The sequence below is a fragment of the Microbulbifer sp. ABE4_465 genome (assembly GCF_056160765.1).
In genome coordinates this window covers 1-230,686 of the sequence record NZ_JBSWXV010000001.1, presented here as the reverse complement: position 1 = coordinate 230,686, position 230,686 = coordinate 1, and the positions used below count along the sequence as shown (strand labels likewise).

Annotated in this window: 189 protein-coding genes and 10 tRNA genes (1 of these 199 cut by a window edge); 66 read left to right on the top strand and 133 right to left on the bottom strand. The window is 57.2% G+C overall.

Annotated features, from left to right (window positions below; genetic code table 11):
• A protein-coding gene (locus tag ACXAG1_RS00995; protein WP_475118657.1) for a DUF1289 domain-containing protein crosses the window boundary here: on the bottom strand, positions 1-184 show its start. Its footprint begins 443 nt before the window's first position; 184 of the gene's 627 nt are visible here — the first part of the coding sequence; the start codon lies at positions 182-184; its stop codon lies off the left edge, out of view.
• A gap of 280 nt (positions 185-464) precedes the next feature.
• Between ACXAG1_RS00995 and acnB the strand changes: the two genes are divergently transcribed.
• The 3 genes from acnB (at position 465) to ACXAG1_RS00980 (ending at position 4,110) form a co-directional block, all read left to right on the top strand.
• Entirely contained in the window at positions 465-3,080 is a 2,616-nt protein-coding gene (gene acnB / locus ACXAG1_RS00990; RefSeq protein ID WP_475118656.1) for a bifunctional aconitate hydratase 2/2-methylisocitrate dehydratase, read from the top strand.
• 101 nt (positions 3,081-3,181) lie between these two features.
• A complete protein-coding gene (locus ACXAG1_RS00985) occupies positions 3,182-3,613 on the top strand; it encodes a hypothetical protein (protein WP_475093260.1) in 432 nt (143 codons plus the stop codon).
• Positions 3,610-4,110 carry a DUF6942 family protein gene (locus ACXAG1_RS00980; RefSeq protein WP_475118655.1) on the top strand — a complete coding sequence of 167 codons (501 nt, stop codon included), beginning with the start codon at positions 3,610-3,612 and terminating at the stop codon, positions 4,108-4,110. Before ACXAG1_RS00985 ends, ACXAG1_RS00980 begins: the two co-directional genes overlap by 4 nt.
• A 47-nt stretch (positions 4,111-4,157) precedes the next feature.
• Here ACXAG1_RS00980 and ACXAG1_RS00975 read toward each other — a convergent pair whose 3' ends face one another.
• Positions 4,158-4,742, bottom strand: coding sequence for a GIY-YIG nuclease family protein (locus ACXAG1_RS00975; RefSeq protein ID WP_475118654.1), 585 nt, complete (start codon positions 4,740-4,742; stop codon positions 4,158-4,160).
• Positions 4,743-4,918: 176 nt separating this feature from the next.
• On the opposite strand from ACXAG1_RS00975, the gene ACXAG1_RS00970 reads away from it, so the two are divergent.
• Positions 4,919-5,764 (top strand): DUF72 domain-containing protein, encoded by an 846-nt coding sequence (locus ACXAG1_RS00970; RefSeq protein ID WP_475118653.1) that lies wholly within the window; start codon positions 4,919-4,921, stop codon positions 5,762-5,764.
• Between the two features lie 40 nt (positions 5,765-5,804).
• Here the strand turns inward: ACXAG1_RS00970 and ACXAG1_RS00965 are convergent, their stop codons facing one another.
• Positions 5,805-6,926, bottom strand: coding sequence for a MipA/OmpV family protein (locus tag ACXAG1_RS00965; RefSeq protein ID WP_475093264.1), 1,122 nt, complete (start codon positions 6,924-6,926; stop codon positions 5,805-5,807).
• A 150-nt stretch (positions 6,927-7,076) separates the two neighbouring features.
• Complete coding sequence (gene katG / locus ACXAG1_RS00960; RefSeq protein ID WP_475118652.1) at positions 7,077-9,311, bottom strand: catalase/peroxidase HPI; 2,235 nt, start codon at positions 9,309-9,311, stop codon at positions 7,077-7,079.
• A gap of 265 nt (positions 9,312-9,576) precedes the next feature.
• Here katG and ACXAG1_RS00955 point away from each other — a divergent pair, with 265 nt between their 5' ends.
• The 8 genes from ACXAG1_RS00955 to ACXAG1_RS00920 all read left to right on the top strand — a co-directional run bounded on the left by ACXAG1_RS00955 (position 9,577) and on the right by ACXAG1_RS00920 (position 19,285).
• Positions 9,577-10,728, top strand: coding sequence for an efflux RND transporter periplasmic adaptor subunit (locus tag ACXAG1_RS00955; protein WP_475118651.1), 1,152 nt, complete (start codon positions 9,577-9,579; stop codon positions 10,726-10,728).
• Positions 10,728-13,880 carry an efflux RND transporter permease subunit gene (locus tag ACXAG1_RS00950; RefSeq protein WP_475118650.1) on the top strand — a complete coding sequence of 1,051 codons (3,153 nt, stop codon included), beginning with the start codon at positions 10,728-10,730 and terminating at the stop codon, positions 13,878-13,880. The genes ACXAG1_RS00955 and ACXAG1_RS00950 overlap by 1 nt, the downstream gene beginning before the upstream one ends.
• Positions 13,881-13,889: 9 nt before the next feature.
• Entirely contained in the window at positions 13,890-14,474 is a 585-nt protein-coding gene (locus ACXAG1_RS00945) for an exopolysaccharide biosynthesis protein (RefSeq protein WP_475118649.1), read from the top strand.
• A 176-nt stretch (positions 14,475-14,650) separates the two neighbouring features.
• The gene (gene ahpC / locus ACXAG1_RS00940) at positions 14,651-15,217 is read left to right on the top strand and encodes an alkyl hydroperoxide reductase subunit C (RefSeq protein WP_078083780.1); all 567 of its coding nucleotides are present in this window, start codon (positions 14,651-14,653) and stop codon (positions 15,215-15,217) included.
• 207 nt (positions 15,218-15,424) lie between these two features.
• Entirely contained in the window at positions 15,425-17,020 is a 1,596-nt protein-coding gene (gene ahpF, locus ACXAG1_RS00935) for an alkyl hydroperoxide reductase subunit F (protein WP_475118648.1), read from the top strand.
• A gap of 302 nt (positions 17,021-17,322) precedes the next feature.
• Positions 17,323-17,901 (top strand): YceI family protein, encoded by a 579-nt coding sequence (locus ACXAG1_RS00930; protein ID WP_475118647.1) that lies wholly within the window; start codon positions 17,323-17,325, stop codon positions 17,899-17,901.
• Between the two features lie 255 nt (positions 17,902-18,156).
• Positions 18,157-18,705 carry a DUF2058 domain-containing protein gene (locus ACXAG1_RS00925; RefSeq protein ID WP_475118646.1) on the top strand — a complete coding sequence of 183 codons (549 nt, stop codon included), beginning with the start codon at positions 18,157-18,159 and terminating at the stop codon, positions 18,703-18,705.
• A gap of 16 nt (positions 18,706-18,721) precedes the next feature.
• The gene (locus ACXAG1_RS00920; protein WP_406827586.1) at positions 18,722-19,285 is read left to right on the top strand and encodes a DUF1415 domain-containing protein; all 564 of its coding nucleotides are present in this window, start codon (positions 18,722-18,724) and stop codon (positions 19,283-19,285) included.
• 11 nt (positions 19,286-19,296) lie between these two features.
• Here ACXAG1_RS00920 and ACXAG1_RS00915 read toward each other — a convergent pair whose 3' ends face one another.
• The 3 genes from ACXAG1_RS00915 to ACXAG1_RS00905 all read right to left on the bottom strand — a co-directional run bounded on the left by ACXAG1_RS00915 (position 19,297) and on the right by ACXAG1_RS00905 (position 22,459).
• Positions 19,297-21,054: a SulP family inorganic anion transporter gene (locus ACXAG1_RS00915; RefSeq protein ID WP_475118645.1), complete on the bottom strand. Its 1,758-nt coding sequence runs from the start codon at positions 21,052-21,054 to the stop codon at positions 19,297-19,299.
• A gap of 34 nt (positions 21,055-21,088) precedes the next feature.
• Positions 21,089-21,496 (bottom strand): protein tyrosine phosphatase family protein, encoded by a 408-nt coding sequence (locus ACXAG1_RS00910; protein ID WP_475118644.1) that lies wholly within the window; start codon positions 21,494-21,496, stop codon positions 21,089-21,091.
• 84 nt (positions 21,497-21,580) lie between these two features.
• Positions 21,581-22,459, bottom strand: a complete 879-nt coding sequence (locus ACXAG1_RS00905) for an MBL fold metallo-hydrolase (protein WP_475118643.1) — start codon at positions 22,457-22,459, stop codon at positions 21,581-21,583.
• A 176-nt stretch (positions 22,460-22,635) separates the two neighbouring features.
• Between ACXAG1_RS00905 and ACXAG1_RS00900 the strand changes: the two genes are divergently transcribed.
• The 5 genes from ACXAG1_RS00900 to ACXAG1_RS00880 all read left to right on the top strand — a co-directional run bounded on the left by ACXAG1_RS00900 (position 22,636) and on the right by ACXAG1_RS00880 (position 28,019).
• Positions 22,636-22,950: an ArsR/SmtB family transcription factor gene (locus tag ACXAG1_RS00900; RefSeq protein WP_475118642.1), complete on the top strand. Its 315-nt coding sequence runs from the start codon at positions 22,636-22,638 to the stop codon at positions 22,948-22,950.
• 9 nt (positions 22,951-22,959) lie between these two features.
• Positions 22,960-23,409: a YeeE/YedE family protein gene (locus ACXAG1_RS00895; RefSeq protein ID WP_475118641.1), complete on the top strand. Its 450-nt coding sequence runs from the start codon at positions 22,960-22,962 to the stop codon at positions 23,407-23,409.
• Positions 23,410-23,413: 4 nt separating this feature from the next.
• Positions 23,414-23,836, top strand: coding sequence for a DUF6691 family protein (locus ACXAG1_RS00890; protein WP_475093278.1), 423 nt, complete (start codon positions 23,414-23,416; stop codon positions 23,834-23,836).
• 84 nt (positions 23,837-23,920) lie between these two features.
• Complete coding sequence (locus ACXAG1_RS00885) at positions 23,921-25,654, top strand: SulP family inorganic anion transporter (RefSeq protein WP_475118640.1); 1,734 nt, start codon at positions 23,921-23,923, stop codon at positions 25,652-25,654.
• 67 nt (positions 25,655-25,721) lie between these two features.
• A complete protein-coding gene (locus ACXAG1_RS00880; RefSeq protein WP_475118639.1) occupies positions 25,722-28,019 on the top strand; it encodes an ATP-dependent helicase in 2,298 nt (765 codons plus the stop codon).
• 35 nt (positions 28,020-28,054) lie between these two features.
• Here the strand turns inward: ACXAG1_RS00880 and ACXAG1_RS00875 are convergent, their stop codons facing one another.
• The 7 genes from ACXAG1_RS00875 to ACXAG1_RS00845 all read right to left on the bottom strand — a co-directional run bounded on the left by ACXAG1_RS00875 (position 28,055) and on the right by ACXAG1_RS00845 (position 35,838).
• Positions 28,055-28,765, bottom strand: a complete 711-nt coding sequence (locus tag ACXAG1_RS00875; protein ID WP_475118638.1) for a DUF4919 domain-containing protein — start codon at positions 28,763-28,765, stop codon at positions 28,055-28,057.
• Positions 28,746-30,008, bottom strand: coding sequence for a patatin-like phospholipase family protein (locus tag ACXAG1_RS00870; protein ID WP_475093282.1), 1,263 nt, complete (start codon positions 30,006-30,008; stop codon positions 28,746-28,748). Before ACXAG1_RS00870 ends, ACXAG1_RS00875 begins: the two co-directional genes overlap by 20 nt.
• A 198-nt stretch (positions 30,009-30,206) precedes the next feature.
• A complete protein-coding gene (locus ACXAG1_RS00865; RefSeq protein WP_475118637.1) occupies positions 30,207-31,232 on the bottom strand; it encodes a YhdH/YhfP family quinone oxidoreductase in 1,026 nt (341 codons plus the stop codon).
• A 44-nt stretch (positions 31,233-31,276) separates the two neighbouring features.
• Positions 31,277-32,497, bottom strand: coding sequence for a protease SohB (sohB, locus tag ACXAG1_RS00860; RefSeq protein WP_475093284.1), 1,221 nt, complete (start codon positions 32,495-32,497; stop codon positions 31,277-31,279).
• Positions 32,498-32,568: 71 nt separating this feature from the next.
• Complete coding sequence (locus tag ACXAG1_RS00855; protein WP_475093285.1) at positions 32,569-33,219, bottom strand: cation/multidrug efflux pump; 651 nt, start codon at positions 33,217-33,219, stop codon at positions 32,569-32,571.
• 45 nt (positions 33,220-33,264) lie between these two features.
• Complete coding sequence (gene nudC, locus ACXAG1_RS00850) at positions 33,265-34,086, bottom strand: NAD(+) diphosphatase (protein ID WP_475093286.1); 822 nt, start codon at positions 34,084-34,086, stop codon at positions 33,265-33,267.
• 54 nt (positions 34,087-34,140) lie between these two features.
• A complete protein-coding gene (locus ACXAG1_RS00845) occupies positions 34,141-35,838 on the bottom strand; it encodes a FimL-related protein (RefSeq protein ID WP_475093287.1) in 1,698 nt (565 codons plus the stop codon).
• Positions 35,839-36,104: 266 nt separating this feature from the next.
• Between ACXAG1_RS00845 and nhaB the strand changes: the two genes are divergently transcribed.
• Entirely contained in the window at positions 36,105-37,637 is a 1,533-nt protein-coding gene (gene nhaB, locus ACXAG1_RS00840; RefSeq protein ID WP_475118636.1) for a sodium/proton antiporter NhaB, read from the top strand.
• A 61-nt stretch (positions 37,638-37,698) separates the two neighbouring features.
• On the opposite strand, the gene dnaQ is transcribed toward nhaB, so the two are convergent.
• From dnaQ to ACXAG1_RS00825, 3 genes are read right to left on the bottom strand one after another with little or no spacing between them, the layout of a single operon-like run.
• Positions 37,699-38,418, bottom strand: a complete 720-nt coding sequence (gene dnaQ, locus ACXAG1_RS00835) for a DNA polymerase III subunit epsilon (RefSeq protein ID WP_475093289.1) — start codon at positions 38,416-38,418, stop codon at positions 37,699-37,701.
• 3 nt (positions 38,419-38,421) lie between these two features.
• On the bottom strand, positions 38,422-38,862 hold the full coding sequence (gene rnhA, locus ACXAG1_RS00830; protein ID WP_475118635.1) for a ribonuclease HI: 441 nt from the start codon (positions 38,860-38,862) through the stop codon (positions 38,422-38,424).
• 47 nt (positions 38,863-38,909) lie between these two features.
• A complete protein-coding gene (locus tag ACXAG1_RS00825) occupies positions 38,910-39,755 on the bottom strand; it encodes a class I SAM-dependent methyltransferase (RefSeq protein ID WP_475118634.1) in 846 nt (281 codons plus the stop codon).
• Positions 39,756-39,911: 156 nt separating this feature from the next.
• Between ACXAG1_RS00825 and gloB the strand changes: the two genes are divergently transcribed.
• Positions 39,912-40,670: a hydroxyacylglutathione hydrolase gene (gene gloB, locus ACXAG1_RS00820; protein ID WP_475118633.1), complete on the top strand. Its 759-nt coding sequence runs from the start codon at positions 39,912-39,914 to the stop codon at positions 40,668-40,670.
• Between the two features lie 199 nt (positions 40,671-40,869).
• Positions 40,870-42,447, top strand: a complete 1,578-nt coding sequence (locus ACXAG1_RS00815) for a LysM peptidoglycan-binding domain-containing protein (RefSeq protein ID WP_475118632.1) — start codon at positions 40,870-40,872, stop codon at positions 42,445-42,447.
• 80 nt (positions 42,448-42,527) lie between these two features.
• On the opposite strand, the gene ACXAG1_RS00810 is transcribed toward ACXAG1_RS00815, so the two are convergent.
• From ACXAG1_RS00810 to ACXAG1_RS00765, 10 genes are all read right to left on the bottom strand, one after another.
• Complete coding sequence (locus ACXAG1_RS00810) at positions 42,528-44,423, bottom strand: SurA N-terminal domain-containing protein (protein WP_475093294.1); 1,896 nt, start codon at positions 44,421-44,423, stop codon at positions 42,528-42,530.
• A 196-nt stretch (positions 44,424-44,619) separates the two neighbouring features.
• Positions 44,620-44,892 (bottom strand): HU family DNA-binding protein, encoded by a 273-nt coding sequence (locus tag ACXAG1_RS00805; RefSeq protein WP_010132873.1) that lies wholly within the window; start codon positions 44,890-44,892, stop codon positions 44,620-44,622.
• Positions 44,893-45,282: 390 nt separating this feature from the next.
• On the bottom strand, positions 45,283-47,688 hold the full coding sequence (gene lon, locus ACXAG1_RS00800) for an endopeptidase La (protein WP_475093295.1): 2,406 nt from the start codon (positions 47,686-47,688) through the stop codon (positions 45,283-45,285).
• A 379-nt stretch (positions 47,689-48,067) separates the two neighbouring features.
• Positions 48,068-49,354 (bottom strand): ATP-dependent Clp protease ATP-binding subunit ClpX, encoded by a 1,287-nt coding sequence (gene clpX / locus ACXAG1_RS00795; RefSeq protein ID WP_475093296.1) that lies wholly within the window; start codon positions 49,352-49,354, stop codon positions 48,068-48,070.
• Positions 49,355-49,581: 227 nt separating this feature from the next.
• Positions 49,582-50,226, bottom strand: coding sequence for an ATP-dependent Clp endopeptidase proteolytic subunit ClpP (gene clpP, locus ACXAG1_RS00790; protein ID WP_475093297.1), 645 nt, complete (start codon positions 50,224-50,226; stop codon positions 49,582-49,584).
• Between the two features lie 219 nt (positions 50,227-50,445).
• A complete protein-coding gene (tig, locus tag ACXAG1_RS00785; protein ID WP_475093298.1) occupies positions 50,446-51,759 on the bottom strand; it encodes a trigger factor in 1,314 nt (437 codons plus the stop codon).
• 195 nt (positions 51,760-51,954) lie between these two features.
• Positions 51,955-52,039, bottom strand: a tRNA-Leu gene (locus ACXAG1_RS00780).
• A 174-nt stretch (positions 52,040-52,213) separates the two neighbouring features.
• Positions 52,214-53,389: an acetyl-CoA C-acyltransferase FadA gene (gene fadA, locus ACXAG1_RS00775; protein WP_475093299.1), complete on the bottom strand. Its 1,176-nt coding sequence runs from the start codon at positions 53,387-53,389 to the stop codon at positions 52,214-52,216.
• Positions 53,390-53,400: 11 nt separating this feature from the next.
• On the bottom strand, positions 53,401-55,557 hold the full coding sequence (gene fadB, locus ACXAG1_RS00770) for a fatty acid oxidation complex subunit alpha FadB (protein WP_475093300.1): 2,157 nt from the start codon (positions 55,555-55,557) through the stop codon (positions 53,401-53,403).
• 459 nt (positions 55,558-56,016) lie between these two features.
• A complete protein-coding gene (locus ACXAG1_RS00765) occupies positions 56,017-57,876 on the bottom strand; it encodes a beta-ketoacyl synthase (protein WP_475118631.1) in 1,860 nt (619 codons plus the stop codon).
• Positions 57,877-58,160: 284 nt separating this feature from the next.
• Here ACXAG1_RS00765 and ACXAG1_RS00760 point away from each other — a divergent pair, with 284 nt between their 5' ends.
• On the top strand, positions 58,161-59,147 hold the full coding sequence (locus ACXAG1_RS00760; protein ID WP_475093302.1) for a GlxA family transcriptional regulator: 987 nt from the start codon (positions 58,161-58,163) through the stop codon (positions 59,145-59,147).
• 44 nt (positions 59,148-59,191) lie between these two features.
• Here ACXAG1_RS00760 and ACXAG1_RS00755 read toward each other — a convergent pair whose 3' ends face one another.
• Positions 59,192-59,737: a class I SAM-dependent methyltransferase gene (locus ACXAG1_RS00755; protein ID WP_475093303.1), complete on the bottom strand. Its 546-nt coding sequence runs from the start codon at positions 59,735-59,737 to the stop codon at positions 59,192-59,194.
• 176 nt (positions 59,738-59,913) lie between these two features.
• Entirely contained in the window at positions 59,914-60,417 is a 504-nt protein-coding gene (locus tag ACXAG1_RS00750) for an Hsp20 family protein (protein WP_475093304.1), read from the bottom strand.
• Between the two features lie 187 nt (positions 60,418-60,604).
• Here ACXAG1_RS00750 and thpR point away from each other — a divergent pair, with 187 nt between their 5' ends.
• Positions 60,605-61,195 carry an RNA 2',3'-cyclic phosphodiesterase gene (gene thpR, locus ACXAG1_RS00745; RefSeq protein WP_475118630.1) on the top strand — a complete coding sequence of 197 codons (591 nt, stop codon included), beginning with the start codon at positions 60,605-60,607 and terminating at the stop codon, positions 61,193-61,195.
• Positions 61,196-61,297: 102 nt separating this feature from the next.
• On the opposite strand, the gene ACXAG1_RS00740 is transcribed toward thpR, so the two are convergent.
• Positions 61,298-62,335, bottom strand: coding sequence for a hypothetical protein (locus ACXAG1_RS00740; protein ID WP_475093306.1), 1,038 nt, complete (start codon positions 62,333-62,335; stop codon positions 61,298-61,300).
• A 255-nt stretch (positions 62,336-62,590) separates the two neighbouring features.
• Here ACXAG1_RS00740 and ACXAG1_RS00735 point away from each other — a divergent pair, with 255 nt between their 5' ends.
• Positions 62,591-62,902, top strand: coding sequence for a hypothetical protein (locus tag ACXAG1_RS00735; RefSeq protein ID WP_475093307.1), 312 nt, complete (start codon positions 62,591-62,593; stop codon positions 62,900-62,902).
• 16 nt (positions 62,903-62,918) lie between these two features.
• Positions 62,919-63,272: an HPF/RaiA family ribosome-associated protein gene (locus tag ACXAG1_RS00730; RefSeq protein WP_475093308.1), complete on the top strand. Its 354-nt coding sequence runs from the start codon at positions 62,919-62,921 to the stop codon at positions 63,270-63,272.
• 143 nt (positions 63,273-63,415) lie between these two features.
• On the opposite strand, the gene gorA is transcribed toward ACXAG1_RS00730, so the two are convergent.
• A complete protein-coding gene (gene gorA, locus ACXAG1_RS00725) occupies positions 63,416-64,777 on the bottom strand; it encodes a glutathione-disulfide reductase (protein ID WP_475093309.1) in 1,362 nt (453 codons plus the stop codon).
• Positions 64,778-64,975: 198 nt separating this feature from the next.
• On the opposite strand from gorA, the gene ACXAG1_RS00720 reads away from it, so the two are divergent.
• Positions 64,976-65,530 carry a hypothetical protein gene (locus ACXAG1_RS00720; RefSeq protein WP_475118629.1) on the top strand — a complete coding sequence of 185 codons (555 nt, stop codon included), beginning with the start codon at positions 64,976-64,978 and terminating at the stop codon, positions 65,528-65,530.
• 47 nt (positions 65,531-65,577) lie between these two features.
• Here the strand turns inward: ACXAG1_RS00720 and ACXAG1_RS00715 are convergent, their stop codons facing one another.
• The 4 genes from ACXAG1_RS00715 to ACXAG1_RS00700 all read right to left on the bottom strand — a co-directional run bounded on the left by ACXAG1_RS00715 (position 65,578) and on the right by ACXAG1_RS00700 (position 69,654).
• Complete coding sequence (locus ACXAG1_RS00715) at positions 65,578-66,783, bottom strand: TIGR01620 family protein (RefSeq protein ID WP_475118628.1); 1,206 nt, start codon at positions 66,781-66,783, stop codon at positions 65,578-65,580.
• Positions 66,780-68,216 carry a YcjX family protein gene (locus ACXAG1_RS00710; protein ID WP_475118627.1) on the bottom strand — a complete coding sequence of 479 codons (1,437 nt, stop codon included), beginning with the start codon at positions 68,214-68,216 and terminating at the stop codon, positions 66,780-66,782. Before ACXAG1_RS00710 ends, ACXAG1_RS00715 begins: the two co-directional genes overlap by 4 nt.
• A gap of 83 nt (positions 68,217-68,299) precedes the next feature.
• Positions 68,300-69,103 carry a GIN domain-containing protein gene (locus ACXAG1_RS00705; RefSeq protein WP_475093313.1) on the bottom strand — a complete coding sequence of 268 codons (804 nt, stop codon included), beginning with the start codon at positions 69,101-69,103 and terminating at the stop codon, positions 68,300-68,302.
• Positions 69,104-69,231: 128 nt separating this feature from the next.
• Complete coding sequence (locus ACXAG1_RS00700) at positions 69,232-69,654, bottom strand: HIT family protein (protein WP_475093314.1); 423 nt, start codon at positions 69,652-69,654, stop codon at positions 69,232-69,234.
• 436 nt (positions 69,655-70,090) lie between these two features.
• Between ACXAG1_RS00700 and ACXAG1_RS00695 the strand changes: the two genes are divergently transcribed.
• The 3 genes from ACXAG1_RS00695 to tcdA all read left to right on the top strand — a co-directional run bounded on the left by ACXAG1_RS00695 (position 70,091) and on the right by tcdA (position 72,087).
• Positions 70,091-70,522: a hypothetical protein gene (locus tag ACXAG1_RS00695; RefSeq protein ID WP_475093315.1), complete on the top strand. Its 432-nt coding sequence runs from the start codon at positions 70,091-70,093 to the stop codon at positions 70,520-70,522.
• Positions 70,523-70,692: 170 nt separating this feature from the next.
• Positions 70,693-71,157 (top strand): FKBP-type peptidyl-prolyl cis-trans isomerase, encoded by a 465-nt coding sequence (locus tag ACXAG1_RS00690; protein ID WP_475093316.1) that lies wholly within the window; start codon positions 70,693-70,695, stop codon positions 71,155-71,157.
• Between the two features lie 99 nt (positions 71,158-71,256).
• The gene (tcdA, locus tag ACXAG1_RS00685; protein WP_475118626.1) at positions 71,257-72,087 is read left to right on the top strand and encodes a tRNA cyclic N6-threonylcarbamoyladenosine(37) synthase TcdA; all 831 of its coding nucleotides are present in this window, start codon (positions 71,257-71,259) and stop codon (positions 72,085-72,087) included.
• A 9-nt stretch (positions 72,088-72,096) separates the two neighbouring features.
• Here tcdA and ACXAG1_RS00680 read toward each other — a convergent pair whose 3' ends face one another.
• From ACXAG1_RS00680 to ACXAG1_RS00655, 6 genes are all read right to left on the bottom strand, one after another.
• Positions 72,097-73,773: an aminotransferase class V-fold PLP-dependent enzyme gene (locus ACXAG1_RS00680; RefSeq protein ID WP_475118625.1), complete on the bottom strand. Its 1,677-nt coding sequence runs from the start codon at positions 73,771-73,773 to the stop codon at positions 72,097-72,099.
• Between the two features lie 6 nt (positions 73,774-73,779).
• The gene (locus ACXAG1_RS00675) at positions 73,780-74,574 is read right to left on the bottom strand and encodes a TatD family hydrolase (RefSeq protein ID WP_475093319.1); all 795 of its coding nucleotides are present in this window, start codon (positions 74,572-74,574) and stop codon (positions 73,780-73,782) included.
• 144 nt (positions 74,575-74,718) lie between these two features.
• A complete protein-coding gene (locus ACXAG1_RS00670) occupies positions 74,719-75,594 on the bottom strand; it encodes an SDR family NAD(P)-dependent oxidoreductase (RefSeq protein WP_475093320.1) in 876 nt (291 codons plus the stop codon).
• Complete coding sequence (locus ACXAG1_RS00665) at positions 75,591-76,610, bottom strand: SDR family oxidoreductase (RefSeq protein ID WP_475118624.1); 1,020 nt, start codon at positions 76,608-76,610, stop codon at positions 75,591-75,593. Before ACXAG1_RS00665 ends, ACXAG1_RS00670 begins: the two co-directional genes overlap by 4 nt.
• A 98-nt stretch (positions 76,611-76,708) precedes the next feature.
• A complete protein-coding gene (locus ACXAG1_RS00660) occupies positions 76,709-77,689 on the bottom strand; it encodes a bile acid:sodium symporter family protein (RefSeq protein WP_475093322.1) in 981 nt (326 codons plus the stop codon).
• 13 nt (positions 77,690-77,702) lie between these two features.
• Positions 77,703-79,049, bottom strand: a complete 1,347-nt coding sequence (locus ACXAG1_RS00655; RefSeq protein ID WP_475118623.1) for a flavin-containing monooxygenase — start codon at positions 79,047-79,049, stop codon at positions 77,703-77,705.
• Between the two features lie 158 nt (positions 79,050-79,207).
• On the opposite strand from ACXAG1_RS00655, the gene ACXAG1_RS00650 reads away from it, so the two are divergent.
• Together ACXAG1_RS00650 and ACXAG1_RS00645 are read left to right on the top strand one after the other, a co-directional pair.
• Positions 79,208-80,197 (top strand): AraC family transcriptional regulator, encoded by a 990-nt coding sequence (locus ACXAG1_RS00650; RefSeq protein ID WP_475093324.1) that lies wholly within the window; start codon positions 79,208-79,210, stop codon positions 80,195-80,197.
• 72 nt (positions 80,198-80,269) lie between these two features.
• The gene (locus tag ACXAG1_RS00645) at positions 80,270-81,748 is read left to right on the top strand and encodes a helicase HerA-like domain-containing protein (protein ID WP_475118622.1); all 1,479 of its coding nucleotides are present in this window, start codon (positions 80,270-80,272) and stop codon (positions 81,746-81,748) included.
• 25 nt (positions 81,749-81,773) lie between these two features.
• Here the strand turns inward: ACXAG1_RS00645 and ACXAG1_RS00640 are convergent, their stop codons facing one another.
• Positions 81,774-82,769, bottom strand: a complete 996-nt coding sequence (locus ACXAG1_RS00640; protein WP_475093326.1) for a heme-dependent oxidative N-demethylase family protein — start codon at positions 82,767-82,769, stop codon at positions 81,774-81,776.
• A gap of 23 nt (positions 82,770-82,792) precedes the next feature.
• On the bottom strand, positions 82,793-83,449 hold the full coding sequence (locus ACXAG1_RS00635) for a hypothetical protein (RefSeq protein ID WP_475118621.1): 657 nt from the start codon (positions 83,447-83,449) through the stop codon (positions 82,793-82,795).
• An 87-nt stretch (positions 83,450-83,536) separates the two neighbouring features.
• Between ACXAG1_RS00635 and ACXAG1_RS00630 the strand changes: the two genes are divergently transcribed.
• The 3 genes from ACXAG1_RS00630 (at position 83,537) to ACXAG1_RS00620 (ending at position 87,701) form a co-directional block, all read left to right on the top strand.
• A complete protein-coding gene (locus tag ACXAG1_RS00630) occupies positions 83,537-84,118 on the top strand; it encodes a lipid-binding SYLF domain-containing protein (RefSeq protein ID WP_475093328.1) in 582 nt (193 codons plus the stop codon).
• A 573-nt stretch (positions 84,119-84,691) separates the two neighbouring features.
• On the top strand, positions 84,692-85,822 hold the full coding sequence (locus ACXAG1_RS00625) for a M14 family metallopeptidase (RefSeq protein ID WP_475118620.1): 1,131 nt from the start codon (positions 84,692-84,694) through the stop codon (positions 85,820-85,822).
• 73 nt (positions 85,823-85,895) lie between these two features.
• Positions 85,896-87,701 (top strand): M28 family metallopeptidase, encoded by a 1,806-nt coding sequence (locus ACXAG1_RS00620; RefSeq protein ID WP_475093330.1) that lies wholly within the window; start codon positions 85,896-85,898, stop codon positions 87,699-87,701.
• Between the two features lie 85 nt (positions 87,702-87,786).
• Here the strand turns inward: ACXAG1_RS00620 and ACXAG1_RS00615 are convergent, their stop codons facing one another.
• From ACXAG1_RS00615 to ACXAG1_RS00555, 13 genes are all read right to left on the bottom strand, one after another.
• Positions 87,787-88,296, bottom strand: coding sequence for a phosphate-starvation-inducible PsiE family protein (locus ACXAG1_RS00615; protein ID WP_475093331.1), 510 nt, complete (start codon positions 88,294-88,296; stop codon positions 87,787-87,789).
• Between the two features lie 155 nt (positions 88,297-88,451).
• Positions 88,452-90,089: an AMP-binding protein gene (locus ACXAG1_RS00610; RefSeq protein ID WP_475093332.1), complete on the bottom strand. Its 1,638-nt coding sequence runs from the start codon at positions 90,087-90,089 to the stop codon at positions 88,452-88,454.
• A gap of 426 nt (positions 90,090-90,515) precedes the next feature.
• Positions 90,516-90,863: an SCP2 sterol-binding domain-containing protein gene (locus ACXAG1_RS00605; protein ID WP_475093333.1), complete on the bottom strand. Its 348-nt coding sequence runs from the start codon at positions 90,861-90,863 to the stop codon at positions 90,516-90,518.
• A gap of 105 nt (positions 90,864-90,968) precedes the next feature.
• The gene (locus tag ACXAG1_RS00600; protein WP_475093334.1) at positions 90,969-92,765 is read right to left on the bottom strand and encodes an acyl-CoA dehydrogenase C-terminal domain-containing protein; all 1,797 of its coding nucleotides are present in this window, start codon (positions 92,763-92,765) and stop codon (positions 90,969-90,971) included.
• A 322-nt stretch (positions 92,766-93,087) separates the two neighbouring features.
• Positions 93,088-94,185, bottom strand: a complete 1,098-nt coding sequence (locus ACXAG1_RS00595) for an AraC family transcriptional regulator (protein ID WP_475093335.1) — start codon at positions 94,183-94,185, stop codon at positions 93,088-93,090.
• 13 nt (positions 94,186-94,198) lie between these two features.
• Positions 94,199-94,432, bottom strand: coding sequence for a hypothetical protein (locus ACXAG1_RS00590; protein WP_475093336.1), 234 nt, complete (start codon positions 94,430-94,432; stop codon positions 94,199-94,201).
• A 409-nt stretch (positions 94,433-94,841) separates the two neighbouring features.
• A complete protein-coding gene (locus ACXAG1_RS00585) occupies positions 94,842-96,266 on the bottom strand; it encodes a class II fumarate hydratase (protein ID WP_475093337.1) in 1,425 nt (474 codons plus the stop codon).
• A 147-nt stretch (positions 96,267-96,413) separates the two neighbouring features.
• Complete coding sequence (locus tag ACXAG1_RS00580) at positions 96,414-96,848, bottom strand: hypothetical protein (protein WP_475093338.1); 435 nt, start codon at positions 96,846-96,848, stop codon at positions 96,414-96,416.
• Between the two features lie 153 nt (positions 96,849-97,001).
• Positions 97,002-99,038: an NAD-dependent DNA ligase LigA gene (ligA, locus tag ACXAG1_RS00575; RefSeq protein WP_475118619.1), complete on the bottom strand. Its 2,037-nt coding sequence runs from the start codon at positions 99,036-99,038 to the stop codon at positions 97,002-97,004.
• Between the two features lie 33 nt (positions 99,039-99,071).
• A complete protein-coding gene (zipA, locus tag ACXAG1_RS00570) occupies positions 99,072-100,451 on the bottom strand; it encodes a cell division protein ZipA (RefSeq protein ID WP_475118618.1) in 1,380 nt (459 codons plus the stop codon).
• Between the two features lie 25 nt (positions 100,452-100,476).
• Positions 100,477-103,980, bottom strand: coding sequence for a chromosome segregation protein SMC (smc, locus tag ACXAG1_RS00565; RefSeq protein ID WP_475118617.1), 3,504 nt, complete (start codon positions 103,978-103,980; stop codon positions 100,477-100,479).
• Positions 103,981-104,275: 295 nt separating this feature from the next.
• Positions 104,276-105,523: a c-type cytochrome biogenesis protein CcmI gene (gene ccmI / locus ACXAG1_RS00560; RefSeq protein ID WP_475118616.1), complete on the bottom strand. Its 1,248-nt coding sequence runs from the start codon at positions 105,521-105,523 to the stop codon at positions 104,276-104,278.
• A complete protein-coding gene (locus ACXAG1_RS00555) occupies positions 105,516-106,076 on the bottom strand; it encodes a cytochrome c-type biogenesis protein (protein ID WP_475093343.1) in 561 nt (186 codons plus the stop codon). Before ACXAG1_RS00555 ends, ccmI begins: the two co-directional genes overlap by 8 nt.
• Before the next feature lie 196 nt (positions 106,077-106,272).
• Between ACXAG1_RS00555 and ACXAG1_RS00550 the strand changes: the two genes are divergently transcribed.
• Together ACXAG1_RS00550 and ACXAG1_RS00545 are read left to right on the top strand one after the other, a co-directional pair.
• Positions 106,273-106,348, top strand: a tRNA-Val gene (locus tag ACXAG1_RS00550).
• Positions 106,349-106,398: 50 nt separating this feature from the next.
• A tRNA-Asp gene (locus ACXAG1_RS00545) sits at positions 106,399-106,475 on the top strand.
• A 214-nt stretch (positions 106,476-106,689) separates the two neighbouring features.
• On the opposite strand, the gene ACXAG1_RS00540 is transcribed toward ACXAG1_RS00545, so the two are convergent.
• From ACXAG1_RS00540 to ACXAG1_RS00480, 13 genes are all read right to left on the bottom strand, one after another.
• A complete protein-coding gene (locus ACXAG1_RS00540) occupies positions 106,690-108,327 on the bottom strand; it encodes a glycosyl hydrolase family 18 protein (RefSeq protein ID WP_475093361.1) in 1,638 nt (545 codons plus the stop codon).
• Between the two features lie 87 nt (positions 108,328-108,414).
• Entirely contained in the window at positions 108,415-110,928 is a 2,514-nt protein-coding gene (locus ACXAG1_RS00535) for a glycosyl hydrolase family 18 protein (protein WP_475118615.1), read from the bottom strand.
• Between the two features lie 337 nt (positions 110,929-111,265).
• Positions 111,266-111,859 carry an IMPACT family protein gene (locus ACXAG1_RS00530; RefSeq protein WP_475093363.1) on the bottom strand — a complete coding sequence of 198 codons (594 nt, stop codon included), beginning with the start codon at positions 111,857-111,859 and terminating at the stop codon, positions 111,266-111,268.
• A complete protein-coding gene (locus ACXAG1_RS00525) occupies positions 111,822-112,403 on the bottom strand; it encodes a DsbE family thiol:disulfide interchange protein (RefSeq protein ID WP_475093364.1) in 582 nt (193 codons plus the stop codon). The genes ACXAG1_RS00530 and ACXAG1_RS00525 overlap by 38 nt, the downstream gene beginning before the upstream one ends.
• Before the next feature lie 55 nt (positions 112,404-112,458).
• A complete protein-coding gene (locus ACXAG1_RS00520; protein ID WP_475093365.1) occupies positions 112,459-114,459 on the bottom strand; it encodes a heme lyase CcmF/NrfE family subunit in 2,001 nt (666 codons plus the stop codon).
• Positions 114,456-114,905: a cytochrome c maturation protein CcmE gene (gene ccmE / locus ACXAG1_RS00515; protein WP_475093366.1), complete on the bottom strand. Its 450-nt coding sequence runs from the start codon at positions 114,903-114,905 to the stop codon at positions 114,456-114,458. Before ccmE ends, ACXAG1_RS00520 begins: the two co-directional genes overlap by 4 nt.
• Before the next feature lie 74 nt (positions 114,906-114,979).
• The gene (gene ccmD / locus ACXAG1_RS00510) at positions 114,980-115,216 is read right to left on the bottom strand and encodes a heme exporter protein CcmD (RefSeq protein ID WP_475093367.1); all 237 of its coding nucleotides are present in this window, start codon (positions 115,214-115,216) and stop codon (positions 114,980-114,982) included.
• Positions 115,217-115,238: 22 nt separating this feature from the next.
• The gene (locus tag ACXAG1_RS00505) at positions 115,239-115,994 is read right to left on the bottom strand and encodes a heme ABC transporter permease (protein WP_475093368.1); all 756 of its coding nucleotides are present in this window, start codon (positions 115,992-115,994) and stop codon (positions 115,239-115,241) included.
• A 67-nt stretch (positions 115,995-116,061) separates the two neighbouring features.
• Positions 116,062-116,790: a heme exporter protein CcmB gene (gene ccmB / locus ACXAG1_RS00500; RefSeq protein WP_475093369.1), complete on the bottom strand. Its 729-nt coding sequence runs from the start codon at positions 116,788-116,790 to the stop codon at positions 116,062-116,064.
• The gene (gene ccmA / locus ACXAG1_RS00495) at positions 116,783-117,502 is read right to left on the bottom strand and encodes a cytochrome c biogenesis heme-transporting ATPase CcmA (protein WP_475093370.1); all 720 of its coding nucleotides are present in this window, start codon (positions 117,500-117,502) and stop codon (positions 116,783-116,785) included. Before ccmA ends, ccmB begins: the two co-directional genes overlap by 8 nt.
• Before the next feature lie 33 nt (positions 117,503-117,535).
• Entirely contained in the window at positions 117,536-119,344 is a 1,809-nt protein-coding gene (locus ACXAG1_RS00490) for an ATP-binding SpoIIE family protein phosphatase (RefSeq protein WP_475118614.1), read from the bottom strand.
• Positions 119,345-119,360: 16 nt separating this feature from the next.
• Positions 119,361-119,675, bottom strand: a complete 315-nt coding sequence (locus ACXAG1_RS00485; protein ID WP_475093372.1) for an STAS domain-containing protein — start codon at positions 119,673-119,675, stop codon at positions 119,361-119,363.
• A 344-nt stretch (positions 119,676-120,019) separates the two neighbouring features.
• Positions 120,020-120,193 (bottom strand): PA3496 family putative envelope integrity protein, encoded by a 174-nt coding sequence (locus ACXAG1_RS00480; protein ID WP_475093373.1) that lies wholly within the window; start codon positions 120,191-120,193, stop codon positions 120,020-120,022.
• Between the two features lie 505 nt (positions 120,194-120,698).
• Between ACXAG1_RS00480 and ACXAG1_RS00475 the strand changes: the two genes are divergently transcribed.
• A tRNA-Arg gene (locus ACXAG1_RS00475) sits at positions 120,699-120,774 on the top strand.
• A 10-nt stretch (positions 120,775-120,784) separates the two neighbouring features.
• Here ACXAG1_RS00475 and ACXAG1_RS00470 read toward each other — a convergent pair.
• From ACXAG1_RS00470 to ACXAG1_RS00445, 6 genes are all read right to left on the bottom strand, one after another.
• Entirely contained in the window at positions 120,785-121,771 is a 987-nt protein-coding gene (locus ACXAG1_RS00470) for an isoaspartyl peptidase/L-asparaginase family protein (RefSeq protein WP_475093374.1), read from the bottom strand.
• Between the two features lie 85 nt (positions 121,772-121,856).
• The gene (locus ACXAG1_RS00465) at positions 121,857-122,765 is read right to left on the bottom strand and encodes a dienelactone hydrolase family protein (protein ID WP_475118613.1); all 909 of its coding nucleotides are present in this window, start codon (positions 122,763-122,765) and stop codon (positions 121,857-121,859) included.
• Between the two features lie 73 nt (positions 122,766-122,838).
• The gene (locus tag ACXAG1_RS00460) at positions 122,839-124,413 is read right to left on the bottom strand and encodes an NADPH cytochrome P450 oxidoreductase family protein (protein WP_475118612.1); all 1,575 of its coding nucleotides are present in this window, start codon (positions 124,411-124,413) and stop codon (positions 122,839-122,841) included.
• A gap of 60 nt (positions 124,414-124,473) precedes the next feature.
• Positions 124,474-125,304, bottom strand: coding sequence for a DUF4198 domain-containing protein (locus ACXAG1_RS00455; RefSeq protein ID WP_475118611.1), 831 nt, complete (start codon positions 125,302-125,304; stop codon positions 124,474-124,476).
• A gap of 75 nt (positions 125,305-125,379) precedes the next feature.
• Positions 125,380-125,943, bottom strand: a complete 564-nt coding sequence (locus ACXAG1_RS00450) for a DUF2271 domain-containing protein (protein ID WP_475118610.1) — start codon at positions 125,941-125,943, stop codon at positions 125,380-125,382.
• A gap of 19 nt (positions 125,944-125,962) precedes the next feature.
• Positions 125,963-126,571, bottom strand: coding sequence for a PepSY-associated TM helix domain-containing protein (locus tag ACXAG1_RS00445; protein ID WP_475093379.1), 609 nt, complete (start codon positions 126,569-126,571; stop codon positions 125,963-125,965).
• Between the two features lie 334 nt (positions 126,572-126,905).
• Between ACXAG1_RS00445 and ACXAG1_RS00440 the strand changes: the two genes are divergently transcribed.
• Entirely contained in the window at positions 126,906-128,288 is a 1,383-nt protein-coding gene (locus ACXAG1_RS00440; RefSeq protein ID WP_475118609.1) for a Na+/H+ antiporter NhaC family protein, read from the top strand.
• Between the two features lie 10 nt (positions 128,289-128,298).
• Here ACXAG1_RS00440 and ACXAG1_RS00435 read toward each other — a convergent pair whose 3' ends face one another.
• The 9 genes from ACXAG1_RS00435 to ACXAG1_RS00395 form a co-directional block, all read right to left on the bottom strand.
• Complete coding sequence (locus tag ACXAG1_RS00435; protein WP_475118608.1) at positions 128,299-128,997, bottom strand: alpha/beta fold hydrolase; 699 nt, start codon at positions 128,995-128,997, stop codon at positions 128,299-128,301.
• A gap of 119 nt (positions 128,998-129,116) precedes the next feature.
• The gene (locus ACXAG1_RS00430; RefSeq protein ID WP_475118607.1) at positions 129,117-130,349 is read right to left on the bottom strand and encodes an MFS transporter; all 1,233 of its coding nucleotides are present in this window, start codon (positions 130,347-130,349) and stop codon (positions 129,117-129,119) included.
• Between the two features lie 66 nt (positions 130,350-130,415).
• A complete protein-coding gene (locus tag ACXAG1_RS00425; protein ID WP_475118606.1) occupies positions 130,416-133,556 on the bottom strand; it encodes an efflux RND transporter permease subunit in 3,141 nt (1,046 codons plus the stop codon).
• A 4-nt stretch (positions 133,557-133,560) separates the two neighbouring features.
• The gene (locus ACXAG1_RS00420; protein ID WP_475118605.1) at positions 133,561-134,631 is read right to left on the bottom strand and encodes an efflux RND transporter periplasmic adaptor subunit; all 1,071 of its coding nucleotides are present in this window, start codon (positions 134,629-134,631) and stop codon (positions 133,561-133,563) included.
• Positions 134,632-134,872: 241 nt separating this feature from the next.
• Positions 134,873-136,093, bottom strand: coding sequence for an ABC transporter permease (locus tag ACXAG1_RS00415; protein ID WP_475093385.1), 1,221 nt, complete (start codon positions 136,091-136,093; stop codon positions 134,873-134,875).
• Positions 136,080-136,811 carry an ABC transporter ATP-binding protein gene (locus ACXAG1_RS00410; RefSeq protein ID WP_475093386.1) on the bottom strand — a complete coding sequence of 244 codons (732 nt, stop codon included), beginning with the start codon at positions 136,809-136,811 and terminating at the stop codon, positions 136,080-136,082. Before ACXAG1_RS00410 ends, ACXAG1_RS00415 begins: the two co-directional genes overlap by 14 nt.
• Entirely contained in the window at positions 136,808-138,295 is a 1,488-nt protein-coding gene (locus ACXAG1_RS00405) for an efflux RND transporter periplasmic adaptor subunit (protein WP_475093387.1), read from the bottom strand. The genes ACXAG1_RS00410 and ACXAG1_RS00405 overlap by 4 nt, the downstream gene beginning before the upstream one ends.
• Before the next feature lie 30 nt (positions 138,296-138,325).
• Positions 138,326-139,645 (bottom strand): efflux transporter outer membrane subunit, encoded by a 1,320-nt coding sequence (locus ACXAG1_RS00400; RefSeq protein ID WP_475118604.1) that lies wholly within the window; start codon positions 139,643-139,645, stop codon positions 138,326-138,328.
• Between the two features lie 334 nt (positions 139,646-139,979).
• Positions 139,980-142,388 (bottom strand): TonB-dependent receptor domain-containing protein, encoded by a 2,409-nt coding sequence (locus ACXAG1_RS00395; RefSeq protein ID WP_475118603.1) that lies wholly within the window; start codon positions 142,386-142,388, stop codon positions 139,980-139,982.
• A 267-nt stretch (positions 142,389-142,655) separates the two neighbouring features.
• Here ACXAG1_RS00395 and ACXAG1_RS00390 point away from each other — a divergent pair, with 267 nt between their 5' ends.
• Both ACXAG1_RS00390 and ACXAG1_RS00385 read left to right on the top strand, forming a co-directional pair.
• A complete protein-coding gene (locus tag ACXAG1_RS00390) occupies positions 142,656-143,831 on the top strand; it encodes an efflux RND transporter periplasmic adaptor subunit (RefSeq protein WP_475093390.1) in 1,176 nt (391 codons plus the stop codon).
• Between the two features lie 11 nt (positions 143,832-143,842).
• A complete protein-coding gene (locus ACXAG1_RS00385; protein WP_475093391.1) occupies positions 143,843-147,007 on the top strand; it encodes an efflux RND transporter permease subunit in 3,165 nt (1,054 codons plus the stop codon).
• Between the two features lie 85 nt (positions 147,008-147,092).
• Here the strand turns inward: ACXAG1_RS00385 and ACXAG1_RS00380 are convergent, their stop codons facing one another.
• Positions 147,093-148,370: a Xaa-Pro dipeptidase gene (locus ACXAG1_RS00380; protein WP_475118602.1), complete on the bottom strand. Its 1,278-nt coding sequence runs from the start codon at positions 148,368-148,370 to the stop codon at positions 147,093-147,095.
• Between the two features lie 164 nt (positions 148,371-148,534).
• Here ACXAG1_RS00380 and ACXAG1_RS00375 point away from each other — a divergent pair, with 164 nt between their 5' ends.
• Positions 148,535-148,852 carry a hypothetical protein gene (locus ACXAG1_RS00375; RefSeq protein WP_475093393.1) on the top strand — a complete coding sequence of 106 codons (318 nt, stop codon included), beginning with the start codon at positions 148,535-148,537 and terminating at the stop codon, positions 148,850-148,852.
• Between the two features lie 226 nt (positions 148,853-149,078).
• Here the strand turns inward: ACXAG1_RS00375 and ACXAG1_RS00370 are convergent.
• Both ACXAG1_RS00370 and ACXAG1_RS00365 read right to left on the bottom strand, forming a co-directional pair.
• Positions 149,079-149,166, bottom strand: a tRNA-Ser gene (locus ACXAG1_RS00370).
• A gap of 246 nt (positions 149,167-149,412) precedes the next feature.
• Positions 149,413-149,973 (bottom strand): nitroreductase family protein, encoded by a 561-nt coding sequence (locus tag ACXAG1_RS00365; protein WP_475093394.1) that lies wholly within the window; start codon positions 149,971-149,973, stop codon positions 149,413-149,415.
• A 332-nt stretch (positions 149,974-150,305) separates the two neighbouring features.
• Here ACXAG1_RS00365 and ACXAG1_RS00360 point away from each other — a divergent pair, with 332 nt between their 5' ends.
• A complete protein-coding gene (locus ACXAG1_RS00360) occupies positions 150,306-151,700 on the top strand; it encodes an adenylate/guanylate cyclase domain-containing protein (RefSeq protein ID WP_475093395.1) in 1,395 nt (464 codons plus the stop codon).
• A gap of 72 nt (positions 151,701-151,772) precedes the next feature.
• Here ACXAG1_RS00360 and ACXAG1_RS00355 read toward each other — a convergent pair whose 3' ends face one another.
• The 12 genes from ACXAG1_RS00355 to msrB form a co-directional block, all read right to left on the bottom strand.
• Positions 151,773-152,981, bottom strand: a complete 1,209-nt coding sequence (locus tag ACXAG1_RS00355) for a tail fiber domain-containing protein (RefSeq protein ID WP_475118601.1) — start codon at positions 152,979-152,981, stop codon at positions 151,773-151,775.
• A gap of 43 nt (positions 152,982-153,024) precedes the next feature.
• On the bottom strand, positions 153,025-153,438 hold the full coding sequence (locus ACXAG1_RS00350; protein WP_475118600.1) for a hypothetical protein: 414 nt from the start codon (positions 153,436-153,438) through the stop codon (positions 153,025-153,027).
• A gap of 440 nt (positions 153,439-153,878) precedes the next feature.
• Positions 153,879-159,449 (bottom strand): GLUG motif-containing protein, encoded by a 5,571-nt coding sequence (locus ACXAG1_RS00345; RefSeq protein WP_475118599.1) that lies wholly within the window; start codon positions 159,447-159,449, stop codon positions 153,879-153,881.
• Between the two features lie 293 nt (positions 159,450-159,742).
• Positions 159,743-160,573, bottom strand: a complete 831-nt coding sequence (queF, locus tag ACXAG1_RS00340) for an NADPH-dependent 7-cyano-7-deazaguanine reductase QueF (RefSeq protein WP_475093400.1) — start codon at positions 160,571-160,573, stop codon at positions 159,743-159,745.
• A gap of 54 nt (positions 160,574-160,627) precedes the next feature.
• The gene (locus tag ACXAG1_RS00335; RefSeq protein ID WP_475093401.1) at positions 160,628-161,401 is read right to left on the bottom strand and encodes an ABC transporter permease; all 774 of its coding nucleotides are present in this window, start codon (positions 161,399-161,401) and stop codon (positions 160,628-160,630) included.
• The gene (locus ACXAG1_RS00330; RefSeq protein ID WP_475093402.1) at positions 161,401-162,345 is read right to left on the bottom strand and encodes an ABC transporter ATP-binding protein; all 945 of its coding nucleotides are present in this window, start codon (positions 162,343-162,345) and stop codon (positions 161,401-161,403) included. The genes ACXAG1_RS00335 and ACXAG1_RS00330 overlap by 1 nt, the downstream gene beginning before the upstream one ends.
• A gap of 148 nt (positions 162,346-162,493) precedes the next feature.
• Positions 162,494-162,569: transfer RNA gene (locus ACXAG1_RS00325), tRNA-Gly, on the bottom strand.
• A gap of 38 nt (positions 162,570-162,607) precedes the next feature.
• Positions 162,608-162,683: transfer RNA gene (locus ACXAG1_RS00320), tRNA-Glu, on the bottom strand.
• A gap of 182 nt (positions 162,684-162,865) precedes the next feature.
• Positions 162,866-162,941 (bottom strand) — tRNA-Gly (locus ACXAG1_RS00315).
• A gap of 1 nt (position 162,942) precedes the next feature.
• Positions 162,943-163,018, bottom strand: a tRNA-Glu gene (locus tag ACXAG1_RS00310).
• 198 nt (positions 163,019-163,216) lie between these two features.
• Positions 163,217-164,080 (bottom strand): DUF1499 domain-containing protein, encoded by an 864-nt coding sequence (locus tag ACXAG1_RS00305; protein ID WP_475093404.1) that lies wholly within the window; start codon positions 164,078-164,080, stop codon positions 163,217-163,219.
• A gap of 34 nt (positions 164,081-164,114) precedes the next feature.
• Complete coding sequence (msrB, locus tag ACXAG1_RS00300; protein WP_475093405.1) at positions 164,115-164,516, bottom strand: peptide-methionine (R)-S-oxide reductase MsrB; 402 nt, start codon at positions 164,514-164,516, stop codon at positions 164,115-164,117.
• A gap of 252 nt (positions 164,517-164,768) precedes the next feature.
• On the opposite strand from msrB, the gene ACXAG1_RS00295 reads away from it, so the two are divergent.
• On the top strand, positions 164,769-165,983 hold the full coding sequence (locus ACXAG1_RS00295) for a pyridoxal phosphate-dependent aminotransferase (RefSeq protein ID WP_475093406.1): 1,215 nt from the start codon (positions 164,769-164,771) through the stop codon (positions 165,981-165,983).
• 34 nt (positions 165,984-166,017) lie between these two features.
• Positions 166,018-166,407 (top strand): hypothetical protein, encoded by a 390-nt coding sequence (locus ACXAG1_RS00290; RefSeq protein WP_475093407.1) that lies wholly within the window; start codon positions 166,018-166,020, stop codon positions 166,405-166,407.
• A gap of 20 nt (positions 166,408-166,427) precedes the next feature.
• On the opposite strand, the gene ACXAG1_RS00285 is transcribed toward ACXAG1_RS00290, so the two are convergent.
• Genes ACXAG1_RS00285 through ACXAG1_RS00265 form a run of 5 tightly spaced genes read right to left on the bottom strand, consistent with a single transcriptional unit; the run spans position 166,428 to position 171,188 of the window.
• Complete coding sequence (locus tag ACXAG1_RS00285) at positions 166,428-167,384, bottom strand: class I SAM-dependent methyltransferase (RefSeq protein WP_475118598.1); 957 nt, start codon at positions 167,382-167,384, stop codon at positions 166,428-166,430.
• A complete protein-coding gene (locus ACXAG1_RS00280) occupies positions 167,377-168,582 on the bottom strand; it encodes an ATP-NAD kinase family protein (protein WP_475093409.1) in 1,206 nt (401 codons plus the stop codon). Before ACXAG1_RS00280 ends, ACXAG1_RS00285 begins: the two co-directional genes overlap by 8 nt.
• Positions 168,579-169,721 (bottom strand): 4-phosphoerythronate dehydrogenase, encoded by a 1,143-nt coding sequence (locus tag ACXAG1_RS00275; protein ID WP_475118597.1) that lies wholly within the window; start codon positions 169,719-169,721, stop codon positions 168,579-168,581. The genes ACXAG1_RS00280 and ACXAG1_RS00275 overlap by 4 nt, the downstream gene beginning before the upstream one ends.
• Before the next feature lie 34 nt (positions 169,722-169,755).
• Positions 169,756-170,655 (bottom strand): 5'-3' exonuclease, encoded by a 900-nt coding sequence (locus ACXAG1_RS00270; RefSeq protein WP_475118596.1) that lies wholly within the window; start codon positions 170,653-170,655, stop codon positions 169,756-169,758.
• Complete coding sequence (locus ACXAG1_RS00265) at positions 170,652-171,188, bottom strand: elongation factor P hydroxylase (protein ID WP_475118595.1); 537 nt, start codon at positions 171,186-171,188, stop codon at positions 170,652-170,654. The genes ACXAG1_RS00270 and ACXAG1_RS00265 overlap by 4 nt, the downstream gene beginning before the upstream one ends.
• A gap of 613 nt (positions 171,189-171,801) precedes the next feature.
• On the opposite strand from ACXAG1_RS00265, the gene ACXAG1_RS00260 reads away from it, so the two are divergent.
• Positions 171,802-172,488 (top strand): hypothetical protein, encoded by a 687-nt coding sequence (locus tag ACXAG1_RS00260; protein WP_043316907.1) that lies wholly within the window; start codon positions 171,802-171,804, stop codon positions 172,486-172,488.
• Between the two features lie 296 nt (positions 172,489-172,784).
• On the opposite strand, the gene tusA is transcribed toward ACXAG1_RS00260, so the two are convergent.
• Positions 172,785-173,015 carry a sulfurtransferase TusA gene (tusA, locus tag ACXAG1_RS00255; RefSeq protein WP_043316909.1) on the bottom strand — a complete coding sequence of 77 codons (231 nt, stop codon included), beginning with the start codon at positions 173,013-173,015 and terminating at the stop codon, positions 172,785-172,787.
• Positions 173,016-173,189: 174 nt separating this feature from the next.
• On the opposite strand from tusA, the gene ACXAG1_RS00250 reads away from it, so the two are divergent.
• Complete coding sequence (locus ACXAG1_RS00250) at positions 173,190-173,534, top strand: antibiotic biosynthesis monooxygenase family protein (protein WP_475093414.1); 345 nt, start codon at positions 173,190-173,192, stop codon at positions 173,532-173,534.
• On the opposite strand, the gene ACXAG1_RS00245 is transcribed toward ACXAG1_RS00250, so the two are convergent.
• From ACXAG1_RS00245 to ACXAG1_RS00235, 3 genes are all read right to left on the bottom strand, one after another.
• Positions 173,452-174,120, bottom strand: a complete 669-nt coding sequence (locus ACXAG1_RS00245) for an alpha/beta family hydrolase (protein WP_475118594.1) — start codon at positions 174,118-174,120, stop codon at positions 173,452-173,454. The genes ACXAG1_RS00250 and ACXAG1_RS00245 overlap by 83 nt on opposite strands.
• A complete protein-coding gene (locus tag ACXAG1_RS00240; protein ID WP_475093416.1) occupies positions 174,120-174,350 on the bottom strand; it encodes a YheU family protein in 231 nt (76 codons plus the stop codon). Before ACXAG1_RS00240 ends, ACXAG1_RS00245 begins: the two co-directional genes overlap by 1 nt.
• Positions 174,351-174,472: 122 nt before the next feature.
• Positions 174,473-175,279: a class I SAM-dependent methyltransferase gene (locus ACXAG1_RS00235; protein WP_475118593.1), complete on the bottom strand. Its 807-nt coding sequence runs from the start codon at positions 175,277-175,279 to the stop codon at positions 174,473-174,475.
• Positions 175,280-175,473: 194 nt separating this feature from the next.
• On the opposite strand from ACXAG1_RS00235, the gene ACXAG1_RS00230 reads away from it, so the two are divergent.
• The 4 genes from ACXAG1_RS00230 to mnmC all read left to right on the top strand — a co-directional run bounded on the left by ACXAG1_RS00230 (position 175,474) and on the right by mnmC (position 179,399).
• Positions 175,474-176,004 (top strand): glycine cleavage system transcriptional repressor, encoded by a 531-nt coding sequence (locus tag ACXAG1_RS00230; protein ID WP_475118592.1) that lies wholly within the window; start codon positions 175,474-175,476, stop codon positions 176,002-176,004.
• A gap of 239 nt (positions 176,005-176,243) precedes the next feature.
• A complete protein-coding gene (trmL, locus tag ACXAG1_RS00225; protein ID WP_475118591.1) occupies positions 176,244-176,708 on the top strand; it encodes a tRNA (uridine(34)/cytosine(34)/5-carboxymethylaminomethyluridine(34)-2'-O)-methyltransferase TrmL in 465 nt (154 codons plus the stop codon).
• Between the two features lie 3 nt (positions 176,709-176,711).
• On the top strand, positions 176,712-177,266 hold the full coding sequence (gene fldB / locus ACXAG1_RS00220) for a flavodoxin FldB (protein WP_475118590.1): 555 nt from the start codon (positions 176,712-176,714) through the stop codon (positions 177,264-177,266).
• Between the two features lie 15 nt (positions 177,267-177,281).
• Positions 177,282-179,399, top strand: coding sequence for a bifunctional tRNA (5-methylaminomethyl-2-thiouridine)(34)-methyltransferase MnmC2/FAD-dependent 5-carboxymethylaminomethyl-2-thiouridine(34) oxidoreductase MnmC1 (gene mnmC / locus ACXAG1_RS00215; RefSeq protein ID WP_475118589.1), 2,118 nt, complete (start codon positions 177,282-177,284; stop codon positions 179,397-179,399).
• Here mnmC and ACXAG1_RS00210 read toward each other — a convergent pair.
• Entirely contained in the window at positions 179,396-180,025 is a 630-nt protein-coding gene (locus ACXAG1_RS00210) for a DUF502 domain-containing protein (RefSeq protein ID WP_475093422.1), read from the bottom strand. The genes mnmC and ACXAG1_RS00210 overlap by 4 nt on opposite strands.
• 82 nt (positions 180,026-180,107) lie before the next feature.
• Between ACXAG1_RS00210 and ACXAG1_RS00205 the strand changes: the two genes are divergently transcribed.
• Positions 180,108-180,914 (top strand): glutaminyl-peptide cyclotransferase, encoded by an 807-nt coding sequence (locus ACXAG1_RS00205; RefSeq protein WP_475118588.1) that lies wholly within the window; start codon positions 180,108-180,110, stop codon positions 180,912-180,914.
• A 7-nt stretch (positions 180,915-180,921) separates the two neighbouring features.
• On the opposite strand, the gene ACXAG1_RS00200 is transcribed toward ACXAG1_RS00205, so the two are convergent.
• The gene (locus ACXAG1_RS00200; protein ID WP_475118587.1) at positions 180,922-181,386 is read right to left on the bottom strand and encodes a hypothetical protein; all 465 of its coding nucleotides are present in this window, start codon (positions 181,384-181,386) and stop codon (positions 180,922-180,924) included.
• A gap of 163 nt (positions 181,387-181,549) precedes the next feature.
• Here ACXAG1_RS00200 and recQ point away from each other — a divergent pair, with 163 nt between their 5' ends.
• On the top strand, positions 181,550-183,400 hold the full coding sequence (recQ, locus tag ACXAG1_RS00195) for a DNA helicase RecQ (protein ID WP_475118586.1): 1,851 nt from the start codon (positions 181,550-181,552) through the stop codon (positions 183,398-183,400).
• A gap of 79 nt (positions 183,401-183,479) precedes the next feature.
• Positions 183,480-184,832: a serine hydrolase domain-containing protein gene (locus ACXAG1_RS00190; RefSeq protein ID WP_475118585.1), complete on the top strand. Its 1,353-nt coding sequence runs from the start codon at positions 183,480-183,482 to the stop codon at positions 184,830-184,832.
• Positions 184,833-184,855: 23 nt separating this feature from the next.
• Here the strand turns inward: ACXAG1_RS00190 and ACXAG1_RS00185 are convergent, their stop codons facing one another.
• Entirely contained in the window at positions 184,856-185,806 is a 951-nt protein-coding gene (locus ACXAG1_RS00185; RefSeq protein ID WP_475118584.1) for a DUF533 domain-containing protein, read from the bottom strand.
• Positions 185,807-186,032: 226 nt separating this feature from the next.
• Between ACXAG1_RS00185 and ACXAG1_RS00180 the strand changes: the two genes are divergently transcribed.
• On the top strand, positions 186,033-187,022 hold the full coding sequence (locus ACXAG1_RS00180) for a calcium/sodium antiporter (RefSeq protein WP_475093428.1): 990 nt from the start codon (positions 186,033-186,035) through the stop codon (positions 187,020-187,022).
• A 24-nt stretch (positions 187,023-187,046) separates the two neighbouring features.
• On the opposite strand, the gene ACXAG1_RS00175 is transcribed toward ACXAG1_RS00180, so the two are convergent.
• The 8 genes from ACXAG1_RS00175 to ACXAG1_RS00140 all read right to left on the bottom strand — a co-directional run bounded on the left by ACXAG1_RS00175 (position 187,047) and on the right by ACXAG1_RS00140 (position 194,546).
• Complete coding sequence (locus ACXAG1_RS00175; RefSeq protein ID WP_475093429.1) at positions 187,047-187,364, bottom strand: chaperone modulator CbpM; 318 nt, start codon at positions 187,362-187,364, stop codon at positions 187,047-187,049.
• A 2-nt stretch (positions 187,365-187,366) separates the two neighbouring features.
• Complete coding sequence (locus ACXAG1_RS00170; protein ID WP_475118583.1) at positions 187,367-188,329, bottom strand: DnaJ C-terminal domain-containing protein; 963 nt, start codon at positions 188,327-188,329, stop codon at positions 187,367-187,369.
• A gap of 105 nt (positions 188,330-188,434) precedes the next feature.
• A complete protein-coding gene (locus tag ACXAG1_RS00165; protein WP_475093431.1) occupies positions 188,435-189,196 on the bottom strand; it encodes an OmpW/AlkL family protein in 762 nt (253 codons plus the stop codon).
• 434 nt (positions 189,197-189,630) lie between these two features.
• A complete protein-coding gene (locus ACXAG1_RS00160; RefSeq protein WP_475093432.1) occupies positions 189,631-189,936 on the bottom strand; it encodes a BolA family protein in 306 nt (101 codons plus the stop codon).
• Between the two features lie 52 nt (positions 189,937-189,988).
• The gene (djlA, locus tag ACXAG1_RS00155; protein ID WP_475093433.1) at positions 189,989-190,774 is read right to left on the bottom strand and encodes a co-chaperone DjlA; all 786 of its coding nucleotides are present in this window, start codon (positions 190,772-190,774) and stop codon (positions 189,989-189,991) included.
• A gap of 179 nt (positions 190,775-190,953) precedes the next feature.
• Positions 190,954-192,267: a sodium ion-translocating decarboxylase subunit beta gene (locus tag ACXAG1_RS00150; protein ID WP_475093434.1), complete on the bottom strand. Its 1,314-nt coding sequence runs from the start codon at positions 192,265-192,267 to the stop codon at positions 190,954-190,956.
• A gap of 11 nt (positions 192,268-192,278) precedes the next feature.
• Entirely contained in the window at positions 192,279-194,081 is a 1,803-nt protein-coding gene (gene oadA, locus ACXAG1_RS00145) for a sodium-extruding oxaloacetate decarboxylase subunit alpha (protein ID WP_475093435.1), read from the bottom strand.
• Positions 194,082-194,216: 135 nt separating this feature from the next.
• Positions 194,217-194,546, bottom strand: coding sequence for an OadG family protein (locus ACXAG1_RS00140; RefSeq protein ID WP_475093436.1), 330 nt, complete (start codon positions 194,544-194,546; stop codon positions 194,217-194,219).
• 327 nt (positions 194,547-194,873) lie between these two features.
• Here ACXAG1_RS00140 and ACXAG1_RS00135 point away from each other — a divergent pair, with 327 nt between their 5' ends.
• From ACXAG1_RS00135 to ppnN, 3 genes are all read left to right on the top strand, one after another.
• Positions 194,874-195,890, top strand: coding sequence for a tRNA dihydrouridine synthase (locus ACXAG1_RS00135; protein ID WP_475093437.1), 1,017 nt, complete (start codon positions 194,874-194,876; stop codon positions 195,888-195,890).
• Between the two features lie 193 nt (positions 195,891-196,083).
• Positions 196,084-196,160 (top strand) — tRNA-Arg (locus tag ACXAG1_RS00130).
• Positions 196,161-196,354: 194 nt separating this feature from the next.
• Positions 196,355-197,737: a nucleotide 5'-monophosphate nucleosidase PpnN gene (gene ppnN, locus ACXAG1_RS00125; protein ID WP_475093438.1), complete on the top strand. Its 1,383-nt coding sequence runs from the start codon at positions 196,355-196,357 to the stop codon at positions 197,735-197,737.
• Positions 197,738-197,769: 32 nt separating this feature from the next.
• Here the strand turns inward: ppnN and ACXAG1_RS00120 are convergent, their stop codons facing one another.
• Entirely contained in the window at positions 197,770-199,620 is a 1,851-nt protein-coding gene (locus ACXAG1_RS00120; RefSeq protein ID WP_475093439.1) for a cation:proton antiporter, read from the bottom strand.
• A 217-nt stretch (positions 199,621-199,837) separates the two neighbouring features.
• On the bottom strand, positions 199,838-200,800 hold the full coding sequence (locus ACXAG1_RS00115) for a DUF4862 family protein (RefSeq protein WP_475118582.1): 963 nt from the start codon (positions 200,798-200,800) through the stop codon (positions 199,838-199,840).
• Between the two features lie 285 nt (positions 200,801-201,085).
• Here ACXAG1_RS00115 and mutS point away from each other — a divergent pair, with 285 nt between their 5' ends.
• Complete coding sequence (gene mutS / locus ACXAG1_RS00110) at positions 201,086-203,770, top strand: DNA mismatch repair protein MutS (protein WP_475118581.1); 2,685 nt, start codon at positions 201,086-201,088, stop codon at positions 203,768-203,770.
• Between the two features lie 142 nt (positions 203,771-203,912).
• The gene (gene fdxA, locus ACXAG1_RS00105) at positions 203,913-204,236 is read left to right on the top strand and encodes a ferredoxin FdxA (RefSeq protein WP_043317038.1); all 324 of its coding nucleotides are present in this window, start codon (positions 203,913-203,915) and stop codon (positions 204,234-204,236) included.
• A gap of 137 nt (positions 204,237-204,373) precedes the next feature.
• Here fdxA and ACXAG1_RS00100 read toward each other — a convergent pair whose 3' ends face one another.
• Entirely contained in the window at positions 204,374-206,896 is a 2,523-nt protein-coding gene (locus tag ACXAG1_RS00100; protein WP_475118580.1) for an InlB B-repeat-containing protein, read from the bottom strand.
• Between the two features lie 208 nt (positions 206,897-207,104).
• Entirely contained in the window at positions 207,105-207,641 is a 537-nt protein-coding gene (locus ACXAG1_RS00095; protein WP_475093444.1) for a carboxymuconolactone decarboxylase family protein, read from the bottom strand.
• Positions 207,642-207,714: 73 nt separating this feature from the next.
• Between ACXAG1_RS00095 and dinB the strand changes: the two genes are divergently transcribed.
• The 4 genes from dinB (at position 207,715) to ACXAG1_RS00075 (ending at position 210,628) form a co-directional block, all read left to right on the top strand.
• Positions 207,715-208,797: a DNA polymerase IV gene (gene dinB, locus ACXAG1_RS00090; RefSeq protein ID WP_475093445.1), complete on the top strand. Its 1,083-nt coding sequence runs from the start codon at positions 207,715-207,717 to the stop codon at positions 208,795-208,797.
• A 177-nt stretch (positions 208,798-208,974) separates the two neighbouring features.
• Positions 208,975-209,295, top strand: coding sequence for a DUF6116 family protein (locus ACXAG1_RS00085; protein WP_475118579.1), 321 nt, complete (start codon positions 208,975-208,977; stop codon positions 209,293-209,295).
• Positions 209,296-209,447: 152 nt separating this feature from the next.
• Positions 209,448-210,158: an RNA polymerase sigma factor gene (locus tag ACXAG1_RS00080; protein WP_475118578.1), complete on the top strand. Its 711-nt coding sequence runs from the start codon at positions 209,448-209,450 to the stop codon at positions 210,156-210,158.
• Positions 210,155-210,628 carry a hypothetical protein gene (locus tag ACXAG1_RS00075; protein ID WP_475118577.1) on the top strand — a complete coding sequence of 158 codons (474 nt, stop codon included), beginning with the start codon at positions 210,155-210,157 and terminating at the stop codon, positions 210,626-210,628. Before ACXAG1_RS00080 ends, ACXAG1_RS00075 begins: the two co-directional genes overlap by 4 nt.
• Here the strand turns inward: ACXAG1_RS00075 and ACXAG1_RS00070 are convergent, their stop codons facing one another.
• From ACXAG1_RS00070 to ACXAG1_RS00030, 9 genes are all read right to left on the bottom strand, one after another.
• Positions 210,629-211,618, bottom strand: a complete 990-nt coding sequence (locus ACXAG1_RS00070; protein ID WP_475118576.1) for an NADPH:quinone oxidoreductase family protein — start codon at positions 211,616-211,618, stop codon at positions 210,629-210,631.
• A gap of 82 nt (positions 211,619-211,700) precedes the next feature.
• Positions 211,701-212,882: an acetyl-CoA C-acyltransferase gene (locus ACXAG1_RS00065; RefSeq protein WP_475118575.1), complete on the bottom strand. Its 1,182-nt coding sequence runs from the start codon at positions 212,880-212,882 to the stop codon at positions 211,701-211,703.
• Positions 212,883-212,908: 26 nt separating this feature from the next.
• A complete protein-coding gene (locus ACXAG1_RS00060) occupies positions 212,909-213,835 on the bottom strand; it encodes an SDR family NAD(P)-dependent oxidoreductase (RefSeq protein ID WP_475118574.1) in 927 nt (308 codons plus the stop codon).
• Positions 213,836-213,876: 41 nt separating this feature from the next.
• Entirely contained in the window at positions 213,877-214,335 is a 459-nt protein-coding gene (locus ACXAG1_RS00055) for a MaoC family dehydratase (protein ID WP_475118573.1), read from the bottom strand.
• A 47-nt stretch (positions 214,336-214,382) separates the two neighbouring features.
• Entirely contained in the window at positions 214,383-215,192 is an 810-nt protein-coding gene (locus ACXAG1_RS00050; RefSeq protein WP_475118572.1) for an SDR family NAD(P)-dependent oxidoreductase, read from the bottom strand.
• 2 nt (positions 215,193-215,194) lie between these two features.
• Complete coding sequence (locus ACXAG1_RS00045; RefSeq protein ID WP_475118571.1) at positions 215,195-215,971, bottom strand: SDR family oxidoreductase; 777 nt, start codon at positions 215,969-215,971, stop codon at positions 215,195-215,197.
• A 48-nt stretch (positions 215,972-216,019) separates the two neighbouring features.
• The gene (locus tag ACXAG1_RS00040; protein WP_475118570.1) at positions 216,020-217,069 is read right to left on the bottom strand and encodes a phosphotransferase; all 1,050 of its coding nucleotides are present in this window, start codon (positions 217,067-217,069) and stop codon (positions 216,020-216,022) included.
• Complete coding sequence (locus tag ACXAG1_RS00035; protein ID WP_475118569.1) at positions 217,070-218,293, bottom strand: acyl-CoA dehydrogenase family protein; 1,224 nt, start codon at positions 218,291-218,293, stop codon at positions 217,070-217,072.
• Positions 218,294-218,324: 31 nt separating this feature from the next.
• On the bottom strand, positions 218,325-218,996 hold the full coding sequence (locus tag ACXAG1_RS00030) for a histidine phosphatase family protein (RefSeq protein ID WP_475118568.1): 672 nt from the start codon (positions 218,994-218,996) through the stop codon (positions 218,325-218,327).
• 193 nt (positions 218,997-219,189) lie between these two features.
• On the opposite strand from ACXAG1_RS00030, the gene ACXAG1_RS00025 reads away from it, so the two are divergent.
• The 4 genes from ACXAG1_RS00025 (at position 219,190) to ACXAG1_RS00010 (ending at position 226,720) form a co-directional block, all read left to right on the top strand.
• Positions 219,190-220,080, top strand: a complete 891-nt coding sequence (locus ACXAG1_RS00025) for a LysR family transcriptional regulator (protein ID WP_475118567.1) — start codon at positions 219,190-219,192, stop codon at positions 220,078-220,080.
• 151 nt (positions 220,081-220,231) lie between these two features.
• A complete protein-coding gene (locus tag ACXAG1_RS00020) occupies positions 220,232-222,262 on the top strand; it encodes a 2,4-dienoyl-CoA reductase FMN-binding domain-containing protein (protein ID WP_475118965.1) in 2,031 nt (676 codons plus the stop codon).
• A gap of 334 nt (positions 222,263-222,596) precedes the next feature.
• The gene (locus tag ACXAG1_RS00015) at positions 222,597-225,785 is read left to right on the top strand and encodes a UDP-N-acetylmuramoyl-tripeptide--D-alanyl-D-alanine ligase (RefSeq protein ID WP_475093452.1); all 3,189 of its coding nucleotides are present in this window, start codon (positions 222,597-222,599) and stop codon (positions 225,783-225,785) included.
• Between the two features lie 44 nt (positions 225,786-225,829).
• The gene (locus ACXAG1_RS00010; RefSeq protein WP_475118566.1) at positions 225,830-226,720 is read left to right on the top strand and encodes a D-alanyl-D-alanine carboxypeptidase family protein; all 891 of its coding nucleotides are present in this window, start codon (positions 225,830-225,832) and stop codon (positions 226,718-226,720) included.
• Positions 226,721-226,879: 159 nt separating this feature from the next.
• Here the strand turns inward: ACXAG1_RS00010 and ACXAG1_RS00005 are convergent.
• Positions 226,880-230,686: Ig-like domain-containing protein (locus ACXAG1_RS00005; protein ID WP_475118565.1), on the bottom strand; the 3,807-nt coding region annotated here is incomplete at its 5' end.

Sequence of the window (230,686 nt, the reverse complement as noted above, 5' to 3'; positions counted from 1 at the left end):
TACGTACTTTTTTATAAATCGCCATGCAGCGAAAATACCTCTTCTTACAAAATCGTCTGCCCGCCGCGCCAACCTCTATTGAGAAACCACTCAATTCGTGCGACGTCGATAAGTCCGAATGAAAGAAAGCTTGTGTGAAACGAGGCGGCACAGAATAGCATTTTCGATGAGCGATTTCGTCCATTCATCCCATGGATAAAGGCGAGTCCATTCACGCCAGAATGCGATTGATTCTCACTTTAATCGGTGCACTTTATGGCACCTTTATTGATTTCATGAATGGCGACAATTCGCGTAAGTTATTGATTTTTCAACGAACTTAACAGCACGAACCGAGTAATGTAGAATTCGCCACCCGCTTCCAGCGGCCATCGATGTAAAACGGAGTCCGGTTGACGATTTTTCGCACCCGAATTCCGGGAAAGCTGTTGGTTCCACCCCATACACCAAAGAGGGAATTATCCGTGCTTGAAGCCTATCGCAAACACGTCGCCGAGCGCGCCGAACAGAATATCCCACCCAAGCCCCTGAACGCCGAGCAGGTTGCCGGCCTGGTGGAACTGCTGAAAAACCCGCCGGCGGGTGAAGAGCAGGAGCTGCTGGACCTGATCACCAACCGCGTACCGCCGGGTGTGGACGAGGCCGCCTACGTAAAAGCCGGTTTCCTCACCGCCATCGTCAAGGGCGAAGCGGAATCCCCGCTGATCGACAAAGAACACGCCACCAAACTGCTGGGCATGATGCTCGGTGGCTACAACATCGCCACCCTGGTAGAGCTGCTGGACGACAAAGACCTGGCCGAGCTGGCCGGCGAGCAACTGAAAGGCACCCTGCTGATGTTTGACGCCTTCCACGACGTGGAAGAAAAAGCCAAAGCCGGCAACGAAGTAGCCAAGGCCGTAATCCAGTCCTGGGCCGACGGCGAATGGTTCACCAAGCGCGACAAAGTCGCCGAGAGCATCAAGGTTGCCGTCTTCAAGGTAACCGGTGAAACCAACACCGACGACCTGTCCCCGGCCCCGGACGCCTGGTCCCGCCCGGACATCCCCCTGCACGCGCGCGCCATGTACAAAATGACCCGCGACGGCCTCACGCCGGAAGAGCACGGTGTTACCGGCCCAATGAGCCAGATCGAAGAAATCCAGAACAAAGGCATTCCCGTTGCCTTCGTTGGTGACGTAGTCGGTACCGGTTCTTCCCGTAAGTCCGCCACCAACTCCGTACTGTGGTTCTTCGGCGACGACCTGCCGGGCGTACCGAACAAGAAAGGCGGCGGCATCTGCATCGGCGGCAAAGTGGCCCCGATCTTCTACAACACCATGGAAGATGCCGGCGCGCTGGTATTCGAAGCCCCGGTTGACGACCTCAACATGGGCGACATCATCGAGATCCGTCCGTACGAAGGCAAAATCCTGTCCGAAGACGGCAAGGTACTGTCCGAGTTCGAACTGAAGTCCGACGTACTGCTGGACGAAGTGCAGGCTGGCGGCCGTATCAACCTGATCGTTGGTCGCGGTCTGACTACCAAGGCCCGTGAATCTCTGGGCCTCGGCGCTTCTGACCTGTTCCGCCTGCCAGAGCAGCCGAACGACACTGGCAAGGGTTACACCCTGGCACAGAAAATGGTCGGTAAAGCCTGCGGCATGGAAGGCGTCCGTCCGGGCACCTACTGCGAGCCGAAGATGACCACCGTTGGCTCCCAGGACACCACTGGCCCGATGACCCGTGACGAACTGAAAGATCTGGCGTGCCTCGGCTTCCAGGCCGACCTCACCATGCAGTCTTTCTGTCACACCGCGGCTTACCCCAAGCCCGTTGATATCGACACCCAGCACACCCTGCCGGACTTCATCATGAACCGCGGCGGCGTTTCCCTGCGCCCGGGCGACGGCATCATCCACAGCTGGCTGAACCGCATGCTGCTGCCGGACACCGTTGGTACCGGTGGTGACTCTCACACCCGCTTCCCCATGGGCATCTCCTTCCCGGCCGGTTCCGGTCTGGTGGCGTTTGCCGCTGCCACCGGCGTCATGCCGCTGGATATGCCGGAATCCGTACTGGTGCGTTTCAAGGGCGAAATGCAGCCGGGCATCACCCTGCGTGACCTGGTACATGCGATCCCTTACTACGCCATCCAGGAAGGTCTGCTGACCGTCGAGAAGAAAGGCAAGAAGAACATCTTCTCCGGCCGTATCCTCGAGATCGAAGGTCTGGACAACCTGACCGTAGAGCAGGCGTTTGAACTGTCCGACGCCTCCGCCGAGCGTTCCGCCGCAGGCTGTACCATCAAGCTGCCGGAAGACTCCATCGCCGAGTACCTGCGCTCCAACATCACCCTGCTGCGCTGGATGATCGCGGAAGGCTACGGCGACAAGCGCACCCTGGAGCGTCGTGCACGCGCCATGGAAGCCTGGCTGGAAAAACCGGAACTGATGAGCGCCGACGCCGATGCGGAATACACCGCAGTAATCGAAATCGATCTGGCGGAAGTGAAAGAGCCTATCGTCTGCTGCCCGAACGACCCGGACGACGCCAAGCTACTGTCCGAGGTGGCCGGCGACAATGTCGACGAAGTGTTCATCGGCTCCTGTATGACCAACATCGGTCACTTCCGTGCCGCCGGTAAACTGTTGCAACAGCACAAAGGTGGCATCTCCACCCGTATGTGGATCTCTCCGCCTACCAAGATGGACGAGCACCAGCTGATGGAAGAAGGCTACTACAACATCTACGGCGCAGCCGGTGCACGCACCGAGATGCCTGGATGCTCCCTGTGCATGGGTAACCAGGCACGTGTAGCCCCGAACAGCACCGTGCTGTCCACCTCTACCCGTAACTTCCCCAACCGCCTCGGCGACGGTGCCAACGTGTACCTGACCTCCGCGGAACTGGCCTCTGTAGGCGCCATCCTGGGCAAACTGCCGACCCCGGCGGAATACCAGGAATACGCCCAGAACCTGAACTCCATGTCTGCGGAAATCTACCGCTACCTGAACTTCGATCAGATTGAAGACTTCCAGAAGTCTGCCGAAGAAGGTAAGCGCATCGCCGCTACTGAGATTCAGGATGTTGCTGTTTAAGTGACAGACTGAGGTTCAGAAAGCCCTGCTCTGACGAGCGGGGCTTTTTTTTGCCAACTGCAGATTCCATCGAATCGGAATGAGACCGAATAGGAATGGTTATGAAGTTAAGCTGGGAAATAAACAAAGATGGGACGCTCACTGAAGCCCCGAGGCAAAGTGATCGTGAACACACCATTTATCGTTCGACCGTTGATGGCGAATCGACGCAAGACGTGCAGCTCGCAATCGACGCGAGTATTGAAAAAGCCTGCGAACTCCTGGACAACAACATCCAGGATGATTCCCGATATCTGCTTTTTGGGTGGGACCACGACTCATCGACTCTGACTATTGTCGTGACCGACGACGACAAAGTGCGAGACTCGCGAGATGTCGTGCAATGCAAGTTCGTAACAATTGATCAATCATTGGATGCCGAAGACATCCAGTTTTGGATCAAGGATTATCTGACCACCTGCGCACCCTTCTTGCGCTATTCCCTTATCGCGGCATTCCATCGGGAATCCAGGGCTAACTGCACGTTACTGTGAAAGAAGCAGACTATCTCGGGCCGATACAGCCAGCGCTCATCCTCTATCTTCCCCACCGCCCGGAGGGCCTGGATGAATTGGTCGCGGCGCCGGATGCCGGTCGGCTAATGGAAAACAACTCCAACCACTGGCGGAAAATCGTGACCTTACTGGCAAAAATTGCCAGTCCGCAGGAAGAGTGGCGCAGCTTCAGGGACGATGAATTATTTGAGCGCACGGCGCTGTGCTTTTCGCCGCACCTCTTTACACCGTATTTAAGGGATTTTCCGGTGTGGCACTGGATAGGAGGTAAGGAGAATCTGCAGCGTTTCACTATTGAAGGGCTGAATGCGCAGCCTTTGAGAGGGGCCCCAGAAGTTGCGCTCGACGTAGAGAAACGCATTCTTCTGACGCCCTACCCCGACTACCGCCAGCTCAATAATGCTACGGTAGCCGAGATTCGCAAAGCACTGGATCACTCAGGGTTTTATACCGAGAGCCAGGAGCTACTGCGATAGCAACCCCAGCGCGCAGCGATAGGATTTCTGGACGCCTGCGCGATGCCTTAACGGCGAGAAAGCGTCGACCCCCGCGCATCCAGCCCTGCGAGAATACGCTTCATCTCATCCGCTTCATCCTGCACTTTCTTCGCTTTCGCAGCGGCGATACGTGCCTTTTCCGCTTCGATGCCCGCTTTAATCGCCCGCTCTTTCGCAGCGCTACCGGTGCGACCAGTGGCCAGCTTTTCTTTTACCGGCTTGCTGGTTTTCGGTTTGGTGGATGCGCTGGTTGACGGTTTTACACGGCTCGCTCGGGACGCTGTTGATTTGGTCTTGGGCTTGGGAGCCAGTGCAGACTTGGTGGTGCCAGGCTTTACGGTTTTGATGCCCACCAGGCTTTTGGCATTCAGGGAATCCAGAGCTTCCTCCACCATCTCCTGAAGCTCCATGCGGTCTTCCGCTACAGCAAACAGGCTGGGGGTAAAGGTGGACGCGCCGAATTTCTTCAGCTCATCAAAGAAGGGATGATCGATGCCCAATGAAACTGCGGACTGGATCTGCTGAAAACGGGCTTCCGGGGTCATACCTTCCCGTCCGGTGCCCACCCATACTTGATCCGTATCTTCATTGGTCAGGGTAAATACGATCATAGAAAATCAGTCAACCTCTTCAAGCTCAGACGTGCGGGTCAATATGAGTCGCCTGCTCACGAAAATATGACCCGTGAAAAGGTCGCGCATTCTAATGATTTAAAAGTAAAAGTGCAGACTTGACTTGCGGATCCGTCTGGTTACATTTGCGCGGGAATATATATCACTGCGAAATCATGAATCTCCCCTATTTTCTCGGCTGCCCCCAATGGCAGCATCCGGTCTGGAACCGGCGGCTGCCGGCGGGCGCGGCGCCGCTCGAACGCTACAGTCAGGTGCTGAATTGTGTCGAGGGCAACACCACGTTCTACGCCACCCCGAGTCAGGCACAATGCGCTCAGTGGCGGAGCCAGGTTCCCGATGATTTTCGCTTTCTGCTCAAGTTTCCTCGCAGTGTCAGCCACGATCACCTACTCGCCCCACCCCAAAAATTGGTGACCGAATTTCTGGAGATCGTCTCTCCGCTGAAGGACGTTCTGGGCCCGTTTCTGCTGCAGTTGCCGGCGACATTCGGCCCACAGCAGCTGAGCAATCTCTGGCGGTTTATGGATGATCTCCCGGATCCATTTTCCTGCACAGTCGAAGTCCGACACTCCGCATTCTTCCAAAAAGGTGATGCAGAGCGCGCCCTGAACCGGGGGTTGCGCGAGCACAAGTGCGCACGTGTGTGCCTGGACAGCCGCGGCCTGTTTGCGGCAAAAGCGGAGAGCCCGTCAATAGTGGATGCGCAGCGCAAGAAACCGAATGTGCCAGTGCACCTGCTACCGGTTGATGCACCGCCGGTGATTCGCTATATCGGGCACCCGGATCTGGAGAGCAATCGAGAATATCTGGCCCCCTGGGTCGAGCGAGTGGCGAACTGGATCGAACAGGGAGTCCGACCGTACGTTTTCATCCATATGCCGGATAACGGAGATGCCCTGAACCTGGTCACCTTATGGACCGAACTGCTCCACGCCCGGCTGCCGCAGGCTCCTGTCATGCGCTTTAACCCAAAACAGCCCCAAATTGGGCTGTTCTAGCGCGACCTGCAATGCAGTACCTCTGCAAGGAAAAAGGTTGTCAGAAGGTATAAGTGATCGCGGCAAATCCTTTGATGACATAGTCATCGCCCACAATCGGGCTGTCCGAGATATCGTTCCCCAGATACTCGGCATTGATGTCCAGCACCAGACGCCAGTGCTCGGTGATTTCTAGCATCCCACCAATGCCCGCCTCCACCGTCACGGTGCTGCCCACGTCGTACGCTGGGCGCCCAGGCAGCGCGCCCCAGGTCGGCACGCCAAAATCGTAGTTGGCGAGATCACTGCTCAGCCAGTTAACACCGAGCGACGGCGCCCAGTTGATGTTGCCATTTTGAAACCCTCTCGATACGCGCAGCTCGGCGGTGCCGCCGCCAAATCGATCGAGTACATCGTGCTGATAGCGAAAATCCACATCGAACCGGTTAGGGCCGTCGTACACCAGCCCGACACCCGCCATCAGAGTGTTGTCCCGGTCACCCAGCCCCGACAATACGGGGCTGTCGTCCTCTTCATAGGCACCGACCCGGTAGGTGGCATTCACCGCAAAGCGAAAAGTATCACTGCCCCACAAACCGTAGCGCAGGCTCGGACCAACCCACTGCAGACGCTCACCAAAATAGGTAATGGCCGGTATTACCTGAATGACGGTGGCATCCGAGCCGACATAGGGGCTGCTGCGTCCGATGACACCGAGCCCAACACCCCACTGGCCAAATTCGCCCAGCACTTCATACAATTCAATCTTGACCGGTTTGGTTTCGCCTTCTGCCAGTGAAAAGCTCGCTCGCTGAAAGCTGGGAGGCCCCTTCGGCCGGTAGCCGTTTGAAAGGCCGATCGGCTCCTTTGGAATTCCGATAAACGTGCGATCCAGGGCGCCATTGTTGTTGGAATCCGCGTAGACAAGCAGGGCTACTGCACCGGGGCGCACACCTTCAATACGGTATATACCATCGCGATTGACCGACAATGGAATTTCCCGGGATGGACTGCGGAAATCCCCAAAGGCGTCCGGGTTGTCATACACCTGAAATATCAGGCTTCCCTCTGCAGGTGCATTGATCACCCGCACCTCTAGTGCCGCTGCCAGAAGCAGCCCCGGACTCAACAGGGCGCAAAAAAATGCGGTAATCGCGGGCAGTGATCGACCAGGTGCTGACATGAGAGTTATTTCCGCGGGAATTTGTCTGGAGGTTTTTCCGTATGTTACGCAGTTTCAGTCTAGTGGATCACCCCCATTGCGATTAATGCACCACAAATAAAAATGGGCGCCCCCCAAGGGCACCCATTCGGTGGTGAATACGTCCGTGCGCTAGCGGCCCAGATTCATCACCTTGTGCCAGGCGTTGGCGAAGTCATTCACAAACTTCTGCTTCGCATCGTCGGCGGAATAAAACTCGGCCACCGCACGCAACTCGGAGTTGGAGCCAAAGATCAGGTCCACTGGCGTTGCAGACCATTTCACCTTCCCGGTTTTGCGATCTTTACCCTCGTACAGATTGTCACCGGATTTACTCCACACCGTGGACATATCCACGAGATTGACAAAGAAATCATTGCTTAGCGTGCCGGGCTTGTCCGTAAGCACGCCGTTTGCCGATTTATCACTGTTGGTGTTCATGGTACGCATTCCACCGATCAGCACGGCCATCTCCGGAACGCTCAGGTCGAGCATGCTGGCCTTGTCTACCATCGCTTCCGCCGGTGACAGGGTATTACCCTTGCCATAGTAGTTGCGGAACGCATCGGCTCTGGGCTCCAACCAGCTGAAGGACTCTACGTCCGTCTGCTCCGCCGTGGCGTCATTGCGACCGGGCTTGAACGGAATGTTTATACTGTATCCCGCTTTCTTCGCCGCCTCTTCTACCCCCGCGTTCCCCGCCAGTACTACGGTATCCGCAAAAGAGACTTTCTTGCCGCCGCTCAGCGAGTCATTGAAATCCTTCTGAATAGATTCCAATTTGGCAAGCACCTTGGACAGCTCCGCGGGGGTGTTCGCCGGCCAGTCTTTCTGTGGCGCCAGGCGGATGCGCCCGCCGTTTGCCCCTCCGCGCGCATCGGAGTCCCGGTAGGACGCCGCTGCGGCCCAGGCAGTGCGCACCATTTCCGGTACCGTCAGACCGGAAGCCAGAATTTTCTTTTTCAGGCTCGCCGCGTCGCTTTCACTAATAAGCGTGTAATCCACCGCGGGAATGGGGTCCTGCCAGAGCAGGTCTTCCTTCGGCACTTCCGGGCCGAGATAGCGGGATTTGGGACCCAGATCCCGGTGCAACAGTTTGAACCAGGCCTTGGCAAACGCCTTCTGCAGCTCATCCGGGTTTTCCAGGAAACGCTGGGAGATCTTCTTGTACTCGGGATCCATTTTCAGAGACAGATCCGTGGTAAACATGATGGGCGCGTGGCGCTTGGACTTATCGTGGGCATCGGGCACCAGGTTGGCGGCCTGACCGTCTTTCGGAATCCACTGGGTAGCGCCGGCCGGGCTCTTGGTTTTCACCCAGTCAAACTTGAACAGGTTTTCCAGATACTGGTTACTCCACTGAATGGGATTTACCGACCAGGCGCCTTCAAGGCCGCTGGTGAAGGTGTCTGCGCCTTTGCCGGAACCGCATTTGTTCTGCCAGCCAAAACCCTGTTCTTCGATACCCGCTGCAGCGGGTTCCTTACCCACACAGTCATGCTTGACCGCACCGTGGGCCTTGCCGAAAGTGTGGCCACCGGCTATCAATGCCACGGTTTCCTCATCGTTCATGGCCATACGACCGAAGGTCTCACGGATATCCTTGGCCGCAGCAATTGGGTCGGGGTTGCCATTCGGGCCTTCCGGGTTGACGTAGATCAGCCCCATCTGCACGGCGGCGAGTGGTTTCTCCAGCTGCCGATCACCCTTATAGCGCTTGTCGTCGAGCCATTTGGTTTCTGGCCCCCAATAGACGAGGTCCGCTTCCCAGTCGTCTTCACGGCCGCCGGCAAAGCCATAGGTTTCAAAGCCCATGGACTCCATCGCCACATTGCCGGTCAATGCCATCAGGTCCGCCCAGCTGATCTTGTTGCCGTACTTCTGTTTGATCGGCAGCAACAGGCGACGGGCCTTGTCCAGGCTGACATTGTCCGGCCAGCTGTTGAGTGGTTCGAAGCGCTGCTGAGCGCCGCCAGCACCCCCACGGCCATCGACAACCCGATAGGTACCGGATGCATGCCACGACATCCGAATCATCAACGGACCATAGTGACCATAATCCGCCGGCCACCAGTCCTGCGAAGTGGTAAGGACTTTTTCGATATCTTTTTTCAGGGCGTTGTAGTCAAGACTGTTAAACGCCTTGGCGTAATCAAACTCCTCTCCCATGGGATTGGAAGCGGCACCGTTGCAACGCAATACAGACAGGTCCAGCTCTTCCGGCCACCAGAAACTGTTGGGCTTAGGCTCTCCGGCGGGCGGTGCCACTGGCGTGGAATGTTCCTGCGCCTGGATGGCCAGGCTGGTGGATAACGTGGCCACTGTCAGCGCAATGGCGGTACAGAGTGGGAATGCTTTTTTGATCATGTCAGTGCCTCCTGCGAGTTGCTCGCCGGTTTATTCTGAATATTGCTGGCTTTGAATATAGGCACTGACGGTAGGAGCAATCACACAAGTCCAGCCATCTGGCGCCAACCGTCGAATAAAAACTGGAACTTTTCCCAAATAGCGCACTACCCATAGAACCGGCTAATCGGACTCATTGCTTTTACTTATTTAACCCAGCCCCCACCGCCATTTCCCCCGAGCAGGATTACTACACTAGCCAGATACGTTTAATGATTGATCTTCCATGCGGTTAACCCGATTTCTGCCAATTACCCTGCTGCTCGCGCTGTTTTCGGTGTATTCACAACCGGCAGAGAACAGCAGCGACAAGGCAACCGGTGAATCGCCGATTACTGTAGAGGCGGTGGTCGCACGCGCGCAGCCTCTGATTGAGGAAGTTCCTGTCACTGGCACCATCAACCCGTTGCGCCAGGCCCTGCTGTCGGCGGAAGTCGCGGGCATGATTCAGGACATCCACGCGGATATCGGTGACCGGGTAAAAAAAGGGGCGCTCCTGCTCACGCTCGATCCGGAGCTCAGCAGTATCCAGCGTGATGCCGCCCTGGCAGAAGTGGCACGGGTGCGGGAGACACTGGCGGACAGCCGCCGGCGTCTGGCGGAGCTGCAGCGGCTGGTGGGCGACAATCATGTGGCAGAAACCGAAGTGGAAAGCCTCGGCTCGGAGGTGCGCGAGCGCAGCGCGCAATTGCAGGCGGCTCAGGTAGAAACCGAACGTCTGAGCGCCCTGCTCCGCAGGCATCGGGTTGCAGCACCCTTTTCGGGAACGGTCAGCCTGCGCGAGGTGGATGTGGGCGAATGGGTGGAGCCGGGCACCGCGCTGTTCGAACTGGTGGATACCGATACCCTACGTGCAGACTTCCAGGTGCCCCAGCGCTACTTTTCCCGCATCCAGCCCGACACAGGTTTGCGCGTCACCCTCGACAGTGGCGAGACCTTAACCGCGAGAGTGGAGCACCGTATTCCGGTGAGCCGGAGTGGCGGCCGCACCTTCCTGTTGCGCGCCATCATTGAGGAAAAGCGTGGAGGGGATACACGGGAAACGCCCGCGGTGATCCCCGGCATGTCCGCCTCCGCGGTACTGCAACTGACCGGTGATCGCCAGGGGATTGCGGTACCGCGAGATGCGGTGCTGCGCTACCCCGATGGGCGCATCACCGTGTGGCTCGCTGCCCCCGGTAGCCGTTGGGGCGGTACCGCTTCGGTAAATGAACAGCCGGTAACCACCGGACTCAGCTTTAACGGCATGATCGAAATCAAAACCGGCCTCACGGCAGGGCAACAGGTCGTGGTGCGCGGTAACGAGAGTCTGCAGCCGAATCAGAAGGTGGTGCTCAAACAGGCACTGAAAACCGACACTGGAGCGAGCAGCCGCTGATGTTCGAGCAGGTCATCAAAAACGGCATTCTGGTCACGGTGACGGTACTGATCATCGCGATACTCGGGTTGGTGGCCGCCTTCCGTATTCCCGTGCAGATGATTCCGGACCTTGAGGTGCGCACCATCTCCATCCGCACCAGCTGGCCCGGCGCCACGCCGCAGGATATCGAAAAGGAAATCCTGATCGAGCAGGAGGAATACCTAAGAAACATCCCTTATCTCCAGGAATTGCAGTCCACCGCCGACCTGGGTTCCGCCGAGATCGAGCTCGAATTCCCTTTCGGTGTGGATATTCTGGAAACCCAGATACGCGTCAACAACGCCCTCACCCAGGTACCCTCCTACCCGGAAAATGTGGACGAACCGCGGGTCTACGCCACCTCCTTTTCGTCGAATGCGTTTATGTACTTCCGCGTCTCTCCCCTGCCCGGCAATCCGCGCGGGCTGGACATGGATATGTTGCGGGATTACGTGGAGGACAATGTGCGCCCGCGCATGTCGGGGGTTCCCGGCGTGGCACAGGTGGACGTGGGCGGTGGCGCCGAGCGACAGATCCAGATCCGCCTGAAGCCGGAGCGGCTGGCAGAGCGCAATCTGACCCTCTCCGAAGTGCGCGCGGTGATCAATGCACGCAACCGCGATATCTCCGGGGGCGAAGTGGAAAGCGGCAAGCGCCGCTATCTGTTGCGCACTCTGGGGAGATTCAAAGATCTGGAGGAGCTGCGCGCACTGATCCTGCGACGGGATGGCGACAGTATCGTGTACCTGGGGGATGTCGCCGAGATCAGACTGGACCACTTCAAGATCCGCAGCAGCTCCTTCGTCAACGGTCAGTCGGTGATCTTCCTGTCGGTGCGCCGCGAGAGCGGTTCCAATGTGATCGATATCAAACGCGCCATGCTCAGGGAAGTCGCGCAGATTAACCGGGAATTACTCGAACCGCAGGGCATGCACCTGTCCCTTACTGCCGATGACGTGGGATACGTGGAATCTTCCGTATTCAATGTGTGGAAAAACCTCGCCATCGGCGCGCTACTCGCCACCGCCATCATGTACGCTTTCCTGCGCTCTTTCCGCGCCACGGCGCTGGGCGTGGTCGGGATTCCCATCTGTACAATTGCCGCATTTATCGGCCTGTTGATCGCCGGTCGCACCATCAATGTCATCTCTCTGGCGGGTGTGGCCTTTTCCATCGGCATGACCCTGGACAACAGTATCGTGGTACTGGAAAGCATCGAACTCGAGCGTCGCCGCGGACTGGACCGGCTTCAGGCAGCAATCAGCGGGGTCCGCAAGGTGTGGCCGGCGGTGCTGGCGTCGACGCTTACTACAGTGATGGTATTTCTGCCGGTGGTGTTTATCGCGGAGGAAGCCGGGCAACTGTATTCCGACATTGCCATCGCTATTTCCGCTTCCATTCTCGTATCCATGCTGGTGGCGATTACCGTCATCCCCACCGCCAGTGCGCGGCTGAAATTCGATGGCACCACGGCAAACAACCTGGAAAACAGCCGGCTTAGGCGCAGCGTAATTGAACGGATTCACTGGCTGCTCGCCGCGCCCTCCAGGCGCCTCTACTGTATCGGCGTTACTGTCGCTGCGAGCCTCGCCATCGTCCTGCTGCTCACCCCACCAGCGGAGTACCTCCCCGAGGGCGAGGAGGCAAAAACCTTTGCCAGCATGAATGCGCCGCCGGGCTACAACCTCGCCACCATGCAAGAAATTGCGCTGGAGCTGCAGGCATTCTTTCTGCCCTATCTGGACCCGGCACCGGAGGCATTTGATCGCGGTGACACCAGAGTGCCACCGATGAAGTTCTTTATCATCAGCGTGTCCCCGCAAAGCCTGCGCATTATTGCGGAGACCAAAGACCCGAGACATATCGATGAACTGATGGCCGTGATCGTCGAACAGTACGAGCAGTATCCGGGGATGCGCGCCTTCGCGACCCGGGGCTCCATCATCAGCAGCAACGACGGCGGCACCCGCAGTGTGAACCTGGATATTTCCGGTTCCAATCTCGCGGACCTGTATCAGGTTGCCCGCACGGCCTACAGCCGCGCACAACAGATCTTTGACAATCCCAATATTCAGACCCGCCCCGCCAGCCTGTCACTGGCGCAGCCACTGCTGGAAGTGAAACCCAGGTGGGCCCGTGCCGCAGAAGTGGGCATGAGCGCGGAAGACATCGGCTTTGCCGTGGCCGCACTGACCGACGGCGCCTTCGTCAACGAGTTTTTCATGAACGACGACAAGGTGGATATCTACCTGTACAACCAGCAGGGACCGGAAGCTACCGTAGAAACACTGGAACAGATCTTCGTGTACACCCCTGGTGGCACAGTATTGCCACTATCAGAACTCGCTGAGATCCAGGAGACCGTCGACACCGCCACCGTACGCAGGATCGACGGCCGCCGCACCGTCAGCCTGAATATCATTCCGCCGCGTTCGGTCGCGCTGGAAACCGGTGTGGAAGCCGTGCGCTCGGAGCTGGTGCAATATCTGCGCGACAATGGCCAGGTTCCGCTGGGTGTTTCCCTGAATATTTCTGGCGCCGCAGACCAGCTGGACGCCACCCGTGCCTCCCTCGGCAGCAACTATGCGGTGGCGCTTGCCATTATCTACCTGCTGATGGTGGCGATCTTTTCCCACTGGGGATACCCGCTGCTGATCATGACCACAATCCCGCTGGGTATTGCCGGTGGCATTGCCGGGCTCGCCTTACTCAATCTCGTCGGCGCGATACTGCGCGGCATGGGTTTTGAAGGGGTACACCAGCCCTTCGACATGATCTCCATGCTCGGCTTTCTGATCCTGATGGGCACGGTGGTCAATAACCCTATCCTGATCGTGCACCGGGCCATCGCCAACGTGAAGGAAGATGGCATGAACGCCGTTGAAGCGGTGCAGGAAGCGGTGGACTCCCGGCTGCGCCCGATCGCCATATCCACACTCACCACCATTTTTGGTCTGGCGCCACTGGTGTTCCTGCCCGGCGCCGGTACCGAGCTCTATCGTGGAGTGGGCGTGATTGTGATGGCGGGCATTATTGGCGCGACCCTGGTAACCCTGACCATGCTCCCGTCGCTGACCGCCTTTGTGCTGGAGTGGCACCAGCGCCATGCAGAGGCACCGGGCAAGGTGTAGCCTTGAATCATGTCAGAGCGAATTCAGAACCTCAGCCAGCTGATCCAGCAGTTGGAAGCCATGGCCGAGTCCAGTGACCACATCACCCTGGACAAGGTGCTCGACGCCATGGGCGAACGCTCCTTTGCGCCGGTAATTCTGCTCGCCGGGCTGATTCTCTTTTCTCCACTATCGGGAATTCCCGGTATGCCCACGCTAATGGGCATCCTGCTGTTACTGATCAGTACGCAGATGCTGATGCTGCGCCATCACCTGTGGCTGCCACAGTGGCTGCTCAGCCGCACCATTCCAAAATCCCCGCTGATGCACGGGCTGAGCTGGATCGAAAAGCCCGCTGCACACCTCGACCGCTGGCTGCGCCCGCGCCTGGGGATCATGGTGTACCGCGCCGGCAGCCTCGCTACCGCCGGTATCTGCAGTGTCATCGCCCTGCTGCTGCCACTGATGGAAATCATCCCCTTCTCCGCCTCCCTGGCGGGTCTTGCACTGATCGCGTTTGGGCTGGCACTGGTGGCCCGCGACGGTGCCCTGGAGTTGCTGGCGTTTGCACTCACCGGCAGTGCCCTGGCGTTGATCCCCTATTACTTCTTTTGACGCTAAAGCTATCAAAACCAATACTCAGATAGCGCAGAGCAATCACACCCATTAAAATCAATAATTTTTATCAAGAACAGCAAGCCAATAGTATTTCCCCCGTACCCGATAACCCACGCCCGAAATAGATACCTGAAACAACGGGCAAACATTCTCTCAGGAGATAAGGAAATACCATGGCTAACTACATCAACAGCGAAATCAAACCCTTCAACGCCAAGGCATACCAGTCTGGTGACTTCTTCGATGTGTCTGACGCGGACCTGAAAGGCAAGTGGTCTGTGGTCTTCTTCTACCCGGCGGACTTCACCTTCGTATGCCCCACCGAGCTGGGCGACCTGGCGGACAACTACGCCGAATTCCAGAAGCTGGGCGTTGAGATCTACTCCGTCTCCACCGATACCCACTTCACCCACAAGGCGTGGCACGACACTTCCGACACCATCGGCAAGATCCAATTCCCGATGATCGGCGACCCCACCGGCACCATCACCCGCAACTTCGGTGTGATGATCGAGGAAGAAGGCATCGCGGATCGCGGCACTTTCGTGATCGACCCGGAAGGCAAGATCCAGATCGTTGAGATCAACGCCGGCGGTATCGGCCGCGACGCCCAGGACCTGCTGCGCAAGATCAAAGCCGCCCAGTACGTTGCCGCCCACCCGGGTGAAGTTTGCCCGGCCAAGTGGAAAGAAGGTGAAGAAACCCTCGCGCCTTCTCTGGATCTGGTAGGCAAAATTTAAGGCCCTCCATCTTCCCGGCAAATTCGAAGTACAGAGTTGCCGGGAAGGTGCTGATGCCGGGTACAACCTTGTGAGACCTTCTGCGAGAGGGACCTCGCAGAAGAGCCCCCATGGATGGGTTCACGGCGTGTCTCACAAGGTTGTACCCGGCAGCAGTGCCGCTACTGGACTTAATAAAGAACCACTAAAGAATTTCAGGACACACCGATGTTGGACGCAAACGTAAAGAAACAATTGGACACCTATCTGCAGAATATCGTCACTCCGATCCAGATCAGTGTGTCCGCCGACAGCAGCCCCAAGGCTGTTGAACTGAACACCCTCGCCAGTGAAATCGCCGGCCTCTCCAGCAAGATTGAATTGAAGCAGGAGAGCCGCAAGCGCACCCCGAGCATGGCCATCGCGCCCGCCGGAGAAACCCCGCGCGTCAGTTTCGCCGGCATCCCCATGGGACACGAATTCACCTCCCTGGTGCTCGCCCTGCTGCAAGCCGGCGGCCACCCGTCCAAAGCGGATCCGGAACTGCTGGAGCAGATCCGCAATATCCGGGGTGAATTCCACTTCGAAACCTATATCTCACTGTCTTGCCAGAATTGCCCGGACGTGGTCCAGGCGCTGAACCTGATGGCAAACCTGAACCCGAACATCACCCACGAGATGATCGACGGTGCCCTGTTCCAGGAAGAAGTGGACGAGCGCCAGATCATGGCGGTACCCGCGGTCTACCTGAACGGCGAGCACTTCGGCCAGGGCCGCATGGGGCTCGAAGAAATCGTGGCCAAAATTGATACCGGTGCCGAAGCGCGCAAGGCGGAAGAGCTGAACGAGCGCGCGCCCTACGACGTGCTGGTACTGGGCGGTGGCCCGGCCGGTGCCGCGGCAGCGATTTACGCGGCCCGCAAAGGCATCCGCACTGGCCTCGTGGCCGAGCGTTTCGGCGGCCAGGTGATGGATACCGTGGGTATCGAAAACTTTATTTCCGTGCCCTACACCGAAGGTCCGAAGCTGGCCGCCAGCCTCGAGCAACACGTAAAAGAGTACGGTGTGGACATCATCACCGGGCAACGTGCTGCCGAGCTCAAGCGCGACAAGCTGATCGAGCTGCAAATGGAGAGCGGCGCCACGCTGGCGAGCAAATCCGTTGTGCTTGCCACTGGTGCCCGCTGGCGCGAACTGGGGGTCCCCGGGGAAGCGGAATATAAAACCCGCGGCGTGGCTTACTGCCCACACTGTGACGGTCCCTTCTTCAAGGGCAAGCACGTGGCGGTGATCGGCGGTGGCAATTCCGGTATCGAGGCGGCCATCGATCTCGCGGGTATCGTCAAACACGTCACCGTGCTGGAATTCGCCGATACCCTGCGAGCGGACGAGGTGCTGGTGCGCAAGGCGCGCTCCATGCCCAACGTGGACATCATCACCAATGCCCAGACCACCGAAGTGCTCGGCGATGGCAGCAAGGTCAATGGCCTGCAGTACACCGATCGCGTCAGTGGCGAGAGCAGGAAGCTGGAACTGGCGGGCGTATTCGTGCAGATCGGCCTGGTACCGAACACCGAGTTCCTGAAGGACAGCGGGCTGGAAATGAACCGAGTCGGTGAGATCGAGATCGACAGCCGCGGTGCCACTTCCATTCCTGGCGTATTTGCCGCGGGCGATGCCACCACGGTGCCCTACAAGCAGATTGTGATCTCCATGGGCGCGGGCGCCACCGCCGCCCTGGGTGCCTTTGACCACCTGATCCGGACATCCGTCACCGATGACAGTGCGGGGGAACAGGCGGAATCTCTGTCACTGGCAAGCTGATCACCGAAGGTAGTTTTGACTTTCCCGTTTCAACCCGGGGTACTGGCCTCCCAGCGGTACCCCGCCTCTCCCCGATGGGCACCCCTCCCACCCATACTGGGAACCATCCTCAACCTTCAGCCGGCATCAGCCGGCTTTTTTTCTTCCCATTTTTTACTACCATTCGCAGACTTTCACTGGCCAGTAACCACAGTGACTGATAATGTTTCTCACCTGAAACCGATTGGTCGATTCTGGTCGACACAGTCTGCATATGGATCAAATCCCGGTCTCACTACCGAGTCTGAAACAGGAGAATCACCATGACTTTAAAGTCCATTGCCCTGGCATCCCTACTTGCCCTGCCTGTATCCGCGTTCGCTGACTGGCAGCTGGCCGGTGACGACTCCAGCGTAAACTTTGTTTCCGTGAAGAAGTCCACCATTGCTGAGACCCACTTTTTCAAGAGCCTGAGTGGCAGCATTTCCGATAGCGGCGATGCCAAGGTCACCATCGACCTGGCCAGTGTGGAAACCAATATCCCGATCCGCAATGAGCGGATGCAGAAGATGCTGTTCGAGACGGCGAAATTCGCCGAGGCGACAGTTTCCACCAGTGTGGATGCCGCGAAACTGAAGGCCCTGAAGCCCGGTCAGACCATGTCGGTGGACGCGGATGTTACTGTCGCGATCCACGGCGAGTCCAAAACCCACAAGGCCAAGCTTCATGTTACCGGCCTGGAAGGCGGCAGCCTGCTGGTCACCACCAAGGCGCCCATTCTGCTCAATGCCGGTGATTACAAGCTGCTCGAAGGTATCGAGAAGCTGCGCGAAGTGGCTGGCCTGGATAGCATCAGCCCGATGGTGCCGGTGACTACCAGTCTGGTCTTCGAGCAGAAATAACGGATCGTCGCCTCGAACCAGTTTCGAGGCGACGCCACTGCCGGTAAAGCCTCGCGAGACACGCCGTAGACCCATCCATGGGGGCTCTTCTGCGAGGTCCCTCTCGCAGAAGGTCTCGCGAGGCTTTACCGGCAGCGGCCCCTTCTCATCGACATTTCAGAAATTAACCGCAAGCAACGCAGTTCCTTGACGCTGCGCATCCCCACCAAAATCCGCTAGAATTCCCGCCTGAACGTTCCCATCAGGTAGACCCCCATGGCATCACTCCAGGATCAACTGCTCAAGGCAGGTCTGGTAGACGGCAAGAAAGCCAAGCAAATCAGCAAAGAAAAGCGCAAACAGAACAAAGTGGCCAAGAAATCTGGCGAGGTTCAGGTGGACGAGGCCAAACTGGCAGCGGAACAGGCCCGTGCAGCCAAAGTGGCCAAAGACCGGGAACTGAATGCCCAGCGTGAGGCGGCCGCCCAGGAAAAGGCCATTCAGGCTCAGGTCAAACAGCTGATCGAGCGCAACAAGCAGCCCAAGGGCGCCAACGGTAAAGACGATATTGCCTACCACTTCACCTTCGACAAGAAGGTAAAAAAAATCTATGTCTCCGCCGCGGTGCAGGACCACCTGATCGCAGGCCGGCTACTGATCGTCGGTGAGGGCGAACAGTTCGAGCTGGTGCCCAAGGTGGTGGCCGAAAAGATTGCCGAGCGCAATCCCGCCATGGTGGTGCAGCCACCGGAAAACAGCAGCGCAGCGCCGGACGAAGACGATCCCTATGCGGGCTATGAAATCCCCGATGACCTGATGTGGTAAGCGGACGCTCAGTGAGATGACAGACAGCGATCCGGTTATCGCCCAGGTCGAGCAGTGGCTGAATGAGGTCGTGGTGGGGCTGAACCTGTGCCCCTTTGCCCGCAAGCCGCTGCGCGCCGGGCAGATTCGTTACGTGGTGAGCGACGCAGCCGGGGAAAAGTGCACGGAAATTTTGCTGGAGGAGTTACTGCAGGAATTTCAGGTACTGGACCGCTGCACGGAAGAAGAGGTGGAAACCACCCTGCTGATCCTGCCCACCCAGCTGCAGGACTTTCACGATTACAACTTTTTCCTCGACGATGCCGAGTGGCTGTTGAAGCGGCAGGGCTACGAGGGTGTGTATCAGATCGCCAGCTTCCACCCCCACTACCAGTTTGCAGATACGCAACCGGACGATGCGGAAAACCTCACCAATCGCGCCCCCTACCCTATTTTGCATATTCTGCGCGAAGCGAGCCTGGAGCGCGGGCTAAAAAATTATCCGGACCCGGAATCCATTCCCCACAACAATATCCTGCGGGTGGAGTCGCTCACGGATAAGGAGAAAGAGCGGCTGTTTCCCTACCTGTTTTCCCCATAGCGAGCAGCCCGTTACTGTGGGCAACCATCGAAGTGGTCACGCAGCGTGGTAAATGCCTGGTACTGGGTGAAAAAAATCTTGCCCGACAACGCGTCTAAAAAGCCGCTTTTCGACAGGGCATCCATCACCGGCCCCTTGACCTCGGACAGGTGAAAGCAAATTCCCGAAGCCTTCAGTTGCGCATTGATGGATTCGAGGGTTTCCAGCGCACTCCAGTCGATTTCATTGATCGCGCTGCACATCAGAATCACATGCCGGACCTCCGGTGTCGCGGCAATATCGCCATACACTCGCTCCTCCAGAAATGCCGCGTTGGCAAACATCAGGCTTTCGTCCACCCGGATACTCAATATCTGCGGCAGGGTCCGCACCGGGTGACGCTGGATATTGCGGAAATGTTCTGTGCCTTCCACCAGCCCCACTTCCGCGATATGCGGTTTGGATGTCCGGTACAGGAACAGTACAACCGATGCCAGCACCCCACAGGACACCCCCACCTCCACGCCGAACAGGAGCGTAACCACGATGGTGACCAGCACTGCGAGAAAATCGCTGGGTGAGTACTGCCAGGTTTTTTTCAGAATGGAGAAGTCCACCAGAGACAGCACCGCAACGATAATGGTCGCCGCCAGAGTCGCCTTGGGCAGATAAAAGAGAAACGGTGTAAGAAACATGGCCGCCAGGGCGATACCGAAGGCGGTAAACACGCTAGCCATCTGAGTTTTTGCACCCGCATCAAAATTGACCACCGAGCGCGAGAAACCGCCAGTAACCGGAAAGCCTCCGGAAAATCCCGCAGCCATATTTGCCGCACCCAGCCCGATCAGCTCCTGGTTCATATCAATCTTCTGGCGGCGCTTGGCACCGAGGGTTTTGCCGACGGATACCGATTCCACATAGCCAATAATGGAAATCATCACCGCCGGTAGAAAGAGTTGTTGTACCAGCTCCAGGGATAAAATCGGCCACACAAACTGTGGAAGGCCACGGGGAATTTCTCCGACAAGATCAACCCCCTTTCCCTCCAGATCGAAACCACTGGCCAGAAGAATGGTGGCCACCACACCAACGACCGGCGCCGCCTTCACCAGCAATACGGCGGTATTTTTCGACACTGACAGCTGCTGCAGAAATCGCACCGCAGCACCGCGCGACCAGATCAGGAAACCTACAACCGACGCGCCCAAAACGAGTGAGTACACATTGACGCTTCCCAGACCGGAATACATCGACATCATCAGCTCGGGCAAATTGTCACCCTGCGCAGGGACACCCAGCAGATGTTTTAACTGACTGAAGGCGATCAGAATTCCCGATGCGGTAATAAACCCGGAGATCACCGGGTGGGACAGAAAATTGGCGAGGAACCCGAGGCGCAATACCCCAAGAAAAAACAGAAACAAACCGGACAATAATGCCAAGACCATTGCCGCCAGCAGATAGTCAGAAGTGTTCTGGGCCGCTACCTGACCGAGGGCCGCCGCACTCATCAGCGAAGCGACGGCAACGGGCCCTACCGACAGGGTGCGGCTGCTACCAAACAACGCATAGGCAACCAGTGGCGCGATACTCGCGTAGAGCCCCACTTCCGCCGGCAAACCCGCCAGCAGCGCATAGGCAAGGGATTGCGGAATCAACATGACGGTGACGATCAATGCAGCCGAGAGGTCCCTTTGTAACGCCCCCCGTGAATACTCGGGCAACCACTGCGCAGCAGGTATAAACTGGCTCAGAAACCGCCCCACGCCACGACCGAATACCCCTTTCACCCGACGAATTCCTCAGACAAAGTGCTGACCCGGATCAGTAGGTCACCAGCACACCAGTGATATCAAACCCGGCATTAGTGGCAGCCTGATGTAGTGCTTTCCTGTCGGCACCATTCAGGCAGCGCGCCGCTGCCCACAAGTTGCAGGAGCGGTTACCTGTGCGGCAGAAGGCGTGTACCTTCTTGCCACTGCTCAACAGCCTGGCGAATTCTTCGCTGTCGGCTGGCTGCATCTGTCCGCGGGAGAACGGGATGGCTACAAATGTCATGCCCGCAGCCGTTGCGGCGTTTTCCAGTTCGTTAAAACCGACGCTATCTTCGGCCTCGTGTTCCGGACGGTTGCACACAATCACTTCCACGCCCTGCGCGCTCAACTCGGCGAAGTCCTCGAGCGCAGGCTCTGCGGAAATACTGACCTGGGGATCCAGTGTTTTGCGCTCCATAGTTGTTTCCTCCACTGACTTGAAAAGCGCTCGAATGGCGTTCGAAAGGCGACAGCAAAAGGTCACTGCACCTTTCAATGGTGGTTAAAGTTTGTTGACCGGCACTTTCAGATACACGGTGCCATTGTCTTCCGCCGGCGGCATCTGGCCCGCGCGAATATTGACCTGGATGGACGGCAAAATCAGTCGAGGCATCCCCAGAGTGGCGTCGCGCTCGCGCCGCATCTTCACAAATTCATCCTCACGCACACCGTCGTGCAGATGAATATTTTTGCGCTTCTGGGTACCTACCGTGGTCTCGCATTGGTGCTCACGGGAACCGTTGGGCGGATAGTCGTGGCACATGAACATGCGGGTCTCTTCCGGTAACGACAGCAGCTTCCGCACAGACCGATACAGGGCGCGGGCATCACCGCCGGGGAAGTCACAGCGCGCACTGCCCACGTCCGGCAGGAACAGGGTGTCGCCCACAAACAGCGCGTCGCCTATCAGCCAGGCCATATCCGCCGGCGTGTGACCGGGAACATAGATGACCCGGGCTTCCAGATCACCGATTTTGAAAATATCGCCGTCATGGAACAGGTGATCGAACTGGGAGCCATCGACCAGAAACTCTTTTTCCAGGTTGAAAATATCGCGAAAGATACCCTGCACCTGGCGAATATGGTCGCCGATGGCGATCTTGCCTCCCAGCTGCTCGCGAATGAACGGCGCCGCAGACAGGTGATCGGCGTGGGCATGGGTCTCCAGTACCCATTCCACGGTCAGATTCTTATCGCGCACGAACTCAACCATTCTCTGGGCGCCGTCGGTGCTGGTACGCCCGGATGCCTGGTCAAAGTCAAGAACTGCATCAATGACCGCGGCACTGCCACCGGCTCGGTCATAGACCACATAGCTCCAGGTCTCGGTGTCATCATCGAGAAACGGTTGCACGAGTGGACGGAGATCTGCGGTAACCATGTCAGCGCCTCATAGATGATTTAGGAATATATCAATAACCATGAGAAATATATATTCCAACAATATACTTTTCAATATATTATTTTTTCCGTAACAGTTTGCCGTGGCTGCCGGGCAGCGCAAACGGTGCGCACTTAGCCTCACCCCAGCCCGAATCACCAAGTGGAACACCTAGAATGCCGGACCCAAGTGACCTACAGCTCGACAGAATGCGTGCCGCCGCAGGGGAAGCCTCGCAACTCCTGCGCTCGCTGGGCAATCCGGATCGCCTGCTCTTGCTCTGCCAGCTGTGTGAAGAGGAACTGAGCGTTGGAGAACTGGAGGAGCGACTGGATATCCGCCAGCCGAGCCTGTCACAGCAGCTGGGCGTATTGCGTCGGGAGGGTCTGGTCGCCACACGCAGGCAAGGCAAGCGGGTGTACTACCGGGTGGCTGACCCGAAGGTACTGACCCTGTTACAAACTTTGTATCAACTGTACTGCGCGGAGTAACTCACCACCATGAACATCGACTGGAATGCATTTACCCCCATATCCGCTCTCGCCGGCGGGGTGCTGATCGGGCTGGCCAGCGCCTGGTTGATCCTCGCAAACGGCCGTATCGCAGGAATTTCCGGGATTCTTGGCGGACTGATAAACCGCGAGCGCGGGCCTGAAGAACGAAGCAATCACGGCTGGCAGCTCGCCTTTATCCTCGGCCTTCTCGCGGGCCCCGGGGTCTGGGCACTGTTTCATGTGCTGCCCCCCATTGAAATCAATGCCAGCTACCCGGTGCTGGTTGCGGCCGGCCTGCTGGTGGGGCTCGGTACCCGCTATGCAGCCGGATGTACCAGCGGCCACGGTGTTTGCGGATTGTCGCGACTGTCGCCCAGGTCGCTGGCTGCCACCTTGACGTTTATGTGCGGCGGCTTCGCCACCGTTTTTATCGCGCGCCACCTACTGGGAGCCTGACGCCATGAATAAAGTAACGGTTTCCGCATTTGCTTCCGGGCTGATCTTCAGTGTCGGCCTGTTGCTTTCAGGTATGGCCAACCCGGAAAAGGTGCTCGGGTTTCTCGACCTGTTCGGTGCCTGGGACCCTTCCCTGGCGCTGGTAATGGGGGGCGCCATTGCGGTCGGCCTGCCCGCGTTTACACTGGCCAGAAAGCGCGAGCGCGCACTGCTCGGAGGGGAAATACATCTGCCCGCCAAACGCTCCCTCGACAGACGCCTGGTTCTCGGCAGCCTGGTTTTCGGAATTGGCTGGGGACTTGCCGGTTTCTGCCCGGGGCCAGGCATTGTCGCTACCGGCGCTCTGCAGCCGGGTGCGGCGGTATTTGTGCTCGCCATGCTGGCCGGGATGTTCGTCTTTCGTATTCTGGAGCAGCGCACCCACTGAGCGTAAATGGCACTGGCCTCTTCCAGATGGCAGGGGCTATGCTGATGGAATTCATGCGCCCTTCGGAGCAAGACTGCAAAACAGATGCGGGCAAACCGACTGATACCCTTCTGGCTGCGAAATTACCGCCGCCAGTGGCTCCTTTCTGACCTTACCGCGGCACTGGTGTCCGGCATGTTGCTGGTACCTCAGGGGCTCGCCTATGCGCTGTTGGCGGGGTTGCCACCACACGTGGGACTCTATGCCAGCCTGGTCCCACTGATTGCTTACGCCGTCTTCGGCAGCAGCAGCGCCATGTCGGTGGGCCCCGCCGCTGTCCTGTCGCTGATGACGGTTTCCGCACTCACTCCTATTGCCGCCATCGGCAGCCCCGAGTATATCGGCGCCGCCATCGTGCTCACCCTGCTCAGTGGTGTATTCCTGTTTGCCATGGGGCTGTTCAAACTGGGCGCGCTGTCCAACCTGCTGAGCCACCCGGTGATCAACGGTTTCGTGTCCGGAGCCGCGGCACTGATTATCGTGGGCCAGCTTCCCGCACTCCTTGGGGTCAAGGCAGACGGCGAAACCGCGTCGGTCAAGTTACTGCATGTAGTGGAGCACCTGCCGGATGCCCACCTGCCCACCATGGTGTTTGGTGTTGCCACCGCCGCAATCCTCATCGCCAGCCGCATCTGGTTACCCATGCTGCTGTATCGGCTCGGCGCACCAAAGCAACTGGCGCGACTGGGCGCGCGACTGATGCCGATGCTGTTGGTGCTCTGCGCCATCGGCCTTGTGCACTGGCTGAAACTCGGCGAAGAACTGGAGATCGTCGGCGACATCCCCGCGGGGCTGCCGCAGATTGTGGTCCCCGACTGGAACGGGCGCCTGGTCTTTCAGCTGCTGCTACCGGCTCTGATCATTGCCCTGCTCACCTTCGTGGAAAGCCTCTCCATCGCCCAGGCACTGGCCGCGCGGCGGGGGGAGCGCCTCAATGCGGATGGGGAATTACTCGGCCTCGGCGCTGCCAATATCACCAGTGGACTGTCTGGTGGCCTGCCGGTAGCAGGCAGTTTTTCGCGCACCGCGGTCAATGCCGAGGCCGGGGCCATCTCACCCCTGGCAGGTGTACTGGCTGCACTGGTCATGATCCCGGTGCTGCTGTACCTGACCGGACTGTTCAGTGAACTGCCGCTCACGGTGCTTGCGGCAATCATTATCGTGGCGGCGGCCAGCCTGTTCGACTTTCGCGGCTTTATCCATAACTGGCGCTACGACCGCACCGATGGCATCGCCATGCTGTGTACCTTTATCGGGGTACTGTTATTCGGGGTGGAAGTGGGCATCGCCCTGGGCATCGGCCTCTCGTTTGCCACCCTGATCTGGCGAAGCAGCCGCCCACATATTGCGGTGGTAGGCCGCGTACCCGGCACCGAACATTTCCGCAATGTGCTGCGCCACGATGTGGAAACCCAGAAAGACATTCTGTTTCTGCGCATCGATGAGAGTCTGTTTTTCAGTAATATCAGCGCCGTGGAAGACCGCCTGTTGAGCGAACTGAAACGTCATCCGGCAACCCGCGAGCTGGTGCTGATTCTGTCATCGGTCAGCCGTATCGACGGCACAGCACTGGAGCGCCTGCACCAGATCAACAAGGATCTGAGAAACCGTAACATCCGCCTGCACCTTTCCGAGGTAAAAGGGCCGGTGCTCGACCGGTTGAGCCGGTCCAAACTGTTGGAAAAACTGACCGGCCGTATTTTCCTCTCCTCGTATATTGCGGAACTGGCCCTGCGACACGGTGACGAGGGCGAGCCGATACCAGAGGACCCGGCATAAAAACTTGTACCCGCCACCCCTATACTGGCAATATATCCAGTACTCTTTTTTGGCGGTACACGAATTCATGTCAGGCGACCCAGCACAGCTCACGGAAGAGCAACAGGCCATTGCCAACCACCCGGGCGGTCACGCAAAAATAATTGCCGTGGCCGGTTCCGGCAAAACCACGGCACTACTGCACTATATCCAGAACCGGCTGAACGCGGGCGCGGACCCGCGGCGGATTCTGGTGGTGATGTACAACCGCAACGCCCGTGAAGATTTCAGTCGCCGCCTGCAGGCACTCTGTGGACCAAACGGCCCCGCGGTAAACACCTTTCACAGCCTCGGTTACCGCCTGTACCAGCGCATGATGGCCCGGGGCCAGCTTCCCCAGGCAAACCTGTCCCCCCTGCCCCAGTCCCTGGTGCAACTGCAGATATGGAAAGCCATCGAAGCCTGCGCGCCACCGGCGGAGCTGGAAGATATCCGTGCGCGTAAACAGTCTGAGACTGAAGCGGCGGAATTTTTTATCGATTTCACCAAAACCACTCTGGACGGCGATCTCAGCGCTTTTGACCGACTCAAGCTCGGCGACGAATACCGGTACTTTCTCAAGGTGTTTCGTCAGTTTGAGGACTGGCGCCGCGAGCAGCAGGCCGTCACCTACGCCGACCTGCTCTACGACCCGGCCATGCAACTCAAACTCAACCCGGAAATGGCCGAAGCCTACGGCAGTTTTTACCAGGAACTGCTGGTCGACGAATACCAGGACATCAATGAGGTTCAGCACTTCCTGCTGCGGGTACTGTACGGCAAATCCGGCAATGTGATTGCCATTGGCGACCCGGACCAGACCATTTACGAGTGGCGCGGTTCGCGGCCGGAGTTTCTGCTGCGCCTGTTCGACGGGGATTTCCCACCGTCCAATGTGTACCGCCTGAGCCGCACCTTCCGCTACGGGCACACGCTGTCGCTCGCCGCCAACCACTTTATCCAGAACAACCGCGAGCGCGCGGATATTTTCTGCGTCTCTGGCAACCCCGAAGCGGCGACATCAATCCAGCAGGTCAGCACGGCCAATGAGGGGAAATGGCTGGTGGAACACATCCGCCGCTGCCACAGGGAAAGCATCGACCTGGGCAATATCGCCGTACTGGTCAGGCTCTGGTCCCTCGCCGCACCACTGGAACTGGCACTGCTGGCCAACAATATTCCCTACCGCTCCGGCAGTCGCAACACGGTTCTCTCACGCCGGGAATTGCGCCCACTGTTCTGGAGCCTGAATATCGCCGCAGGCCGGTTTCGCGACCTGCCGGTTGCGCGCCGCGCAAAGGGCCTGTACGAATGGCTTACGGCTCCCCATGTGCGTATCGCACGCACAGTGCTGGAACCACTCTGTGAAGGACTTGCCCGGCAGGAAAAGGGCTGGGGTAAAACACTGCTGACACGGATTCCGGAGTCCCTGAGCCAACCCCAGAGCAAGCGATTGCGGCAACGGGCGGAACTGCTGATACAGGTAGAACAGTGGCGCGGCACAGCCGGGGAGCTGGTGCGCCGGCAGCTGGGCGAGCTGGACTTCCTGAGCGGTATTGCCGAAGACGCATTTAACCGGCAGCAGGCAGAAGAAAAACAGCAGACCATTCTGGCCTTCACCCAGTACCTCGATCAGTTGCGCCTGCCACCGCAGGAAGCCTTGGCCCACCTGCAACAGCTGCAGGAACAACACCAGAACGACAACACCCAGGATGCGTCAGACGATAGCGGGCATTCCGGCAACACTGAAAGAACGAAGGAAACACGCGGGCGTATCCAAATTACCACCATGCACCAGGCCAAGGGACTGGAGTGGGATCAGGTCATCATTCCCGGGCTTACCACCCACAATATGCCGTACCAGCCTCAGCGGGATTTCTCCACTCCCGCCTCCACGGAAAGCGAGCGCCGCTTGATGTATGTCGCCATGACCCGCGCGCGTAAGCAGCTGTTTCTGCTCACACCACCGCTGCCGACCGCTGCGGACAAGAAAGCCTCTGACAGTCTCGCGGAAGCGGAGCAAAAGCCGTCGCTGTTTCTGGATGAAATGCACCTGCCACTCAGCAATATACTGGGAAACTCTCTGAGTGAGCGGCCGGGAAATATCGACACCCAGGTACCGGTCACGCGACTGGCACTGCGCTACCTGGCTGCATGCGATTACAACCCGGATATCAATGCACCGCGCGCGGTATTAAAAAAACCTTTGGTGGGAGACGGGATACAACACCAGAAACTGGGTTACGGGCGAGTCATCAAATGGGAGGATGCGCGGGTCGAGATTCTGTTCAGCGATCGCCAGACCCGGCGCTTTGACTGGGACAAGCTGTCGCAGCACTTGTGCTGACCCTTCGGGACATCACTGCGCGACAGCTCGCTTTTCTATTCCGTTTCGGTGGAGTGGGCAAACTGCTGGCTGACATTGAAAAACAGCGGATACTCCTCGCCAGACTCCGGATCGCGCACCTGCATTTTGTCGTAGATACCCTGCTTGTCGTACACAATGGACTGGTCCAGAACCTGCAGCCCTTTGAGACGCACAAAGCCCCGTAATTCCGATGTGCTGATGGTCAGGAAGGCACTTTCCTGGCTTTTACCATCACCACTGTTTTCGATGGAAGTCATCAACCCTTCCACCATGTAACGGTGCTGGTCCTCGCGCTCAAACTCCCCCGCCTGCCCGCTGCACACCACACCAATCATGTGTGCCTCGAGACTCATATAGTTGTGGGCAAGCACTTTATCGACATTGCGCAGGCAATTATTAAAATCTGCCTGCTCCACCGAGCTGTAGGCTTCCGGCAATCCTTTCAGTTTCACACCGCCGTATGGGTTGTAGTCCGAAGACTCCACATAGGCTTTGCGCAGACGGTCGAAGTCGAGGGTAAAACTCAACTGGCGCGCTTCCTCCAGCAGCATCTGGTACTCACTCTGATTCTGCGCGCGCAATGCCGGGCTACCCTGCCCCTGCTGCGCCCCTTGCCCGCTACAGGCGACCAGCAGCGATATCAGCGACGCCACCGCACCAAACCGGAACAGGCCGATTTGGCTGGCTCGGGTTAACAAAGAGATGTCAGGTCGAAGAGTTGTCATTAGAGGCTTCCGTTGCGGGCTTGACCCGTAATCCAAACAGACTTTTTTGCTGGCTTTCCACCAGTTGGGTGCGCGGTCGCAGAAACTGCTTCAGAGTTTCCCGCTCCCACATCGCATCCTGATAACCCAGTTCCAGCAGCTCGCCGAGATAGGGTTTTTCAAATAACAGATAGCTCGCAGCCGACGCGCCCCCACCGGACGTTGTTGCACCAGTGGAGCGAAACAGCCACCGCAGCGTGGGCGGTAAATAACGCACCTTGCGCCCGGCAATGCGATCCAGACTCTGGCTCGGTTCAATCACTGCCGACTCCACAGCGCGCAGGGGCGCGAGTTCCGGCAGGACTTTTTCATCCACCGAGTTCAACAGTAAATTGACCCTGTCGAGGTGCTCAAGATCCCCCTCAAGACTGTCAATAAACGCCGCATTGAACAACTGGCCGCCAATTTGTGCAATCGACGGGGAATGTCGTGGTGCCTTGCGATGCTTACCCCAGTGTACCGGCGAACGGTTGTCCGACACGCCCACCACAAACACCCGGCTGGCGCCCAGATGCAGTGCCGGGCTGATCGGCGCCAGTTGACGCACCGCGCCATCACCAAAATAGGCATCGCCTATTTTTACCGACGGAAACAGTGTGGGGATCGCCGCAGAGGCCATCAGGTGATCGACGGTGAGGTGGGTGCGCTCTCCGCAACGGCGGAACCGGCGCCACTCCTGCAGTTCCTCGCTGCCCTGAAAAAAGCTGACCGACTCCCCCTCGTTATACGACATGGCGTTTACGCTGACCGCGCGCAGACGGCCCTCATCGATATTGCGCTGAATATTGCCGAAAGGAACCACTTCGGTCACCAGCTCGCGCAGCGGGCGGTTGTCCAATAGTGCCAGGGGCTTGTGCCGCGCGACCCCCTGATTGAACAGGGAGCGGGTGATGGTGAGCATATTGCCCAGCAAGCTGCTCCAGTTACTGTGGTAAATACGATCCACAGTCAGCCCCATCCAGAGGTCACACAAGCGCGCGACAGCCTCTTTGAATGTGCCCGGATGGGATGCGAGCAGCAGCGCGTTGACTGCCCCCGCCGAAGTACCGCAGATGATCTTGAACGGGTGCGGTTCGCTGTTCGGCGTCAGCTCCGCCAGCGCTTTCAATACGCCAACCTGATAAGCCGCGCGGGCACCACCTCCGGACAGAACCAGGGCGCCAGAATCGTGAGTAATGGGGGGTACCGGATTATCGACCGACAAAGTTTGCTACCAGATCATCAGGAATTAGGAACTTTATTTCGCAACCGTCTATTTTCTAGACAATTTATCCCAGATTAAATTTATTGTGGCTATTCAGCATAGCAGCTGAGGATAGCAGGGGCGACGGCCAGCGGCCGCTTGCGCGAGGCCGCAAAGTAGAATTGTGCGTGCAGATTCACATAACCGACCGAAATAGCGTCACCTGGTCATATCGACAACATAGCGCCCGATTCCGTGACCGCGGTGCAAGCGAGCCAGGAACTCCGGCGCCTGATCCAGGGAAATATCTTCGGCGATTCGCTCGAGCTGCTCGCCGATATACCAGGGCCCGGCCAACTTTTGCCACACATCGGCCTTCTTCTGTAATGGCAGCTCAACGCTGTCTACACCGAGCAGACTGATACCACGAAGAATAAACGGGAACACATTGGCCTGAAACTGGGCACCGGACGCCATACCGCAGGCCGCGACACCGCCACTGTATTTGAGGCACTTGATCACGTTGAACAGTGTCTCGCCGCCAACGGTGTCCACCGCCCAGGCCCACAGTGGCTTGGCAATAGCCTTATTGGCAAACGGTGCCAGCGTTTCGCGGTCCAGCACCTTCCAGGCGCCCAGGGATGTGAGAAACTCGGCGGATTCCAGCTTGCCGGTCACTGCCGCCACACGGAACCCCAGCTTGGCAAGAAGCGCAACGGCGATGGAGCCCACGCCACCGGTGGCACCGGTGACCAGCACCTCGCCGTCTTCCGGTTTGGCGCCCGCCTCCAACAGTTTTTCAACGCACAGAGCCGCGGTAAGCCCGGCGGTACCCAGAATCATCGACTCCCGCAGAGTGAGACCCTCCGGCAGTGGTGCCACCCACTGGGACGGCACCGATATACGCTCGGCAAACCCACCCGCCGTGTTCATACCCAGGTCATATCCGGTTACCAGCACCCGGGCCCCCGGGTGAAACTTGCCGCTGTCGTCGCGGATCACGGTACCGGCCGCATCGATACCCGGGGTATGGGGATACTCACGGGTGACTGCGCGATTGCCGAAGGCCGACAACGCGTCCTTGTAATTCAGCGATGAGTGCGACACGGCGATACGCACCGGATTCTGCGGCAGATCACTCATGGGCCGCTGCACGATACTCTGATCGTATTTTCCGGCCGCCACTTCTTCCACCAGCATGGCGCGGTAAAGTTGATCCGAATTATTTTGTTGTTCAGCAGCCATTCCCGCTACTTCCCTTCCAACTGAAATTGCCAGGTCCAGGAAAACTACTGGGCCTGATGACGCCAGGCTTCAAGCCGGGTAAACAGGCGTGAAAATGCGCCTTCAATTCCGAGCTGAGCAGCGATACCCATTTTACGGGCAATATTTTGCCGCTCTTTATATTCCACCTGATACAGGTCGGCGTTCGCCGCTCGTGAAGTGAGATACTCGTCAGAGGTCTTCAACTCATCAACCAGCGCCAGATCCAGCGCGCGCTGCCCGAACCAGACTTCGCCGGTCGCCACCTTGGCAATTTCCAGCTGCGGACGATACTCCTGCACAAAGTGCTGGAACAGGGTGTGAATTTCCTCGAGATCACTCTGGAATTTTTCTTTGCCTTCCGGCGTGTTCTCTCCAAACATGGTTACCGTGCGCTTGTATTCACCCGCGGTAAACAATTCGAAGTCCACGTCATTGCGCTGCAGCAGGCGATGGAAATTGGGCAGCTGCGCCACAACACCGATAGAGCCCAGCATGGCAAAAGGTGCGGCGAGAATGCGATCTGCCACGCACGCCATCATGTAGCCCCCGCTGGCTGCCACCTTGTCGACCACAATGGTCAGCTTGACGCCGGCACTGCGTACACGCGCCAATTGACTGGCAGCCAACCCGTAATTGGCCACCATGCCGCCGGGGCTTTCCAGACACACAACTACTTCATCGTCTTTGCCGGCAATCTGCAGTATCGCGGTAATTTCCTCGCGCAAATTGGACAGCGCACTCGCCTTGATATCGCCATCGAAATGCACCACAAACAAGCGCTTGCGTTTGCTGGCTTCAGCACCCAGCTCCGGTCCGTCACCTGCGGCCTGCACTTCACCTTCGACAGGCGCAGCCCCGGTTTCCGCGTCGGCTTCAGCCTGTTCCGGCACAGCGACTTCACGGGACTCCTCCTCGGATGCAACTTTTCCCTGAGCCTTGCGCGCCTTGGCTTGCGCTTTCAGCTCTGCCTTTCGCTGCTTCGCCTGGGCCTTGGCTTCCGCCTTTTTGTCCTTTTCCTGCTGCTTTCTACGCTCGGCGTAATCCGCATCGTCCATCACCGCTTCCAGCAGCGTCTCTTTCATATCCTCATAGCGATCATTCAGATGGGTCACGGCAATATGGCCGGGCTGCCGGTCTTTCATCTGTGCGCGATTGGCCACTATGAACCCGATTACCAGCAGCAGCGCCACCACAATGGTTACTACTTTGGCCAGAAATAATCCGTATTCGCTGAGAAATTCCACTCAATCCTCTCTTTTTTCTTTCCGCAGCCTCGCCGGATGCGGCCTTTTTAAAACCCGGCTCAACAATTGAATTACTGCCACTCGTTGAGCGCAGACTGTGCCTGTTGATTCAGAGGGCGCGCCAGCAGCCCGGTATGACTGATTCGCACTTCGTACACGGCACCGTCCTGCATTGGTAAAAAGGTAGCACTGCCGTACACCGCATCCACCATGGGCACACGATTGTCCATTTCACGCAGGAAATCCCACAGGTCAACGCCGTGAGTACTCTGTTCCAAAGCGTATACCGAGCGCTCTTTATTGCGCTCATCCTGAAGCGTCAAGTAACGACCGCTGAGACGATCGAGACGGTACGCAGGTTCTATTCCCCAGCGAGCGAGCGCACCTTTCCACTTCAGCATCCGCGCATCCAGCTGCCACTGATCGCCGTAGAGTTCGAACTCCTGGGAGATTCCGTCCTCATCAGCAAATTTGACCATGTAATGCTGCTTGCCCAAACGTTCAAACGAGACGGTACCCACACTGTGCTCATCGCCAAGATTGCGATAACTATAGACATCCAGCGCAACCAGTACGATCAGCAGAGCGCCGACCAACAACAACAGGCCCACCGAGCCGCGCAAAAAGCCCATCAGCCAGCTGCCGCGGAGCAATACCTTCCCGCCCCAGAACACCAGTAGCAGTGCGAGAAAGGCAATAGCAAAGGTGATAGCGATATACATTGTTTTAGCCTCTAGTCCGGCTTGCGTACGCGCATACTAAACGCATCAGCAAGTCCCGATAAACGTCCTGATCAACCGTCCTGAAAGTGTTTCCGCGGGCGGAATCTCCTGCGGAATTTCCGACCTGGTAAACCAGCGCGCTTCCATAATTTCGTCCTGGTCCGGACGCAGGGTCCCTCCAGTGACTTCAGCGAGATAGCCGATCATCAACTGACCTGGAAATGGCCAGGACTGAGTACCGACATAACGCAGCTGATCTGCACCCAACCCCACCTCAAGGCCCACTTCCTCTTGCGCCTCCCTGGCGACGGCCTGCTCGGCATTTTCACCGGGCTCAATAAATCCAGCCAGTGCGGTATGCAGTGCGTGACGGTGATGGGTATGGCGTGCCAGCAGACACTCGTCGCCCCGCACCAACAGCATGATGACACAGGGGGAAATACGCGGATACACGGCAAAGTCGCAGGAAACACAGGTCCTGGCACGATCCTTCGGGTGATATTCCGTTGGTCGACCACAGCGGCCGCAGAACCGGTGATCAAGATCCCAATTGGCAACCTGCATGGCGCGACCAATCAGGAAAAACAGGGGCTCACTGACGGTCCCCAGAAATGTACGTAACCCGCGCCACTCGCAGCCGGGTAGCTCAACCCGGATCGGCAAATAATGAACGGCACAGGGCTTACCTGCCCATTCTCCCAAGTAGTGCGTACTGAACTGAGCGGTGTCACCGGACGCTTCACGCACAGGCAGGGTTCGGTAAAGTGGACCCTGCGCACTGCATAGCACTTCTCCGTGGGATACCACGATGTGCCAGTGAAATTCCGGGTGGGGCAATACACTCGCCGCGGGGCTGAAATCAGACATTCAGTGGATTCTGCACTTGAATCATATCGCCAAGACTGTACCAGGGAGCCCGCTTCAGGCAACCTCTATCGGGTACCCGAGCGCCTCCAGGCTTTCTACGGCCAGGTCCAGGGACTGCATATCCACCTGTCGGTGGAGCTTCACCTCACCGAGATAGTACTCCAGGCTGATGATGGCATCTGCAAAAATCTCGAGTGACTGCTCCACCCCCGGAGCGACGGTTTTCTGATCAATCACTGCATCTACAAAGTGTGTCAGTCGCTCGACCACCGCCGCCGCGCGCCCCAGGCTCAATACCACCAGACCTCCACGCACACTATTCAGCGTGGTGGACACATTGCGGATATGACCGTGATCGAACCCGGATTCGGCATAGGAGGCCAGCGCGCGCTTGATAAGCGAGAGCCCGGCTTCTGCTTCTTTGAGCACGGCGAGCTCGGCTTCTTCAAGCTGACTGCGCTCCAGCGCAATGTCAGCCTGACCACTCTCATCCAGCTCGATGGTAGAGCGCTGGCGCATGGCCCGGATTGCACTGTCGACGGTAAGAATCTGGTTTGTTAACTGTTGCAGGGCGTTGTCTGCCGCCCGCCCACCCACCTGGGCGCAATTCTGATAGGCGGTAAGTGAGCCACCGAGATTTTCACCTATGCGGCGAAAGTTAAGCAGAATAAGTGTGTTGGAAATTCGGCGCAGGGTCTCGACCAGCCCGCCCTCGTCGTCGAGGCCAGTCATGCCGACCATTTCCGCGTCGTCGAGAAGGCGCCGCACACCGGAAAGCTCCTCCTCCAGCGCACTGGCGACAGCCGCAATCGCTGTGGCACCCGGACCACCGAGGCTCGCACGATCTCGCTCCAGCTCCGGCTCGCGATAGGCCAGCGGGCGCACACTGAAAACCTGCAGTAGCTTTTCACCCTGCCCCGATGGCCCTGCCAGAGCCAGCCAGTAGAGACATTCTTTTATCAGCACTGGGGGCGCAGGTTGGTCCAGCGCCGCATCCCCGTCCCGACAGATATTCCGCAACCGACGGTCGAGCATACTGAATACCATAACCCGCTGCCGGTTAACCAGCATCTCACGGCTGGCCATGGCCGCAATCGCCGCACCGGCAACCGACCAGAGCTTGCCATTGGGACGCCCCGCGCACACGCTGGCGATCCGCTGCAGGGCTCGTGCCATCATGGTGTAGGCGGGCCCGCGAGGCTTTCCTTTCAGCAGGGCCAGCAACCCCACCTGATACATATGGCGGAAGCGACGGACGAAAGTTTTGAGGTCTTCCGACAGTACCGCGGACGAGACAGCGCCCGGCACGGTAGCGTCGAGACGACAACGCAGGAAGTGACTTTCCGGTACCGGCGCCTGTGCGCGAGCCAGCCGCAGGCTATTGATATAAGGAACCAGTAATTCCGGACGCGGTGTAGCCCGACTCTGGATAAAATCCAGATAGCGGGTCATCACATAGAATGCGATACCGAGACTCTCGAGCAGTTCCTGCGGTGACTGCTGGCGATCCTGCAGCAGGTCACCCATTGCCGTCAGCATTTCCTGGGCAAGCAGCTCCGCTGCACTCAGTTGCACCATCTGCAATACGCCAGATACCTGGCGCAGCCCCTGAATACATTTCTCCAGAGCCAATTTATCGCCCTGATCCGCCGCGTACTGGTCCAGGTGGCCGGTCGCTCCTTCGATACTCGCAACCAGCTCGTCTTTTACCAGACTGACGGAGGTCAGGTTGATTTCGCGCAATCCACTCATTGCCTACACCACTGCAATTCTCGTTATTCTTTACTGCCAGCCAGCCAGTCGCCAACCGCGCACCCGTGCAAACCGCTCAATTTATACAAAACCGCAAAAGTGTCTAGATTAAATCACTCTGTTTCCACCGATCAATCGACAAAAATACACGGCCCCCGCTGGCCCGCAAAATCAATTGAACTTTCCATTGGAAAAAGGTAGCTTTGCCGCCGGTCCTCCCGGCGGTGTCGGCATGGGGGCTCACTGAGACCAAGGAAGTAGCAATAATGAACGCTCTGAATGACACCCTGCCAGTAGCCGGTGCCGGCATCGGCCGCGCATTTACCGACAATTTTCTCGGGGAGGCCCCAGACTGGTACAAGCTTACCATCGCCCTATTCCTGATCCTCAACCCGATTCTACTGTACACCACCTCCCCTTTCGTGACCGGGTGGGTTCTCATTGGTGAATTTATCTTCACCCTGGCCATGGCCCTGAAATGCTACCCGTTACAACCGGGCGGCCTGCTGGCGATCGAGGCTGTTCTCCTGGGGATGACCAGCAGCGAATCGGTGTTCCACGAAGTAACCGAAAACATCCAGGTCATCCTGCTACTGATGTTTATGGTGGCCGGCATCTACTTTATGAAGAGCCTGCTGCTATACGTGTTTACCAAGCTGCTGGTCACCGTGCGCTCCAAGTCCGTACTCTCGCTACTGTTCTGTGGTGTTTCTGCAGTACTCTCCGCGTTCCTTGATGCCCTGACGGTTACCGCAGTATTGATTGCGGTGGCCGTGGGTTTTTACGCGGTCTACCACAAGGTGGCCTCCAATCGTCAGGCGCACCCCGAACACGACCACTCAAGCGACGATGGAGTGGTGGAATACCACCGCTCCGACCTGGACCAGTTCCGAGCCTTCCTGCGCAGCCTCATTATGCACGGTGCAGTGGGCACCGCCCTCGGAGGCGTCTGTACACTGGTCGGCGAGCCGCAGAACCTGCTGATCGCGGAGAAAGCCGGCTGGGATTTCGTGCAATTTTTCACCTACATGGCACCGGTCACCATGCCCGCCTTTGCCGCCGGCCTGGCCACCTGCTTCTTGCTGGAAAAGAGCAAAATGTTCGGCTACGGCGCGAAACTGCCCGATGCCGTGCGCGAGGTACTTTCCAATTACGCCTCCGAACAGGAACGTAAACGCACCCAGCGCGATGTCGTTGAACTGTGGATTCAGGGCATAGTCGCCGCACTCCTGGTACTCGCACTGGCATTCCATGTGGCCGAAGTTGGCATCATTGGCCTGATGGTTATCGTGCTACTCACTGCCTTCAACGGCGTTATCCAGGAACCCCGGATTGGCCACGCCTTTGAAGAGGCGCTGCCTTTTACCGCCCTATTGGTGGTGTTTTTTGCGATCGTTGCCGTCATCCATGAGCAACACCTGTTTACCCCGGTAACGCACTTTGTACTGAGCCTCGAGCCGGAACAGCAGCCGGGCATGCTGTTTCTCGCCAATGGCATCCTGTCCATGATCAGTGACAACGTCTTTGTTGCTACCGTTTATATCAATGAAGTGAAGGATGCACTGACGGCGGGCGATATTACTCGTTCACATTTCGACAAGCTCGCGATTGCGATCAATACGGGCACCAACCTACCCAGTGTTGCTACGCCGAATGGCCAGGCGGCGTTTCTGTTTCTGCTGACTTCCGCCCTGGCGCCCCTGATCCGCCTGTCGTACGGTCGCATGGTAATCATGGCCCTGCCCTACACTGTCGTACTGACCGTCGTTGCACTAACCTGCGTGGTCTACGCAATCTGACTCGCAAACCACATCAAAAAAGGGGCCTCTGGCCCCTTCATTGATGTGGTGCAGATCTTACTCACCAGAAATGTTTACCGCCGGCCTTTTCCAGCTGCTCCAGAAATTCCTCGTGGGCCTGAAGCTCTTCGGCACTGGCCCTGACCACAGACAGCGGCGCCCGCTGCGCGCTTAATCGACGAATCGAGCCCGTTTCCTGTGCCTGGCTTTCCGGGTCATCGTCACTAGATGTATCATTTCCGGCGAGCGCGAGATCCGTTTGCCCACCGGTCATCATCAGATAGACATCAGCGAGAATCTCCGCATCCAGCAATGCGCCATGAAGATCCCGCTGCGAGTTGTCCACGAAATAGCGCTTACACAACGCGTCCAGATTATTTTTCTGGCCCGGGTGCTTTTCCCTTGCCAGCGCCAGGGTATCCAGCACCCCGCAGTGAACCGCTACACTCTGCCAACGCGGGCTCCCGAGCCGCTTTAACTCGGAATCAATAAAGCCCACATCGAACGGCGCATTGTGGATGACCAGTTCTGCACCGTCGCAGAAGGTCATGAATTCGTCCGCTACCTGGGAGAATACCGGCTTGTCGACGAGAAACTCATTGGTAATACCGTGAACCTCGATCGCACCGTCATCCACTTCCCGCTCGGGATTGATGTACTGGTGATAGTGACGACCGGTCAGCTTGCGATTTATCAGTTCAACGCAGCCAATTTCAATAATCCGGTGGCCGGACTTCGGATCCAGGCCGGTGGTTTCCGTATCCAGAACAATCTGACGCATGGTTTATGCCTCCCCCAACTCATCGATACCGCGATTGGCCAGCGCATCCGCGCGTTCGTTGCCCGGATCACCCGCATGCCCTTTGACCCAGTGCCAATGCACTTCGTGCTCACCGATCGCAGTATCCAGTTCCTGCCAGAGATCCGCATTTTTTACCGGCTTTTTCGCCGAGGTTTTCCAGCCATTTTTCTTCCAGTTGTGTATCCAACCGGTAATCCCCTGACGGACATACTGGGAGTCGGTATGCAGATCCACGCGGCAATGCTGATTTAAGGCATGCAAAGCCTGAATAGCCGCCATCAATTCCATACGGTTATTGGTTGTCAGCGATTCACCGCCGCACAGCTCTTTTTCCGCATCGCCGCTCATCAGCAATGCCCCCCAACCGCCCGGTCCGGGATTCCCCCGGCAAGCGCCGTCGGTGTATATAGTGACGTGTTTCAATTCGAGCCCGTTAAGAAATTATTCGGTTGAACACTGATGTCGACTGATCAGCGTTTGGTATCCCGACGGTATTTGCCAGGGCGGACCGGCTTGAGCCGATCCCGTGCAGCAACCCTAGGGCTGCTCGGAACGACACTCAAGGCAGGCTTTTTCTCACCCCGCCAATTGAGCTTGATGGTGCGCATTCGCGCCACTTCTTTGCGCGCGACTATGATGTAAAAGCCTCCCCACGGCAAGTGCCACCGGGTCCCCACACGCTCCATCCAGGAAGTCTTGGCCAGTAGATCTCCGTGCTTGAGCGGCAAGCGGAAAAAGCCGCGCTCTATCTCAGCGGGCTGCAAGTCCAACAGATTCATCCAGTCGGCAATGCGCGCAGCGCGCAATTGATTCCCCAACTGATAGGGACTTGAGGAGCGAAACAGGCGGGCCATCCCGAGCAGGGAGAATGGATTGAAACCAATTAGCACCATGTGACCACCGGGAATCAATACCCGCGCGGCTTCACGCAAGACCTGGTGAGGCTGAGGCGAAAAATCCAGAAGATGGTGCAGCACAGCAACGTCAATGGATTCCGACGGCAGCGGCAACTGCTCTAACTCCGCCATTGCCGCTGCCTGCCCTTCCGCGCACGGGCTTATTTTGAAACGGTGATTAATCCGGCTGCACGCCGCAAAATCCACTTGCCGGGCGACACTGGCCTGCATCAGGTGGTACCCGAACAAACCCTCCACCACCGGCTGCACCAGCGCCAATTGCTGGGTGAGAATTTCGCGCCCCAGTCCACTGTCGAACCAGTCGCTCAGCCCCGCACAGGATTCCGCGAGCGGAGATATGGGCGACTTTCCGCGAAAAAACAACGATCGCTTATCCGGCTTTTCCGGCATTCGCGTCATCTCCAGCTCCTTGATTGTTCTCGTAGGACATATTCTGCCCCCCTGCCGTCTGAGCCTCAGACTTCACAGTCACCACTTCCAGACCCCGCATTACTGCCTGCCAGCTTGGCTATGGTAGGGTTGCGCCAATCAACCTTAGGTTAGCGGGGACAGACAATGATCACAATCCACCCAATCCCGGCATTCACTGACAACTATATCTGGCATCTACGGCAGGGCGACGAACACTGGGTCGTTGACCCCGGCGATGCAGCGCCGGTAATGGCCGCCCTGCAGGGGAAGCGTTTGTCCGGCATCCTGCTTACTCACCACCATTTTGATCACACTGGCGGGGTTCCCGCACTGACCAGCGCATTTAACTGCCCCGTATACGGTCCGGCGACCATTGATGGGGTTACACACGCTTTAAATGACGGCGACCAGATTACCCTGATGGGCCGCAGCTGTGAAATCATCGCCGTACCCGGTCACACTCTTGACCACATCGCCCTGCTCATGCGGGACGCCGAAGAGCTTTACCTGTTCTGTGGCGACACTCTGTTTGCCGGTGGCTGCGGCCGCCTGTTCGAGGGCACCCCGGCACAAATGCACCACTCGCTGTCCCGGCTCAGCGCTTTACCCGCGCAAACACGGGTCTACTGCACCCATGAATACACCCTTGCCAACCTGGCATTCGCTCGGGCCGCAGAGCCTGACAACCGGGCGCTGATCGAGCGCCAGCGCGAAGCGCAGGCGCTTCGCGACAAAGGCGAGCCGACGCTCCCGTCCACCATAGAACTGGAACGAGCCACCAACCCCTTCCTCCGCACCGACCAACCCGGCATTCAGCGGCAGGCAGCAAGCCGCGGTGTGCAGATCGACGCGACCGCTGTGGATATTTTCGCCACTCTACGCCATTGGAAGGACGTTTTTTGACCAAATTCCATTGACCGGAACCAACAGCCCTCTTTAGAATCAGACAATTACAAATCAAAGCTCAAGCGCTTTATTTAGCGGCCCGATTCGGGGGTCTTTCGCAGTAGTGTTTTTCTACCGCCTCACGATCAGCCGGCGCCGCTCAGACCATATTGCGCAGTATAGAGCCACAAGATAACAACAGATCGCGGACACCATAATGGTTTATAAGAAGTTTGCCGTTGCGCTACTGGCAGCGGCCGTGGGGGCCTGCACGCAGATCGATTCTGCAACGCAAACCGCAAACTCCTCGCAGAATCACAACGCTCCTGATCTGGCCACACAAGCCAGCAGTGCAAGCGCCATCAGCCAGAACATCCTGAATGTGACCGAGCCCGCCCTGCCACCGGACGATATCTGGCAACGTCTTCGACAGGGATTCACCCTCGATCGTGAAACAAACCGTTCGAAGGTCAAGGATTACGTAAAATATTTTTCCTCCAACCAGGGCTATATGGCCAGGGTTACCGAGCGCTCCCGCCGCTACATCTTCCACGTGGCAGAGCAACTGGAACAGGACAACATTCCGCTGGAATTCGCCCTGCTCCCCATTGTTGAGAGTGCCTACGACCCCTTTGCCTACTCGCACGCGCAGGCATCCGGCATGTGGCAGTTTATTCCCGCCACCGGACGCTCCTTTGGCCTGCACCAGAACTGGTGGTATGACGGCCGCCGTGATGTGGTGGAATCCACCCGCGCCGCTTCCGAGTACTTCAATTACCTGTCCGCAAAATTCGACGGCGACTGGCTGCTGGTGCTGGCCGCATACAACGCCGGAGAAGGGACTGTTCGCCGAGCCCGGGAACGCAATGCCCGTCAGGGCAAGGGCACCAGTTTCTGGGACCTGAAGTTACCTCGCGAGACTCAGCGATACGTACCTCAATTACTGGCCCTTGCCGAAGTGGTATCGCGCTCAGACCACTACCGGGTCCCACTGCACGATGTTGGCAACGAGCCCTATTACGCGGCGGTCAATGTGGGCAGCCAAATTGATCTGGCACAGGCTGCCGAACTGGCTGGCGTGGAAATTGAAGAGCTGCATCTGCTGAACCCCGGGTTCAACCGCTGGGCCACAGACCCGGACGGAAACCACCGCCTGCTGGTACCCCGCGATAAAAGCGCTCGATTCATTGAAGCACTGGAGAAACTCCCTGCAGATCAACGTGTCAGCTGGCAACACTATCGGGTGGCCCGCGGAGACTCCCTGTCAGTGATTGCGCGCCGATACGAAACCACGATTGCAGCCATCCAACAGGCCAACAAACTGCGCGGCAGCAGCATTCGTGCTGGCCAGACACTGCTGATTCCCAGCGCGTCGGGCCCCAATGCGCAGTACGCCTACGCCATCGATCAACGGGTAAAGCGTCGCCAGAGCTCAGGCAAAGGCCAAAAAACCAATTATACCGTCCGCCCGGGCGACACCCTGTGGGGTATCGCACGCAAGCTTGATGTAAAGGTTCGTGAACTGGCCAGCTGGAACAGCATGGCACCGGGCGACACTCTGCGCCCGGGACGCAAGCTGGTCGCCTACAGTGACGACGGCAACAGCAGCAGCGACAGCCGTACCACACGCAAGCTCTCTTACCGAGTGCGCAACGGCGACTCTCTCTACCGCATCGCGCGGAAGTTTCGCATCGACATCAGCGACATCGTGCGCTGGAACAAAATCAGTAAAAATAGCTATCTGCAACCCGGGCAACGCCTGACGCTGTTCGTGGACAGCGCCAGTAACGGCTAAGCCTCCGCTCAACCATTCTTGCAGGCATAAAAAAACCGGCGAATATCGCCGGTTTTTTTATACGTAAACAATGCTTACCGCTACTGCTGCTCCGCGCTGAATACCTCAACATCAGCCCTGCTAGCCAGGTACTTCTGCACCGCTGCCAGCTCCGCAGTACCTTGCATGGAAGCCAGCTGCTGCAACAGCGCTTGCCGCTGCTCTTTGCTCTGACGGGACAGATCACCGGCACGCACCGCGCGCAACTGCACCACCACCACATCACCAGACGGCAAAGTAAACTGACCCAAAGTGCGCGCACCCGGACGCGGCTCACTCATGGTAAATGCCTGATTCACCACTTCACCGCGGGCACCAAAACCGCCACGACGGGTTTTATCGCTGGTTTCCAGAGTGAGTCCTTCCGACTCTGCCACAGCCGCGAGACCCTCGCCAGCACTGGCCTGCTCTTCAATCTGTTGCGCCTTGCTTGCCAGCTGCTCGCTTGCCTTTTTGCGTTTGAGGCTCTGAACAATTTCCGCTTTGACCTCTTCCAGCGGTTTCACACCCGCTTCTTTGTGCTCGATAACACGCAGTACCACTGCATGATTCTCGCTCAGATTCAGCACATCAGAGGTATTGCCATCTTCCAACACCTCCGGTGCGAATGCCGCAGAAATCACCTGACCTTCGCCAGCAATCCCGGGACCGCCCTGGCGGGAGAACAATGGAGATTTCTGTACACTCACACCCAGCTCTTCGGCGGGAGCTGCCAAGGTCTCTGCGTTGTACGCCAGGTCACCCAGACGGCTTACCGCATCAACAAAGTCACGTTCCGCTGCTGCATTCCGCAGACGGGCAGAAATTGCCGCTTCGCGCTCTTCAAAAGCGGGCGGCTCAGCGTCAGCGACTTCAATCAGCTTGATAAAGTGGGTACCACCATCGGTCTGTACCGGGCCGGACACTTCACCCACCTGCAGGTTCGCCAGGGCATCTTCGAACGCCTCCGGGAATACGTCCCCGGAAGTAAAGCCCACGTCACCGCCATCTTCGCTGGAAATGATGTCATCGGAAAATTCTTTAGCCAGCGCCTCAAAGGACTCGCCGGCACTCAGCTTTGACTGCACTTCCGCGATCTTCGCCTGAGCGGCCTCGTCATCACCCTCGACCAGAATATGTGCAGCATGGCGGCGCACATTCGCCTCGAAGCTTTTCACTTCCTGCTCATACTGAGCGCGTACATCCTGCTCGGACACATCAATATTCGCTGCAAACTGCTCGGGTGTAAGCTCTATGTATTCAATAGCTACCTGCTCCGGGCGCTGGAACGATTGCTGATTCTCGTCGTAATAGGTTTGCACCTCTTCATCCGCCACCTCAATGCCTTCCAGTAGCGGCGACGCAGAAAGCGTTACGTAATCGAAATCGCGCTCCTCCATGGACACTGCTACGATGTTTTCCGCATCAGTGCGTGTACTGAACGCAGTATCAGACACGCTGCTGATAAATTGCTGCATGACCATTTCCTGCTCCAGCAGCTGACGGAAACCCGCAGGGCTGTAACCCATACGGCGCAAGCCCTCACGGAACATTTGCTGGTCGAACTGGCCATTTACCTGAAAACCAGGCATCTGCACGATCTCTTTGTCCACGGCACCGGTGCTCATGGCCATGCCACTTTCCAGCGCTGCCTGGCGCATCACCGCGCTGTTGACCAGCTGCTGTAATACCGGGCCGCGCAGCTGCTCGTCGGTGAGCAGGTCACTGGGCACATTTTCGCCGTACTGGCTTTCAATCATCGCTCGACGGTTCTGGATCGCTCGCTGCAGATCCAGCTGGGAAATTTTCTCCCCGTTCACTTCCGCCACTTTGTCGGCCGAGCCGCCACTGGCACCGGTGAAGAAATCGATCCCACCGATCACCATGATAAATCCGAAAAACGCCGCAACGATAATAGCGGCCGTTCCCTTCAGGTTGTCACGCATGGACTGAAGCATATTCAGCTCCGAAATTAACTCTTGTCAGTACTCAGGTAGATCAACAATTATTGTTGTCTCGGCTTGTCTCGCAACGAGTGCGAGCGCCGATCAGGGTAAATACCCGTTTGATCCTGTTTACATTTTTTTCTTTCAGAAACAAAAAAGGCGCATCCAGATGATACGCCTCTTTGAAGCATTGCTTTTACAAGGCTTCTTAGTTCACCGCGTCTTTCAAAGCTTTACCAGCTTTGAAGTTCGGGATTTTTGCCGCAGCGATTTCGATCGGATCGCCGGTGCGCGGGTTGCGGCCGGTACGTGCAGCGCGCTCTTTAACAGCGAAGGTACCAAAGCCAACCAGAGCTACCTGATCGCCTTTTTTCAGTGCGTCAGTAATGCTATCTACCATAGCGTCCAGAGCGCGGCCAGCAGCTGCCTTTGGAATGTCGGCAGACGCGGCGATGGCTTCAATCAGTTCGGACTTATTCACGCTATATCCCTCTGTTCTTTTCTAGGTCTAAATGGTCTAAGTAACTAGATGTAGCATCCGGACAATGGATCCGGACGTCATTTCCAGGTGTCTTTTTCAGGTCTGTTGCAACCCCATTTTCAGAGGCGCAATCGTGCAATTTTTGCAGTCGATTTTGAATCGCCTGCGGCTCCCCCGCAGCGCAACAAGCCACGTTTTATACCAACTGCCTGTTGGTGGGTCAAGGAACCATGCGGCTTTGCGGGCAGTTGGACAATTTTGAACCGCTCTTGTTCAGTCAACCGCCGGCAAGTTCATTTTTTAACCTGCACCGGCAGCAAGCCGCGTACTCTACGCGACTTGCTGCCGAGGTTTCAATGGGTTTTTACTACTTGCTGAGCCGAAGTTCTGTCAGTGCGTTTGCACCGAGCGCCCGGAGCGCTCATCCGCCTGTTTTTGCAGCGCGGAATACTCTTCGTCACTGAGGGGGCTGGGCATGCTTTCCAGCGCATATTCGAGGACCTGATCAATCCATTTTACCGGTTTGATCACCAGATCCTGCTGGATATTGTCGGGGATATCCTTCAGATCGCGCTCGTTATCCCAGGGGATCAGTACGGTTTTGATACCGCCGCGATGGGCCGCCAACAGTTTTTCCTTCAAGCCGCCAATGCGCAACACTTCACCGCGCAGAGTAATTTCACCGGTCATGGCCACATCGGAGCGCACCGGAATATTGGTCAATACAGAGGCCAATACCGTGCACATGGCGATACCCGCCGAAGGACCGTCCTTCGGAGTCGCCCCTTCCGGCACGTGAATATGGATATCGCGGGTTTCATGAAAGTCCGGCGCTATACCCAGAGCCTGAGCGCGTGCACGGACTACCGTCAACGCGGCCTGAATGGACTCCTGCATTACATCGCCCAGGGAGCCAGTCTTGATCACCCGCCCCTTACCGGAAACCGCCGAAGACTCAATAGTAAGCAGCTCTCCGCCCACTTCGGTCCATGCCAGCCCGGTCACCTGGCCGATCTTGTTTTCCTCTTCCGCGCGGCCGTAATCAAACTTGCGCACCCCAAGAAGGTCTTCCAGCTGCTCCGGCTTGATCACCACTTTTTGGGTGGTGGCATTACGTACATGCTCGGTGACCACTTTGCGGCAGATTTTTGCCATCTCACGGTCAAGACCACGCACACCGGCTTCACGGGTGTAATAGCGCACCACATCCCGCACCGCTTCGTCTGCCAGCTCCAGCTCTTCGGGCTTCAGGCCCGCGGCCTTGCGCTGTTTTGGAATCAGGTAACGCTGAGCGATGTTCAGCTTTTCATCTTCGGTGTACCCCGGGATGCGGATCACTTCCATGCGGTCCAGCAAAGGACCAGGAATATTCATGGAGTTGGAGGTACAAACGAACATCACATCGGAGAGGTCGTAATCGACTTCCAGGTAGTGATCGTTGAACGATTTGTTCTGCTCCGGATCGAGCACTTCAAGCAGTGCAGAGGCTGGGTCACCGCGGTGATCCATGCCCATCTTGTCGATTTCATCCAACAGGAACAGCGGGTTTTTTACACCCACCTTGGAAATTTTCTGCACCAGTTTACCGGGCAGAGAACCGATATAGGTTCTGCGGTGGCCCCGGATTTCCGCTTCGTCGCGAACGCCACCGAGGGCCATACGCACGTATTTGCGATTGGTTGCGCGGGCGATGGATTCACCAAGCGAGGTTTTACCAACCCCGGGCGGACCAACGAGACAAAGGATTGGCCCTTTGACTTTTTTCACACGCTTTTGCACCGCGAGGTATTCCAGGATCCGCTCCTTAACCTCCTCCAGCCCGTAGTGATCTTTATTCAGAATTTCTTCTGCCTTGATCAGGTCGTGGCGCACGCGACTGGCCTTTTTCCAGGGCACGCTCAACATCCAGTCGATATAGCTGCGCAGTACAGAAGCTTCCGCAGACATAGGCGACATCATCTTCAGCTTGCCCAGTTCCGCGCGGGTTTTCTTTTCCGCTTCCGCTGACATGCCGGAGTCGGCGATCTTTTTTTCCAGCTCTTCAATTTCATTGGGCTCTTCGGTGATCTCGCCCAACTCTTTCTGAATCGCCTTCATTTGTTCGTTCAGATAGTACTCGCGCTGGCTCTTTTCCATCTGCTTTTTGACGCGGCCGCGAATACGCTTTTCGACCTGAATCAGGTCGATTTCAGAATCCATCAAACCCAGCAGGTGCTCGAGTCGCTCCTTTACGCTGATGGTTTCCAGCAACTCCTGCTTCTGCGGCAGGTCCAGGGACATGTGCGCAGCAATGGTATCGGCCAAACGACCCGGCTCATCAATACCGGACAGGGAAGTCATCACCTCGTTGGGAACTTTCTTGCTGACGCTGACGTACTGCTCGAACTGGGACATGGCCGAACGCACCAGCGCCTCGGCTTCTGCTTCTGGCAACTCCTCAGAATCAATCTGGGTAACCGTGGCGCGGTAGTGCCCCTCGCCTTCGGTGATCTCTTCCACCTTTACCCGGTGCCCCCCCTCAACCAGCACCTTGACGGTGCCGTCGGGCAGTTTTAGCAGCTGCAGCACGCTGGCTACAGTGCCCACACGATATACATCATCGGCACCCGGATCATCTTCCGATGCCTGGCGCTGTGCTACCAGCAACACCTGCTTGTCGCTGCGCATCGCGTCTTCAAGCGCATCAATGGATTTCTCCCGGCCGACAAACAGCGGGATCACCATGTGCGGATAAACCACCACATCTCTCAGTGGCAGCAGGGGATATTCGTTCAAGGTCTCGGATGGCTGGTCCATATAACTCCTCTCGGCCTTCGGGCGGTGACAACCGCCAGCTTGGCAGCGTATTCGTCATCGCAGACCACAATTCCTGGTGCGGTGTGCGGTACGGCTAGTGCCAGTTCAACAGCTAAAGTGGGGGCATACGGCAGAATAACAAGCCTGTGCCGTCTGGCGCAGCAAAATTAGTTTAATTCAGCGTATAGATTGATGGTCATAAAAGATGCAATTCCCGTGCATCAAACTTTAATAGCACAGAAAACTACGCAGAAACGGCGATATTCGAACAGTCGCCAGAGTGCATTTCCCCAGACATCAACAGGCACAAAAAAAGCCCCGTAGTGGGGCTTTTTCGTTGGAGCTACCTGGAACCAGTAGCCAGTGCCGATAGAGAGGTTTACTCCTCAGGAGCTGCCTTCTGGGGCTGCTCTGCCTGCTCATACACCAGCAGCGGCGCAGATTCACCCTTGATCACCGCCTCGTCAATCACCACTTTGGCGACATTCTCCATAGAGGGGATGTCGTACATGGTCTCCAGCAGTACCGATTCCATAATGGAACGCAGACCCCGGGCACCAGTTTTGCGCTCCATGGCCTTGGTGGCTACCGCGTCCAGAGCGTCGGGACGAAAGTCCAGCTCAACCCCTTCCATATCAAACAACTTGCCGTACTGCTTGGTCAGCGCATTGCGCGGCTCGGTCAAAATCTGCACCAGTGCCGCACGATTCAATTCTTCCAACGTAGCGGTAACTGGCAGACGACCTACAAACTCGGGAATCAGGCCATATCGCACCAGGTCTTCAGGCTCAAGATCCAACAGCACCTCACCGAAGTTGCTATTGGCGTCTTTGGACTTCACCTCCGCCGAGAAACCGATACCGCCCTTCTCGGAGCGATCGCGAATTACTTTATCCAGGCCGGCGAACGCTCCGCCACAGATAAACAGGATATTGGAAGTGTCCACCTGCAGGAATTCCTGCTGAGGGTGCTTGCGCCCACCCTGGGGGGGAACGGAAGCCACGGTACCCTCAATCAGCTTCAACAGTGCCTGCTGCACGCCCTCACCGGACACATCCCGGGTGATCGAGGGGTTGTCAGACTTGCGAGAAATCTTGTCGATTTCATCGATGTAGACAATGCCCTGCTGGGCTTTTTCCACATCGTAATCGCACTTCTGCAGCAGCTTCTGAATGATATTTTCAACATCCTCACCCACGTAACCCGCTTCGGTCAGCGTGGTCGCATCGGCAATGGTGAAGGGTACATTCAGCAGCCGCGCCAGGGTTTCAGCAAGCAGGGTTTTACCACTGCCAGTAGGACCAACCAGCAAAATATTGGACTTGCCCAGTTCCACTTCATCTTTGCCTTTGACACCTTTACTGGTGCGCAGACGCTTGTAGTGGTTGTATACCGCCACCGCGAGCACTTTTTTGGCGCGCGCCTGACCGATCACGTACTGATCGAGAATTTCGGTAATTTCCTGGGGGGTAGGCAGACGGGAGTCGTCGCCATCAACAGATTCCTGCACTTCTTCGCGGATGATGTCGGTGCAGAGTTCGACGCATTCGTCACAGATGTAAACAGAGGGGCCCGCGATCAGTTTGCGTACTTCCTGCTGGCTCTTGCCACAGAAGGAACAGTAAAGGAGTTTGCCGTTATCGTCTCCGCTGTTCTTTTCAGTCATCTAAGTACTCCGTGGTCTCATAGCCAGCCAAAACTCGGTGGCAAATAGGGTTCATATCCAAGATGCGGTCTTTTGGCAGGATTTTCAAGCTTTTTTATTCTCTCCTCCGGGCGGGGCTATAGCGCCGCCCTACGGCTTCTGCAACTCAGATTCAGAATCCGTAGGACAACACTCCCTGACCCTAAGGTATTTTAGGGTTTTGGTGCGCACAGAGCGCCGAACCGGTATTACTTACCCGGGCCCTGGCGATGCGCCAGCACGTCATCTACCAGACCATACTCCTTGGCCTCATCGGCGCTGAGGAAGCGGTCACGGTCGGTATCACGCTCGATATCCGCCACACTGCGGCCGGTATGATGGGCCATCAACTCGTTCAGGCGCGCGCGGATCTTCAGGATCTCCTGAGCGTGAATATGAATATCCGAGGCCTGCCCCTGCGCACCACCGCTGGGCTGGTGAATCATCACTCGGGAGTTCGGGGTGGCGTAGCGTTTGCCTTTCGCACCCGCAGTCAACAGGAAGGCGCCCATGCTGCAAGCCTGGCCAATACACATGGTGCTGACATCCGGCTTGATGAACTGCATGGTGTCATAAATGGACATGCCCGCAGTCACGGAACCACCCGGGGAATTGATGTACAGGTGGATATCTTTATCCGGATTTTCCGCCTCCAGAAACAACAGCTGCGCGACCACCAGGTTGGCCATGTGGTCTTCCACCGGACCTACCAGAAAAATCACGCGCTCTTTGAGCAGGCGGGAGTAGATATCAAATGAACGCTCCCCTCTGGCAGTCTGCTCCACCACCATGGGAACCAGGCCGCCGGTGGCGAGAATGTCTTTGGAATTAATGGGATTATCAAAATATGCCATGGATACGATGCTTCCTTTTTCGGCGTATTAGGCGGATCAGAACGCATGTGCTCAAAAAAGACACACTTCTGAAAAATTCGCTCAACCTGAGCTTAACTGCTCGACAGCAATAATGCCAGATTGACACAGGCGCCGTAGAAGGTGCTGTCGAACATTCAATACTCGCAAACAAAAACGGCCACCCGAAGGTGGCCGCTTTCAGCTGCTCGCGGGAGCGAATCAAGACTGCTTCTGCGGCTTAATCACGTCGTCGTAGCTGCTTTCAACGTCGCTGACTTTTGCCTTGTCCAGCACGAAGTCTACAACCTGATCTTCCAGTACTACGGACTCAACACCGGCCAGCAGTTCGCGGTTATTCAGGTAGTACTCAACCACCTCTTCCGGCTGCTGGTAGGTAGAAGCGAGCTCTTCCACTTTGGCTTTTACGCGGTCGGCGTCAACGGAAAGCTTGTTTTCCTTGACGATTTCACCAACCACCAGACCCAGCACAACGCGGCGCTTGGCCTGATCTTCAAACATGGTGTCCGGCAGCATTTTTGCCGCGTCTTCCGGCTTGATCTGACCGCCGAACTGCTGAACCATCTGGCCGCGCAGGGTTTGCACTTCGCCAGCAACCAGTGCTGCCGGAATTTCTACCTGATGCTTTTCGAACAGCTGATCCATGACCTGAGTCTTGACCTTGTTCAGAGCAGCATTTTTCAGTTCGCGCTGCATGTTGCCACGCACTTCTTCGCGGAACTTCTCTTCACCGCCCTCTTCAACGCCGTAACCGGCGAAGAATTCGTCGTTCAGTTCTGGCAGTTCAGGCTTTTCAGAAGCGGTTACCTTGATGGTGAATACCGCAGCCGCACCTTTCAGGTTTTCAGCTTGGTAATCTTCCGGGAAAGTGACTTCCACTTCTTTCTCTTCACCGGGCTTCATGCCGATGATGCCGTCTTCGAAGCCAGGAATCATGTTGCCGGAACCCAGTACCAGCTGCTGACCTTCGGCTTTGCCGCCTTCGAATTCTTCACCGTCTTTGCGGCCAACGAAATCGATGGTCACGCGGTCGCCCTTCTGGGCTTTACGCTTGGTTTCTTTCCAGCTGGACTGCTGCTTGCGCAGCACGTCGATCATGTTGTCCACGTCCGCGTCAGTTACTTCAGCGGTCGGGCGCTCAACGGTAACCTCAGACAGGTCAGCCAGCTCCACTTCCGGGTACACTTCGAAAGTCGCTACGTATTCCAGGTTTTCACCTTCGGTGACGTTTTTGGCTTCGATGCTCGGCTGGCCAGCCGGCTTAACCTGCTCTTTCTGAACCGCGTCGTAGAAGGAGCGGCTCATTACTTCGCCCAGAACTTCCTGACGAACACCAGCACCAAAACGCTGACGCACAACCTTCATCGGCACCTTGCCTTTACGGAAGCCGTTGATGCGCACGGTCTTGGCCGCTTGCTGAAGGCGCTTGTCTACTTCCTTATCAACCACTTCTGCCGGCAGATTGACAGTTAAGCGACGTTCCAGACCGGAAGTTGTTTCGATGGAAACCTGCATGTTAATCCTCGTGAGACTCTTCTCTTCACTGAATGCCGGACTACGGGAATGCATGCCCGCCACCAGCGATTAGCGTTGTGCCGAGTTTATTCGGCCGCCAAATACAAACAGCCCGCGCCACTGCCTCCTCACCCTGCGCGCCTGAGGCTTGCGCAAAGGAGGTGCCGAATGAGCACGGACTGCAAAATTCCTAGTTGGTGGGGACGGAGAGACTTGAACTCTCACACCTTGCGGCACCAGAACCTAAATCTGGCGTGTCTACCAATTCCACCACGTCCCCAACGTCATGCTCGCCGGTAACCCTTTGATTTCCCTGCATTTTTAGAGGAAAACAGGTTGCACGTCCAGCGAGGGGAGCAGATTGTGCCACAGCGGGCACAGGGCTTCAATAAGTACGCCCAAAACAATCGGGGCGCCCGCAGGCGCCCCGATCTATCGCGTCAGTCGTTGCGACTTACACGCGCTCGACAATGGTGGTAATCCCCTGCCCCAGACCAATACACATGGTCGAGACACCGAGGTCGCCGCCTTCGTTTTGCATGACCGACAACAGCGTGCCGGTGATCCGCACACCGGAACAGCCAAACGGGTGCCCCAGGGCGATAGCGCCGCCGTAAAGGTTTACCTTGTCGTCCATTACGTCCAGCAGGTTCAGGTCCTTCAACACCGGCAGCGCCTGCGCCGCAAAGGCCTCATTAAGCTCTACCTTATCGATATCCTCGATGGTTAGGCCGGCACGCTTCAGTGCGTTCTGAGTGGACGGTACCGGGCCGTAACCCATAATGGACGGATCCACACCCGCCAGGGCCATCTCGCGCACCTTGGCGATCGGCGTCAGGCCAAGGGCCTGGGCACGCTCGGCAGACATCACCAACATGACGGAAGCGCCGTCGGTAATCTGCGAGGAGGTGCCCGCGGTTACCTGACCGTGCTTCGGGTCAAACGCTGGCTTCAGTTGTGCCAAGCCTTCCGCAGTAGTGTCCGGGCGAATGGTCTGATCGGTTTCCACCAGAATCGGTACACCATCTTCGTCGTGACCTTCGATCGCGATGATTTCACGATTGAACTTGCCTTCTTTAGTCGCCTTCGCAGCTAACTGGTGAGAACGGGCACCGAACTCGTCCATCTGCTGACGCTGGATGCCGTGCATCATCGCCAGATATTCGGCGGTCATACCCATGGAACCGGCAGCCTTGGCCATATTGCGGCCCAGCATCGGGTTGGGGCTCACATGTTCCATCATGTTCAGGTGACCCATGTGCTCCACACCGCCCACCACATACACATCACCAACACCGGCCTGGATATTCGCCGCTGCAGTGTGCAGCGCCGACATAGAGGAGCCGCACAGACGGTTTACGGTCTGCGCCGGAATGGTGTGGGGCAGGCCCGCGCGCAGCAGAATAAACCGCGCCACATTGAAGCCCTGCTCGTCGCGCTGCATCACACAGCCCCAGATCAGGTCATCAATTTCTTTCGGGTCCAGCTTGTCATTGCGCTGCAGGAATTTTTTCAGCAGTTCCGCGGACATATCGTCCGCACGCACGTTGCGGTAAACACCGTTCTTGGATCGACCCATGGCGGTACGCGCATAGTCGACGATTACGGCATCTCTAGGATTCAGACTCATGGAAACTCTCCTTACTTGTCGCCGTAGTAGGTTTTGCCGCTGGCAGCCATTTCACGCATACCTTTGGTCGGCTCGTACAGCGGACCCAGGTCACTGTGCTTCTCGGCCATCTTCACGAAGGTGTCCAGACCAATGCTGTCCAACCAGGCGAAGATGCCACCGCGGAACGGCGGGAAGCCGATGCCGTAAATCAGTGCCATGTCGGCTTCCGCCGGAGAGCTCACGATACCCTCTTCCAGACAGCGCGCCAGTTCGGTCGCCATCGGCACCATCATACGCTCAATGATTTCGTCGTTTTCAAATTCGCGACGGTCAGCAGCGTGGGGCTTGAGCAGTTCGTAAGCCTCTTCGGTAGCGACTTTTTTCGGGCGACCTTTTTTATCTTCTTCGTAAACGTAGAAGCCTTTGCCGTTTTTCTGGCCGTAGCGACCCGCTTCGTACATCACATCGGAAGCCGCGGTAAAGGTTTTACCCATACGCTCCGGGAAGCCTTCCGCCATTACCTGCTCAGCGTGTACACCGGTATCGATGCCAACCACATCCATCAGGTAAGCCGGGCCCATCGGCCAGCCCCAGCGCTCCATGACCTTATCGACGGCCTGGAAGTCCGCACCGTCGCGCACCAGCATGGCGAAGCCCGCGAAGTACGGAAACAGCACGCGGTTAACCAGGAATCCGGGGCAGTCACGCACCACGATGGCTTTCTTGCCCATCTTGTTGGCATAAGCCACAACCCGTGCAATAGCGGTTTCGGACGTTTTCTCACCGCGAATCACTTCCACCAGCGGCATTTTATGTACCGGGTTGAAGAAGTGCATACCGAGGAAATTTTCCGGACGGGACAGCGGCTCGGCCAGGGTATCGATAGAGATGGTAGAGGTGTTGGACGCGATCACCGTATCGTCTGAAACCTTGGTTTCCACTTCTTTCAGCACCGCGTGCTTTACCTTGGGGTTTTCCACCACGGCTTCGACAACAATATCAACATCATCGAATCCGTCGTAGCTCAGGGTCGGCTCAATGCGATTCAGCGTCTCCGCCATTTTGGCGGGGGTCATACGGCCACGATCGACCAGCTTAGTGAGCAGTTTGCCCGCTTCTTTCAGACCCAGGTCGATACCGTCCTGAGCAATATCCTTCATTTTGATCGGCGTACCTTTATAGGCAGACTGGTAGGCAATACCACCGCCCATAATGCCGGCACCCAGTACTGCGGCGCGCTCAATATCCTTATCGGACTTTTTCTCCCAGCCTTTTGCCACTTTGCCAACTTTCTGATCATTCAGAAACAGTCCCACCAGAGATTTGGCGGTTTCGGTCTGGGCGCTGGCAATAAATTGCTGCTGCTCGATTTTCAGTGCTTCGTCGCGATCGACTTTGTAGCCCTGCTCGATGGAAGTCACCGCATTGACCGGAGACGGGTAATTGCGACCGGCCTGCTGACCAACAAACGCCTTGGTGGTAAAGAAGGCCATCAGCGCTTCAGTGTCGTTCAGCGGAATCGGAGACTTTTTGTTCTCGCGACGCTGCATGTAATCCAGCTCGCCAGCGATGGCGCGGCCAAGCAATTTCAGTGCGGCGTCTTTCAGTTTGTCGGTAGGAACAACAGCATCCACCGCGTGGGCAGTCAGTGCCGCGTCCGGGCGCTGCTCTTTACCGGCGGCGATCCACTCGGCCGCCACGTCCACGCCAACCACGCGCGGCAGGCGCACGGTGCCACCCCAGCCCGGGATTAGGCCCAGCTTCACTTCCGGCAAGCCAACTTTGGCCTTGTCGCCCATTAGACGGAAATCACAACCCAGGCAGACTTCGAAGCCGCCACCCAGCGCGTAACCGTTGATCGCCACTGCGGTGGGGAACGGGAGGTCTTCCAGGCGGTTGATGTTCTCGTTGTTTTTGTTCATCAGCTCGGCGATGCCTTCCGGACCCGCGGAGAAAGCTCCGCCGAATTCGGTAATGTCGGCACCGACGATAAATACATTCTTGCCACTGGTCAGCAGCAGACCTTTGATATCGCCCGCTCTTTCAATCGCATCCAGAGCGTCGGAAAATTCCGATACCGTGAGACGATTGAATTTGTTGACGGATTCGCCTTCCAGATCGAATTTCAGTTCCGCGATGCCGTTGTCCAGCATCTGCACGGATAGCGCTTTGCCACTAAATAACATTATTGACCTCATTGATTGGTGACCCGGTGTCATTGCGGTCAATGTACCGGTCCGGGGGTCGGGTTGTGCAAGACTGAGATTGGACTCGCCGCAAACAGCGTGCGGCGAATGTGTTGCCGGTTGATGACGCACTGTCCGAAATCAGTCAACGCGCCAAGTATAGCCAGATTCAAACGTGTGTTTGAATACCATTTCTGCCATATCCACTGTCCGGTTTGGTGCATACGAGTGCAAATATTGTGGTCACGCACGGATTCCGATCAAAATTTGACCCGCTCGTTCACAAACCGGGAATTATTTTCTCTATGAGCACCACCCCGACAACGGCGGTGTGCGCAGCAAGCATAGCGGGAAATAGGGAGGACAGTGTGGAGAGGTCGCCTGGATATTCGGTCGAAACCGGTCAGCATTTACTGGGGCGGCACAGGCCTTCAACAGAAGACATGTGCCGCTACCGAATCAGACCATATCCGCGAAGGGGTTCTCGGCGTCCAGGGAAATGGCACCAGCGCCACCAGGCAGGGTCAGGTTGTGCGCATCCATTTCGATAGCAGACTCCTCGATCAGACCCTCACCGAATCGATAGATGGCGTTGAGGTCGCCACGACTTGCCTTGGCGTCATAAGCGGCGGACTGCTCGGCAACGGCTTCGTTGCGCTTCTGATAGGCGGTAAACGCCGCCTGACCGTGGCGCTTGGCCAGCATACGCTCGGTGATATGAGGCGCGAGCACGCTGGCGGTTGCATTATTGCCACCGAAACCCTTGGAATTCAGGAAGGCGACATCCAGAGATTTGGGGTCGCGCTCAACATGACTCATGGACAGCGCCAGGTGTTCGTGATGCACATCGTCCGCAATCCGATCGATGGTGGTGATACCCGGCAAAATACCGCGATCAAACATGCCCAGACTGGTAATCAGCTGATCGCCACTGGCAGCCGCCACGGTGTGACCCACAAAAGCTTTCACCGCACATACCGGCCAACCTTCAATACCGAAAGCGCCGGCCAGGCGGTCAAAAATCGCCGATTCCGTCACCCGGTTCTGCGGGGTGCTGGAACCGTGCGCCTGCACGAAGCTGCGCTGGCGAAGGCTTTCGTCACCGAGAATTGCACGGACCTCTGCCATGGCGCGGGCCACGGTCAGGTAATTGCCCGGCCCCGGCGCGGAAATGGATTTCTTGGGCCCGTCCGCATTCACAAACACGTTGGCAACGGCACCGTGAATGGGCGCACCGAGCTCCAGGGCCAGCTCATCGTCCATCAACACCACCCACTGACTGCCCTCACCCAGGGTGAAACCACAGTTGTCGCCAAATGGGCGGCTGGCGCGGCGGAAATCGATGTTGTCGCCGAAGATTTTGCGCAGGCCATCCAGGTTCGCCAGTGCACCCATGGTGGCGTAGCCGTCCACCACTTCCGGCACCAGCGGCGCCTCCGCAGCGCCCACCACCGCAACGCGGGCGCGGCCACAGCGAATGTCTTCCACCGCGGAGCGCAAGTTGTAGAGGTAAGAAGCGCAGGCACCGGCAATCGCACCAGTGGTACCGAAGCTACCGAGCACATACGCATTGACGAAGTCTGCCGGCATACTGGTAAGGCCCAGGGCCAGCTGCTTGGAGCTGACGCGACCACCGCGCAGACGCGACTGCAGCAGTCCACCATTGCCATTGGTATCCAGCTGGCTCATGGCAGAGCTGGCATAGACGGAAATATTATCGGGTCCGACCCTTTCAGCCACCTTGTCCCAGTCGATGCCCAGAGACTGCACCGCGTCGGAGGCACCGAGAATCGCAAGCTGCAGGCCGCGGGGGTGGAAGCGGGAATTGTATTGCTCCCCGGGCTCAAAACCCGTGGGCAGCTGGCCCGCGGAGGCCACCGCAATCTCCCGGTGGCTATCAAGCATCACTGACAGGCTGCCGGCGCGGACCTTAACCTTGCCAGTTTCAAGGGTTTCTATCTGCCAGTCGGCGGGCAGCGGATTGGGCAGCTGGCGGGCGGACATTTCGAAGGTAAAGCCGCCATCACTGGACAGTGATGCCGGTTGATGAAAGTGGCACTGGCGGTAATCGTAGAAGCGGGATTCGAGCTCCCGCACCAGGGTGCCATTCAGCACCTGCTGCTCGAGCTCTGCACTCAATGGCCCCCTCGCATCATCGCCCGTGCGCAACCCCATCAAAGCGGCCAGATCGGACAGCACATCGGTGCGCTCCTCAACCCCGAGACGATCCAACACCACGCGCTTGTAGCCGCGATGAAAGGAACTGCGACCAGCGGGATTGAATCCCCCAAACGCAGTAATAACGGGTAGGCGCTGCATCCTGACCTCCAGCCTGATACGGAAATACGAAACGAAATGACCCGATAAATTCGGATGAGCGTCAGTTTAGGGGCTGGCGATTCGGCCTCGTTATGGGCATACTGGCCAGCAATTTTGACCATCTGGCCATTGGCTCCGGGGTGACCCTCCCATGGCAATGGCGCCAGCTTCCGTGGCCGCAGGTATCTGGCGGCGAACGGATTGGATCTCCCCGGAAACCCACCGGTTCCGTTGCGAGTTACACCAGAAAGCCGCAGTAGCGAGTTACCCCAGAGAGTTACCCCATGCCCACCGTTACCTTCCTGCTGATCGACCAGATGCTTTCCACAGGCACCATGCTACCCCTCGAGATGCTGCGCGGGGCGGAGAGCCGGGCCAGGGCCGAGGGAAAGTCCTCGCCCCTTAAACTGGTCACAGCCAGCATCGATGGCGCCCCGGTCAGGTCGCGCTCTGGATTCAGTCTGGCACCCGACCTGGCACTCGCCCAAGTACCCGACAGCGATATCATCTACTTGCCCGCGCTCTGGCGTAATCCGCGCCCGGCACTCAAACGCAGCCAGCCCCTTCTGGATTGGCTGAACGACCAGGCCGAAAAAGGCGCTGCCATAAGTGCTGTTGGCACCGGTGTCTGTTTTCTTGCCGAGGCTGGATTACTGGATGGCAAGCCGGCTACTACGCACTGGCACTACTTTGAGCGATTTGCCGCCGACTACCCGGAGGTAAAGCTAAAACGCCAGTATTTCATCACTCAGGCTGACAAACTGTTTTGCGCAGCCAGCGTAAACGCACTGGCCGATGTCACCGTGCACCTGATTCGCCAGCTCTACGGCCCCTCGGTTGCGAGCCATGTAGAACGCAACTTCTCCCACGAAATTCGCAGACCCTTTGAAGAAATCGCCTATTCCGAAGGCGCGGTGCACCTGCACCCGGATGAAGAAATCGTGCAGGCACAGACCTGGCTCAAGCAGCACTGCAGTGAAGACGTGAAATTGAGTGAGGTGGCAAAAACATTCGACATGAGCGTGCGCTCATTCAACCGTCGCTTCAAGCTGGCCACCGGACAGACACCGCTGCAATACCTGCAAAATGTGCGTGTTGATATGGCCCGGGAGCTGCTTCAGTCCAGCAATTTATCGGTCAATGAAATTGCTGAGAAAGTGGGCTACCAGGATATGGGGCATTTTACTGCCCTGTTTAAAAAATTTCTGTCCACCACCCCGAGTGAATACCGGACTACGGTGCGAGCAAAACTATTCCGGGTTAACACCTGATGATTCGAGTGCGCACCTGACACGCCAGGCAATCACATACACACTCAGTCCCGTCGCCGCAGGAAAATCACATCGGAGCCAATAATTTCAAGATCCGCATCCAGGTGCTTCGCCAACCAGGAAAATGTCTCGGCACAGAAGAAACTGATGTGGGTGGGATCGCGAATATAGTGCCAGCTGGCAAAGCGCTCACGGGAAAGCACCAACTTGGTCATCAGCGCAAGCATCCCGCCCCGATTGACTCGCCGCCACAACGCCTCAATTACTTCACCCGGGGCACTCAGGTGCTCCACCACTTCGGTACTGACAATAAAATCATAGGACCGCTCCAGCACGGAAGTATCAGGCTGATAATAAAGATCGTAGGTCGTCATTTTGTGGCCGGCACGTTCCAGCAGACTAGCCAGTAACGGCGCCGGGCCACAGCCAAAATCCAGTCCTGTCGATCCGTTTGGCAAGGCGGAGATCAACGGTTCGGCACAACGACTAAGAAACCGCTCGTAACCAGAATCCTGCAGATTGTTTTCGTGCAGATCGTAATAGGCTTTTTCTTCAACGGGGGAAAGGTGAAATTGCGGAGGGACATACACTAGCGCACAGCGAGTGCACTGGTAGTACCGGCGCAAACCATCATCATCGACATCTTCGCGAACTTTTTTGCGGCGATCACGATGGTAGAGAAACGGCTGTGCCGCCCGGAGGCGGCACAGGGGGCAGGTGCCAGGAGGCTCCTGCCGGTCTACTTCAGGTTTTTGTGAGGTCACAATCAGGCGGCTTGCTCGCCCTTCTCCTGTTGTCCCTCTGCTGCAACGGCCTTCGGACCTGATGATTTGGACTGCAACAGATTACCGTTGGAAATTTCAATTTTGCGTGGCTTCATCGCCTCGGGGATTTCGCGCACAAGCTCAATGTGCAGCAATCCGTTTGACATCTGAGCACCCACTACACGCACGTGATCCGCGAGCTGAAAACGTCGCTCGAAATTACGCGCAGCAATTCCGCGATGCAGAAAATTGCGCTGATTGTCGTCGACGGGCTTTTTACCGCTGACAGTCAAGCGGTTCTGCTCCATCTGGATATCCAGCTCAGACTGTTCAAAGCCGGCTACAGCCATGGAAATACGGTACGCATCTTCTCCGGTCAATTCGATATTGTACGGGGGGTATGCCGGCTGACTCTGCTCCGTGCTGTGCATGGAGTCCAGCAGGTTAGCGAGTCGGTCAAAGCCGATAGCGGAACGGTAAAGGGGAGAAAAATCGATATTACGCATTGTCATATCCTCAATTCAGAGCAATATTGAAAGAGTGCCTGTACCCTGAGTACCAGGCGGTTGTTTGCCGGTTAAGCACCCCTTATGTGGGTATCCGGCGATTCGGGAACACCTCTGTCGAGCCTGCTCCCTTACCCATAGATATAGGGCCGACCAAATCGGCTTCAAGATCAAAAAATAAAAAAACATGAAAAAAAATGCGCACTCGAATGAGTCACATCGGGATACCGGTCTGGTTCGCCTGTTCATTGGGATCGCACCGGACCGAAACACCCAGCGCTTCCTCGACGGAATTTGTGCCGAAGCCAGGCAGCGCGGTATGCCCAGAAACTGTCGCTGGATCAGCCACAGCAATCGTCACCTAACCCTCGCCTTCCTTGGTGAAACCGATCCTGTCCACCTCGACGCCATCGAGCAGCAGCTGCTAAAAATCGCCGCGCAGTCTGCGCCGCTGGCCGGAAAAATTGTCAGCGCTCATCCCTTCCCCAAAGCCCGCGCACAGCTGTTTGCCGCAGAGCTCCTTCCCTCTCCAGCACTGGCCAAATTACACCAGGCGTGCCAGGTACTCATGCGATCCATCGGCAAAGTACCTGAGCGGAAATCATTTCGTCCCCACTTCACCCTCGCTCGCAGTAATTCCGGATTTTCCCGTCTCCCGCCTATCCCCGCCGACCTCAGTTGCGCACTGGATAACCTTACGCTCTACCGAAGCCTGCTCGCCCCCGGTGGCAGCCAGTATCAACCACTGGTGACCACGCCACTATCGGGGAAGCCCTAGTCCGGGTGAACCTCAGGACACAAAAAAGCCCGCCAGGGGGCTAAACCGGGCGGGCTCTCGCGATCCCCCCCCTGCTCGAGGGAAAAGCAGTAGATTGACCTGCTAGTCGAGTTGCGACAATACGTACTCGGGATACATCACCAGACGCGGGCGCGAAAGGCGCCGGGCGTCAAAAATAAATACGTAGCGCTCTCCATTATCGTCCGATGGAATTGTCCGCCGGAAACGCCAGGAGTTGATTTTGTACGTCTGACGGCCAGCACTGACCGGCGCAATCAACTTGTACTGGTTCTGACCAAGAAACTCGAACTCAATGGAATCCTCACCTGAAGGCTTGAGGGTCAGGTTGCGGAAGGTCTGCTTGCCATCTTCGCCCTCATCGAGCTCACCCAACAGCTTTTCCAGGCGATCGCGCTCGCCGCGCACGTAATCGAGCAACTCCGGGTCTATCTCACGCACGGCTTCCGCCGGTGCTGCATCCTCGGCAATCGGCGCCTCCGCCGGCGCAACTTCCGCGGGCGTCAGCGATGCCAGGGTCGGCTCGGGGATCTTCGGCTGGGACATGGCTACCGCTGGCTGAGCGCTTTGCGCCTGCTCGACCTTCTTCGCCTGAGCCTTGGTCTTGGCCTCCGTCAACATCGACTTTACCAGGGAGTCCACCAGCGCTTGCTGAGTGGCCAACCGAGACTTGCCGCCGGCGACAGACTCGCGCGACTGAGTCAGTCGCTGCTCAAGCTCTGCGAAATTGGACTGGATAATCTCCACCCGTCGATTGCGGCTATCGACGCCGCGTTCAGCCATATCGTGGGCGTGGCGCGCCTTGTGCAGGGCGCGCTCAGTATCCGTGCTGGGCGCACCCTTGTGCTCGCGCTCTGCGGTTTTCAGGGCCACGAGGCTCTGCTGGTAATTATCCCGCGCCTTGCTGAGCGAGTCTTGAGCACGTTGCAGCTTATACTCATAAGCCAGCATTTCGTTCTCGACATCCTCCAGCTCAACCAACCGGTTTTCCTGAACTTGCTCCATCCGTGCAAGCCTGTTCTGCTCCGCGGTCAGCGAAGAAGCTGCCTGCAGCGCCGTATTCCAGCCAATTACCCCCAACAGGCCCGCAATCAACAGCGAGCGGCCACGGTTTACCACCATTGTGAAATCCATTGTTTGATTTTTTACTTCAGGAGAGCACCCGGCGGGAAACCCCTTAACCTGGCGCTCTTGATGTGCCGAGGCACCGATATTCGGCCCCGACCGTATGAAAATCGAGCAACCTGCCGCCAAAAGCCCTCGAAAAGCCCCTGGTCGGCCTGGTGCCGCTCTCACGCACGATTCCTCACGTACCTCGACAAATTTACCCCACTCGTTTTTGTCCAGCAATGACCATGCCAACAAGATTGCAGGGCATTGAGTGACCTGTGCCGCAATTCGCAGTTTTCGCAAGCCGAAAAAGTTCCCCAGGTCCTAGCAATTTTTTATGACATTTTATTGATTCTGGTGCTTGATTTTTTTTCTGAGAATCGCATTATGGATCACAGGGAGTTAATCCTGACCTGGTTGAAAACCGGCCCGAGCGCAAAACATTTTACCGGCTGTTCAAACAGCCACGACTCTGCGACCTCTGGTGACCTATTTTTCAACCCCGTCATTTTCTCCCTACAGGGCGCCCTACCTTCTTTCAGCAAACCGCGCATCGCGGCCTGCATGGACCCTTTATAACCGGAGGTATGTGCCCATGAAATCTGCGCCTTACGATAACATTGTGTTCCGTGACATCGACAAATCTGCATCCCTTGCAGACACGGTATCCAGGAAGCTGGACAAGCTAGAACGTTATTGTGGCGATATCATACGAAGCCGTGTGGTCCTCGAAGCCCCCCATCAACACAAGCACAAAGGAAGGCAATACAAAGCTTCCGTTGAGCTCGCCGTAAGCGGCAACCCGGTCACCATTACCAATGAGAGCGATTCCATTCACCGAGCGGTCAATGGCGCCTTCAACTCGGCCGAACGCTGCCTGAAAGAGCGCGGCGACCGCCGCAAAACCCGTCGCCACCAGATACCGCAGGTAGAGGCCGTCACTGAATAGCGCACCGGATTCAGACCAAGCAGTTGTAAAATTTTTTTGTGCGGCAGGCTCTCTAGCCTTCCGGTGAACAATGACCAATAAAAAAGGCGGGACATTGTCCCGCCTTTTTTAATTGCTACTGCCGCATAGAGCCCTACGATCAGTCAGTCCGACACCGGAGTGCGCATGGTGACAAATTCCTCTGCCGCAGTCGGGTGAATGCCAATAGTCTGATCAAATATAGCTTTGGTTGCCCCGGCTTTCATGGCGACCGCCAACCCCTGAATGATTTCCCCAGCGTCGGGACCCACCATATGCGCCCCGACCACTCTGTCGTTGTTGCGATCCACGATCAGCTTCATCAGGGTGCGCTCATCCCGCCCACTGACCGAATGACGCATAGCGCGAAAATCGGAGCGGAACACCTGTACGGGAATACCCGCCTGACGGGCTTCTTCTTCGGTCAATCCCACCGTACCAATGTTGGGCTGACAGAACACCGCCGTTGGGATGTTGTTGTAATCGATCTCTGCGGTCTTACCGCTCTGCCAGTGCTTCACCAGTGCCATGGCTTCCGCCAGAGCTACCGGGGTCAGCTCGGGCCCGCCGGTGACGTCACCGAGTGCATAGATCGAGGTCACACTACTGCGGAAGTTATCATCCACACCAATGGTCCCATCCTTGTGCAGCACTACCCCGAGCTTTTCCAGCCCCAGGCCAGCAGTGTTGGGCTTGCGGCCGGTGGCGTAAAGAACCGCATCCACTTCCAGCACATTACCCTCACTGTCATGCACCCGCAGACAGCCATCTGCGCTCTTTTCGATGGATGTCACCTGATGCTGAAAATGCAGCCGTACTGACTTTTTCTCCATCTCGTCGCGCACAAAGCGACGTACATCATTGTCGAAACCTCGCAGGAACAGATCCCGACGGTAGGACAAGTGCGTCTCGGCTCCCAGACCGGCAAAAATACCGGCAAATTCCACGGCAATATAGCCTCCGCCGACGACCAGCACGCGCCTCGGAAACTCTTCGAGAGAAAATATCTCGTTGGAAGTGATCGCGTATTCACTCCCGGGAAATTCCGGGACAAAAGGCCAACCGCCGGTTGCCACCAGAATCCGCTGAGCGGAGTACTGGTTTTCTCCAACCGTCACCTGCTGCCGCCCAGTCAATGTAGCCCGGCCGTCAATGATGGTCACTCCGGCGTTGCCCAACAGATTGCGATAGATTCCGTTCAGGCGGGCGACCTCGTTTGCGTTATTGTCGCGCAGTGTGGGCCAAACAAATTTTGCACCGGTCTGCCCCTGCCAACCGTAAGCCTGGGCATCCTCGAACGCCTCGCGATAGCTGCTGGCGTACACAAATAGCTTTTTTGGCACACAGCCCACGTTGACACAGGTTCCGCCCATATACCGATCTTCCGCCACCGCGACGCGCATGCCGGTTGCTGCAGCCATTCGCGCTGCACGCACGCCACCAGAGCCGGCGCCGATCACAAAAAGATCAAAATCAAATTCAGACAAATCTCACTCCTTTTGCCGAAAAAAAAGGCCTATATGACCACTAATTGGCCTGGGCAAACGCGGACTGGTTCCGCAATTGGCACATAAGTGACATTTCGCACTTAAAAGCCGTTGACATAAGACTGGCGTTTAGATACTTATGTGATGTTTATCACAATAACAAGCCTGATAGCGAAAACAACAGCAAGGCACTCGAAAATGAAAACGCCAAAATTAACAACAACACACTCCACCTCAACCAGCCGGCCAAACCTGTGCCAGAAGTTCACGCGAGCGCTGGGTGCTGCCGTGACGCTCGGTATTCTGTTGGCATCCGGTAACGCATCCGCAAATGCGCACCCCTCCTATCTGACCGAGGGATACTGCGATGGACTGGTCGAGCAGTTTGTCGATTCTGGAATGCGAAGCCTCGGCAAGTACGTCAATGAAAACTTCAAGCCGGAATATAAAGGTGGCATCCGCAATACCATCAACTTCCTGAAACAGCGCTCCGAGTGGCTATCAGAGTGCAATGCGTACCTGAAGGATACCGCCAGTACTCACGTTTTCTACGATGAGAAAAATACCAAGGATATCTTTACCGCGATCGATGCCCTGGCCAAAGAACTGCAGCTGGTGCGCGAAGGTGTCGAGTACCCCGATGAGTCTGGCGCGAACAATCCGCACCCGTTCATCAAGAGCCGCTACGAAACATTGGCCAAGTTAATGGACCAGCACCACACCCGGATTCTGATGAAAAAACAGTTTCAGTAAACCACCAAGTATGGGGGGATAGCCGCGAACGCATCACCGCGTGAAGGCTAGCTCCCCCCGCTTGTTCCCTTTCCAGCTCCGCGTGCAGCTGGCTCTTTCTCCTTCAGCCCCTCTGCCACACTCTCAGCCGGCATGTCTGGCCAGCGTCCCTGATCACGCCCCAACAGTCGTTCTTTTAGGCTTGCCGCAATACGGCGAGTGAGCACGCCGAGCCTGGGGCGTTGCTTTTCCGAGAACGGGATCGGGCGACAGCTGTGAACCGCGGCAAGACCAATCCGCGCCATAAACAAGCTGGCGCCCATGCCCTGCCCGAGGCGGGCGGATACAGTGCTTAACATACTGTCCCCCACCAACTCAGGCCAAAGTTCACTGACTGCATATTCACTTGCACCACTGTACGCCACCAGTGCGAGAATTTTCTTGAACAGCCGCCAGCGCACTACAATTGATGGCCGTACACCATAAATCTGCGCAACATCATCGATCATGCGCATGGATTGGCGCAGCGCCACCAGCACGTCCAGTGTGGTAAACGGGCTCAACCCCACCAGAGCTCCGGTTGTCGTTGCGTGACGCACAATGCGCCGCAGTGCCTCCTGATCCAAGGCTTCGAAAAAGTTGAGCTCGAGATGTTTCAGTAGCTCGCTGTTATCGTAATAGTCTGGCGTTTCTTCCTGAACTCGCGCCAGCAGCGCGCCCTGGGGTTTACCATCAAACAGCTCGCGCAACTGCTGGTTAAGGGGCTCTACCGCATCTGTCGCACGACTATCGCGTACCTGAGCGGCGAGTTCCTGGGTTTTCTGCAATTTGCGCAGCGGTTTGCCCGCGCGAAAATATTCCCACACGGCACTGGCCATGGTGACCACCAGCGTACCGATCACAATTCCGGCCAACAGTCCCAGGCTCCAGTGCATATCCGCCGCCCAGTAAAAGAACTGGCGCAACTCCCAAAAAACCGCACCAAATGTCAGCGCCAGAGCGGCAAGCAGGGCCGGTTTCCAAAGGCGTAAACGGAACACCGGCAAGCGCAATTCGGAAAATGAAATGGTGTCCGGGAGTGACTCACCGGTGGTTATGGAGCGCGGCAACTGCTCCGGCTCCTCTGCCAGAGACTCCACTCGGGTGCTCGCCCGTTCGCGCAGTGCCGGCTCCTCGGCATCGAGGTTTTCTATCCGTGTCTGCCGACGGGGCTCCGCTCCCCGGCCGTCGCTGTCCCGCCCCTTTGCGGAGCTATTGTCGGGCGCATCCTTCACACTTTATCTCCCAGCAACAGATTTAGCAGCGCATCGATGCGTATATGAGGCATATACCCCTCGCGGCCGATTCCTACCGGAGGCCGCAACTGAGGCGGCAAACCGCCACTATAGTGCTGCCAATCCCCCTCTTGGGGTAAGTGAGCGAGTATTTCAGCATTTTCAAAACCCAGGTAGCTGCCGTCCATGCCATGCCCCACCAGCATGCGCCGCCCGTCGCGGACACTTTCATTGGAGCAGCGCACGGCGGCAATGGCCTCACAGTAGAGTGGCAAGCCTCGGTGGCGCGCGCCGGAAAAAACCTGCTGCAGCTGCTGCCCCAGCAGCTGGCGCAGCGCATCGTGATCGGCAGCCAGCACCTGATCCACTTTGGTCGCGGCAAATACAAGCCGGTCGATCCGCGGACGCCACAGTTTGCGCAACAGACCATTGCTTCCGTAGCGAAAGGTGTCGGCGATATGCCCGAACGCCATACGCATGTCTTCCAACGCATCTTCACCGGCGAACAAAGTGCCGATAAGGTCCACCAGCACCAGCTGGCGATCGAGGTGGCGAAAGTGACTGTCCACAAAAGGCGCCACATGGACCTCTACATAATCCCGGTATCGCGCCTCCAGCACGCGATAAATACTGTCTTCGGGAAGCGCCGCCAGCTCTGCCGCACTGTGGTGGGATAGTGCGGGCAACGGGAAAAAGCCGTATTCCTCATTATCCAGCAGCGCCCTGCCCGGTTGCAGGTAACTCAACCGGGCGCTGCCGCGACAGTCTCGCAGGAACTGGCGATAGTCCTGCCACAAACTGTCCAGTTCACGCGGGTCTGCGGTGGCTTCCGGACTGAGCTGCTGCAGGCGTGCCAGTAATTCCGGCGCCAGCGCGCGGCGGGTCTCGCCATCCAGAAGGTCGCGTTGATGCCGGCACCAGGCGGAAAAATCCATCCGCAACAGCGGGAGATCCATCAGCCATTCCCCCGGGTAGTCGCGAAATTCAAGAATCAGCTTCTGCCGATAATTGCGACCGAGACGGCGCCCCTGCAGATGCAGGTGCAACTCCAATGCAGAGAGGTCACGGGTAGATTCTGGCCAGCGCGGGGGGCTGGCGGTGAGCGCCTCGAGGCAGCGCTGATATTCGAACAGGGGAAGCCCCGTGTCGATCGCGGGATGAAGCTCAGCACCAAGGAGGCGGCCATTCAGCGCTGGCGCGAAGCCGGGCAATTGCGCCCTGTCAGGATGACTCAGCTGATAAACCAGACTGGTGATCAGCGTCGATTTACCGGCACCACTGAGCCCCGTGATCCCCACACAGAGACGCTTGTCGAGCAGGCGCTCGGCGGCCCAGTGCGATTTATCCAGCGCCTCTTTACCCAATTGGCGCAACTGTTTCTTGAGGCCGTGCAGGCGGCCCTTGTCGGCGCGACCGTGGTTTTCAGAACTCACTCAAACTCCATTTCCAGCGGTACACCCGGTAGGGGCAGCGCTTGATAGCGCAAACGTGGCGGTGGAAAACCGGATTCTCCAGATTACTCTACCAGAGCAATATCGCCAGAACCCATGACCGAGAAAGATTCACTGGCCGGGCGCTTGAGCACAATATCTCCCGAACCCATCACCGCGCCACCGGCGTTGGTCGCCTGCAGATTGCGACCTACAAAATCACCGGATCCCATAATGGTAATCTTCAGATTGGCCACTTTGCCGCCAATCATCATATCGCCTGAGCCTTTGATCTGTGCGTTGAGCGCCTCACCGATGAAATTGTCCATGCGGATATCGCCGGAGCCGGTCACACCCGTATTGCCCTGCACTGCGAGAATAGTACCCAGGATCAAATCACCCGATCCTGTGACATTGGTATTGAGGGACTCAGCCGCCACTTTCTCTACATGAATCAACCCGGAGCCGGTGACACGAAGATCCAGCTTGGCACTCTCGAGGATGCCCGCCGTCGCCTCTCCAGAGCCGGTTACACGTATGGACGAAATCGTCGGCAGGGTCACGCGAAATTCGACTTCCGGCTCACTACTGACGGTAACTACGCCAAACAGGCTCTTGCGATCCGGCTCCACCGACAGCGATAAAGTATCGTTACTGACCTCAGCCTTGGCGTGTTCGAGATCACCATCCTCTCCGTGAGCGGTAACCGAGAACTCAGATCCCTGAACGACTTTCAATGTAGAACTACCTTTCAGCACTATGGCGGAGAAGCCGTCGACGGCAAAGCTGCGACTTTCCTCGGCGCGGCTGCCGGAAGCGGCAATTAGCAGCAGAGGCGCCAATAGCGCAGCGGTGAAAAAGCGAGCAAAAGTTGAAGATCTGGAGCCCATGATCCGATTACCTGTAGTCATTGCCTATTTATTGCACGGCGCCCATCTGGGGCTGCCAATTCACTGATTGCCAGTAAGACGCCGCCAGTGCGCGTTTCGGATGCAGTGTTATGCAGACTCTTGTCTCGCTATGAATCAGTGGTATCGCGATAGCCCAGTTCTACCAGTGCCTCGCGGATTTTCGCCGCCTCTGCGGCCAGTGCGTCCGGCTCCGCCTGTTCTTGCAAAGCAAAATCCAGGTCGGCAATCTCGTTGATCGGGACCAGGTGATAGTGGGTGTGCGGCACCTCGATACCCGCCACCATCACGCCCACGCGCGCGGGGCTATATACGTGCTTCTGGGCCTTGGCCACCTTGCTCGCCACACGCATCAGGTGCGCACTGGTTTCAGCCGGTACATCGTCCCAATGGTTGATCTCCTCAATCGGAATCACCAGGCAATGACCCGGCTTGATCGGTGCGATCGTCATGATTGCCACAACCAAGTCGTCGCGCCAGATAAAATGCCCCGGAAGGTCGCCATTGATGATCTGGGTGAAAATACTGGCCATTGGATGTCCTGCTCGGTGGTTGATTTGCCGCTTTACGGAATCTACGGATTTTACCAGTGGCATTCACACTATCACCAGCCCGAGTGCGCTGGCGCCTGATTACCTGGTTACATACATGACTCTCTCGAGCTAATGGCAATCCAGTAGCCGCCAGAAAACGCTGTAAAAACAGGCACCAGATGCATACCGCGCCGGGAGATTGCGCGCATTTAAACAAGCGCAATAACACCCGTGGAAGAGTGTGACAATTTCTTGCCGTTTTGTTGGCAGTGGTATTTCCATCCCGTAACCTTGCCGCCCATATCGAAACCGGTAGCCCCAACCCGAATGAGAGCGGCGTCTAAACGCGCTCAATTGCTATCTAAAGCACAAGGGTAAAAGGAAAGGGGCACCAGCAAGAACACCAGAATGACCGTCTCACAGGGGGATTCCATCCATGCCACAGGTTGTATCTGCAGTACCAGCGCTCCGACGCAGCACCGTCCACCCCAACATCGGAAATCAGGGCGAATGCAGCCTGCTCGACATTATTGGGGGCCGCGCCTTTGTCGACCAGCTGGTAGGTGAGTTTTACCAGGCCATCGGGAAGTACCTGTCGACGGAGGATACCGCCGAACACGGGAAACAGAATACCCGCCAGGCACAGTTCCTGAGCCACGCCCTGGCGGAGCAGGCTGAGCCGGTTCACAGCGCCCGCGCCAGCTTTCTCGCGCGCGGCCTGAACCCCGCTTTGTTTGACGCTCTGCTGGAGTATTTTGAAGCTCGTCTGCTAGAACTTGGGTTTTCTGCATCGCTTAGCGGGCAGCTGGTGCGCACAGTCAGCGACCTGTACGACCGGAGTGAAACGCCGCTGTCCATCGCCTGCTAGCCCCGGTTGAGCGGCTACCCTGCATACCCTCTGATATCCCTTTCCGGCCTCGGTTGCGACCACCGGGGCCGCCCCATACAATGCACCCTCACACAGCCTATATCCCCGTTTGCTTTTTCTCTGTAAGCGGTAAGCGCTACAACTCACGCTCAAGAAACAAGAGATTGCCAATGAAAATTGCTAACCACAGCGTTGTGGAGATCAACTACACCCTGAAAGATGCCGAAGGTACCGTGATCGACACATCCGAAGGTGGCCAGCCGCTAAAATACCTGCAGGGCGTAGGAAACATCATCCCCGGGCTGGAGCAGGAAATGCTGGACAAGAGTGCCGGCGACAAGTTCAAGGTCGTGGTAGAGCCTGAAAACGGCTACGGCCCCCAGAATCCGGAACTGATTCAGACCCTGCCGAAAAGCGCATTCGGTGGTGTCGAAGAGCTGAAAGTAGGCATGGCTTTCCGTGCCCAGAGCACCGAGGGTCAGCCGATCGAAGTTGAAGTCATCGACATCGACGGTGACCAGGTAACCATCAACGGCAACCACCCGCTGGCGGGCGTCGAGCTGCACTTTGACATCGAGGTTGTTTCCGTGCGCGAAGCGACCCCGGAAGAAGTCGACCACGGCCACGTGCACTGATTCGATTCCCTTCCCGCAGGGCGGCCCCTCCGCCCTGTGCCCTCCCCCTCCTCTTTCGGTTTATCGTTCAATCCAATAGCAAGTGGTACCGGAACCCGTATGCCCGACTCCCTGACTCAAAAGAACCTGAGCGACGCTTACCTGCAGCGATTTGGCGGCATCGCAAGACTCTATGGTGCCGATGCGCTGCCGATTCTGCACGGCGCAAACGCGGTGGTGATCGGGATTGGCGGTGTGGGAAGCTGGACTGCGGAAGCCCTGGCGCGCAGCGGAATCGGCAGGATCACCCTGATCGACCTGGATGATGTGTGTATCACCAACACCAACCGGCAGATACACGCGCTGGAACACAGCGTTGGGGAAATCAAGGTATTAGCAATGGCTGAGCGCCTGCGCAACATCAATCCGGAAATTCACGTAGAGACCGTCGAGGACTTTATCGCCAGTGATAACTTTGCCGAGCTACTGGCGCCGGAACGGGATTCTATCGACCTGGTTATCGACGCTTTCGACAATGCCCGCGTCAAGGCTGCACTCATCGCCTATTGCAAGGCGCGCAAGCTGCGTTTGATTACCGTGGGCTCGGCGGGTGGCAAACAGGATCCTACACAGATCACCTGCGCCGATCTCGGGCGCACGGTCAGCGACCCGATGCTGGCGAAAGTCCGCCAGCACCTGTATCGCTTTCACAACTTCCAGAAATCCAGCAAACGTCAGTTTGGCGTGGATGCAATTTATTCCAGCGAACCCATGGTATACCCGCAGCCCGATGGTCAGGTGTGCCAACAGAAAAGCCGCATGCAGAACGGGGTAAAGCTGGATTGCAGCGGCGGCTTTGGGGCCGCCACCATGGTCACAGGCACCTTCGGGTTTGTCGCCGCAGCGAAAGCTGTTGAGCGATTACTGCAGCAAGCGCGAAAGGCAGGTTAAACAAAAAACTCAGCGCGCATTCATCAGATCGAAAGCGCGCTGCATCAGTGCACGAAACCCGTTCCCGCGGGATTCACTCAATTGCTGCGCCAGCCCCAGCTCATCAAACAGTTTTTGCAACTGTGCGACACTCACCTCGCCGGACCGGCAACCCTCCATCTGCGATAACAGTAAAGCACCCAACCCTTTCACAATGCGGCTATCGCTATCTAAAGCGAAGTAATGCCGATCGCCATCCTGACGATGCACCAGCCAGGCATTGGACTCACAGCCCCGAACCAGGTTGTCGGGTGTGCGGATGGCGTCTTTGCGGTGAATTACCTTGGCCCACCCCATCAGGGTTCGATAGCGATCCTGCCAATTGTGATGCACACGCAATTGTTCGGCATCCAGTGCCGAAAGATCGTCCCCCTGCCACTGCTGAGTAGCGGATGCGCCTTCGCCACCCGGCACTGCGGAAACCGGCTCGCCATCAGCCCCCAACTGCTCGAGAAACTCCTGCACCGCGGCAATAAACCGGTCCAGATCCTGTCGCGTGTTGTACGCCGCTACCGAAGCGCGCAGAGTCGCGGTGTGACCAGCGGCTTGCAAAAGGGGTTGCGCACAGTGATGCCCTACCCGCACTGCGATATCGCGCCCATCCAACCATTGCGCCAGGTCAATGGCGGCACACCGTGGGTGAATAAAACTGACGATGCCGAGGTTGTTGTGCGGGCAACTGAGCAACTGCAACTCTGCAAACTGCGCCAGCTGTTGGTGCAGGTAGCGCTGTAACTGCTGCTCGTGCCGCGCCATACCCGCGCGATCCTGCTGCGCCAAGAACGCCATACAGGCGCCGAGGCCGGCAATCGCCGCCAGTGACGATGTACCGGCCTCGAACTTGTGCGGCAGGTCCGCATAATTACTGGACAGCAGATCGACATTGGCAATCATCTCGCCACCGCCCTGCCAGGGGGGCAATCGCTGCAACAGCTGCTCGCGCCCGAACACCAGTCCGATGCCGGTGGGGCCGTAAAACTTGTGCGCCGAGCAGACAAAAAAATCACAACCAATAGCGCCCACATCGACCTGATCGTGCGCCGCCAACTGCGCGCCGTCGAGCACCCAGTACAAATTCCGCCCGTCCAGCATCGTGCGCAGCGCCGCCAAGTCAGTGCGAAACCCGAGTGCATTGGAACCAGCGGTCACGGATACGACTCTGGTGCGCGCAGACAGTACCTCGTGCAGCCGATCAAACTGCGGAATGCCCCCGACATCCGGGACGAAGCGCAAGCGCAAGCTGTACCGCTCTGCCATCATCTGCCAGGGAACCAGGTTGGCGTGATGCTCCGCGGTGGACAAAACGATTTCATCGCCCGCTGCAAGTGTGCTGCACAGGCTATTGGCGACCAGATTCAAGCCTTCGGTAGCACCGCGGGTAAACACAATTTCACGGGGGGACCGGGCATTGAGAAATGCAGCAGCGGCGCCCCGAACCCCCTCAACCATTTCCGTTGCCCGGCGCGCGAGCCGGTGACTTGAGCGATGAGTGTTGGCATTGCTGAACAGGTAGAAGTCACGCAGCGCCTCGATGACACAATCAGGCTTCTGGGTAGTCGCCGCGTTATCCAGATAGACCAGCGCCCGATTCTCCTCCTGAGTGAAGAGCGGGAAATGTTGTTTGAATTGTTCGGGAGAGAAAAGCATTTTTAATTAAATCCCGAAAAGTACGCGGGTATTCGTTCCCGTCTGGGAAATCACCGCGTCCACCGAGACCCCGCGCAGTTCCGCCAGTGTTCGTGCAACCGCAGGCAGATATTCCGGGCTGTTTCTTTCACCCTGGCGCCCGGCATGGGGCATATCCGGCGCATCGGATTCCAGCAGCAACTTGTCCAGCGGTACTTCGGCAAGGGTTTTCCGGGTCTTGGCCGCGCGCTCGTAGGTGATGGTGCCACCAACGCCGAGGGTAAAACCGAGTTTGATATATTCCTCGGCAATCTCACGGCTACCGGAGAATGCGTGAATGACACCACCTTTTTGCGGGCAAATCTTTTTCAATACCCGCAGCACTTCCCCGTGACAACGTACACAGTGGACGATCACCGGCAGCGACAACTCCTGCGCTGCGCACAGCTGCGCTTCGAATACCGGCAACTGCTGGGCAAGTGACGTTTCGATCGTGGCATCAAGGCCGCATTCACCAACCGCAATGCAGCGCTGCCCCCCGACTTCCCGCTTGCGCTCATGGGTCACCCGCTCGATCACCGCACGCCCGACGTCGGACGGAGCCAGGGCTAGTTCAGCAACCCACCAGGGGTGCACCCCCACAGCCCCAAACCAACCAGGTTCGGAATGCACAAGCGCGAACAAGTGTCGCCACTGGGGAATACTCACACCGGGAATGATCAGCCCTTGCATGCCCAACGCCTGGCAGCGCGCCCAGACCTGGCCGCGGTCAGCCGCGAAGGCATCAAAGTCAAAATGGCAATGGCTGTCGATTAGCGCCATCAAAGCCCCCAGGAAACCTCGGATGAGGTGTATTCGCGATATTGAGGGCGTGAATTGTAGGTCGAGCGCGCCGGAAAAGCGACGCGCTTCAAGGAAAGCAGGCAATAAACAGCGGTAACACGCAGCCTGCAACGGCTGCGCGCATCAGACCGCGCTGGAATGGCGCGCCAGCTTGCGCCCCTCTTCCAGCTCTACGCGAAAATTTTTCACCATCTGCCGCAAGAAGAGACGCGGCGCCAGTTTGTACAGATAGGCACCCAGCAGGGTTTTATCCCTCGGGAACAGCCGCTCTTTACCCGCCACCACCGCATTCAGAATTCGCGCCGCCATCCAGTCGGCTGTGCGCACCTGACCGACGGTACTCTGCGCGTGCTGGGCACGACCGCCATCGCCCGACAGTGCATTGGCATCGATGTTGGTGGCGACAAAACTCGGATACACCATCAACACGGAAATTCCGTCCTCACGGACTTCCTCACGGAAGGTTTCAAAATACTGATGCAGCGCGCTCTTGGCCGCGCAATATCCTGCACGCCCCAGCACCGGCATCCACCCCGCCATGGAACTGATATTCACCACACAGCCGCCGGCAGCACGCATCGGTGCCAGCAGCCCCTGCGCGAGCTCCACCGGCGCGTGGTAATCCACGGCCATTACCCGGCGAATCACCGCGTTGGTCGTCTGGGTGGAAAGGCTGCGATGGGTGATACCCGCGTTATTGATCAGCAAATCGACCTGCGGGTAGCGGGCGGTCAACTCCTGGCACAGCTGTTCAACGGAAGCTTCTGCGGACAGATCTGCCACTTGCACATCCACCGTAACAACCGATTGAGTTAACTCTGCCGCACGCTGCTGCAGTGCATCCCCATTCATATCCACCAGTACCAGACGCAGAGAAGTCCCGTTCTCCTGGGCTCGTTCCGCCAGCTGCTGCACCATGGCCCAGCCGAGGCCGCCGGCAGCACCGGTAACGACCGCTACCTGATCGCGGTTCACCCGCTTGCCCCTCAGAAAATTCATGCTGCCTCCCCCTGTCGCTCTTGTCTTTTCGTTTCCCCGGCCGGAACACTATCAAAGCGGGTAACACGCGCATCTTCCGCACTGACCGGAATTCCCAGCGCGTTATTCGCGAAAAAGGCAAACGCCTCGACGGAAGTTTTTTGCGGCTGGTAACCAAGTTCTGTTTTCAGGCGATGATTCAACAGCACCGGCCGATACTGCAGGAACATAACCTGAGCCGGCTGCACGTTACCAAGGCGCAAGTTGAAACTGAGTGACAAGATGAATTTCAGCAACCACACCGGCGGGCGCCGCAGGGGTTTATTCAAAAGTCGTGCGATCTCAGCCGGGGTGAGCGCATCGTCACCGGCCAGGTTGAAAATACCGTGGGCACCGCGAGTCACTCCGTATTCGATTGCACCAATCACATCCTGATCCCATACAAACACGAAGGGAGAATTGTGCGCACCGGGGTCGAGGATACCGCGACCGGAAAATAGCGCACTGATCTTGCTGTTGGTGGTTGCGCCGACAATAGAGCAAGGACGGAAAATCAATTGCTTGAGCTGCGGGTGCTGCTGACGGTACTCCGCAAGCATTTCTTCCACCAGCCGCTTGTGATCGGAGTAGGCGAATTCCGGATTGCCGCGCAGGGGATCAGACTCCTGTAGCCACGACGGATTGTCGGCGTGATAACCGTAGGCCGCACCGCTACTGGTCAGGGTCAGATGGGCGACACCCGCTTTGACGCAGGCGTCCAGTACGTTGCGCGTGCCCTCCACGTCGATCTTGTACTCGCGCGCGCGGTCGCGCCCGGGGGATACCACCGACGCCAGATGCACCACATGGGTAATACGTTCCGCGCGCAGCAGCTCCGCCAGTGCCTCGTCACAGATGTCCATTACAAAGATTGGAAACCCGGCGTCACGCTGGACGATATCAATGCCCACTACAGGCATCTGCTTGCTCAGGGATTCCCCCAACAGACAGCCCACGTAGCCCGCAGCACCGGTAATCAATACCCGCTTTTCAGTCATTTTTAACTCTTATTTTCCCCGGCCTGCGACCGGCAGTCGCTGGCAAAACGATTTTGTTATTGGTGTCGGTTTTTATTCGAGGTCTGATATTTCGCGCGTCAGACCGAATCGGCCGTTACGGCCCGCTCATTTTGTTCTTCGTTTGACTGTCGGCGGCCATTGGAATAATTCCAGTAGCCCGCCAGGCAGAGCCCGGATACCAGATGCCATACGCCCCAGAAGCCCGCGATAACCAGCATCTCGCCCGCCTGGGGGTAGAAGGTGAACAGGATAGCGAGTGCCAGACCGGAATTCTGAATCCCCACCTCCATGGTGACCGCTCGCCGATCCCCCACAGGGAGGCGCGCTGCCCGACTGGAAAGGTCACCAATCAGGAAGGCCAGCGCATTGTGCACCACTACCAGTACCAGTACCGAACCGGCGATCTGCAGCGCCGTCTGCCAGTGCTTGCTGAAGGAAATAGCCACAAACAGCAGGAACACCAGCAGTGACGCGGTGCGGAAATAGCGCTCACTGCCCTCGGCAAACCGCGGGAAGCGCGCGCCAATTACCATGCCCAACACCATGGGCACCGCCAGTACCATCACCACAATCAGCACCATGTTCTCCGCTGGCAGGGCAATGGCCTGCAACAGATCGCGGGTATTCGGGTTGAGACTGCCGTAAAGCGCAAAATTGAACGGGGTCATTACCACCGCAACGAGACTGGAGATGGCCGTCATACTTACCGATGTGGCCACATTGGCGCGCCCGATCCAGGTCATCACATTGGAGAAGGTGCCGCCGGGACAGCACGAAACCAGGATCATACCCAGCGCCAGCCCGGGGCTGATATCCAGTGCCCAGGTCGCGACACAGGTGATGGCAGGCAGCAGCAGAAACTGCGCCACCAGGCCGGTGATGGGCGCCACCGGGCGACGCATGACGCGGCGAAAGTCCGCGCTGCGCAGGCCGAGAGACACACCAAACATCATGAACGCGAGAATCGCGTTCAGAGCGATCAGCGCCGCAGGTGACATCTGGAATGTTTCCAGTGAGGCCGCCATTGCCGGCGAGAGAGCGGTGTTCATTTCATTCATGGTCCAGGCGACCTCAGCGGGTCGCCGAAGCGGGACTGGCTACAAAATAATCAGTATCCGCAATTTGATACCCTTTCAGCAAGTCCTCGGTGTGACCAGCCAGTGCCTTCAGGTAAGTGTCCTTGTGCACGTAATAGGCCATGCGCTCCAGGTTGAGGTAATTCATCCCGCCGTCCGCGCGACTCCCGGCCTGGGCCTGTTTGGTCGCCTTCAGCCTGCGCGCAGATTCCGCGCCCTCGGCCAGTTGGCGGATGTACAGGGCCACCATTTCCGCCTGGCGGTTGCGTCCCTCCCAGCCCAACCCGGCAGCTTCCACCATTCCCATCAGGAACAGGTTGTCGTACTCCGGGTGGAAGACGTTCAGATAGAGACGCGGGGCGTAAGACTCCCAGTTCAGGTGCGCGCGATCGATAAACGGATAGTGCAGCTTGTAACCGGTCGCCAGCAGGATCATGTCGTACTCGCCGCTGCTGCCATCAGTGAAGGTTACCCGCTGGCCGTCCACTTCCGCGATGTCTTTGCGCGCCTTGATATCCCCGTGACCTATGTGATGGAGAATCAGCGAGTTGATTACCGGATGGGACTCAAACATCTTGTAATCCGGCTTTGGCAGGCCGTACTGCTCTGGCGTGCCCAGCATGAATTTTGACAGAGCAGCACTGATTTTCTGCTGGATAAAGCGCGGCAGCTTGATCTTGCCGCCCACCGCATCGGTGGCTTTGCCGCCAATAAATTTGGGCAGGAAGTAGTACCCGCGGCGCAGACTGATATCGACACTCTTCGCGCGATGCGCGGCGTCCACCGCAATGTCCGCACCGCTGTTGCCGCACCCTACCAGAAGAACGCGCTTGCCTTCGAAAATCGCCGGATCGCGGTAATCAGAGGAGTGCAGCAGCTCTCCGGCGAAGTCACCGGGAAGTTGCGGTTTGTTGGGATGATGCAGGGTGCCATTCGCGATCAGCAGGCCGCCAAACACACGGGTCTGCTCCTCGCCTTTATGGCGGGTCGTGATATGCCAGTCATCGCCCATCCGCTCACAGTGCACAACTTCAGTTTCGAATTCGTAGTGGCGGTACAGGTCAAATTCCTGCGCGTAAGCCTGAAAGTAATCCTTCAGCTCACTGTGATGCGGAAAAAGCGCCACCTCATCCCCCATAGGGAACTCGGCAAATTCGGTCATGCGCTTGGAAGAAATCAGGTGTGCCGACTCGTACATGGTGCTGGTGGGACTGTCGATATCCCACAGGCCACCCACATTGCTGTGGATCTCGAATCCCACACAAGGGATGCCGTGCTTCACCAGATTCCGTACACTACACAGACCCATGGGGCCTGCGCCAATCACCGCGTAGGGCTTCATTATTCTTCTCGCTGTTTTATCAGTTCATCAACGATGCCTTTTTCGCGCCCTGCGACGCTCTCAGGCATACCGTTTGGGATCGAATTTGAATATAACGTGACATCCGGAGGGGCCGTCGTCATAATCGGGCAGTCTCTGGTTAATTTCGGACAGTGAATTTGAATACCACTGATACTCGAAGCGTCACACTCAGCTATACCCGCGCAATTATTGCCGCCCTGGGGCGCCTGGACCTGGTACTCCCGGACAGCGTGCAATCTCTTTTGGCCGCCATTAACGAGGAAGAGCGGGTACCGATGGAGGTCCAGGAAGAGATCTGGCTCGCGGTACAGGAAGCCATTCCGGACCCGCTTTTGGGAATTCGACTGGGCCAGGCCATGCAGGGCAGCCAGATGGGACTGGTCGGCTACCTGCTGATGACCCAGAAAAATCTGGGGGCAGCCATCGATCAGCTTCTGATCTATCACCCGTTGCTGGGGGAAGGTGGCCAGTTCGAACTGCGCCGCAGCAGCTTCTATGTCGAGCTCTGCTATCGCCCCAACTACCTGCGCTGCGCGCGCCTGCGGGTCGAAACCGTATTATCCATCTGTCTGGCACAGGCCCGTGCCATGACCGGGCGCGAGTTCCAGCCCCAGAGCGTGCAGTTTGCCTACCCCACTCCGTCCCTTGCTGTGCAGCAGCAATACCAGCAACTGCTACAGGCGCCGGTGCAGTTCAATGCGGAAATGTCCGCCATCCGCTTGCGCCCTCAGGACCTGGAAACCCCACTGGTGGCGGCCGATCGCCAGGTCATGGCGCGATTGAAGCCGGAAGCCGATGCCCTGCTAAAGGCACTGACCAGCAAAAGCCTGCAGCTGCGCGTGGCGCACCTGCTTCAGCAGGAGCCACAACTGAGCCGCGAGCAGGTCGCCGCACGCCTGTGCATCAGCCCCAGGCACCTTGGGCGCAAGCTGCTGGAAGAGAACGCCAGCTTCCGCGCGATACAGGATGAGGTGCGCAGTCACTACGCCTGCCAGTGGCTGCGCGAAGGACAGAAAACCAACGTGGATATCGCCGCCGCCCTGGGCTACTGCGATGAAAGCGCCTTCGGCAAAGCCTTCCGCCGCTGGACAGGCCTTTCGCCCAAGGGATTCAAAGCCCAGGAGTAGCCACTACGCTCGCGATACGAAAACGCTACAGTTAGGGGGTCTTCCCGCAGCACCGCACTCAGGAACCCCCACATGCCGCTTCAGCCTGCGCCCACCGAATTGTCACCCATTGTGCTTGGCCAATCCGATTCAACGGCAAGTGGTGACTCGACATTCACCCATGCAATTCTGCTGCCACAGATGCTCAACCGACACGGACTCATCTGCGGCGCCACTGGAACCGGCAAGACGGTCACCCTGCGCTACCTGGTCGAACAGCTTAACCGCCGCAATGTCGCCACCCTGGTGACCGACCTAAAGGGTGATCTGAGTGGACTCGCGGCGGCAGGCGGTGCGAACAAGAAAGTGCAGGAACGCCTCTCCCTGTTCGGGCTCGACGCACACTACTTCTCCGCCTTTCCGACGTCCCTGTGGGGTCACGGCGGACTGCCCCTTCGCACCACCCCCAGTGAAATGGGACCGGCGCTGCTGGGTAGACTGTTCCAGCTGAACGATAACCAGCAGGGCCTTCTGCAAGTTATTTTCCGCATGGCGGACCAGCAGGGCTTACTGCTGCTGGACTGGAAAGACCTCACCGCCCTACTGGATTATGTGGACCAGAATCGCAAGGAACTGACCGCCGAATACGGCAATATCTCCCCGGCCAGTCTCGGAGCCATCAAGCGCAAGCTGCTGGCACTCGACCCACTTTCTCCCGATACAAAAGGCGCTGCCAGCCTGTTCGGAGAGCCCGCACTGGCGCTCGATGATCTGATACAGGGTGGACGCATACACCTGCTGGACGCCAGCGATATGCAACCGGCGGTGTATGGCACCCTGTTACTGTGGCTGCTCGCAGAGCTGTACGAGACCCTGCCGGAAACCGGTGACAATCAACTGCACCTGGTACTGTTTTTTGACGAGGCCCACCTGCTGTTTGACGACTTGCCTAGGGCCCTGTGTGAAGAAGTCGAGCAGATTGTGAAACTGATCCGCTCCAAAGGGGTGGGAATTGTATTTGTCACCCAGAATCCACTGGATATACCGGAAGATATCCTGGCACAACTGGGCAACCGTGTTCAGCACGCCCTGCGCGCCTACACCCCCAACGAGCAACGGGCTGTAAAGGCCGCAGCACGCAGCTTTCGCGAAAACCCCGCGATTGATACCGCGACTGCGATCGGTGAACTCGCCGTAGGAGAGGCACTGGTTTCCGGACTGGACGCCGACGGCGTTCCGCAGCCAGTCGCGCGGGTCATGATTCACCCGCCCGCAAGTCAACTCGCGCCACTTAGTGAAACCGAAAAGAAAGCACTTCTGAAAAGCGACCCGTTGCGCGCGCGATACGGAAAAAGCCTGGACCGGGAATCTGCCTACGAGCAACTGCAGCAGCGGCGAGAACAATTGCAGTCACAACAAGCGGCAGAACCCAAGGCGGCGACAAAAAAAGTGCGCGCCACCCAGAGTCCACTGGAAAAAAGCGTCAATAAAATGGCGAGCAGTTTCGGGCGACAAATAGGCAGAGAATTGATGCGCGGGCTGATGGGGGCGCTGACCGGGCGTCGACGCTGATCAACCCTGCTAAGACCAGACGTGGTTAAGGGCAGACGTGCTCAGAAAAAAATCGTCGCAGCGGCCCATTCGTTTCGGCCAGCAACGGCGCCAGGGATTTATAGCGCCCCTCTTCCGGCGACATCGCCGCAACCGCAGCCTGTAAAGCCGCAACTCCACCCTTGATCAACTGCAGGTCTTCCACCGGGTTGATCAAAACTCGAATGGTAAACACCACGGCGCCGGTTTGCGGCAGGCGGCGCAGGGTCTGTCGCTCGATACGCAGATATGCACGTCTTTCACCCCCAATTGTCGCAGCCAAACCAGGGGTGTCCCCACCGCGCTGCAACAACTCGGGGGAATCCACCACCGACCAGTTGCTCCGCCACACCGGATACTCCGGCTTCAGATGATCAAAGAAGCGCGCCATCTTGGCAGACAGCTTTTCCCGGAAACCCGGAACCGGTTTGTGAATCCCGTCTAACGGGCGCCCCATTTTCTCTTCGAGGCGCCAGTAGCTGGGTGCCGCAAGTGACGCGGCTACCAGCGTGTAGCCGTGGGTGCCCGGTTGCAGCAGGCAGATGTCATCCGCAACCCAGCGACTGGCTTGCCACAGCGGTTCGTCACTCGCCTGCACCGACGCCAATCCGGGCCAGCGCAGTGTGCGGGTGGCATCGCGCCACATCAAACCCGCACAGGATGTGCGCATATAACGCGTGTGATGCCGCAACAGATGTTGATGCAACACTTCCGCCAGCTCTCGCTGAGCCGGCAGCGACGCCGACAATTGGGCATACACCTTTTCACCCAACCTGTGGCGGGCGACAATTTTGTTGTGCTGATAGTCCGGGAGCTTGCTGCAGGGCAGGATCCAGTGAGGCGCATCGAGCTTGTTGAGGCCCATATGCACCACTTCTGGCGAAGAGAGAAACGGAATACAAGGAAAAGGCGCAGTGAAGTCCTGCGCGTAGCGCCGTGCAGAAACTTCGCCAGGGTCGTCGCCCGCGACCGCGCGCGCGGGCGCCGCCCATTGATCAGCCATCACCCTGGCCGACCGCAAGGAGATTAGTGGGCCGCAGCCATCTGCTCAGAGCGCGCCTGCTGTAACGCGGCGAGGTCCTGCACCCAAACTACCTCAGAAAGATTGACACTGTTACCGGTATATTGACGAATTGCAGCGCTGACCTGCGCCAGCTCATCGGCGCCCTCGGTGGCCTCCAGCGGCAGTTCTACCCAGGCCTGCCCATTCTGGTCAATCACCTGTTCACCACGCTGGTCGCCGTTCAGTTGGCCGTCATCGGCGGCGCTTACATGGCGATCAATGGCAGAGGAGCCTCCCGCCGGCAGATAGATGGTGCCATTGGTGAAATCCACGGCAAACGCAACAATTCCCGGCAGAATACCGAACAACAGCGCGGCGCCATCCAGGATCACCACCACCGGGTCTACGCGACCGCCGCTCTGCCCTTTGCGCTCCGGATACAGGAAGTAGCCGCATGCGGTCAGGTTCATTACCATGGTCAGTAAACAGGTGGCGGCAAGGCCGCGCTTGAGAGATCGATTAAGCGGTCGATTCATAATACATATACCTTTGAGAAAACTGGCCACAAGGGCCAGGCGCTTCGATTTGCCAATGGCCGCAAGAATACCCGATTTCGCCAACCGGCTGAAAGTGGCGCCATTTCGCTCTTTGTGCACCAGGTCGCATGCGCTGCGGGACATCATCGGTATTCTTGAAAGGAACCCGTACAAATACCTACACAGATACACGAAAACGAACATTCCACGACGCTCCTTCGGAGATTTCTTATGCCGTACCTCAAACGCCTATCACTGCGACCGCTGGCCCTGCTGGTTGTATTATTTCAGGTCTGCCTGATCGCTGGTTGTGCCGCCCCGGGACGCACACCTGACCAGCAGCGCCAGCATATTGCACAAACCGAGCGCGAGGTTCTGGCAGAGCTGTATCAGTTGAAACCCGGCTTGCGCAGTGATGTGGCGAAGGCGCCGGGGTACGCCGTTTTCAGCAACATCAACGTCAACCTGCTGGTTGCGAGCACCGCAAGTGGATACGGCGTCGTGGTCAGCAAATCCGGCAAGCGCACCTATATGAAAATGGGCGAAGTGGGCGTGGGCCTCGGTTTTGGAGTAAAAGATTTCCGCGCCCTGTTTATTTTCGATTCTGCCGAAGTCATGAACCGCTTCGTCGACAGTGGGTGGACGTATGGCGGCCACGCGGACGCCGCGGCAAAATCCCAGGACAAAGGTGCGGCAGTTGGCGGTGAAGTGGTTGTCGACGGAATGCGCGTTTATCAGCTCACAGAGAGCGGTATCGCCCTCCAGGCCACACTGAAGGGTACGAAATACTGGAAAGACGCGGAGTTGAACTGAGCCCGTTGAATAAAGAATCGAGGGCAGCGAAAGGCGGGCAAAGCAGCAAAATGCGAGCTCAACGTAATTCTGGCGCAGCAAATCCTAACCTGCTTTGCCTGTCTAATAGTCAATCGAAACCGCGCCAAGTTATGCCTTTCGGCCATGGTAACTGCGAAACACTGCCTAAACTTTAATCAGCACCTGCTGAGGAATGTCAGGGAGCAGTACAACATTTCTGAAGGTGTGTTAGTGGTTCGCACCTAGCATTTGACCAGGGCAGTGAGAAGTCGTCATTGGTCCGACGCCAGAAATTTCAGGGAGCAGTAGTCTCAGCAGGTGCCGCCATGGATTGGCAGGGGCGCGGCGCTCGCAAGGGCGCCGCGCCTTTTTATTTGCACGAAAATTCTCTTTGGATTTTTACGCCAGCTTTCAAGATTTTGTCCTCGAAACTTGCACCCCCACAGTGAATTCCTTCAAGCTGCCTTGGACTATCCTGTTTTCCAGGTCTAACGCTGTATCCTGCAATCCGTTCGACCACCGGCCCAAGGCGCTCGCCCCGGGGCCTGAACAAAATCACTGCGGAGCCCAAGCATGCATATCAGCAGCGCTTTCGATAGCGGCAATATCAAAGTCATCGATAAAAAAAGTAATCCCGTCGAGCTGGCGATCCGAATCGACAACCAGTCCGACTTTTACCAGTGGTTCCACTTCCGCCTCGAGGGCGAGGTGGGCAAACAATACCCACTGCGCATCAACAATGCTGGCAAGGCGGCCTATCCGGAAGGCTGGGAGAATTACCGGGTTTGCGCCTCCTACGACCGTCACAACTGGTTTCGTATCGACGCCCAGTACGACGGCAAGGTGCTGGACTTCACCGTAAACCTGGAGCAGCCAGCGATTTATCTGGCCTACTTTGCCCCCTTCTCCTGGGAACGCCATCTGGACCTGCTGGCCTGGGCCCAGTCTGACGAACGGGTACAGTCCGAGACTCTCGGCCTCACCCTGGACGGTCGCGACATGACGCTGCTCACCATCGGCAACCCGGAAAAAGCGAAACGCAGAGTATGGATGATTGCCCGCCAACACCCGGGAGAATCCATGGCGGAGTGGTTTGTGGAAGGCTTTCTCGAAGCACTGCTGGACGAAGCCAATCCCGCGGCGCGCCAACTGTTGCAGGATACCGTCTTTTACGTAGTGCCAAATATGAACCCGGACGGCAGTGTACGCGGTCACCTGCGCACCAATGCGGCCGGCGCAAACCTGAACCGCGAATGGCAATCCCCCAGCATGGAAAGGAGCCCCGAGGTCTTTTTGGTACGCGAACGCATGCTGGCCACCGGTGGTGATATGTTCCTCGACATTCACGGAGATGAAGCCCTGCCCTTTAACTTTGTTGCCGCCTGTGAAGGCATTCCCGGATACGACGAGAAACACGCAACATTGGAAACGGTGTTCAAAGAGTCGTTTGTCAAAGCCAGCCCGGACTTCCAGACCGAACAGGGGTACCCGCTGGATAAGCCCGGCGAAGCCAATATGACCGTGGGCACCAACTGGTGTGGCCATCAGTTCCGCACCCTGGCCCTCACCCTGGAAATGCCGTTCAAAGACAACGACAACCTGGCAGACCCCATTGAAGGTTGGTCCCCTGCCCGCTGTCGTCAGCTGGCACGGGATATGCTCACGCCCATTCGCGAAACGCTCGCGTATATGAATGCCAATTAATAATCACGACACTTTCAAAACAACAACACCAATAACACGAAAAACCAATAACACGAAAAATACAGGATTCAACATGCGAAAGCCTTTCCCCTGGCAGCGGCTCATGCTGCCTCTGGCCCTCGCGGGTATCACCACGATTTCAGCGTGCAGTGAAGACGGCGCTGCACCCTCTGCCGAGCAAGCAGAGCAAAACGCAGCGAGCACACAAACCGAGCGCGAGCTGCCGCCACCGAAGGAAATGCCAACAGTCGATGTGATCAAAGAGCCAAAACTGACCGAAGCGGAAAAAACCGAAGTGGCGGAAATGGCAAAAGACCTACACACCCACATCGCGGTACTCGCCTCTGACGAATTTGAAGGGCGCGCCCCCGCCACCAAAGGCGAAGAGTTGACGGTCAACTATCTCGCCGACGAATTCAAAAAACTGGGCTTGGAGCCCGGCGCCAAAGATAGCGACGGCAACCCGAGCTGGTTCCAGTCGGTACCCGTGGTGGAAATGCAGATCGAAACCACACCGCTGGAAATCAAGGGCGAAAACTTCGAAAAATCTCTGGCACCCCTGACCGACATGGTGGCCTTCACCCAGCGCCAGACTCCGGAAAGCAAAATCACCGACAGCCCGCTGGTATTTGTGGGCTACGGCATTGTGGCACCGGAAAACGACTGGAACGATTACGCGGGCCTGGATATGAAGGGCAAAACCGCGGTCATTCTGGTGAACGACCCGGGCTACGCCACTCAGGATAAAAACCTGTTCAACGGCAATGCCATGACCTACTACGGTCGCTGGAGCTACAAGTTTGAAGAAGCGGCTCGCCAGGGTGCAGACGGGGCCATCATCATCCACGAAAACGGCGCCGCCGGTTACCCGTGGGAAGTGGTGAGCGGCAGCTGGTCCGGCGCACAGATCAGCCTCGCTGCAGACGACAAAAACGCCGATCGCGTTGCGGTGGAATCCTGGATTACCACCGATGCCGCCAAGGCTCTGTTTAAGGCCGCAGGCTTGGACTTCGACGGGGAAATGGAAGCCGCCAAACAGCGCGGATTCCAGCCGAAGCCGATGAACCTCACCGCCAGCGTAGACCTGAAAAATACCGTGCGCACTTCCGACTCGCGCAACGTGGTCGCCAAGGTGGAAGGCAGCCAGTACCCGGATGAAGCGGTTATCTACACAGCCCACTGGGATCACCTGGGGGTAAACAATCACGCGGAAGGTGGCGACCATGTGTTTAATGGCGCGGTCGATAACGCTACCGGCACCGCGGGCCTGCTCGCCATTGCCCGGCAGCTCACCAAACTGCCACAAGCGCCACAGCGCTCCATGGTATTTGTGGCGGTCACCGCAGAAGAGTCCGGTCTGCTGGGCTCCAAATACTACGCGGAAAACCCGGTAGTACCTCTGGAGAAAACAGTCGCCGGCATCAACTTCGATGCCATGGGTGTTCTCGGCCCCATGCGCGATGTAATTGTGGTGGGTTACGGCAACAGCGAGCTGGAAAAATTGCTGGAAAAAGCCGCGTCCAAACAGGGCCGCTACCTGGCACCGGAAGATCACCCGGAGCGCGGTTATTTCTATCGCTCAGATCACTTCAGCCTGGCGAAAAAAGGCGTACCCATGCTGTATTTCGATTCCGGCACCGACAGCTTCGAGCACGGCCGTGAATGGGCGCAAAAGAAAGCGGCAGAGTACGGTGCCCGTGCCTACCACAAGCCCGCCGACGAATACGATCCCCAGTGGAACCTGGAAGGGGCTGCGATGGACCTGCTTCTGGGCCTGAACCTCGGTGTGGAACTCGCCAACAGCCGCGACTGGCCCAACTGGTATGAAGGCAACGAGTTCCGCGCAGCGCGGGACAAGAGCGCGGATTCCCGCAAATAAGCCAATTGCGCAGTTTCCACGCAGTAACGAAAAGGGGCGCCCGGTAGGGCGCCCCTTTTCTATACCCGCTTTCGCTTGTGAGATCTCAGTCCTGATCTTCGAGCAAGCTGCGCCGCTCTTTATATGACAGCGCTTCCTTTTTTGCCACCAGCCAGTAGGTAACACCCAATGCCAGCACCGCCGCTGCAATACCGAGAATATAGTCCGGCGTTGTGTCATCGAGATCCAGCACAATGACTTTTCGCGCAATGGCCATCAACGCCGTCGCCACAACCAGCTGAATTGGAATGACGTTTGAGCCGAGATAGAGTCGAATATTGATAAAAATCTCGATGGAAATCAGTACTAACATGATGGCCCCGAACACATCGAATAGATCGTTGTGGTTCATGATCAGTATGGGTGCTGCCTGTAGCCGCTGGTACACCACCCACACGACATCCGCCACACTCCATACAATAACCAGCGCCATCACCACAGACAGAAAGCGCACCGAGCTGCGAATCACCACGTGTAGCAGGCGGATCAGCGGGTCTTCGTGTTCCGCCGGCAGCTCCTCGTGGATCATCGTTGGCCTTTCCTGCTTATCCGACATGGCGTGCTCTTGGGTCAAGAAATTTGCCCATTAGTTATAGCGTACCAGCCACCGCTCCGTGTTGAGGCCATGTTGCAAAAAGTAATCCGCGCCATATAACCACAAAAAAACCCGCTGCAAGCAGCGGGTTTTTCATTTGCGTGGCAGGATCAGACTCAAGCGCTGACCGCGGTATCCACTTTCTTCAATTCCTCGTCGCGCAGCTCGCGGCGCAGAATTTTACCGACATTGGTTTTTGGCAAATCTTCACGAAACTCAATATTTTTTGGCACCTTGTACGCAGTCATATTCTCGCGACAGTAGGCAACGATTTCTTCTTCCGTCAGAGAACCGTCCGCCTTGACCACAAACAGTTTTACCGTTTCACCGGTGCGCTCATCGGGGATACCAACGGCCGCGGCTTCGGTAACCTTTGGGTGGGCGCTGACGATGTCTTCGATCTCGTTCGGGTAAACGTTAAACCCGGAAACGATGATCATGTCCTTCTTGCGGTCAACGATCTTGATGTAGCCATCGTCCTGGATTACCGCCATGTCACCGGTTTTCAGCCAGCCATCCGAATCGATGGTATCGGCAGTAGCTTCTGGGCGTTCCCAGTATCCTTTCATCACCTGCGGGCCACGAACGCACAACTCACCTGGTGTATTGTTCGGCAGATCGTTTCCGTTCTCGTCGATGACCTTGACTTCGGTATCTGGTACCGCAATACCGACAGTGCCCAGTTGCACAGCCTCAGCAGGGTTAAAACATACCACCGGCGAAGTTTCCGTCATGCCGTAGCCTTCGGTAACCACACAGCCGGTGACCTGCTCCCACTTTTCTGCGGTGGCACGAGTCAGCGCCATACCGCCGGAACAGGTGGTATGCAGCTTGCTGAAATCCAGATTGGCAAAATCCGGGTTGCGCATCAGGCCATTGAACAGGGTGTTCAGACCACAGAAACCGGTAAAACGCTTGCCCTTCAGGGTTTTAACGAAGCCCGGAATATCCCGCGGGTTCGGGATCAGCAGCGAGTGGTTGCCGGTGGTAAACAGGCACATGCAGTGAATGGTAAAGGCATAGATGTGGTAGAGGGGCAGCGGAGCGACGTAATACTCCTCCCCTTCCTTCATGGAATCGCCAAGTGCTTCGCGCACCTGCTCCATGTTGGCAACCAGGTTGCGGTTGGTCAGCATCGCGCCTTTCGCCACGCCGGTGGTACCACCGGTGTACTGCAATACGGCGATGTCACCGGGAGTGCGCTGTACATCCTGGTGGGGTTGCTTGGCACCAGCGGACATGGCATCGCGGAAATTTACCTGATTCGCGAAATGGAAATCCGGCACCATCTTCTTGATGTGCTTGGCAACGGTGTTGATCAGAACGCGTTTGAGCGGCGGATGCAGGTCCGCAATCTCCGAAACAATCACTTGCTCAACGGATGTTTCGCCGATGATACCCGCCGCTGTGTCGGCGATATTTGCAAGAACAACCAGGGCTTTGGCACCAGAATCGTTCAGCTGGTGTTTGATTTCACGCTGGGTGTACAGCGGATTTGTATTGACCACCACCAGGCCTGCGCGCAGGGCACCAAACACGGCAACCGGGTATTGCAGGACATTCGGCAGTTGAACCGCGATGCGATCGCCGGGTTTCAGGCTGGTATGATTCTGAAGGTAGGAGGCAAATTGGGCGCTGAGCCGATCAATATCGCCAATGGTGAGCGTTTGCCCCAGGCAGGTAAATGCCGGGCGCTCTGAATATTTGGCCGTGGCACTGGTAAACACGTCAAGAATGCTGCGTTCAATGTCCAACTTGTTTCTCCCAATACTGTTGTTTTTGTGGTGTCACCCGCCGGACGCGGTCTGCCGCGCTCGTAACCATCGAGACGGAGCAGTTTCACAAGACTGGCAGATTATCGGCGAGTTCGCAGACTGATGATACCTCAGGGGACCATCCTGTCGGTTAATAGTCGATATCCGCAGTGCTGATCTGAGCAGACGGGTAATTATTGTAAGTTTTGTTAGTTATCTGGTGAATGTTACTGCGAGAGGCAAATAATCCGCCTGAATTTCATCGCTAGCCCGCATTGAACGGGCAATTAATTATTTGGGCGTCAGACTTGTCGCCCGGCCGGCTCCACACTGCACCGCCACGTCAAAACACTGGCGGTACGGAACCAATTCAATCAGTAAATAGCCCGGTGGGCTATTCCGCCACAGGTAATCCTCTGGTCGACTTCAATGCACGGCAAAAAGGTCTGCCAACGCAGCTGCCAGTTCGCGATTGCCGGTATATCGGATATCGCCCAGCAGGAACGCGTGACGGGCACTCAACTGGCCGCCAATGATTTCCCGCAGTGTGTCGTAGGACATTTCGAGATCCAGATCCGGCGACTCCACCAGCCCGGAAACCTGCTCCGCTTCAATAGAAACCGGCCCGCTTTCCAGAGCGCCGCCTTCCAATGCCTTGCGCTCCACACGCAGGTAGAAATCACTGCCGTCCGGCAATCGAAACTGTACTCGAGTGGTCTGGGGCAGACAAGTAAGCAGCCGCAAGCGCTCGAGAATGTGTGCCGGTAATTGCATCATCACTCCGGAAGTTCGCAAACCTGCGCTTTACCGCCGTTGGCAAAGCGCAGATTCAAAAACACCGCCGCTGTTACCAGGGGCGGTGTTTTCCAATCATGTTGCTCAGAATACGAAGTGTTCCGCATCCAGGCTCATGAGGTTGTCGGCGCCGCTCTGCATAGCACTGGCATGGGTCGCGGTGCGCGGCAGGATACGGTCGAAATAGAAACGCGCGGTGGCAATTTTGGAACGGTAGAAATCTTCTTCACCGGCACCAGCCTGCAGCTTCTCGTTAGCGGTTTTCGCGGTCAGCGCCCACAGGTAGGCCTGTACGGCGTAACCGGAATACATCAGGTAGTCCACGGAGGCTGCGCCGACTTCGTCGGGGTTTTCCATGGCCTTCACGCCGACGTTCATGGTCAGCTCGCCCCACTCCTTGTTGATCTCCTGGAGTTTGGCAACATACGGTGCCAGGGCTTCGTTATCCAGTTCCGCCTGGCAGAACTTGTGCACGACCTTGGTGAACTTGCGCAGCAGCTCGCCCTGACTCATCAGTACTTTACGGCCCAGCAGGTCCAGTGCCTGAATACCGGTAGTACCTTCGTAGATGGTGGAAATACGGGAGTCGCGCACGTTCTGCTCCATGCCCCACTCGGCGATGTAGCCGTGGCCGCCAAAACACTGCAGACCCAGGTTTGCTGATTCATAACCGGTCTCGGTGAGGAACGCCTTGGCAATCGGCGTCAGGAACGCGAGCAGGTCGTCGGCGTCTTTGCGCTCTTCTTCCGTCTCTGCGGCGTGGCTGCGGTCAACCTGTTGCGCACACAGCAGTACCAGCATGCGACCGCCTTCGGAGAAGGCCTTCTGGGTCAGCAGCATGCGGCGCACGTCCGGGTGAACGATGATCGGGTCAGCCGCACCTTGCGGGTTTTTCGGGCCGCTCAGGGAGCGCATTTGCAGACGGTCTTTGGCGTAAGCCAGGGACTTCTGGAAACCCGCTTCCGCGTGCGCCACGCCCTGCAGGGCAGTACCCAGACGCGCAGTGTTCATAAAGGTGAACATGCAGTTCAGGCCCTTGTTGGGCGGGCCGATCAGGAAGCCTTTGGCACCGTCGAAGTTGAGTACCGCGGTGGCATTACCGTGGATACCCATCTTGTGTTCCAGGGAACCACAGGTCACGCCATTGCGCTCACCTACGGAGCCGTCTGCATTCGGCAGGAATTTCGGAACGATAAACAGGGAGATGCCCTTGGTGCCCGCAGGGGCATCCGGCAGGCGTGCCAGTACGATGTGGACGATATTCTCGGCCATATCGTGCTCACCGGCAGAGATAAAGATCTTGGTGCCGCTGATGGAGTAAGAACCGTCGTCGTTAGGCTCGGCCTTGGAACGCAGGATACCCAGGTCGGTACCGCAGTGGGGCTCAGTCAGACACATGGTGCCAGTCCAGGTACCTTCTACCAGCTTGGTCAGGTAGGTTTCTTTCTGCGTGTCGGTACCGTGGGCTTCCAGGGTATTCATGGCGCCGTGGGACAGGCCCGGGTACATACCCCAGGACCAGTTGGCAGTACCCACCATCTCGCTCAGGATGGTACCTAGAGAAGGCGGCAGGCCCTGGCCACCGTGTTCGACTTTGTGCGGCAGGGACGGCCAGCCGGCTTCCACGAACTGCTGGTAGGCTTCCTTGAAGCCTTCCGGAGTGGTGACTTCGCCGTCTTTCCAGGTACAGCCCTGCTGGTCGCCAATCTGATTGATGGGGGCGAGGACGTTTTCACAGAACTTGGCACCCTCTTCCAGGATGGCATCCACCACGTCGGGGCTCGCATCTTCATAGCCCAGTGCCGCATAGTGCTGATCCCAGTTCAGCAGCTCACGCATGGCGAAACGCATGTCACGCAGCGGAATTTTGATCTCGCTCATCCTGAATACCCTCTTTAACGATTTTTACACTCGATTTTTCGCGCCCGCTGCCATGGTCTCATACAGACATGGCCGGGCAGCGCCACGGGATGCACGGCGAAATGCCGTGACTCAACTATTCGTTTTATTCATATTAGTTGCAAATTACCAATAGTCACTATGGCGAAAAGTGTCCAAAGCACTAACAAAATACGGCGGCAGATTCAGCGCAAAGCGGCTGACGCACAGGTCACCGTATCGACCTGTGCGCGAGAAATTCTCGGGAGATTTTGAAGGGAGTTTCTGGAGGGAACAGGCGCGATATAACGCGAAAAGCCGGAAATTAGCTGCCGGGGGTGGTCGCGCGCGGGCTCTTGCGATACTCGCCGGGGGTGACCCCGGTCCACTTCTTGAACGCGCGAAAAAACGCACTGGCCTCGTCAAAACCCAGCATTTCCGCGATTTGCGTATTGGAGAGATCCGGGCAGCTCAAGTAATGGAAGGCTGCCTCCATCCGGCATTCGTCCTTGAGCTTCTGGTACGAGGTGTTTTCCTGCTGCAACTTGCGCCGCAAGGTAGTGACCGACATGTTCAGGCGCTCCGCCACCGCTTCCGCCGGCGGCATGGACTCGCTCACATCCCGGTTCAGAATCGTCTTGACCTTGGTCTTGATACTGTTGGCGTTGCCGTCGCTGATTACCAGGTGATAAGGCGCCGTGCGGATGAAGTCCTCCACCGTCTGGGGACTCTGTACGATGGGATAATCCAGATAGCGGCTTTCATATTCCAGCGCATTGGCCGGCTGATCGAACAGCAGTTCCCCAGCCTCACTTTGCGCCAGGGTCTGGAACTCCTCCGGGCAGGGGAAGGAAAAGTGCAGCTTGGCCAGAGGAATCTCGCGCCCCACCAGCCAGCAGTAGAAACGGTGCCAAACCGCAAGCGTGGTACGAATTACCCCTGGTGTAGTCTCCGCAATCAGCTGGTCGAACTCGCCGTCGTGCAGAGAGCTGATACCCACGATCACCACCTTGTCGCGATCCCCCTGAGGCGACAACACGGGTTTGACACGAAAGCCCCGGCAAATTTCCATGAATTCCGCGCTGAGGGTTATCGCCTGCCGCACCGTCGCGCAGTTGACCACCGTCAGACACAGCAGGCGAAATGAACCGGAGCGCACCCGGCCACCACTAAGCATGCCGAACCACTCGTCCTGGGCCAGCCACATGACCCGCTGGTACAGGCGCCCGTACTTTACCGCGGAAAACGCCGCAGTATCCTCGAGCTCACCCTCGGAAATATCGACCGACGCGAGAAGCTCCGCGCGATCGCAACCGTGCCTCGCCGCCTCTTCCAGCAGACGCTGTACATAGGCGATCGGGATACGGATATCCTCACTCTGACTCTGGTTGAGGCCGGAAAGAGGTTGGGTGTCGCTGGCCATGCTTTGCTCTAAGTTAACGGTCGTCGTTACGGTGGTCGTTGCGCTGGTCATTTCGCCGACGCAACCAGTTCAACAGCGCACCAAAACCGAACGCCACGGCCACAATAACGGCAAGAAAAACCAACATCAGCACCAGGTAACTGAGCACGTCTGCCACCGGCAGATCCCAACTCCAGATCGCCGCGGCGATAAACGCAACACAGGCAAGGACACTGGTAATAAATGAACGGCGGCGTTTCTGGGCCATAACAAAGCACTTTCAACGGGAAATGAATGACTGGTCGGCATTGTTCGCCGACACTAATATTCGGGCTATGGACAGCACGGGGGGTTCGCTCGCCGCATCCGAATGAACAATCTCTATTCATACTATAGATTTGAACAGAGGGTTTGAATTCTAACGGATTGGGCGGCACTCCACCGCGAACTACCACGTAAAGCGGGGCAGAATCCTGAAGGATTGGTCATTGGCTGTCAACGCAGCCCCGGCAAATGGTTAGCGCAAACAAGGGGTGAAAGAGTCATGGGAAAACCACACATGCTGCGCAGAGAAGATCGATCCATCCTGCGCAGGCTGGGTATCTGGATTGAATGCATGATGCTGGTTGCGGGTTCCATCCTGTTGGGGATTCTGCTGCTTGCCTGAGCCATGGACTCTATTGCCCATCCACAATTCCCCCCTCACTTAATCGCGCGGGGTCGAGTAATTTTTCCAGCTCTCCGCGGGAAAGATCGGTCATTTCCTCGGCCACATCCAGCACCGGGCGCCCCGCTTTATAAGCCGCCTTGGCAATCTCCGCGGCCCTGGCATAGCCGATGACCGGGTTCAACGCCGTCACCAGAATCGGATTGCGCGCGAGCGCCTGCTGCATACGCGCCTCTTTGACGGTAAACCCGGCTATTGCATTGTCCGCCAGCATACGCGAGGCGTTTGCGGATAACTGGATACTTTCGAGCAGACTAAATGCAATCACCGGCAACATCACATTCAACTGAAAATTACCGCTTTGCCCGGCCACGGTAATCGTGGTGTCATTTCCCATCACCTTGGCCGCCACCATTGCCACGGATTCGGCAATGACAGGATTGACCTTGCCCGGCATGATACTGCTGCCGGGCTGAAGCGCTGGTAACGCAATTTCGCCCAGCCCTGCCAGCGGACCGCTATTCATCCAGCGCAAATCGTTGGCAATTTTCATCAGAGCCACCGCCAGAGTTTTTAACTGCCCCGACACTTCGACCGCAGTGTCCTGGCTGGAGATTGCGGCAAAGATATTGTCCGCGGGACGCGGTGAGATGCCACAGGCGGTACCGAGCTTGTACGCAAATAGTTCAGAAAACTCATTGTGCGCATTCAGGCCGCTACCTACTGCAGTGCCACCCTGTGCCAGCTGTTCCAGACGCGGAAGTACATCCTCCAGCCGCGCCCTGCACAATTTGAACTGCGCACTCCAGGCCGATATTTCCTGCCCCAGGGTTATCGGTACCGCGTCCATCAGGTGTGTGCGCCCGGTTTTGACCACCGACGTCAACTCATTGGATTTGCGATCCAGCGTGTCGCACAGGTGTACCAGTGCGGGCAACAACTGGTTTTGTATGGCGAGCAATGCGGAGAGATGAATTGCCGAAGGAATCACATCGTTACTGCTCTGGCACATATTGACGTGATCATTGGCACCGATGGTGAGGCCGCTGTTTTCCGAGGCGATATGGGCAAGCACCTCGTTCACATTCATATTGGTGCTGGTGCCGGAACCGGTCTGGAACACATCGACGGGAAACTGGCGGGCGTAGTCTGCGTCGGTCAGCTGGTCGCAGGCAGCAACAATCGCCACCGCCTTGTCTTCATCGAGAATTCCCAGGCACTGGTTAGCCTGGGCCGCAGCGCGCTTTATCGCCACTACGGCGCGAACAAATGCAATCGGCAAACGGTAGTCACTGACCGGGAAATTTTCCACAGCGCGCTGGGTCTGCGCACCATAAAGGGCATCTTGCGGGACGTTGATTTCGCCCAGACTGTCTTTCTCTATTCGAAAAGCGTCGGCGCTTGAAGACGTTTCTTGAGGGGAAGGCTTGCGCACGGAGAAGGCCTCCTGGAAAGCTCAGATCACACAATTGAAAAGATAAGCACCGCCAAAGCGCATGCCAGACAAAAGATGCCGAATATCGATACAGGGTAATGTGCGGGGTCGGGATTTGGCAATCGATGTGAAAGGGGCCCAAAGAAACTAAACGCTCACGCGCCCTTCCTGCGTCCACTCACAGCGCACCTGCATATCACCACTGCCGGGCTCGTGATACAGGCCTGCAGCCTCCCAGTTAAAGGAATGGGTGCCGGAGAGCTCGGTTTCCAGATGTACCGTGGCGGAAACCCAGTACATGCTGCGCAAAAGCTCTTCAAACTTCTGGATCCAGTGATTCCACTCATACTCGACGGCGCGATAGGAAGCACCAAAATGGATGACGTCGGTCTGATACTGGGATTGCTTGACCTTAATGGTGGGAATGGAAAACATATCGCGGCAAAGAAACGGCCACTCGTCCGCACTGGGCAGCGCCAGCACAGCTTCGCGGTTGACCCGGCGGCGATCACTGCCGCCTGCCAGGCTGTTGCTGTCTTTGATACAGCCGTAAACGATAGATTCCTGATCGCCCTGAATCACGCTGCGCTAACCCCTACGCTTCTCCCGCAGCACGAATGTGTTGTCAGCGGGCCAATTCAATTATTGCTCCGCCAACTGTAACGGCGCGACCGAGATAATTCTACTGCCAGATGCCAGCAAATTTTCGACCCGATCGCATTTCAGGCAGATCGATTAAATTTCGATGCCCTGCCCCCGTAACATTGCCATCAGCCCCTCTTCGTCCAGCACCGGTAGATCGAGATCTCGCGCCTTGTTCAGCTTTGAGCCCGCTCCGGGGCCAGCGACAACCGTATGGGTATTCGCAGACACGCTGCCGGCGACTTTTGCACCCAACCGTTGCAGATAGTCCTTGGCCTCACTGCGCGACAGGGTTTCCAGCTTTCCGGTCAGCACCCAGGTCTGCCCTGCGAGCGGCTGGCTACCCGTTTCCTGGACTTCCGCCTCCCAATGCACACCTGCCTGCTGAAGAGCGGCAATTTCTTCCAGGTTGTGCACTTGCTCGAAAAACTCGGCCACATAGTGGGCAACGATCGGGCCAACATCCTCAACCTGCTGCAGGGCCTCACTATCCGCTTGCATTAACGCATCCAGGTCACCAAAGTGTCGCGCCAGGTTGCGCGCGGTCGCCTCGCCCACTTCACGAATACCGAGCGCATAGAGAAATTTCGGCAGAGTGGTGCCTTTGCTGCGCTCAAGGGCATCCAACAGATTTTGCGCGGACTTTTCCCCCATTCTCTCGAGCGCCACCAGCGGCTCGAGTGACAGGTGGTAAAGGCCGGAGACAGACTTCAACAGCCCCTCATCCACCATCTGTTCCACCAGCTTGTCGCCGAGACCGTCAATATCCATGGCCTTGCGCGATGCAAAGTGCTTGATCGCCTGCTTGCGCTGGGCGCTACAGATCAGGCCACCACTACAGCGGGCAACGGCCTCACCGGGTGTGGCCTCCACCGGCGAATCACACACCGGGCAGTGGGCCGGGAATACGATGTCGCGGGCGTCGTCCGGACGGCGACTTTCCACCACGGAGACCACCTGGGGGATTACATCGCCGGCGCGGCGAATAATTACGGTATCCCCGACTTTTACGCCCAACCGTTCGATTTCATCGCGGTTGTGCAGGGTGGCATTGGATACCGTAACGCCGCCGACAAACACCGGCTGCAGGCGCGCCACTGGGGTAACCGCACCAGTGCGCCCTACCTGGAACTCCACATCCAGCAACTGGGTCATTTCTTCCTGTGCAGGGAACTTATAGGCCGTGGCCCAGCGCGGCGCACGAGCGACAAAACCCAGGCGCTTCTGCAGCGGAATACTGTTGACCTTGAATACAATACCGTCGATGTCGTAAGGCAATTGCGCACGCTTTTCGCCGAGCTTACGGTGATATTCGATACATTCCTGGATATTTTCCGCCACCGCCATTTCACTGTTGATCCGGAATCCCCAACGGTTCAACTGCCTGAGAATTTCCGAATGCGTTTCGGGAAGTTCACCGCCTTCCACTACGCCAACGCTATAGGTGCAGAGTTCCAGAGGGCGCTGGGCGGTAACACGCGAGTCCAGCTGGCGCAGACTGCCCGCGGCGGCGTTGCGTGGATTTACAAACAGCTTGTCGCCGGCTGCGCGGGCTTTTTCATTCATGGCGTCAAAGCCCGCCTTGGGCATATAGATTTCGCCGCGCACTTCGAGAACTTCCGGCACATCGTCGGCCAGCAGTTTCAAAGGCACGGAGTAGATCGTCCGCACATTCTGCGTGATATCTTCCCCAACAGTGCCATCACCGCGGGTTGCGGCGCGCTCCAGCAGCCCATTGCGGTACAGCAGGCTCACGGCAATCCCATCCAGTTTTGGTTCGCAGGCGTACTCCACCGGCGCACTGTTATTCAGACGCTCACGGATACGGCGATCGAAATCTTCCATTTCCTCATCGCTGAACGCATTGTCCAGGGACAGCATGGGCATTTCGTGGCGAATCTGGGTAAAGGCCGCCAAGGGCTCCGCGCCCACACGCTGGGTGGGGGAATCACTGGAGATCAACTGCGGATATTGTTCTTCCAGCCCCTGCAACTCGCGCAGACAGCGGTCGTATTCCGCATCCGGCAGTTCCGGGGCATCCAGTACGTAGTACTGGTAATTGGCGCGATTGAGGATTTCGTGCAGCTCCATTGCACGGGACTGAGATTCCGGGGGGAGTTTTTTTGTCATTGTTTTTCCGCAAAAATGGGGAATTCTTGCTGGTCAGGCCTGCGCGCGGGCCAGGGCTTTGCGGCGCTGGAATTCCATCACCCGCTGACGGTAGTGCTCGGCGGTCTGCGCGGTGAATACACTGCGGTTTTCGTCCTTCAGCTCGCCGCCCAGCTGCTCGGCAATATTGCGCGCGGTAGACAGCAGCGTATCGAAGGCTTTCAGCGCTTCCACTTCTGCAGGGAGCGCGAGGAACAGGCTCACGCCGGGGGTGGTGAAGTCTTCCATCTCGGACATATCAAAGGTGCCCGGCACCACGATATTGGCCAGGCTGAACAGGGCCGGGCCCTCCCCCGCTTCGCCGCAGTGGAAATGGAAAATATTCATCTCGCCGAAACGCAGTCCGCTGGAAAGCAGTACGCGCAGCAGGTCGTTACCCTCAAAGCAATCGCCGGCAGGCGCCATGATGTTCAGGATCAACACTTCCTGTACGTCGCGCTCTTTTGGCGTGCTCTGCCCGCGCTTGCCGGTTTTTTTCCGGCCCGCACTTTCTGTATCAGCCGCCGTATCCCGGGCCGGTGCCTTTTTCTGGTCCGGACCTTTTTTAAGATCGGGAAAGCGGAGTTCCGGCAGCTTGAGATCCGCCGGGGACCAACCGGGCTTTTTCACCGGTTCCTGATGTTCTTCCGCCGGCGCCTCTTCCGGTACCGATTGCAACGACTCCAGACTGATCGATTCATCCAGAGAGGGTTCGCGGCGGTCGGTTGCCGGCTCGTCGTGTTCAGAAGACAGGCCGGCCATGGGGTCCTGTTCGCCCTGATACTGCAGCTTGTCTTCGGATACCGGTTCGATCGTGTCCGGACCTGCGGCCGGTGCGATATCCGGTTCCACAGAGTCCATCAGCATCGGCACCTGCTCTTCCAGGTTCAGGGAAGCCTGCTCCGGCACCTTGGCGGCGCGCGTGGTGGAGTGCTCTGCGGGCATTTCTGGCAGTTCGTCGTTGCCCCCTGTAGCTCGCTCGGGTTTGCTGCCTGCCAATGGTTTGCGCGAGGACTGGAAGTTCTGCTGTACCTGGCGATTGACCTGGCTGGCGTCTTCCGGTTTGCGACGCTGCACCACGCGCACCGTTCCCGGCAGCTCCGCAGAAATCTGCCGACGCTTTTCCGCCTCTTCCGGATCGATGTATTCGAGCTCGGACTCGGTAATGGGACTGCTTTTTTTGGCCCGCGCTTCCTTCGGCTCCGCGGCTTCTTTCACGGCGCGCGGCGTTGACAGGATATCTTCGTTGTAGTCGTCCACTTCCTGGCGCAAGGTGCGGGACAGTTTGCTGGAGACTTTTACCGAGTCTCGGTGCTTGAGGTAGGCGCGCCGGGCACCATCGAGCACCACGCCCAGCAGCACCAGCGCCAGCAAATTGATCAGCCAGTTGTCCATGATTACATCCCTCTCCCTGTGCCCATCACGCAGATGCCAGTTCCGCGGCCTCTTCCACATCCACGGATACCAGACGGGATACGCCCGGCTCGTGCATGGTAACCCCCAACAATTGATCGGCCATCTCCATGGCAATCTTGTTATGGGTAATGTAGATGAACTGAACGTGTTCCGACATTTCTTTTACCATCCGTGCATAACGACCCACGTTGGCATCGTCCAGCGGTGCGTCCACCTCATCCAGCATACAGAAGGGCGCCGGGTTGAGGCGGAAGATGGAAAATACCAGAGCGATTGCGGTCAGCGCCTTCTCACCACCGGACAACAAGTGGATCGTACTGTTCCGCTTGCCCGGTGGGCGCGCCATGATCGCGATACCGGTATCCAGCAGGTCGTCACCGGTTAGCTCCAGATACGCGTGACCACCGCCAAATACTTTCGGGAACAGCTCCTGAAGACCGCCGTTAACCTGATCGAAGGTCTCCTTGAAGCGGGTACGGGTTTCCTTGTCGATGCGGCGGATGGCATTTTCCAGGGTCTCCAGGGCGTCGGTCAGATCGCCGTACTGGGTATCCAGGTAGTTTTTGCGCTCGGATTCCTGCTTGTACTCATCGATAGCCGCGAGGTTAATCGGGCCAAGACGGGAGATTCGCGCAGCCACCAGCTCGATATCCTGTTGCACTGCTTCGATAGTCAGTTCTTCCGGGAGTTCCTCAAGCAGGCCTTTCAGTTCGTGGCCAGCCTCAGCCAGCTGCTCTACCAGGCCATTGCGCTGGGTTTCGAGGGTCTGCGCAGCCAGGCGCTGCTGCTCCAGCTGAGCGCGTACGCCTTGCAAAGCAGATTCCACCTTGTGGCGCTCCTGCTCGTGGTTGCGAAGCGTAGACTCCACCTCTTCCATTTTTTTGCGCGCATCCGAAAGCTCGGTTTCCACTTCGATGCGCTGCCCCAGTTTTTCTTCCAGTTCCGCCTGGAAATCCTGGGATGGATCCTGGGCGTCCTCCATCTGACGCAGCAGCTGCTCGCGGCGCTCCTGCAAACGCTCCACCTGCTCGCGCAACACCTGCAGCGTGCGCTCGAGGGAAACTTTCTGGGTGCGTACGGACTGCTCGCGCATGGCCAGTTCGTGGGCGCGGTCTTTATCTTCACGGGCGCGCTGGCGCGCGGCATCCAGCGCTTCACGCAGCTCCTCGCGGCGCGCCAGAAGGGATTCGCGGCGATCGGTATCGTCGCTCATGGCCTCCAGGGCCTCCTGCAATACGATGCGCGCTTCGGAAATGGATTCGGATTCCATCTCCTTCTGTTCTTTCACTTCGGCAATTTCTGCCTCGATACGGCGGCGGCGTTCATCCATCTGCTCCTGGCGCGCGCGCTGGGCAGACAGCTGACTGCGCAGGTCGCCGGTACGGCGGTTCAGCTGCTCGGCGTTATTGCGGGCCTGCTCGATACCGGATTCCAGTTCGCCGGCGCGACTGCGCAACTGCTCGCGCTGCTCGGACAGCTCTTCGATACGTGCTTCGCAGGTTTCCAGCTCCGCTTCCAGGTTCTCGAGGTCCTGCTTGCGCGCCAGTACCCCGGATTCCGCATCGCCACCGCGGCTGACTTTCAGCCAGTTAGGTCCGACCCAGAGGCCGTCGCGGGTAACGATGGATTCATTCGCTTTCAGCTGATCGCGCTGGGCCAGCGCGGCGTTCAGGTCTTCCGCGGTATAGATACCGTCTACCAGGCCACTCAGGGACGCGGGGCCCTCCACGACATCGGAGAGTTTCGGCAGGCTGCCAGCGGCTGCCGCCGGTGCACTGCGGCCATCGACAAATACAGCCTGGCCGCCGTCGAAGCTGGTGAGACTTTCCTGCAGGGATTCGATCTGATCGACACACACCGCCTGCAGTTGGGCACCAAGCACGGTTTCCACGGCGGTTTCCCAACCGGCGCGTGCGCTGATCTGCTCCGCCAGGCGCGGGCGGTCCTGCAGATTGTGCTGCTCCAGCCAGCTGGCGACGTTCTTCCCCTGACCCATGGCGGCCTGCTGCAGCGCTTCCAGCGAGGCCTGGCGGCCGCGGCTGGTCTGCAATTGCAGGCGTTCTTTATCCAGTTCAGCGCCCAGCTCGGACTCCTGACGGCGCAGATCCGAAAGCTGTTCTACCTGTTCGGAAATGGATTCGCGCAGCTCGGCCAGCTGCATTTCCAGCTCGGCCAGCTCCTCGTTCTGTTGCTCCAGCTCCAGGTCATCGCCGGAGCCAGACAGGGACTCACGCTCGGTCTGCAGCTTGCTGATGCGATCCTGCAGGCGCTGGGCAGATGTTTCCAGGTGCTGGATGCGGGACTGCTGTACTTCCGCACGCTGACGAGAGCCAGAGGCACCCTGGTTGAATTGATCCCACTCGTTCTGCCAATCGCGCATCTGGTCTTCGGCGGTCAGCAGGGCCTGGGCGGATTCTTCTTCCGCCGCCTGCACCATTTCCAGATCCGGAATAATGATTTCCAGTTCGGCATCAAACTCGACCGCCTTTTCCTGGTCCGCAGCCAACAGCGACTGGGATTCATTGAATTCCTGTTCGGTGCGGGAAAAATCGGTCTGCAATTGGGTGTTGCGCTCGCGAGCGTGGGAAATGCTCTGCTCCAGGCGCGCAATATCCGCACCCACGGAATAGAAACGGCCCTGTACCTCGTTAAACGCATCGGACAGGTCGTGATAAGCCACGCGCTGCTCTTCGATACCGGTGTCGAAGCTCACCTGGCGGGTCACCAGCTCCTCTACGGTGAGTTCCAGCTCGCCGATCTGCTGCTGCTTGCCGTGGGCCTGGTCGTCCAGGTCCTTGTACTTCAGGGCCTGCAGGTGTGCTTTGTGGGTGCGCTCTTCTTCTTTGAAGCGGCTGTATTTTTCCGCGGCCGCAGACTGGCGCTCGAGACGGGACAGCTGGCGATCCAGCTCGTCGCGGATATCGGTGAGGCGCTCCAGGTTTTCCTTGGTGCGACGCATGCGGTTTTCGGTATCGCGACGGCGCTCCTTGTACTTGGAGATACCGGCGGCTTCCTCGATAAATACCCGCAGCTCTTCCGGCTTGGCCTCGATCAATTTCGAGATCATGCCCTGCTCGATGATCGCGTAGCTGCGCGGACCGAGACCGGTACCCAGGAACAGGTCAGTCACGTCGCGGCGGCGGCATTTCTCGCCGTTCAGGTAATAGATGTTCTGTGCGTCGCGGGTCACCTTGCGCTTGATGGAGATCTCGCTGAAGGCGGCGTATTCGCCGGTGAGCTTGCCGGAGGAATTGTCGAACACCAGCTCAATGGAGGCCTGGCCCACGGGCTTACGGCCGCTGGAGCCATTGAAGATCACGTCGGTCATGGAGTCGCCGCGCAGGTTCTTCGCGGAGGATTCCCCCATCACCCAGCGCACAGCGTCAATGGTGTTGGACTTGCCACAGCCGTTGGGGCCGACCACGGCGCTGAGGTTGGACGGGAAGTAAACGGTGGTCGGGTCGACGAACGACTTGAATCCGGCCAGCTTGATGCACTTCAAACGCATGGTCTTAAAACTCGGTAATACCCGGCGCCCGTGCGGTTGTTACTCCGCCGCCGAACGCTCTTCGTTGTACTTTCTGGAGGATTTGCCAGGGGACCTGACTGGCCAGTGCCCGCAAATCGTCGTTTTGTCTTTGCAAACCGCCGATTGTACATGGCTGCGAGCCGGGTTTCAGCGCTATTTTCGCTGCGCCCCGACAGTGGCGGCCCGCCTGAAGCGAAGCCGCGGAAACGCTTTTCCGGGGCACCCCGAAGGAAATGAACTGGCGAACCAGGCAGGCCCGCCAGAGACTCTACAGTCAGATCTGCTGATCGATCAGGATGGATACCGGCTTGGACCAGTCCGCGCGCGGAAGAGCCTTCACCTCGCCCTGCCAGTCGCCGGGGGCCGGGCGGGCATTGCCGCCGATGGCCAGACGGGCCACGAGTTGCACCTGGTCAACGGTTTTCAGGCTGCGCCCCGGCATCATCGCGCGAGACTCATCCAGCACCACCTGCACGGGCAAATCCGCCGCGGTAAGACGCACAATCGCCAGTGGCATCGGGCTCTCCGCGGTACGCGCGTAGATAAATACCGGCGTGTCCGGTGCGTACTTTACGGATTCGGCCAGCGAGACGCTCACCGCAATACTGTTTTCACCCAGGGCTTTGGATACGGCCTCAGCCTGCTCACCCGCCGCCTCGGCCGCACCACCAGTACCGGCCTCTGCCAGCGCCGCTTCCGCCCGCTGTACACCCGCCGCCAGAGCCTGCGCGGCACCGGAGCCCGGTGCCATTTGCGCCAGCGCCTGCTGCCAATAGGATTTGGCACCAGCAAAGTTCTTCTGCTCAAACGCCGCGATCCCCGCCAACCCGAGGGCCGTCGTGTTGTTTGGCTGCGCAGACAGAACCTGATCCACTTCGCGCAACACCTCAGCACTCATTTGTGAGCCATTGGCGAAAAACAGCGCCTGGGCAAGTTCGGCACGAATATTGGCCGCCTGCGGCTCGTGGGCGACGATATACCGGTATTGCGCCACCGCCCCCTGAACATCGTTACTTACCAGCAGACGCTGCGCCAGCACGTAGCGGCTGTTGAGGTCGTCCGGATGGGTGACCGCCCTCTCGCGTAATTGCTGGGTAATACGGGCCTCCGCCACCAGATCCGTTTCACCGGACTGGCTGGCCGCCAACTCCCGATACAGGGCCACATCACTGTGAGCCCCCCAGTAGAAATACAGACCAACCGCGGCCATCGGCACCGCCAATGCCAGCCCGACCAGCATGCTGCGGCCACCGGAATGGCTTTGCGACAGCCGATAGCTCCCCGCGCGCTCTTCCGCCAGCAGCTTGCGCCCCAGCTCCGTCTTCAGTGACGCATATTGCGACGCATCAATCGCGCCGCTGGCATGTGAGCTTTCAAGCTCGGCCAGGTGCTCCCGGTAGAGTTCCGCCTGGGAACCCTGGTCCTCGGCAACCGCTGCAGACTTCTTGCGCAATAGCGGCCAGGCAACAACCGCCGCCAGCGGCAGCAGTAACAGTGCCAACATTAACCAAAGATCAATCATCGTTTCTGCTTCCGCCCTTTAGCTTGCCTGCCGGCTCATTTGCACCGGTGTCAGCGCGATTAAGCAATTGCGCCAGGCGCTGAGATTCCTCGGCGCTTAGTTCCTGATCATCGTCACCCTGACGACCGCCACGCCCACTGCGAGAGCGCGCCACAATCACGATAAGGGACAGCAGCCCGAGCGCGGCAAATACACCCGGCGCCACCCACAGCAGCATGGTGTTGCGCTGCAGCGGCGGGCGGTACAAAACGAAATCGCCGTAACGGGCCACCATAAAGTCGTTGATTTCCTGGTCGCTGAACCCCTCCTCCAGCAACCGGCGAATCTCCCGCCGCAGATCTGTGGCCACCATGGAGTCGGATCCGGCCAGATTCTGGTTCTGGCACTTGGGGCAACGCATTTCTTCGATTAAAACCTGATAGCGAGCCTGCAGTTCCGGCGTGGACAACGGCTCCACCTCAACCGATGCATAGCTGGTCGACAGGGGTGCGACCATAGCGATCAGCAGAGTCAGGGTGGCAGCGACAGGGGCTGCGAAGGTTTTTTTCTGCACTGGCGTTCTCCGGCGGAAATTCTGCCGATTATATCAGCGCCGGCGCCCGCAAACACGCCCGATGCGAGACGGCGCCACATCACGCACACCAAACCAAAATTTCCGGCCATCCGCTTAACTCATTGAATTGAAAAAAATTTTTCAAAAACCGTTGACGCCAAAAAAAATATCATTACTATACGCAGCTCCTGACGCGGGGTGGTTAGCTCAGTTGGTAGAGCGGCGCCCTTACAAGGCGTAGGTCACAGGTTCGACCCCTGTACCACCCACCACTTTCCTTTACATCTGCACGGCAGATTGCTCAAAGGAATGTCAGGAATGCGGACCGGTAGTTCAGTTGGTTAGAATGCCGGCCTGTCACGCCGGAGGTCGCGGGTTCGAGTCCCGTCCGGTCCGCCACATACAAAAAAGGCTCTCACGAAAGTGAGGGCCTTTTTTGTATGCGGTTGATCGGCGTACGAGAACCCTCGTTCGATCAAATTGCGCAGCAATTTAAGACGCCGCAGGCGCCCGCAGGGTGAGCGGCGCAGCCGCGAATCAGTCCCGGCCGCACCCTGCACCTCACTTTGCCTACTTTTCCCTGTCCATCACTTTTCGTTTCCGCGAACCGATATTACAGCGCATCCAGAAATTCCCGATGCTCGGTAGAAAATTCGAAATTATTAAACTTGTCCCAGTTGATCGACCAGGTCATCAACCCACCCAATCCAGTCCAGCCCGTACTGGTGTGCGGCGTGTAGGTCGTACATCCCTCCAACTTCACCAGGCAGTTGAGCGCGGCGTGCACCTCACTGACCGAAGTAAAACCACCACCGGCATTCACGTTCGCCGGCAAGCCGATCAAAACCTGATCCTGACGCAGTGGCGGAAAGAAGTACGCAGAATTACCACCAACGTTAAACCCGGTTAACACCATGTCCGCCATGGCAATATGAAAATCTGCCACGCCCATACTGTGGTACTGATCATCCAGCCCGATGATCGAACCAGAGTTGTAATGTTGCACCTGTAGCCAGTCCAGCCTATCGCGCATCGCGTGAATTACAGGAAGGTAGGCGCCGGCGCGACGGTCGCAACCGGAGCAGGAGCCTCCGTAAAAACTGTAGCCGAGTTGCACAAAGAACGTTTCAGGGGCCATGGTGAGCATGAAATCATCCCCGTAGTGGGATGTCAGGGCCTGCAGCGCTTCAATCAGGTAGACAATTACCGGCGTCGTTGGATTGCGGAAATCCACATCACCGGCATTCAACTCCAGTGAGTGACCTTCAAAGTCCACATCCAAACCATCGAATCCGTAACGGTCGATAATATCAATCATCGACGCAACAAAGTTGTCGCGAGCCACGGCACTTTCCAGGCGAACCTGACCATTGGCGCCGCCAATGCTGATGATGATTTTCTTCCCGGCCGCCTGCTTGGCCTGAATACCGGCAATAAAGTCCTGCTCGTTAAACAGCGGGTCCAATACAAAGCCAATTTCACCCGGGGCAGCGCCAGTAGGCTCCGCGAAGGAAACATTGATTGCGTCATACGCATCGGAAACATCCGCAATGGGAATAACCCCGGAACCATTATCGAAATTGTGCCAGTAACCGGAAATCAGGCGACTGCTATTGCCACCACTGGAACCACCGGACGAACTGCTGGACGAGCTGCTGGACGAGCTGGAAGTAGACCCACCAGAAGAGGAGCTGGAAGAAGTGCCGCAACTGGCCACCTGAGTCCACGCGTGCTCCCAGTATGTCCCCTCACCCGGTGCGTACGCCCAGGCAGATTCGGAAGAACACCAGCCGGCGATGTCGCAAACAAACTCGTTACCCAGGTTCTGCACCAGCTGCCCTGCCACATAACTCGTACCCGCCACATAGTGCACGGAACTACAGCTACCGCCGCCAGAGGAAGATCCCGAAGACGAGCTGGATGATGAGCTTGACGAGGAAGAACTCGATGACGAGGAACTCGATGAGGAGGAGCTGGACGAAGAACTCGAAGAGCTCCCACCGTCGCACTGAGCGATGACCGACCACTCCTGCCACTGGCCGGAATGCAGCGCAGGGTCGCTACCCTGACTCCACCAGTTGGCTTTGTATGCAGTGCCCATATGCTGAACTTCGGCTCCGCCACTGTATGCGTTACTACTGTTCCAGACTGCGAGGTCGGAGCAATCCACGGCGAATGCGGCACCACTACTTATCAGACCAGCGATACACAGCAGCCAGCGTATCGCCCCTGAGAACAATCTCGTTTTCATAAAATACCCATTATTTTTATTCAGTAATTGTTGGCCCACCGATGCCACTGCAGGTGGCACGGGTGGGCCTCGACTAACGCAGCGACGTTAGCGCAGGGTGGCAATCAATGACTCACATTCCGCAGCAGTGATATTGCGACCACAAACGGGAATCTGATCGGCAGGATCGCCGTCAGACTGGTCCGCCGTCAGGCTATTCCCCAGAACATGATTAACCGTATTGAGGTTGTAGCCATTGTCCTGCTCCGCCATCCAGAAAAAGATTCCGGCCAGCCCGTTGTCTTTGGCGTACTGCGCTTTTAACGCCACTGTCCGCGGCGTTTCTACCGATATGAACGCACCAATTGAGTCGTTGTACAGATAATCCGCATTGGACTCCTTGTCGGTGTACAACCAGAACCCGTTGCGCGGCAGCATGTTGCTGTCGAGATAGTTCTGGTAAAGATCGTACCCCTCAATCACACCGGCCTCCCAGGATCCAAGTCCGGCAATACCGAGAATCAAATCCGGCCCACTCCAATTGGGATTGCCGTAACTGGTATTTCCGGTAACGCCGTAGGTGAACTCGGAAATATCGCCAGGATTGGTCGCTTTCGAACGGTGATAGTTCGCGCCGCCGATCATCAACTTATTTGCCGGCACACCGAGACTCTGAAGGTAGGTAAGAGTCCAGTTAGCCGACGTTCCCGCAGAAGAGCCCACCGCCATCGGATTGATATAAAGCGGCGTGTGATGCGAGAGCTCCCGCTCCCAGGCACCGGTGAGGTCGTAGGTCATCGCATACAGGCGATCCATATAGGGATGCACCTGAGACCAGTCGATTTTCTCGAGACGACCCAGCCCTGCCGGAATTGCGGAGGAAAGGCGGTAAGGCTTGCCGGTTTTCTCGCTCAACCAATCCATACCCGCACGAAGTTCACGAATCAGTGTCGCGTAGTTTTCGCCATCGTCTTCCCGCGCCATTCCCACAACAGCACCATCGCTACCGGGGTATTCCCAGTCGATATCCACTCCATCGAAGTCATAGCGCTCGAGAAAATGCACAACGGAATCGACGAAAGCTTTGCGCCTTACCGGATCATGCGCCATCCACGGGAATCCTTCCGACAGCGTCCAGCCACCGATGGAAAGGTCGAGCTTCAACTGCGGGTTTTGCTCACGGAGCTGGTAGAGTACTCCGAACACGCCGCCGACATTGTCTTTGTTGAGCGCATACATACTCTCCGTACCCACAACCCCTTGCGGCGCAACGCCCACATCTCGCACGAAGGCCGCTTCAAAATCCGCCACTGCCATGGCACCGTCAGGTAGCGAACTCTGGTTACAGGTTCGCATCACCGCTGCCGGAGCAGATGTGGGAAACCCGCCATCCTGCTCATTCTTCGCATCGGGGTAACAGATTCCGGCAAAGCCATAGACAATGCGGTGCAAGTTGGCCGCCGGTAACTGCGTGAAATCGTACTGGCGGCCGTAAATTGCCCAGTCGCCTATATACGTAACGATTTCCGTCCCTGAGCTCAAGCTATAAGTATTGTGCTGCAGCGGTAGGTTTCCCGGCACCAGTTTGGTACCGCGGGCTCCGTTGTCCACATCCAGACCACCGTGGTCTCCACCGTTATCAGACGCCGGATTAGCGCCCCCCTGGTAACCCGAAATCGGGGACTGGGTATCGGCAATCCGCGCGGGCGCAATTGCACCGGTGGGATTGACCACCCCTGCACTCAGATTACCGTCAACAGGTTGCGCTTCTCCGTAATCAATGCTGTTGGGAATGGGTACCGGGCAGAGTGCATCGTCGGGATAACCAGCGGTTTCCCACTGTCCCGGGTAGGCGGTGTTGTCCGGCGCAATGGAGTGGGTATCCACAAGTGCGCGATAGGCAATTCCCTGATAGGCAACCACGGTGCCTTCAGTGTACAAGGTGCCCGTTTGCCACTCTGCGGCGCAGAAAAATTCATCCGGCACAGTGCCACCGCCACTACCGCCGCCGCTGCTACTGCCACCACCGGAACAGGCCTGCTCACTGCTACTGGTCCAGGCATTTTCCCAGGCCCAACCGACGCCTGGCTCGTAGGCAGAGTTGCCGGATGAACACCAGCCCGCCACGGAACATGCGTAATAACCACCACTGTTTGTCACGATATCGCCGGCCGCGTAACCGCTTCCCGCCACATAGGCAGGACAGGAGCCGCCACCGCCAGACGATCCTCCGGAGCCAGAACTGGAGCTGCTGCTCCCACCACCGCTGGAACTACTGGAGCTGCTACTGGAACTACTACTGGAACTACTACTAGAACTGCTGCTGGAACTGCTGCTGGAACTGCTCGAGCCGGGCGCATCGCAACTGCCGAGCCCTGTCCAGGCGTGCTCCCAGGCCCAGCCACTACCTGGAGCATAGGCACCGCCCTGGCTGCACCAGCCACCGACGTCGCAACGATAGGCAACGCCGGCACTTTGAACGGCAGCACCGCTGGCATAGCTGGCGCCGTCAATATACTCAGGTGTACTTGAACAATCGTAAGCCGATGCATTTGCCGCCGCCCAGAGGCCAAGCAGTGCGGCACCGGTATTCAACATCCTTTTTATTGTTGTTTTTTTCATGTTTTCTTCTTCTCCCAGTCGAAGAGTCGGTATTTTTCTGGCGGGTAATTCCGCCGGCATGAATGGTTCTGTACCGCAGGAAAGAAAACGCTAGAGGAAAGAATCCCCCTCTTGTGGAGGAGTGATTGAAAAGGAAGCCACCACCGGCCCTTAGCCGACAGCGCTGTCAACTAGCCAGATCAAGCTAGCCGCCACCTGACAACGCTGTCAAACAGATAGAAGTGAACGGCGCCACTTAATGCAGAGATTGCCAAGTATCTCCACGAGCGGGTGCGGAAACAGGTGGGAATGGGTGGGGAATGAAAAAAAGAAACGACGAAAAGGAAGGTCAGCGCTATCACAAAGAGAATGAAAAGCCCTCCGGCGCGAGCTTTTCCTTCAGGGACGGCCACTGATCTTGAGGAAGTGTCACTGCGATGCGTACGCAATCGCTATATTCCACATCGCCACACAGGCCTCGGTGCTGGGCTACCAGGAAACGCACTCGGGATTCTCCGGAAAAGTCACAAGTGAGCTGCACATCGACCAGGGGCACATGGACATCGAGCTCCGCCATCTGTAATGCCGCGCCCACCGCACCGCGGTACGCGCGCATCAAGCCGCCAACGCCCAGCTTGGTGCCACCAAAATAGCGCGTAACAATAGCGCCGACGCTCCCCACTTCCTGCTTCAGCAGTAATTCCAGCATGGGCCTGCCAGCGCTACCCCCGGGTTCGCCGTCATCATCGCTCTGCATCACCTCCGGATTGGCAGGATTGCCAATCACCAGCGCAGTGCAGTGGTGGGAAGCATCCGGATAACGCTCCCGGGTTATTTCCAGGGTATGCAAAAAAGCCGCTTTATCGGTCACCGGCCCCAGCCAGCAGATAAAGCGGCTCTTTTTTTCTTCCGTCTCAGCGACAACGGGCGAGCAGGGAATCTGATAGCTCACCAGAAAATTCGTCCCAATCCTGATTCTGTAAACGCTGATACAGCGGCTGCAATTTCGTTTGCCAGACCTTATCGTCCACCACCCCGACATGCTTGCAACGGATAGTACCGCCGGCATCTACCAGGAACGTTTCCGGGGCGCCAAACACTCCCAGGTCCAGCGACAGGCGCCCTTCGATATCCGATACAGAAAAAACGTAGGGGTTCTGGAATTTCTCCAGCCACTTCTGCGCCGCTTCGTTGTCGTCCTTCAGGTTGATGCCGACAATCGGCACGCCCTGCTCCGCCAGCTCATTCAGATACGGGTGCTCTACCCGGCAAGAAATACACCAGGTAGCCCAGACATTCAGTAGCAGCGGTCGACTGGGCAAGTCTGTTTTTTTCAGCTCGCGATTGGACTCCACATCGAGCAGCGCAAAATCCGGCACCGGTTTATTCACCAGTGCCGAGGGCATTTCCTGCGGATCCAGTGAAAGGCCGCGCCAGAAGAGTACCGCCAGCGCAGCAAATACAATCAGTGGAAGGAACAGCTTGAGTCTCGCCATGTAATCGGTAAATCCGTCTATCGTTTCAGTCGTTCAACAAAAATCAGTTTGCCAATCAGGCGCCGGCCAGCGCGCCGCCGTCCGCCTTCGCACCGGATTTACTTGCGCGCGCCGCACGCACCTTGCGGTAACGCTTATCAGCCACTGCGATTGCTCCGCCCAGGGCCATCAGTGCAGAACCCAACCAGATCCAGATGACGAACGCCTTGTACTGCAGGCGCACCGCCCAGTCGCCACCGAGATTGTCTTTGTCCATGGGATCACCCAACGCGACATAGAGATCCCGGAACAAACTGGTATCGATGGCGGCCTCGGTCATGATATTTCCGCCGGAAAAATAGCTGCGCTTCTGCGGCAGTAGCTCCGCCACCTGGCGACCGTTATCACGCACCAGTATCACCCCTTCCGATGCCCGGTAATTTGGACCGCGAATCTGTCGCACACCTTCGAAGGTGAACTCGTAACCAGACATGACAGCACTCTGGCCGGGCGACATGCGCAGGTCTTTTTCCACGCTGTACACCGTGGTTAACGCCACACCCAATACCGAAACCGCCAGACCGATGTGGCCGAGATGCATTCCGTAATAACTCGCGCGCTGGCGCCTGAGCCCCGCGATCAGACTGTCTGCATTGCGCGACTTGGCCAGGATATCCGCCGCACTGGAAGCAATTACCCAAAGTCCGGCAAACAATCCCAACACCGCACCCCAGTGGAAGTCACCCGCCATCAAAGTCAGCAACGGAGCACCGATAGCAGCAACCAGGACCGGCATGCCCCAGGACTTCAACAGCTTTTTCGTCTGGCTGTCTTTCCAGTTGGCATGAATACCCATTCCCAGAAGGACACACAACACCAGCATCAGAGGAACAAAAAACATATTGAAGAACGGCGGGCCCACGCTGATCTTGCCCCAGTTCAATGCATCGGCTAACAGCGGGTACAGAGTGCCGGTCAGTACCACGGCCATAATCAGGACCAGCAAAACATTGTTACCCAGCAGGAAGGTTTCACGCGAGCGGAACGAAAACACACTTCCCGCGCTCACCGTGGGGGCACGCAGCGCAAACAACAGCAGGGACAAGCCGACCACGACCGCCAGGAAAGCGAGAATAAATCCGCCCCGCAGTGGGTCGGTGGCAAATGCGTGCACCGAGGTCAATACGCCGGAGCGCACCAGGAAGGTACCCAGCAGGCTAAGACTGAACGCAAAAATGGAAAGCAAGATGGTCCAGCTGCGGAAAAGGCCACGCTTTTCGGTCACCGCCAGCGAGTGCAGCAGCGCAGTACCGACAAGCCAGGGCATAAACGACGCATTCTCCACCGGGTCCCAGAACCACCAGCCACCCCAGCCAAGTTCGTAATACGCCCACCAGCTACCCAACGCAATTCCCAGGGTCAGGAATGCCCACGCCACGGCAGTCCAAGGCCGCGCCCAGCGGGCCCAGGCACTGTCCAGGCGCCCTTCAAGTAACGCGGCAATGGCGAACGCAAAAGCCACCGAGAACCCCACGTACCCCATATAAAGAAGCGGCGGATGGATGATCATCCCCGGGTCCTGCAGCAAGGGGTTCAGGTCACTGCCATCACCGGGCGGGAACGGCAGGATGCGATCAAACGGGTTGGACGTGAGCAGGATAAACAGGAAAAAGCCGATCAGCAGCATACCCATAACCGACAGTACCCGCGCCACCAGCACGTCTGGCAACTGTCTACTGAATACGGCAACTGCAGCGGTCCAACCTGCCAGCATCAACAACCACAGAAGAATCGAGCCCTCGTGCCCACCCCAAACCGCAGTTACCTTGTACACCATGGGCAGAATGCTATTGGAGTTCTGCGCCACATAGGCCACCGAGAAATCACTGTTCACAAATGCGAGCGTCAGGCACACAAATGACAGGGCGGTAAACGCGAGCACGCCGAGTGACAGCGGGCGCGCGGTATCCATCCACAACACGCGGCCGGTATAGGTTCCAAGAATAGGAACTACCGAAAGTGCGATCGACAGCAGCAAGCCGACGATCAGAGCAAAGTGCCCGAGTTCAGGACTCATATTTTGGCATCTCCCTGGCAGCTCGCTTTGTTCACCATGGTCTCGGCCACTTCCGGCGGCGTGTAGGATTCATCGTGCTTGGCAAGCACCTGGTCGGCACGCACATATCCGTCCTGATGGAGCTTGCCAGTGACCACCGCCGCCTCACCCTCGGCAAACAGATCCGGCAGAATTTTGTCAAACACCACTTCCAGCTCCGCCTCACCATCGGTGATTGCAAAGCGGACATCCAGGGAGCTACTGTCCCGTACAATACTGCCTGGAACGACACAGCCACCGGCGCGGATACGCTTTTCAAAGGGTACTTCACCAGCGGCAAAGGCGCTGGGCGCATAAAAATAATCCATGTTTTCACGCATGGCATAGGTCACGAATCCCACTGCAACGCTCGAGAGCGCCACCAGTAGAACGACCAGAATCAGTCGCTGTTTACGGGCTGGGTGCATGGTTGTCCTGTTCTCAATCGCAATTCGTTGTACTAGTTCTCTCCGCCGGAAATACTCCCGCGGAGCAGGTGGCATCAGTCAGCCAGCTCTGGCTCTGCCTGGGGCGCATGCGCCACATTTGTTGCGCGACGGCGAGCATTTTCCTGACGCACCTGACGAGCAAACTCTTTGCGCAGCACCCTTTGACGTTGCAGTGGCACGACAGCCAGAGTTACCAGAACCAGAAGCGCAACCCCGTATGATGCCCACACATAAGGGCCATGGCCATTCATCAGGAAAAAACCGGCCAGGCTGTCAAATTGAAATTCCATCGCTCGAATCCTCGTTAACCACTCAGCCCCTGGCCGGAGCTGACACTCCCATCAATTCCCGAACCCATTGGGTGCGCCCTTCCCGCTGCAATATCATGGTGCGGGTGTGCAAGGTAAGAACCCAGGCATAAAACAGATAAAAGCCCGCAATCATGGTAATCAGCGGATAGAACATGCTCGGGTCGATGGTGCTCGCTTCGGTCAGTTTGAGGGTGGCGGGCTGGTGCAAGGTGAACCACCAGTCAACGGACTTGTAGATGATCGGGATATTGACCGTGCCCACCAGTGCCAGCAAAGCGCTGGCCTTGTCGCCAGACTGCTCGCGGCTAAAGGCGCCGGACAAAGCCATCACACCCAGGTACAGGAAGAACAGGATCAACATGGAGGTGATACGGGCATCCCATACCCAGTAAGTACCCCAGGTCGGCTTGCCCCAGACGGCACCGGTAAAGAGCGCAATAAACGTCAGTGCTGCGCCGATCGGCGCCGCCGCCCGCATCACCACGAAAGACAGTTTCATCTTCCAGATCAGACCGATCGCGCCGGAAATGGCCATGATGTAATAGCCCGCCAGGGCGAGAAAAGCCGCGGGGACGTGAATATAAATAATGCGGTAACTATTACCCTGCTTGGAGTCCTGCGGCGCAAAGCCGAGTCCCCAGACAATACCAATAGAAAGCAGCACCAGCGCTGCCGCGCCAAGCCAGGGAAGCCAGGCACTGGACTTTTGATAGAACCAGCGGGGCGAGCCCAATCTGTGAAACCATTGCCAGGACAAAATACGTACTCCTATGCCCTTCTCTCAACCAATTCCCGCACCGCTTATGGAAACTGTTGGGGAAAGGTCAGTTTTCGAGACTGATTCGGATGGCTCCCGCGGACGCCAGAGGCGCAAGAGCCGCAGATGCTGCCAAGATGGCGCCAAGGATCGCTAATTGCGGCCCAAAACCGTACCCATCCAGCGCCGCCTGCACCGTTCCAGTGCCGAAGATTAACACGGGCACATACAGTGGCATAATGATCAGCGCCAACAGCAAACCCGGGCGCCGCAGGGCAACGGTCAACGCCGCACCAACTGCACCGATCAGGCTCAGGCTCGCGGTACCCAGCGCCAGGGATATAACCAGCGGCCAATATCCCGCCTGCTCCAGGTTCAACATCATTCCCAGTAACGGAGACAAGAGTGCCAGGGGCAGCCCGGTCACCAGCCAGTGCACCAGGACTTTGGACACCACCGCGAAATAGAGTGGCTGGGGCTGCAATGCCAGCTGCTCAAGAGACCCGTCTTCATAGTCGTTGCGAAACAGCGACTCCTGGGACAACAGTGTCGCCAGCAGCGCCATCACCCAGATCAGCCCGGGTGCCATACGGGCCAGCATCTCGGGCTCAGGGCCGATTCCCAGTGGCATCATCGCCAGCACAGTAACGAAGAACAGCAGCGGATTGACGATATCCGAACGGCGCCGCACCGCGAGTTTGAATTCGGTGCGAAACAGGGTGAAAAAGCCCGGTAGTCTGGACGTTGCCAGCTCATCGATTGTGCCGCGCACAGGCATTACTGAAGCCTCAGTCATTGCGCACCCCGGCACTCCCTGCACCTGCCGACAGAGAATCTTCGTCGAAAAAATCGCTGTGACGGGGCTGAAAGTCCGCCAAATTGATCCTGGTCATCGGCCGGATATCGACCGGTTGGTGAGACGTCAACAGCAGGCTGCCGCCAGCTTCCAGGTGCCTGAGCATTTGGGACTCTAGGCTTTCGACACCAGCCACATCCAGCGCTGCCAGTGGCTCATCCAGGATCCACAAGCGAGCCGAATTGGGCAGGTACAGACGAGCCAGCGCCACGCGGCGATTCTGTCCTGCGGAGAGCTGCTGACACATCAGGTCCTCAAACCCGTACAGACCTACCGCTTCGAGCGCATCATAGGCCTCGCTCTCAGCGGCACCATACCAGGCGAGATTCTCCAGAGGCGTGAGCCCCCCGCGAACGCCAGCGTGGTGACCGATATACAGCAGCTCAGCACGCATCGCAGATAACCCGGCGGGAAATGCCTTCCCCCGCCAGCGAATATCGCCACTGAAGTCCGAGGCACTGCCGATCAAAGTGCGAAACAGGGTGCTCTTGCCAGCCCCATTAGCCCCTTCCACCTGCACCGCAGCACCGCTATTCACTGAAAAACTCAAGCCTTCAAACAATTGCCGACCATCGCGCTCACAGCACAACCCCTGTACAGACAGGAGTTCGCTGCCAGCGGCAAGCGTGGATTCATGGGCAATTAGGGTCATTTAGCACCGGCGTTGATGAAAAACTGAGCGCAATTATACCGGTACTGGCGGGGTTTGCATGGCATTGTGTTGCGATTCGATGTCTTCATCTTCACCAGGGGCAGAGGTACAACCCTCCCCCCAAGGCAGGATCGCTTCCACCCTGCTGCTTCCTGCGGAATAGCGGACTTTGGAGCATACGGTGTGTAACAGATCCAGGCCTCGACCCGAATAGATGGAGCCCGACTCCCGCACCTCGGGAAAGCCGCGCCCGCTGTCCTCGACTACCAGTGTCAATTGACCGCCGCCTTCCCATTCACGGCAACACAGCGAAATACTCACCCACCCGGCACTCAGCTGGCTTCTCCGTTCCGCCATAAGGTCGTAGTAACGGACAAAGCCATCGTCTGCACCCTTAATGGAGGAATCCAGTTCCAGCACACCGTGCTCTAGGGCATTGCGAAACAGCTCCCCCAGCGCAATGGCCAGATCTTCCTGAAAGCGGGCGGCACCGGGCATTTGTCCCAAAACACTCAGTAAGTGCGGCAACGGATCGGTCTCGCGCAGTTCACTCTCAGACAGCCGAAACTGAATTGACCAGTCACCGATTCGGCCTCCCTTGCGATCGCCGGACGCCTCCTGAGCCGGACACCCGCTACGGCGCAGTTTCGGGTCAGAAAGGTCCAGTTCCACCAGGGAAAGGTCGTCGTGCTGCTCCGCGGCATGGGCGTTGACGGCCACAAGAATCCGCTCGAATACCTGAGCCTGCGGGTAGGAGTCACCAACAGAGGGCCCCCTGTCTCGCAGCAGTGCCAGCAAGCGCGACTCCCCAAAGTGCTCGCCTTTACCATTGCGCGCCTCATGAATACCATCGCTCCACAGGAACAACCGGTCTCCCGGGAGCACCCGAATATTTACGATCGCCGAATTGATCTGATCTGAGGAGAGGACCCCGAGAGGCAGATGCCGGGACTCCAGTAACTGCAAGCTCCCATTGGCGCGCTTGAGGCAGGGGCTCGGCATACCGGCATTGAGCAGACGCAGGTGTTGGCGCCGCGGATCAAACTCCAGCATCACCAGGCAGCAGAACATCTGGCGAGGCAGAATATCGTACAGCTTGCGATTGATTTCCTTGGCGACTCGGCCAAACGAGAAACCTCGGGGAATCATCGAATAGAAGATCGAGGTGAGCGGTACCGCACCCACCGCGGCGGCAAGACCATGCCCGGCAAAATCGCCCAGCATCAACACCAGCTTGCCGTCCGGGGCGTAAGTGGCTGCCAGTAAATCCCCGTTCAGTACGGCGCGGGGGGAAAGGTGGTAGCGGATGGCCGGGGTGTCGTCGAGACAACTCTCATTACCCAGGTTGCCAAAAATTTCCCGGGCATTGGCCTGCTCTTGCAAGAAGTCCGCATGGTGCCGGCGCAGACGGTCGCGCTGGGCCATCAGCGAGCGGCTGAACTCGCAGAACCGGCGGATGGAAGCAAGTTTTAACTGTACCAGGCGGGAACTGTAGGGCTTGGTGAGAACATCGTCGCAATCCGCCAGATTGACAATGCCGGAATCCGAATCCTGCATCCCCTGCACCGCCAGAATTGGTACAGGTTCCACCCCCATACACTGGCGCAACTGGCGCACGGCTTCCGCTTCCGTCGCCCGTGCCGCATTTGGCCCAAAAATCAGAAGATGGGGGACAAATTCATCATACGCACGCAGGGCCGCTTCGGCACCGGACACACACAACGTTGAGGCCGGCACCACACACCCGGCCGAGCTTCGATACTCCCAGTGCTGGATCAATTGCCGCAGCTCACCCGTTTCTTGCTGGTCGCTTTCGATGATGAGTATGCGGAAGGCGGGCATGACAGAAGTGCGGCATTCAGCGGATGCTGAATATACGGTCAAAGTTGGAAACGGTAAGAATGTGGGCAACGTGAGCGTTGGCGTTCATCAGCTCAACCGTGGGCTGTTCCCCGTCTCGACCGGCCTCTACACAGTAGTCACGCAAGAGCAGCAACATACCGAGGGCGGCGCTATCGAGATGATCTGTGGCCGCCAGGTCCACCAGAAAGACCTTGGGTACGGGGATCGCATTGCGATAGGCCCGCTGAAAATCCCGGTGAATATTGAAGTCGAAGCTCCCGGTGATACGAATCACCAGCTCCTCGCCACCTTCGGAAACTTCCGAGCTCACACGGCTCTCGAACCTTTCGGAAATCACCATTTGAACGCCCTATATCCTGCTGCATCCTGACTGTTGCAGAACCTGTTGCCGCCAATATACACCCCGCCGCAGAGCGTGCAAACTGGTTGCGAACGAGTCGACTCATACCTGAGTCGCACATATCCGACACACAACGCCAGACAGGCGCGGCCACCTGCGCGTTTCAAGTGCCCTGCCTCCAGAAAAGCCAAAGGGTGCCAATGGCACCCTTTGGCGGTTCCTGCTCAATTCATGCACCATGCAGCGAAGCAGGGATGATCATCTATTCCGGGAAGATCCCGGTGCGAGGTTTTGGCCTGAGATTCCGATCCCGATCAGAAGTCGTACTGGTAGTCCATCAACTCCCTTCGCAGACGCATTTCTTCCAGCCGGTCTTCCACCAGCCGACGTGCGTCACGGGGACTCTCTGGGGTATAGAGCAGACTCTCTTCAAGAGAGGAATCAGATCCATCAAAATCCATGTCATTTTCGATAACGTTGCCGCTCATAGAAAACTCCACAATCTCGATCTGCCAGGGCAGAAACTCTTTGTCTGTTTTTGTTGTGCAATCGCAGATTAGCCAGCTCCGGCTTTTCCGGTCAAGCAACTTTTTAGCTACTCAGCAAGGTTTTTCCTCGGGTTACACCAGCCATCCTGGCGATACCCAAAGCCGTGAGAAGAGCGATCCTCTCCCCTGGGTAGCTGGCGCCAAAATAACGGCAAATTGTTACCAATTTGCGAAATTTTTCCGCAGTTTTCACAGAGTTCGGAAACGGCCGAAAAGGGAGCAGTGAGGTAACTCTATTTGGGAAAAGCGTTACGCTAGGTGACAGTATAACTGCCGAGCAAAATTGATCCGAGGTATCACCACAAATCCAGGGGATGGCTTCTCCTCGCCAAAGACCGGCAGAGGCATCAGGCGAGCGCCATGACAGAACCGCCAACAGCCGCTAGAATGGCCACCCTTCCAGCCGGACACTCTCAGTATCCAGGCTTGGCACACCAAAACAAACGCCCCCGTCGGTTAACAGGATAAACCACGGACCTCCTAAGTCCGGACTGCAGGTTCGAGTCCTGCCGGGGGCGCCAGTTCTCGCGTTCAGTCTTTTTCGAATATTCCGATGACCGGGTCCTGACCCGCCACCCGACTGGCCCGATACATCCCCTTGGTATTGAAGGTCAGCGCGATGTTGCCTTTCCCATCCAGTACAATCACCCCGCCCGTACCGCCTACCGGCAGCAGAATATCGTTGATCACCTCGTCTGCAGCCTGGGCCACGGACTTGTTCTGGTATTCCACCCGGGTACAGATATCTGCGGCGACGTTGTAGCGGATAAAATATTCCCCGTGGCCGGTGGCGGAGACTGCGCAGGATTTGTTGTCGGCAAAGGTGCCGGCACCGATCACCGGGGAGTCGCCGATACGGCCGTAGCGTTTGGCGGTCATGCCGCCAGTGGAGGTGCCTGCGGCGAGATTGCCCTCCTTGTCCAGGGCGACTGCGCCTACGGTGCCCATGCGGTAAGGTTCTGGCAGGGCTTCGACCGCGGCCCGATAATCCTTGTCCTGCTTGTTTTCCTTATCCAGCTTTTCTTTGGCCCGCTCCAGCTGCTGTCGGCGCTGTTCGGTATCGAAGGTTTTGTTGTCGACCATGGGCACGCCGCGGCTCTTGGCAAAATCCTCGGCGCCCTGCCCAGCCAACATCACAAAGGGGGAATCCTCCATCACCATCCGCGCCAGGTTGATCGGGTTGGCAATATGCTTAACCCCGGCCACAGCGCCGGCCTGTCGATCGCGGCCATCCATGATGGAGGCGTCCAGTTCGTGGGTGCCGTCGTAGGTGTAGACAGCGCCCTTACCGGCGTTAAACAGGGGGGAGTCTTCGAGAATATTGATGGCGGCGACCACCGCATCCAGGCTGGAGCCACCTTTTTCCAGTACTCCGTAGCCGGCATTGATGGCTTCCTCGAGTTTACTGCGGTAGGCCCGTTCCTTCTCCGGAGTCATGGAGGATTTTTCAATGGTACCGGCGCCGCCGTGGATGGCGATGGCAAATGGCGCAGCATCGGGCTTTTCCGCCCAGGCCATCGCGCTAAACAATACCGAAACTACCACGAAACAATTTATGCATTGCCGCATCACTTTTCAGCCTCCAGGGGTTACTTAACCCAAACTAGACTAGACGCTTGGCGAATAAGCCGAGCATTTCTTCCCAGGCGCGCTCCGCCTGGGCCTGGTTGTAGGCCATGGAATCCGGTGGGCACCAGCCGTGCATGGCGCCCGCGTAGACTTCCACCGTGGCATCGACATCTGCCGCTATAAAGGCTTTGCGCAATTCGTCTTTCGCTTCCGGCTGGCGCTCATCGTCGTTTTCGGCAATGGCCACGAGGAACCCGGCTTTGATTTCCGGGATCAGGCGATGCGGGCTGTCGGGAGCATCCGTCACCAGGCGACCGCCGTGAAAGGAAGCCCCGGCGCCGAAGCGATCCGGCATGGCGGCAGCCAGGCGGAAGGTGTAGGAGCCGGTCATGCAGTAGCCCGCGGTGCCGGCTTTTTTCGCCGGATCGACCGACGGTTGCTTGTCCATCCAGGCGATAAACGCCTTGCCGTCGGTAACGCAGGTCTCGGGGGAAAGCGTGCCGGCCAGCTCGCGACCTTTGGGGAAGATTTCTTTGCGCAGTTCCGGGCCGATGATTTTCGCATCGTCCGGTACTAACTGGCCTTTCATGGTGCGGTAATAGGGATTCACCACCAGCACCGAGTAACCGGACTGCGCCAGGCGCTTGCCCATCTCGCGGAAAGCTGGGCGCATACCGAAAATATCTGGCCACAGGATGACCGCCGGATGGCGGCCTTCGGTGGGGTGTACGAAATAGCAGTCGGCCTCGCCATCCGGTGTCGGCACAGTGACTCGGTTTTCGCTGACTTTTACGCTGCTCTCGGCAGAGACGGACCATGGCAACATGGCCAGCAGGCCAGCACCAATACCCAGGCGCCCAAATCCGCGGCGGCTTACCCCTTTGCCGAGTCCGTGTTGCAGAAAATAGGCCTCTGCATCTTTGGTGTTCAGCTCGTCACACATACCCGACTCCCTTTCAAATGGCCTTGAGAGTGGCCGTTATTGATTTCACTGAACCCTACTGGAAATACCGAACTCAGTACAGATCCCGGCGGTAGCGACCGCTGTCGAGGAGCGATTCCACTTCGTCGTCGCCCAGCAGTTGCCGCAGAACACCATCCACGCCCTCGCCCATGCCGCTGCGGTTTCCGCAGATATAAATATCCGCATCGCGGGAAATAAATCCACGCAATTCTGGCGATTGCTGAGCTAGGAAATCCTGCACATAACCGGGGCCATCGGTGTCAGCGCGGGAGAAAATTCGATCACAACGGGCAAGCGTGCCCTGCTTCAGCCAGGTCTCCACCTCGCGGGCTAGCGGGCGATCCGCATCCGGGCAGCGCTCGCCAAACACCATCCACACCGGGCCAATACTTCCCTGCGAGGACGAAGAGCGCGCTTGTGCGGCTCGCTCTGCTAGTTGCGCACGCAGTCCGGCGAGACCGCTGCCGGCGCCGATCAACAGTAGTGGGCGACTGTGATCCGGAGTGTGGCAATTGCTGTTTTCCCGCAAACGCCCGCCGAAAAGCTCCCCAGACTCACAAAACTCCGTCAGCCAGCCGGACCCCAAACCGAGGTTGCCACTGACATCGGACTGTTGACGCACGATCAGCTTGAGGACTTTTTCGGAGTGACCCGAAGCAACGGAATACTCCCGCATCGGCAACAGCGGAAACTCGGAGAAATCGCCGCACAGCAATTTTTCCCGATTAAAACTCCCATCCGGCAGCGCGCGCTCGCGCAGCCAGGCCTGCAGTGTCTGGCCACGCCCGCCAACCACGATCCATTCATTGGCATCCAGCTGCTGCTGGGCAAGCCAGTCCGCCACCACCGCGCGAGGCTGGCGTGGCTGCAGTTCAAAAACATCACCGGCACGCCATTTGGGCCAGTCGCTAACGGCACGCAGGGTCAGTTCAAACAGGGGGGCACCGGGACTGCCGGAATTCAGCAATACACGTTCGGCCAGACGCCACCAGATAACCGGCTTTTGAACCGGCTCAATCGCGGCGGACTCGGTGGCGGATGACTGGCGGAACCAGGCAGGCATGGCGCTGGCAACACCGCTGGTGTCATCGAGGGCACTGTCGACTTTATGTAACGGTTCCAGGGCTTTTGCCCCCAGCTTCGCCATGCCATCAAACATCAATTGTCCGAAGGCACAGAAGCGCTCGTAGGTGCTGTCACCCAGGGCGACAACGGAATAAGAGAGGTGGGAGAGGTCCAGTGCCGCCCCACCACCGGCCAGGTTGCCTTTTGCCAGGAATGTTCGGGCAAAGCGCTGGCCGTTGTCCGGCGCCTCCCCTTCACCATAGGTGGCCACCACAAACAGCGCCTTGCGCGCGGTTTGCAGGGTTTCTGAAGAAACCTGACTGAGCGGCAGTACGGTCACCGGTTGCGATGCGCTCAGGTGGTCCGCACTCTGGCGCGCCAGGGTGGCGGCGGTGCCACTTTGACTGGCGTACGCAATCAAAACACCGCCGTCTGCTTGCGACTGCTGCTGACGACGAGTGCTATGTAATGCGCGGCGGTGCTGCACATACAGAAATACAACCCACAGGAGCCAGAGCAGTGTGCAGCCAAAGGCAAGTGCGATGCGCTGAGTTTCGGTCACTGGCTGGCTCCCATCACCTCTATATCTTTCGCTCTTTTTACCGCTCTTTCTACCGCTGCTTTACAGCGGCAGGACTTCAAAGGTCGCGGAGTAAGAGCCGCTGCGCACGGTCGCCGGTGCATTGGCTTTCGCGTCTTCGTATTCCGCTTCCATAAAATACTGACCGGCGTTCGGCCAGGTCACATTAAACAGCCCCTTGGCATCCGCCTGTACTTTGATTTCCTCCTGGGTATCGCGGTAACGGCTGCCACCGGGGATCAGTACCACTTCGGCACCTTTTGCCGGCTCACCATCGATCAGCAGCTTGAAGCTCGCCGCTTCGCCGGCGTAGAGGTCGTTGGGGTGGGTAACGGGTACCAGCTCCAGGCCAACACCTTCCGGCTGCAGTACGTCGTTGGTGGGCGCACCGGCAGTGACAAAGGTTTCGATACGGCGCGAGCTCTGAGTGACACGCAGGTCCTTCGCATCCTTCGGCACAGCGGTTTCGAACTCGGCGTCGTTGGCCTGCTGACCGCGGCCCGGCCACATTTTGCGTTTGCCTTCCGCATCTTTCCAGAAGGCGCGCAGGCCGGAAGAAGCGAGGCCGATCTTATAGGTACCCTCTTCCTTCAGTTGCACGTCAAAGGTGGAGCGGTATTTGCCTTTGGCGGCATTTTCCAGAGCCACTTTTTCACCGTTCGGTGCGGTCGCGGTAACGGCATCAACACCCATCGCTACGTGATCCGGGAAGAAAATGGTGTTGGAAACGGCCGCATCGAAAGTCACATAGGGATCATCACCAGACAGCACGGTGCTGCTCGGCAGAATCCATACACGGTGCGCTTCAGCCTGCATGGCAACGCCGGCGGCCATCAGGCCTGCGATCAGTACGCCTGTGAAATTCTTTTTCATGTGTATGTCCTTTTCAGTCTTTAAAGATTCAGTCTTAACTATTCGGAGTAGGTTTCGCTCAAAACATCCGGAGCATTAGGGCAACAGCACAACACGCACGTTACCCAGTTCTTCACTGCCTTTGGCCGAGAGTGGCAGGCTGGATTTTTCCAACGGCCAGGTCAGCGGGATTTCCACCAGCTCGCGACCGCCCACTTCACGGGCTGCCTCAACCCGCAAGCGGTATTTGCCCGGTGCCAGTTTGGCGAGATCGCTCTCGGCAATGGCCACTTCCAGTGCGTGCTCGCCGGGGCCGTAGGTTGCGGAGGTAATACCGTCAACAGGGACATCCAGCGCGCGGCCGCCGCGGCGCCACCACTGGCGCAGATCCTTCAGCCATTTCTCGCCTTCGTTATTGCGCATTTCCAGGTCGTACCACACGGCAATCTGGGTTGCGCTGCGGGATTCATCTTCCAGCCAAACCGCCACGTACGGCTTGTGGTATTCCGCCACGTTCAGACGCGGAATTTCAATGCTTACCTGCAGGCTTTGCGCTTGTGCGCCCATGGCCAGGAACAATGCTCCGAAGGCCTCGATGCCGCTCAGGCGTTTAAATAACGTTCTTTTAATCAGCGCTCTTTCAAACAACTTTCTTTCCATGATTTTTCCAAATTAACCGTCAGTGAATAAAAACCAGTGCAATTACCAGGGGGATCAATACCCCCAATGCCGTAATCGGCCAGGTAGAAACTCGTCGGGAAGACTGCTGCCACAGCAACCAGAACCCCGTCAGGCAAAACACCACGCAGGCAACCGCGAAAATATCCAGGTACCAGCGCCAGGCGGTGCCGGTATCTCTCCCTTTATGTAAATCGTTGAAATAGGCAATCCAGCCGCGGTCGGTGCTTTCGTACATCAGCTCACCGCTCTCGATATCCATTGAGAGCCAGGCGTCACCTCCGGGCCGTGGCATGGCGAGATAAAGCTCGCCACTGTCCCATTCGCCGGCACGCGTGCGCGGCACATGAATCTGGTATTCCGATGCCAGCCACTTTTTCAGGGACACCGGCAAGGGCAGCTTCTCACCGTCCTCGGCGTTCAGCGCGCTCAATTCCTGCAATAGCGCATCAGGCACCTGGCCTTCATGGCTAACGATTTTTGGCGTCGCGGGAATTTCAGCGGCGTGGTTCAGGGTGATCCCGGTGATAGCGAACAGCAGCATACCCACCAAACAGACAGCGGAACTGATCCAGTGCCACTGCCGCACCGACCCAAAAGAAATAGCCACTATGGTTTCGCCCCCGAAACTGCCCGATTTTTATACGAAGTTTTGTAAATCTGCCCCGATAGCACTCCCGTGATGGGGCGCGTATATCGAGGGTTCTGCAAGAAGTTATCGCAAACTCAAAATGATAATCGATCTCATTAACGACTTCAAAGCGTAGCGGCCCACAAAATCGTAAAATTCTGTAAAGACAAGATCCGTACCGGATTCCAGTTTTCCTATATAACGAATTGTGACCAGCCGAAGGCGGTAAGTTCCTAGCCCGAGGCCTCTATACTGTTTAGAATCCGCACCCTTTCGATCGCCCCCACCAAATCCAGCTGTCAAAGCGGTATCAATGACATATCAATCCGTGGAGCAGGCGCCGGCCTCCCCTAACACTTTGTCCCCCACCCCATCGGCACTTGCCCTGCTGCCGCTACTTCTGTTCCTCACGCTGTTTGTTGGGGCCGGCCTCTGGTATCAGTCCCAGGGCATTGAGATGGCCTTCTATCAGGTATCCGCACCGGTGGCGATTCTGCCGGCCATTGCCCTGGCTATCCTGCTCGCCCACGGCTCCCTGAGCCGACGTATCGATACCTTTATCCAGGGTGTTGGTGACCCGACCATTATCACCATGGTGCTGATCTACCTGCTCGCCGGCGCGTTTGCCAGTGTGGCCAAGGCCGTTGGCGGTGTGGATGCCACGGTGAATTTTGGCTTGAGTGTCATTCCACCCACGCTGGTTCTGCCCGGGTTGTTTCTGATCACTGCTTTCGTGGCGACGGCCATGGGCACCTCCATGGGCACCATCGCTGCCATCGCTCCTATCGCAGTCGGCCTCAGCGATGCGACGGAATTGCCGATGCTGCTTACCATCGGCACCGTGGTGGGCGGGGCCATGTTCGGTGACAACCTGTCGATTATTTCCGACACCACCATCGCTGCCACCCGCACCCAGGGCGTAAAAATGCGGGATAAATTCCGCATGAATCTGCTGATCGCCCTGCCCGCCGCGGTGGTTGCATTGATCTGGCTGTACTTCTCCGGCACGACCGCGCAGGTCACGGCACCGGGGGACTATGAATTGATTCGGGTGCTGCCCTATATCGTGGTGCTGGTGCTGGCAGTCAGCGGCGTGAATGTACTGCTGGTTCTGTTTATCGGGATTCTGCTGGCGGGCGCCATTGGGCTGGGACTGCAGCCGGACTATTCCATCGCGGCTCTGTCCAAGGATATTTACGCGGGCTATACCGGTATGCAGGAGATTCTGATTCTGTCGCTGATGATCGGCGGACTCGGCGCCCTGATGCATACCGGTGGCGGACTGGCCTGGCTGGGCCGACAAATCGACCGAGTCAGTCAACTTTGCAGCCGCGGTAAACCCGGGCGCAAAACCGGCGAGCTGGGCATCAGTACCGCGGTGGCATTGACCAACGTCTGCACCGCCAACAATACCGTCGCTATTTTGTTAACCGGCCAGCTCGCAAAAGAGATGGCCAACCGCTACGGCGTGGATCTCCGTCGCAGCGCCAGCCTGCTGGATATTTATTCCTGCACCGTGCAGGGATTGTTACCCTACGGTGCACAGATACTGCTGGCATCGTCTCTGGCAAAAGTCTCGCCGCTGGCACTGGCGGGCAGTATTCACTACTGCTGGCTACTGGGGATCAGTGCGTTGATTTCCATTTTGACCGGGCTGTTCAGCAGCCGGTCTACAGGAAAGCCCGCAGCACACTAAAACTAATTCGTTATCTGTGCTGATCCAGCCAGCGCCGGATGGATTCCGCTAACGCCCGTGGCTGCTCCAGCGGAATCATATGGCCGCACTCTCCAATCAGCTGAAGTTCGGCGTTGGAAATGGCTGCCGCCAGCTCTTCTGCTTCTTCCAGTGATCGCAGGGCATCGTTTGCGCTGGCGATCACCAGTGTCGGACAATCAATTGCTGACGCCGGAACCTGAGAGCGATCCAAAGCGGATTGCGTCGCCAGCGCCTGGTAGCCCAAGCGGCGACTCATTTCCTTGATCGTCGCAATCAAAGTCTTGTCTGCAGCATTATCCGGGTGCAGCGAATGGGCGATGGTGCTGTTGCTCAGTCCCCGGAATCGCTCCGGGTTTAGCGTTTGCACCGCCTGCATTTTCGTTTTCCTCTGCTGCGCGGTGTCGTCACGCAGGGAGCTGGCAACTAGCACCAGCGCTTCCACCCGCTCCGGAAAATCCGCGGCCAGTTGTCTTGCGATATAGCCACCGAGAGAGAAACCAATCAGGACAAATCGCTGTGGCAAGCGGTCGGCAATGTCGGCCGCCATATCGCGAATGGTTGGCCCGTCACCGAGGGATGCGGTATGAACACTCCAGTCTCGGGGCAGATAATCCCGAAATTCATCCCACAGTGTTTCATCCAGCATAAAACCGGGAATAAGGGCAATTGCGGGGGCGGCAGTACGCACGGGGCTCTCCATTCAAAAATATAAGTGTTTAGCAGGCTACCGAAATACCCCTGACGTGGTCTGAAGCGTGCAGCTGTTGTGCCTTGTCTCGACGGACACGGTGGCGCCCTTTCCTAGAGTCAAGGCGCAGCAGATGTGCGCTTCAGGCCGCGGCCGCCAAGGGGGAAGAAGCGGCTGCGCCACATTACGCCAAAGCAGATCAGTGTGCACAACACGCCACTAATTATTGCGACTGCCGGGAGTCCGGTTACCTGCGCCAGTGCACCGAGGATCGACGCTCCCAGTGCCGGGCCCGCCACGGTTATCACCCCCCAGATACTGACCACACGACCGCGAAATGCGCTATCGAGATCCGCCTGCAGTGCTGCCTGCATGCCAATACTGGCAAGGGTAGACATGGCGGCGATGCCAAAAATGCTGAGTGCGGCCAGCAAAAACAGACTGGAGAAACCAAGCAGTGCCACAAACAGTCCCTGCAGTGCACAGCCCACAGAAATGAAAGTCACCAGGGTGCTGCGCTTGGTCGTTCCGGACAACAGTACCCCAGCCACAATGCCGCCGGCACCGGCCACCGCCATCAATGTCGCGAGCCCGCTGCTGCCGCGCTCGAAGACACCACCGGCGAACGCCGGCAACAGCTCCAGAACACCGCGACCAAAGGCGGCAATGGCCACCGAGAGCACAAACAGCTCAAGAAACTTCGGCACGCTTTGGATGTAGCGCAGGCCTTCCAACAACTGGAAAAGGACTCCACCGCCCGTACTACTGCGCGCGGTGGGGCGGATCTGCACCACCAGCAATGAAAATAAACTCCCGAGAAAAGTCAGGGTATTGATCAGAAAAGTACCGCCAACACCGATGGTACTGATGGAAATGCCACCCAGTGCCGGCCCCACCACGCGGGTGACATTGAACACCACCGCATTGAGGCTGATGGCCTGGGTCAGGAATTCCCGCAGGGCGATATCGTGAATCAGAGTCAGCCGGATGGGCTGGTAGGCGGCGTTGCCAATACCCAGCAATATGCAACAGGCGAGCAGCGCGTGAATCGTGAGAAAACCCAGGGCGTGGGTAACAAAGAGCCCGGTATTGAACAGGATCTGTACCAGCAGGCAGGCGATGGCGTAGCGGCGGCGATCCATGCGATCAATCAGCACACCGAACAGCGGCGCAATAAATACCAGAGGCAGGTACTGGGCAAGCACAATAAAGCCCACCCAGCTTGAGGATTCCGTCAGCTCCCACGACAGCCAGCCGATGGCCGTGCGCTGCATCCAGGTACCAATCCAGGAGACGGTATTCCCGCCCAGGTACAGCGCGTAGTTGCGGTCTTTCAGAACCTCAAAGGCCATAGTGCTACTTCATTTTCAGCGATGAAATTGAAGCATAACGAATTTTCGAACTACACAGTCCAGTAATCACTCCTTCAGCGCATCGTCCAGCTCCGCATCCAACAAACTACTTTCCACCGAACGCGGCTTGTGGAATCGGCCGAGACCGAGGTACACCACCGGTGTGAGATACAGGGTAAACAGCGCAGCAAGCCCCAGGCCACCAAACATTACCCAACCAATAGCGGAGCGCGCTTCCGCGCCGGGGCCGCTACTTAAAATCAGCGGTAAACCACCCAGCACGGTGGAGAGCATGGTCATGGCGATAGGACGCAGGCGCACCCGCGCCGCTTCGGTTACGGCGTCATAGACACTGTGGCCTTTGTCCCGCAACTGATCGGCAAATTCCACTAACAGAATGCCGTTCTTGGCCATCAACCCGATCAGCATCACCAATCCAATCTGCGAGAAAATATTGATGGTGGTGCCGGTAAAAAACAGCGCATACACCGCCGCGGCCAACCCGAAGGGCACGGTGACCATCACAATCACCGCACTGCTCACGCCTTCAAACTGAGCACACAGCACCAGGAATACCACCAGTGCGGCAATGGCGTAGGTCATGGCCACTTCACGGGAACTTTCTTCCAGAGAATCCGCTTCACCGAGAAACGCGAGGCCGATATCTTCCGGCAGAATCTCGTCCGCCAGTTTCTGGATATCTTCCACCGCGCTTGCCAGGGGGTACCCCGGCTCCAGACCCGCATCAATCTCAATGGCACGGCGCTGGCCCTGGCGGTCCAGTTCGGCAGCGACACTTTCTTCCCGCAGTTTCACCATACTGGAAAGTGGCAGCAGGTCACCGCGTTCACTTTTCACGTAGAGATTGACCAGGTCTTCCGGTGAGGAAACGGTGGTGTTGGAGGTTTCCAGCATGATGGGCACCGCCTGATCGCCCACATTCAGGTCCACCACGTCGAGGCCATCCACGACGGTGCGCAACGTGGTCGCGATACTGTCCAGAGGCACACCGAGATCCGCTGCGCGGCGACGATCAATTTCGATGGAGAGCTGTGGCTGCGTGGGACGGTAGCTGATTTCCGGGCGACCGAAATGCGGCAGCCGATCTTCCATGGCGCGGGCCAGGTCTCTGGATGCCTGATAAATGCGCCCGTAATCATTCCCCAGCAGTGCCACTTCAATACCGCCGCCACCGCCGCGAATCGACAGGCTATTGGGGCTGCCCACACGGATACGGGCACCGGGGATTGCCTCCAGTGGGCCCTGGATTTCCCGCTTGATATCCTGCTGCGAAACCGTCCGATTATCCCAGTCCGCCAGTGGCAAAGTAATCTGTGCACGGTTGGGATCCCACTGACCGATCTTGGTCATGATGTCGGTGATATCGCCACGCTCCACCAGTGGCCGCACCACATCCTCGATATGTTCCGCCTGACGGGCAATATAGTTCTGCCCCACCCCATCCGGGCCGGTGGCATTTACGTAGAGAATGCCGCGGTCTTCCGATGGCAATAGCTCTTTGCCGATCACCGTGTACAGGCCACCGGCGCCCACTGCGAGCAACATGGCTACCGCAAAACTGATCCAGCCGCGGCGCAGGCAGGCTTCCAGACTGCGCTGATAAATGTTCGCTAGGCGTTCACCCAGTGCCGCAATCCGCGGGTAGATTTGATTGCCGCCCTGGGACTGCTCGTTGCGGGTGACCCGCGCGGTGAGCATCGGCACCAGCGTCAGCGCCACAATGGATGACAGCGCAACGGCGGTCGCCAGTACCATGCCGAATTCCCGGAACATGCGCCCGGCGGTACTGGGCAATAAAGCGATAGGAATAAATACGCTCACCAGAACCGCAGTAGTGGCCAACACCGCAAAAATGACTTGGCGGGTGCCGAGCACCGCGGCCGCACGCGCGCCCATACCCATTCCACGTAGCCGCTGAATATTTTCCAGCACCACGATCGCATCATCCACCACCAGACCGGTGGCCAGCACAATGGCCAGCAGGGTCAGGATGTTGATGGAGAACCCCATCATCCAGATGCCCGCCAGCGTACCGATCAATGCGATGGGAATGGCGGTACTGGGAACGAGGGTGGTGCGGATATTGCCGAAAAACAGCCAAATGGCGGCGATTACAATCAGCACCGTGTAGAACAGGCTGGTGACCACTTCCTTCACCGAGCCCTTGATAAATACGGCGCGGTCTTCGGTAACGGTGATGGAAAGATTGTTGAAGCGCTTGTTCAGGGACGCAACTTTGCGATGCACCGCATCACTGATTTCGATGGTATTACTCTGGGCCTGGCGCACCACCCCCAGACCAATCACCGGGCGATCATTCAAATACACCAGTGACTGCACATCTTCCGGCCCAAACGAAACGTGGGCCACATCGCCGATACGGATATCGCCGCGGACAGTGGTTTCACGCACCTGCTCTTCGGTCACCGTGGACGCGTCGGTGCGCACCAGTAATTGCTGGTCCACGGAATTGAAACTGCCGGAGGGCACATCCAGCGGCGCGTTGCGCAGTACGTCTGCCACGTCGCTCACCGAAAGGCCAAAGCTTGTCAGGCGCAACGGATCCAGCACTACCCGCAGTACCCGCTGGCGCTGTCCGGAGATGGGCACGTCCGCCACGCCGTTAATGGAAATCAGCTCGGGAACGATGTCTTTTTCGATGATATAGGTAAGCGCTTCATCGCGCAGGGTGTCGCTGGTGACCGCCAGTTGCACTACTGGCTCCGGCTGATCGGCGGCCTTGACGACCGTCAGCTGCTCCACATCACTGGGCAGGTTGCGCTCCGCCTGACTGACTGCTTCGCGCACGTCGGCGGCCGCGGTATCCAGGTCCACATTGGAATTGAATTCGATATGGATGCGGAAGCTGTTTTCCTCACTGGAAGATTCAATCTGGCGAATACCCGAAACCCGCGCCACCGCCCCTTCCACAATACTGGTGACTTCGGAATCCAGGGTTTCCGGCGAGGCGCCGGGCAAGGTGCCGCGCACGGAAACAATGGGCACATCCACATCCGGCAGCTCGCGCACTTCCACCGTGCTGAATGCGGCAATACCAGCAATGGCAATCAACAGATTCAGCACCAGCACCAGCACCGGGCGACGGATGGCCAGAGAAGCGAGATCGTTTTTCGCGTTGCTCGCCGGACGGATTACTTCCTGCGGGGTCGTATTCTGTTCGTCCATAGTATTAAAGCCCCGCGATATTGGTAACGCTCAACCCTTCGCGCATGCGCTGGGTACCTTCGGTCACCACCTGCATGCCTTCGGGCAGATCGGACTCCACCAGAATGGCGCCGGGTACCCGCTGCACGATGGTGGCGGGAATGCGCGTAACTTTTTCGCCGTTCACACCCCACACAAACGCACCGTCGTTACCCCACTGCAGGGCCACTTCCGGAATCAGCGGATAGCGTCCGGCTTCCAGATCCAGGGATACGCGGAAGCTCATCCCCGGGCGCAACAGGTCGCGGACGTTCTCCACCAGGGCGCGGGCCGCAAAGGTACGGGTCTCTGGATTGACGCGGCTGTCGATTTCTACCAGTTGGCCGGTGTGAGCCGCGCTGCCGTTGGACCAGGTGGCAACAGCGATCCCCTGCCCCTGTTGGATCTGGCCGAGAAACAGTTCCGGCACCTGAAACGTCACCAGCAACTTGCTGCGATCATCGATGGTGGTGATTGCGGTGGCGGTATCTACACGGGAGCCTGGATCGATATTGCTGATACCCAGGTAACCGTCAAAAGGCGCCTCGATACTGCGGTAATCCAACGCTACTTTTGCCCGGTCGAGATTGAGTCGCGCGCGCTCAACCGCACTCTGCGCATCGTCCAGTACACTCTCGGTTACGGTGCCGGAGCCGCGGGTGCGCTGGTAGCGATTGTGCAGGCGCTTGGCATCTTCCAGTTCCACACGGGCAATTTGTACCGCGAGACGCTGGTCGCGATCGTCCAGGCGCACAATGGTCTGCCCGGCCTTTACCTTGTCACCGGCCGCAAAGTTCACTTCCACAACCTCGCCGCTAACTTCCGGGTGCACTGTGACACTCTTGAGCGCGCGCGACGTACCCACCGCCTCAATGCGCACCTTGCGAGCCTGCCACTCCACCACCTCAGTCACTACCGGCTGCGCTGCGGGCGCCGCATTACCGGAAGTCTGCCGAGGCTCGTCGGGGTTGCACCCGACCAGAACAGAGGTAGTCAGCAACGCAGCGGCTACGCCCAGCGAACGACAAACGCGGCAGGGCAGAAAGGAAGAAGGCATTGAGCAGGCACCTGTTTTTAAAATCGTTATCTGAGACCGCTAAATAAGGTCGCTAAATGAGATCACTCAACTAGAGAGTCAGCGGCCACAGATCTATAGAAAGGCTTAATCTGGCTTATTAAATAAATTTATACGACTGGCACTGTTAGCACTGTCGTACAGGCGTCCAAGACTACCCGCACTTTATTGCCGTTTCCATTTCTGTGGCGGTTTTCCACCGCCACCTGTATGACCAGTTGCCTTATTCGTGTCTCAGTGCATCAATAGGATCCAGTTGCGCTGCCCGCTTGGCCGGCATGTAGCCAAACAGCACACCAATACCGGCGGAGAACACAAAGGAAATCAGATTGATGGCCACATCAAACTGGTAGGGCAACCCCATCAGCGCGGAAAGCACCACAGACGCCAGCGTGGCGAGAATGATCCCTAGCAGCCCGCCGAGTGCCGCCAGCACCACCGCCTCGATCAGAAACTGCAGCAACACCTCCCGCTCCAGTGCGCCAATGGCCAGCCGAATACCAATCTCCCGGGTGCGTTCGGTCACCGACACCAGCATGATGTTCATAATGCCGATACCACCCACCAGCAGGCTCACGGAGGCTACCGCAGCCAACAGACCGGTGAGCACCTGGGTGGTACCGGAAAGCGCATCGGCAATCTGGCGGGTATCGAGCACATTGAAATCGTCGTCTTCTCCAGGCGACAGCCGCCGACGCTCGCGCATCAACTGGGTGACCTCGTCTTTCACCTGATCGATCTGTTCTGCACTCACCACGGAGACCAGAATGGTGTCGATATTGCGACGGCTACCCGCAAGGCGGCGCTGCACCGCGCCCAGGGGCATAATCACCTTGTCGTCCTGGTCCCCCATGGGCGCCTGCCCCTTGGTTTTCAGCACACCGATGATTTCGCAGGAAAAGTTTTTCACCCGCAGAATATCGCCCACCGGAGTCGCGGCGTCACCAAACAGTTCGTTGCGGATAGTGGAACCGATCACACACACAGTAGATCCCATCTGCGCCTCTTCCTCACTGAAAAAGCGCCCCGTATCCAGCTCCCAGTTGGCCGCAGTAAAATATTCGGTATTGCTGCCGACAACTTCCGTGGACCAGTTGTTCGAATAGGCCACAACGGTGGTATTCACTTCCAGCTCTGGTGCCACCGCAGCTACACCGGAAACGTAGGATCGAATTGCGTCGATGTCGTCCAGTTTGAACGGTGGCGGCCCAACAGAACCGGCACTACCGGGAGGGCCGCGGCGGAATCGGCTCTGGCGCAGCATCAGCAGATTACTGCCGAGTTTTTCCACCTGTTCACGCACGGATTCCGTGGCGCCATTGCCCAGGGTCACCATAGTGATAACCGCCGAAACCCCGATCACGATGCCGAGCACGGTGAGGAAGGAGCGCAGGATATTGCGGCGCACTTCGCGCACCGCCAGCAGCAGACTACTCCACAACATTGGCGTGCTCCCCAGTTTTTCGCGCGCGTGATTCCTGCGTTTCGTCACGGGCCACACGGCCATCGACAAAGTGCACCATACGGCGCGCGTAGGCTGCCATTTCTTCCTCGTGGGTCACCATCAATACGGTGATGCCACTGTCGCGGTTCAGGGAAACCAGCAGTTCCATGATTTCGTGGCTGCGGGATGTATCCAGGTTGCCGGTGGGTTCGTCCGCGAGCAGTAAAGTGGGGTTGGTGACGATGGCGCGGGCAATGGCCACTCGCTGTTGCTGGCCACCGGAAAGCTCGGCCGGGGTGTGGTGCTCCCACCCCGCAAGCCCAACCTGAGCCAGGGCACGTTTGGCGGCAGCTGCGCGTACATCTGCTGGTTCACCGCGATACAGCAATGGCAATTCAACATTTTCCTGGGCGGAGGTGCGGGCCAGCAAATTGAATCCCTGGAAAACAAACCCGAGAAAATGTCGGCGCAACAGGGCGCGCTCATTGCGCGACAGGGATTCCACCTGCACATCGCGGAAGCGATAGCCACCGGTGGTGGGAATATCCAGGCAACCGATAATATTCATCACGGTAGATTTACCGGAACCACTGGGCCCCATTACCGCAACAAAATCGCCCTCTTCCACTTTCAGATCCACACCGCGCAGCGCCTGAAATGCGGCACTGCCCTGGCCATAACTTTTGGTGACCCCGGAAAATTCCAGCAGCGCACTCATCCGCGCGCTCCCGTCATTCCGGTGATCACCTCGACGCCCTCTTCCAGGCGGCCGCCGATAATTTCGGTGTAGCGGCCATCGCTGATACCGGTACGTACACGCACGGATTTCAGTTCGCCGTTTTCCATAACCCACACGCGCTGTGGCCCGCGATTGGGCATCGCCGGGGAGGAATTACCCTGATTGCGATTGCGCGGACCGCGGAAACCACGCTGAGGGCCGGAAATCAACTGGGAAAACATGCCACCGGGGGCATCGTTCTGACGATTTTCTCGACCCGCAGCGCGCTCGGGGCGCGGGCCCATTCCATCTCGGGCTCCGGGGCCCATACCTTCGCGGCGTGGGCGCTCACCATTTTCGCCCCGTCGTTCACCACCTTCACCACGCGCTGGCATTTCCGGCATCAATTCCGCCGGTGGGGTAAAACGCAGTGCGATATTGGGGACGAGCAAAACGTCCTCGCGGGATTCTGTGGTAATCGTGGCGGTGGCGGTCATACCCGGGCGCAGGGTTTGATCCGGGTTCTCCACGGACAGCAGGGTGGAATAAGACACCACGTTATCGACGATACTGGAACCGAGGCTCACCCGGGTCACCGCAGCGGGATATTCCCGACCGGGCCAGGCATCAACGGAAAACCGCGCATTCAACCCCTTGGACATCTGGCCGATATCCGCCTCGTCCACGCTGACTTCCAGTTCCATTTTTGACAGATCTTCCGCGAGGGTGAACAGAACCGGCGCGGAGAGAGAAGCCGCTACCGTCTGCCCCGGCTCCACTACGCGGGACAGCACTACGCCATCCACCGGGGAGACAATAATGGCCTTGGCCAGATTGGTTTCCGCCGATGCCAGATCCGCAGAAGCGGAATCCACATTGGCTTCGGCAACCGCATAGTCGGCGCGGGCGCGGCGGTCCATGGCCTGGGCGGCCTCCAGTTCCGCGCGCGATGGCAGGCGACCATTGGTGGCTTCCTTCAGATCCTGCAGGCGCTTCAAATTTTGCGCGGCTTCAATCTGCGAGGCCTCGGCCTGCTGCAGGCGCGCCTTGGAAGACGTCAGTGCCGCAGAGCTTTTGCGCACCTGATCCTGCCACTGCACAGTGATCAGGCGGGCAAGCTCCTGGCCTTTTTTCACATGATCGTTGTAGTCCACGGAAACGGTTTCCACGGTACCGGAAACTTCCGTGCCGATATCCACCTGATTGACCGGCTGCAGATTACCGGTAGCGGTTACGGAAACTTCCAGATTGCCACGGCCAATGGTTGCGGTGCTGAACTGCGGCGCGTCGCCCGCACCAAAGAAACTGCTCCACCCCCAGTAGGCCAATGCGGCCGCACCGACGACACCCAGTCCGATTTTACTGCGACGAGAAAAACTCGCGGCCTTCCCTCCCGACCCTCCCGATTTCAGCCCCGTAAAAAATCCGCGTTTATTGGCAGACTGTGCCAGCATTTCCTGAACCGACTGGTGACGATCACTCATTGATTGATTCTCCATATCTTTATTCTCGTATTACCAGCTGCCGCCGAGCGCGCGGTACAGATTGATTGCGGCCAGAGAGTTGGCTGCCCGTGCACGCAACAGCGTTTCCTCGGCGCTTAACACCTGGCGCTGGCTGTCGAGCACCGTCTGAAAATTCACCGCACCGGCCTGATAACGGGTAAAGGCCAAGTCCAGGGTATCCCGGGCCATGACCAGATTTTCTGAGAGCTGCGGGATTCGCTGTTCGCTGCTGGCCATATCCACCTGGGCATCCGCCACTTCCCCGAGGGCCGCCAGCAGTGTTTTGCGATATTGATTCATGGCCTGCTCGTGCTGTGCATCGCGCACCTTGACCTGCTCCTTCAGGCGACCACCGTTAAACAGGGGCACACTGATGGAACCGAGCAGTGAACGGGCAAGACTTGCGGAGTCGAACAGGTCGGCGGCATCCAGGCTGCTGAAATTCAACGCGCCACCGAGGCGAAAACTGGGATAGCGATCTGCCTCTGCGGCATCCCGGCGATGACCTGCGGCAGCCACTGCATGCTCAGCCGCGCGCAGATCCGGGCGGCGACGCACCAGATCCGCATCGATTGCCTGGTTCCCGTGCAGGTCCGCCATATAGGGCACGCCGGTGACCTTGTGCAAACGTGCAGTGAGGGCATCCGGTTCTTCGCCCGCGAGCAGTGCCAAACTATGCATGGACTGGCTGACCGCCTTTTGCTGTTCCGGTATCTGCGCCAGCAACTGCCCTACGCTCAATTTGACCTGGGTCAATTCCAGCTCGCTGTCGAGCCCGACGTTATAGCGCGCTTCAATCAGCTCCGCAGTTTCCTGCTGGGCGGCGAGGTTGCGGGCGAGAATATCGGCCTGGGCCTGGGCCTGACGCAGGTTGATGTAGTTGATGGCCACTCCTGCGGCGAGGGAAATCTGCACATCCTGCAAATTGGCGGTGCTCGCTGCCAGATCGGCTTCCGCGGCGCGCAGGCTGTCGCGGTTGCCACCGAAAATATCCAGCTCCCAGCCCGCATCCACACCGGCACCGTAGCTGCTGCGCTCGTCGTTGCGGGATGCCGAAGAACTACCGCCCACATCCGGCTTTAGCGCGGCACCGGTAATCACCGCCTGGGAGCGGGAGACTCGCAGGGCGGCCTGGGCGCTTTGCAGATCCGGATTGGCGGCAAGCGCCTGGCCAATCAGGTCGACCATAAGCGGGTCGTCGAACTGCTGCCACCAGTCGGCAGTGGCGATATCGCCCTGCACTGTCGCATCAGTGGCCACCGGAACCTCAGCCGAAGGGGGGGATTCGGCAAATACCGGGGTGGCGGATAAGGTTGCTGCCGCGGCCATTGCAAATAGCAAGGTGGCTGTCGTCCGTTGACGGTGTGGAATGTTGCGCACGGTGATAATTGGGTTCTTATCAAAAGGAGTTAAGGAGACATACATAGAGCACTGTGTAGAGCGCTATATAGAGAGATACATGATGGCCGAGTTATCCGTAAAGAAGGGTTAACTCGATGTAAATTACGTTAAAAGTTTCGCTGCAACCGCTGCCGAATCGCCCATAAAAAAGGCCGGCGGTTCATAACAACCGCCAGCCTTTGGCTGATTCCTATCCCCACTAGAGAGTTCGGAAATCTTTATTGCTTCAGCAACGTCCGCAGCGGGACGTCATCCGGCACAATCAGAAGGATACGTTTACGCCCACCCAGAAGCTGCGCGCTTTGTCCTTCACATTGTAGTCATCGGTAAATACCACTTCACTAACCGCACCGCGACCGGATGCATAGGTGTACACGCCGTCGCCATCGAGGTCGGTATAGGAAGTGCTGTAAGAGGTGAAGTCCTCATCCAGCAGGTTGTTGATGCGACCATTGACCGAGACGTACTCGTTAATCTGCAACTGTGCACCCAGATTCAATACCTCGTAGTTTTCAAAGTACAGGGGCTTGTCGAGCACATTGTCCCAGCTGCGGTAGCGGTCGGAGCGCAATTCGGCCTGCAGATACACAGAGAGATCTCCCGTCGCCTGCCAATCCAGGGTGGCGTTGGCCATATGCTCTGCGGTGTTGGTAAGCGGCTGACCTTCTTCCGGACCACTTAATTGCTCACTGTCAGTCCAGGTATAGTTCGCGCGCAAAGACCAGTCTGCCGCCAGAGATACCTGCCCGGCCAGTTCCAGACCGCGAATTTCCACCTCATCCACATTGATTTTCTGGCTGTAGGACTCGTACCCCAGAGAATCGTAGGCACCCAGATTCACACAGGGGCGAACACCACCGGTGCGCTCACAGCTGAAGATGGTGTCACCGCGGGCGATCTTGTCTTCGAAGTCTGTCTGAAACAGGGTCGCGTTGAAGTTGTGCGCGCCGGACGGTGCCGTCCAGTAAACCGCGATCTCACTATTGACGCTGGTTTCCGGCTTGAGATCCGGGTTACCTGCAAACGGCGAAGTACCCTGGCCGCCAAAACCGGTGATACCGTCGTAGAGATCGGTGGTTTGCGGGGTTTTGTAACCGGTGCTCACACCACCTTTTACGGTCCAGCTGTCGGTCAGGGAGTAAACGCTGTAAAGACGCGGGGAAACCTGGCTTCCGAAAGTGTCGTGGTCGTCGTAGCGAATACCGGCAGTTACCGTCATATCGCCAACCGGCGTCCAGTTGTCCTCAACAAACAGCGAGTACATTTGCTGCTCCTGAACACCACCAGCCGCATTGTCTTCCATGCCGAAGACATCGTCTTCCAGCTCACCGTCGATGACCTGGCCACCAATCACTAGCATGTGCTCACCCAGCATATTGCTGAGGGGAACATCCACACGCGCATCCAGAGTGTACTGGCTGCTGGCGAGTGTACGCTGCGGGCGCGGCAGGAATGTGGCTTCCGCCAGTGCCTTGCGCGCATCTTCATCCATGCCGGCGTATTCACCGGTGCCGTCGTACATTTCCTGAAGCTCCAGGCGCTCGGCCACGGTGAACGGCAGGGTGCGGCCTTCGTTATTGGTGTCAACAAAGCTCAGGGAAACACTGCTGGTGGCAAAGCCCCACTCACCCTCGTGGCTCAGAGACCACCAGTCGCGGGTAAATACCTGATCCGCGGCGTAGCCGGTGCGCGGCTGGACCTGTCCGCGGCTGTCCCGCCATACGGACTCAATATTGTCTTTGGTTCCCAGCGGGTAGCTGATCTCACCGGTATTGATATCGAAAGTCGGAGTGTTGTCGTAGGACTGCTCGGAGGTGTCGTAGTCGAAGCGCACAAACTGGTTGTCGCTGGCAGTCCAGGACAAGCTGAAGCCGTATTGCTCGCTAGTGCTGTCAACCGTACGGCCACCGCTACCGAAGCCCATGGAGCGCACGTGCACATCGCCATTCGGGTCAACGGCGGGCTGGAACTCGGGGCTGGAAGCCATCTGCTCGTACACGCTTCCGTGCAGACCCAAGGTCAGAACGCCGGGAACGATTGGCCCGATCACATCGAAATCGGTAGTGATGTCGTCACCAAAATCATCGTTGGTCTGCAGACTACGACCATAGGTCATGCCGCCGCCCCACTCATCGGAGTGGCGCTTGGTGATCACATTGATTACGCCACCAAGTGCGTCTGCACCATAAAGGGTGGACGCAGGACCGCGAATCACTTCGATGCGCTCAATGGTGTCTTGAGGGGGAATATGGTTGAACTGGTTACCGCCAAAGTTATTCGGGTAGATATCGCCGTGGTTGTTCTGGCGCTTGCCGTCGATCAGAACCAGGGTGTACTCGCCGGTGAGGCCACGCATGCTGATAGAGCCCTGGCCGGTCTTGTCCCGCGTGCTGCCGATATCCACACCTTCCTGGTATTTGACCGCATCCAGAAGATTTGTGAATTGACGTGTTTTCAGATCGTCGGCGCTGATTACCGAGATACTGGCGGGCGCATCGGTTATTTTCTGTTCAAAACCGGTGGCGGTGACTACCACAGTTTCCATGCTGGCGTCGGTAGCCGACTCCGTCGAAAGCGTCTCCTCGGCATGCGCTACCGCCACCACCTGACTCGCCACAACAGCGGTCGCCAATAAATTCCATTTAAAACCCTGGCTCTTGATGCCCTTCATCCTTTCAAACCCCTTTTCTAATCATCCTTCACGTCGCTGCCAAGTCAGCCTTCGCCCCCCTGTCATCGACCACCCCGTAAAACATGATGAACATGCTGTAAACTTGATGCGTAATGATAATGATTATCAGGTGCCCGTCAATAACTATATGAGAAAGTTCCCCACGCTGGCGAAATTTTTTTCTACCCTCCTGCATCCATCTCGGTACACCACCCCGTCCATCTGGCAACCCTCCCGAAAACTACGCAACAAAACTGCGAAAAAACAATGAACAAGAAACCATTGAAAGTGATGGCACCGGTACTCGTCTTGGCTGCGGCATTTGGCGCAGTGCAATGGATGTCTGCGGCAAAACCGCAACCGGAGAAAAAAGAAGAAGAGCAGCGCCTGGTATCGCTGGTAACGTCACAGGCCCGTGCGGAGCCGGTGCAGCTGCAAGTCACTACACAGGGGGAGGTGCGCGCGCACACCTCGATTGAACTGACCCCGCAAATTTCTGGACGAATTACTGCCATCGCCGACAGCTTCGCGGAAGGTGCGGGTTTTCAGGCCGGTGAAACCCTGATTCAGCTGGACGATGCCGATTTCCAACTGGATGTTGCACAGGCAAAAGCCCGCGTTGCACAGGCCGAAGTACTTTTATTACAAGCGGAAGCCGCCGCGGCAATCAAACGCAAGCAGTGGCTCGCCCTGAACCCCAATAAAGAACCTACACCACTACAGGTAAACGAACCCCAGGTCTTGGAGGCAGAAGCAAATCTGCGTGCCGCCAGGGCCGAACTGGCCGACGCGGAACTCAACCTTGCTCGCACCAAAATCCGCCTGCCCTATCGCGGCCGCGTGGTGAACCGTGCGGTAGGTGTTGGCCAGTACGTGACGGCCGGCACAACGCTTGGCCGCGTGTTTGCCACCGATCGTGTCGAAGTACGACTTCCACTGACCGACAGCCAGTTGCTGGAGCTCGATCTCCCCCTGGGTTTTGTCGCCAGCAAAAAGACATCGGGCCCGGAAGTCACGCTTTCTGCACTGGTAGGTAACCGTCAACAGCAATGGCAAGGTCGTATCGTGCGTACCCAGGCCAGTATCGACCCGCAGACCCGCCTGATATATGCGGTCGCTGAAGTGAATGATCCTTATGGCAAAGGCGCCAGCAATGGCGTACCGCTGGCTGTAGGCCTGTTCGTTACCGCACAGGCCGAATCCACTGCGCAACAGAACGCCATCGTCGTTCCCCGCGAGGCCCTGCGCAGTGCCGACAAGGTATACGTGGTGGATGACGACAACCGCCTGGATATCCGTACGGTAGAGGTGCTGTCCACTGCCGACAATCGCGTGGTACTTGCCGCCGGTGTGACCGATGGCGAGCGCGTGGTGACCTCCACCGTCGCCAATCCGGTGGACGGCATGGAAGTGCAGCCCATCACCCACCTGGCCCGCCGTTAAGGAAACACACCATGAACAGTTTGATTGCATGGTGGGCCCGTAACCGGGTCGCCGCCAACCTCGCCATGGTCGGCATTCTTGTAGCCGGCGTGATTGGTTTCTTCAGCATGGAACGGGAAATGGACCCGCAGGTGCGTTTCCCTGGATTGGAAATCCGCGTTTCCTGGCCCGGCGCTGCGCCCCAGGAAGTGGAAGAGCAGATCGTTGCGCGTATTGAGGAAGCGGTGAGCGACCTCGACAATATCGACTGGGTACGATCCACATCGTCCGAAGGTTTTGGCGAGGTGTATATCCTCGCGGAAACTACCGTGGATTTTTCCCGTTTTATGAACGACGTGAAAATCCGTGTGGATGGTATCTCCTCCTTCCCCCGCGATATTGAACCGCCGCAGGTGCACCAGTGGGTAAACCGCAACGAGTTTATCCGCGTGGCCGTGCACGGCGACCTGGGTGAGCGCGAACTGAAACGCCTGGCAGAACAACTGCGTCGTGAAGTAGCCACCCTGCCCGCTATTTCCGTAGTAGAACTCTTCGGCACACGCATGGAAGAAGTTTCCATTGAAGTCAGCGAGCAGGCCCTGCGCCGCTACGGCATGACCTTCCAGGAACTGGCGGAAGCCATTCGTGCAAACTCCATCAATCAGTCCGCCGGTACCGTGCGTACCGAAGTGGGCAGCTACCAACTGAAGGTGCGGAACCAGGCGGACAGCGAACAGGAGTTTGCCAATATCATCGTGCGCCAGACCGCCGACGGCGGCACCATCCGCGTCGGCGATGTGGCGAAGGTAGTGGACGGTTTTGAGGACAACGAGATCCTCGCCACCCTGAACGGTGAGCCGGCAGTTCTGCTGCAGGTGATGAGCACCGAAACCATGGATATCGTCACCGCCTCGGATTCCATTCGCAAATGGATCGCCGACCGCCGTGAGACCCTGCCCGCCGGTGCGGAGCTCACCCTGTGGACCGACAACGCGGAAGACTTCAAAGGCCGTATGGAAACCATCAGCGGCTCCGCATTGATGGGCCTGCTGCTGGTGCTGCTGGTACTGGTTTTCAGCCTGCGCCCGAAAGTGGCCTTCTGGGTATCCGTGGGCATCGGCACCGCTTACGCCGGCGCCTTTGTTTTACTGCCTACCGTGGGCGTATCCCTGAATATGCTGTCCACCTTTGCCTTCCTGCTGGTACTCGGCATCGTGGTGGACGATGCCATTGTGGTGGGTGAAAGCATTCACAGCGAATCCCACAATCCGGAACATCAAAAATCCGGCGGCAGCCTGAGCGCCGCGGTGATCGGCACCCAACTGGTGGCCAAGCCGGTGATCTTTGCGGTACTAACGACGATTCTCGCCTTCCTGCCGTGGATTTTTATCAGCGGCTCCACCAGCGAATTCACCCGGCATATTACCTGGGTGGTGATTCTTGCCCTGCTGTTCTCGCTGATCGAATCCTTGTTTATCCTGCCGGCGCACCTGAACAATCTGAAGCCGCAGACTAACCCCGGTCGTTTTGGCCGGATTCAACAGCGCATTGCCAACGGCATTGTGCACTTTGCACAAAACCATTACCGCCGCGCCGGCCAATGGGCGGTAAATCGCCGCTACCTCACCGTCAGTATTTTCGTGGCGGTGATGATGATCGGCTTCGGCGCTTTCGGCAGTGGCTGGGTGAAGAAAAGCTTTATGCCGGATATTGAATCCGACCAGATTATTGTGAATGTGGTGATGCCGGAGGGCGCCCCGTACAGTCGTGCCCTGGAAGTACTGGCGCAACTGCAGGACGCGGAAAAGCGCCTGGAGGAAGAGGTCAATCAGCGCGCTGCCGAACAGGGTAAATCCGGCGAGGGCGCATTGATCGAAAACTGGTACACGCGCTCCCGCCGCGACAGCGTCATTGCCATCGTACAACTGGCGCCGCCGGAAACGCGCGAGATGTCGGCAAAAGACGCCGCACTGCGCCTGCGCGAACTGCTGGGCGACGTACCGGACGCGAAGGAAGTTTCCGTTCAATACACCAATAACAACAATGGTCCCGGTTTCGAGCTTTCCATCCGCCATCCGGACCTGGAGATACTGCGCAAAGCCACATCGGACCTGGAGTCCCAGTTGCGCACCTACGAAAGCCTGTACGACGTGCGCAATAACCTCGAAGGCGCATCGGAAGAAATCCGCATTGACCTCAAACCCGGCGCCACCAAACTGGGCCTGACCCTGGCGGAAGTCAACCGCCAGGTGCGCCAGGCCTATTTCGGCGAAGAAGTGCAACGCCTGCCCCGCGCCGGCCAGGATGTAAAAGTCATGGTGCGCTACCCGCTGGAATCGCGCCGCTCCATCGACAGCCTGAAGGATTTTCGCGTGCGCACCAGTGACGGCCGCGAGGTTCCGCTACTCGCTATCGCCGACCTGGAATATGCGCCGGGTATCAAGCGCATTCAGCGTTGGAACGGCAACCGCGCGGCACGGGTGATGGCGGATCTGAAAGACGATGTGCGCGGTGACATCATGAAGGACCTGGAAGAAAACTTTTTCCCGGAATGGGAAAAGCGCTACCCGGGTATTGTGCGCGGCGCGGTCGGTCAGGCGGAAGGTGAGAAACGCTTTATTGCCGAGGTACTCGGGTTGTACACCATGGCCTTCTTCGCCATGTACAGCCTGCTGGCGGTGGCGTTCCGCAGCTATTTCCAGCCAATTCTGATCCTGATTGCCATTCCGTTTGCCTTCGTCGGCGCCATTCTCGGTCACGGCGTGATGGGCATGACCATGGCGATTTTCAGCTACTTCGGAATCGCCGCTGCCGCTGGCGTAGTGGTCAATGACAACCTGGTATTGATGGACCACTGCAATCGCCTGCGGGAGAAAGGGTTGGAACCGATGAAAGCCGTGGTGGAAGCCGGCGTAGCACGCTTCCGCCCTATCCTGCTCACCACCGTCACCACCATCGTGGGCCTGCTGCCGATGATGCTGGAGCGGAGTATTCAGGCGGCCTTCCTGCAGCCGATCGTGGTGGCGCTGGCGTTCGGGGTGTTTGTGGCGTTCTTTGTTACGCTACTGCTGGTGCCGGCGATGTATGTGGTTGGTGTGGATATCAGCCGCTTTGCGACGCGCAGTAAAGCAAAAGTGATCGGGAAGCTGGGCGGCCAATCGCAACCCGCCCATGCCGAGAACTCTCTGTCCAACTAACGAATCACCCAACGCCAACTAAAAAGGCCCGTGGATTTTCATCCACGGGCCTTTTTGTTTACTGGACTTTGTTTACTGGAATGACTTAGAAATTTTTGGCCGTATTTTTAAACACTTCGCCATCTTTCATTACAAACTGCACCTGCTCCAGTACGGAAATATCCTCCAGCGGGTTGCCAGGTACCGCAACAAGATCCGCCAGTTTGCCCTCTTTAATACTGCCCAGCTCATCCTGTTTACCCAGTAACTGCGCCGCATTAATAGTGGAGGCCTGCAATGCCTGCAGCGGTGTCATGCCGAATGTGACCATACGGGAAAACTGCCGCGCGTTCTGACCGTGGGGGTAAACGGCGGCGTCAGAGCCAAACACCATTTTCACACCGGCATCCACTGCTGCACGGAAACTCTCCCGCTGCTGGCCACCGACACGGCGCTCTTTCTCCAGGCTTTCCGGCAGGATACCGGCCTTTTCACCTTCAGACAGAATGTACTCGGTGACATAAATATCCATGGAGAGCTTGGTGCCGTGCTTCTTCGCCAGGCGGATGGTCTCTTTATCCAGGAAGCTGGCGTGCTCCACCGAGTCAACACCGGCACGAATGGCCGCGTTGATTCCCGCAGTACCGTGGGCATGGGCAGCAACCGTGGTGCCGCGATTGTGCGCCTCCGTCACCGCCGCCTGCATTTCTTCCAGCGCCAGCTGCTGCGCGCCCGGCTCTGTCCCTTTGGACATTACACCGCCGGTCGCGCACAGCTTGATCAGGTCCGCGCCGTATTTGAAATTTTCCCGCACCTTCGCGCGCACCGCCCAGGGGCCATCGGCTACACCACCGCCTTCTGCTTTGTACTCCACTGGTAACAAGTTGTTATCGCAATGGCCGCCGGTTATGCCGATCGCCGGGCCGGAGACAAACAGGCGCGGGCCGGGAATATCGCCATCGTTGATTGCATCCCGCAGGGCCACATCGGCGTAGCCACCCGCTCCAAGGTTGCGCATGGTGGTAAATCCGGAGTCGAGTGAAATCCGCGCATTTTTGGCACCAGTGAGTGCGGAGCGTACGGTGGAGACCGCCAGGCGGCGGTAGCCGTGGGTGTGGGCATCCCCGGTCAGGTGTACATGCATGTCCATAAGGCCCGGAAGCAACGTGCTGCCCGGCAGGCGAATGGCACCTTCCGGCACTTCGCCATTGGCAGTGACCGAGGTAATGCGGTTGTCGTCGACGGTGATTACCGGGGCTTCGATGATCCTGCCTGTTTCCACGTCGATCATGCGATCGGCGGTGATGTGGGTTGTGGCCAGGGCCTGGGTGGAGATTAGGGCTAGGAAAATAGCGGTGCAGCGCAATTTGTTGAGACGAGACATAGGATCCCTAAGGTTTCAGTTATAAACATTGTTTGAGGTGTTTTACTGGCTTTTGCCGGACGTGTCACCTTCCGGGCATATACAGGCAAATTCTGGGCCGGAAGCCGCTGCGGATTACCACTTGGCTATACTCCGAATTCTCAAACCCGACTTGGAGCCCTGCCATGCGGAAATACCTGCTCACAGCCGTTCTTACCGCTCTCCCCTCTTTTGCGTTTGGTGTCAGGTATGGATATGAGAAGGGGGTTGTTAACTTCCTCGTATATGACGCGCCTGGTCGGATCGCGCTCTATGACGCAGCCATAAACTCAGGGGATCCTGAGGAAGTGTTGAGATCTCTTGCGATCGGGCAGGCGAAATTGATGAAGAGTCTTGAGGGTGCGGGGCTTACTGCTCCGGCGTTGCTGCCTTTAAATACGACGAAGGGGTTGGAGGTTAGTTACGAGGAGTATTTGCCGGTGGCGGAGGGGTATTCGGAGTGATTTTTGACTTTTAGCGGATAGCGGATAGCGGATAGCGGAAACGGTGCGGGAATTGGGCTCTGGTCGGGATGGACTTGAAACACGCTAGGGCGTGTTTCAACCCTGGCGGGCTCGGCTGCGCCTCGGTCTTAACTCGCTGGCGCGAGTTAATCGAACCGGAGGGTTCTCACCCTCCCTCACCGCCATATACAAAAAAGCCCAGCATATAGCTGGGCTTTTTTGTATATGGCGGTGAGGGAGGGATTCGAACCCTCGATGCCTTTCGACATACACACTTTCCAGGCGTGCTCCTTCGGCCACTCGGACACCTCACCAAAACTGATTGTTGCGTTTCTTTCTGGAATTTTTACGAGCTTCCAGTCCGCACGCCTGCGTGCTCGTGATGCCCGTTGGGCATGGTCTCCGCTTTGCTACGGCTCGACCATTCAGAGGCATCACCAAATTGTCTTGCTAATCAGTAACATAGCGCCCCGATCAGCGAGCGCGAACTTTACAGAATGGCGGCGGCGGGTGCAAGTGTATTCGGCAAAAAAACCCGCCAAGCGATTCTGTTTGCGCGGTTACTCGCCGCTCCACTCGGCAAAGAAGTCTTCAACGGCGAGGTCTGGTGCGGGTCTCGCGGGCTTGGAGGGGGTACCCATATAAATGAAACCACTGATTTCTTCGTTATCTGCCAGGCCCAAAGCTTCCGCGACCTGCCGGTTCTCAGCGAGGGCACCGGTGCGCCAGTATGCGCCTATATTTTGTGCAAATGCAGCGGTAAGCATCGCTTGCACCGCACCCGCGGTGGACATGCGCTGCTCGTTGAAGGGGACCTTGGGATGCTCCTGGAGCCGGGTAATGGCGACGATCACCAGAGGAGCGCGGAGCGGCATGGCAGAAATGCGCTCTTTCTGGGCCTCACTCAGCTCTTCCTGCCCCTCGCTAGCGGCGAGATAAATCTGCCCTAGCCTGTCCCTTGCGGAGCCTTCGACCGTTAAAAAACGCCAGGGGCGAAGGTTGCCATGGTCCGCTGCCCGCAGGGCCGCCCGGAATATTCTTTCGCGCTGGTGACCGTCGGGCGCGGGCTCGGTCAATACACCAATCGAAACCCGGTTGTGCAGTGCGTCCAACGCGTCCATCTGTGCCTCCTGAAATACCAAATGAATGAATGCAGACAGGCGATTCTACCCTATTGGCGGGCCACCATTATCGTGGACGATCGTCCACCTTTAGGATCACCCCCTCATTTAGCGTCGCTTTCACTACCAGATAAGGGTAAACTTTGCGCCTGTCAGTGACCTGAGCCACGCATTTCTAATAAAAACAGTACCAACTAAAAAGAGATGGGGTTCTCTGGCGCCAGCGCCGATGCGGACAAGAAGAAAACAACAAGCTCCCATTTAACTCCTGCAAATGACGATTATCACCTGATCCGTTTTTTGCAGCACAGCTTTAGTAAGACCCAGCGTTCATGCAGAACCAGCCTGAAGAAACCAACAGCACAAAGTCCGATTCCCGGTACCCGCTGTATTTTCGCGCTTTAATCTGTTTCGCGGCCTCCGGGACGCTTCTGAACAGTATTACCTGGTCCTCGCTGTTCTCGCAGGGCGCACTTCTCCCGCTGGGCATGGCAGTGTTACTGCTTGCTTATATTCCCATCGCCTACCAGATTTCCCGCCGCGCAGCCCCAGAGAGCCAGGAAGAGGTGCACCGCTGGCTTTCGTTTACGGATGCGCTACTGGTCGGCATGGCCATGGCACTTTCGAACTTCAGCCTGCTGCCAAGCCTGCTTTTCCTGACCATGGTGCAATTCAACGCGCTGACCCTCGGTGGCGGCCGGAGCTGGTTCGAGCACAACACCGCGATGTTGCTCGGCGTGGGTATCGGTTATCTGGTGCACCGCCCTGCGCTGGTGGTCAATGCGGACCTGAATATTAGTGCTGCAAGCCTGATTGGTGTGTTTACCTATTTCTGCTGCCACGCGTTTTACATGTTCAAGCAGATCTCAACCCTCAAGCGCAACAATGAACAACTGCAGAAAGAGCAGCGCATCGCCAACCTCGCCAGTTACAAACTCTCCCGCTACCTCCCAAATCGTCTCTGGCGTGCGGTAACCACCGGCAAAGAGAAAGAGATCGTCACCGAGCGCAAGCTGCTCACCGTCTTCTTTTCCGACATCAAGGACTTCAGTCAGCTGACCGAAGAGATGGAAGCGGAAACTCTGACGCGCCTGTTGAATAGCTATTTGACTGAAATGTCGCGAATCGTCGCCCACTACGGTGGCACCATCGACAAGTTTATTGGTGATGCCGTCATGGTGGTATTCGGTGACGACCAGAGCAAGGGCCCCAAATCAGACGCCCTGCGCTGTGTGGCTATGGCACTGGCCATGCGCAAGCGCGTTCGGGAAATGATGCAGGAATGGTACGACCAGGGCATATCTCACCCCCTGCAGATTCGTATGGGCATCAATACCGGTTACTGTACGGTCGGTGTTTTCGGCACCGCTGATCACCAGACCTATACGGTAATGGGTACCCACGTAAACCTTGCGGCACGACTGGAAAGCGCCGCGGATCCAGGCGAAATTTTAATCAGCCATGAAACCTGGGCAATGATCAAACAGACGGTCATGTGCCGGGATAAGGGCCATGTCACGGTAAAAGGCTTTAGCACTCCGGTTAAGGTGTACTCGGTTTCTGACCTGCGTAAAAACCTTGGAGGACAACAGAGCTACCTGGAAGAGCACGCACCGGGTTTTGCCATGCACCTGGACCTGGAAAAGGTCAGAAATTACGACAAGGAAAAAGTGCTGAAGGCGCTCCAGAAAGCGCAGGCACAATTGAAAAGCAAAGTAATCATTTAGACTTGGCGGCTACGCCGCCAAGTCGTAAGCTGACCGTCAAGGTCACCCGTGTTTTCGACAAACTTCAGTACATTAACGAGCGATCATACCGCGCAGCTCGTTCACTGCCTGGCGCAACGCCTCAACCTCTTGATCTCTCTCCGCAAGCTCCTGTTCCAGGGCATCACCACGCACTTTTAACGCCTTGATCGCCGCGAGAGCCACACCATTCATATCGGACGCCGAAATAACGCCGTCTTTATCACCATTTAAACCGAACTGCTTGTGGAAGTCTTCAGCCATCGGACCGATGTGGCGCACGGACTCTGGGTCTCGATTGTAGTTCCAGGACAGAACATCCAACGCGTCTACTTTTTCCAGAATATCGTTCGAATCCACTTGAGAGAAGTTCGCTTTTGCCGAACGGCTGGAGGTGTAGGTAATACCATTCGCCACCAGGTTTCCTGGAATGGTCAGGGTACCGGTACTATCGACAGACATCTCTGGTACATCCGAAATACCGGTGTTTACAAAGTTCACCTGGAATTCATCGGCCGAACTGGCCAAATCGATGCTATCCAGCGGCGTGGTAATACGGATGGCTTCATAATTTACGCCATTGGTATTTTCCGCAACAAGGCTGGGCTCCAACTGGTCATTGTTAACTTTGATGTAAGTTTGATTTCCAATAGCGACATGCTGAGGTTTAATCCAAAGCGAGCTGGTGGGAGAGTCAGGTGTAACTCGGAAAGGCAATTTCTGGTTGTGGCTCATATCGCGCAGAAAGAAATTCGACTCATTGCCCGCAAGATCCCAAATCTGAGGCGTCCAGCCATTGGAGCCATCTTGCTCAAGACGCAGTGCCGGGGTATCCCCCCAGGCTGAGTGCACGCTCGTCGCAGGTGAATCGGTGTTAACCCCTAACTTGCCGGTGCTATCCAGCACAAGCGTATTGTTCTTTGCCCCTGCCTCTATTCGGAAAGGAGTTTTCCCCGCAGTACTATCTTCAACGGAAAAATGGCTCTCGCCACCATTGCTGCTGTCATTGATGACTATGCGCCAATCATTTCTCGAAAAATTCCCCGAGCTGCTGGTATCGTCGAAGTGAATGCGAAGGTTGTTCTCCTTGATTCTCAGAGTATCAAAACCAAATGTTTCACTGGCGGTACAATCTGACCCAACACATTCACTACCCTGAACAATGACATCCTCCGCATGCACTTTAGCTGCGTGAACATTGGCCGTGGCGCCAGCCAGAGCGATAGCTGCGCAGAGGCGGGTTATATTTGCTTGAATTTTCATGATCTTACTCTTGATAATTGGCCTTTTAACGGCCTTTGGTTGTTTACGGATTGACGATGGAAATCGTATTGTTTGAAATCTCAAAGCTACCGCTGATCACTGTTTCCATGATCTGACCTGGCACAGTTCCAGACTGGCGCCCGTTACTGACATTGCTCCCCTCGGAAATTATTTTCCCTTGCACGCCCACCGACTTGTACACATGAAAGGTGTAAACACCATCAGGAATATCGCCTTCAAAATCGAAATAGGGCTTATCTGATGAATAGAAAAAACCTCCGGGTCCATTTAGCTCATAAACCTCACCGGCAGCGCCAATCGTGAGCTCACTACCATCCAGTGTCACTTGTGCAGCAGCCACGACGGAGGCTGCGCTTGCTGAATCCTGCTCAGCAGAAACAATCCAGGGGGCACAGGTGATGGCAACGATCGCCATCGCTTTAAAAGTAAAATTCATTATTTATCTCGCTTGGTTTTTAATAGATTTCATTTTTCAGTTACGGCGTAAATTCCAGGCTACCACTGTCAACATCCTCTACTTCGACAGGGATCATCTCCCCACTACTGACTTGCACGATTTCGATAGCATTGAGTTTCACCCCAAATGTCTTCACCACTGGCTCTGGTGCTGGATCGGGATCACCGTTGCCATCCCCTCCGGAGCTACCACTGCCACTACCACATCCACCCAGCAATACAAGAGTGATTAAACTGAAGAAAAGTGCAGGCACACGAACAGATCTAATTGAGCACATTAGAAATTCCTGATAAGAAATCTGCTACCGGGCTGAGAAGCACAACCCGGAGCAACATTGAATAAAAAATGGGAAATCAGTTGGGGGACTGTTTCCCCAAAAGGGGTTGGGAACCCACGAAAACTAAACCTGTCACCGCGATCTAAAACTGATAAGTAACAAGTATTTTGATCTGCCCTGCGGGCAACTGAATAGCCGAAGGTAGATCAACGATTAAAGTCTCATCGTCTCGGGTAAAACTGCCACTTCCAATCAACTCAGAAGCGTCCGCCTGGCCGTTTTCATTTTTATCGAGATACAGTCGCACTTCGCTGACTTCACTACCCTCTTCCATTTCGCCAGTGGCCTGGAGCGCAAGCGACTTCAATTCGGCATCACTGGAATCACTTTCCAGGGTAAAGGCAAGCACAACTTTCTCGCCATCCCCTGCAGAAAATTGAGCCTCTTCCAATGGGATTACGGCTACGAACACAACAGGTTGTGAAACGGCGAGCGTACCAACCGCACCAGGGTCGACGACTATGCCGTTAGCAACACCATCAGCGTCATTTGCGCTACCGTCTTCAATGGTAAGTTGCACACAGAAATGCCCCTCAGCGAGACCTGGTTGGTAGTCGGCACTTCCCGGTGCAGGACATACGCCCAGCTCACCTGGGGCGGAGGAAACGCTATTGCCCGCATTTTCACTGAACGCTACCCAACCAATACCTTGCTTATATTTCAGGTACTGGGCACCGGCAAACAACGCGCTTGTCTGCGGCAATACAACGCGCGTGCTGGCTCCGGCTACAACTCCATGTACTTCAAAGTCAAAAATCCCATGCAAGAACTGATAGCCACTGGAGCCAGCCAGGCTTTCACCGTACAGCACGTCGATATCGTCAAGGCCAATCTGGGCGATGCTGAAACCCGCAACGTAAGCAACATCGCCAAGCCGCAGGCTTGTACCGCTATCACTTTGAATCAGCGCGCCCAGTCCATCCATGGGCAGTTGGTTCGTCGCGTCATTCGCGTCCAGATAGTCGGGGATACGGTCGCCGTCACTGTCGCCATAGCCCTCGATCACATCATTAACACCGTCGTTATCGGAATCTTCTGACGCACTCAAGTCGGGTGCATTTTCCTCAATACTCAACAGTAGGCTGGCATTGACAGATTCACCGGCCACATCAACCACTGACAACTGCACGCGGAAGGCACCGGACAAACCGTTGGGATCAAAGGTAAAGCTCTCGCTGGTGTAGCCATTTACGGGGGCGAGGGATTCACTACTCCAGCTGAAAGTGTGGCTATCTGACGGATTGGGGTCGCTTACTTCAGCAATCACGGTCGCCATACCAGCGTCCGAATAAACGGTGGATACGGCGTAGTTACCCTGTAAAAGACTGATGGAAACTGTGGGCGCTGCATTCCCCTCAATCAGGGTAATCACTTGCTCGGCTGCTGAGCCCAAAGCAGCATTACTCGCGTTTTCCAGAGTGACGACCAACGTCTCGTCGCCTTCGAAAATTTCGTCACTCAAGGTTTCAAACGGAATACTGCCCGACAGCCCAGAGGTAATATCGACGCTCCCCGACAACAGGCCATGGTCGCTGCCATCCGCGGTCCCGCCTACGAGGTAAGTTACGCGAACCGGATATGTCACCGGCGCACCATTCAGGAGTACCTCTATTGAACCTGAAGTACCTTCCTCCACGGTTTGCGCGGCTGCCATACTCACCAGGGGAATCACATCCACTATCTGCTCGGCACTGATACTATTGCCAGCAGCGTCTTCTGCGGTCCAGATAATTCGGTGGCGGCCGGGAACGAAAGGGCCAATATCATCGGCGACAGGAATGATCGTTCCGTCCTTCGCGTCCTCTGCGAAGGCACTGCCCAATTCCACTGCGGTGGTTGCACCAGTCGACACTACTTCAATATCTGCCGGCACCATCAATACAGGCGGTACATCGTCGACATTGATATCACTGCCAGCCAGATACTCAGCCAGATTACTGAGCCCGTCGCCGTCCAGATCGCTGTCGGCATCACTGGGATCGTCGATATCCAGACCATTTTCCACTTCGTATGCATCCGGCATACCGTCATTATCACTGTCAGCGTCATCACCGTTGGGAGTCGGATCGCTGTTATCACCAGTGCCATCGCCGTCGCTATCTGCCGATTCATTCGCGTCGTAAGGAAAAGCGTCGTCGCTATCGTTGACACCGTCGTTGTCGTAATCGAATGGGTAAGCGTCCAGGTAGTCTTCGATTCCATCTCCATCGGAATCCATGTCGCTGACAGTAAAGCTCTGGGTCACAGCTTCCGAGGAAAGATAGTTGTCATTACCCGATTGGGAAGCAGCAATCGAGCATTCACCAAAGCCAGTCAGGGTGACGGTGGTGTTACTCACACTACACACTGATGCGGTAGTCGATGCGAAACTTACATCCAGGCCAGAACTTGCCGTGGCGCTGATGGTGAAATCTCCATCACCTAGTGTTTTATTCTCGAGTGCGGAAAACGTGATTGTTTGCGCGGCTTTCTCGATGGCTACCGAACGAATCACGGTGTCGGCCGCATTACCGGCTGCATCGCTCACATCGTAGGTGACGCTGTAGATACCAGCTGCCGAAGTGTCGACAGTGCTGACTACGACAATACTGCCGGTGATGTCACCATCAACGCCATCTTCTGCAGTAGCACCCGCATCGGTGTAGCTGTCACCGAATGTCAGCATCACTCTGGCATCGCCTGACAGGGTAATCACAGGAGCGACACTGTCTGTGGTGATATCTGATCCGTTTTCGTACTCGTACAGATTGCTCAGGCCATCGCCATCCCGATCACCTTCCGCATCGGTCGGATCAGCCACATTGAGACCGGCATCGACTTCGACAGCATCTGGAATTCCGTCGTTATCGTGGTCTGACGGCCGGCTATCATCACCGTCGAGTACACCATCGCCGTCGCTGTCGCGGTGCACAACGCCATTAATTCGCAGGCCCGGCAGTTGCGTTTCGGTGCCGAAATCCCAGTAAAGGGCATCGTCAGTATTAAGGTAGCTACTCCAGCCACTGTACAAGGTATCGCTGGTACAAGAGAAATCATCGGCCGTCGTCGCGCATTGCAGTTCAACCAGGTTTTTCCCGAAGTAGCCGTTCTCGACAATTTGATTGCCGCTACTGCTTTGACTGCTGGTGTCTGTTGCCCAGTAGCTGTAGGTTACGGAGTTACTTTGATTTAAACCGATCAGGCCACCGGCATCCGCGCTGGCATACACGGAACCCACCGCAAAGGTAGCGGCGATGCTCGCATTAGTAGCGGCATAGCCAACAAGGCCACCAGCATTTTCCGATGCAGACACCTTACCGGTGGCAAAGCTGCTCGATATATCTGAGGCGATCAGGCTGCCAATCAGACCACCGGCGTTAAAGGAGTCCTCCCCGGTACCGGAAACCTGACCAGTCGCATAACAACCGCTGATCTGACTGTTGCCTACAACCCCAACCAGGCCACCGACATCATCACTGGTACCACGAACGTCACCAGTGGCATAGCAATCCTGGATCTGCGACAAGCTACTGGTGCCGACAAGTCCGCCCACCCTGTCGTGCCCAGTGACCGGCCCGGTGCTGTAGGCGCTGGCAATCACGGTATTGCCCGCAAAGCCCACAAGCCCACCGGTAGAATTTTGACCCGAGATACTCATCAGAGCGCCATTGAGGCCGACATTCAGTAGTGTCGCGCTCTGGGTGTACCCGAACAGCCCCTGGTAATCTGAATTGCGATCCAGATAAAGGTTGCTAATTCGATAGCCGTTGCCGTTAAACACGGCGGCGAACGGAGCGCTGTAAGTTCCGACACTGCTCCAACCGTTCCCGCTATTCCAGTAAACCTCGTCTGAGAGATCGCCATCGGTGTCACTGTCGAAATCGAGATCCCGAGTGAGCTCATATCCGATACAGCCTTCTTCCGGGCAACCGGCGGTAATGCCAGACAGTGAGCTACCGCTCAGATCATCGCGCATCGCATTGAGATCCACGAGGGAATCGATTTCGATCAAGCCGTTATCATCAACGTCCACATCATCCGATGCCGAAGAGCCAGTGGGGTCGAAGGGAAAGGCATCCTCGTCGTCGTTCACATTGTCGTTGTCGTCATCAGTATCGGCATTGTCACCGATGCCGTCACCGTCATTGTCGGCACTTTCGGTTTCGTCGTAGGGGAACGCATCCAACGCGTCTTCTACGTTGTCGTTATCGTCGTCCGGGTCGGCATTGTCTCCGATGCCATCGCCGTCGGCGTCGGAAGTTTCTGTGTCATCGAACGGGAACGCATCCTGCGCATCTTCTACGTCATCGTTGTCATCGTCGGTGTCCGCATTGTCACCGATGCCATCGCCGTCGTTGTCAGACGATTCCGAGTCATCGTAGGGGAAAGCATCGCTATCATTCTCGACGTCATCGTTATCAATGTCGGAGTCGTAGGGATCGTATTCGCCGTCGCCATCCGTATCACGAAAGGTCAAGCCATTGAGGATGGATACCGGGTATTGATTGCTGGTACCAAAATCCCAATGCGTAGCAGGCCAGCCAGCGTAGACCGAAGTCTGGCAACTGGAGTCGCCCGGTGAAGTTGGACACTGCAGCTGAGTAGAGGTCAGGCCACTGCCGTAGTCGCCGGCGCTGCCACTTTGCCCAGTGGTTTCAGTGTCCCAGTAGATTCGGGTCACACTCACCGTACCGGAGGCACTGCCTAGCAGCCCGCCGGTATCGCCGGAGCCGGTGACACTGCCGCGCGCATAAAGGCGCTGCAGGGTTGCATCATCATTCAGAGCCCCTGCCAGGCCGCCCACATATTGGCCACCGGAAACACTGTTACCTGCGTAGCTGTCGCGCAGCGTCAGAGTGCTCGGTACAAAACCAATCAGACCGCCGGTATAGCTGCCGCCAGACACACTGCCACGAGCAAACGTGCGCTCGATCGTGCTGCCGGAAGTCGATGGCAAGCTGCCGAACAGGCCGCCTGAGTAACTGCCACTTGCAGTGACCGACGCATCCACGTAACTGTCGCTTACGCTACTGATATAAGCCTGACCGCCAAATCCGCCGACAAAGCTGTTACCGCTGATCGTGCCGCTGATACTGCAGTTACTGATGGTCGAGTCGGGGGTACCCTGGGAGAAGCCGAAAAGTCCGCCGGTAAAAACGCCACCGGTGATACTGGTGAGACTCCCGGAAATATGGAGGTTGCGCAGGGTCGCGCCTTTTACTATCGCAATCAGGCCAACATTATTGGTACTGCCGCGGTTGATATACAGGTTCCGGATACTGTATCCGTTGCCTTCGAGAATGGCGCTAAACCAGCTGTAGCTGCCATCATCATTGGCCCCGATTGGCCTCCAGCCACTACCACTGTTGTAATAGCTTTCGTCATTCAACTTGCCGTCGCTATCGGTGTCGAAGTCCAGGTCTGTGGTCAACTCATAGCCGTTACAGCCCGATCCAGGGCAGCCACTGCTACTTCCGTAAAGGCTGGCTCCCGTCAGATCATTGCGAATCTCATTGAGGTCCGCGAGATCGTTGATCTCAATAAGACCATCGTTGTCCAGGTCGTAATCCGACCGGCCGCTTTCCGCCTGGGCCTGCCCCAGAGAAAGCAGGAAACCAACGGCGACGATCCACTTAAGGAAAAAACACCCGATCACATTTTTTATCAACGGCATTGCCAACAGCTCTTTTATTCGGTCTTGGAGTTCTGATCAAGGCACGGGAACGGCGCGAATTTACGTTTGCATTCCTGGCACAATAGATACATACGTAACCGGAGGGGTAATCCCCTCAAACCGGAAATAAGAAATCTGTATTTTTTGGTAAAGCGCCAACAGGAAGTCAGTTGGACGAAGGACATACCCCTGAACAGGGTATATAGATGGCGGGATCGGGTGAGGTGAAAACCTTGAAAATTGTTCGCGGCGCGCAGGCGCTGCTGCCAACCGGCAACAGCGCCCCAGAGGAGTTATTGGCGAGCGAATCGGCCTGGGAAGTGAATCTCACCGCTAGAGGTACGCAACGGGTTGATATCCAACCCTCCACGCCGGGTATAGCGCGCGCACACGGTCAGCTGCTGGAAGTCTGCCAACTGCTGTAGATCGCAGTATATGCGTTCTACACAGTGCTCATGGAAATCCTGGTGCTCCCGGAACGAGATGATGTAGGCGAGCAACGCCTCTTGATCCAGTGCTGGCCCGGCGTATTCGATACTCACCGTCGCCCAGTCTGGCTGCCCGGTAACCGGACAGTTACTTCTCAGTAAATGGCTGTACAAGGTTTCCTTCACCGATTCACCAACGCCCGCCAATTTCAGCAGTTTCGCATCCGGCTGATACTGTCGGGCTTCGATATTCAGGTGATCGACGCAGGTCCCCTGGGGCTTGTGCACCGCAAGTTCCGGACTCTCCACGTCATAAAGCGTCACCGCAACATCGCTGCCGGCGGCGGCGCTCAGATCTTGCTCCAGTACTTCGCGCACAGCGCCCCGGGACTCGAACTCACTCTGGTTGAATGAATTCAGATACAGCTTGAACGACTTGGACTCGATCATGAACGGACTGGACGCGGCGAAGCGAAACCGGGCCACCGCAACCTGAGGCACACCCTTCGGGTTCAGCCAGGAAAGCTCGAAGCCCCACCACTCGTCGGCACCACTGAACGGCAGAGCGTCACCATCCAGCCCCAACTGCGCGCGAGACACCGCTCTGGGTATGGGGTGCAGGAGATTAGGGTTGTACTTGGCTTCATAGGTGGTTTCCTGCCCCAGCGGCAGGTTTTGCCAATCTTCTCGGTTCATGTTTCTCGATCCAACATTGCTCGTTTGCAAGCGAGCGAACACTCAATACTTCAGTTAGTGACGCAGGCGCTTACCGTGGCTCATCAAGTATAGTGCCCACGCAGACAGGGCCGCGATAAACGCCAGCACTCCGGCAAACGCCCACCCCACGTTGATGTCCGACACACCCAGCACACCGTAGCGAAAAGCGTTCACCATATACAAAATGGGGTTCAGCTTTGACAGCGCCTGCCAGAAAGGTGACAACAGCTCGATGGAATAGAACACTCCGCCCAGGTAGGTTAAAGGTGTCAGCACGAACGTCGGGATGATCGAGATATCATCAAAACTGTTGGCGAAAATCGCATTGATAAAACCGGCAAGTGCGAACAACACCGAAGTCAGGAACACGATCAGGACGGTAATGCCGATATGCTGGACCTTGAGTGAAGTAAACACCAGTGCGATCAGGGTTACGATGAGACCGACAATCAGGCCCCGCGCCACGCCGCCAAGCACATACCCGGCCATAATCACCCAGTTGGGTGTGGGCGATACCAGAAGCTCTTCGACACTGCGCTGAAACTTGGCACTGTAAAACGAAGACACCACATTGCCATAGGAGTTGGTAATCACCGCCATCATGATCAGGCCAGGCACCACAAACTCCATATAGGAATATCCGCCCATCTCACCGATACGCTTGCCGATCAGCGAACCGAAAATCACAAAATACAGGGACATGGTGATTACCGGAGGCACCAGGGTCTGCGGCCAGATGCGGGTAAAGCGGCGCACCTCACGACGGAAAATTGTAGAAAAGGCCGTCCAGATTAATTGCGGGCTCATTACTTGACCTCCTTTTCAGCCGCCGACTGCTGATTTTCTGCCAGCAGAGAGACAAACAGTTCTTCCAGCCGGTTGGCACGATTCCGCATACTGGTGACCGCAATATTCTGCGCGCTCAGCTGCACAAACAGATCACTCAGGGACTGCCCCTTTTCGATAGTCACTTCCAGACTGTGCTCATCCAGCACACGCCCCGCAAAGCCACCAAAGTCAGGTGGACTTATCAGGCTCTCGCGGGTATCCAGAATAAACACTTCGCGACTCAGGGTTTTAAGCAGGGACTTGATGGAGGTGTTTTCGACGATATCGCCCTTGTCGATGATGGCGATATTGCGGCACAGGCTTTCGGCCTCTTCCAGGTAGTGGGTGGTGAGAATAATGGTGGTGCCCTGCGCGTTGATTTCCTGCAGGAATTCCCACATGGAGCGGCGCAATTCGATATCCACGCCAGCGGTAGGCTCATCCAGGATCAGCAACCTGGGCTCATGCAGCAGTGCGCGCGCAATCATCAGGCGGCGCTTCATGCCGCCGGAGAGCATCCGCGCCTGGGTGCTGCGCTTGTCCCACAGCCCCAGCTTGCGCAGGTATTTTTCCGTACGCTCTTCGGCCAGCTTGCGTGGCATACCGTAGAAGCCGCCCTGGGTGCAGACAATGTCGAACACCTTTTCAAACTGACTGAAATTGAACTCCTGTGGCACCACACCGAGCATCTGCTTGGCGGCCGGGAAGTTCTCGTCAATGTCGATACCGAAGATGGAAACCTTGCCACCGGTCTTGCGCACCAGAGAGCAGAGAATACCGATGGTGGTGGACTTGCCCGCGCCGTTGGGGCCAAGCAAGGCAAAGAAATCACCAGGCTGCACATCGAAGCTGATGCCTTTCAGCGCTTCGAAGCCATTGTCGTAGGTCTTCTGGAGGTCGCGAATGGAAAGTGCGGCAGTCATAGATAGTACTGAATCTGAAAAAGGTAGGCGCTATTCAACGCCCGCAGCGACAACATTTCAACCGCGGGGAAGCAACCGAAAAGCATTGAAGAAAAAACTCGCCGAAAAACAGGCAAAAAAAAGCCGCTCGTTGAGCGGCTTTTAAGATTGGAGCGGGAAACCGGGTTCGAACCGGCGACCTCAACCTTGGCAAGGTTGCGCTCTACCAACTGAGCTATTCCCGCAATCCTGTGGTAAAGCTGCCTTGGCAACTTCACAGCATTGGCATCCCCAAGGGGAGTCGAACCCCTGTTACCGCCGTGAAAGGGCGGTGTCCTAGGCCTCTAGACGATGGGGACAGAAACTTTCTGTCGTGCCACCAAATTAATAATTTGGCGGCACCCTTGCGGTGCATGTATGCACCACCGCCGGCTTGCCGGCGCGAGCGGAGAAAAACCAGCAGAATCACATTCTTCGCCAGCTTTTCCTTCGCGAGGTGTTGTTTCAAAACGCGGATGTTTTGTAACAACACGTAGGAAATTGGAGCGGGAAACCGGGTTCGAACCGGCGACCTCAACCTTGGCAAGGTTGCGCTCTACCAACTGAGCTATTCCCGCGTGGCATCCCCAAGGGGAGTCGAACCCCTGTTACCGCCGTGAAAGGGCGGTGTCCTAGGCCTCTAGACGATGGGGACCCAGAAGCTTCTTTCGGTGCCGCTGTTTCGGTGAAGAAAGATCAGCAGTGCCTCAGAAGTGGTGCGCATTCTATGGACGGGCCGGGGGGCTGTCAACACCCGATTGAAAACTTTTTTACAAATTTTTCCTTTCCATACAGGCACTTACATAACCTGTGCACAAAACCCGCAGAAATGGCCAGCCGGATTGGCCAACTATTACTGCGCCACCTGGGCACCATCGGTCACCCGTTCCTTCAGGTGCCGCATAAAGGTACGAATCGAGTCCGCGTTACTGCCCAGATCCCGGCTGCCGGTTCGCGAGGCTGAACGCATATCCACTCGAGTGGTGGCCGGTGCTGCGGCAGCGGCAGCGTCTTTACCATTGCTGCCCCCGTTTGACGCGCCCTTCCCCTCCCCCGCTTGAGTATCGCCTTGTACTCCCTCAGGCCGGATACGCACCACCACATCCTGAGTGATGCCCAGTATCGGTGTCCGCACCACGGCTTCCAGCTGTCCCTTCCCTGCCTGGACCGCAATGATACGCCACCCCAGGTCGCGGGCGACCCGCTCCGCCTGAGAAATGACTTCAGAGGGCGGGGCGGTCAAGACCAGGGGCTGGATATCCGCATAGGATGGTGTTTTGCTCTGCACCTCGGCCGCGGTGTTCCCCGGGTAGTCGGGACTGTGGTCCCCCTTCCTGCGCAACGACAACAGCAGGTCGAACTGGGGCGGGTCTTTCAGGTCGGTGGTAATGTCGTACAGTGCTGGCGCACTCAGGTTCTGCTGCCCCACCGCAAACAGGGGAAGCGCCACAGGAATCACGCCCATAAGCATGGCCCAGAGGGCCGCCGTTCTCGCTTCGGAGTGACGCTGGATCAGGCCCCAGAGGAAAACCAGCATTGATAACAGTGCCAGCGCCACCATGGCGAGCCCCAGACTCGCAAACACCGAGAATGAGGTATCCAGGTGAAGCACGCCCACCCGCACCGCCACCACAGTGAGCGCTATCAGGGTCAGCAGTAGCCACTGGAATCGGTACAGCCAGCGGCTCCAATGGCGCGGACGACCGGATCGCAGCATGTTCGAACTCCCCTATAGGGCCCGGTGCTACCCGCTATTCGGGTTTCTCGTCCGGGTTCAGTTTTACCGACAGTGAATTAACACAATAGCGCAAGCCGGTCTCTGTAGGGCCGTCCGGAAAGACATGCCCGAGGTGGCAACCGCAGCTGGCACAGACGATTTCCGTACGCTGCATACCGAGGCTGCTGTCCACGCGCTCTTCCACCACACCCTGCTCCGCTTCCGCATCGAAACTCGGCCAGCCACAGCCGGCGTCGAATTTGGACTCCGCGCGGAACAACAGCTCGCCGCAGCAACGGCAGTGGTACTTTCCATCCTCAAAGGTATCCCAATACTCACCGCTAAATGGACGCTCAGTCCCGGCTTCCCGGCAAACGTGAAATTCTTCCGGGGTCAGGTGTTCGCGCCAGTAGTTATCATCTTTTTCTTTTGCCATACTGTGACTCCTTTTTTGCCTGATAAGTCAGTACCCAGCGGCATTACCCTGCCCGGCAAAACGCTTTGCGGCAGCACCCCTATATCCAGGGGCCCACCCTTCGTCCGGCCGGTTACCCGCCTAGATGTAGCACAGCCTACTAGGTCCGAGCGTTTGGTAGAAACGATTTTGCCTGCCCGATCGTCCTCCCGAGACCATCTGGTTGACTGACACAAACCCTTTTTAGAAGAAGCCCACACAAAGAACACAGCAATGAAGGATATTCACAAGTCGGAAAAACTCCACGGGGTCTGTTACGAAATTCGCGGACCGGTCATGGAACAGGCATCACGCTTGGAAGAAGAAGGCCACCGGGTCATGAAGCTGAACATCGGCAACCCGGCCCCGTTTGGCTTCGACGCGCCAGATGAAATCCTCCAGGATGTGATCTACAACCTGTCCCAGGCGCAGGGCTATGTGGAATCCAAAGGGCTGTTTGCAGCGCGCAAGGCCATCATGCACGAGTGCCAGAATCTCGGTGTCCCCAACGTCGACATCGATGATATTTACCTGGGCAATGGCGTTTCCGAGCTGATCTCCATGTCCACCCAGGCACTGCTGAACAACGGCGATGAAATGCTGTTGCCGATGCCCAACTACCCACTGTGGATGGCCGCCACCAACCTGACCGGAGCCAAGGCAGTGCTGTACCGCTGCGACGAACAGGCGGACTGGCTGCCGGATATTGATGACATCAAATCCAAGATCACCCCGCGCACCCGCGGCATCGTGGTGATCAACCCCAACAACCCAACCGGTGCTGTCTATCCGCGCGAGCTGCTGGAACAGATCGTGGAAGTAGCGCGCCAGCACAATCTGGTCATTTTTGCCGACGAAATTTACAGCAAGATCCTGTATGACGACGCCGAGTTTATTCCCATGGGGTCACTCGCCGATGACGTGCTTTGCCTGAGTTTCAACGGACTTTCCAAGTCCTACCGCCTGGCCGGGTTTCGCTCTGGCTGGATGATCGTAAGCGGTGCCAAGCAGCGCGCGCGCGGGTTTATCGAGGGCATGGATATACTGTCGTCCATGCGCCTGTGCGGCAATGTTCCGGCGATGTTCGCCGTACAGACTGCACTCGGTGGATACCAGAGTATTAAGGATCTGGTACTGCCCGGCGGCCGCCTGCGCCAGCAGCGGGACCTAGCCTGGCGCATGCTGAACGATATCCCTGGGGTAAGCTGCGTAAAACCGCAGGGTGCAATTTACATGTTCCCCAAGATCGATCTGGACCGCCACAAGATTGAAAACGATGAACGCTTCGTGCTCGACTTCCTGCGCCAGGAAAAAATCCTTCTGGTACAGGGCAGTGCGTTTCACTGGGACGCACCGGATCACCTGCGGATTGTGTTCCTGCCCCGCGCAGATGACCTGTCCCACGCGGTGAGCCGACTGGGCGACTTCCTCGAGCGCTACACCCGCTAATTGGCGCAGACAGAACTACTGTAAACTTGAGCCTATGCTGGACGATCTGCACATTCACGACTTTTACCGCGATGCGGGGAGAACACTGCTGGCTCTGTTCCAGCAGTTTCCCGCTCCGGCCACCATCTATGTAGAAGATATTTCCGGACCGGATACGCCCGATGAATTCGGCCTGCACTCGCCCCGGCACCTGGCCTGCCTGGGCGCCATGACCTGGCTGAAAGAGTGTGGCTATATCAACTTCACCCAGCTGGTGCGCCAGGAAGCGATCGAAGATGCCACCCTGTCCCACCGCAGCTTTTTGCTGCTGGTGAGTAGGGGGGACGATGGGTTGAGTAATGCGGAGAAACTGGACCAGGTGGTGCGCAGTGGTTCTTCTCCCCAACTCGAAGGACTGGTCGTTGAGCTGATGCGCTCGCTCTAAGCTTTCCCCACGTTTGTTATTTACCCCCGTCTGAACTTTACATGCAGCATTTTCAACGCCGCATCGGGGTCGCTATCGGGAAAATCCGGGCTTTGTGGAAGGCGTGCCACCACAGAGTAGCCGGGATTCGCCGCCTCAATTAAATCCCTGAAATACTGTTCGCTGTGGGCGGGCGAATTCAGCACCAACAGCAAATCCGCTTCGTCCGCGAGACACCCTGGCAACAATTCCAGCTGGCGCGGATAGTTTTCCGCCGCATCGAAACTGCCACGCTGGCGCGTGGGTGGATCCACGACAACCAACTGGAAAGGTCCACGGCGGTCGTAGCGCCTGAAATCCCGCAGTGCGTCCATCGCCAGAAAGCGAATACCCTTGCTCGCCAGATTGTTGATCTGGTGATTGGCCTGTCCCCGTTTCAATACACCCTTATTCAGGTCCACGTTCAGCACTTCCAGCTCGCCTGCCGCCCGGGCCACCACAGAAAACGCACAGGTAAACGAAAACAGGTTCAACAGCTTCAGGTTTCCTACCTTGCCGGATTTTTCCTGCACCTGTTGCTCCAACCACTGGCGGCCAGGCTCGATATCCAGAAAAAAGCCCACATTCTGGTGATCAAAGGTCAGCGGGAACTTCAGATCACCGCGGTACGCTACCGGTGCATCCACGGGCTCACCGCAGTGCCACTCAATCGGAGACCTGCGCACGTAGCGCCGCTGCACCGCCACCCCGGAGTACCCGGCTGGTTCCACCAGAGACCACAAGGCCTCAGCCAGCGCATCTTCCCCTTCGTGCTCATCGAACAGGGTCACCAGTATGGCGGGGTAGTAGCTATCCACACATACGCGTTCGAGTCCCGGGTAACAGTTGCCACGGCCATGAAACAAGCGGCGGCTGTCGGTCGTTTTACCCGGGTCCGATGCCGTCAGTTTGCTGCGCACTTCCTGCAGCAGAGATTCCCAATTCAAGATATCAATCACTCACGGTTGAATTTGCGGGCGCTTCGCCACTGCCATCGCCAGATAGCGGGTAAAGAATTTCGTCGCGGTAGCCAGTCACAATACGCACAAAGCCACTCCAGGCCTCATCCAGTTGCGGGTCGCCACTATCGATTAACAGCGGGCGGCCGCCCAGTTCGGTTATTTTGGTTTTGGTGGCGATCACCATCAGATTGTCGCGACCCACCGCCTTCAGCACGGACGGATTCAGCTGCTGGTTACCGCGGCCAATCAGATGCCCCTGGCCGCCGATAGCGGTGAGGATAATTTTTACCGGGCGCTCATGGTCGCTTTCGCGGTGCCGGGTTATCGCGTCATTGATCTGCGGCGCATTGACGTCGGCGGCGAGCAGTGCGCCTTTCCGCCAGAGGTCCACCCCCAGCAGGGTTCCTTCTATGGTTCCATCACCGCCGAGCTCGCCCAGCACCGCGAGGGTGGTGGAACCGGGGCCGAAAACATAGAGGGTATCGGGATCCAGCTCGTCCATTTCTTCCACGATTTGCGCGGCGATATCCGCAACTGCAAGCTCCTCTACTTCGCGCCCGGCATTTTTTACCGCCTGCAGAAAATGGCCTTCTTCCGGCACCAGAAGCTCACCGTAGTAACGGGTGCTTACCCTGCCCTCGCGGAAAGACTTTTCATCAATATCCCGCACCTCGTGCTGATGCAGGTCCACCAGCTCACCGGCCATCAACCGGCGCAACACTTCGCCGCCGGCGCGGGGAGAAATGGCAAAACAGGCGGAATGCATTTTGACGCCGGCGGGAATCCCCAGCACAGGGAAGGCATCGCCAAGGGCATTGACCATATTGCGCGCCGTACCATCGCCACCAGCAAATACAATCAGGTCTGCACCGGCTTCTCGAATCGCCGTTGCTGCGCGCTCAGTATCTTCGGGCGTTGAGCGATCACCCGCAGCCTCGCCGACCACTTCGACATTGAACCCGAGCCCGGTCGCGAGCTGCTCTCCCATATCACCGGCGAAGGTGACAATTTGCAGCGCATTATTGAATGGCTGAAGCGCCGCGAGCGCAATGGCAGCGCGCTTGTGCGCTTGGGGTTCAATACCGGCGGCGAGTGCGCGCGCCACGGTCTCGGCGCCGTCACTGCCCTTCAGACCTGCGGGACCGCCGACACCCGCCCAGGGGTTGATAATGAGTCCGAGTTTTTTCAGTTTCACTTGAGCCCCAGAATGGCCAGTTGATTGCGTGTGACGTCGTCAAGATTGGGCGCTTGCGCCAGCTGGTAGTGGGAAAACTCCAGGCGCTTCGGGTACTGCTTGCGCAGCTGATCAAACGCGCTCTGTATGGGCTCACCACCACTATCGGCTTCATTTGCCGCAGCGCGCAGGCGGGCGTCGTCTTCCCGCGGGTCATACATGGAGAGCAGCAGCTCGCGGATCGCGGTGAATCCCGATTGCTCCGTGGCAAGCGGGGTCGTATCCGCTTGCGATGACTCAGTGGCAGTCACACCCGGCAAACCCAGCGCACGGTCGAGCGCTTCACGCACCATACGCGTGCCGGCCAGTTTGCCATCGTGACTGTAGCCGGCGATATGCGGGCTGCCCAGGTCGACGGAATCCAGTAGACCCAGACTGATATCCGGCTCGTTTTCCCATACATCCAGAACCGTGGTGAATTTCTGCTCACGCTCGCGCAGTGTCAGCAGGGCTCGGTTGTCAATTACGGCACCGCGGCCGGCGCTGATCAGTACGGAGCCTGGGCGAATACTTTCCAGTGCCTGGCCATCCAGCATATGCAGGCTGGGATGCGGCCCGCCTTTCACCAGCGGTGCATGCTGGCAAATCACGTCCTGTTGCAGCACCGTATCGAGGCTTGCGCTATCCGGATTGTCGGTTTTCCAAGGATCATAAATTTTGCAGGATATACCCAGTGCATGCAGCTTGCGCTGCAGGGAGCCGCCGACATTGCCGCACCCGATAATACCGAAGCTGCGCGCGCGCCAGTCAATATCCAGCGCTGCCAGAGCACAGAACACATACTCCACAACAGAGTTGGCGTTACAACCGGGCGCCGCACTCCAGGCAAAACCCTGAGCCTCCAGCCACCCGATATCCAGATGATCGGTGCCGATGGTACAACTGCCGACAAATTGCACCGGCGTGTTCGTGAGCAACGCTTCATTCACTTCCGTGACGGAACGTACCAGCAGAACATCCGCACTTGCCAACTGCTCCCGGCTTACGGTGCGGCCGGGGACGCGGGTAATAGTGCCCAGATCGCCAAACCAGCGATCCAGGCCGGGAATATTTTCGTCGGCGACGATATTCAGAAGCGGCACAACGGGGGAACTATTCATACAGAGGGACAATTCCGTTTTAAATCAGGAGGGTTCAGGTAGCTGCGTGTTCGGCACTCAATGTACGATTGATCTTGCTCGCGAGTCCGGCAATGCCAAACTCTTCTGCCAGCGCAATCGCAAGATCTGGCTCAATGCCCGCGCAGCTTAAATCAGGGACTGTCAACCTGAGCGGCACATCGTAAGCCAGTTGCGCCAGTTTCAGGGACATCGTAATCTGCTCACGGTGATCGTCGATTTTTCTCGCGAGGCTGGCAGCGCCGCGAATTTTCAGCGTCGCGATCTGCTCGGAATTCGCGATCAATTCATCCACCGAGTCGAATGCGCCTAACAATTGCGATGCGGTCTTGGCGCCAATACCGGGCACACCGGGAATATCGTCGATACTGTCGCCGACCAGTGCCAGGTAATCGGCAATCTGCGACGGGCGCACACCAAATTTCTTTTCGATTTCGCCGTGAGCGATGAAATCATCCGCAGCAAAATCCCACAGACTGGCAGCGCCGCGGTCCAGTAGTTGGCCGAGATCCTTGTCGCGGGTGACAACCACCGGCGCCTCCCCCGCCTCCGCACAGATCCGGGTCAAGGTCGCCAGGATATCGTCCGCCTCATAGCGATCGCTGGCAAAGCTGGCAATCCCCAGCGCCTCGGCCATTTCCCGGCAGGCAGCCAGCTGGAAAGCCAGTGCCTCATCCGGCAGTACCCGGCTGCATTTGTAGTCTGGATAGATCTCGTTGCGAAAGCAGCTGCCCAGAGACTCGTCAAACGCGCAGGCTATGCCATCCGGTCGGCGGGCCATCAGGTCGAGGAGAAAATTGGTGAATCCGTAGACCGCCTCGGTGGTGTAGCCGGAGCGACTTTCCCAATTGGGGGGCAACGCGAAGTAGTAGCGGAAGATGTAGACCGAGGCATCTACCAGATAGATCTGCTTCACCCGAGATCCTCCAGGCGATAGTCCCGGGACTGAAAGGGGTCGGGCTGGCGAAAGGCCACCGCTAAAGACAGTGCAAACTGACGCGCCCGCGAATTCACCCCCTCCGTACAGTTCCGTTGCACCTGCTGCCAGATGGCCCGCTTGAAGGCATCACTGGGGCCGAGGCCCGCGTCGAGGTTGTCCGCACTGACCCGAAAGCCCAGACCGCAGGCCCTGGAAAATATCCACTCCAGAGCCTGAGGTTTGACTTCCACCCGCTCGAATTCCGCCTGCTGTGCCTCGTTGCGTCCGTCTGGGGCATACCAGTAGCCGTAATCCGGCTGCTGGCGTCGCATCTCACCGGCCACACACCAGTGGGCGGCCTCGTGCAGAGCGCTGGCCGGGTAGTCAAACGTGAATTCCACCCGGTGGCATCCACCGGCGGTAGTCGCCGGGCGGTAAAAAGGCTCGGAGTGGCCTCCCACCAGGCGGGTATTAAGGGCTTGCCGGGCGGAAAAACAGCCATCAAAGACGGTGACTATTCGTTCAGTCACAGAATCTTCCCGCACAGGGACTTTCCCGTCCCCGGCGGGGTCAGAATGGTACGGAACTTGCTCTTTTTCTAAAGCTGTCGCTGTATTCGGCAAAACGTGTTGTCACTGTCGGTGGTGGGCAACAGGCAGTGTGCCCGGTTGGCGCGGACTATATCAGCGAGAATGGGGGGATCAAGGTCGGAAGGCCTTGATGCCGCCTTTCTCTCATATGGCGAATACACGGCTATCACACGGGCGCCGAATACGGAGTCCGCGACTGCACCCTCCCCATTCACGCAAAAAGGAGACATTTAGAGGCAAAGAACCCTGCTCCGCTGGTTGTATTTCTGCGGATCAGAATATACCTTTGAATATAGGGATACCGGAAACCTACTGCTGCTCAATGCCATCATTCACGAGCGCCTTGGGTGGTTGTTTTCGGTTGCGGTACCGGCTTCCCAGGGAGGCAAAAAAGTTGCTTCCGGAGTCTGGATTTGGCGATGGCCAGCAGGCCTTCGCACAGTATCCCTACGCCGGTTGCTTCTTTAGGGGACTGAAGCTGCTCTTTCAGAGCCCTCACAAAAAGTAGTACAAGACCTTCCGCCCTATTACCGGCCCTGCAAGGAGGTGCTCCATGACCGACCACAGTACTAACAACGTGGTTGACCTCTTCACCGGCAAGCCTATCGAAACTTCAGAGAATCTGCGGTTTATCCGTCTGTCTCCGGAGCTGGATGGCTTGGAAATGCTCTACTCCAACAGTTCCAGTGGAACGGATCTCTACAGTCTGAAAATCCTTTGCTGGGGGCTTCGTGCCAACGGTGAGGTGGTCGGGCTGGTTCCCTGGTTGAACTCCATCGTCGCCTGTCCGGATATTCAGGATCCCCTGGATGGACGGTTTGAAGGCTATTACGACTCTGGCATCGAGGAAATTTTCCACGAGCCGCCCATCCATAAGATCGTCGAGCTGGAGACTGCGGCGGAATACTTCGAGTACGAAAGCAATCAAGCAGATGAAGTGGTTCAGGAGATCCCCGATACCATTGGCACTCATGCGGTGTTTATGGATGCGGATAAGGAGAATCTGACCCTTACTGAAGTCGTAAGCTGGCGTCTATTTGCCAGCGGTGAGATCCACGGCATGCTGATTGATCACAATAGTGTGGAGACTACACCTGTGCTCCCCGGGGACGATTGTCTGTACCCGGCTCAGGAGTCGGAGTGTTTCCGTTACTTCTTCCAACACCACATCGCCAACAAGATCAAATCTGAGGACCCGGAGGCCCTGGCTGCGATCGCGGCGCTTGTCACTTCGCCCTAACTTACTTCCCTCTCATACATGTAAAACAAGGGCGGCCAGTGGTCGCCCTTGTTATTTCTGGATTCTTTCGTTCTATTGTGGCGGCCAATCACCGGGTATAGGTTTTCAAAATCGCAGCGAGTACCCACTGCGTGGGACCAGCCACCAATCATAGATTGGTGTCGTTCGGCTACGCGCGAAGCAGTGCTTCGCAAACGCTTGCCTCACCCATATAAGCTCCGGCGGTGCCGTCCATGGCACCGACGGTTTTGAAAACCTATACCCGGTGCTCGGCCTTCGCTTCTGGCTTCTGTGGGTCAGTCGGCCTTTTTGATCCAATAAACAAACTCGTCATTCTCCTCGGCGTGCTTAACAAGCTCATAACCCAAAAACTGGCAGAACTTGGGCACATCCCGCTGGGTGGAGGGGTCGGTGGCGAACATCTGCAGCACTTCGCCGGCGGCGACTTTGCGCACGGCCGTGTGGAGCATCATGACGGGTTCCGGGCACAGGAGGCCGCGGGCATCGAGGGTATGGTGTGACTTCATCGGGCTATTGTCGGGGATTTGCACGGGCGCGTCATCTGGTATGGTAGGACCGATTGGTTTCGGTTTGGCGGTCTTGGTTGGTGGGTCTAGGTTTGAAGAGCGACCACCGGCGCCCAAGGCTAAACTGCGTACACCGAGACCACCAATCCAGAGCTAGCAGGATTCAAACGCAAAATGATTTACGTATTGATTGAGCGAGAAATCGCGGAAGACCTGGAAACCACCTACGAAGACGCGGCCCGCAAGCTGCTGACCAATGCCTACCAGACCACCGGGTTTGTGGACGGGCACACCTACACCGAGCTGGGCAATCCGCTGCGCCGCTTTACGCTCTCCCGCTGGAAATCGGTGCTGCACTGGCAGCAATGGTACGACAGTGAGGAACGGCGGGATCAGATGGCCCAGCTGTCACCCATGATGGCCAGTGAGGAAAGAATTACGATCCTTGAGGACGCAGCCATTGGCGTATCTGGTGGTGTACCTGGTCAGCAGCCGTCTGCCAGTGTTGTCTCTGGGTAAAACCGCTGGCTTTGCGTGGCTTGAAGTCGTGATCGCCATCTTCGAGCCAGTGCAGCTGAATACCTGATCCCAACGGGTATTCGGTTACTTCTTCCCGACATCCGAGCTTGTCCCGGGTGCCCTGGACAATCAGGGTGGGGCAAGTCATCGGTGCCAGGTGCTCGGTGCGCAGCTTGTCCGGTTTGCCCGAGGGGTGGAACGGGTAGCCCAGGCACACAGCGCCAGCAACCGCACCGCGGCCGACGTTCTCCTGAGCCAGCATACTCGCCACGCGTCCGCCCATGGATTTGCCACCGATCGTCAGCGGCACACCTGGAAATTCCGATTCCGCTCGATCGATCTGTTCCTGAAACGATACCAGCAGAACGTCCATCTTGTTCGGGGGGCGCCGTTTGCCGGTTTGCCGGCGCTCCGCCATATAGGGAAACTCGAAACGGATAACACCTATCTCCCGCTCCGACAGTAACTCGGCCATGACTTGCATGAAATCACTGTCCATGGGCGCGCCGGCGCCGTGGGCGAACAGGAACCAGGCGATGGGATCGCCCTCGGGGCGATTAATCAGCCAATTCACAGGCGCAGCCATCAGTAATCCCCGTCTTTGGGAATATCTTCCGCGAGAACCAGATTGATGGATTCTTCCCCGGGCTCAAACCAGATCACCACGGTTTTGTTGTCCAGCTGGCGACGCAGGTTGGCGACCTTGTCGGTGAGACTCACTTCCCGCTCGCCGTAATCGGTGCCGTCGCGGGTGGCGTATTCCTCCAGCAGGTTTTGCAGGGTTTCCGGGTCCAATTGCTTGTAGGGAATGATCATGAAGTGCGATTCAATAAATGCGTAAATTTTGGATTGGCTATTCAATAACGAAAAATGCCCCGAGCGTTAGGGCTCGAGGCATTTTACCGTCTGAATCAGGGCAAAGGCATTCGCCCTGCAGATCAGGACTTGGGCTTGCGGAACCGCAGGGTCATACGGTCACTTTCGCCGATGGCCTGATACTTTTCCTTGTCTTCATCACCCAGCGCCAGAGACGGCGGCAGGGTCCAGACGCCTTTCGGGTGTACTGCTGTGTCTTTGGGGTTTGCATTCACCTCGCTGGTTTCTTCCAGTACGAACCCGGCCTTGGTAGCCAGCTCAACCACGTAATCCTGGGTCATGTAGCCGCTGGTTTTCATGGCATCGCGCTCGGTGCCGGCCTTGGCCCGGTGCTCGACCACACCCAGAACGCCACCGGGTTTGAGGGCCTTGTAAAAGGACTTGAAGGCCGCGGCTTCGTTGTCGCCGCGCATCCAGTTGTGCACGTTGCGGAAGGTCAGGACGGCGTCGGCAGTACCTGCAGGGGCGATTTCAGTGTCTTTGCCCGGTGCAAATTCGGTCAGTACGATTTTGCCGTGAGTTTCTTTCTCGTCCGCGAGCCACTTTTCGAAGCTTTCGCGGGAGCGTTTGAAGTAGCCCACATCGGTGTCTTTGGGGAAGTGAGCCGCGTACAGCTTGCCCTCATCGCTCAGTAGCGGGGACAGAATCTCCGTGTACCAACCACCGCCCGGCCAGATTTCCACCACGGTCATATCGGGTTTGATCTGGAAGAATTCGAGGGTTTCCGCGGGATGACGGTGCTGGTCGCGCTCGGTGTACTTCTCCGTGCGCTTGTCGTTGGCGACGGCGTCTTTGATGGGATCGGCCTGTACGGTACCTGCGATGGTCATGGCACAGGCCATACCGGCGAGCCAGTGAGTCAGTTTCATCAAGAATCTCCCAAGTGATTCAGGTGGTTGGAATTATTTTCTGCACTCACGGATTCAACACGTTGGCCGACGCCATGTAAAGGCTACTGAGTGGCATTCTCGGCTAGTTGAGGCCTATTCACGTTTTTTCCCCACCGAGGCTCTCACTGGCTACAATTCACCACATTGTTATCTGTGCCAGGAAGGATGCCCCTATGCAACAGCACCTCGTCATTTCGATCATCAGCGACGATAAACCCGGTGTGGTGGAGATGCTCTCCGCTGCGGTGGCGGAGAATGGTGGCAACTGGGAAGACAGCCGAATGGCGCATTTTGCCGGCAAGTTCGCGGGTATTCTGCGCGTTAGCGTGACGGCGGAGGATAGTGCCCGCCTGCGGGAGGCGCTGCAGCATCTGGCGGGTAACGATTTCAAACTGCAGATTGAGGATGCGCTGGCTGTGGCGGCGGATAGTCGTCAGACGTTGCAGTTGAAGCTGGTGGGCAATGATCGACCGGGGATTGTGAAGGAGATTTCCCGGGCGCTGGCGGCCCGCAAGATCAATGTGGAGACGCTGGATACCCGTTACGGCAGTACGCCGTGGAGTGGTGAGCCGCTGTTCTCTGCAGAGTGCACGATCAGCGTGGCCGAGGATGTGAGTATCGATGGCCTGCACGATGAGCTCGACGAGATCGCCGATGAGCTGGGCGTCGAGATAGACTGCGAAGAGACCTCCTCCGCGTTATAATGCGCGCCTGTTTGTTGGGCAACCACCGCCAATTCAGACCTCCAGCCCCAGGGTTCTTAAGCTGCTTCTGGGCGGTGCCGGTATCGGGTACTGCCTTGCGAGACACGCCGTGAACCCATCCCTGGGGGCTCTGCACCGCCATCCATGGCGGTGAAGGTCTCGCAAGGCAGTACCCGATCCCGACACCTTCACGTTAACCCCTGTAGTTCAGCCGCAGCTACTACTACTCCTTTGCGTACATGTTCAAAATCGTCCTCTACCAACCAGAAATTGCCCCGAACACCGGCAATATCATCCGCCTGTGTGCCAATACCGGCGCGGAGCTGCACTTGATCGAGCCCCTGGGGTTTGCGATGGATGACAAGCGCCTGCGCCGTGCGGGGCTGGATTACGCGGAGTACAGCCGTGTAGTGCGCCACCGGGATTGGAAGGCGTTTGTGGAGGCGGAGCAGCCGAAGCGGGTGTTGGCGCTTTCCACCAAGGGCAGTAAGCCACACTCGGATGTGGTGTTTGAGGCGGATGATGCGATTGTGTTCGGGCCGGAGACGCGGGGTTTGCCGGCGGAGTTTCTGGCAATGACGGGGCCGGAGAATACGCTGCGGATTCCCATGTGTGCCAACAGCCGCAGTATCAATCTGTCCAACGCGGCAGCCATCGTTATTTATGAGGCCTGGCGTCAGCTGGGCTATGTGAACGCTCAGTAAATCATGCAAACAACAGACACTTCCCACGATACGTCCCTGGCCCCGATCGGCCTGTTTTACGGTTCCAGCACTTGTTACACGGAGATGGCTGCGGAGAAGATTCGCGAGCGACTCGGTGAGGCGTGGATCGATCTGCACAATGTGGCGACGGACGATGTTACGCTGATGCAGGATTACGATTTTCTGATCCTTGGTATACCGACCTGGGACTATGGTGAGTTGCAGGAAGATTGGGAGAATTGCTGGGATCAGCTGGCGGAACTGGATCTGAGCGGCAAGAAAGTGGCCTGCTACGGGCTTGGCGATCAGGAAGGTTACCCGCAGTGGTATCAGGATGCGCTGGGTTATCTGCATGCGCAGGTGGTGGCGGTTGGGGCCAAGGCGGTGGGTTACTGGTCTGCGGACGGCTACGAGTTTGAAGAGTCCAAGGGGCTGACGCCGGATGGCAGTCAGTTTGTGGGGCTGGCGCTGGATGAAGAGAACGAGTTTGATCGCAGCGACGAACGCCTGGATCAGTGGTGCGCGCAGGTTATGCGCGAATTTGGCCTTGCGGATTAAGGTAACGCCCGGTACATGAGCGACCACCTCCCCCCCGACAACCAAGTCGACAGGCAGCCCGGCGAGCAGCCGCAAGTTCCTTCACAAGAACAAAGCTCTGTTCGCCACGCGCAGCTGGAGTGGCGTGACAACGGCCAGCCGGTTTCCAGCGCTTTTGACGATATCTATTTTTCCACCGCTTCCGGGCTGGAAGAAACCCGCCACGTTTTTCTCACACAGAACTACTTGCCCGAACGCTGGGCGGCGCTTGCCGAGAATTCCGTCTTTACCATTGGTGAAACCGGCTTCGGGACCGGGCTGAATTTCCTCGCGGCGTGGCAGCTTTGGCAGAGTGCCGCCCCGACCTCCGCGCACCTGCACTTTGTCAGTGTGGAGAAGTTTCCCCTGCACCCCCAGGACCTGGCGCGGGCGCTGGCGATGTGGCCGGAGCTCGAGGCACTGAGTGCGCAATTGATTGCGAATTATCCGGTGTATCTCGCGCCCGGCGTGCACCGGATCAAGTTTTCGGGCAATGTGCATTTGACGCTGGTGATCGGTGAAGCCAGTGATGGTTTCGAATCTCTGGCTCTGGAAGACCCTCAGCGAGATCGGCAGATCGACGCCTGGTTTCTGGATGGTTTTGCGCCGTCGAAAAATCCGGATATGTGGAGCGAGGCACTGTTCGGGTCCCTCGCAACCTTGAGTGCACCGGCCGCGACCTTTGCCACTTTTACCTGTGCAGGGGTTGTGAAACGCGGGCTCAAATCCGTGGGCTTTGCCCTGGAAAAAGTGCCGGGGTTTGGGCGCAAGCGGGAAATGTTGCGCGGGCAGTTTGCCCCTGAGCAGGAAGGCGGTAACGGGCAAACCTATTCCGCCACCCCCTGGCACCTGCCGCCCTCTTCCATTGAAAAACCAAAAACCATCGCGGTAGTCGGTGCCGGTATCGCCGGTGCCGTTACCGCACAGGCACTGGCGGTACGGGGCTATCAGGTCACGGTTTTCGAGGAAGGTGCTCAACCTGGCAGCGGGGCCTCGGGAAACGATCAGGGTATCCTGTACGCAAAGCTCTCCCCCAAACCTGGCCCCAACGGGGATTTCAATCTGCAGGCACTGCAGTTTGCCCAGCGCTTTTACCCGAACACCTGCCCGCATGCAGCGCACTTTGACGGCCTGTTGCAACTGGCGCAAACAGATAAAGAACGGCAGTTGCAGCAGCAGATTTGCGAGCAGCTGGATTTGTATTCGGATCTGGAGAGCAACAGCCTGCTGGCGCAGCCGGTGACCGCAGAGCGGGCCGCTGAACTCGCTGGCGTAGCACTGGACTTTCCCGGCCTGTATTTTCCTAACGCAGGCTGGCTACGCCCCAGACAGGTCTGTAGCAGCTTACTGCAGCACGACAATATTCACGCCCGCTTCAATACCCGGGTCACCGAGGCTCGATACCTGGAAGATCAATGGCGTTTGCAACTGGACGGCGAAAATCCGAATCCGGCGCAATGCTTTGATGCCCTGATTCTGTGTACCGCCAACTTCAATCGCCAGTTCCCGCAAACCGCCCCCCTGCCCCTGCAGCCAATCCGCGGCCAGGTCTCTTTTGCCCAGGCAACCACGGCCACAGAACAGCTGAAGATTGCCCTGTGCGGCGAAGGCTATATCGCACCGGCAACGGATGCTGCGGATACGCAAGAAGCCTCGCAGCACAGCTTCGGAGCCACTTTTAAACTCAAGCAAATGGAAACGGAAATTCGCGAAGAGGAGCACCGGGAAAACCTGGAAACCCTCGGCACCCTGCTTCCGGAATTTGCGAAAGCATTTGCAGGGCAGCCCCTCAAGGGCCGCGGCGCCCTGCGCGCCGCCACACTGGATTATCTGCCCATGGCAGGCCCCGTAGCACAGTGGGGTACCCTGGAAAGCACCTACGGTGCACTCAGAAAAAATCGCAAGCAATTGATCTCTCAGCGCACGCCTTACCAGCACAACCTGTATGTGCTCGCCGGCCTGGGTTCGCGGGGCTTTACCTATGCACCGCTGGCCGCAGAGGTACTGGCCGCCTGGATCAATAACGAGGTGATGCCGGTTTCAGAAGATCTGGTGAAGGCACTGCACCCAATGCGCTTTGCGATTCGCGCATTGGGTAAAAACCGGGACATTTAAGCTTTTTCTTCCAGCTTGGGCTGCGCCAGCAATTGCCCACTGCCCGAACCGCAGGCGACGATGGATTTCATCGCCGCCTCCACGGTAACGTGAGGCAGAATCTCCACGCACTCCGGTGGCAGGTGATAAACAAAACCGGAGGTCGGCACAGGTGCAGTGGGTACGTATACCGTGAAATGGCCATCGGCGTGGGTGGATGTGACAATCGCAGTCACCGACAGCGGATTGTCCGCACCGTGAATCCGCGCTCGCGCTACCGGCCCGGACAGTACACCCTCGGTACCACCGCCACCGATAAACTGCAGCACCAGTTCCTTGATGGTGTTATAGCCCGGCGCCAACTTGCCCAGCCAGTGGTCCAGGTGCTTGTGTACCCAGCGCCCCACACTGGTTTTCACCAGCAGGCCGATCACAAAACAGATGCCCAGGATCAGCGCTATGACGATCAGGCGGGCAAAGTTATCCTTTAATTCGGTATGCGCCTGCATCCATTCGGTCGCCGGCGCCACCAGCTCGCTGATCTGGCCGAATAGCCACTGGAACAGCAAAATAAAAATAGCGATGGGCAGTACAACCGCCAGGCCACCTAACAGGGTCAGGGTGATAAATGTTTTAATTCTGGTCATCTTGGTTTCTAGCAAACACTGCATTGATCGTTAAGGAACACCGGCGCTTCGCCGGCGAACATCGGGAAGCCCGAATCAGACCATGAAAGCCGCCCTCACCGCTCTGCTCTTGCTCACACTGTGCAATCCCGCCTTTGCCACGACTGCTCCAGGACCCGTGGAATATCAGCTTCTGGAGAGCAAGTCTCGCCCCGCGGACCACTTCACCCAGGGACTCTATTTCGATGGCGAGCGGTGGCTGGAGAGCAGCGGCCTCTACGGTCGTTCATGGCTGGCGGAGTATACCGACCCCGGTGGCAATCCCGTAAGACGCAAGTGGCTGGCGGGCAACCGCTTTGCGGAGGGGCTCGCCGTATTTGGGGATTACCTGTACCTGCTCACCTATCGCGCGGGCGAATTGCAGATTTACGATCGCAACAACTTCCAGCTGGTACACCTGCTGCACTATTCCGGAGAGGGTTGGGGACTGACCAGTGATGGCAAGTCACTGATCATGAGTAACGGCAGCGATACCCTCACCTTCCGCACCCCGGACGGCTTCAAGGTGACTCGCCAACTCAAGGTCACCGGCGGCGGACAGCAGTGGTCGCAACTGAACGAACTGGAGTATGTGAACGGACTGATCTGGGCCAATATCTGGCAGGACACCCGGATTATCGCCATTGCCCCGGAATCGGGAGAGGTGCAGGGTTGGGTGGATCTGAAGAACTTGAAGAAAGACAGCCTGCCCGGGGGGCGGCATGTGGATGCCGTGGCCAACGGCATCGCCTGGGACAAGGCCCGCAATGGCCTCTGGGTAACAGGAAAGCTCTGGCCGAAGCTCTATCTTATCCGGCCCCTGGGATTCGGGTTTGACGAACTTGCTCCAGATACGGAGCAGGACCACTAGTACCGGTTCAATTCCGGTAGTAGTCGATGACCGTCAAAAAGCCTCCAGGGCGAATAGATTCCAGGGCCGCGCCGCGAACCTGCAAAAGGTAGCCTCGTTGCTGGCGCTCCACGGTCACACCTTCCAAACCTCTGTCGCCATCGAACAGCATGGCATGCTCACCATTGAAAGCGCGCCATTGAATCCCCTCGATATTCCGCATGCCGGGTAACTCGATGGTCACAGCCTGCAAATCTTCAGGTAACTGGCGCATCTCCATGCGCGCAATACCTGAAGAGGTCGCGAGCGAATAATTTAAATGGTGCGCGGGCGCGGGCTTCCAGCCAAGATGGGTATCAGCCACCGCGGATTGAGCGAGATTGCGCGGATTGATGGGCTCGGGCGCCTGACTCATACAACCGGCAAGACCGATCAAAAAAGCAGCAACCCCAATGCGAGTAGTGGCCATAGACTTCATTGTCTTTGCGCGCATAGCTTTATCCCTGTCTATGTCAGCGGTGCAGCGATTATAGCTAAAGTTCTCAAAATATGGAGGGCTTGCACGCCACCCCCAAGGCAAAGCGCGCCAACTTTGATGACCTCGAATGGCCGTACCAGTTCGCCTTCGGTCAAATTCAGGCGGTATACTGCCCGCCATGAATGACGCCGCCCCCTCCTCAGATTCGCCCCACTACATCCTCGAACACACCTTCGGCTACACCGAATTCCGGGGTGACCAGCAAGCCATTATCGACACGCTGGTCAGCGGGCAGGATGCATTGGTCCTGATGCCTACCGGCGGGGGCAAATCCCTGTGTTATCAAATCCCCGCCCTCGCCCGCCCGGGCTGCGGCGTGGTGATATCCCCCCTGATCGCGCTGATGCAGGATCAGGTAGAGGCGCTGTGTGCGGTGGGCGTCGCCGCGGCATTCCTGAATTCCTCCCTGGGGTTCCACGAGGCACAGGAGCTGGAAGCGCAGTTGCTACGGGGCGAACTGGACCTGCTGTATCTGGCCCCGGAGCGCCTGCTGCAACCGCGCACCCTGGAGCTGCTGGATCAGGCGGATATCTCCCTGTTTGCCATCGACGAAGCGCACTGCGTGAGCCAGTGGGGCCACGATTTCCGTGCGGATTACCTGCACCTGTCCTGCCTGCACGAGCGCTTCCCCGATGTGCCGCGGGTAGCGCTGACCGCCACCGCCGACCAGCGCACGCAAAAAGAGATCGCCCGCCGTCTCGACCTGGAATCCGCGCGCCATTTCGTCAGCAGCTTCGACAGGCCCAATATCCAGTACCGCATTGCCCCCAAGGACAACCCCAAGCGCCAGCTTCTGCATTTTCTCAAAGAAGAGCACCAGGGTAACGCCGGGGTCATTTACTGCCTGTCACGCAACAAGGTAGAAACCACCGCAGCCTGGTTGCAACAGCAGGGGTTCAATGCCCTGCCCTACCACGCCGGCCTGGCGGTAGACACCCGCGCGGATCACCAGCGCCGCTTCCTGCGGGAGGAAGGCGTCATCGTGGTGGCTACCATTGCCTTCGGTATGGGGATCGACAAGCCCGATGTACGCTTTGTGGCTCATCTGGATCTACCCAAAAGTATCGAGGCGTATTACCAGGAAACCGGCCGCGCGGGACGCGACGGCGAGCCGGCATCCGCCCTGCTGCTCTACGGCCTGGAAGACGTGGTCAAGCTGAGCCAGATGGCAAGCACCTCAGAGGGCAGTGAGGAGCATAAGCGTCAGGAGCGCCAGCGTCTCGATGCCATGCTGGGTTTATGTGAAATCACCAGCTGCCGGCGCCGTGCGCTCTTGCAATACTTCAATGAAACGCTCGCCGCGGATTGCGGAAACTGCGACACCTGCCTGACCCCACCTGTTACCTGGGATGCCAGCGATGCCACCCGCAAACTCATGTCCTGTATCTACCGTACCGGCCAGCGTTTCGGTGCCGCCCATGTGATCGACGTTTTACGCGGCGCGGATACGGAAAAAATCCGCCAGTTCAATCACAACCAGGTGTCCACTTACGGTATAGGTGCCGATCTCAGTGCCAATGAGTGGCGCGCGGTTGCCCGCCAGTTGGTAGTACGCGGTTACCTGCGCGTGAACGCGGAAGCGTTCAACGCCCTGCAACTTACCGAGCAGTGCCGCCCGGTGTTGCGCGCTGAAGAATCGGTACAGCTGCGAACACTGCCAAAAGCCGCAAAAGGTTCCGGAAAATCAGAAAGTGGACGCACCCGCGCCGCGGTGGAAATTGCCGAGGACGATTTACCGCTTTGGGATGCCCTGCGCGGCCTGCGCAAGTCCCTGGCGGAAGACCTTGGGGTTCCGCCCTACGTCGTATTCCACGATGCCACCCTGCGGGAAATGCTCAGCGCAAGACCGCGCAACGAGCAGGAAATGCTGGCGGTTTCCGGAATCGGAGACAGCAAGCTGGCAAAATTTGGCAAACCGTTTTTGAAACTGTTGTCTGAATTTGAAAACGTCACCGAGGCTGACACTTAATAACCTGTCCATCCACTGGCGCATCGGCAATGATTTACGGCTAAATTGAAGAGCCATTGATTCAAGGTGCCGAGATCGAATGAAAAAAATAATTCTGAGTCTGCTCGCCGTTATCGCGGTATTAATACTCGCGCTCGCGCTACTCGCCCCGCGACTGCTGGGGTTTTCCATTACCGAATTGGGCAATGCGGTGCGTGTTTCCACCGGCATGGGTGCCAAGCTCGCCTGTTCCGGGCGCTACCTTTCCGGCTTTGACCACACCCGCAACCTGAACGATCTCGCCTCGTACTCTCCGGCGAACCGTCTGCTGGACCTGCACTATGACGACCAGGCCAAAAGGGTTACCGCCACGCTGATGGGGATGGGCGAAACCAGCGCGACCTTTCGGCCGGGGCTCGGCTGCACGCTGGATATTGGCGATACCAGTGCGCTGGCCCAGGTAACCGTCGCACCGGTTGCCGAGTCCTCTGCGCCCTGGCCAACGGGGAATACGGCCCCGGATATCGACCCCGCGCTACAGAAAATCCTCGACGAGATTGTCACACAGGACAACAGTGCCGGGCTCAACACCCGCGCCTTGCTGGTCGTGCAGGATGGCAAATTGGTGGCGGAGTCCTACGGCGATCAAATTACTCCGCAGACGCAACTACTGGGCTGGTCGATGGGCAAGAGCCTGACGGCAATGTTGCTGGGGCGCCTGCAAGCAGTACAACCACAACTAGACACATCGTCACCGCTGTTCCCGCAATGGAGCGACGATCGCAGCAAAATCAGCCTTGAGAACCTGCTGCAAATGTCTTCAGGGCTCGATTTCGACGAAACCTATGCCCCGGGTAGTGATGCAACGAAGATGCTGTTTGGCGCCCACAGCGCATCCGATGTCGCCTTGCAAAGTCCTCTGGCACATTCTCCCGGAACGCATTTCTCATACTCCTCCGGTACCACTAACCTACTGGCCCGCTGGGTTTACGACCGGGTAGGTGCCAATCCCCAGGCCAACGTGGATTTCTTTCAACAGCAGATTCTCGCTCCACTCGGGATGCGCAATACCACCTTTGAGGTCGATGCCAGTGGTGTCTTCGTGGGGAGTTCCTACATTTACGCCTCCGCCCGGGACTGGGCGCGGCTCGGCCTGCTGATGCTGAACGACGGGCACTGGGAAGGAGTGGCACTGCTGCCTGAAAACTGGGTAAACGCGGCCAGCAAGCCAAACAAAAGCCAGAACGAGCCGCGCTATGGCTACCAGTTCTGGCTGAATGGCGGCGGCGAGGCGCTGCGCTACCCGGAGCTGCCCGAAGACAGTTACTTTATGCTGGGCAACCGCGAACAGGCGGTGATGATTTCACCCTCCACCAATACTGTCGTGGTCCGCCTCGGCTGGACCAGAGGCGACTACCCCACCGGACCCAACTTCGCCCAGCTTCTGCCCTAAGCTTTTCCCCCCACCCCGGCAATTCAGTGCGGCACTTGTGATTCGATTACCTGTGCCGCCTGAGGGGAAATCCCCAGTTTCTCTGCCAGCCCCGACAAGTACGCCCTCTCCTGCGGGTTATCCGGATTACACGTCATCACGGACACCAGGTACAGGTTAAATGCCGTGGCCGGATCATCCGCCGCGGCAACCACCTCATCCATGCTGATGGGCGTGGTGAGAAATTGACGCAATTCATCCAGCTGCGAGGCATCGACCTGCCCGTCCAGTGCCTGCATGATATTTTTCTGTTCCGTCTCATCGATGCGGCCATCCGCCTGGGCGGCGGCCACCATCGCTTTCAACATGGCCTCGGCCTGCTCGTCACCCTCGGCATTGAGCGCATCGCCCGCAGCCTCGGAATTCACGAATCCGAACAAACCGCCTTTGCCTCGCGGCTGCATATTCTGCCAGCTGTCGGGATTGTTCTGGGGACCTTTCGATCCCTGCTGGCCGAACTTACCGCCGGCTCCACCGAAAATCTGACCGAGAATATCGCCCAGACCGCCCATTCCCCCTGCGCCTCCCTGTCCGGCACCGCCGCCTGAAGTGCCTCCGATCGCGCCGCCACCCTGCTGCATCTGCGCGAAAATCCGCCGCGCGATTTCCATCAGCACAGCAGCACCGCCGGCGCCAGCACCTGCAGGAATGGCGCCTCCAAAGATGTCGCCACCAGACGCACCGCCCGCCGCCCCCCCCTGGGGCGAGGCACCAACGCTACCGCCGGGGTTCAATCCGCCCGGCTGGCCGGCACGGGCGAGGATGTCATCCAGACTCGGCCCGCCACCGGAGTTATCCGACTGCTGGGGCGGCGGCACCTTGGAAAAATCCGGCGGAGGTGTACCCGGTGCTGGGGCCGATTGCTGACGAATCTTTTTATTCAACATGGACATTCCCGCGCCGATCAGGGCGCCCAGCAGTAACTTCTTGTTCATCGTCCGGCTCTCCAGTTTGTGGTCTGCGCGACAGCCCAGCACTCGGTGCAAAATCAGACCAAACTGTAGGGTCCGCGGGATTCAGCCACCAACTACACCGCAGTGGGGTTTGAACGCTGCAAGCGGCTTGTATTGCCGTTACAATCGGCCCCCAAATTCGGTCTCACCGCATTCACCGCACCGCGCGATTGTGGTGAATGGCCATCCATATTGACTAAGGACGCCCATGATTTTTGCCTCGCTCGCCATTGTTGCCGGATTTCTCCTGCTGATGTGGAGTGCCGATCGATTTGTCGATGGCGCCGCCGCAACCGCCAAACACGCGGGTATGCCGCCACTGTTAATTGGCATGGTGATCGTGGGCTTCGGTACCTCGGCACCGGAAATGGTGGTATCTGCCATGGCAGCGCTGGACGGTAGCCCAGGGCTGGCGCTGGGCAATGCCTACGGTTCCAACATTGCCAATACCGGTCTGATCCTGGGCGTGACCGCCCTGATAATTCCCCTGACGGTCAACAGCAAGATCATCCACAAAGAACTGCCGCTGCTGTTGGTTATCACCATACTGACTGCGGCCTTTTTCTGGAACGGCACGTTAAGCAGAGCCGAGGGTATGATTCTGCTGGCCGGTTTCTTTGGGGTAATTGGCTGGTCCATCTATTCGGCGATCAAAGGCAAGGGCGACCTGATCGAAAGTGGTATGGAGGAAAACCTCGATGAACACGATATGCCCCTGGGGAAAGCATTGTTCTGGGTGGTCGCGGGCCTGATCCTGCTGATCGTCAGCTCGCGGCTACTGGTGTGGGGCGCCGTCACCATCGCGCACCAGCTGGGTGTAAGCGACCTGATTATCGGTCTTACCATTGTCGCACTGGGAACATCACTCCCTGAACTCGCGGCCACACTGGTAGCCGCCAAAAAAGGCCAGCACGATATCGCCATCGGCAACGTGGTGGGCTCAAACATGTTTAACCTGCTGGCGGTCGTCGGTATCGCCGGCGTAATTGCACCCATGCCCAACGTACCGCACGAGCTAATCACCCGGGATTGGCCGATGGTTATGGGGTTGACCATTGCCCTGTTTGTGTTCGGTTTTGGGTTCGGCAAACGCCAGGGCCGTATCAATCGCTTCGAAGGTGCTGCTTTGCTTGCCGCCTACGTGGCCTACACCACCTACCTGGTATACGAAATCACCAGTAAGGCAACCGCCGGGTAATTCAATACCACTCAAGCCATCCCGCTAGCGCCGCTCGAGGCGCCGCACGCGCGCTCGGAGCTGTTCAATTTCTTCCAGCAGCTCCAGTGCCAACGCAGCGCCCGCGTGATTCACCCCGAGATCCCGCTCCAGGCGGTAAACGCGGCGCACCCGGCGCACACAAATTCCACTAAAGCGCAATCCAGCCCCCTCTCCTTGCGCATCAATGACCCCGTGATCAACCATCGCCAGAACCTGCTCGGCCGTCAGGTTGCAGGCTACACAAAGCTCTCGCAGGGTCAGTATGCTGTGCTCGTCAAGCACTTCGACGAGAGCGCTCTCGGGTCTATTCTGTGACCGCATAATCAGACACCTCCTCCATTACTTGCGTTGCGGGGGTCAAACTGAAAGCTATCACGAAATTGCCGATAGGCCTGCTGCTCTTCTTCGGTATTTGCAGGCGGCGTGACAATATCCAGAACCACGTAGAGATCTCCCGGCTTTTTTGCCGGCAGCCCCTTTCCTTTCAAGCGCAGTTTTCCCCCGTTTTTACTATTCGCCGGCAGAGTAAGGTTGAGCGTGCCATCTGGTGTAACCACCGGGACCTTGCCACCCAGTGCTGCCTCCCAGGGTGCCACCGGCAGCTCGAGATAGACTGTCTTACCCTCAACGCTATAGCGTGAGTGCCGGTTGAACACGATTTCCAGGTACAGATCGCCCGCCTTTCCATTGCCAATACCAGGTTGACCCTGCCCCGCCAGGCGTATTTGCTGGCCTTCGGTCACTCCTTTCGGGATGGTCACGTTCAGCGTGCGCTCCTTCACCACCGGGCGGCCGTCGGCACCCAGCTCGGGATGTTTAAGCGTAATCTGGCGCTTACTGCCCCGATAACTGTCTTCGATATCGATCGCAATACGCGCATGCGTGTTTTCCCCCTGAGCGTGGAATCGCTGACCTCCCTGCTGAAAGCCGCCCTGCTGGAAACCGCCGCGCCCAAACAGGCTTTCAAAAAAGTCACTAAACGCCTCCGGGTCCGCTTCCGTATAGCCGCCGCCTCGGAACTCAAACCCCCGCTCCCAGTCCGGTGGTGGCTGAAAATCCTCTCCACTATTCCAGCTTTTTCCGAGCTGGTCATACGCCGCCCGCTTTTCCGGATCCTTCAGCACTTCGTAAGCCTCATTGACTTCCTTGAAGCGTTCTTCCGCATCAGTTTCTTTGCTCACATCCGGGTGAAACTTGCGCGCCAACTTGCGGTACGACTTCTTGATTTCATCCTGAGAGGCAGTGCGCTCAACACCCAGAATCTGATAGTAATCGTGGTACTCCATGGACGATTGCCACTTCCCATTAGTTACCAGTAAAAGAAAAAAGGCACCCGAGGGTGCCTTTTTCCGTTCTTCCTTGAACGCTACTCGTTAAATCACCAGGTGTGATTAGAAGGAGTAACCAACGCCCAGGTTGAATACCCAGGGGCTGTAATCTACGTCGTCGGATACACTCAAGCGTGGGTTACGCGGCAGAGTGGTATCCGTGAAGTAAGTGGTCATATTGGTGTCAGCATCCATGTACAGTACCGCGGCATTTACCAGGAAAGCACTGTCACGGCCAAAGCGGAAATCCACACCCAGCTGACCGGCAATACCCCAGGAATGTCCCAGACCGTATTGCACATTGCGAATACCCAGATCCGGATCCCAGTTATTGATATCGTCGCGGAATTGACCGCGCAGATGCTCATCACTGAAATCGGTGTAGTTCACACCAATACCGATGTATGGCTGACCCAGGCAGTCGCGGCTCAGCGGATACCAGTTCAAGAACGCATTGGCGTAACTAGCGTCAAAGTCACCTACACGGTAGCGATCTGTGTCGTACGTGATATCGCCGAAACGAATATCTTCCGCTTTCAGATCATGCTGGGTAGAACCGATATACATCAGTTCGACACCCCAGTGTTCTACCGGCAGCCAAACACCGGAGATATTCCAGGTGGTGTCGGAATCGACGTCAAACTTCGCAGTGCTATATCGATCGCTCAGACGAAACTGATCATGATCATCATTAGCATCTACCCAGCTGGCACCTACACGTACAATAAAATCTCCATCGCTCAACCAACCGGCAGAAGCTTGTTGGGCATTGACCAGTGCAGCTACAGCGATCGCAAGCGGTGTCAGAACGCGTGTCATTTTCATTGAGAACTCCATCGTATTCGGCAAATTAAACAGCAATTAACCCAATCACTTGTCAGTCTAGACAGGCCTGTGAGTGGCTGTAGAAAAAACAACCAAAAAAAATCTTTAGTTGTGGAACTTTTGTGCAAATTCGTCGCACGTTTCTTCCGAAAAAATGACACATGCGCCAGGCGCAAATTTCTTCATTGTGATTTTCAGACTGCAGAAGAAGGCATTTCGCGACACGAAGGGGAATTCATGCGCCATAGAAGGGTGACGGAGAGATTAGTGCGCCAGAGAAGCCTCCGACTTATTCGGGAAGGAAATCAAAATAGGAAAATTTCCGTCAGTTATTCAGGCGACATTCAGGTCCCTCTGACGGAAATTTTGCAAGCGTAAAGAATTGTTGAGCGGAGAAAAATTGGCGGGATAAACTTCAATTGAACCAGTGAGAGTTAGCCTTTTCCGCCTCCAAGACACTGCGGACTGGCCGGAGCCTGCCCCTGCCATTCGTCTGCATCATATAAATGCAGCGCCAGTGCGTGGATCGGGCCGGCCATTTCATCCGCCAGCACGCCATACACTTTCTGATGACGCTGCACCTTGCGCAGCCCATGGAAAGCCTCGCTCACCAGTACCACACGAAAGTGCATTTCAGCCCCTTCCGGCACACTGTGCATATGGCTTTCGCACTCCACCTCAATATGAGACGGGCCGAATGCCTCGGCCAGCTTTTCCTGGATGTGTTGCGCTAAAGACATTTCCAACTTCCCTCTTTATATCCCACTACCATATTCAATTACCGGGTCAGCCCTAATTGACTTCCGCCTGGCGCTTGCGCGCGGCAACAATGGTGTCGTAAGCGACAGTAACACTTTTCATCTGGTCTTCCGCGTGACGCATAAACTCCTCGGGCAAGCCCTTCGAGGCAATCTTGTCCGGGTGGAATTCCGCCGCTTTGCGACGGTAGGCCAGTTTGAGTTCCCGGTCGCTCACATCCGGGCTGCACTCCAGCACGTCGTAATGTGCCTTAAGGCTATCGCCGCTGGCCACTGGGCCGGCACCGCGGGCAAACTCGTTGAACATAGCGGTGAAAATGGAAGCGTGCAGTCCAAGATCTTCCGGAATCTTGCGCAGAATCTGCTCTTCTGCCGGGTGCAGTTCGCCATCGGCAAAGGCCACGGCAAACAGCAGGCGGTACACCATCTCGCGCATGGCCTGGTTGCGAATCAGCTGGCGGTACTGACGGGCGTAATCGTAGATGGAGTACTCGTCCGTCTTCGCGTTCTGGAAGATCTTGATCGCCTGCTGACGGTCTTCGGCATTTAAGCGCAGATTGTTGTTGATAAAGTCATCAACCAGCTGTACTTCGGCCTTGGAAACCTGGCCGTCCGCCTTGGCCATCTTCGCCAGCATGGAAAACAGGGCAACGATAAATACCGCCTGGGCGCCGTCGCGATTCAGGGTAATTCCCGCTTCGCTGAGCCTCTTCAGGCCAGAGCCAAAGGAGCTGCCTACCCACGCGCCCAGGGCTGCACCAATAGGACCGCCAAACATCATGCCGATACCGGCACCGATACCCGCTCCCAACCAGGACATATCTACTCCTTCCGGACACCCGCACTGGTGCCACTGATAGTAAAACGGCGGCCATATTACCACGAGGCGCGCCACTCCCCTATTTCACGCACACCGAACAGAACTCACTAGTCACACGATTGATTCCAGACACAAAAAACCCCGCCGGAGCGGGGTTATATCGGTCACCAGGACAAAGGTCAGCCGGTCATTGCCCGCACCATGGTGATCATGACACCCGCGGCGACCGCGGAGCCGATCACCCCGGCCACGTTCGGGCCCATGGCGTGCATCAGCAGGAAGTTGTGCGGGTTAGCTTCCAGGCCCAGCTTGTTGGATACCCGCGCGGCCATCGGCACCGCGGATACACCGGCAGAGCCGATCAACGGGTTCACCTTGTTCTTGCTGACGGCGTTCATCAGCTTCGCCATCAGAACACCGGCCGCGGTGCCAATCGCGAACGCCACGATACCCAGCGCCAGGATTCCCAGGGTTTTCGGGTCGAGGAATTTATCCGCCGCCAGCTTGGAGCCAACAGAAAGCCCCAGAAAGATGGTGGTGATATTGATCAGTGCGTTTTGCGCAGTATCGGACAGGCGGGACACCACTCCGCACTCGCGCATCAGGTTACCGAAACAGAACATACCCAGCAGTGGCGCCGCGTCTGGCAGGAACAGCGCAACCAGGATCAACAGCACCAGCGGGAAGACGATCTTCTCGCGCTTGCTCACCGGGCGCAGTTGCACCATTTCAATACGGCGTTCCTGCTCCGTGGTCAGGGCGCGCATGATAGGCGGCTGGATCAGTGGTACCAGTGCCATATAGGAATAGGCAGCCACCGCAATGGCACCCAGCAGATCCGGTGCCAGCAGGCTGGATACGTAGATCGCGGTGGGGCCGTCTGCACCACCGATGATACCGATGGCGGCGGCGTCGGCGATGGAGAAATCCATAATGCCAGCGGCCGACATGCCCACCGCACCCAGTACCGTTGCGAAGATACCGAACTGTGCAGCGGCGCCGAGGAACAGGGTGCGCGGGTTGGCCAGCAGCGGACCGAAATCGGTCATGGCGCCAACGCCCATAAAGATCACCAGGGGTGCAACACCGGAAGCGATGGCCACGTTATAAAAGTTGTACAACATGCCATTGGAGAAACCCGCATCTGCGGCCACCTGAGATGCCCGCTCCGCGGCCGCTGCCGGCGCGCTTTCCAGTGCCGCTTTCAGGCCTTCGACGGATTCGAAGGCCCCCAAGCCAAGCACCTGGGAAAGTTGCGCCAATACACCGGCATCGCCAGAGGCAATCGCCGCTTCTACTGCCGGTATTGCCAGATTGGCACCGGGAATATTCGCCAGAATACCGCCAAAACCAATCGGTACCAGCAGCAGCGGCTCGAAGTTTTTGCGGATCGCCAGGAACAGAAGACCGAGGCACACCACGATCATCGAGAACTGCCCGATGGTCATCTGGTTTGCGCCAGACGAGAGCCAGAGGTTGGTTAAATTTTCCACTGTGGCCCCCGTTATGCGATGGTCAGCAGGTCGTCGCCCACCGCCACGGAGTCGCCTTCTTTAATGGTCACGCCGGTCACGCTACCCGCGCGCGGTGCGCTGACTGCGGTCTCCATTTTCATGGCTTCCAAAATCACAATACTCTGGCCCTCGGTGACCTGGTCACCGGGTTTTACCAAAACCTTGAAGATATTGCCCGCCAGCGGCGCTTTTACCGGTTCGCCACCGCCCGTTGCCACAGGCGAGGAGGCAGCGCCAGCCGGGGCTTCACCACCCACTTTCACCATGCCGGTCACATCGCCACCGTCGGCCACGGTAACGGTGTAGCTTTCACCTTCCACGGAGACGGTGTAGACACAATCACCCTGATCGTTTTTGACCTCGGTGGATTCGTTGCCGGTGGGCACTGGCTCGAAGGCCGAAGCGTCGCCACGGTTTTTTAGGAACTTCAAACCAATTTGCGGGAAGAGTGCGTAGGTGAGCACATCGTCGATTTCACCTTCGCCGCTGGTCAGGGGGATGCTGTCTTCCGAAGATTTCTGTTTAAGCTCTGTGGACAGTTTGTCGAGCTCTGGCGCAATCAGGTCAGCCGGGCGGCAGGTCACGGGTTCACCCCCCTCCAGAACCTTGTCCTGCAGCTCTTTGTTGACGTCTGCCGGCGTCGCACCGTATTCGCCCTTTAATACTGCGGCAGTTTCTTTGGAGATGGATTTGTAACGCTCGCCAGTCAGAACATTCAATACAGACTGGGTACCAACGATTTGCGAAGTCGGTGTTACCAGTGGGATATATCCCAGGTCTTTACGCACTCGGGGAATTTCTTCCAGCACTTCGTCCAGACGATCGCCAGCGCCCTGCTCGCGCAACTGATTTTCCATATTGGTCAGCATACCGCCGGGCACCTGGGCGACCAGGATACGGGAGTCAACGCCGCGCAGAGAACCTTCAAACTTCGCGTACTTTTTGCGTACCTCGCGGAAGTAAGCCGCGATTTCTTCCAGCAGGTTGATGTCCAGGCCGGTATCGCGATCAGTGCCTTCCAGAATCGCCACGACGGCCTCGGTGGGGCTGTGGCCGTAGGTCATGGACATGGAGGAAATTGCGGTATCGATATTGTCGATGCCCGCTTCCACACACTTCAGCGCAGTCGCGGTAGACAGGCCAGTAGTGGCATGACACTGCATGTGGATGGGAATATCCACCGCCGCCTTCAGTTTGGAAACCAGCTCGTAACCTTCGTACGGACGCAGCAGGCCGGCCATATCTTTAATGGCGATGGAGTCCGCACCCATATCTTCAATCTGGCGACCCAGGTCGACCCACATGTCCATGTTATGCACTGGACTGACGGTATAGGAGATGGTGCCCTGCGCATGCTTACCCTGTTTTTTCACGGCCGCCAGTGCGGTCTGCAGGTTGCGCATATCGTTCATGGCATCGAACACGCGGAAAACGTCTACACCGTTAGTGGCTGCGCGCTCGACAAATTTTTCCACCACGTCATCCGCGTAATGGCGGTAGCCCAGGATATTCTGGCCGCGGAACAACATCTGCTGCGGCGTGTTGGGCATGGCCTTTTTCAATTCGCGGATGCGTTCCCAGGGATCTTCACCCAGGTAGCGGATACAGGCATCAAATGTGGCGCCGCCCCAGGATTCGAGAGACCAGAAGCCGACTTTATCCAGTTTTTCCGCAATCGGCAGCATGTCATCCAGCCGCAGGCGGGTGGCGAACAGCGACTGGTGAGCGTCGCGCAAAACTACATCGGTAATCCCGAGGGGGGACTTTTTAACTAAAGAGTTAACCTCAGTCATGGGTGGTCTCTCTTCAAAATTGATCTTGGCAAATGAAAAAGGGTGATGTTTTTTATCCGCTTACCCGCGCCGAAAAATCGCACGGGAAAGACCGGCAAAGAGTGTCATAAAATCAGATAAATACTGATGTGATAACTATTTGCGGCGATTGCGGTGCTGCTCGATGGCGGCTTCAATGATTTTGCGCAGGCGTTGGTTACCAGCGGCAGATTGCGGGGCGGGCGCAGAAGCGGGAGCCGCAACAGGCTCTGGCTCAGGGAAAAAGCGGGTCATCACGCGGGACATGATGGTGGTGCAGATCACCAGCAACAGCAGAAATGTAAAAACGATACCCATGCCGAACAAAGTGATGTCCAGGCCTTGCTGTAGAAGTGCGTCTCGCACGGTAATCCCCTCGCTTCGTTGCTTTTTATTACTCTGATTCTTGCCCTGGCAGTCCACCGGGTTCCGGTGGGTCGCCGGCATAGCGTCACCAGGATATTGCGCAGATTTTGTTAACCTGCAATTCAGCGGGCGATATTATCAATAAAAGAACCTTTCAAAATCAAACACTTATTAGTTACAGAAGCAACCAAGAACCCCTATAAAACCGCCAATTTCGACCATTTTCCCTGCCAGATCCGACCAGTTCACCAAGCCGCAATAAACTCCCCCAGCCTCCCGCGCCCATCAGCAGTGACTTTCCGCCTCTCCAGCCGGAAACTGAACAATAACTAACCAGGCCGAATAATTTCTCGTACAATGCGCACCCAAACCCTTCTTAAGTAGTACTGACGGCCAGCTTCACAGTCCATGAGCACAGATTTCACCACGAGCAAAACGCCATTGATCTATCAGGCACCGATGGAAGGCGTGATTGATCACCACGTTCGAGCGTTGTTGTCGAAGATTGGTGGCGTGGATACTTGTGTCACGGAGTTTGTGCGCGTCACCCACACCAAACTTCCACGCCGGGTATTTACCCGTTTATGCCCCGAGCTGGATCAGGGTGCAGTGACGCCTACGGGAACACCGGTGAAGCTGCAGCTGTTGGGGGGTAACCCCAATGCCATGGCGTTTAACGCCATCCGCGCAGTGGAAGCCGGTGCTACGGCGATCGACCTCAATTTCGGCTGCCCCGCCAAGCAGGTCAACAACAGTGATGGCGGCGCCTGCCTCTTGAAGTCTCCCTCCAGAGTGGAAGGCATTGTGGCGGCGGTGCGAAATGCGGTCCCGGATCATATTCCGGTATCGGCAAAAATCCGTCTCGGGTTTGAAGATCGCAGCACCTATATGGACAACGCCCGCGCGGCCGAGAACGGCGGCGCTTCAGAGTTGGCGGTGCATGCCCGCTCCAAGGTGGATGGCTACCGTCCACCCGCCTATTGGGAATACATTGGCGAGATTCGTGAGGCTTTGGGCATTCGGGTGATCGCCAATGGTGACCTGTGGACGCTGGCGGACTTTCAACGCTGCCGGGAGGTGACCGGCTGCGACGCGTACATGTTTGGTCGCAGCCTGTTGGCACGCCCGGATATCGGCCTGCAGATCCGCGCACTGTGCGCCGGAGAGGAAGTGAACCCCCTCCCCTGGCCCCAGGTCGCCGCCATCCTTTACGAGTACTACACCACCACCAAAGATATTTACCCCGCCAAATACCTGGGCAACCGGGTCAAGCAGTGGCTAGCCTATCTGAAGCTGAGTTTTCCCCAGGCACAGCTATTCTTCGAGCAGATCAAACGCCACCGGGACCCAGAGATTCTGGAGCGGGCGTTTGCTCAGCATTTAGACGGTTCAGAAGCGGATTCCCCGGTTCAGCTGGCTTCCTGAGAAAAGTTCAAAAAACTGCTTGCATTGGGTCAGAAGCCGCGGCAGAATGCGCGCCCTATCGAGCTGAAGCAAAGGTTTCGGCCACAAGCAAAAGCTCGGTAACTTGCGGATTTTTAAAGAGTTTTTCAAAAAATCTTTAAAAAAACAGTTGACGAAGCCAAGGCAAGTCACTATAGTTCGCAACCACAACGACGCACTCGTAGCTCAGCTGGATAGAGTACTCGGCTACGAACCGAGCGGTCGAAGGTTCGAATCCTTCCGAGTGCGCCATATCGAAAAGCCCCGATCTCGCAAGAGTTCGGGGCTTTTTCTTTTCTTCCTCCCCCGGAATTTCCAATCTCGACGCACCCGTCAGCTATCCTTAGTCAGGAACCGGCAAATAAAACCTTTTCCGCCAGACGCAATCTGATAATCAAATGCCCCTGTACAGCGGGCATTGAACGACAAGCATTACTGGGGGTTGTATGACCACAGAACTTATCGAACTCGTGGATGCACGAGTCTCCCCGACCGGGCAGTTCGATATTCTTTCCAAGTACGAGATCCACAAACTCACCGACACCAGCCGCGGCCCGCAAAACACCATCTTCCGCAACTGCGCCCTCGCCGTTCTGAATTGCGGCAACTATATGGATGATGGCAAGGAGCTACTGGAAAAATTTTCCGACTTCGACATCTCCGTCATTCCTACCGAGCGCTCTGTCAAACTCAAGGTCTGCAATGCACCGGCCACTGCCTTTGTGGATGGCCGGATGATCCAGGGTATTGCAGAACACCTGTTCGCCGTACTGCGGGACATCATTTACGTACGCAGCGAAATCACCGGCGACCCTCGCTACGATCTGGTTTCTGCACAGGGGGTGACCGATGCGGTGTTCCATATCCTGAGAAATGCGGGCACTTTCGACCGCACTCGCGCACCGCGCCTTGTGGTGTGCTGGGGCGGCCACTCCATTTCACGCGAAGAGTACGACTACACCAAGAAAGTCGGTTATGAATTGGCCCTGCGCAGCCTCGATATCTGCACGGGTTGTGGGCCTGGCGCCATGAAAGGCCCGATGAAAGGCGCCACCATCGGCCACGCCAAACAGCGCGATAGCCACGGGCAATACCTGGGCATTACCGAACCGGGAATCATTGCCGCAGAGGCGCCCAATCCGATCGTGAACCAGCTGGTGATCATGCCGGATATTGAAAAACGGCTGGAAGCGTTTGTGCGTACCGGCCACGGTATTGTGGTGTTCCCCGGTGGCGCAGGCACTGCAGAAGAAATTCTGTACCTGCTGGGCATTCTGTTGCATCAGGACAATCGGGACCAGCCCTTCCCGGTCATTTTTACCGGGCCCGCCAGCGCAGCGGAGTACTTCGAGCAGATCGATCAGTTCATTGGGGAAACCCTTGGAGAAGAGGCGCAGTCGCGCTACCAGATCATCATTGATGATCCGCAGGAAGTGGGCCGGCAGATGTCTGCGGGAATTCTCAAGGTACGTCAATACAGGAAGGACACGGGAGATGCGTACTACTACAACTGGAAGCTGAAGGTTTCCACGGAGTTCCAGCGCCCGTTTATGCCAACCCATGAAAACATGCGCGACCTGGCCCTGCACAATAACCAGGAACCCTACCTGCTCGCCGCCAACTTGCGCCGTGCATTTTCGGGAATTGTTTCGGGGAACGTAAAGGACGAAGGGATCCGCAACGTAGAAAATAATGGACCCTACGAGCTACGCGGTGATCCGGCCTTGATGCGGAGCATGGATACGCTGCTGAATTCCTTTGTAAAACAGCAGCGGATGAAACTGCCGGGGAAAGCGTACAAACCCTGCTACACCATCGCTACGGACTAACGAACCTTTTATCAACGTTTACCGCCACCTGTTCAGGTGGCGGTTTTCATTTCCGCTTCGGCACCGTTTGCTGCTGCTTCCACCTCCTCCTCGGGAGCAATCAGGCTGACAATCTGCCAATCCTCTTTTATCTCAAACTCGTGCCCTATGGTGCAGATATGGATTTTCCCCTGTGGGTCCACGGCGTAAAGTCGCGTGGCACGATTGCCGTAGGTTTCCCGGTAGTCGTCCAGGGTGAATTCCTCTGTGAGTCGCGTTGTCCGGATAGTCGCACCCTTCGCCGTTAGGCTTGCAAGACGGCTGTAAGTCGCATTCTCCGAAAACAGGGTCAACTTCCGCGCATATTCCTCGGATATCTGATGGCTGGCTCGTCCTTCCTGTGCACCGGGGCTCAGGCCAAATACCGCATCGTCCCCCAGTAGGTGTTCAAAATGATAAGTCACCAGTGGATTGAGCTGCTTGTATGGCGATAGCACCAGTACTTTGCCAATGGTAGAAGTATCCATGGTAAGACTGGCGTGTTCTGAAATCGGATTGCCGTAGTAGGTAGGAATGTTATCCATCCTAGCCTCGCGGATGGTGTCCCAGTTGGTATCGGCAATTCGGACCGGCACATCCTTCTGCACCAGATCTTTTGCCAGCATGCGGGCGAATTTCCCACCCCCGAAAATCAGGAATCCGTTGGGATACGGCGCCCTCACCCCCAGCACTTTGGCGATCGGTTTTGAGGTAAGACTCTGGATAACCACCGTAGTGATGATCAGCAGGAATACCATCGGCACCAGCAACTCGGATTTCGGCAATCCGAAGGATTCCATTTTCAGGGCAAACAGCGCAGAGACCGCGGCCGCGACGATGCCTCGCGGAGCAATCCAGCTCAGCAACGCGAGCTCCCGCCAGTTGAGGCCGGATCCCGGCGACGACAGAAAAACCGATAGCGGGCGGGCGATATACATGATTGCGGCCAGCACAAGCAGTGCCCCCCAACCCAGCTGGGCAAGCGTAAACAACTCTACCCGCGCCGCCAGCAAAATAAACAGTGCAGAAATCAGTAGGACGCTCAGAGTTTCTTTGAACTCGAGAATATCGTCCACATCCAGGCCTTTCATATTGGCCATCCAGATGCCCATCACCGTCACCGTGAGCAGCCCGGATTCATGGGCCATCAGATCGGAAGCCGCATAGGCGCCGAGCATCAATGTCAGCACCGCCGTATTGCGCAGGTAGTGCGGCACCCAGTTTTTTCGCAGCAGGGTTCCGAGAAAATGTCCCATCAGGGAACCCAACCCAAAACCGATCACCACCACTTTCAACAGCAAAATGAGTGAGTGTTCAAACGGGTTCTGCGCGGCAACGATATATTCGTAAACGAGTACCGCAAGCAGTGCGCCGATCGGATCGATGACGATCCCCTCCCAGCGCAGGATATTGGAAATCCGGGTATTCGGGCGTACGGTGCGGAGCATGGGCACAATCACGGTCGGCCCGGTAACGGTCACAATGGCGCCGAACAGTGCCGCCAACTGCAGGGGCATACCGAGGATATAGTAGGCAGCGGGTGTTGCGATCAGCCAGGTTACCAGAGCACCGAGGGTACAGAGATTTCGCACCATAGTGCCGTGCCCGGCAAGATCGGAAAGCTTGAGGGTCAGCGCCCCCTCAAACAGGATAATTGCGACGGCCAGGGAAACCAGTGGGAACAGCAGATCGCCAAACAGTGCATCCGGGTCCAGTACACCGGTCATGGGACCCAATGCCAGACCAGCCAAAAGAAGCGGCAGAATTGCCGGAAGCTTGAGCATGTAGGCGAGGTACTGACAGGCAATCGAAACGATACCGACCAGTACCAGCATGGCCATGGGGTTTGAGAAGATCTGTTCCATAGAAGTGCACAACCACAAGCCGAGTACTGGCTGCCAGCCTACCACATGGTCCCCCAGGGCAAGGAAGACATTCTCCGAGCTATCAAATACCGCTCTAGAATCCCTCCACCGGAACTACTACTAGTGCGCTCCAGGCGACAAACAAGGTAGCCAAGGAAACGACTTCAAGAGTATTTTGATAACAGTGGTCAGCCACAAACCGATGAGGTTAACGACATCACTGCGACGTCAGCAAGTCCAATGCCGCCAGACAATCCCGGTTAAAGGCAACCCGCGCGGCAGCATCCAGATCCGCCGGGCGCACACCGATTTTTGCCCCCAGATAATCCAGTGATTGCCAGTCCGCCGCTTCCAGCGTCAGCGCCAACTGTTCCCGCGTGAGTAGCGAACCCTCGGCAAACTGGCCGCCCTCAAACACTTCGGCCGGTGGCATATGGGTATCGCGCCAAACACCGTAAGGGGTATCGGTATCGGAAATTCCGGAATACATGAGCCCGCGCAACAGCCCCGCCTCGCGCACCAGTCGAATGTGTTCCAGTGGGCCTTCCGTATTGCGTGTTTCCAGTGCCGAACGGCCCCAGTTAATACAGATGCCCAGTTTGCGCTCGCTACGCTGATTGATTTCCTGCAGGCATTCGATTTCTTCCTGCAGGGAAAGGAAACCTTTCTCCGGCTTTAAACCGTCAACAAACGCGTCGCAGTGCTCGATCACCAGATTCGCACCTTGCCAATCCCAGGAAGTGATTTCCTCCAGTGAGCGCTTCAACGCGGCAGTGGAAGACTGAGCCGCAGTGCGGTTGGGGCTGGTATGCAGCTGCACCGCTTCCACCGCATTGCGGCCAAGGTGCGCATTCAGTTTCAGTACAGCGGCATGCATCTGGCGATAAAACTCAACACCCTCTGCACGACCCGCCTCATCATCAGAGGCAATACCAAAGGCCGCATTCTTTCCCAGACACCCCATCACCCCGGGTACACCGGTAAAGACAAAATCCCAATTGGGACCGATATTACGCAGAAACCAGTCATCATCATGGCCGTGCAACTGACCGGTAAATGGGTGCTCAAGGCCCCGAAGATTCTTCAGTTGTTTGATGCCATTCAGGTATTCCTCCTGAACTTCCGGCTGCCAGGATTCGGTGATTGGGGCGGTGGCATAGGCACCTAAGATGTATTTCATTTTCTGATCGCTATCCGTGAGGGAAATAGAAAGACGGCCAATATACAGGAACTGCCTACAAAACCGAGCCTGTTCGAATTTCCCTTCCTGAACGTCAGAACAGTGGACGCCAACCCGTCGACCACCTCTATGACCGGGAAGTCCCCTCTCTGCGCTTCCTCATCCCGATAGTCTGATCCATGGCGCTTTGGTATCCTTAGCGGCTTGCTCGCGGCACCCTGCAATGGGGTAATTCGCGCCCGAGCCATCTAGATAACCCACTGATTTAACAAGAATTTCTCACAAATGCCCGCAACAGCCGCCAAAACCGCCAAGCCCGAACATACACCGATGATGGTGCAATACCTGAAGATAAAGGCTGAGCACCCCCAGGAGCTGGTGTTTTACCGCATGGGCGACTTCTACGAGCTGTTTTACGACGACGCCAAGCGCGCGTCGGAGTTGCTAGATGTGACCCTGACCGCCCGCGGCAAGTCCGGCGGTCAGCCGATTCCCATGGCGGGTATTCCCTACCACGCCGCCGAGGGCTATCTGGCGAGGCTGATCAAGGCCGGTGTCTCCGTGGCAATCGCCGAGCAGATTGGCGACCCGGCTACCTCGAAAGGGCCGGTGGAGCGCAAGGTGGTGCGCATCGTCACCCCGGGTACGGTGACCGATGAGGCCCTGCTGAACGAACGCCGGGACAATCTGCTGGCAGCGACGGTGCTCGTCGGCGAGAAATTCGGCCTGGCACTGCTGGATGTGGGCACCGGCCACTTCGCCGTGCAGGAAGTGGAAACCCTGGAAGATCTGGCAGAACAGGTACTGCGCTACAGCCCCACCGAACTGCTGGTTTCCGAAGATCTCACCCTGCCCGCGGAAATCGAACGCCGCCCGGGCATGCGCCGCCGCGCCCCCTGGGAATTCGATCTGGAAAGCGCCCTGCGCCTGCTCAACCGCCAGTTCGGCACCATGGACCTGGAAGCCTTTGGCTGCAGCCAACTGCACGCAGCACTCTGTGCCGCCGGTTGCCTGCTGCAGTACGCCCGCGATACCCAGCGCACCGAACTGCCCCATATCCGCACCCTGCGCACCGAGCGCAGCGAAGACACCGTGGCCCTGGATCCGGCCAGCCGCCGCAACCTGGAAATCGATACCAATCTGAACGGCGGCGACGACAACACCCTGCTTTCCGTATTCGACGCCTGTAAAACCGCCATGGGCAGCCGCCTGCTGCGCCGCTGGCTGAACAATCCCCTGCGCACTCTGCACACATTGCAACAACGCCAGCAGGCGATCACCGCACTGATCGAGGACTACCGCTTCGAGCCCCTGCGCGAAGCCCTGAAACCCATCGGCGATATGGAGCGTATCCTCGGCCGCCTGGCCCTCCGCTCCGCGCGCCCGCGAGACCTGTCCCGCCTGGGTATGTCCCTGTCCCAGTTCCCCGAGTTGCAGCGTCAGCTCTCGGAAACCGATGCCGGCTTGTTGAAACAGCTCAGCCTGGAAATGGGTGAGTGGCCACAAACCGTGGAGCTGCTGGAACGCGCGGTGGTAGAAAACCCACCGGTGGTGCTGCGCGATGGCGGCGTGATTGCCGACGGCTTTGACGAGGAGCTGGACGAGCTGCGCGGTATCAGCGAAAACGCCGGCGACTATCTAGTGCAGCTGGAAGTGCGCGAGAAAGAGCGCACCGGCATCCCCACCCTGAAGGTCGGTTACAACCGGGTGCACGGCTACTTTATCGAGATCAGCCGCGGCCAGAGTGACAAGGCACCGGCGGACTATATCCGCCGCCAGACCCTGAAAAACGCCGAGCGTTTTATCACTCCGGAGCTGAAAGAGTTCGAAGACAAGGCGCTCTCCGCCAAGAGCCGCGCCTTGGCCCGGGAGAAGTTCCTGTACGAGGAGCTACTCACCACCCTGAACGAATCGCTCGCAGAACTGCAGACCGCCGCTGCGGCAGTTTCCCAGCTGGACGTACTGGCAAATATGGCCGAACGTGCCGACCAGATGCGCCTGACCCAGCCGGAGCTGAGTGAGGCCCCCGGCATTCACGTGGAAGGCGGCCGCCACCCGGTGGTGGAACAGGTGCTGGACGACCCGTTTATGGCCAACAATATCGAGCTGCACGAGAGCCGCCGCATGCTGGTGATCACCGGCCCGAACATGGGCGGTAAATCTACCTATATGCGACAGACTGCGCTGATCGCCCTGCTCGCCCACTGCGGCAGCTTTGTACCCGCTGACAGCGCGCGCATCGGCCTGCTGGACCGTATCTTTACCCGTATCGGCAGCGCCGACGACCTGGCCGGCGGCCGCTCCACCTTTATGGTGGAAATGACCGAGACTGCAAATATCCTGCGCAATGCCAGCGAGCACAGCCTGATCCTGATGGACGAGATCGGCCGCGGTACCAGTACCTACGACGGCCTCTCCCTGGCCTGGGCCTGTGCGCACTTCCTCGCCGACAAGGTGCGCGCCTTTACCCTGTTCGCCACCCACTATTTCGAACTGACCGAACTGCCCCAGCAATGCTCGGATGCGGCCAACATTCACCTGAATGCCACCGAGCACGGAGACTCCATCGTGTTCCTGCACCGTATTCAGGAGGGGCCGGCGTCGAAGAGTTACGGGTTGCAGGTGGCCAAGCTGGCGGGGATTCCGCAGGAAGTTCTGGAGGAAGCCAAGGCACGGCTGGCGGCACTGGAAGCCGGGCACACCACTCGCGACTCTGGTCCGGGCGCCCCGCAACAGCAAGCGGTTACCGAACCGGTTGCAGAGCCCGCTCCCACGCCAGCTCCTGCTCCGACTCCTGCACCAGAGACAAAAGCCCCGACTGCGCAACCAAAACCCGCTGCTCCGGCACAGGTCGACCTGTTCGGCAGCGCACCGCACCCGGCGGTAGAAGCCCTGGAAGGACTGGACCCGGATGACCTGACCCCGCGCCAGGCGCTGGAACAGCTCTACGCCCTGCGCAAACTGTTATAAGCACCCAACCAATTCGACTCAAAAGCCACTACAATTCGCGCCAGTTATTGCTAAAATCCGCAGCTTTCAAGAATAAGGTCCGGTTCCGGCATGCGGAGCCGGCCGGGCAGCGGCAACGCATCAGCATTATCGAGGGACAAGCATGACATTCGTAATTGGGGAAAACTGCATCAAGTGCAAATACACGGATTGCGTGGAAGTTTGCCCGGTAGACTGCTTCTATGAAGGCCCCAACTTTCTGGTAATCCACCCGGACGAGTGCATCGACTGCGCCCTGTGTGAGCCGGAATGCCCGGCCAACGCCATCTTCTCCGAGGACGAGGTGCCGGACGATCAGCAGGAATATATCGAGCTCAATGCCGAGCTTTCTGAGGTGTGGCCAAACATCACCGAGAAAAAAGACCCTCTGCCGGATGCGGAAGAGTGGGATGGGAAGACAGGGAAATTGCAGTACCTGGAGCGATAAACCCGCTGCACACACTTCCCCAAAAGCCGTCTTTCGAGACGGCTTTTTTGTGCGTGAAAGAAATCCGGTTTCTCCGGGCACTATTCTACGGGTACTAAAAAGGGGCCTCGCGGCCCCTCGAGAGAATCGGGTACTACTTACTTTGAAATGGTGACAGATTGCTCACTATCAAAATCCAGTTGCTTCAACTCATTGAAAAACGTACCCAACAACTGCTTGTCGCTGGTGATATCGATATCGAACAGCGAACTCACACTCCAAAACTCGGCGTTACAGGCATCTCCATTCAGATCCGCCTTCCCGAGTGTGCCACCAGAAATCCACAATGTGTTTTGCTCGGCATCCAGTAACAGGCTTTGCACAGCGCCTTGTTCGGGATCAAGCTCATTATTGATTCGGGCATTCGTGCAATTATCCAGTAGCCCGACGATTTCCGAAGACTCCGGGTTGTAGCTGTAAAGCCCATCTGCGGATTGCATCAATATGTAGATCAGGCCGGAATCCGGGTGAATGGCGACGTCTACCGGCACATCGAACTTCTCGGCGGACTGGACCAGCACATCCGTGCCCCCTGTCGCCAGGTCAAACGCCAGCACGCCGTTAAACTTGGTATCCGATACCAGCAGACGGCGCCCTTCCTCGTCGAGTGTCGCTCCGGTAAAAGCAAACACAGACCCACCACTGCAGTCAGATCCTGAATATCCTTTAACAAACCTGGTCCAGCTGCCATCATCCGGGCTCACGCTATAAATAGTACTGCCAAATACTGCGTAAATTCGATTGCCGGTTTTATCCAGAACTACATCCTGGGCAGTATGGTTACATTCCATATCAAACCCGGTCAGGATACTCCGGTCACCGGTATCCAGGTCCACTTCAATTAGATACTCCGCAGCATTTCCGCCATCGTCCAACAAATACGCTTTACCTTTTTCTTCGTAAAGCGCTACACCGCGTGGAGCAAGCATACGTTTGCCGCTGCCAACCCCGTTGCCGGCGAATTCTGACCTTTCACCGGTCTCGGTGTTCACAGCCATTACATAGTCAAACCCGGAATCGGCAATCAACAAGCGGTTATTGGCTTCATCCAGGCCAACAGAGCGAATCTGATCGATGTTCATTTCCAGCTCATCAGCCTCCAGGGACAACGTATGGATTTCCCCGGTAGCAAGGTCAGCCCTGGCAATCCCCTCATAACCCGCCAAATAGGCCGTTGTTTCCGCTGCATTTGCGGCAATACCGGCCAAGAGGAGGTTTGGTGATGGGGCAATCTCCGTCGTCACGGACCCGTCGAGGGCAACCTTGCGCAATCCATCCGCATCGCTTTCCCCCCAATAGCCAGTGAACGCCAGTAAACCATCGGACAGCAACTCAAAAGTATTTGAGGCTACGACCTTTCCATCGGTTGTTTCACCATCGAAAACCGAGGTGAAGTCACCACCAAAGTCATATCGAAGGACTTGTGATTTATGTGATACATCACTGTCTGCAGAAAAATATTTGAATAGCAGGTAAAGACTCGCGTTATCGGCTGAGGATCGCATTTCCTGCAAATGTACAAAGCTCCATTCACTCGTGTCATAGGAGAGGTCGCGCAGCGCTAGACTGGATTTACTGCCGGTTTCCAGAGAAACTTCAGACAACAACAACCAACTTCCATTCAAAGTTCCGCAGACAACGCTATCGGTATCTCCGCGGTAAGTCAGCACATCACACCAGCCGAGCTCCGCCACATCATGTGGCTGATACTGATTATCATCGAGACCATAGGAAATCAGCTGGTCACGCTGGGCCTGCCCCACCAACCGGCGATTAACGTCATCGATAACGAAACGGGTGGGCACTTTTCGGGTAATCACTTCCGCAAAACCTGCGGAGTCATCCACGTTCCCCAGTCCATCTTCGGTACTCACCACGAGCTCAGTACTGTCTCCGGCCTCCACTGGCAGTGTGATTTCCCACGTAACCTGGGTAGTCGCAGACTCTTCAGCGGCAGGAGTATTGCTGGACACGCCCGTGCTGAACGCAGCGGGGGCGGAGCGGTTCACTGCGAAGGGGGACGCAACTGGGTTGATCTCCGCCTCAACACCATTGACCTTGACGGATGCAACCCCGGCATCATCACTCGCTGTGCCTTTTACCAGGATGAGTCCACTCTCTGTGCGGGATACTTTCCAGGGGAACAAAATACGCGCGCTGGGCCCCACGACGTCCGCCATCTTGAAGGTAGCGATGACTTCACACACACCATCTACAGCGGCCGTTTCGTACTGAAGCTCATTCAGAACGCCATCGCAACCAGAAACAGAATCAATGGCATACCCCTCATCGGGAGTAAGTGTAAATACCGCGGTGGCTCCCTCTTCTACCATCAACTGCAGCGGGTCTATGGAACCGCCCTCGCTGGCTTGAGCAGTAACCTCGAACTCCTGCACCGGCGGTTCAGTTCCGCCGGAGGAGCTTCCACTGGAAGAACCACTACCAGAAGAGCTGCCGCTACTGGAAGAAGAACTACTTGAGGAACTACTAGACGAGCTACTACTGGACGAGCTGCTGCTGGACGAGCTACCCGATGCACCACCATCGGAACCTCCCCCGCCGCCACAAGCAGAAAGTAATAGACTGAGCAGGACTACTGCGCCGAGCTTGGACAGCTCCATACAACCCCCAAATTATTATTAAGTCGTCGAACAAACGACCGATTATGTAGGGCTCGCATTGCGCTGACAATCTGAAAAAAACACGGCAAAATTTATGGGACTTTATTCCCCTCGAATCGTGACACAAGACACATCAGCCTCCATGACTTCGTCGCCACTCTCTACCCGGTCAAAAAACAAGCAGAAGTGAAGCGCTAATGCAGGGAGCCTACTCCACGGGCACATGTAAGAATGAGGCGGCGTGGCACAGTTCGGCCACCAGTCCCGCTACTGCCAGGGCTTCCAGGATTTCCGCATCACTGGCACCCGCCTCCCGGGCAGCATCAACCACCTTGTCACCGTGATCATGGGGACTGCTATTTCCGTGGCGCGCGACTTCCAGTAGAGCGTGCTCTTTCCGGTTGTAATGGGCGTGATCCGGATCAGTCCGAATGCGAAGAATCTCATGGGGGTCTACACCGAGCTTTTGCAGCAAAGCGCTGTGCTGTGAAATACCGTAATCGCTATGTTCATCTGCAGCGATCATCAGGGCAATCCCCTCCTTCAGCTTTGGTGACAGGTGCCCGGTAAGCATCACATGTTGATACCGGTCCCAGAGCTGGGTCAGGATCGTCGGGTTGTTGGCATAAGCGCGGAACAGATTCGGTACAGAACCCAGCTGTGTGCGCACATCGTCGAGCACCGCGGTCACCTGCGCTTCATTCGGTATTCCAGTCGTTTTGCTAACCAATGGCATGTTGCTCATATCCACCTCCGTCTCTGCCGCAGGCGGCACAGATTCTGGTTGGCTGCGCCTGAATACTGGATATAATCCCAGCATGCGCAAAATCATCCACTGCGACTGTGATTGCTTCTACGCCTCGGTAGAGATGCGGGACGACCCCAATTTACGCGGGCGCCCCATTGCCGTGGGCGGAGCCAGTGATCGCAGGGGCGTTATCTCTACCTGTAACTACGAGGCACGCAGCTTCGGGGTTCGCTCGGCCATGCCGACAGCACACGCCAAAAAGCTGTGTCCTGATCTGATTGTAGTGCCGGGAAACATGAAAAAATATCGGGAAGTGAGTGCACAGATCAGGGATATATTCCTACTCTATACGGACTCCATAGAACCGCTATCCCTTGATGAGGCCTACCTCGATGTTACTGACAGTGCTCACTGCAGTGGCAGCGCAACTTTGATCGCCAAAGAAATTCGCGCACGGGTATGCGAAGACCTCGGAATTACTATTTCTGCTGGGGTAGCACCGAATAAATTCCTGGCGAAAATCGCCAGTGACTGGGAGAAGCCGGACGGACTTACCGTCATTCCGCCCAATGCTGTGGAAGACTTTGTTCTGCGACTTCCGATTAAGAAAATCCACGGTGTCGGACGAGTAACAGCGGAAAAGATGCAACGTGAGGGCATACGTACCTGCAGTGATTTGCGGCGGTTTAGTCTAGTGGAAATGGTGCAGAAATACGGCAAGTTCGGCAATCGCCTGTATCACCTGTGTCGAGGCATCGATGATAGGGCAGTCAGTAACGACGGGTCCCGGAAAAGCGTCAGTGTCGAGTGCACATTCAACGAAGATCTCGCGGTGCAAGAAGCCTGGCAGGAACAAATGGTGGACCTGTATGGCCGCCTACAGGAGCGCCTTGAAAAACTAGGTGACCGCTATGAAATAGCCGGCGCGATTGTCAAAGTTAAATATGCCGATTTCACCCAATCCACGCACGAGCGAACCAGTAAAGCGGGTCGCATCAGCGAGTTTAAACAACTATTGCAAGAGTGCTGGGACAAGCGCAGCGACCCCATCCGGCTACTCGGGGTCGGCATCAAACTCAAGGACTTACGCGCCGAATTGGGCCCGGAACAGTTGCCGCTACCCCTCCGCTACCGGTCCCCCGTCAACACCTGAAATTGCTCAATTTTCAGTCTACTGCCGCGCCTCGCATGTCACGAGAAGGGCCGCAGAAAAAAGGATGGAACGCCAGCCCTTGCGCCTTTTCAAACACGGAACCTTTTCACAAGATACCGGTCTGCCCCCTCCGGGCTATACTGCCAACACGGTCCTCAAAGCAGCCTCACACAGTTTATGAAGCGTGTTCTCCCCAGTGCTTTTGTCGGTTGGTTTCTCAATTACGCGCGTAAGCTAAAGCACCCACAGTTATTCAAGTGGATGTGTGCCCTGTTTCTGATCGACCTGATCATTCCCGATTTCGTGCCATTTGTAGATGAAATTCTTTTGGGGCTTGGAACGATTTTTCTAGGCTCATGGCGCAAAAGTCGCGAAGAACTGAGAGACCCACCTGAGCGCGAGGAAAGCGTCGTAAAAGGGACCACAGAAAAAGTCCCGGAGCCGAAAAGCAGCGCATATGCGCCGCCTGCAGGAAAAACAAAATACGGAAAACACTGAGTCAGAGAGTGGTATTCGCCGCGTGAATGTTGCGGCGAAATAACGTTAACAGACAATTTACTGGTTCATCGATGTACTCCCGAAACGGAATCTTCGGGGGGTGTGCAACCGAGTAAGTGACAATGGGAATTGGAGCCAAGGAGGCAAATCCCATGTTTGCGGACAAGTTGTGCAGTCTCAGTGATGAAGACTTATTGCAAAAGTTTTACAACACTCGCAATCCGAAAGCCTTTCGGGAAATCTACCAGCGGTACAGAGACCCTCTGTTTCGCTACTGTGCCCAGATGGACCTGGGCCGCTGTACATCCCTGATGGAAGAGTTCTGGTTAAACCTGCTCCAGGAGCCGCCTGCGCTACACGGCCAGCGTCTAAGGAACTGGCTGTTTATCCGATTGAATCGACTATTGAATTCAACCAATACCGCAGCGCCTGAGCCTTACGATCCGGACGAACCATCCTTGCATTCCGTATTCGACGGCTCAGAAGTACTCAAGGCGGTCCAGCAATTGCCGCGACGTCAGCGCAATATTTTCCTGCTGTTCAATGAGTGCAACCTGTCGCTGGCGACCGTCGCCGATATAGAGCGAATATCTCTCGCCCTGTGCCGCCAGGAGCTAGCAGACGGACGACAGTCAGTAGCCTTCAACCTCCACGGTAGTGCCCGCAAGCCCTGGAAATCCAGCGTCACTCTTGCCAGAGAGGCCGCGGAGCAGGAAGCCCTTGCGCAGTCACAACCCACGACTGCAGATGAATCCGGAAAATCCAGACCGCGTTTCCCGTGGGGTACGAAAAAGGCGGATGGCAACTCCGTTTCTGGCAATTCATCCACGGCGAATTCACCTGCTGAGGTAGCGCGAGCATGAGCAGCAAACATTGGGAAAAATCGTACCGGCGCGCCATTTCGGAAATTCAGACTCCGACAGCGCTGGACGACAAGGTACTCAACGGTATTCGGGGAGTGAAGCCCCTCCGCCCTGCGCGCCCACAACGCCAAAGCAGTGGCCTGCTCTCGAAGGCAGCATCCAGCTTCAGTGCGCTCGCCATTGTAGTGGTGTTATTGCACCCGGCGCAGTATATCGGCGCGGCTCCCGGTCAGTCCGGGTTAGCCGATGCGGGCCAGATTCCGACCGCAGGGCCAGAGCGCTATCGATCGAAAACCGGCGCGGCACAGATAGCCACAGACAAGTGGCATGCACTGAGAACAGAAGTGGAAGCCGGAAGCTATATGCAATTGTGCGCTCAGTGGCGACGTCAGCAACGCTCTGGTACAGCGGATACCTTGCCCGCAGATTTGGCCAACAAGGCCCGGCAGCACTGCCGTATTTTGCCCTGATTAACCCTCGGGTTGGGCCATGGTTAACACGACTTTCCCTCGCGCACGGCGCTCCCCGATTGCCGCGAACGCCTGGGTGAAGGCCTCCAATTTGTACACTTCAGTGGTCAGGGGCTGAAGCCGCCCCTGTTGTACATAACCCAGCAGTTCACTGAAGTTCTGCATATTGCCCTTCGGGTCTCGCGCGGCCCAGCCGCCCCAGTAAATACCGAGAATATCCCCCGCTTTTAGCAGTGGCAGGTTCAACGGCATCTTGGGAATATCGCCAGCGGCAAAGCCGATCACCAGGTAACGTCCGCCCCAGGCAATGGAGCGATAGGCCTGCTCGGTAAAGTCACCACCTACCGGATCGTAAATCACATCTGCGCCCTTGCCATCGGTCAGTTCGCGGATACGATCCTTAAGATCTTCCTTGCTGTAATTGATGGTTTCGTCCGCACCCAGGTCGCGGCAGAACGCGAGCTTTTCATCTGTGGAGGCGCAGGCAATCACCCGCGCGCCCATGAGCTTGCCTAGCTGAATAGCCGTGACACCCACACCGCCGGCGGCACCGAGTACCACCAGGGTTTCCCCCTCTTTCAACTGGGCGCGCTGTTTGAACGCGTAGTAAGAGGTGGCATAAGTGATGCAGAAACCTGCCGCCTGCTGGAAGTCCAGTTCCGCAGGCATCGGCATCAGCAGCTTGTGGTCCACATTGACCTGTTCGGCGAAGGCAGCGAGCCCGGGCATGGCGATTACCCGGTCACCCACAGAGAAACCTTTTACGGATTCTCCCACCTCGCGAATGATGCCGGCGCATTCACCACCGGCTACAAACGGAAGCTCGGGCTTTACCTGATACTTGCCCTGTACCATCAGTCCATCGGGAAAGTTAACGCCCGCCGCGTGCACTTCCAGTCGCACCTCGTTGGGCTTCAGGGCCGGCAATTGCCAGTCGCGGATTGTCAGGTTTTCAACCGGGCCGAAGGCCTCGCATACCAGTGCTCGCATTTCTTTCTCCCGCTGTTGTTCTTTTACTGAGTTCTTTTACTGAGTTCTTTTACTGAGTTCTTTCACCGAGTTCTTTCAATGGCTATACGACTTCGAAAAGTCCGGCCGCGCCCATACCGCCACCGACACACATGGTCACCACCACGTATTTCACACCGCGGCGTTTGCCTTCCAGCAATGCGTGACCAACCATGCGCGCACCACTCATGCCATAGGGGTGACCAATGGAAATAGCACCACCGTTGGCGTTGAGCTTTTCGTTGTCGATACCCAGCTTGTCTCGGCAGTAGAGAACCTGCACCGCAAAGGCTTCGTTCAGTTCCCACAGACCGATGTCGTCGATGGACAGACCGGTACGGGCCAGCAGCTTGGGAATGGCGAATACCGGACCGATGCCCATCTCATCGGGCTCACACCCGGCTACGGCCATACCACGATAAATGCCCAGCGGATTCAGGTTGCGCTGCTCCGCTAGTTTGCTGTCCATCAGTACCATGGCCGCGGCGCCATCGGAAAGTTGAGACGCATTGCCGGCGGTGATCACACCGTTTTCCCGCACCGGGTTCAGGCTGCGCAGGCCGTCGATGGTGGTGGATGGGCGATTGCCTTCATCCAGAGTCAGTGTCACTTCCTCTTCGGACTGCTCACCGGTTTCCTTGTTCACCACGATCTTGTTGGTGGTGACCGGGATGATCTCATCGGCAAACAGGCCGGCCTTCTGTGCGGCAGCGGTACGCACCTGGGATTGCAGGGAATACTCGTCCTGCAGATCGCGACTGATGCCGTAGCGCTTGGCCACAATTTCTGCGGTATCGATCATCGGCATATACACTGCCGGGTGCATTTCCAGCAGGGCCGGATCCGCCGCACGGAAGTTATTCATCTTCTGGTTCTGCACCAGCGAGATGGAATCCATACCGCCCGCCAGGGTCACCGGCGCGCCGTCGTGGATAATCTGTTTGGCCGCGGTGGCTACCGCCATCAGACCGGAGGAACACTGGCGGTCGATAGTCATACCGGCAACGGTGGTGGGCAGGCCCGCCCGCAGTGCTACCTGACGGGCTACGTTCTGGCCGGCGGTACCCTGCTGCAGGGCGACGCCAAAGACACAATCGTCCACTTCGCCTGATTCGATACCGGCGCGCTCAACGGCAGCGCGTACCGCGTGGGCGCCGAGACTCGCGGCTTCCAGATTGTTGTAGGCCCCCCGGTAGGCTTTGCCAATGGGCGTGCGTGCGGTGGAAACAATAACTGCTTCTTTCATAACAAATTCTCCAAATTCCCTGCGGATCAGCCGCCCAGTTTGACGCCCATACCCTTGGCTGCTTTCTGAATAAATTTCACCGTCTGATTGAGACCACCCACCAGTTCCTGCTGACCAGTTTCATCGGCAATGGCATCGAGGTTGGCGAGTACGTTTTCCGCAGTCTGCTGATCTGGTGTCAGGTAGATACCTTCGGTTTCCAGAATGCGCGCCTTGGCGTAGGCGCCAGCGCCGGCACACAGAATGAAACGGTTGGGCGCATCTTCAGCGACCAGGGCAATCAGGCCCGCGGTCACGGATTCCGGGGTCAACAGTTCCAGGGCTTTTGGATCGGGAATAATATCTTCGGTCATGCGGGTAGCGGCGGTGGGCGACAGGCAGTTCACCTTGATACCGTACTTCTCGCCTTCAAGGTGCAAGGTATTCATCAAGCCAACCACACCGGTTTTGGCGGCGCCATAGTTGGACTGACCGAAGTTGCCGTAAAGACCGGAGGAAGAAGTGGTCATCACGATGCGACCGTAATTCTGCTCGCGCATGATTTCCCACACGGCCTTGGTGCAGTTCACACTGCCCATCAGGTGTACGTCTACCACCAGATTGAAATCGTCCATGGGCGCCTTGGCGAAGGACTTGTCGCGCAGGATGCCGGCGTTGTTCACCAGAATATCCACGCGACCCCAGCGCTCGGCGGCTTCCTTGACCATGTCCTGCACCTGCTGGAAGTCGGTCACGTTGGCGCCATTGGCAATGGCTTCACCGCCGGCCGCGATAATTTCCTGTACAACGGTTTCCGCAGCGCTCAGCGAGCCGCCGGATCCGTCGCGGGCACCGCCCAGATCGTTGACCACAACCTTGGCGCCGCGACGGGCCAGTTCCAGAGCGTGGGAGCGGCCGAGGCCGTTGCCCGCACCGGTGACGATGGCCACCTTACCTTCGAATGAAATAGACATGGTTCTCTCCGTTAACGCGAGTTATCTGTATTTTTCGACAATCAAACAAACTGCATAACAAGCCACTCGGCAATCAGTGCGGGCTTGTCCTGACCTTCAATTTCCACAGTGACTTCCAGTTTGAGCTGGAACTGACCCGGTTTTTTCTCCGTCACATCCAGCACCTTGGCACGAGCGCGCACGCGCTGATCGACTTTGACCGGGTTGATAAAGCGCACCTTATCCAGGCCATAGTTCACGCCCATTTTCACCCCTTCCATCACCACTTCCAGTTGCTCGGCGAAGTAGGACAGCATGGACAGGGACAGGAAGCCGTGGGCGATGGTGCTGCCAAAAGGCGACTTGGCCGCAGCTTCCGGATCGACGTGAATAAACTGATGATCCAGGGTGCAGTCCGCAAACGCATTGATACGGTCCTGATCAATCTGGAACCAGTCGGTAGCCTGGGTTTCACTGCCGATCGCGGCCTGAAAATTGCTGGGGGAAATAATCGTCGGCATGGGAACTCCCTCTCTCAAAAATGTAAAAATTATTCTTCAGTTAAAAATCAGAACGCGGACACACCGCCGTCGACAGCCAGCGTTTGTCCGGTGACATAGGTCAGCGCCGGAGAACACAGCATCAACATCGCACTGACCACTTCTTCCGGTTTACCCAACCGCTTCATGGGGCAGCCGGACGCAAAGATCGCGTGTACCTGATCCACCGTAGCGCCTTCGGGAGCCTGCATATCCGCAACCATCGGCGTGAGGGTGTAGAAAGGACAGATGGCATTCACACGCACGTTGTGACGGGCATACTCCACCGCTGCAGTGCGCGTCAGGCCCACCACCGAGTGCTTGGCTGCAGAGTAAGGGGAAGACTTGGGTGCGCCGCCGATACCGGCCATGGAGCTCACATTCAGGATCACGCCACTGCCTTGGGTGCGCATCACCTTTAGCTGGTGCTTCATGCCGAAGAAAACCCCTTTCACATTCACCCGGTGTTGCAGGTCGAAGGTTTCTTCATCCACTTCTTCAAAATACTGCAGAGGCGGCGCGATACCGGCGTTGTTGATGGCAATATCCAGCCCGCCGAAATCTTCCCGTGCCAGCGCCACCATGGCGGCGCAATCGGTCTCCGAAGAAACATCGCAGGACACCGCTTGTACTTCGACGCCCTGCGCGGTGAGCTTTTCCACCACCGGCTCCAGGCCCGCCTCGTTGATATCACCCAGTACCAGTCGCGCACCGCGGCGGCCGAGCTCCTCGGCAATCAGTGCGCCGAACCCGCTGGCGGCGCCGGTAATCAGTGCGACTTTGCCGGTGAAGTCCAGTATCGGGTCTCTCTGGAACTGTTCCCTGGATAGTTGGCTCATGATTACAGGCCTCCACAGGAAGTCAGGCCGCCATCCACCACCACACATTCGCCGTTGGTGTAACTACCGGCATCGGAAACCAGGTACAGCACGGTACCGGCCATTTCTTCCGGCTCGGCGTGGCGATGCATGGGAATATGGCTGACGGCGGTGTTGTAGATTTCTTCATGGGAGAAGAGCGCACCGGCAAATTTGGTTTTGGTAAGACCCGGCAACAGGGCGTTGACACGGATATTGAACTGGGCGCATTCCTTGGCGAAGGCTTTGGTCATATTCACCACTGCCGCCTTGGTGATGGAGTAGATGCCCTGCCCCACACCCGGCTGCAGAGCATTGATGGACGCGGTATTGACGATGCAACCACCGCCGTTTTCCCGCATCAGCTTGCCCGCTTCCACAGACATAAAGAAGTAACCGCGGATATTCACCGCCACGGTTTTTTCAAAGGCGCCGATATCCGTATCCAGGATATGACCAAAGTACGGGTTGGTTGCGGCGTTGTTGATCAGAATATCCAGCTTGCCGTACTGCGCACGGATATGGGTAAACACCTGCTCGATATCTTCCATATTGCCGATATGGCAGGGCAGCGCTTCGGCCTTACCTCCGGCTTCATTAATCGCGTCGGCTACCGCCTGACAACCTTCAATCTTGCGGCTGGAAACCAGCACATGGGCGCCCTGCTCCGCCAACAGTTTGGCAATGGCCTCGCCAATACCGCGGCTCGCACCAGTAACTAGGGCAATTTTTCCACTCAGATCAAAAAGATTGGTCGCCATAAAATTCTCCCAACAGTCGTTTCGTTGTCTTTTAGTATTCATTTGGTTTCAGGATTCTTTTTCGATTACGTCCAGCGCCAGTGCCGCCAGGGGGCCAACCAGCGCACCCAACTTTGCTGCATCCTTGCTGGACGCATTGCCATCGTGCGCGCGCTTGGCCACACCCTGGATAATCGCCGCGAGGCGAAAGAAGCTGAACGCGAGATAGAAGGCCCAGTTGTCGATGTGACCTATACCTATTCGCTCACAGTAGCGCGCCACATAATCGCGCTCGCTGGGTATATTGAGTTTGCGCCTGTCTACGCCCATCAGGCCGGAAATATTCCCGCTATCTGCCGGCATACGCAGTTGCATGCATTGATAGGCGAGATCGGCAAAGGGATGACCCAAGGTAGACAGTTCCCAGTCGAGCACCGCGATAGCGCGAGATTCGGTGGGGTGGAACATGATGTTGTCGAGGCGGTAATCGCCGTGCACCAGCGATACTCGGCCATCGTCTTCCGGCAGGTTCTCACCGAGCCACAGAATCAGTTGATCCATGGCACTGATGGCCTGCAGCTCGGAGGCGCGGTACTGGCCCTGCCAGCGGTCGAACTGCCGCTCGAAGTAATTGCCCGGGCGCCCGTAGTCGGCGAGCCCAACGGTTTCCAGGTCCACACTGTGCAGTGCGGCCAGTACCCGATTCATTTCTTCGTAAAACGCACCGCGTTCGCTGTTGTTCAGCTCCGGCAGAGCCGCGTCCCAGAAAATTCGGCCCTCGCAGTATTCCATCAGGTAGAACATGGAGCCGATTACATCGCGGTCTTCGCACAGGTGCAGTACCTTCGGCACCGGAACATCGCTTCCCGCCAGCGCCTGCATCACACGAAATTCTCGGTCTACTGCATGTGCGGATTTCAGTAGTTTGCCCGGTGGTTGGCGGCGCAGTACATAAGTGCCCGCACCGATTTGCACCTTGAAGGTGGGGTTGGACTGGCCACCGGAAAACTTGCTCGCGCGCACCGGGCCATCGAAGCCCGGCACTTTACCGCGTAAATACCCGGACAGCGTTTCAGTATCCAGTTGATTCACCGCCGCGGGGCTTTTCACTTCCGACATTTAGCCCTCCTCCCGTGCAATCGCTGCGTAGGCGGCCGCCAGATTGCGACCAAGCTGCATCATATGCACCTGATCCGGGCCATCGGCGAGGCGGATGGTGCGGGCATAGCTATAGGCGCGCGCCAGATGGAAGTCCTGACCGAGACCAGCAGCGCCGTGAATCTGGATCGCACGGTCGATGACATTACAGGCCATCTGCGGTGCGACGACTTTGATCATGGCGATCAGGTCGCGTGCGGCCTTGTTGCCGTGGTGGTCCATCTGGTCTGCCGCTTTCAAGGTCAGCAGGCGCGCCTGCTCGATTTCGCAGGCGGACTTGGCAATGTCTTCGCGCACCGAGCCCTGCTTGATCATCGGCCGGCCGAACACCACGCGGTTTTCGGCACGCACCGCCATCATTTCCAGCGCGCGCTGGGCCTGGCCGATCAAACGCATACAGTGGTGAATACGACCCGGGCCGAGGCGACCCTGGGCAATTTCAAAGCCGCGGCCTTCGCCGAGAATCAGGTTTTCTTTCGGCACCCGCACATTGTCGAAAACGATTTCCGCGTGGCCTTCCGGCGCGTCGTCGTAACCGAATACGGTCATGGGGCGAAGAACTTTTACGCCCGGGGTATTCATCGGCACCAGAATCTGGGATTGCTGACGGTAACGGTCTTCGCTGTCCGGTGCGGTCTTGCCCATCACGATCATGATTTCGCAGTTCTTGTTCATCGCACCGCTGATGTAGAACTTGTGGCCGTTGATGACATAGTCATCGCCATCGCGCACGATTTCCGTTTCGATATTGGTGGCATCGCTCGACGCCACTTTGGGCTCGGTCATGGCGAATGCGGAGCGGATTTGCCCTTCCAGCAGTGGCTTCAGCCAGCGCTCCTGCTGTTCCGGCGAACCGTACTGGGTCAGTACTTCCATATTGCCGGTGTCCGGCGCGCTGCAGTTGAACACTTCGGAAGAGAATCCAACCCGGCCCATTTCTTCCGCCAGCGGCGCGTACTCAAGATTGGTGAGGCCCGCACCCCAGGTGGTATCCGGCAAAAACAGATTCCACAGGCCCGCATCCTTGGCCTTGCGCTTGAGGGTTTCCATGATCGGCGGCTCGCCCCAGCGATCCTGTTCCAACTGCTGGTAATAGGTCTGTTCGACGGGGATGACCTCTTCCGCCATAAACTGTTTCAGGCGTGTGAGCAGTTCCTGTACTTTCGGGGAATATTCAAAATTCATCGCGGCTTTCCCTTATTTCTCTTTTAATTTCTTAGCTGTAGGTAATGAATTCGCGGCGCTCGCGATTGTCCAGGTGCGGCACGTGATTAAAGCTGTGCAGGCTTACTCCGCTTCGGCCGGCAAAAAAATGGCTGATCGCGGTATTTTTTATCTGCATATTCAATTGTGTGACGCTGTGGGACGGTGCTCCGAGAATCTGCCGCACCATCATGGCAATGGCACCGCCGGAAGTCACCACCAGGGTTCGGCCACCCTTGGCCCCCGCCGCCAGCACCCCGAGCACTTCTTCAATACGCTGCTCAAATTGCTGCCAGCTTTCCGCGCCTTCGATTTCACCACTGGACCATGCGTGCATGGCCAATTTCAGAAAGCGGTAGTAGTCCGCGCGCGCAGCACCGGGTTGCGGTGCCGCCTGGGGATTTTTCTCGCCATAGGCGCTCATCACCCGTTTGAAATCGAACTCGTTCAGGTGCGGTAATTCTTCCACCCGGTGGCGATCCAGCCCCAGGCCTTCACAGATACCCTGCGCGGTTTCCCGGTGGCGCTGCAGATCACCGCTGACGATATGGTCGAACTGTTGTTCTTCCTCACCCCAGTGTTCTCCCAACCAGCGCGCCTGCTGCCAGCCCAGTTCTGAGAGCTGGTCATAGTTATCGCTGCCGAATGACGCCTGGCCGTGGCGCACTACGAATATTTCAGGCACTGCCTCTCCTCCCCGATTGCCGAGCAGTAATGGATGCTCTGCCGCTTTCGAATTACGTCCCGGGTTATTCAAACGGCAGCGTGGCTGGGGGATAAAGCTAGCGATTCGCCGTGGATCATCAAAGTTTATTATGTAAATATCCAAACATTCACAGCAGTGATAGCAATATCCAGCCAAGAGGAGTGCAGTGACCGTGCAGTTACAACAGATCGATATGAATCTCTTCCCGGTGCTGGATGCCATCTACAACACCCGCAACCTGACCCGCGCGGCAGAGCGCCTGCACATCACCCAGCCGGCGGTGAGCAACGCGCTGGCGCGCCTGCGCCGGGCCCTGGACGACCAGCTGTTTATCCGCACACCCAACGGAATGAGCCCGACGCCACTGACCGAAAGCATCATGCCGAAGGTACAGCAGGCGCTGGCGCTGCTGGGGAGCAGTGTGACGGAGCACCACCAATTTGAGCCCGCAAGTGCGCAGAAGACCCTGCGGGTGTCCATGAACGATATGGCGGAGACGCTGGTGCTGCCGCGGCTGCTGGAGCACCTGCAGGCGGTGGCGCCGGGGATTGTTGTGGAATCCTGGTATGTGCCGCGGGATCAGCTGGTGAAGGAGCTGTCCGCCAACAGTCTGGATTTCGCCCTGGATGTGCCGATGATTTCCGCCACCCAGCTAAACCAGCACCGCCTTTCGGCGGATCGCTACCAGTGTATGTTGCGCCCGGATCACCCACTGGCCGGGGAAACCAGTTTGACTCTGGAGCAGTATCTGGCGCTGGAGCATATCCATGTTTCGAGCCGCCGCAGTGGTCCCGGGATTGCAGATATGGCCCTCAACAAGCTGGGGCGGCGGCGCAAGGTGAAACTGCGGGTACAGCACTACCGGGTCGCCCCGCTGGTGGTACTCAAGACCGACCTGGCACTCACGGTACCGGTGAGTCTCGCCCGCCAGTACCCCGCCCGCTGCTTCGAGCTGCCGTTCCAGATTCCACAGATGGACTGGCACCTATTGTGGCACCGCAGTCAGGACGAAGACGGCGCACATATCTGGCTGCGGGAGCAGATCATTTCACTGTTTGGATAAGGAATCGGTCGGATTGGTCAATGCCAGCCTATTCTGAGGCTTGCTATTCTTGGGCAACACTATGCAACTTTTTGCATATGAGACGTATTAACAGTAAGCCCGTCGGCACCGAGCCAAGCCACAAGAGTCAGACAGAAAGAGAATGACCACCATGACAAACGCCTACCCCAACCTCCTGGCCCCGCTGGACCTGGGCTTTACCACTCTCAAGAACCGAGTCCTGATGGGCTCCATGCACACCAATCTGGAAGAGCACCCGGGTGGCTTTGACCGCTTAGCGGCGTTTTACGGTGAGCGCGCACGCGGTGGGGTTGGCCTGATAGTGACCGGTGGCATTGCGCCGAACGAGGAAGGTGGCGTATTTCAGGGGTCATCGAAGATGACCACGGCGAAGGAGGCCGAGGATCACAAGGCGATTTCCGCCGCGGTGCACAACGAAGGTGGCAAGATCTGTATGCAGATCCTGCACGCGGGCCGCTATGCCTATAACCCCAACCTGGTGGCTCCCTCCGCGATTCAGGCGCCGATCAATCCGTTTACGCCAAAGGAATTGAGTGACGCGGAAGTCGAACAGCAGATCGACGATTATGTGCGCTGCGCGACCCTGGCGAAGGAAGCGGGGTATGACGGTGTGGAGGTGATGGGTTCCGAAGGCTACTTCATCAACCAGTTTATCGTTGCCCGCACCAACCACCGGGGCGACCGCTGGGGCGGCAGTTTCGAAAACCGCACCCGCCTGCCCATCGAGATCGTGCGCCGCATTCGCGAGGCGGTGGGTGAAGACTTCATTATCATCTACCGCCTGTCCATGCTGGACCTGGTGGAAGGCGGCAGTGACTTCGATGAAGTGGTCGCGCTGGGTCAGGCCATCGAAAAGGCCGGTGCCTCCATCATCAACACCGGTATCGGCTGGCACGAGGCGCGGGTACCGACTATCGCCACCAGCGTACCCCGCGCGGCGTTTGCGGATATAACCGCCAAGGTGAAACAGCACCTGAGCGTGCCGGTGGTCACCAGTAACCGCATCAATATGCCGCAGGTAGGCGAAGACGTGCTGTCTGCCGGCAAGGCGGATATGGTCTCCATGGCCCGGCCATTTCTGGCGGACGCAGAGTTCGTCAACAAGGCAGCAGAAAACCGCGCGGACGAAATCAATACCTGTATCGGCTGTAACCAGGCCTGTCTGGACCACACCTTCGAGCTCAAACTCACTTCTTGCCTGGTCAACCCGCGCGCCTGTCATGAAACAGAGCTGAACTACCTGCCGGTGGAAAGCGCGAAGAAAATTGCCGTGGTGGGCGCAGGCCCTGCCGGCCTCGCCGCCTCTACCGTTGCCGCAGAACGCGGCCATCAGGTGACACTGTTTGAAGCGAGCGACAAGGTGGGCGGCCAGTTCAATATCGCCAAGCAGATTCCCGGCAAGGCGGAATTCGAAGAAACCCTGCGTTACTTCAAGCGCAAGCTGGAACTGACTGGCGTGGAAGTACGCCTGAACACCGTCGCGAATAAAGAAAACCTGGCAGAGTTCGACGAAGTCATCATCGCCACCGGCATTTCCCCACGCAAACCACCCATCGATGGGATCGATCACGCCAAGGTACTCACCTACCTGGACGTGCTCAGAGACAAAAAAACCGTGGGCAAATCCGTGGCGATTATTGGTGCCGGCGGTATCGGCTTCGACGTGGCGGAATACCTGACCCACAGCGAAGACCACGCCAACGAGCTGATCGCCAGCAACAAGGAAGAGTTCTTCGACGAATGGGGTGTGGATATCGCACTGGAACACCGCGCCGGACTGAAACCACAACAGCCAGTGACCAGCCCGCGCCAGATTTTCCTGCTGCAGCGCAAAACCTCAAAAGTGGGCGCGGGCCTGGGTAAAACCACCGGCTGGATCCACCGCACCAGCCTCAAGCACCGCAAGGTGCAGAATCTCGCTGGCGTGACTTACGAAAAGATCGACGACCAGGGGCTGCATATCCGTCTGGGCGAAGAGCAAAAGATACTGGAAGTGGATAACGTGATTGTCTGCGCCGGCCAGGAATCCCTGCGTGCGTTGCACGACCAATTGCAAGCGCGGGGTCAAACGAGTCACCTGATTGGCGGAGCTTTTGAGGCCGCTGAACTCGACGCCAAACGGGCGATAGACCAGGGCTCTCGACTGGCCGCGGTGATTTAATCTTTCACTCATCACCGAACTGCTCCAGGGTGCCCGATACGGCACCCTGTTACTTACCTGTGACTTACGAGTGAGTTACCGCTCACCGGCTCACATCGTCCCGCCCTAGCGCTAGCGCTATCTCCATGCGCTTATTGCACTTCAATATTCACATCCCCTGATTCGACGCACTCTCCCCCTCCCAAAAACAGCAAAATGGCAAAGGCTGACTATACTCTATCGTACGGAATAGTCCGCCGGGGAAGCGGGCACGTGCCTGGGCTAACGCGCGAGCCCCCTTAAGGCCAACTGTTCCATAACCCCAAAATAATGATCAACAGGGATAGTCTCCAGCATGGCAACCAGTGCGACCAGCGTTTCATTTTCCGAGTTATTAGTGCGGGCCAAACCCCGGGTCCTGACACAGCTCGCACAGCAGAGCCCCCCGTACACCGTCTTCTTTTCGATCAGCGATGGTGCGCAAAGAGCCAAGGTCTGCCACGAGACAGCGGAAGATATTGACGCACTCTGGCTTAAGCTCGCCAGTCAGGCACGCAAACTGATCAAGAGCGCAAAAATATCACCCAGCTGGTTCCGTGTGGACTGGGTTACCAAAAGAGAACCGATTAACTGGGAAACACTCAACAAACGATTCCAGAACACCAAACGCGGCTATTTCCGATATGGACTGGCGCTGGATCCAGAATGCAAAATCGCCTTCCTTGAGCAGGAACTGAATGGAAACGCGATGCTCTATGGTGGAAATAAAATCCATCATGTGGTTATCAATCGACAAAAATTTCGAGCCTATACCGATTCTCGATTTAGCCCACAAACACCACTCGACTTCGACAAAAACTCTCCCGTTGTGGTACTGAGTACTGAAGGAATATTCCTCGACCCGAAAACACCACCACAATTACTATACGGCCCAGGAAGAAATGCTGGCCGTCGAGTAATTGAGCAACTCGACGACAAATCGACCTACGGACTTATAGATTCCAGTGGTAAGTATCTGGCAAGCCAAGTCAAAGCCAGCGGTCGGTTTAACTACGGTTGGCACTGCTGCTTTGATCGCCCAATCAATACCTACAACACACTTCGCCATACCAGTTCAACTTACGCCTTAACCGAAGCCTGGGAAGTAACGCAAGACCCAGGGATGAAACGTGCCATCGACCGTGCATTGCACCACCTTACAGAAAAACTGATTCAACGCACACAGCTCCCATCCGGTGAGAAAGCCGCATTTTTAATCGAGGCCAATGGCGAGATCAAACTGGGGGGTAATGCGGTATGCCTGTTGGCACTCACCAAATACAGCGAACTTACCGGCACCACGAAATATCTGGAGTTGCTCGAAGAACTGGCTGTGGGAATCCAGTTCATGCAGAACCCTGTATCCGGGAAGTTTGTCCATGTCCTCCAATACCCGGAGCTATCTGTAAAAGAAGAGTTTCGTATTATTTACTACGATGGCGAGGCCGCTTTTGGATTGATGCGCCTGTATGGACTCACGAAAGACGATCGATGGCTACAGACCGTTGAGAAGGCTTTTGATTATTTTATTGAAAACAAACACTGGCAAGCACATGACCACTGGCTCAGCTACTGCGTCAACGAGCTCACGCTATACCGTCCACAAGAAAAGTACTACCAGTTCGGTATTCAAAATGTATCGGGATACCTGGACTTCGTGCTCGATAGAATCACTACATTCCCGACGCTACTTGAGCTAATGATGGCGGCCGAGAGAATGGTATCTCGACTGAAGGATCAGACGGCATTCAGCCACCTTCTTAAGCAGCTAGATCTTGAAAAATTCTATAGAGCACTCCACACTCGCGCGAAGTACCTGCTGAATGGTTACTATTGGCCTGAATACGCCATGTACTTCGAGAACCCCAAGAGGATAACCGGTAGCTTTTTCATCCGCCATCACGCATTTCGTGTACGTATTGACGACGTGGAACATTACCTCTCGGGATTTATCGCCTATCGGAAACTCTTGATTGAAAAACCCAATAACGTTTCCCAATCAATCGAGGTAGAAAAAACCTCGACAATCCCTAAAAATCCACACGTTGAAAGCGGTGGCGCAAACGGCATCAAAAGCCCTGAAGAGATCAGACCTATACCGGTTGCTGACAACTGGAATATGGAAAACGTGCTAGAGGCGACATCGGGGAAATGGTCCTCTCCTCCAAAACCAAACTGGCGATCTACCGGGCTGTGTATCTTCTCTCCAGGGATGCGCCCGGGCAACATGGTTATTCTCCGGCCCGAAAACGACAAGCGCTTTATACACCCCACTCAGATTCGCAATTTACGCTATACCCCGCAAGCGATAATTACCGACAACCCCGATTATCGTTCAAAGAATGGCACTCCCATTTTGCAAGTCAGCGAAGTGCGCAAAGCCATCTTGGATATAGGCCGTTACTCTCGAGCGCAGCTTCAAGGGAAAATCATCGGTATTACAGGCAGCTCGGGGAAAACCACCAGCGTTGCGATGCTCCAGCATATGCTCAGGCCCTGGGGAACCATTGGAAGAACAGAGCATAATGCCAATCTCCCACTGGGTATTTCCTGGAATCTTGCCTCTATTCCATGGAGCACAAAATTTACTGTGCTCGAAATGGCAATCGGGAATATGCAGTTAAACTCATCCATCGCACGCCCCGACGTCGCCGTTATCACCAATATTCATCCGGCGCACCTGGAGTACCACCACAACACAGAAGAAATCGCCAGAAAGAAAAGTCGAATATTCTCCGGCATGAACCCTGGAAGCATTGCGGTCATTAATCGGGATATCGATGAGTGGCCCATAATTGTGGCGGAAGCGCAGAAATTCCGATTGAAAATCATCACTTTTGGCGAGCACCCACAAAGTGATTTCCAATTAGTCAGATACACCTCCCAGACCAGAACAGCAACCGCTACGCACAGCGGCGAGAGCTTTTCGTTTGACACAGGGGCACCCGGTACTCACATGGCTATGAACGGCATTGCTTGCCTGGCGTGTATCCATGCACTGGGACTCGACTACCGGATATCTCTCCCGCTGCTTCCACTCTTCGCGCCGCTTCCTGGCCGTGGAAATCTCTCAAGAGCAAACCTTCACGGTAAACAGATTAACCTTATTGACGAGGCTTACAATGCCAACCCGGCATCAATGCAGGCCGCACTAAACTTAATCAGAGATACGCCGCTAGAAAACAGTGACGCAAAGAAGATCCTTGTACTGGGTGACATGCTGGAACTGGGTGATAAATCACAGTACTATCACGAAACGCTCGCCCCCTACATCACACAATCCGGTGCTCACAAGGTATATCTTCTTGGTGAGCAGATGAAGAGCCTTAATCCAAAACTCTCGGAAAATGGCATAGACTGCAGTTTTTTCACTGATTCATCTGCATTAAAAGACGCGTTGACCAGCGCTATCAATCAAGATGATCTCCTTCTATTCAAGGGTTCACATGGCAGCGGTCTACACCTACTCGTCAAGGAAATACTTGAGCCCGAAAGTACCACATAAGTTTTCATCAATCTCGAGCCAACCCAATAGATCGAATAGCTCAAGTGGAAGATAGAACATCCCCGACAATTCCTGTCGTAACCGCAAAGAGCGCGCTTGCGGCGATTATTGATACAGAAAAAGAAAGTGAAGTTAACTTCATCTTCGAACAAAGTGCGGACATTTCGATTGCACCAGCATCGATAACCAAATTATTGACGGCTTTAACCGCAATCAAAATCGTCCTTCATAATAATATTTCCCCCGTTACTTCCCTGAAGGTTATCGACTCGGACGATGTAGAAGGGTCAGGCAGAAACCTAAAAACAGGCGATCAGCTCTCGTTATTAGACTGCCTCGCAAATCTTTTGATTTCTTCGTCAAATATCAGTGCCAATGTGATCGCACGAGAAATTGGTACCATTCTTCACAACAGAAACCCAGCTATTGCCAGAGGCCCAGCAGATCGATTTATTGTAGAAATGAATACGGTCGCCAGACGACTGAATATGAGGAGGTCCAACTTCGTCAACCCTCACGGCCTCCCCGACAAGGCGCAGCGATCCACTACTCGCGACCTCTACCACCTGGTAAGGAAATGCTCAGACAACGTAATAATTCGTGGACTTTGGGGGAAGCCATGTTACAAAATCTCCGTTCAAGGAAAGAACGCTCGCGATCTAGATATTCAATCTATCTTCATTTTTTCGACTCTGGCTGCCGTTCCCAGCCTCCACATCCCCTACTTCCGGGGTGGGAAATCTGGCACCTTATGGCCGTCTTATTTCAATCTCGCGGCAATCTCAGATGTAAACCCTCGTAAGCAACTAATCACCATCACCGCCGGCTCTCCCACAGTACAAGATCGGTACAACGACTATCTTTCGCTTGTCGACTTCGGACGCTCGACCACATCTATTGAGCCATCGCCCTTACAGTCCCCACTATCTGAATAGTACTGAGTACATCCAATCTCCCGTTATCACACCTAGAAATTCACCAGGCCCCAGATCACTCCCCACAAAATATCGCCCGCCTTTTCAATTCCCCGATGACCACGCAAAAAAAAGCCGGGCCAAAGGCCCGGCTAACGATTAATCCACAGATCTATATCATCATACTACCGTGATACCTGTTTCGATCCACAACTCCTGGCTTGGATCATCTATCGATACGTAAACGCTGTAGTCTATGCCATGCGCCGTTCCGCCACTGTTGGCGGACCACTCTGCGAGGACTATGTCTACCGTATCTTCCTCATTACCATTGATATAGAAGTTACTGTCACCACTGGAGATAGCGAGCAGATCTTCCAGACCGACCGACAGCGTTACTGCATTGTCCTGATCCAGGTCAATAGCTTCTATTCCTGTGAAGGATTCGCTGTAGTCGCCCAGCGCGACAACATCCTCACCACCTTGCCATTGCAAGGTTTCCAGACCGGACTCATTGGTTTGCACAACGAAATCGTCATCTGAGGAGGTATCGGAACCGCCCTCCGCGTCCATAGCGAACGTGTTCGTCGCCATTTCACCAGAGGCGACAACCTCTTTCGTGACTTCAATGCTTAGGTCAGCAGTCAGAGCTTCATTGGTATCAGTATCGACTACTGCCACCGTAAAGCTATCTGTACCCTCATTACCAAGTGCTTCGGTCGGCGTATAGACGTAGCTACCATCACTCTGTATGACCAAAGTACCATGATCACCTGAAATCTCGATTTCACCGCCAGTGGGTGTCACCTCATTACCGTTGAAAGTGACTGACTGTATTTCGAGATTGCTTGTATCACCACTTGCAGATTCACTGATGAAGTTACCGGATGCTGCCTGGCTGCCAACAACGGTTTCGACCTCCAGTAAATCCGTCGCCGTAACATCGATACTACGGGTAAGCGCAACACCAACACTGATTAGTCCCGGGTCGGGAACCAAGGTTGCACGGTACTCACCTGCATCCAGATTTTCCAGAGTTACCTGGCCGGATGTACCGCCAAGACCAAGCACACTCAGAGAAAGTAAGCCACCTTCAAGGTCGTTCTCAGCATCGTCAACCCTGACCCAGCTACCATCTTCGAAGCGCTCAACAATCAGCACATACTGATTCAGTACACCGATCCCTACCGCCCCGCTAATTTCAAGATCGAAAACTGTTTCGTTGGTATTTTCATCCAATCCGAATTCGACCAACGGGTGTCCAGAGCCGATATCCAAACTGACAAGGTTTCCAATACTGAGCCCAAGGAGATCAAATTCGGAGTCACTATCCGTCTCAGGTACAGGTTCCGGATCATACGTTATTTCGCACTCTACCGCGGCGTTCCCGGCAACATTTACTAGTTCAAAATCAGCATCCGCATCGGCGTCGGCATCCGCATCGGCATCCGCATCCGCATCGGCATCCGCGTCTGCATCTGCATCTGCATCCGCATCAGCGTCGGCATCCGCGTCGGCATCGGCGTCGGCGTCTGCATCTGCGTCGGCGTCGGCGTCGGCGTCTGCATCAGCGTCTGCATCGGCATCGGCATCCGCATCGGCGTCTGCATCGGCGTCTGCATCGGCGTCTGCATCGGCATCGGCGTCGGCGTCGGCGTCTGCATCTGCGTCGGCGTCGGCGTCTGCATCTGCGTCGGCGTCTGCATCAGCGTCTGCATCAGCGTCTGCATCAGCGTCTGCATCGGCATCCGCATCGGCGTCTGCATCGGCGTCTGCATCACCATCGTCAGGCACAACTTCCTTCGTCACTTCGATGATCAGATTTGCCGACAGAGCCTCATTTGTCTCAGTGTCTACCACCGTTACCACAAAGGTGTCGGTGCCCGCGCTGTCTGTTTCTTCATCCGGCATATACACGTAGCTGCCGTCGGTCTGCATAACCAGGGTGCCGTAATCACCCTCGATTTCGATTTCACCACCGGTTGGGGTTACCAGGTTGCCGTCGAAGGTTACAGACTGGATTTCCAGGTTGTTTGTGTCGCCACTGGCGGATTGGTCGATAAAATTACCGTCCGCGTTCTGACTTCCAACAATGGTCTCCACTTCCACCATATCTGTGGCAGTAACATCAATTGTTCGGGTAATCGCGATACCCACATTGATCAAGTCAGGATCCGGAACCAAGGTTGCGCGGTACTCTCCCGGGTCGAGATTCTCAAGTGTTACCTGACCCGATGTTCCACCCAGCCCTAGTACACTGAGGGAAAGTAGACCGCCGTCAAGATTGTTCTCGGCGTCGTCTACTCGCACCCAGGACCCGTCTTCAAAGCGCTCGACGACCAGTACGTAGTCGTTCAGTACTCCGATACCGGCGAGCCCATCGATATCCAGGTCGAATACTGTTTCATTCGTGTCTTCATCAAGCCCGAATTCAACTAGCGGATGACCGGTACCGATATCCAGGCTCACCAAGTCGGCAATGCTAATTCCCGCCAGATCAAACTGAGTGTCACTATCGGTTTCCGGCACTTCCTCAGGGACATAGCTCAGCTCACATTCCAGAACTGCATCATCGTTAACGTCGATTAGCTCGAAGTCCGCATCAGCGTCCGCATCCGCGTCGGCGTCTGCATCGGCGTCGGCATCCGCATCGGCGTCCGCATCCGCATCGGCATCTGCATCCGCGTCGGCATCCGCGTCGGCATCTGCATCTGCATCCGCGTCAGCATCGGCATCGGCATCGGCATCGGCATCGGCATCAGCGTCGGCATCGGCATCGGCGTCCGCATCAGCGTCGGCATCGGCGTCGGCGTCGGCATCGGCGTCCGCATCCGCATCGGCGTCCGCATCCGCATCGGCGTCCGCATCCGCATCCGCATCGGCGTCGGCGTCGGCATCGGCGTCCGCATCCGCATCCGCATCGGCGTCGGCGTCGGCATCTGCGTCGGCATCTGCGTCGGCGTCGGCATCAGCATCGGCGTCCGCATCGGCATCTGCGTCAGCATCCGCATCGGCGTCGGCGTCGGCGTCCGCATCACCATCGTCAGGCACAACTTCTTTCGTCACTTCGATGATCAGATTTGCCGACAGAGCCTCATTTGTCTCGGTGTCTACCACCGTTACCACAAAGGTATCGGTGCCCGCGCTGCCTGTTTCTTCATCCGGCATATACACGTAGCTGCCGTCGGTCTGCATAACCAGGGTGCCGTAATCACCCTCGATTTCGATTTCACCACCGGTTGGGGTAACCAGGTTGCCGTCGAAGGTTACAGACTGGATTTCCAGGTTGTTTGTGTCGCCACTGGCGGATTGGTCGATAAAATTACCGTCCGCGTTCTGACTTCCAACAATGGTCTCCACTTCCACCAGATCTGTGGCAGTAACATCAATTGTGCGGGTAATCGCGATACCCACATTGATCAAGCCAGGATCCGGAACCAACGTTGCGCGGTACTCTCCCGGGTCGAGATTCTCAAGTGTTACCTGACCTGATGTTCCACCCAGTCCAAGTACACTGAGGGAAAGTAGACCGCCGTCAAGATTGTTCTCGGCGTCGTCTACTCGTACCCAGGACCCATCTTCAAAGCGCTCGACGACCAGTACGTAGTCGTTCAGTACTCCGATACCGGCGAGCCCATCGATATCCAGGTCGAATACTGTTTCATTCGTGTCTTCATCAAGCCCGAATTCAACTAGCGGATGACCGGTACCGATATCCAGGCTCACCAAGTCGGCAATGCTGATTCCCGCCAGATCAAACTGAGTGTCACTATCCGTTTCCGGCACTTCCTCAGGGACATAGCTCAGCTCACATTCCAGAACTGCATCATCGTTTACGTCGATTAGCTCGAAGTCCGCATCAGCGTCCGCATCCGCGTCGGCGTCTGCATCGGCGTCTGCATCGGCGTCGGCATCCGCATCGGCGTCCGCATCCGCATCGGCATCTGCATCCGCGTCGGCATCCGCGTCGGCATCTGCATCTGCATC

What these genes read in the sequence shown, in the direction of transcription:
- ACXAG1_RS00890 (WP_475093278.1), top strand. Translation starts at nt 23,414, where the DNA reads ATGAATAAAGTAACGGTTTCCGCATTTGCTTCCGGGCTGATCTTCAGT.
- ACXAG1_RS00430 (WP_475118607.1), bottom strand. Translation starts at nt 130,349, where the DNA reads ATGGCCTTTGAGGTTCTGAAAGACCGCAACTACGCGCTGTACCTGGGC.
- ACXAG1_RS00135 (WP_475093437.1), top strand. Translation starts at nt 194,874, where the DNA reads ATGAGCACAGATTTCACCACGAGCAAAACGCCATTGATCTATCAGGCA.
- ACXAG1_RS00640 (WP_475093326.1), bottom strand. Translation starts at nt 82,769, where the DNA reads ATGGCTGATCAATGGGCGGCGCCCGCGCGCGCGGTCGCGGGCGACGAC.
- katG (WP_475118652.1), bottom strand. Translation starts at nt 9,311, where the DNA reads ATGATCAAAAAAGCATTCCCACTCTGTACCGCCATTGCGCTGACAGTG.
- ACXAG1_RS00290 (WP_475093407.1), top strand. Translation starts at nt 166,018, where the DNA reads ATGCTGGACGATCTGCACATTCACGACTTTTACCGCGATGCGGGGAGA.
- ACXAG1_RS00410 (WP_475093386.1), bottom strand. Translation starts at nt 136,811, where the DNA reads ATGAGTGCGCTGCTGGAATTTTCCGGGGTCACCAAAAGTTATGGCCAG.
- ACXAG1_RS00660 (WP_475093322.1), bottom strand. Translation starts at nt 77,689, where the DNA reads ATGAATGAAATGAACACCGCTCTCTCGCCGGCAATGGCGGCCTCACTG.
- clpP (WP_475093297.1), bottom strand. Translation starts at nt 50,226, where the DNA reads ATGGCATATTTTGATAATCCCATTAATTCCAAAGACATTCTCGCCACC.
- ACXAG1_RS00920 (WP_406827586.1), top strand. Translation starts at nt 18,722, where the DNA reads ATGACAGACAGCGATCCGGTTATCGCCCAGGTCGAGCAGTGGCTGAAT.
- zipA (WP_475118618.1), bottom strand. Translation starts at nt 100,451, where the DNA reads ATGGACAACTGGCTGATCAATTTGCTGGCGCTGGTGCTGCTGGGCGTG.
- ACXAG1_RS00665 (WP_475118624.1), bottom strand. Translation starts at nt 76,610, where the DNA reads ATGACTGAAAAGCGGGTATTGATTACCGGTGCTGCGGGCTACGTGGGC.
- ACXAG1_RS00590 (WP_475093336.1), bottom strand. Translation starts at nt 94,432, where the DNA reads ATGGCCCAGAAACGCCGCCGTTCATTTATTACCAGTGTCCTTGCCTGT.
- ACXAG1_RS00765 (WP_475118631.1), bottom strand. Translation starts at nt 57,876, where the DNA reads ATGCAGCGCCTACCCGTTATTACTGCGTTTGGGGGATTCAATCCCGCT.
- dinB (WP_475093445.1), top strand. Translation starts at nt 207,715, where the DNA reads ATGCGCAAAATCATCCACTGCGACTGTGATTGCTTCTACGCCTCGGTA.
- ACXAG1_RS00055 (WP_475118573.1), bottom strand. Translation starts at nt 214,335, where the DNA reads ATGCCGACGATTATTTCCCCCAGCAATTTTCAGGCCGCGATCGGCAGT.
- ACXAG1_RS00175 (WP_475093429.1), bottom strand. Translation starts at nt 187,364, where the DNA reads ATGCGGTCACAGAATAGACCCGAGAGCGCTCTCGTCGAAGTGCTTGAC.
- ACXAG1_RS00120 (WP_475093439.1), bottom strand. Translation starts at nt 199,620, where the DNA reads ATGGAACAGATCTTCTCAAACCCCATGGCCATGCTGGTACTGGTCGGT.
- ACXAG1_RS00200 (WP_475118587.1), bottom strand. Translation starts at nt 181,386, where the DNA reads ATGCGCGCAAAGACAATGAAGTCTATGGCCACTACTCGCATTGGGGTT.
- ACXAG1_RS00045 (WP_475118571.1), bottom strand. Translation starts at nt 215,971, where the DNA reads ATGGCGACCAATCTTTTTGATCTGAGTGGAAAAATTGCCCTAGTTACT.
- ACXAG1_RS00540 (WP_475093361.1), bottom strand. Translation starts at nt 108,327, where the DNA reads ATGAAAACGAGATTGTTCTCAGGGGCGATACGCTGGCTGCTGTGTATC.
- ACXAG1_RS00900 (WP_475118642.1), top strand. Translation starts at nt 22,636, where the DNA reads ATGCCGGACCCAAGTGACCTACAGCTCGACAGAATGCGTGCCGCCGCA.
- ACXAG1_RS00170 (WP_475118583.1), bottom strand. Translation starts at nt 188,329, where the DNA reads ATGGAGTACCACGATTACTATCAGATTCTGGGTGTTGAGCGCACTGCC.
- ACXAG1_RS00115 (WP_475118582.1), bottom strand. Translation starts at nt 200,800, where the DNA reads ATGAAATACATCTTAGGTGCCTATGCCACCGCCCCAATCACCGAATCC.
- ACXAG1_RS00490 (WP_475118614.1), bottom strand. Translation starts at nt 119,344, where the DNA reads ATGCCCGCCTTCCGCATACTCATCATCGAAAGCGACCAGCAAGAAACG.
- ACXAG1_RS00760 (WP_475093302.1), top strand. Translation starts at nt 58,161, where the DNA reads ATGCCCACCGTTACCTTCCTGCTGATCGACCAGATGCTTTCCACAGGC.
- ACXAG1_RS00595 (WP_475093335.1), bottom strand. Translation starts at nt 94,185, where the DNA reads ATGGCCAGCGACACCCAACCTCTTTCCGGCCTCAACCAGAGTCAGAGT.
- mutS (WP_475118581.1), top strand. Translation starts at nt 201,086, where the DNA reads ATGCCCGCAACAGCCGCCAAAACCGCCAAGCCCGAACATACACCGATG.
- ACXAG1_RS00470 (WP_475093374.1), bottom strand. Translation starts at nt 121,771, where the DNA reads ATGGCCTGGGCGGAAAAGCCCGATGCTGCGCCATTTGCCATCGCCATC.
- ccmE (WP_475093366.1), bottom strand. Translation starts at nt 114,905, where the DNA reads ATGCACCCAGCCCGTAAACAGCGACTGATTCTGGTCGTTCTACTGGTG.
- ACXAG1_RS00395 (WP_475118603.1), bottom strand. Translation starts at nt 142,388, where the DNA reads ATGAAGGGCATCAAGAGCCAGGGTTTTAAATGGAATTTATTGGCGACC.
- ACXAG1_RS00365 (WP_475093394.1), bottom strand. Translation starts at nt 149,973, where the DNA reads ATGGACGCGTTGGACGCACTGCACAACCGGGTTTCGATTGGTGTATTG.
- ACXAG1_RS00380 (WP_475118602.1), bottom strand. Translation starts at nt 148,370, where the DNA reads ATGTCTCGTCTCAACAAATTGCGCTGCACCGCTATTTTCCTAGCCCTA.
- msrB (WP_475093405.1), bottom strand. Translation starts at nt 164,516, where the DNA reads ATGGCAAAAGAAAAAGATGATAACTACTGGCGCGAACACCTGACCCCG.
- ACXAG1_RS00690 (WP_475093316.1), top strand. Translation starts at nt 70,693, where the DNA reads ATGAAAATTGCTAACCACAGCGTTGTGGAGATCAACTACACCCTGAAA.
- ACXAG1_RS00205 (WP_475118588.1), top strand. Translation starts at nt 180,108, where the DNA reads ATGAAAGCCGCCCTCACCGCTCTGCTCTTGCTCACACTGTGCAATCCC.
- ACXAG1_RS00680 (WP_475118625.1), bottom strand. Translation starts at nt 73,773, where the DNA reads ATGCTTTTCTCTCCCGAACAATTCAAACAACATTTCCCGCTCTTCACT.
- ACXAG1_RS00705 (WP_475093313.1), bottom strand. Translation starts at nt 69,103, where the DNA reads ATGGGCTCCAGATCTTCAACTTTTGCTCGCTTTTTCACCGCTGCGCTA.
- ACXAG1_RS00955 (WP_475118651.1), top strand. Translation starts at nt 9,577, where the DNA reads ATGCGGTTAACCCGATTTCTGCCAATTACCCTGCTGCTCGCGCTGTTT.
- gloB (WP_475118633.1), top strand. Translation starts at nt 39,912, where the DNA reads ATGATCACAATCCACCCAATCCCGGCATTCACTGACAACTATATCTGG.
- ahpF (WP_475118648.1), top strand. Translation starts at nt 15,425, where the DNA reads ATGTTGGACGCAAACGTAAAGAAACAATTGGACACCTATCTGCAGAAT.
- ACXAG1_RS00065 (WP_475118575.1), bottom strand. Translation starts at nt 212,882, where the DNA reads ATGAAAGAAGCAGTTATTGTTTCCACCGCACGCACGCCCATTGGCAAA.
- ACXAG1_RS00235 (WP_475118593.1), bottom strand. Translation starts at nt 175,279, where the DNA reads ATGAAACTGACTCACTGGCTCGCCGGTATGGCCTGTGCCATGACCATC.
- ligA (WP_475118619.1), bottom strand. Translation starts at nt 99,038, where the DNA reads ATGACAAAAAAACTCCCCCCGGAATCTCAGTCCCGTGCAATGGAGCTG.
- ACXAG1_RS00385 (WP_475093391.1), top strand. Translation starts at nt 143,843, where the DNA reads ATGAACAGTTTGATTGCATGGTGGGCCCGTAACCGGGTCGCCGCCAAC.
- nudC (WP_475093286.1), bottom strand. Translation starts at nt 34,086, where the DNA reads ATGTCTGATTTCAGCCCCGCGGCGAGTGTATTGCCCCACCCGGAATTT.
- ACXAG1_RS00350 (WP_475118600.1), bottom strand. Translation starts at nt 153,438, where the DNA reads ATGAATTTTACTTTTAAAGCGATGGCGATCGTTGCCATCACCTGTGCC.
- djlA (WP_475093433.1), bottom strand. Translation starts at nt 190,774, where the DNA reads ATGTCCTGGTTGGGAGCGGGTATCGGTGCCGGTATCGGCATGATGTTT.
- ACXAG1_RS00440 (WP_475118609.1), top strand. Translation starts at nt 126,906, where the DNA reads ATGACATATCAATCCGTGGAGCAGGCGCCGGCCTCCCCTAACACTTTG.
- ACXAG1_RS00335 (WP_475093401.1), bottom strand. Translation starts at nt 161,401, where the DNA reads ATGAGCCCGCAATTAATCTGGACGGCCTTTTCTACAATTTTCCGTCGT.
- ACXAG1_RS00425 (WP_475118606.1), bottom strand. Translation starts at nt 133,556, where the DNA reads ATGGACGAACAGAATACGACCCCGCAGGAAGTAATCCGTCCGGCGAGC.
- ACXAG1_RS00405 (WP_475093387.1), bottom strand. Translation starts at nt 138,295, where the DNA reads ATGAGTGATCGTCACCAGTCGGTTCAGGAAATGCTGGCACAGTCTGCC.
- ACXAG1_RS00305 (WP_475093404.1), bottom strand. Translation starts at nt 164,080, where the DNA reads ATGCTGCGATCCGGTCGTCCGCGCCATTGGAGCCGCTGGCTGTACCGA.
- smc (WP_475118617.1), bottom strand. Translation starts at nt 103,980, where the DNA reads ATGCGTTTGAAGTGCATCAAGCTGGCCGGATTCAAGTCGTTCGTCGAC.
- ACXAG1_RS00845 (WP_475093287.1), bottom strand. Translation starts at nt 35,838, where the DNA reads ATGAGTGGATTGCGCGAAATCAACCTGACCTCCGTCAGTCTGGTAAAA.
- ACXAG1_RS00015 (WP_475093452.1), top strand. Translation starts at nt 222,597, where the DNA reads ATGGCAACCAGTGCGACCAGCGTTTCATTTTCCGAGTTATTAGTGCGG.
- ACXAG1_RS00050 (WP_475118572.1), bottom strand. Translation starts at nt 215,192, where the DNA reads ATGAGCCAACTATCCAGGGAACAGTTCCAGAGAGACCCGATACTGGAC.
- queF (WP_475093400.1), bottom strand. Translation starts at nt 160,573, where the DNA reads ATGAACCGAGAAGATTGGCAAAACCTGCCGCTGGGGCAGGAAACCACC.
- ACXAG1_RS00465 (WP_475118613.1), bottom strand. Translation starts at nt 122,765, where the DNA reads ATGTGTGACGAGCTGAACACCAAAGATGCAGAGGCCTATTTTCTGCAA.
- tcdA (WP_475118626.1), top strand. Translation starts at nt 71,257, where the DNA reads ATGCCCGACTCCCTGACTCAAAAGAACCTGAGCGACGCTTACCTGCAG.
- ACXAG1_RS00455 (WP_475118611.1), bottom strand. Translation starts at nt 125,304, where the DNA reads ATGAAAAAGAATTTCACAGGCGTACTGATCGCAGGCCTGATGGCCGCC.
- ACXAG1_RS00180 (WP_475093428.1), top strand. Translation starts at nt 186,033, where the DNA reads ATGATTTTTGCCTCGCTCGCCATTGTTGCCGGATTTCTCCTGCTGATG.
- ACXAG1_RS00645 (WP_475118622.1), top strand. Translation starts at nt 80,270, where the DNA reads ATGCCGCTTCAGCCTGCGCCCACCGAATTGTCACCCATTGTGCTTGGC.
- ACXAG1_RS00275 (WP_475118597.1), bottom strand. Translation starts at nt 169,721, where the DNA reads ATGAATAGTTCCCCCGTTGTGCCGCTTCTGAATATCGTCGCCGACGAA.
- ccmD (WP_475093367.1), bottom strand. Translation starts at nt 115,216, where the DNA reads ATGGAATTTCAATTTGACAGCCTGGCCGGTTTTTTCCTGATGAATGGC.
- ACXAG1_RS00160 (WP_475093432.1), bottom strand. Translation starts at nt 189,936, where the DNA reads ATGTCTTTAGCGCAACACATCCAGGAAAAGCTGGCCGAGGCATTCGGC.
- ACXAG1_RS00020 (WP_475118965.1), top strand. Translation starts at nt 220,232, where the DNA reads ATGACAAACGCCTACCCCAACCTCCTGGCCCCGCTGGACCTGGGCTTT.
- tig (WP_475093298.1), bottom strand. Translation starts at nt 51,759, where the DNA reads ATGCAGGTTTCCATCGAAACAACTTCCGGTCTGGAACGTCGCTTAACT.
- ACXAG1_RS00165 (WP_475093431.1), bottom strand. Translation starts at nt 189,196, where the DNA reads ATGAAAATGACACGCGTTCTGACACCGCTTGCGATCGCTGTAGCTGCA.
- ACXAG1_RS00250 (WP_475093414.1), top strand. Translation starts at nt 173,190, where the DNA reads ATGATTTACGTATTGATTGAGCGAGAAATCGCGGAAGACCTGGAAACC.
- ACXAG1_RS00360 (WP_475093395.1), top strand. Translation starts at nt 150,306, where the DNA reads ATGCAGAACCAGCCTGAAGAAACCAACAGCACAAAGTCCGATTCCCGG.
- ACXAG1_RS00450 (WP_475118610.1), bottom strand. Translation starts at nt 125,943, where the DNA reads ATGGAAAGAAAGTTGTTTGAAAGAGCGCTGATTAAAAGAACGTTATTT.
- ACXAG1_RS00245 (WP_475118594.1), bottom strand. Translation starts at nt 174,120, where the DNA reads ATGGCTGCGCCTGTGAATTGGCTGATTAATCGCCCCGAGGGCGATCCC.
- ACXAG1_RS00355 (WP_475118601.1), bottom strand. Translation starts at nt 152,981, where the DNA reads ATGAAAATTCAAGCAAATATAACCCGCCTCTGCGCAGCTATCGCTCTG.
- ACXAG1_RS00875 (WP_475118638.1), bottom strand. Translation starts at nt 28,765, where the DNA reads ATGACAACTCTTCGACCTGACATCTCTTTGTTAACCCGAGCCAGCCAA.
- ACXAG1_RS00185 (WP_475118584.1), bottom strand. Translation starts at nt 185,806, where the DNA reads ATGAACAAGAAGTTACTGCTGGGCGCCCTGATCGGCGCGGGAATGTCC.
- ACXAG1_RS00480 (WP_475093373.1), bottom strand. Translation starts at nt 120,193, where the DNA reads ATGAGCGGCAACGTTATCGAAAATGACATGGATTTTGATGGATCTGAT.
- ACXAG1_RS00985 (WP_475093260.1), top strand. Translation starts at nt 3,182, where the DNA reads ATGAAGTTAAGCTGGGAAATAAACAAAGATGGGACGCTCACTGAAGCC.
- ccmB (WP_475093369.1), bottom strand. Translation starts at nt 116,790, where the DNA reads ATGACTGAGGCTTCAGTAATGCCTGTGCGCGGCACAATCGATGAGCTG.
- ACXAG1_RS00070 (WP_475118576.1), bottom strand. Translation starts at nt 211,618, where the DNA reads ATGCGAGCACTGGTATGCGAGGCCTTCGGCCCGGTTGAAAACCTGACA.
- ACXAG1_RS00855 (WP_475093285.1), bottom strand. Translation starts at nt 33,219, where the DNA reads ATGTATATCGCTATCACCTTTGCTATTGCCTTTCTCGCACTGCTACTG.
- ACXAG1_RS00415 (WP_475093385.1), bottom strand. Translation starts at nt 136,093, where the DNA reads ATGTTGTGGAGTAGTCTGCTGCTGGCGGTGCGCGAAGTGCGCCGCAAT.
- ACXAG1_RS00630 (WP_475093328.1), top strand. Translation starts at nt 83,537, where the DNA reads ATGCCGTACCTCAAACGCCTATCACTGCGACCGCTGGCCCTGCTGGTT.
- ACXAG1_RS00950 (WP_475118650.1), top strand. Translation starts at nt 10,728, where the DNA reads ATGTTCGAGCAGGTCATCAAAAACGGCATTCTGGTCACGGTGACGGTA.
- ACXAG1_RS00965 (WP_475093264.1), bottom strand. Translation starts at nt 6,926, where the DNA reads ATGTCAGCACCTGGTCGATCACTGCCCGCGATTACCGCATTTTTTTGC.
- ACXAG1_RS00375 (WP_475093393.1), top strand. Translation starts at nt 148,535, where the DNA reads ATGCGGAAATACCTGCTCACAGCCGTTCTTACCGCTCTCCCCTCTTTT.
- ACXAG1_RS00535 (WP_475118615.1), bottom strand. Translation starts at nt 110,928, where the DNA reads ATGAAAAAAACAACAATAAAAAGGATGTTGAATACCGGTGCCGCACTG.
- ccmA (WP_475093370.1), bottom strand. Translation starts at nt 117,502, where the DNA reads ATGACCCTAATTGCCCATGAATCCACGCTTGCCGCTGGCAGCGAACTC.
- fldB (WP_475118590.1), top strand. Translation starts at nt 176,712, where the DNA reads ATGCAAACAACAGACACTTCCCACGATACGTCCCTGGCCCCGATCGGC.
- ACXAG1_RS00085 (WP_475118579.1), top strand. Translation starts at nt 208,975, where the DNA reads ATGAAGCGTGTTCTCCCCAGTGCTTTTGTCGGTTGGTTTCTCAATTAC.
- ACXAG1_RS00330 (WP_475093402.1), bottom strand. Translation starts at nt 162,345, where the DNA reads ATGACTGCCGCACTTTCCATTCGCGACCTCCAGAAGACCTACGACAAT.
- ACXAG1_RS00095 (WP_475093444.1), bottom strand. Translation starts at nt 207,641, where the DNA reads ATGAGCAACATGCCATTGGTTAGCAAAACGACTGGAATACCGAATGAA.
- clpX (WP_475093296.1), bottom strand. Translation starts at nt 49,354, where the DNA reads ATGACTGAAAAGAACAGCGGAGACGATAACGGCAAACTCCTTTACTGT.
- ACXAG1_RS00390 (WP_475093390.1), top strand. Translation starts at nt 142,656, where the DNA reads ATGAACAAGAAACCATTGAAAGTGATGGCACCGGTACTCGTCTTGGCT.
- ACXAG1_RS00880 (WP_475118639.1), top strand. Translation starts at nt 25,722, where the DNA reads ATGTCAGGCGACCCAGCACAGCTCACGGAAGAGCAACAGGCCATTGCC.
- ccmI (WP_475118616.1), bottom strand. Translation starts at nt 105,523, where the DNA reads ATGATTGATCTTTGGTTAATGTTGGCACTGTTACTGCTGCCGCTGGCG.
- ACXAG1_RS00100 (WP_475118580.1), bottom strand. Translation starts at nt 206,896, where the DNA reads ATGGAGCTGTCCAAGCTCGGCGCAGTAGTCCTGCTCAGTCTATTACTT.
- ACXAG1_RS00930 (WP_475118647.1), top strand. Translation starts at nt 17,323, where the DNA reads ATGACTTTAAAGTCCATTGCCCTGGCATCCCTACTTGCCCTGCCTGTA.
- ACXAG1_RS00625 (WP_475118620.1), top strand. Translation starts at nt 84,692, where the DNA reads ATGCATATCAGCAGCGCTTTCGATAGCGGCAATATCAAAGTCATCGAT.
- ACXAG1_RS00230 (WP_475118592.1), top strand. Translation starts at nt 175,474, where the DNA reads ATGCAACAGCACCTCGTCATTTCGATCATCAGCGACGATAAACCCGGT.
- ACXAG1_RS00600 (WP_475093334.1), bottom strand. Translation starts at nt 92,765, where the DNA reads ATGAGCGAGATCAAAATTCCGCTGCGTGACATGCGTTTCGCCATGCGT.
- ACXAG1_RS00035 (WP_475118569.1), bottom strand. Translation starts at nt 218,293, where the DNA reads ATGAATTTTGAATATTCCCCGAAAGTACAGGAACTGCTCACACGCCTG.
- thpR (WP_475118630.1), top strand. Translation starts at nt 60,605, where the DNA reads ATGAAAAAAAATGCGCACTCGAATGAGTCACATCGGGATACCGGTCTG.
- ACXAG1_RS00190 (WP_475118585.1), top strand. Translation starts at nt 183,480, where the DNA reads ATGAAAAAAATAATTCTGAGTCTGCTCGCCGTTATCGCGGTATTAATA.
- ACXAG1_RS00345 (WP_475118599.1), bottom strand. Translation starts at nt 159,449, where the DNA reads ATGCCGTTGATAAAAAATGTGATCGGGTGTTTTTTCCTTAAGTGGATC.
- ACXAG1_RS00240 (WP_475093416.1), bottom strand. Translation starts at nt 174,350, where the DNA reads ATGATCATTCCCTACAAGCAATTGGACCCGGAAACCCTGCAAAACCTG.
- ACXAG1_RS00655 (WP_475118623.1), bottom strand. Translation starts at nt 79,049, where the DNA reads ATGAAGCCCTACGCGGTGATTGGCGCAGGCCCCATGGGTCTGTGTAGT.
- ACXAG1_RS00905 (WP_475118643.1), bottom strand. Translation starts at nt 22,459, where the DNA reads ATGGTTACCGCAGATCTCCGTCCACTCGTGCAACCGTTTCTCGATGAT.
- ACXAG1_RS00750 (WP_475093304.1), bottom strand. Translation starts at nt 60,417, where the DNA reads ATGCGTAATATCGATTTTTCTCCCCTTTACCGTTCCGCTATCGGCTTT.
- ACXAG1_RS00420 (WP_475118605.1), bottom strand. Translation starts at nt 134,631, where the DNA reads ATGCCTTCTTCCTTTCTGCCCTGCCGCGTTTGTCGTTCGCTGGGCGTA.
- ACXAG1_RS00060 (WP_475118574.1), bottom strand. Translation starts at nt 213,835, where the DNA reads ATGTCTATTTCATTCGAAGGTAAGGTGGCCATCGTCACCGGTGCGGGC.
- ACXAG1_RS00295 (WP_475093406.1), top strand. Translation starts at nt 164,769, where the DNA reads ATGAAGGATATTCACAAGTCGGAAAAACTCCACGGGGTCTGTTACGAA.
- ACXAG1_RS00720 (WP_475118629.1), top strand. Translation starts at nt 64,976, where the DNA reads ATGAAAACGCCAAAATTAACAACAACACACTCCACCTCAACCAGCCGG.
- ACXAG1_RS00945 (WP_475118649.1), top strand. Translation starts at nt 13,890, where the DNA reads ATGTCAGAGCGAATTCAGAACCTCAGCCAGCTGATCCAGCAGTTGGAA.
- fadB (WP_475093300.1), bottom strand. Translation starts at nt 55,557, where the DNA reads ATGTTATTTAGTGGCAAAGCGCTATCCGTGCAGATGCTGGACAACGGC.
- ACXAG1_RS00815 (WP_475118632.1), top strand. Translation starts at nt 40,870, where the DNA reads ATGGTTTATAAGAAGTTTGCCGTTGCGCTACTGGCAGCGGCCGTGGGG.
- ACXAG1_RS00910 (WP_475118644.1), bottom strand. Translation starts at nt 21,496, where the DNA reads ATGGAGCGCAAAACACTGGATCCCCAGGTCAGTATTTCCGCAGAGCCT.
- ACXAG1_RS00925 (WP_475118646.1), top strand. Translation starts at nt 18,157, where the DNA reads ATGGCATCACTCCAGGATCAACTGCTCAAGGCAGGTCTGGTAGACGGC.
- ACXAG1_RS00975 (WP_475118654.1), bottom strand. Translation starts at nt 4,742, where the DNA reads ATGATCGTATTTACCCTGACCAATGAAGATACGGATCAAGTATGGGTG.
- ACXAG1_RS00970 (WP_475118653.1), top strand. Translation starts at nt 4,919, where the DNA reads ATGAATCTCCCCTATTTTCTCGGCTGCCCCCAATGGCAGCATCCGGTC.
- ACXAG1_RS00520 (WP_475093365.1), bottom strand. Translation starts at nt 114,459, where the DNA reads ATGAGTCCTGAACTCGGGCACTTTGCTCTGATCGTCGGCTTGCTGCTG.
- ACXAG1_RS00635 (WP_475118621.1), bottom strand. Translation starts at nt 83,449, where the DNA reads ATGTCCCGCAGCGCATGCGACCTGGTGCACAAAGAGCGAAATGGCGCC.
- trmL (WP_475118591.1), top strand. Translation starts at nt 176,244, where the DNA reads ATGTTCAAAATCGTCCTCTACCAACCAGAAATTGCCCCGAACACCGGC.
- ACXAG1_RS00740 (WP_475093306.1), bottom strand. Translation starts at nt 62,335, where the DNA reads ATGGTGGTAAACCGTGGCCGCTCGCTGTTGATTGCGGGCCTGTTGGGG.
- ACXAG1_RS00695 (WP_475093315.1), top strand. Translation starts at nt 70,091, where the DNA reads ATGCCACAGGTTGTATCTGCAGTACCAGCGCTCCGACGCAGCACCGTC.
- fadA (WP_475093299.1), bottom strand. Translation starts at nt 53,389, where the DNA reads ATGAGTCTGAATCCTAGAGATGCCGTAATCGTCGACTATGCGCGTACC.
- ACXAG1_RS00620 (WP_475093330.1), top strand. Translation starts at nt 85,896, where the DNA reads ATGCGAAAGCCTTTCCCCTGGCAGCGGCTCATGCTGCCTCTGGCCCTC.
- ACXAG1_RS00865 (WP_475118637.1), bottom strand. Translation starts at nt 31,232, where the DNA reads ATGGCTGCTGAACAACAAAATAATTCGGATCAACTTTACCGCGCCATG.
- ACXAG1_RS00675 (WP_475093319.1), bottom strand. Translation starts at nt 74,574, where the DNA reads ATGGCGCTAATCGACAGCCATTGCCATTTTGACTTTGATGCCTTCGCG.
- ACXAG1_RS00700 (WP_475093314.1), bottom strand. Translation starts at nt 69,654, where the DNA reads ATGGCCAGTATTTTCACCCAGATCATCAATGGCGACCTTCCGGGGCAT.
- ppnN (WP_475093438.1), top strand. Translation starts at nt 196,355, where the DNA reads ATGACCACAGAACTTATCGAACTCGTGGATGCACGAGTCTCCCCGACC.
- recQ (WP_475118586.1), top strand. Translation starts at nt 181,550, where the DNA reads ATGAATGACGCCGCCCCCTCCTCAGATTCGCCCCACTACATCCTCGAA.
- ACXAG1_RS00260 (WP_043316907.1), top strand. Translation starts at nt 171,802, where the DNA reads ATGACCGACCACAGTACTAACAACGTGGTTGACCTCTTCACCGGCAAG.
- ACXAG1_RS00400 (WP_475118604.1), bottom strand. Translation starts at nt 139,645, where the DNA reads ATGGCCGCGGCAGCAACCTTATCCGCCACCCCGGTATTTGCCGAATCC.
- ACXAG1_RS00080 (WP_475118578.1), top strand. Translation starts at nt 209,448, where the DNA reads ATGTTTGCGGACAAGTTGTGCAGTCTCAGTGATGAAGACTTATTGCAA.
- ACXAG1_RS00810 (WP_475093294.1), bottom strand. Translation starts at nt 44,423, where the DNA reads ATGCTTCAGTCCATGCGTGACAACCTGAAGGGAACGGCCGCTATTATC.
- tusA (WP_043316909.1), bottom strand. Translation starts at nt 173,015, where the DNA reads ATGAAGTCACACCATACCCTCGATGCCCGCGGCCTCCTGTGCCCGGAA.
- nhaB (WP_475118636.1), top strand. Translation starts at nt 36,105, where the DNA reads ATGAACGCTCTGAATGACACCCTGCCAGTAGCCGGTGCCGGCATCGGC.
- ACXAG1_RS00825 (WP_475118634.1), bottom strand. Translation starts at nt 39,755, where the DNA reads ATGACGCGAATGCCGGAAAAGCCGGATAAGCGATCGTTGTTTTTTCGC.
- ACXAG1_RS00040 (WP_475118570.1), bottom strand. Translation starts at nt 217,069, where the DNA reads ATGTCGGAAGTGAAAAGCCCCGCGGCGGTGAATCAACTGGATACTGAA.
- ACXAG1_RS00210 (WP_475093422.1), bottom strand. Translation starts at nt 180,025, where the DNA reads ATGACCAGAATTAAAACATTTATCACCCTGACCCTGTTAGGTGGCCTG.
- ACXAG1_RS00140 (WP_475093436.1), bottom strand. Translation starts at nt 194,546, where the DNA reads ATGCCGGCGACCCACCGGAACCCGGTGGACTGCCAGGGCAAGAATCAG.
- ACXAG1_RS00730 (WP_475093308.1), top strand. Translation starts at nt 62,919, where the DNA reads ATGAAATCTGCGCCTTACGATAACATTGTGTTCCGTGACATCGACAAA.
- ACXAG1_RS00670 (WP_475093320.1), bottom strand. Translation starts at nt 75,594, where the DNA reads ATGAATTTTCTGAGGGGCAAGCGGGTGAACCGCGATCAGGTAGCGGTC.
- ACXAG1_RS00615 (WP_475093331.1), bottom strand. Translation starts at nt 88,296, where the DNA reads ATGTCGGATAAGCAGGAAAGGCCAACGATGATCCACGAGGAGCTGCCG.
- ACXAG1_RS00895 (WP_475118641.1), top strand. Translation starts at nt 22,960, where the DNA reads ATGAACATCGACTGGAATGCATTTACCCCCATATCCGCTCTCGCCGGC.
- oadA (WP_475093435.1), bottom strand. Translation starts at nt 194,081, where the DNA reads ATGACTGAGGTTAACTCTTTAGTTAAAAAGTCCCCCCTCGGGATTACC.
- ACXAG1_RS00075 (WP_475118577.1), top strand. Translation starts at nt 210,155, where the DNA reads ATGAGCAGCAAACATTGGGAAAAATCGTACCGGCGCGCCATTTCGGAA.
- ahpC (WP_078083780.1), top strand. Translation starts at nt 14,651, where the DNA reads ATGGCTAACTACATCAACAGCGAAATCAAACCCTTCAACGCCAAGGCA.
- mnmC (WP_475118589.1), top strand. Translation starts at nt 177,282, where the DNA reads ATGAGCGACCACCTCCCCCCCGACAACCAAGTCGACAGGCAGCCCGGC.
- lon (WP_475093295.1), bottom strand. Translation starts at nt 47,688, where the DNA reads ATGGACCAGCCATCCGAGACCTTGAACGAATATCCCCTGCTGCCACTG.
- fdxA (WP_043317038.1), top strand. Translation starts at nt 203,913, where the DNA reads ATGACATTCGTAATTGGGGAAAACTGCATCAAGTGCAAATACACGGAT.
- ACXAG1_RS00525 (WP_475093364.1), bottom strand. Translation starts at nt 112,403, where the DNA reads ATGGCGAGACTCAAGCTGTTCCTTCCACTGATTGTATTTGCTGCGCTG.
- ACXAG1_RS00885 (WP_475118640.1), top strand. Translation starts at nt 23,921, where the DNA reads ATGCGGGCAAACCGACTGATACCCTTCTGGCTGCGAAATTACCGCCGC.
- ACXAG1_RS00605 (WP_475093333.1), bottom strand. Translation starts at nt 90,863, where the DNA reads ATGCAATTACCGGCACACATTCTCGAGCGCTTGCGGCTGCTTACTTGT.
- dnaQ (WP_475093289.1), bottom strand. Translation starts at nt 38,418, where the DNA reads ATGCGTCAGATTGTTCTGGATACGGAAACCACCGGCCTGGATCCGAAG.